This window comes from Streptomyces sp. NPDC053048, assembly GCF_044547045.1.
Lineage (GTDB): Bacteria > Actinomycetota > Actinomycetes > Streptomycetales > Streptomycetaceae > Streptomyces.
This window is the reverse complement of the sequence record NZ_JBITZS010000005.1, coordinates 1-227,285: the sequence shown is the minus strand read 5'-3', so window position 1 is coordinate 227,285 and position 227,285 is coordinate 1. Positions and strand designations below refer to the sequence as shown.

The 227,285-nt window shown below is 70.3% G+C and carries 197 protein-coding genes and 16 pseudogenes (1 of these 213 running past the window's edge); 85 read left to right on the top strand and 128 right to left on the bottom strand.

Annotation, left to right across the window (positions count from 1 at the left end):
- On the bottom strand, nucleotides 1-108 hold the beginning of the coding sequence (locus ACIG36_RS14985; protein ID WP_399926854.1) for a hypothetical protein. 222 nt of this gene lie to the left of the window's left edge; only the first 108 of its 330 coding nucleotides appear in the window; the start codon lies at nucleotides 106-108; its stop codon lies beyond the left edge, outside the window.
- Nucleotides 109-151: 43 nt separating this feature from the next.
- Nucleotides 152-376 carry a chaplin family protein gene (locus tag ACIG36_RS14980; protein ID WP_399926852.1) on the bottom strand — a complete coding sequence of 75 codons (225 nt, stop codon included), beginning with the start codon at nucleotides 374-376 and terminating at the stop codon, nucleotides 152-154.
- A 561-nt stretch (nucleotides 377-937) separates the two neighbouring features.
- Here ACIG36_RS14980 and ACIG36_RS14975 point away from each other — a divergent pair.
- Both ACIG36_RS14975 and ACIG36_RS14970 read left to right on the top strand, forming a co-directional pair.
- Entirely contained in the window at nucleotides 938-1,408 is a 471-nt protein-coding gene (locus ACIG36_RS14975) for an NUDIX domain-containing protein (RefSeq protein WP_399926850.1), read from the top strand.
- 207 nt (nucleotides 1,409-1,615) lie between these two features.
- Complete coding sequence (locus ACIG36_RS14970; RefSeq protein WP_399926848.1) at nucleotides 1,616-2,323, top strand: class I SAM-dependent methyltransferase; 708 nt, start codon at nucleotides 1,616-1,618, stop codon at nucleotides 2,321-2,323.
- A 333-nt stretch (nucleotides 2,324-2,656) separates the two neighbouring features.
- Here the strand turns inward: ACIG36_RS14970 and ACIG36_RS14965 are convergent, their stop codons facing one another.
- Nucleotides 2,657-3,115: a cupin domain-containing protein gene (locus ACIG36_RS14965; RefSeq protein WP_399926846.1), complete on the bottom strand. Its 459-nt coding sequence runs from the start codon at nucleotides 3,113-3,115 to the stop codon at nucleotides 2,657-2,659.
- 543 nt (nucleotides 3,116-3,658) lie between these two features.
- Here ACIG36_RS14965 and ACIG36_RS14960 point away from each other — a divergent pair.
- The 3 genes from ACIG36_RS14960 (at nucleotide 3,659) to ACIG36_RS14950 (ending at nucleotide 5,491) form a co-directional block, all read left to right on the top strand.
- Complete coding sequence (locus ACIG36_RS14960; protein WP_399926844.1) at nucleotides 3,659-4,471, top strand: SDR family NAD(P)-dependent oxidoreductase; 813 nt, start codon at nucleotides 3,659-3,661, stop codon at nucleotides 4,469-4,471.
- 82 nt (nucleotides 4,472-4,553) lie between these two features.
- A complete protein-coding gene (locus tag ACIG36_RS14955; RefSeq protein ID WP_399927613.1) occupies nucleotides 4,554-4,637 on the top strand; it encodes a 50S ribosomal protein bL37 in 84 nt (27 codons plus the stop codon).
- A gap of 68 nt (nucleotides 4,638-4,705) precedes the next feature.
- Entirely contained in the window at nucleotides 4,706-5,491 is a 786-nt protein-coding gene (locus tag ACIG36_RS14950; protein WP_399926842.1) for a GNAT family N-acetyltransferase, read from the top strand.
- A gap of 107 nt (nucleotides 5,492-5,598) precedes the next feature.
- Here the strand turns inward: ACIG36_RS14950 and ACIG36_RS14945 are convergent, their stop codons facing one another.
- A complete protein-coding gene (locus tag ACIG36_RS14945; protein WP_399926840.1) occupies nucleotides 5,599-6,807 on the bottom strand; it encodes a cytochrome P450 in 1,209 nt (402 codons plus the stop codon).
- A 184-nt stretch (nucleotides 6,808-6,991) separates the two neighbouring features.
- Here ACIG36_RS14945 and ACIG36_RS14940 point away from each other — a divergent pair, with 184 nt between their 5' ends.
- A complete protein-coding gene (locus ACIG36_RS14940; protein WP_399926838.1) occupies nucleotides 6,992-7,666 on the top strand; it encodes a helix-turn-helix domain-containing protein in 675 nt (224 codons plus the stop codon).
- A 157-nt stretch (nucleotides 7,667-7,823) separates the two neighbouring features.
- On the opposite strand, the gene ACIG36_RS14935 is transcribed toward ACIG36_RS14940, so the two are convergent.
- The 5 genes from ACIG36_RS14935 to ACIG36_RS14915 all read right to left on the bottom strand — a co-directional run bounded on the left by ACIG36_RS14935 (nucleotide 7,824) and on the right by ACIG36_RS14915 (nucleotide 11,482).
- Complete coding sequence (locus tag ACIG36_RS14935; protein ID WP_399926836.1) at nucleotides 7,824-8,087, bottom strand: hypothetical protein; 264 nt, start codon at nucleotides 8,085-8,087, stop codon at nucleotides 7,824-7,826.
- Nucleotides 8,088-8,227: 140 nt separating this feature from the next.
- Nucleotides 8,228-9,469, bottom strand: coding sequence for an MFS transporter (locus ACIG36_RS14930; protein WP_399926834.1), 1,242 nt, complete (start codon nucleotides 9,467-9,469; stop codon nucleotides 8,228-8,230).
- Between the two features lie 209 nt (nucleotides 9,470-9,678).
- Entirely contained in the window at nucleotides 9,679-10,122 is a 444-nt protein-coding gene (locus ACIG36_RS14925) for a protein kilB (protein ID WP_399926832.1), read from the bottom strand.
- 48 nt (nucleotides 10,123-10,170) lie between these two features.
- Nucleotides 10,171-10,602 carry a VOC family protein gene (locus ACIG36_RS14920; protein WP_399926830.1) on the bottom strand — a complete coding sequence of 144 codons (432 nt, stop codon included), beginning with the start codon at nucleotides 10,600-10,602 and terminating at the stop codon, nucleotides 10,171-10,173.
- A gap of 103 nt (nucleotides 10,603-10,705) precedes the next feature.
- A complete protein-coding gene (locus tag ACIG36_RS14915) occupies nucleotides 10,706-11,482 on the bottom strand; it encodes a class I SAM-dependent methyltransferase (protein ID WP_399926828.1) in 777 nt (258 codons plus the stop codon).
- Between the two features lie 114 nt (nucleotides 11,483-11,596).
- Here ACIG36_RS14915 and ACIG36_RS14910 point away from each other — a divergent pair, with 114 nt between their 5' ends.
- Together ACIG36_RS14910 and ACIG36_RS14905 are read left to right on the top strand one after the other, a co-directional pair.
- The gene (locus tag ACIG36_RS14910; RefSeq protein ID WP_399926826.1) at nucleotides 11,597-11,800 is read left to right on the top strand and encodes a hypothetical protein; all 204 of its coding nucleotides are present in this window, start codon (nucleotides 11,597-11,599) and stop codon (nucleotides 11,798-11,800) included.
- Between the two features lie 76 nt (nucleotides 11,801-11,876).
- Complete coding sequence (locus ACIG36_RS14905) at nucleotides 11,877-15,260, top strand: hypothetical protein (protein WP_399926824.1); 3,384 nt, start codon at nucleotides 11,877-11,879, stop codon at nucleotides 15,258-15,260.
- Nucleotides 15,261-15,354: 94 nt separating this feature from the next.
- Here ACIG36_RS14905 and ACIG36_RS14900 read toward each other — a convergent pair whose 3' ends face one another.
- A complete protein-coding gene (locus tag ACIG36_RS14900; RefSeq protein ID WP_399926822.1) occupies nucleotides 15,355-16,557 on the bottom strand; it encodes a penicillin-binding transpeptidase domain-containing protein in 1,203 nt (400 codons plus the stop codon).
- Between the two features lie 278 nt (nucleotides 16,558-16,835).
- Between ACIG36_RS14900 and ACIG36_RS14895 the strand changes: the two genes are divergently transcribed.
- Together ACIG36_RS14895 and ACIG36_RS14890 are read left to right on the top strand one after the other, a co-directional pair.
- Nucleotides 16,836-17,132, top strand: a complete 297-nt coding sequence (locus ACIG36_RS14895) for a heavy-metal-associated domain-containing protein (protein ID WP_399926820.1) — start codon at nucleotides 16,836-16,838, stop codon at nucleotides 17,130-17,132.
- A 91-nt stretch (nucleotides 17,133-17,223) separates the two neighbouring features.
- Nucleotides 17,224-19,503: a heavy metal translocating P-type ATPase gene (locus tag ACIG36_RS14890; protein ID WP_399926818.1), complete on the top strand. Its 2,280-nt coding sequence runs from the start codon at nucleotides 17,224-17,226 to the stop codon at nucleotides 19,501-19,503.
- Nucleotides 19,504-19,578: 75 nt separating this feature from the next.
- Here ACIG36_RS14890 and ACIG36_RS14885 read toward each other — a convergent pair whose 3' ends face one another.
- The gene (locus tag ACIG36_RS14885; protein WP_399926816.1) at nucleotides 19,579-20,184 is read right to left on the bottom strand and encodes a TetR/AcrR family transcriptional regulator; all 606 of its coding nucleotides are present in this window, start codon (nucleotides 20,182-20,184) and stop codon (nucleotides 19,579-19,581) included.
- 128 nt (nucleotides 20,185-20,312) lie between these two features.
- Between ACIG36_RS14885 and ACIG36_RS14880 the strand changes: the two genes are divergently transcribed.
- Nucleotides 20,313-21,158: a class I SAM-dependent methyltransferase gene (locus ACIG36_RS14880; protein WP_399926814.1), complete on the top strand. Its 846-nt coding sequence runs from the start codon at nucleotides 20,313-20,315 to the stop codon at nucleotides 21,156-21,158.
- Nucleotides 21,159-21,309: 151 nt separating this feature from the next.
- On the opposite strand, the gene ACIG36_RS14875 is transcribed toward ACIG36_RS14880, so the two are convergent.
- The 3 genes from ACIG36_RS14875 to ACIG36_RS14865 form a co-directional block, all read right to left on the bottom strand.
- Nucleotides 21,310-22,218, bottom strand: a complete 909-nt coding sequence (locus tag ACIG36_RS14875) for an SDR family oxidoreductase (protein ID WP_399926812.1) — start codon at nucleotides 22,216-22,218, stop codon at nucleotides 21,310-21,312.
- 220 nt (nucleotides 22,219-22,438) lie between these two features.
- A complete protein-coding gene (locus ACIG36_RS14870; protein WP_399926810.1) occupies nucleotides 22,439-23,731 on the bottom strand; it encodes a hypothetical protein in 1,293 nt (430 codons plus the stop codon).
- A gap of 5 nt (nucleotides 23,732-23,736) precedes the next feature.
- Nucleotides 23,737-24,570, bottom strand: coding sequence for an alpha/beta fold hydrolase (locus tag ACIG36_RS14865; RefSeq protein ID WP_399926808.1), 834 nt, complete (start codon nucleotides 24,568-24,570; stop codon nucleotides 23,737-23,739).
- A gap of 218 nt (nucleotides 24,571-24,788) precedes the next feature.
- On the opposite strand from ACIG36_RS14865, the gene ACIG36_RS14860 reads away from it, so the two are divergent.
- The gene (locus ACIG36_RS14860) at nucleotides 24,789-25,322 is read left to right on the top strand and encodes a hypothetical protein (RefSeq protein WP_399926806.1); all 534 of its coding nucleotides are present in this window, start codon (nucleotides 24,789-24,791) and stop codon (nucleotides 25,320-25,322) included.
- An 18-nt stretch (nucleotides 25,323-25,340) separates the two neighbouring features.
- On the opposite strand, the gene ACIG36_RS14855 is transcribed toward ACIG36_RS14860, so the two are convergent.
- The 3 genes from ACIG36_RS14855 to ACIG36_RS14845 form a co-directional block, all read right to left on the bottom strand.
- On the bottom strand, nucleotides 25,341-25,841 hold the full coding sequence (locus ACIG36_RS14855) for a nucleoside deaminase (RefSeq protein WP_399926804.1): 501 nt from the start codon (nucleotides 25,839-25,841) through the stop codon (nucleotides 25,341-25,343).
- Between the two features lie 129 nt (nucleotides 25,842-25,970).
- Nucleotides 25,971-26,441 (bottom strand): cyanase, encoded by a 471-nt coding sequence (cynS, locus tag ACIG36_RS14850; RefSeq protein ID WP_399926802.1) that lies wholly within the window; start codon nucleotides 26,439-26,441, stop codon nucleotides 25,971-25,973.
- 155 nt (nucleotides 26,442-26,596) lie between these two features.
- Complete coding sequence (locus ACIG36_RS14845; RefSeq protein WP_399926800.1) at nucleotides 26,597-27,202, bottom strand: carbonic anhydrase; 606 nt, start codon at nucleotides 27,200-27,202, stop codon at nucleotides 26,597-26,599.
- A gap of 125 nt (nucleotides 27,203-27,327) precedes the next feature.
- Here ACIG36_RS14845 and cynR point away from each other — a divergent pair, with 125 nt between their 5' ends.
- Together cynR and ACIG36_RS14835 are read left to right on the top strand one after the other, a co-directional pair.
- Complete coding sequence (gene cynR / locus ACIG36_RS14840) at nucleotides 27,328-28,236, top strand: transcriptional regulator CynR (protein ID WP_399926799.1); 909 nt, start codon at nucleotides 27,328-27,330, stop codon at nucleotides 28,234-28,236.
- A gap of 284 nt (nucleotides 28,237-28,520) precedes the next feature.
- Complete coding sequence (locus ACIG36_RS14835; protein WP_399926796.1) at nucleotides 28,521-29,981, top strand: NAD(P)/FAD-dependent oxidoreductase; 1,461 nt, start codon at nucleotides 28,521-28,523, stop codon at nucleotides 29,979-29,981.
- A gap of 243 nt (nucleotides 29,982-30,224) precedes the next feature.
- On the opposite strand, the gene ACIG36_RS14830 is transcribed toward ACIG36_RS14835, so the two are convergent.
- Entirely contained in the window at nucleotides 30,225-30,824 is a 600-nt protein-coding gene (locus ACIG36_RS14830) for a TetR/AcrR family transcriptional regulator (protein WP_399926794.1), read from the bottom strand.
- A gap of 73 nt (nucleotides 30,825-30,897) precedes the next feature.
- On the opposite strand from ACIG36_RS14830, the gene ACIG36_RS14825 reads away from it, so the two are divergent.
- On the top strand, nucleotides 30,898-31,725 hold the full coding sequence (locus ACIG36_RS14825; RefSeq protein ID WP_399926792.1) for a class I SAM-dependent methyltransferase: 828 nt from the start codon (nucleotides 30,898-30,900) through the stop codon (nucleotides 31,723-31,725).
- Between the two features lie 137 nt (nucleotides 31,726-31,862).
- Here the strand turns inward: ACIG36_RS14825 and ACIG36_RS14820 are convergent, their stop codons facing one another.
- On the bottom strand, nucleotides 31,863-32,153 hold the full coding sequence (locus ACIG36_RS14820; protein ID WP_399926790.1) for a hypothetical protein: 291 nt from the start codon (nucleotides 32,151-32,153) through the stop codon (nucleotides 31,863-31,865).
- A gap of 192 nt (nucleotides 32,154-32,345) precedes the next feature.
- Here ACIG36_RS14820 and ACIG36_RS14815 point away from each other — a divergent pair, with 192 nt between their 5' ends.
- Nucleotides 32,346-36,089, top strand: coding sequence for a helix-turn-helix domain-containing protein (locus tag ACIG36_RS14815; protein ID WP_399926788.1), 3,744 nt, complete (start codon nucleotides 32,346-32,348; stop codon nucleotides 36,087-36,089).
- 66 nt (nucleotides 36,090-36,155) lie between these two features.
- Here the strand turns inward: ACIG36_RS14815 and ACIG36_RS14810 are convergent, their stop codons facing one another.
- The 6 genes from ACIG36_RS14810 to ACIG36_RS14785 form a co-directional block, all read right to left on the bottom strand.
- The gene (locus tag ACIG36_RS14810; RefSeq protein ID WP_399926786.1) at nucleotides 36,156-39,713 is read right to left on the bottom strand and encodes a hypothetical protein; all 3,558 of its coding nucleotides are present in this window, start codon (nucleotides 39,711-39,713) and stop codon (nucleotides 36,156-36,158) included.
- A 153-nt stretch (nucleotides 39,714-39,866) separates the two neighbouring features.
- On the bottom strand, nucleotides 39,867-41,537 hold the full coding sequence (locus ACIG36_RS14805) for a hypothetical protein (protein ID WP_399926784.1): 1,671 nt from the start codon (nucleotides 41,535-41,537) through the stop codon (nucleotides 39,867-39,869).
- Nucleotides 41,538-41,606: 69 nt separating this feature from the next.
- Nucleotides 41,607-42,641: a polyprenyl synthetase family protein gene (locus tag ACIG36_RS14800; protein ID WP_399926782.1), complete on the bottom strand. Its 1,035-nt coding sequence runs from the start codon at nucleotides 42,639-42,641 to the stop codon at nucleotides 41,607-41,609.
- Between the two features lie 3 nt (nucleotides 42,642-42,644).
- A complete protein-coding gene (locus ACIG36_RS14795) occupies nucleotides 42,645-43,979 on the bottom strand; it encodes a hypothetical protein (RefSeq protein WP_399926780.1) in 1,335 nt (444 codons plus the stop codon).
- 100 nt (nucleotides 43,980-44,079) lie between these two features.
- Complete coding sequence (locus ACIG36_RS14790; RefSeq protein WP_399926778.1) at nucleotides 44,080-44,445, bottom strand: hypothetical protein; 366 nt, start codon at nucleotides 44,443-44,445, stop codon at nucleotides 44,080-44,082.
- A gap of 94 nt (nucleotides 44,446-44,539) precedes the next feature.
- Nucleotides 44,540-45,481: a hypothetical protein gene (locus tag ACIG36_RS14785; protein ID WP_399926776.1), complete on the bottom strand. Its 942-nt coding sequence runs from the start codon at nucleotides 45,479-45,481 to the stop codon at nucleotides 44,540-44,542.
- Nucleotides 45,482-45,915: 434 nt separating this feature from the next.
- Between ACIG36_RS14785 and ACIG36_RS14780 the strand changes: the two genes are divergently transcribed.
- The 4 genes and pseudogenes from ACIG36_RS14780 to ACIG36_RS14765 form a co-directional block, all read left to right on the top strand.
- Entirely contained in the window at nucleotides 45,916-47,202 is a 1,287-nt protein-coding gene (locus tag ACIG36_RS14780; RefSeq protein WP_399926774.1) for a hypothetical protein, read from the top strand.
- Between the two features lie 125 nt (nucleotides 47,203-47,327).
- Nucleotides 47,328-47,561, top strand: coding sequence for a hypothetical protein (locus tag ACIG36_RS14775; protein ID WP_399926773.1), 234 nt, complete (start codon nucleotides 47,328-47,330; stop codon nucleotides 47,559-47,561).
- Between the two features lie 219 nt (nucleotides 47,562-47,780).
- Nucleotides 47,781-48,317, top strand: coding sequence for a hypothetical protein (locus tag ACIG36_RS14770; protein WP_399926771.1), 537 nt, complete (start codon nucleotides 47,781-47,783; stop codon nucleotides 48,315-48,317).
- 96 nt (nucleotides 48,318-48,413) lie between these two features.
- Nucleotides 48,414-48,954: pseudogene (locus ACIG36_RS14765) on the top strand (transposase); the annotation flags it as partial.
- Here ACIG36_RS14765 and ACIG36_RS14760 read toward each other — a convergent pair.
- The 4 genes from ACIG36_RS14760 to ACIG36_RS14745 all read right to left on the bottom strand — a co-directional run bounded on the left by ACIG36_RS14760 (nucleotide 48,937) and on the right by ACIG36_RS14745 (nucleotide 51,758).
- Nucleotides 48,937-49,368 carry a VOC family protein gene (locus ACIG36_RS14760; protein WP_399927610.1) on the bottom strand — a complete coding sequence of 144 codons (432 nt, stop codon included), beginning with the start codon at nucleotides 49,366-49,368 and terminating at the stop codon, nucleotides 48,937-48,939. The pseudogene ACIG36_RS14765 and the gene ACIG36_RS14760 sit on opposite strands and share 18 nt — an antisense overlap.
- A gap of 583 nt (nucleotides 49,369-49,951) precedes the next feature.
- Nucleotides 49,952-50,368, bottom strand: a complete 417-nt coding sequence (locus ACIG36_RS14755; RefSeq protein ID WP_399926769.1) for a DUF6256 family protein — start codon at nucleotides 50,366-50,368, stop codon at nucleotides 49,952-49,954.
- A 27-nt stretch (nucleotides 50,369-50,395) separates the two neighbouring features.
- Entirely contained in the window at nucleotides 50,396-50,632 is a 237-nt protein-coding gene (locus ACIG36_RS14750; RefSeq protein ID WP_399926767.1) for a DUF6186 family protein, read from the bottom strand.
- Nucleotides 50,633-50,864: 232 nt separating this feature from the next.
- Entirely contained in the window at nucleotides 50,865-51,758 is an 894-nt protein-coding gene (locus ACIG36_RS14745; protein WP_399926765.1) for an RNA polymerase sigma-70 factor, read from the bottom strand.
- A 272-nt stretch (nucleotides 51,759-52,030) separates the two neighbouring features.
- Between ACIG36_RS14745 and ACIG36_RS14740 the strand changes: the two genes are divergently transcribed.
- From ACIG36_RS14740 to ACIG36_RS14730, 3 genes and pseudogenes are all read left to right on the top strand, one after another.
- A complete protein-coding gene (locus ACIG36_RS14740; RefSeq protein WP_399926763.1) occupies nucleotides 52,031-52,516 on the top strand; it encodes a carboxymuconolactone decarboxylase family protein in 486 nt (161 codons plus the stop codon).
- A gap of 32 nt (nucleotides 52,517-52,548) precedes the next feature.
- Nucleotides 52,549-52,728: pseudogene (locus ACIG36_RS14735) on the top strand (hypothetical protein); the annotation flags it as partial.
- An 82-nt stretch (nucleotides 52,729-52,810) separates the two neighbouring features.
- The gene (locus ACIG36_RS14730) at nucleotides 52,811-53,413 is read left to right on the top strand and encodes a hypothetical protein (protein WP_399926761.1); all 603 of its coding nucleotides are present in this window, start codon (nucleotides 52,811-52,813) and stop codon (nucleotides 53,411-53,413) included.
- A 123-nt stretch (nucleotides 53,414-53,536) separates the two neighbouring features.
- Here the strand turns inward: ACIG36_RS14730 and ACIG36_RS14725 are convergent, their stop codons facing one another.
- The 5 genes from ACIG36_RS14725 to ACIG36_RS14705 form a co-directional block, all read right to left on the bottom strand.
- Complete coding sequence (locus tag ACIG36_RS14725; protein WP_399926759.1) at nucleotides 53,537-54,499, bottom strand: hypothetical protein; 963 nt, start codon at nucleotides 54,497-54,499, stop codon at nucleotides 53,537-53,539.
- Between the two features lie 130 nt (nucleotides 54,500-54,629).
- Nucleotides 54,630-55,970, bottom strand: coding sequence for a cytochrome P450 (locus tag ACIG36_RS14720; protein ID WP_399926756.1), 1,341 nt, complete (start codon nucleotides 55,968-55,970; stop codon nucleotides 54,630-54,632).
- A 15-nt stretch (nucleotides 55,971-55,985) separates the two neighbouring features.
- A complete protein-coding gene (locus tag ACIG36_RS14715) occupies nucleotides 55,986-57,290 on the bottom strand; it encodes an FAD-dependent oxidoreductase (protein ID WP_399926754.1) in 1,305 nt (434 codons plus the stop codon).
- A gap of 380 nt (nucleotides 57,291-57,670) precedes the next feature.
- Entirely contained in the window at nucleotides 57,671-58,372 is a 702-nt protein-coding gene (locus ACIG36_RS14710) for an SMI1/KNR4 family protein (protein ID WP_399926752.1), read from the bottom strand.
- 123 nt (nucleotides 58,373-58,495) lie between these two features.
- A complete protein-coding gene (locus ACIG36_RS14705; protein WP_399926750.1) occupies nucleotides 58,496-59,176 on the bottom strand; it encodes a trypsin-like serine protease in 681 nt (226 codons plus the stop codon).
- A gap of 469 nt (nucleotides 59,177-59,645) precedes the next feature.
- Here ACIG36_RS14705 and ACIG36_RS14700 point away from each other — a divergent pair, with 469 nt between their 5' ends.
- On the top strand, nucleotides 59,646-60,323 hold the full coding sequence (locus tag ACIG36_RS14700) for a CPCC family cysteine-rich protein (protein ID WP_399926748.1): 678 nt from the start codon (nucleotides 59,646-59,648) through the stop codon (nucleotides 60,321-60,323).
- On the opposite strand, the gene ACIG36_RS14695 is transcribed toward ACIG36_RS14700, so the two are convergent.
- Nucleotides 60,311-61,222 (bottom strand): helix-turn-helix domain-containing protein, encoded by a 912-nt coding sequence (locus tag ACIG36_RS14695; RefSeq protein WP_399926746.1) that lies wholly within the window; start codon nucleotides 61,220-61,222, stop codon nucleotides 60,311-60,313. The two genes, ACIG36_RS14700 and ACIG36_RS14695, sit on opposite strands and share 13 nt — an antisense overlap.
- Before the next feature lie 76 nt (nucleotides 61,223-61,298).
- Here ACIG36_RS14695 and ACIG36_RS14690 point away from each other — a divergent pair, with 76 nt between their 5' ends.
- Nucleotides 61,299-61,715 (top strand): nuclear transport factor 2 family protein, encoded by a 417-nt coding sequence (locus ACIG36_RS14690; RefSeq protein WP_399926744.1) that lies wholly within the window; start codon nucleotides 61,299-61,301, stop codon nucleotides 61,713-61,715.
- Nucleotides 61,716-62,133: 418 nt separating this feature from the next.
- Here the strand turns inward: ACIG36_RS14690 and ACIG36_RS14685 are convergent, their stop codons facing one another.
- Nucleotides 62,134-63,030, bottom strand: coding sequence for a MerR family transcriptional regulator (locus ACIG36_RS14685; RefSeq protein ID WP_399926742.1), 897 nt, complete (start codon nucleotides 63,028-63,030; stop codon nucleotides 62,134-62,136).
- Between the two features lie 337 nt (nucleotides 63,031-63,367).
- On the opposite strand from ACIG36_RS14685, the gene ACIG36_RS14680 reads away from it, so the two are divergent.
- On the top strand, nucleotides 63,368-64,039 hold the full coding sequence (locus ACIG36_RS14680; protein WP_399926740.1) for a molybdopterin-dependent oxidoreductase: 672 nt from the start codon (nucleotides 63,368-63,370) through the stop codon (nucleotides 64,037-64,039).
- Nucleotides 64,040-64,101: 62 nt separating this feature from the next.
- Here ACIG36_RS14680 and ACIG36_RS14675 read toward each other — a convergent pair whose 3' ends face one another.
- Complete coding sequence (locus tag ACIG36_RS14675; protein ID WP_399926738.1) at nucleotides 64,102-65,139, bottom strand: FAD-dependent oxidoreductase; 1,038 nt, start codon at nucleotides 65,137-65,139, stop codon at nucleotides 64,102-64,104.
- A gap of 548 nt (nucleotides 65,140-65,687) precedes the next feature.
- Between ACIG36_RS14675 and ACIG36_RS14670 the strand changes: the two genes are divergently transcribed.
- Both ACIG36_RS14670 and ACIG36_RS14665 read left to right on the top strand, forming a co-directional pair.
- The gene (locus tag ACIG36_RS14670; protein ID WP_399926736.1) at nucleotides 65,688-66,287 is read left to right on the top strand and encodes a TauD/TfdA family dioxygenase; all 600 of its coding nucleotides are present in this window, start codon (nucleotides 65,688-65,690) and stop codon (nucleotides 66,285-66,287) included.
- Nucleotides 66,215-67,378: a radical SAM protein gene (locus ACIG36_RS14665; protein ID WP_399926734.1), complete on the top strand. Its 1,164-nt coding sequence runs from the start codon at nucleotides 66,215-66,217 to the stop codon at nucleotides 67,376-67,378. Before ACIG36_RS14670 ends, ACIG36_RS14665 begins: the two co-directional genes overlap by 73 nt.
- Nucleotides 67,379-67,662: 284 nt before the next feature.
- Here ACIG36_RS14665 and ACIG36_RS14660 read toward each other — a convergent pair whose 3' ends face one another.
- Nucleotides 67,663-68,796, bottom strand: coding sequence for a serine hydrolase domain-containing protein (locus ACIG36_RS14660; RefSeq protein WP_399926732.1), 1,134 nt, complete (start codon nucleotides 68,794-68,796; stop codon nucleotides 67,663-67,665).
- A gap of 597 nt (nucleotides 68,797-69,393) precedes the next feature.
- On the opposite strand from ACIG36_RS14660, the pseudogene ACIG36_RS14655 reads away from it, so the two are divergent.
- The 4 genes and pseudogenes from ACIG36_RS14655 to ACIG36_RS14640 form a co-directional block, all read left to right on the top strand.
- Nucleotides 69,394-70,575: pseudogene (locus ACIG36_RS14655) on the top strand (MFS transporter); the annotation flags it as partial.
- A 262-nt stretch (nucleotides 70,576-70,837) separates the two neighbouring features.
- The gene (locus ACIG36_RS14650; RefSeq protein ID WP_399926730.1) at nucleotides 70,838-71,161 is read left to right on the top strand and encodes a TfoX/Sxy family protein; all 324 of its coding nucleotides are present in this window, start codon (nucleotides 70,838-70,840) and stop codon (nucleotides 71,159-71,161) included.
- Nucleotides 71,162-71,365: 204 nt separating this feature from the next.
- Entirely contained in the window at nucleotides 71,366-71,629 is a 264-nt protein-coding gene (locus ACIG36_RS14645; RefSeq protein ID WP_399926728.1) for a hypothetical protein, read from the top strand.
- A complete protein-coding gene (locus ACIG36_RS14640; RefSeq protein ID WP_399926727.1) occupies nucleotides 71,572-71,958 on the top strand; it encodes a hypothetical protein in 387 nt (128 codons plus the stop codon). The genes ACIG36_RS14645 and ACIG36_RS14640 overlap by 58 nt, the downstream gene beginning before the upstream one ends.
- A gap of 8 nt (nucleotides 71,959-71,966) precedes the next feature.
- On the opposite strand, the gene ACIG36_RS14635 is transcribed toward ACIG36_RS14640, so the two are convergent.
- Nucleotides 71,967-73,013 (bottom strand): helix-turn-helix transcriptional regulator, encoded by a 1,047-nt coding sequence (locus ACIG36_RS14635; protein WP_399926726.1) that lies wholly within the window; start codon nucleotides 73,011-73,013, stop codon nucleotides 71,967-71,969.
- Between the two features lie 228 nt (nucleotides 73,014-73,241).
- Here ACIG36_RS14635 and ACIG36_RS14630 point away from each other — a divergent pair, with 228 nt between their 5' ends.
- Complete coding sequence (locus ACIG36_RS14630) at nucleotides 73,242-74,048, top strand: VOC family protein (protein WP_399926724.1); 807 nt, start codon at nucleotides 73,242-73,244, stop codon at nucleotides 74,046-74,048.
- A gap of 486 nt (nucleotides 74,049-74,534) precedes the next feature.
- Here the strand turns inward: ACIG36_RS14630 and ACIG36_RS14625 are convergent, their stop codons facing one another.
- Nucleotides 74,535-75,431 carry a DUF4158 domain-containing protein gene (locus tag ACIG36_RS14625; RefSeq protein WP_399926722.1) on the bottom strand — a complete coding sequence of 299 codons (897 nt, stop codon included), beginning with the start codon at nucleotides 75,429-75,431 and terminating at the stop codon, nucleotides 74,535-74,537.
- Here ACIG36_RS14625 and ACIG36_RS14620 point away from each other — a divergent pair.
- Entirely contained in the window at nucleotides 75,321-76,433 is a 1,113-nt protein-coding gene (locus tag ACIG36_RS14620; RefSeq protein ID WP_399926720.1) for an ABC transporter substrate-binding protein, read from the top strand. The two genes, ACIG36_RS14625 and ACIG36_RS14620, sit on opposite strands and share 111 nt — an antisense overlap.
- Nucleotides 76,434-76,519: 86 nt before the next feature.
- Here the strand turns inward: ACIG36_RS14620 and ACIG36_RS14615 are convergent, their stop codons facing one another.
- The 8 genes from ACIG36_RS14615 to ACIG36_RS14580 form a co-directional block, all read right to left on the bottom strand.
- Complete coding sequence (locus ACIG36_RS14615; protein WP_399926718.1) at nucleotides 76,520-77,353, bottom strand: SDR family oxidoreductase; 834 nt, start codon at nucleotides 77,351-77,353, stop codon at nucleotides 76,520-76,522.
- A 366-nt stretch (nucleotides 77,354-77,719) separates the two neighbouring features.
- A complete protein-coding gene (locus tag ACIG36_RS14610; RefSeq protein WP_399926716.1) occupies nucleotides 77,720-77,998 on the bottom strand; it encodes a hypothetical protein in 279 nt (92 codons plus the stop codon).
- Nucleotides 77,999-78,104: 106 nt separating this feature from the next.
- Nucleotides 78,105-78,614: a metallophosphoesterase family protein gene (locus ACIG36_RS14605; protein ID WP_399926715.1), complete on the bottom strand. Its 510-nt coding sequence runs from the start codon at nucleotides 78,612-78,614 to the stop codon at nucleotides 78,105-78,107.
- Between the two features lie 943 nt (nucleotides 78,615-79,557).
- The gene (locus ACIG36_RS14600) at nucleotides 79,558-79,854 is read right to left on the bottom strand and encodes a hypothetical protein (RefSeq protein ID WP_399926713.1); all 297 of its coding nucleotides are present in this window, start codon (nucleotides 79,852-79,854) and stop codon (nucleotides 79,558-79,560) included.
- 47 nt (nucleotides 79,855-79,901) lie between these two features.
- Nucleotides 79,902-80,540 (bottom strand): cytochrome P450, encoded by a 639-nt coding sequence (locus tag ACIG36_RS14595; RefSeq protein WP_399926711.1) that lies wholly within the window; start codon nucleotides 80,538-80,540, stop codon nucleotides 79,902-79,904.
- A 656-nt stretch (nucleotides 80,541-81,196) separates the two neighbouring features.
- On the bottom strand, nucleotides 81,197-82,258 hold the full coding sequence (locus ACIG36_RS14590) for an NAD-dependent epimerase/dehydratase family protein (protein ID WP_399926708.1): 1,062 nt from the start codon (nucleotides 82,256-82,258) through the stop codon (nucleotides 81,197-81,199).
- A gap of 284 nt (nucleotides 82,259-82,542) precedes the next feature.
- On the bottom strand, nucleotides 82,543-82,986 hold the full coding sequence (locus tag ACIG36_RS14585) for a peptidase inhibitor family I36 protein (protein ID WP_399926706.1): 444 nt from the start codon (nucleotides 82,984-82,986) through the stop codon (nucleotides 82,543-82,545).
- A gap of 204 nt (nucleotides 82,987-83,190) precedes the next feature.
- The gene (locus tag ACIG36_RS14580) at nucleotides 83,191-84,033 is read right to left on the bottom strand and encodes a ribosome-inactivating family protein (RefSeq protein ID WP_399926704.1); all 843 of its coding nucleotides are present in this window, start codon (nucleotides 84,031-84,033) and stop codon (nucleotides 83,191-83,193) included.
- A gap of 437 nt (nucleotides 84,034-84,470) precedes the next feature.
- On the opposite strand from ACIG36_RS14580, the pseudogene ACIG36_RS14575 reads away from it, so the two are divergent.
- The 3 genes and pseudogenes from ACIG36_RS14575 to ACIG36_RS14565 all read left to right on the top strand — a co-directional run.
- Nucleotides 84,471-84,989: pseudogene (locus ACIG36_RS14575) on the top strand (AraC family transcriptional regulator); the annotation flags it as partial.
- Nucleotides 84,990-85,248: 259 nt separating this feature from the next.
- Complete coding sequence (locus tag ACIG36_RS14570) at nucleotides 85,249-85,572, top strand: AraC family transcriptional regulator (protein ID WP_399927607.1); 324 nt, start codon at nucleotides 85,249-85,251, stop codon at nucleotides 85,570-85,572.
- Nucleotides 85,569-86,990, top strand: a complete 1,422-nt coding sequence (locus ACIG36_RS14565; RefSeq protein ID WP_399926702.1) for a hypothetical protein — start codon at nucleotides 85,569-85,571, stop codon at nucleotides 86,988-86,990. The genes ACIG36_RS14570 and ACIG36_RS14565 overlap by 4 nt, the downstream gene beginning before the upstream one ends.
- Nucleotides 86,991-87,740: 750 nt before the next feature.
- Here the strand turns inward: ACIG36_RS14565 and ACIG36_RS14560 are convergent.
- Together ACIG36_RS14560 and ACIG36_RS14555 are read right to left on the bottom strand one after the other, a co-directional pair.
- Nucleotides 87,741-88,940: a serine hydrolase domain-containing protein gene (locus tag ACIG36_RS14560; RefSeq protein WP_399926700.1), complete on the bottom strand. Its 1,200-nt coding sequence runs from the start codon at nucleotides 88,938-88,940 to the stop codon at nucleotides 87,741-87,743.
- 682 nt (nucleotides 88,941-89,622) lie between these two features.
- The gene (locus ACIG36_RS14555; RefSeq protein ID WP_399926698.1) at nucleotides 89,623-91,110 is read right to left on the bottom strand and encodes an FAD-dependent monooxygenase; all 1,488 of its coding nucleotides are present in this window, start codon (nucleotides 91,108-91,110) and stop codon (nucleotides 89,623-89,625) included.
- Nucleotides 91,111-91,291: 181 nt separating this feature from the next.
- Here ACIG36_RS14555 and ACIG36_RS14550 point away from each other — a divergent pair, with 181 nt between their 5' ends.
- Entirely contained in the window at nucleotides 91,292-91,927 is a 636-nt protein-coding gene (locus ACIG36_RS14550; protein WP_399926696.1) for a hypothetical protein, read from the top strand.
- 61 nt (nucleotides 91,928-91,988) lie between these two features.
- Here the strand turns inward: ACIG36_RS14550 and ACIG36_RS14545 are convergent, their stop codons facing one another.
- Both ACIG36_RS14545 and ACIG36_RS14540 read right to left on the bottom strand, forming a co-directional pair.
- Nucleotides 91,989-93,251, bottom strand: a complete 1,263-nt coding sequence (locus tag ACIG36_RS14545) for a hypothetical protein (RefSeq protein ID WP_399926694.1) — start codon at nucleotides 93,249-93,251, stop codon at nucleotides 91,989-91,991.
- 72 nt (nucleotides 93,252-93,323) lie between these two features.
- Nucleotides 93,324-93,722 (bottom strand): hypothetical protein, encoded by a 399-nt coding sequence (locus ACIG36_RS14540; RefSeq protein WP_399926692.1) that lies wholly within the window; start codon nucleotides 93,720-93,722, stop codon nucleotides 93,324-93,326.
- 92 nt (nucleotides 93,723-93,814) lie between these two features.
- Between ACIG36_RS14540 and ACIG36_RS14535 the strand changes: the two genes are divergently transcribed.
- Nucleotides 93,815-94,390 (top strand): TetR/AcrR family transcriptional regulator, encoded by a 576-nt coding sequence (locus ACIG36_RS14535; RefSeq protein ID WP_399926690.1) that lies wholly within the window; start codon nucleotides 93,815-93,817, stop codon nucleotides 94,388-94,390.
- Between the two features lie 19 nt (nucleotides 94,391-94,409).
- Here ACIG36_RS14535 and ACIG36_RS14530 read toward each other — a convergent pair whose 3' ends face one another.
- Complete coding sequence (locus ACIG36_RS14530) at nucleotides 94,410-95,090, bottom strand: DUF899 family protein (protein WP_399926689.1); 681 nt, start codon at nucleotides 95,088-95,090, stop codon at nucleotides 94,410-94,412.
- Nucleotides 95,091-95,184: 94 nt separating this feature from the next.
- Nucleotides 95,185-95,310 carry a hypothetical protein gene (locus ACIG36_RS14525; RefSeq protein WP_399926687.1) on the bottom strand — a complete coding sequence of 42 codons (126 nt, stop codon included), beginning with the start codon at nucleotides 95,308-95,310 and terminating at the stop codon, nucleotides 95,185-95,187.
- Nucleotides 95,311-95,394: 84 nt separating this feature from the next.
- Between ACIG36_RS14525 and ACIG36_RS14520 the strand changes: the two genes are divergently transcribed.
- Entirely contained in the window at nucleotides 95,395-96,363 is a 969-nt protein-coding gene (locus ACIG36_RS14520; protein ID WP_399926684.1) for a LysR family transcriptional regulator, read from the top strand.
- Nucleotides 96,364-96,451: 88 nt separating this feature from the next.
- Here ACIG36_RS14520 and ACIG36_RS14515 read toward each other — a convergent pair whose 3' ends face one another.
- The 3 genes and pseudogenes from ACIG36_RS14515 to ACIG36_RS14505 form a co-directional block, all read right to left on the bottom strand.
- A complete protein-coding gene (locus ACIG36_RS14515; protein WP_399927605.1) occupies nucleotides 96,452-97,012 on the bottom strand; it encodes a cysteine hydrolase family protein in 561 nt (186 codons plus the stop codon).
- A gap of 699 nt (nucleotides 97,013-97,711) precedes the next feature.
- Nucleotides 97,712-98,173: pseudogene (locus ACIG36_RS14510) on the bottom strand (SAM-dependent methyltransferase); the annotation flags it as partial.
- Entirely contained in the window at nucleotides 98,088-101,462 is a 3,375-nt protein-coding gene (locus ACIG36_RS14505) for an SDR family NAD(P)-dependent oxidoreductase (protein WP_399926682.1), read from the bottom strand. The pseudogene ACIG36_RS14510 and the gene ACIG36_RS14505, both read right to left, overlap by 86 nt.
- A 102-nt stretch (nucleotides 101,463-101,564) precedes the next feature.
- Here ACIG36_RS14505 and ACIG36_RS14500 point away from each other — a divergent pair, with 102 nt between their 5' ends.
- The 3 genes from ACIG36_RS14500 to ACIG36_RS14490 all read left to right on the top strand — a co-directional run bounded on the left by ACIG36_RS14500 (nucleotide 101,565) and on the right by ACIG36_RS14490 (nucleotide 104,131).
- Complete coding sequence (locus ACIG36_RS14500) at nucleotides 101,565-102,200, top strand: hypothetical protein (protein WP_399926680.1); 636 nt, start codon at nucleotides 101,565-101,567, stop codon at nucleotides 102,198-102,200.
- A 142-nt stretch (nucleotides 102,201-102,342) separates the two neighbouring features.
- Complete coding sequence (locus ACIG36_RS14495; RefSeq protein WP_399926678.1) at nucleotides 102,343-103,407, top strand: NAD-dependent epimerase/dehydratase family protein; 1,065 nt, start codon at nucleotides 102,343-102,345, stop codon at nucleotides 103,405-103,407.
- Nucleotides 103,408-103,417: 10 nt separating this feature from the next.
- A complete protein-coding gene (locus ACIG36_RS14490; RefSeq protein ID WP_399926676.1) occupies nucleotides 103,418-104,131 on the top strand; it encodes a sterol desaturase family protein in 714 nt (237 codons plus the stop codon).
- A 22-nt stretch (nucleotides 104,132-104,153) separates the two neighbouring features.
- On the opposite strand, the gene ACIG36_RS14485 is transcribed toward ACIG36_RS14490, so the two are convergent.
- The 8 genes from ACIG36_RS14485 to ACIG36_RS14450 all read right to left on the bottom strand — a co-directional run bounded on the left by ACIG36_RS14485 (nucleotide 104,154) and on the right by ACIG36_RS14450 (nucleotide 111,659).
- Complete coding sequence (locus tag ACIG36_RS14485) at nucleotides 104,154-105,038, bottom strand: phosphatase PAP2 family protein (RefSeq protein ID WP_399926674.1); 885 nt, start codon at nucleotides 105,036-105,038, stop codon at nucleotides 104,154-104,156.
- Nucleotides 105,039-105,155: 117 nt separating this feature from the next.
- Nucleotides 105,156-106,289, bottom strand: a complete 1,134-nt coding sequence (locus tag ACIG36_RS14480) for a hypothetical protein (RefSeq protein ID WP_399926672.1) — start codon at nucleotides 106,287-106,289, stop codon at nucleotides 105,156-105,158.
- 121 nt (nucleotides 106,290-106,410) lie between these two features.
- Nucleotides 106,411-107,634, bottom strand: a complete 1,224-nt coding sequence (locus tag ACIG36_RS14475; RefSeq protein ID WP_399926670.1) for a beta-ketoacyl-[acyl-carrier-protein] synthase family protein — start codon at nucleotides 107,632-107,634, stop codon at nucleotides 106,411-106,413.
- A complete protein-coding gene (locus ACIG36_RS14470) occupies nucleotides 107,627-107,896 on the bottom strand; it encodes a phosphopantetheine-binding protein (RefSeq protein ID WP_399926668.1) in 270 nt (89 codons plus the stop codon). Before ACIG36_RS14470 ends, ACIG36_RS14475 begins: the two co-directional genes overlap by 8 nt.
- Nucleotides 107,897-107,977: 81 nt before the next feature.
- Nucleotides 107,978-108,577, bottom strand: a complete 600-nt coding sequence (locus tag ACIG36_RS14465) for a sterol desaturase family protein (RefSeq protein WP_399926666.1) — start codon at nucleotides 108,575-108,577, stop codon at nucleotides 107,978-107,980.
- A 215-nt stretch (nucleotides 108,578-108,792) separates the two neighbouring features.
- Nucleotides 108,793-110,016 (bottom strand): beta-ketoacyl-[acyl-carrier-protein] synthase family protein, encoded by a 1,224-nt coding sequence (locus ACIG36_RS14460; RefSeq protein WP_399926664.1) that lies wholly within the window; start codon nucleotides 110,014-110,016, stop codon nucleotides 108,793-108,795.
- On the bottom strand, nucleotides 110,013-110,264 hold the full coding sequence (locus tag ACIG36_RS14455; RefSeq protein ID WP_399926662.1) for an acyl carrier protein: 252 nt from the start codon (nucleotides 110,262-110,264) through the stop codon (nucleotides 110,013-110,015). Before ACIG36_RS14455 ends, ACIG36_RS14460 begins: the two co-directional genes overlap by 4 nt.
- Before the next feature lie 192 nt (nucleotides 110,265-110,456).
- Nucleotides 110,457-111,659, bottom strand: coding sequence for an aminotransferase class I/II-fold pyridoxal phosphate-dependent enzyme (locus ACIG36_RS14450; protein WP_399926660.1), 1,203 nt, complete (start codon nucleotides 111,657-111,659; stop codon nucleotides 110,457-110,459).
- Nucleotides 111,660-111,952: 293 nt separating this feature from the next.
- Between ACIG36_RS14450 and ACIG36_RS14445 the strand changes: the two genes are divergently transcribed.
- Complete coding sequence (locus ACIG36_RS14445) at nucleotides 111,953-112,408, top strand: SRPBCC family protein (RefSeq protein WP_399926658.1); 456 nt, start codon at nucleotides 111,953-111,955, stop codon at nucleotides 112,406-112,408.
- A 415-nt stretch (nucleotides 112,409-112,823) separates the two neighbouring features.
- On the opposite strand, the gene ACIG36_RS14440 is transcribed toward ACIG36_RS14445, so the two are convergent.
- Nucleotides 112,824-113,189: a hypothetical protein gene (locus ACIG36_RS14440; RefSeq protein ID WP_399926656.1), complete on the bottom strand. Its 366-nt coding sequence runs from the start codon at nucleotides 113,187-113,189 to the stop codon at nucleotides 112,824-112,826.
- Nucleotides 113,190-113,690: 501 nt separating this feature from the next.
- On the opposite strand from ACIG36_RS14440, the gene ACIG36_RS14435 reads away from it, so the two are divergent.
- Nucleotides 113,691-114,425: an alpha/beta hydrolase gene (locus ACIG36_RS14435; protein WP_399926654.1), complete on the top strand. Its 735-nt coding sequence runs from the start codon at nucleotides 113,691-113,693 to the stop codon at nucleotides 114,423-114,425.
- A 363-nt stretch (nucleotides 114,426-114,788) separates the two neighbouring features.
- Nucleotides 114,789-116,468, top strand: a complete 1,680-nt coding sequence (locus tag ACIG36_RS14430; protein ID WP_399926652.1) for a TIGR03767 family metallophosphoesterase — start codon at nucleotides 114,789-114,791, stop codon at nucleotides 116,466-116,468.
- A gap of 680 nt (nucleotides 116,469-117,148) precedes the next feature.
- Here the strand turns inward: ACIG36_RS14430 and ACIG36_RS14425 are convergent.
- From ACIG36_RS14425 to ACIG36_RS14395, 7 genes are all read right to left on the bottom strand, one after another.
- The gene (locus ACIG36_RS14425) at nucleotides 117,149-118,045 is read right to left on the bottom strand and encodes a YwqG family protein (protein ID WP_399926650.1); all 897 of its coding nucleotides are present in this window, start codon (nucleotides 118,043-118,045) and stop codon (nucleotides 117,149-117,151) included.
- 405 nt (nucleotides 118,046-118,450) lie between these two features.
- Nucleotides 118,451-119,584, bottom strand: a complete 1,134-nt coding sequence (locus tag ACIG36_RS14420) for a hypothetical protein (RefSeq protein ID WP_399926648.1) — start codon at nucleotides 119,582-119,584, stop codon at nucleotides 118,451-118,453.
- A gap of 4 nt (nucleotides 119,585-119,588) precedes the next feature.
- Nucleotides 119,589-121,157 (bottom strand): cell surface protein, encoded by a 1,569-nt coding sequence (locus ACIG36_RS14415; protein WP_399926647.1) that lies wholly within the window; start codon nucleotides 121,155-121,157, stop codon nucleotides 119,589-119,591.
- A gap of 44 nt (nucleotides 121,158-121,201) precedes the next feature.
- Complete coding sequence (locus ACIG36_RS14410) at nucleotides 121,202-122,323, bottom strand: hypothetical protein (RefSeq protein WP_399926645.1); 1,122 nt, start codon at nucleotides 122,321-122,323, stop codon at nucleotides 121,202-121,204.
- Nucleotides 122,320-125,994, bottom strand: a complete 3,675-nt coding sequence (locus ACIG36_RS14405) for a hypothetical protein (RefSeq protein WP_399926643.1) — start codon at nucleotides 125,992-125,994, stop codon at nucleotides 122,320-122,322. The genes ACIG36_RS14410 and ACIG36_RS14405 overlap by 4 nt, the downstream gene beginning before the upstream one ends.
- A gap of 11 nt (nucleotides 125,995-126,005) precedes the next feature.
- The gene (locus ACIG36_RS14400; protein WP_399926642.1) at nucleotides 126,006-128,309 is read right to left on the bottom strand and encodes a hypothetical protein; all 2,304 of its coding nucleotides are present in this window, start codon (nucleotides 128,307-128,309) and stop codon (nucleotides 126,006-126,008) included.
- A gap of 27 nt (nucleotides 128,310-128,336) precedes the next feature.
- Entirely contained in the window at nucleotides 128,337-131,555 is a 3,219-nt protein-coding gene (locus ACIG36_RS14395; protein ID WP_399926640.1) for a DUF6603 domain-containing protein, read from the bottom strand.
- Nucleotides 131,556-131,941: 386 nt separating this feature from the next.
- On the opposite strand from ACIG36_RS14395, the gene ACIG36_RS14390 reads away from it, so the two are divergent.
- Entirely contained in the window at nucleotides 131,942-132,235 is a 294-nt protein-coding gene (locus ACIG36_RS14390; protein WP_399926638.1) for a polysaccharide deacetylase family protein, read from the top strand.
- 73 nt (nucleotides 132,236-132,308) lie between these two features.
- Here the strand turns inward: ACIG36_RS14390 and ACIG36_RS14385 are convergent, their stop codons facing one another.
- Nucleotides 132,309-132,926 (bottom strand): uridine kinase, encoded by a 618-nt coding sequence (locus ACIG36_RS14385; RefSeq protein WP_399926636.1) that lies wholly within the window; start codon nucleotides 132,924-132,926, stop codon nucleotides 132,309-132,311.
- A 20-nt stretch (nucleotides 132,927-132,946) separates the two neighbouring features.
- Here ACIG36_RS14385 and ACIG36_RS14380 point away from each other — a divergent pair.
- A pseudogene (locus ACIG36_RS14380) lies at nucleotides 132,947-133,078 on the top strand (phosphotriesterase); the annotation flags it as partial.
- 294 nt (nucleotides 133,079-133,372) lie between these two features.
- Here the strand turns inward: ACIG36_RS14380 and ACIG36_RS14375 are convergent.
- From ACIG36_RS14375 to ACIG36_RS14360, 4 genes are all read right to left on the bottom strand, one after another.
- The gene (locus tag ACIG36_RS14375) at nucleotides 133,373-133,843 is read right to left on the bottom strand and encodes a hypothetical protein (protein WP_399927647.1); all 471 of its coding nucleotides are present in this window, start codon (nucleotides 133,841-133,843) and stop codon (nucleotides 133,373-133,375) included.
- Nucleotides 133,844-134,497: 654 nt separating this feature from the next.
- The gene (locus ACIG36_RS14370; RefSeq protein WP_399926634.1) at nucleotides 134,498-134,794 is read right to left on the bottom strand and encodes a hypothetical protein; all 297 of its coding nucleotides are present in this window, start codon (nucleotides 134,792-134,794) and stop codon (nucleotides 134,498-134,500) included.
- 250 nt (nucleotides 134,795-135,044) lie between these two features.
- Nucleotides 135,045-137,273, bottom strand: a complete 2,229-nt coding sequence (locus tag ACIG36_RS14365; protein ID WP_399926632.1) for an MMPL family transporter — start codon at nucleotides 137,271-137,273, stop codon at nucleotides 135,045-135,047.
- A complete protein-coding gene (locus tag ACIG36_RS14360) occupies nucleotides 137,270-138,262 on the bottom strand; it encodes a DUF3443 family protein (protein ID WP_399927603.1) in 993 nt (330 codons plus the stop codon). Before ACIG36_RS14360 ends, ACIG36_RS14365 begins: the two co-directional genes overlap by 4 nt.
- Before the next feature lie 478 nt (nucleotides 138,263-138,740).
- Here ACIG36_RS14360 and ACIG36_RS14355 point away from each other — a divergent pair, with 478 nt between their 5' ends.
- The 5 genes and pseudogenes from ACIG36_RS14355 to ACIG36_RS14335 all read left to right on the top strand — a co-directional run bounded on the left by ACIG36_RS14355 (nucleotide 138,741) and on the right by ACIG36_RS14335 (nucleotide 142,754).
- Nucleotides 138,741-139,760 carry a hypothetical protein gene (locus tag ACIG36_RS14355; protein ID WP_399926630.1) on the top strand — a complete coding sequence of 340 codons (1,020 nt, stop codon included), beginning with the start codon at nucleotides 138,741-138,743 and terminating at the stop codon, nucleotides 139,758-139,760.
- Nucleotides 139,761-140,070: 310 nt separating this feature from the next.
- A complete protein-coding gene (locus ACIG36_RS14350) occupies nucleotides 140,071-140,871 on the top strand; it encodes a GNAT family N-acetyltransferase (protein ID WP_399926628.1) in 801 nt (266 codons plus the stop codon).
- A gap of 135 nt (nucleotides 140,872-141,006) precedes the next feature.
- Nucleotides 141,007-141,198 (top strand): annotated as a pseudogene (locus ACIG36_RS14345) (metal ABC transporter permease); the annotation flags it as partial.
- A gap of 210 nt (nucleotides 141,199-141,408) precedes the next feature.
- Nucleotides 141,409-141,579, top strand: coding sequence for a 50S ribosomal protein L32 (rpmF, locus tag ACIG36_RS14340; protein ID WP_399926626.1), 171 nt, complete (start codon nucleotides 141,409-141,411; stop codon nucleotides 141,577-141,579).
- Between the two features lie 5 nt (nucleotides 141,580-141,584).
- The gene (locus tag ACIG36_RS14335; protein WP_399926624.1) at nucleotides 141,585-142,754 is read left to right on the top strand and encodes a GTP-binding protein; all 1,170 of its coding nucleotides are present in this window, start codon (nucleotides 141,585-141,587) and stop codon (nucleotides 142,752-142,754) included.
- A gap of 1,320 nt (nucleotides 142,755-144,074) precedes the next feature.
- Here the strand turns inward: ACIG36_RS14335 and ACIG36_RS14330 are convergent.
- Nucleotides 144,075-144,473: a diadenosine tetraphosphate hydrolase gene (locus ACIG36_RS14330; RefSeq protein WP_399926622.1), complete on the bottom strand. Its 399-nt coding sequence runs from the start codon at nucleotides 144,471-144,473 to the stop codon at nucleotides 144,075-144,077.
- 473 nt (nucleotides 144,474-144,946) lie between these two features.
- Nucleotides 144,947-145,228, bottom strand: a complete 282-nt coding sequence (locus ACIG36_RS14325; RefSeq protein ID WP_399926620.1) for a hypothetical protein — start codon at nucleotides 145,226-145,228, stop codon at nucleotides 144,947-144,949.
- A gap of 586 nt (nucleotides 145,229-145,814) precedes the next feature.
- Between ACIG36_RS14325 and ACIG36_RS14320 the strand changes: the two are divergent.
- Nucleotides 145,815-145,916 (top strand): annotated as a pseudogene (locus tag ACIG36_RS14320) (alpha/beta hydrolase); the annotation flags it as partial.
- Nucleotides 145,917-146,631: 715 nt separating this feature from the next.
- On the opposite strand, the gene ACIG36_RS14315 reads toward ACIG36_RS14320, so the two are convergent.
- The 5 genes from ACIG36_RS14315 to ACIG36_RS14295 form a co-directional block, all read right to left on the bottom strand.
- Nucleotides 146,632-147,177, bottom strand: a complete 546-nt coding sequence (locus tag ACIG36_RS14315; protein ID WP_399926618.1) for a flavoprotein — start codon at nucleotides 147,175-147,177, stop codon at nucleotides 146,632-146,634.
- 420 nt (nucleotides 147,178-147,597) lie between these two features.
- Nucleotides 147,598-148,191 carry a hypothetical protein gene (locus ACIG36_RS14310; RefSeq protein ID WP_399926616.1) on the bottom strand — a complete coding sequence of 198 codons (594 nt, stop codon included), beginning with the start codon at nucleotides 148,189-148,191 and terminating at the stop codon, nucleotides 147,598-147,600.
- Nucleotides 148,188-148,469 (bottom strand): hypothetical protein, encoded by a 282-nt coding sequence (locus tag ACIG36_RS14305; RefSeq protein ID WP_399926614.1) that lies wholly within the window; start codon nucleotides 148,467-148,469, stop codon nucleotides 148,188-148,190. The genes ACIG36_RS14310 and ACIG36_RS14305 overlap by 4 nt, the downstream gene beginning before the upstream one ends.
- Nucleotides 148,470-149,502: 1,033 nt before the next feature.
- Nucleotides 149,503-150,831 (bottom strand): HEAT repeat domain-containing protein, encoded by a 1,329-nt coding sequence (locus ACIG36_RS14300; protein WP_399926612.1) that lies wholly within the window; start codon nucleotides 150,829-150,831, stop codon nucleotides 149,503-149,505.
- Between the two features lie 829 nt (nucleotides 150,832-151,660).
- On the bottom strand, nucleotides 151,661-151,942 hold the full coding sequence (locus ACIG36_RS14295) for a hypothetical protein (protein ID WP_399926610.1): 282 nt from the start codon (nucleotides 151,940-151,942) through the stop codon (nucleotides 151,661-151,663).
- A gap of 673 nt (nucleotides 151,943-152,615) precedes the next feature.
- Between ACIG36_RS14295 and ACIG36_RS14290 the strand changes: the two genes are divergently transcribed.
- Nucleotides 152,616-152,984 (top strand): hypothetical protein, encoded by a 369-nt coding sequence (locus ACIG36_RS14290; RefSeq protein ID WP_399926608.1) that lies wholly within the window; start codon nucleotides 152,616-152,618, stop codon nucleotides 152,982-152,984.
- A gap of 211 nt (nucleotides 152,985-153,195) precedes the next feature.
- On the opposite strand, the gene ACIG36_RS14285 is transcribed toward ACIG36_RS14290, so the two are convergent.
- Nucleotides 153,196-153,555: a TauD/TfdA family dioxygenase gene (locus ACIG36_RS14285; RefSeq protein ID WP_399926606.1), complete on the bottom strand. Its 360-nt coding sequence runs from the start codon at nucleotides 153,553-153,555 to the stop codon at nucleotides 153,196-153,198.
- Nucleotides 153,483-154,604: a zeta toxin family protein gene (locus ACIG36_RS14280; RefSeq protein WP_399926604.1), complete on the bottom strand. Its 1,122-nt coding sequence runs from the start codon at nucleotides 154,602-154,604 to the stop codon at nucleotides 153,483-153,485. The genes ACIG36_RS14285 and ACIG36_RS14280 overlap by 73 nt, the downstream gene beginning before the upstream one ends.
- 46 nt (nucleotides 154,605-154,650) lie before the next feature.
- Between ACIG36_RS14280 and ACIG36_RS14275 the strand changes: the two genes are divergently transcribed.
- Together ACIG36_RS14275 and ACIG36_RS14270 are read left to right on the top strand one after the other, a co-directional pair.
- Entirely contained in the window at nucleotides 154,651-155,151 is a 501-nt protein-coding gene (locus ACIG36_RS14275; protein ID WP_399926602.1) for an NUDIX domain-containing protein, read from the top strand.
- 162 nt (nucleotides 155,152-155,313) lie between these two features.
- Nucleotides 155,314-155,700, top strand: a complete 387-nt coding sequence (locus ACIG36_RS14270; RefSeq protein ID WP_399926600.1) for an SH3 domain-containing protein — start codon at nucleotides 155,314-155,316, stop codon at nucleotides 155,698-155,700.
- Between the two features lie 136 nt (nucleotides 155,701-155,836).
- Here the strand turns inward: ACIG36_RS14270 and ACIG36_RS14265 are convergent, their stop codons facing one another.
- Both ACIG36_RS14265 and ACIG36_RS14260 read right to left on the bottom strand, forming a co-directional pair.
- Nucleotides 155,837-156,421, bottom strand: coding sequence for a hypothetical protein (locus ACIG36_RS14265; RefSeq protein WP_399926598.1), 585 nt, complete (start codon nucleotides 156,419-156,421; stop codon nucleotides 155,837-155,839).
- A gap of 500 nt (nucleotides 156,422-156,921) precedes the next feature.
- On the bottom strand, nucleotides 156,922-157,866 hold the full coding sequence (locus ACIG36_RS14260) for a GlxA family transcriptional regulator (RefSeq protein ID WP_399926596.1): 945 nt from the start codon (nucleotides 157,864-157,866) through the stop codon (nucleotides 156,922-156,924).
- 71 nt (nucleotides 157,867-157,937) lie between these two features.
- Here ACIG36_RS14260 and ACIG36_RS14255 point away from each other — a divergent pair, with 71 nt between their 5' ends.
- Together ACIG36_RS14255 and ACIG36_RS14250 are read left to right on the top strand one after the other, a co-directional pair.
- Nucleotides 157,938-158,894: an NADP-dependent oxidoreductase gene (locus ACIG36_RS14255; protein ID WP_399926594.1), complete on the top strand. Its 957-nt coding sequence runs from the start codon at nucleotides 157,938-157,940 to the stop codon at nucleotides 158,892-158,894.
- Between the two features lie 379 nt (nucleotides 158,895-159,273).
- Nucleotides 159,274-159,492, top strand: coding sequence for a hypothetical protein (locus ACIG36_RS14250; protein WP_399926592.1), 219 nt, complete (start codon nucleotides 159,274-159,276; stop codon nucleotides 159,490-159,492).
- Nucleotides 159,493-159,954: 462 nt separating this feature from the next.
- Here ACIG36_RS14250 and ACIG36_RS14245 read toward each other — a convergent pair whose 3' ends face one another.
- Together ACIG36_RS14245 and ACIG36_RS14240 are read right to left on the bottom strand one after the other, a co-directional pair.
- Complete coding sequence (locus ACIG36_RS14245) at nucleotides 159,955-160,419, bottom strand: hypothetical protein (protein ID WP_399926591.1); 465 nt, start codon at nucleotides 160,417-160,419, stop codon at nucleotides 159,955-159,957.
- 62 nt (nucleotides 160,420-160,481) lie between these two features.
- A complete protein-coding gene (locus ACIG36_RS14240; protein WP_399926589.1) occupies nucleotides 160,482-160,928 on the bottom strand; it encodes a hypothetical protein in 447 nt (148 codons plus the stop codon).
- 188 nt (nucleotides 160,929-161,116) lie between these two features.
- On the opposite strand from ACIG36_RS14240, the gene ACIG36_RS14235 reads away from it, so the two are divergent.
- The gene (locus ACIG36_RS14235) at nucleotides 161,117-161,998 is read left to right on the top strand and encodes a hypothetical protein (protein ID WP_399926587.1); all 882 of its coding nucleotides are present in this window, start codon (nucleotides 161,117-161,119) and stop codon (nucleotides 161,996-161,998) included.
- A gap of 350 nt (nucleotides 161,999-162,348) precedes the next feature.
- Here the strand turns inward: ACIG36_RS14235 and ACIG36_RS14230 are convergent, their stop codons facing one another.
- Both ACIG36_RS14230 and ACIG36_RS14225 read right to left on the bottom strand, forming a co-directional pair.
- Nucleotides 162,349-162,771 carry a WD40 repeat domain-containing protein gene (locus ACIG36_RS14230; protein WP_399926585.1) on the bottom strand — a complete coding sequence of 141 codons (423 nt, stop codon included), beginning with the start codon at nucleotides 162,769-162,771 and terminating at the stop codon, nucleotides 162,349-162,351.
- The gene (locus ACIG36_RS14225) at nucleotides 162,755-164,704 is read right to left on the bottom strand and encodes a WD40 repeat domain-containing protein (RefSeq protein WP_399926583.1); all 1,950 of its coding nucleotides are present in this window, start codon (nucleotides 164,702-164,704) and stop codon (nucleotides 162,755-162,757) included. The genes ACIG36_RS14230 and ACIG36_RS14225 overlap by 17 nt, the downstream gene beginning before the upstream one ends.
- On the opposite strand from ACIG36_RS14225, the gene ACIG36_RS14220 reads away from it, so the two are divergent.
- A complete protein-coding gene (locus ACIG36_RS14220; RefSeq protein ID WP_399926581.1) occupies nucleotides 164,673-165,668 on the top strand; it encodes a serine hydrolase domain-containing protein in 996 nt (331 codons plus the stop codon). The two genes, ACIG36_RS14225 and ACIG36_RS14220, sit on opposite strands and share 32 nt — an antisense overlap.
- 207 nt (nucleotides 165,669-165,875) lie before the next feature.
- On the opposite strand, the gene ACIG36_RS14215 is transcribed toward ACIG36_RS14220, so the two are convergent.
- Complete coding sequence (locus ACIG36_RS14215; RefSeq protein ID WP_399926579.1) at nucleotides 165,876-166,808, bottom strand: NADP-dependent oxidoreductase; 933 nt, start codon at nucleotides 166,806-166,808, stop codon at nucleotides 165,876-165,878.
- Between the two features lie 119 nt (nucleotides 166,809-166,927).
- Between ACIG36_RS14215 and ACIG36_RS14210 the strand changes: the two genes are divergently transcribed.
- Together ACIG36_RS14210 and ACIG36_RS14205 are read left to right on the top strand one after the other, a co-directional pair.
- Complete coding sequence (locus ACIG36_RS14210; RefSeq protein WP_399926577.1) at nucleotides 166,928-167,350, top strand: winged helix-turn-helix transcriptional regulator; 423 nt, start codon at nucleotides 166,928-166,930, stop codon at nucleotides 167,348-167,350.
- A 301-nt stretch (nucleotides 167,351-167,651) separates the two neighbouring features.
- Nucleotides 167,652-168,695 carry a hypothetical protein gene (locus ACIG36_RS14205; RefSeq protein WP_399926575.1) on the top strand — a complete coding sequence of 348 codons (1,044 nt, stop codon included), beginning with the start codon at nucleotides 167,652-167,654 and terminating at the stop codon, nucleotides 168,693-168,695.
- 164 nt (nucleotides 168,696-168,859) lie between these two features.
- Here ACIG36_RS14205 and ACIG36_RS14200 read toward each other — a convergent pair whose 3' ends face one another.
- The gene (locus ACIG36_RS14200) at nucleotides 168,860-169,993 is read right to left on the bottom strand and encodes a LuxR C-terminal-related transcriptional regulator (RefSeq protein ID WP_399926573.1); all 1,134 of its coding nucleotides are present in this window, start codon (nucleotides 169,991-169,993) and stop codon (nucleotides 168,860-168,862) included.
- Nucleotides 169,994-170,320: 327 nt separating this feature from the next.
- Here ACIG36_RS14200 and ACIG36_RS14195 point away from each other — a divergent pair, with 327 nt between their 5' ends.
- Entirely contained in the window at nucleotides 170,321-170,809 is a 489-nt protein-coding gene (locus ACIG36_RS14195) for an RICIN domain-containing protein (protein ID WP_399926571.1), read from the top strand.
- Between the two features lie 65 nt (nucleotides 170,810-170,874).
- Here ACIG36_RS14195 and ACIG36_RS14190 read toward each other — a convergent pair whose 3' ends face one another.
- The gene (locus ACIG36_RS14190; RefSeq protein WP_399926569.1) at nucleotides 170,875-171,315 is read right to left on the bottom strand and encodes a hypothetical protein; all 441 of its coding nucleotides are present in this window, start codon (nucleotides 171,313-171,315) and stop codon (nucleotides 170,875-170,877) included.
- Nucleotides 171,316-172,280: 965 nt separating this feature from the next.
- On the opposite strand from ACIG36_RS14190, the gene ACIG36_RS14185 reads away from it, so the two are divergent.
- The gene (locus ACIG36_RS14185) at nucleotides 172,281-172,448 is read left to right on the top strand and encodes a hypothetical protein (RefSeq protein ID WP_399926567.1); all 168 of its coding nucleotides are present in this window, start codon (nucleotides 172,281-172,283) and stop codon (nucleotides 172,446-172,448) included.
- 6 nt (nucleotides 172,449-172,454) lie between these two features.
- Nucleotides 172,455-172,676, top strand: a complete 222-nt coding sequence (locus ACIG36_RS14180) for a hypothetical protein (RefSeq protein WP_399926565.1) — start codon at nucleotides 172,455-172,457, stop codon at nucleotides 172,674-172,676.
- 571 nt (nucleotides 172,677-173,247) lie between these two features.
- Here ACIG36_RS14180 and ACIG36_RS14175 read toward each other — a convergent pair.
- Together ACIG36_RS14175 and ACIG36_RS14170 are read right to left on the bottom strand one after the other, a co-directional pair.
- Nucleotides 173,248-174,156 (bottom strand): ribosome-inactivating family protein, encoded by a 909-nt coding sequence (locus ACIG36_RS14175; protein WP_399926563.1) that lies wholly within the window; start codon nucleotides 174,154-174,156, stop codon nucleotides 173,248-173,250.
- A gap of 123 nt (nucleotides 174,157-174,279) precedes the next feature.
- Nucleotides 174,280-177,033, bottom strand: coding sequence for an ATP-binding protein (locus tag ACIG36_RS14170; RefSeq protein WP_399926561.1), 2,754 nt, complete (start codon nucleotides 177,031-177,033; stop codon nucleotides 174,280-174,282).
- A gap of 417 nt (nucleotides 177,034-177,450) precedes the next feature.
- Between ACIG36_RS14170 and ACIG36_RS14165 the strand changes: the two genes are divergently transcribed.
- Nucleotides 177,451-178,389 (top strand): helix-turn-helix domain-containing protein, encoded by a 939-nt coding sequence (locus tag ACIG36_RS14165; RefSeq protein ID WP_399926559.1) that lies wholly within the window; start codon nucleotides 177,451-177,453, stop codon nucleotides 178,387-178,389.
- 17 nt (nucleotides 178,390-178,406) lie between these two features.
- Here the strand turns inward: ACIG36_RS14165 and ACIG36_RS14160 are convergent, their stop codons facing one another.
- Entirely contained in the window at nucleotides 178,407-179,429 is a 1,023-nt protein-coding gene (locus ACIG36_RS14160; RefSeq protein WP_399926557.1) for a helix-turn-helix domain-containing protein, read from the bottom strand.
- Nucleotides 179,430-179,796: 367 nt separating this feature from the next.
- Here ACIG36_RS14160 and ACIG36_RS14155 point away from each other — a divergent pair, with 367 nt between their 5' ends.
- The 4 genes from ACIG36_RS14155 (at nucleotide 179,797) to ACIG36_RS14140 (ending at nucleotide 184,325) form a co-directional block, all read left to right on the top strand.
- Complete coding sequence (locus tag ACIG36_RS14155) at nucleotides 179,797-180,798, top strand: alpha/beta hydrolase (RefSeq protein WP_399926555.1); 1,002 nt, start codon at nucleotides 179,797-179,799, stop codon at nucleotides 180,796-180,798.
- Nucleotides 180,799-180,806: 8 nt separating this feature from the next.
- On the top strand, nucleotides 180,807-181,559 hold the full coding sequence (locus ACIG36_RS14150) for an acetate uptake transporter family protein (RefSeq protein WP_399926553.1): 753 nt from the start codon (nucleotides 180,807-180,809) through the stop codon (nucleotides 181,557-181,559).
- A gap of 45 nt (nucleotides 181,560-181,604) precedes the next feature.
- The gene (locus ACIG36_RS14145; RefSeq protein ID WP_399926551.1) at nucleotides 181,605-183,503 is read left to right on the top strand and encodes an amidohydrolase; all 1,899 of its coding nucleotides are present in this window, start codon (nucleotides 181,605-181,607) and stop codon (nucleotides 183,501-183,503) included.
- Nucleotides 183,504-183,662: 159 nt separating this feature from the next.
- On the top strand, nucleotides 183,663-184,325 hold the full coding sequence (locus tag ACIG36_RS14140) for a hydrolase (RefSeq protein WP_399926549.1): 663 nt from the start codon (nucleotides 183,663-183,665) through the stop codon (nucleotides 184,323-184,325).
- Nucleotides 184,326-184,391: 66 nt separating this feature from the next.
- Here the strand turns inward: ACIG36_RS14140 and ACIG36_RS14135 are convergent, their stop codons facing one another.
- Nucleotides 184,392-184,874, bottom strand: a complete 483-nt coding sequence (locus ACIG36_RS14135; protein ID WP_399926547.1) for a phosphotransferase — start codon at nucleotides 184,872-184,874, stop codon at nucleotides 184,392-184,394.
- 146 nt (nucleotides 184,875-185,020) lie between these two features.
- A pseudogene (locus ACIG36_RS14130) lies at nucleotides 185,021-185,149 on the bottom strand (Tn3 family transposase); the annotation flags it as partial.
- 214 nt (nucleotides 185,150-185,363) lie between these two features.
- Between ACIG36_RS14130 and ACIG36_RS14125 the strand changes: the two are divergent.
- Entirely contained in the window at nucleotides 185,364-185,798 is a 435-nt protein-coding gene (locus ACIG36_RS14125) for a recombinase family protein (protein WP_399927601.1), read from the top strand.
- On the opposite strand, the gene ACIG36_RS14120 is transcribed toward ACIG36_RS14125, so the two are convergent.
- Nucleotides 185,788-187,047, bottom strand: coding sequence for a hypothetical protein (locus tag ACIG36_RS14120; protein WP_399926545.1), 1,260 nt, complete (start codon nucleotides 187,045-187,047; stop codon nucleotides 185,788-185,790). The genes ACIG36_RS14125 and ACIG36_RS14120 overlap by 11 nt on opposite strands.
- 746 nt (nucleotides 187,048-187,793) lie before the next feature.
- Here ACIG36_RS14120 and ACIG36_RS14115 point away from each other — a divergent pair.
- Nucleotides 187,794-189,080 carry a hypothetical protein gene (locus tag ACIG36_RS14115; protein ID WP_399927599.1) on the top strand — a complete coding sequence of 429 codons (1,287 nt, stop codon included), beginning with the start codon at nucleotides 187,794-187,796 and terminating at the stop codon, nucleotides 189,078-189,080.
- Nucleotides 189,081-189,357: 277 nt separating this feature from the next.
- On the opposite strand, the gene ACIG36_RS14110 is transcribed toward ACIG36_RS14115, so the two are convergent.
- Entirely contained in the window at nucleotides 189,358-190,335 is a 978-nt protein-coding gene (locus ACIG36_RS14110; RefSeq protein ID WP_399926543.1) for a phage tail sheath family protein, read from the bottom strand.
- A 1,432-nt stretch (nucleotides 190,336-191,767) separates the two neighbouring features.
- On the opposite strand from ACIG36_RS14110, the gene ACIG36_RS14105 reads away from it, so the two are divergent.
- The gene (locus tag ACIG36_RS14105; protein WP_399926541.1) at nucleotides 191,768-191,908 is read left to right on the top strand and encodes a hypothetical protein; all 141 of its coding nucleotides are present in this window, start codon (nucleotides 191,768-191,770) and stop codon (nucleotides 191,906-191,908) included.
- A gap of 72 nt (nucleotides 191,909-191,980) precedes the next feature.
- Here ACIG36_RS14105 and ACIG36_RS14100 read toward each other — a convergent pair whose 3' ends face one another.
- Together ACIG36_RS14100 and ACIG36_RS14095 are read right to left on the bottom strand one after the other, a co-directional pair.
- Complete coding sequence (locus ACIG36_RS14100) at nucleotides 191,981-193,177, bottom strand: cytochrome P450 (RefSeq protein ID WP_399927596.1); 1,197 nt, start codon at nucleotides 193,175-193,177, stop codon at nucleotides 191,981-191,983.
- A 469-nt stretch (nucleotides 193,178-193,646) separates the two neighbouring features.
- On the bottom strand, nucleotides 193,647-194,540 hold the full coding sequence (locus ACIG36_RS14095; protein WP_399926539.1) for a methyltransferase domain-containing protein: 894 nt from the start codon (nucleotides 194,538-194,540) through the stop codon (nucleotides 193,647-193,649).
- 677 nt (nucleotides 194,541-195,217) lie between these two features.
- Here ACIG36_RS14095 and ACIG36_RS14090 point away from each other — a divergent pair.
- Nucleotides 195,218-195,943 carry a dienelactone hydrolase family protein gene (locus tag ACIG36_RS14090; protein WP_399927594.1) on the top strand — a complete coding sequence of 242 codons (726 nt, stop codon included), beginning with the start codon at nucleotides 195,218-195,220 and terminating at the stop codon, nucleotides 195,941-195,943.
- Between the two features lie 43 nt (nucleotides 195,944-195,986).
- Here the strand turns inward: ACIG36_RS14090 and ACIG36_RS14085 are convergent.
- Nucleotides 195,987-196,246, bottom strand: a pseudogene (locus ACIG36_RS14085) (transposase); the annotation flags it as partial.
- A gap of 17 nt (nucleotides 196,247-196,263) precedes the next feature.
- Nucleotides 196,264-196,842 (bottom strand): hypothetical protein, encoded by a 579-nt coding sequence (locus ACIG36_RS14080; RefSeq protein ID WP_399926537.1) that lies wholly within the window; start codon nucleotides 196,840-196,842, stop codon nucleotides 196,264-196,266.
- A 171-nt stretch (nucleotides 196,843-197,013) separates the two neighbouring features.
- Here ACIG36_RS14080 and ACIG36_RS14075 point away from each other — a divergent pair.
- Nucleotides 197,014-198,086, top strand: a pseudogene (locus ACIG36_RS14075) (transposase); the annotation flags it as partial.
- A gap of 508 nt (nucleotides 198,087-198,594) precedes the next feature.
- On the opposite strand, the gene ACIG36_RS14070 reads toward ACIG36_RS14075, so the two are convergent.
- From ACIG36_RS14070 to ACIG36_RS14055, 4 genes and pseudogenes are all read right to left on the bottom strand, one after another.
- Nucleotides 198,595-199,122, bottom strand: coding sequence for a hypothetical protein (locus tag ACIG36_RS14070; protein ID WP_399926535.1), 528 nt, complete (start codon nucleotides 199,120-199,122; stop codon nucleotides 198,595-198,597).
- Nucleotides 199,123-199,168: 46 nt separating this feature from the next.
- A pseudogene (locus ACIG36_RS14065) lies at nucleotides 199,169-199,534 on the bottom strand (recombinase zinc beta ribbon domain-containing protein); the annotation flags it as partial.
- A 302-nt stretch (nucleotides 199,535-199,836) separates the two neighbouring features.
- A pseudogene (locus ACIG36_RS14060) lies at nucleotides 199,837-200,295 on the bottom strand (recombinase family protein); the annotation flags it as partial.
- Between the two features lie 11 nt (nucleotides 200,296-200,306).
- Nucleotides 200,307-200,459 carry a hypothetical protein gene (locus ACIG36_RS14055; protein WP_399926533.1) on the bottom strand — a complete coding sequence of 51 codons (153 nt, stop codon included), beginning with the start codon at nucleotides 200,457-200,459 and terminating at the stop codon, nucleotides 200,307-200,309.
- 131 nt (nucleotides 200,460-200,590) lie between these two features.
- Between ACIG36_RS14055 and ACIG36_RS14050 the strand changes: the two are divergent.
- Nucleotides 200,591-200,974, top strand: a pseudogene (locus ACIG36_RS14050) (transposase); the annotation flags it as partial.
- 249 nt (nucleotides 200,975-201,223) lie between these two features.
- On the opposite strand, the gene ACIG36_RS14045 reads toward ACIG36_RS14050, so the two are convergent.
- The 5 genes from ACIG36_RS14045 to ACIG36_RS14025 all read right to left on the bottom strand — a co-directional run bounded on the left by ACIG36_RS14045 (nucleotide 201,224) and on the right by ACIG36_RS14025 (nucleotide 205,776).
- Entirely contained in the window at nucleotides 201,224-202,000 is a 777-nt protein-coding gene (locus ACIG36_RS14045) for a hypothetical protein (protein ID WP_399926531.1), read from the bottom strand.
- Nucleotides 201,988-202,683, bottom strand: coding sequence for a hypothetical protein (locus ACIG36_RS14040; RefSeq protein WP_399926529.1), 696 nt, complete (start codon nucleotides 202,681-202,683; stop codon nucleotides 201,988-201,990). Before ACIG36_RS14040 ends, ACIG36_RS14045 begins: the two co-directional genes overlap by 13 nt.
- A gap of 174 nt (nucleotides 202,684-202,857) precedes the next feature.
- Complete coding sequence (locus ACIG36_RS14035) at nucleotides 202,858-203,532, bottom strand: HAD family hydrolase (protein ID WP_399926527.1); 675 nt, start codon at nucleotides 203,530-203,532, stop codon at nucleotides 202,858-202,860.
- A 28-nt stretch (nucleotides 203,533-203,560) separates the two neighbouring features.
- Nucleotides 203,561-204,304 (bottom strand): thiopeptide-type bacteriocin biosynthesis protein, encoded by a 744-nt coding sequence (locus ACIG36_RS14030; RefSeq protein ID WP_399926526.1) that lies wholly within the window; start codon nucleotides 204,302-204,304, stop codon nucleotides 203,561-203,563.
- 11 nt (nucleotides 204,305-204,315) lie between these two features.
- Entirely contained in the window at nucleotides 204,316-205,776 is a 1,461-nt protein-coding gene (locus ACIG36_RS14025) for a lantibiotic dehydratase family protein (protein WP_399926524.1), read from the bottom strand.
- A 309-nt stretch (nucleotides 205,777-206,085) separates the two neighbouring features.
- On the opposite strand from ACIG36_RS14025, the gene ACIG36_RS14020 reads away from it, so the two are divergent.
- Nucleotides 206,086-207,378: a GDSL-type esterase/lipase family protein gene (locus tag ACIG36_RS14020; protein ID WP_399926522.1), complete on the top strand. Its 1,293-nt coding sequence runs from the start codon at nucleotides 206,086-206,088 to the stop codon at nucleotides 207,376-207,378.
- Nucleotides 207,379-207,402: 24 nt separating this feature from the next.
- Nucleotides 207,403-209,016 (top strand): caspase family protein, encoded by a 1,614-nt coding sequence (locus ACIG36_RS14015; RefSeq protein WP_399926520.1) that lies wholly within the window; start codon nucleotides 207,403-207,405, stop codon nucleotides 209,014-209,016.
- Here the strand turns inward: ACIG36_RS14015 and ACIG36_RS14010 are convergent.
- The 6 genes and pseudogenes from ACIG36_RS14010 to ACIG36_RS13985 form a co-directional block, all read right to left on the bottom strand.
- Nucleotides 208,922-209,410 (bottom strand): annotated as a pseudogene (locus tag ACIG36_RS14010) (hypothetical protein); the annotation flags it as partial. The gene ACIG36_RS14015 and the pseudogene ACIG36_RS14010 overlap by 95 nt on opposite strands.
- A 46-nt stretch (nucleotides 209,411-209,456) precedes the next feature.
- Nucleotides 209,457-209,795 (bottom strand): hypothetical protein, encoded by a 339-nt coding sequence (locus tag ACIG36_RS14005; protein ID WP_399926518.1) that lies wholly within the window; start codon nucleotides 209,793-209,795, stop codon nucleotides 209,457-209,459.
- Nucleotides 209,796-209,996: 201 nt separating this feature from the next.
- Nucleotides 209,997-210,704: a prepilin peptidase gene (locus ACIG36_RS14000; protein ID WP_399926516.1), complete on the bottom strand. Its 708-nt coding sequence runs from the start codon at nucleotides 210,702-210,704 to the stop codon at nucleotides 209,997-209,999.
- Nucleotides 210,705-211,023: 319 nt separating this feature from the next.
- Nucleotides 211,024-212,295 carry a helix-hairpin-helix domain-containing protein gene (locus ACIG36_RS13995; RefSeq protein ID WP_399926514.1) on the bottom strand — a complete coding sequence of 424 codons (1,272 nt, stop codon included), beginning with the start codon at nucleotides 212,293-212,295 and terminating at the stop codon, nucleotides 211,024-211,026.
- Nucleotides 212,288-212,980, bottom strand: coding sequence for a hypothetical protein (locus ACIG36_RS13990; protein WP_399926513.1), 693 nt, complete (start codon nucleotides 212,978-212,980; stop codon nucleotides 212,288-212,290). The genes ACIG36_RS13995 and ACIG36_RS13990 overlap by 8 nt, the downstream gene beginning before the upstream one ends.
- Nucleotides 212,981-213,232: 252 nt before the next feature.
- Nucleotides 213,233-213,895, bottom strand: coding sequence for a hypothetical protein (locus ACIG36_RS13985; protein WP_399926511.1), 663 nt, complete (start codon nucleotides 213,893-213,895; stop codon nucleotides 213,233-213,235).
- A gap of 1,132 nt (nucleotides 213,896-215,027) precedes the next feature.
- Between ACIG36_RS13985 and ACIG36_RS13980 the strand changes: the two genes are divergently transcribed.
- Both ACIG36_RS13980 and ACIG36_RS13975 read left to right on the top strand, forming a co-directional pair.
- Entirely contained in the window at nucleotides 215,028-215,903 is an 876-nt protein-coding gene (locus ACIG36_RS13980) for an SGNH/GDSL hydrolase family protein (protein WP_399926509.1), read from the top strand.
- A gap of 154 nt (nucleotides 215,904-216,057) precedes the next feature.
- Nucleotides 216,058-216,210 carry a hypothetical protein gene (locus ACIG36_RS13975; protein WP_399926507.1) on the top strand — a complete coding sequence of 51 codons (153 nt, stop codon included), beginning with the start codon at nucleotides 216,058-216,060 and terminating at the stop codon, nucleotides 216,208-216,210.
- A 1,238-nt stretch (nucleotides 216,211-217,448) separates the two neighbouring features.
- Here ACIG36_RS13975 and ACIG36_RS13970 read toward each other — a convergent pair.
- Nucleotides 217,449-218,705, bottom strand: coding sequence for a multidrug effflux MFS transporter (locus ACIG36_RS13970; protein ID WP_399926505.1), 1,257 nt, complete (start codon nucleotides 218,703-218,705; stop codon nucleotides 217,449-217,451).
- 47 nt (nucleotides 218,706-218,752) lie between these two features.
- Between ACIG36_RS13970 and ACIG36_RS13965 the strand changes: the two genes are divergently transcribed.
- Entirely contained in the window at nucleotides 218,753-219,265 is a 513-nt protein-coding gene (locus tag ACIG36_RS13965) for a MarR family transcriptional regulator (protein WP_256790147.1), read from the top strand.
- Between the two features lie 82 nt (nucleotides 219,266-219,347).
- On the opposite strand, the gene ACIG36_RS13960 is transcribed toward ACIG36_RS13965, so the two are convergent.
- From ACIG36_RS13960 to ACIG36_RS13940, 5 genes are all read right to left on the bottom strand, one after another.
- On the bottom strand, nucleotides 219,348-220,292 hold the full coding sequence (locus tag ACIG36_RS13960) for an amidohydrolase family protein (protein WP_399926502.1): 945 nt from the start codon (nucleotides 220,290-220,292) through the stop codon (nucleotides 219,348-219,350).
- Nucleotides 220,293-220,296: 4 nt separating this feature from the next.
- The gene (locus tag ACIG36_RS13955; protein ID WP_399926500.1) at nucleotides 220,297-221,523 is read right to left on the bottom strand and encodes an amidohydrolase family protein; all 1,227 of its coding nucleotides are present in this window, start codon (nucleotides 221,521-221,523) and stop codon (nucleotides 220,297-220,299) included.
- Between the two features lie 276 nt (nucleotides 221,524-221,799).
- Complete coding sequence (locus tag ACIG36_RS13950; RefSeq protein WP_399926498.1) at nucleotides 221,800-222,711, bottom strand: LysR family transcriptional regulator; 912 nt, start codon at nucleotides 222,709-222,711, stop codon at nucleotides 221,800-221,802.
- Nucleotides 222,712-222,940: 229 nt separating this feature from the next.
- A complete protein-coding gene (locus ACIG36_RS13945; RefSeq protein ID WP_399927591.1) occupies nucleotides 222,941-223,915 on the bottom strand; it encodes an aldo/keto reductase in 975 nt (324 codons plus the stop codon).
- Nucleotides 223,916-223,975: 60 nt separating this feature from the next.
- A complete protein-coding gene (locus ACIG36_RS13940; protein ID WP_399926496.1) occupies nucleotides 223,976-224,908 on the bottom strand; it encodes an oxidoreductase in 933 nt (310 codons plus the stop codon).
- A 259-nt stretch (nucleotides 224,909-225,167) separates the two neighbouring features.
- Here ACIG36_RS13940 and ACIG36_RS13935 point away from each other — a divergent pair, with 259 nt between their 5' ends.
- From ACIG36_RS13935 to ACIG36_RS13925, 3 genes and pseudogenes are all read left to right on the top strand, one after another.
- Complete coding sequence (locus ACIG36_RS13935; RefSeq protein WP_399926494.1) at nucleotides 225,168-226,010, top strand: helix-turn-helix transcriptional regulator; 843 nt, start codon at nucleotides 225,168-225,170, stop codon at nucleotides 226,008-226,010.
- Between the two features lie 167 nt (nucleotides 226,011-226,177).
- Nucleotides 226,178-226,978: a hypothetical protein gene (locus tag ACIG36_RS13930; protein WP_399926492.1), complete on the top strand. Its 801-nt coding sequence runs from the start codon at nucleotides 226,178-226,180 to the stop codon at nucleotides 226,976-226,978.
- A 100-nt stretch (nucleotides 226,979-227,078) separates the two neighbouring features.
- A pseudogene (locus ACIG36_RS13925) lies at nucleotides 227,079-227,285 on the top strand (hypothetical protein); the annotation flags it as partial.

Below are 227,285 nucleotides of genomic sequence, written 5' to 3'. Positions count from 1 at the left end.
GTCCGGTGCGTTGGCCGGCAGTACCAGGGAGTCGCGGCCCTTGTGCGACAGCTGGCCGGTCAGCGGGTCCATCACCGCACCGCGTACGAAGTCGGCCTGCCGGGACACGGCAAGGTCCAGTAGGGCATCGGCCCCGCAGCAGCTCGGTCAGTCAGCCGGACACGCTGATTGCGCAGCCGGAGGGTGCGTTCCCGAGGACCGCAACCGCGTTGCCGCAGACGTCGATCGGCGCGCTGATGGGCGCGATCACCTGGTTTCCCCCGAGGATGGAGTCTTCGCCGGTGGTGACGCCCACGTCGGCACTGGCCGCCGACGTGCCGACCAGTACCAGCACGACCGCCGCACAACCGGTGATCGCTGCCTTGATGATCCTCACGGCCCCTCCCCAGGACGTCCCGTTTTCAGCTATGCCGGACCGTACCCTTCCGGGGGTCACGCGTCACCGGCGCGCAGTGGCCCGCACTCAGCGCACGGAACTGTGCATGCCTGCCGGCAGCCGCGGAGGCCGAAGGTGATCAGAGCCGCCGGGTGAGTGTCCCCGCAAGGCCGTCACCCGGTCTGCTGCAAAGGAGCCGCGCCCGCCACCCCGAAGGAGTGGGCCGCGGGTGGCGGTCTGCCGTTTCCGGCAGCAACGCAATCGCTGGAGCGGGTGAGCGGCCACGGCCGGGTGAATCGCACAAGCCCCGCCGTGCCGCCTGCCCCACGATCACAGGCCCATTGACACGGATCCGAACTTACGCGCGACAAAACGCCCTCGGGGGCCCGTGACGAGGCCCGTTCGGGGGTCGTTTTTCCGAGCAACCGTCCGATCTCCGCGTCAACAAGGAGGCGATGTGCATCACCGCCGCACCTGCCGCACGACCGACCCGAGGGTGCCCTTGCTGTTCGAACACCGGCCGCCGAAGTCCGCTGTCGCCGACCGCGCGGGGAGGCGGGCGTGATTCAACCCGACCGCTACCGAAGCGTGGTCGACGTCATGGTCCTGCTGCACCGAACCGACGGCCGGGTCCTGCTGCTGCGTCGGGCCGGGAACGTGTACGCAAGCGGCCTCCTCGCTCCGCCGGGCGGACACCTCGAGAACGGCGAGACGCTCATCGACGGTGCTCGCCGGGAGGTAAGGGAGGAGGTCGGGGTCGGCATCGACCCTGCCGACCTGGAGTTCTGCCACCTCATCCACCACCGCTCCCCGGAAGGCGAGGCGCGGCTGGGCGTCGTCTTCACGTCCCAGCAGTGGTCCGGCGAGCCGCGCAACCAGGAGCCGGGCAAGTGCTCGGCCCTGGTGTGGGCGAACCCGGCGCAGCCGCCCTCCGACTGCGTGCCCTACACCGCCGCCGTCCTGGACCGGTTCTGCTCCGGGGCGTTGCTGTCCACGCACGGCTGGACCACCACGACAGGAGGCGTGGCGTGAAGCTCAAACGCGGCAAGGCAGTTCCGACCACGGAGACCGGTCGGGCGGCAGTACCCCTTTCAGGAAGATGCCGCTCCCACGCGTCGCCTTCGGGAGGCCGGAACAGGTGGACGTCGCCCCTGGCCGCCGACCGGACGGAGGAGCCAACATGCGGTTGCTTCTCGCTCTGCGACCGTGAACTCCCGTGTTGGGAAAGGGAAGTCTGCGATGGATGATGCAGCACTGAACGAGCAGGCGTGGACCACGTACGGAAAGCACCACATCGAGCGTGGCACCTGCCTGTCGGAGCCCGAGCGGCTCGACTGGGGATTCTGGAGCACAGGGCCCGGGGCCGAGGTCCTGGGCGACCTGGCCGGGAAGCGCATGCTCGACATCGGTCCCGGCACGGGCCGCTACCCCGCTCACCTCGCCCGCAGCCACAAAGCGATCGTGGACGCGGTCGAAGTCTCGCCCACCCAGTACCTGCGCGCTACGACCCGGTACGGCGATGTCCCCGGCGTGCACTTTGTGCAGGCCGATGCTGTGGAGTTCCTTCAGCGGGAGACAGCACCGGTCTACGACGTCGCGTACTCGGTGCACGGCCTCGGATACATCGATCCGCACCAGTTGCTGGCAGCCTTGGCTCCCCGTGTGAGGGAAGGCGGGAGCCTTGTCTTCTCCGTGCTGCACACGAACAAGGACGGGGCCGGGCCGGAGGTCACGGTCGCCCCACGGGACGAGGTCCTTCCCCTGGCCGGCGGGGGCGAGCTGGTGGTGCGGATGTGGGTGCTCAGCCCCTTGCTGTGGGAGGACCTTCTGGTCGAAGGGGGCTTCCTCCTGGAGCACATCTCCGTGCTGCGGGCGCCCGAGCCCAGCAATCCGGTCGCGTGCACCCTGATCGTCGCTCGTCGCTCGTCGTCAGCGGAGGGGGAATGAGCGTTTCCGGTCCGTCGATTGACGCTGCTTGTCCCGGTGAGTGCCACCGGGGCCGACGCCCCGGAGCCCAGCGCTGACGTGGCGGGGCCTGGGCCAGCGGGCGAATCTGGCCCCCTGTGGGTCCGGGCCTGTGAGGAGCGGCCATACCGGGTGTCGCACCGCGCGGCAGCCGCGGTGACCCGCCCGCCGTCGGACGTCGTCCATCTGCCGGGCAGGCCGGACACGGCGAGGGTTTCACGTGGCGCCACCGTGTGATCCCCGCCGTGTCGTTGCTGCTCGGTGCCGCGCTGTTCCTGGGCGTTGCGGTATGGACGTCATTCGTCATTCGTCGTCTCAGCGCGGTCGGTCGCACTGAGAGAGATCCGTGTCCGCCAGTGGTTTCCCCTGCGGGGTCATGTACGTGGCCCACAGCACCAGGGGAGTGGACCCCTCGTTGCGCCCCTCGTGGACGTAGCCCTTGCCTTCGGTGATGGAGTCACCCGTCCGGTACACATGGACCCCACCGGGGTACACGGGCGCGTAGTGGGTGAGCGTGCCGGCCTTGACGACGCCGACCAACGGGCCGTGATGGCAGTGCTTGCCCGTGGAACCGCCTGGCGGGATGGTGATTTCGCGGAAATTGACCTGTACGGGGCCGGAGACCGCCACCTTTATCGGACCGGTCTGTGTTCCCTGTGCCACCTCCTCGATCTTGGGCGCCGGACTGGCGGCGTCCGAGGGAAGGCAGAACCCGGCCGTCGCCACGAGAGCCACTGCGGCGATCGTTGACTGCCGTCCACGGGAGAGCCTCATGGGCCAACTCCTTTCACTTCGATGCGGTTGCCTTGCTGAATCCGATATCGAGGGTGCGGGGTGCGTGACAATACGGTGCGTTGCGTAAGCGACTTGGCGCCTTCCACGGCCTACCCACCCGTGAGCCTCGCCCAACGCGTCACCGTGGCCCCGAACGACTCACCCGCCACGTGATCCGGAGGCGCTGACGTCCGTCCTGGTGTCAGAAGCGCGTCAGGGAAGCGGCACGCTGCTTGCCCCTGGCTACCCGGCCGCCTTGAATAGTGCCCGTGAACAGCCACCTGCGCCATGACGACCGGCCGCCTCATACGGCGCTGTCCGGCACCGCGCGCTGTTCACTTACCGTGCGCTGAGCGCGCGTCTCTCCTTCTCGACATACGACGGTGCCCAGCGCGCCGCTGTGATGCCTTCGCACATCACCTGGCCCGTCGGCGTGCGCGTGTTCGTTCGCCGCCGCTGACGTCGCCGCCTTCTGTTCGCACGGCAGTCCGCCACAGGGCGGATCCAGCTGCCGCTTTGCTCGAATTCCCGGAGTGGATTCCCATGTCTTCTGCTGTCTCGCCCGCTTCCAGGACCGTTCTGGTCACCGGTGCCACCTCCGGCATCGGCTGGGAGACCGCCCGGCTGCTCGCCGGCCGGGGGGACACGGTCATCGTGCACGCCCCCGACCAGGCCTCGGGCGACGACGCCGTCGCCCGCCTGGTCGCGGCCGGTATGGACACCCTGCGGCTGCGCCTGGCCGTCGCCGACTTCTCCCGCCTTGACGAGGTACGGGCCATGGCCGCTCGCGTCGCCGAGGAACACCCTGTCCTCGACGTGCTGGTCAACAACGCGGCCGTCGCCGCGCCCGAGCGGCGTACCGTGACCGCCGACGGCAATGAGCTCTCCTTCCAGGTCAACTTCCTGGCCGCCTATCTCCTCACCCACGAGCTCGCCGGCCCGCTCGGCGCCCGCCCGGGAAGCCGTGTGGTCAACGTGTCGTCCTCTATGCACCGCACGGCGTCCATCTCCTGGAACGACCCCCAGCGGGCCAAGCGCTACTCCCGCCTGGCCGCCTATGCCCAGTCGCAGCTCGCGCTGACCGTCTTCGCCCGCGAGAAGGCGCCCTGGACGTCGGTCAGCGTGCACCCCGGCGTCTGCGACACCGCCCTGCTGCCGCTGTACGCGCACGAGGGCGACTCCGCCCTGCAGGGCGCCGAGCGCGTCGTACGGCTGTGCGACCCGGCCGTCGAGGTCGTCCCCGGCGCCTACTACGACTGCACCGCCCTGTCCCCGGCGGCTCCCGTCGCCATGGAGGAGCGGACGGTGCGCCGGCTGTGCAAGCTCGCCGACGAGCTGGTCGCCCAGACGGCTTGAGCCTCCGTAACGCCCCGTCATCTCTGTAGCGAGATCCCCACAGCCAGATCCCCACAGCCAGATCCCCACAGCGAACGAAGGAATGAGATCCATGTCCAAGCGCGCCCGTAAGAAGCGAGCCCGCCGCAAGAAGAACGCCAATCACGGCAGCAAGGCCTGCGCCTGACCGCAAGCTGTCAGCAACCGGGGCGGGCGGCGAGAAACCGCCCGCCCCTCGGGTTCTCCGGAGCCGTCATGCCGAACGACAACGCCCTCCACACAGAGCCGGCCGTCCGGGCGCGGCAGCCCTGGTTCCCTGCCGGCCGCCCGGGTGTGGGAGCCCTTCCCGAGCACGCCGCCCGCACCGGGCTGGGCACGTGGTGGACCGATCACCCGTCGCGCCCTCGGGCCGCCTACGTCGCCTGCGCCGGCTACGCGGTCCTGGCCGGCGACCCGTGCGCCACGGTCCCGGCGGACCTCGCGCCGCTGGCCCACTGCTACGTTGCCGCCCCGGACCGCTTCCTGCCCCTGCTCGGCAGGGCGTTCGAGCGGATCGTGCCGTGGGAGCGCATGATCTGGGCGCATGATGCCCCGGTGTCTGCCGTCCGGCCGATGCCCGGCGCCGTCGTCCGCGCCGTCGTCCGCCCCCTCGTGCCCGCCGATGCGCCGGCCGTACGGGCTTTGGGCCCGGACCTCGCCTGGATCGCCGAGAGCTGGGGCGGCCCGTACGGCCTCGCCGCGTCAGGCCATGGCTGGGGCGCCTTCCGCGACGGGCTCCTGCTCTCGCTCGCCTGCACGTCCTTCGCCGGCAGCCGCTACGAGGACATCGCCGTGGCCACTCTGCCCGCCGCGCGCGGCCGGGGGTTGGCCTCCGCCTGCGTCCGCGCACTGTGCGCCGATATCACCGCGCGCGGCCGCATCCCGTCGTGGACCTGTTCCCGTGACAACCACCCCAGCCGCCGGCTGGCCGCGAAGTCCGGCTTCCGGCTGATCCACACGTACGTGCACTACGCACTCGGAGCACCGGTCGCCGATTGCTGACCCCCACCGGGGCCGCCGGGTCGCAGGCGCCCGGCGGCCACCCTCGTCCCGGCCGGTCGACACGGCCGCTGAGCCCCTGCGCGACCTCATCCGTCACCGGCTCGGGCTCACACGTCCCAGGTGACCGGGAGGCTCTTCACCCCGTAGATGTCCGCGGTCTCCGGGCGCAGGGCGACGTCCTCGGCCGGTACGGCCAGGTGCAGCGTGGGGAAACGGTTGACCAGCGCGGGCAGGGCGACCCGCATCTCGATGCGGGCCAGTTGCTGGCCCAGGCACTGGTGGATGCCGTGGCCGAAGGCCAGGTGGCCGCCGTCCTGCCTGCGGACGTCGAGCACGTGGGGATCGGCGAAGCGGTCGGGGTCGCGGTTGGCGGTGTTGTACGACAGGATCACCGTCGTGCCGGCCTTGATGCTCCGGCCGCCCACCTCGACGTCCTCCAGTGCCGTCCTCATGAACGACTTGGCGACGCTCAGATACCGCAGCAGCTCCTCCACGGCCCGGTCGGTGAGCGCGGGGTCGGCGCGCAGCGCGGCCAGTTGCTCCGGGTTCTGCAGCAGTGCGAAGGTGCCGAGGGCCAGCATGTTCGCGGTGGTGTCGAACCCCGCGGCCAGGAGAATCAGGCTGATCCCCTGCAGTTCCTCATCGGTCAGATCGCTGTCGGTGAGGTCGCTGAGCACGTCGTCGGTGGGGTTCGCGCGCTTGGCGGCCACCAGCTCCGCGAGGTAGACCTGGGTCGCGGTGTAGGCCGCTATCAACTCCTCGTCGCTCGTCTCCCCGCCCATGAACGTGTCGATCTGCTCCTGGAAGAAGCCCCGGTCCTCGTACGGCACTCCCAGCAGCTCGCAGATGATGACGGTGGGGATGGGCTTGGCGAACGCGGTCACCAGGTCGGTCGGTGGCCCTGCCTTCTCCATGGCGTCCAGGCACTCGGCGGTGATCTGTTCGACGCGCTCGGTGAGCTGTCGCATCCGCCGTACGGTGAACTTGCCCGCCAGCGGCTTGCGATAGCGGCGGTGCTGCGGGTCGTCCATGAGGAGGAACTCGCCGGGCGGTGCCGGAGGGACCTCGATGTCGCCGTAATCGATGGTCGGATGGTGGCGCATGAGCTCCTTGCGCGAGCTGAACCGCGAGTCGGCCAGGACGGACTTGACCAGGTCGTATCCGGTGATCAGCCAGCCCTGATGGCCATCGGGGAAGGGGTAGCGGCTGATCGGGCCGTGCGCACGGGCCTGGACCAGCTCTGCCGGCGGGTCGAAGGGGCAGCCGCGCTGACGCGTCGTCGGCAGCGTTGTGACGGTGTGGAGGGACTCGTTCATGGCCATTCCTCATCTCGCGACGGAACGCGTTTAACGCTTCTCGAAAGCTACGTTGCATTCAGAATTACGTCAATCGATGCAAATGCGTTTTACCTGGTAGCAGGCGCCAAATTGATGCAATGACGCTGAACTCGAATGCAACGATGCGTTGCAATGAATGACGGCGAAGGCAAATACTGACGGCATGCCAGGAGGACGGTTGACCCAGCAGGACCGCCAGCGCATCGCGGCCGGACTCGCCGACGGGCTCTCCTATGCGGAGATCGCCAGGCGGATCGAGCGGCCGACGTCGACGATCAGCCGGGAGGTCGCACGCAATGGCGGCCCCGGCGGCTACCGGCCCCAGGAGGCGCACCGGGCGACGGTCCAGCGGGCGCGACGAGGTACGCCGGCGCCCCCGCGCGCGGCCGATGTATCGGGCAGCAGGATGGAAGAGGAGATCGTCGAGCTGGCGGTCAGGTCGGGAATGCCGAGGATCACGGCGCGCGTGCACGTCGACTTGATGCTGTCCGAGGACGGCAGGCGCACCGCGGCCGAACTGACCTGCAGGCTGAACGTCAGTCCGGCCTCCGTCTCCGTGGCCGTGAACTATCTGGTCCAGCACGGCTATGTCCGTCGCGAACGCGATCCGCAGCGGCGGCGCGACATCTACGTGGTCGATGACGAGGCCTGGTACCACGCGATCGTGATCAGCGCGCGGCAGACGCTCGAGTCGGCGCAGGCCGCGATGGCCGCGGCGGAGACGTCCGGCCTCGACACGGCCGTGGGGGAGCGGCTGGCCAGAGCGGGGACGTTCCTGGAGCGAGTCGTCCTGGACATGAAGGCGTCGGCCGACCGCTGGCGAGCCCTCCTGACCTGACGGGTCTCAGTCGACCCACCGAAAGAGCCGGCAGCCGAATTCCTGTCGTCGGGCGTGCGCCGGCGCGTCCAGTACGAGCCTGACGCCAGGTATGGGGGAGACGGGCCGCCCCGAGCACTGTTGTGCGTGATCGGGGCGGCAGGGTTCGGTGGTTCGGTCAGTTCAGAATGCGGGTGCACGCCACGATCTTCACGCCACGCTTGCACGCGTGTACGGAGGCGAAGCAGTCGTTGGTGAACCGTCCGGTGGAGCCGTCGGAGAATCTGCAGAAGACCGGGTCGTAGTTGGCCGGACAGACGTCCGGGCACTGCTCGACGACCGGAACCGTCGCCGCCGGTGCGGCCTGTGCGGGTGCGCTGAACGTGAGTCCTGCCGCGCCGGCCAGCAGGAGGGTGGCGAGTGGAGCGACGAGCTTACGCATGGGAACACTCCTTCGTTCGCGGTGCCCCACGTCTATCAGCGGCCGTTGGGGGACCGTAAGCCGGTGGACAGCCTTCCGCCTGGCGCTATCCGGACATTTCCGTCCGTCGGCGGGTGCTCATGCGGCGCAGGCCCCGCCGGTCAACGCACGCACTTAAGCCTCGCAGTGGGGAGCAGCAGTGGCGTCGCCAGCAGGAGCACGGCGGCCAGGCCGATGGCCGTCCGCAGGCCGAGCAGGCCGCCCAGTACGCCCCAGACGGCCGTCAGGAGCGCGGTCGAGGCCTTGGTCGTCACCGCCCAGGCGGAGAGCGTGCGGGCGACCCGGTCGGTCGCGGTGCGCTCGAGGCGGTACGTTGCGGAGACGGGGTTGAAGATGCCGCAGCAGAAGATGAGCCCGAGCTCGACGCCGATGACCAGCAGCAGCCCACCGGTGCCCGGCCCCGGGAACGCCAGGCCGACGGGCCAGAGCGCGCGCAGCGTCCCGGCCGTGACCAGCACCCGGTGCTGCCCGAACCGGGTGACGAGCGGCCGGGCCAGCCGTGAACCGAGCAGCCCGCCGATCGACGGTGCCGCGAAGGCGAGGCCGTACTGCCACGGCGCGAACCCGAGTCGGCCGAGCATCAGGACGGCCAGCAGCGGCGAGGTGGCCATCACCAGCCCGTTGAAGAAGACGGTGTTGAAGAACAGCGGCCGCAGCGTCGGGTCGGCGAGGATGTACCGCCAGCCGTCGAGCAGGTCCCCGGCCCGCATGCGTGCGGCCTCCCGGTGCTCGGGCGGTGGCTCGTGCCCGCCCATCGCGCGGATGCCCAGCGCCGAGAGCAGGTAGCTGACCGCGTCGGCCACCACCGTCGCCACCGGACCGAGGAGCCCGATCGCCACGCCGCCCAGCGGCGGCCCGATGATCGTGGTCGTCCAGGCCGTCGACTCGAACCGGGCGTTGGCGACGAGCAGGTCCTCGGCCGGCAGCAGCGTCTTCAGGTACGCGCCGGAGGCGGCGCGGAAGGTGATGTCGGCCGCCGCGACGACGACTGATACCAGCAGGAGCTGAAGGAAGCTGAGCACGCCGAGCGCGAACGCCGCGGGGATCGTCAGCAGCGCGGCGAACCGCACCAGGTCCGTCCCGATCAGCACCGGCCGCTTGCGGCGGAACTCCACCCACGGGCCGAGCGGCACCGCCACGGCGGCGCCCACCGCAGCCCCCACGGAGGAGAGCGCGGCGACCTCGACCGGTCCGGCGTGCAGCACCCGGATGGCGATCAGCGGGAACGCGCCGAAAGCGAGCCACGTCCCGAGCGCGCTGGTCCCGTACGCTCCCCACAGCCACCCGAACCGCCGCCCCAGCCGATGTCGGGGCAGATACCCGAGCCGGTGCCCGCTCCTCATACCCGACGCCCCTTGCCGCTTACCCGCACAACCGATTCGTGATCGGAAGCATCAAAGCGAGCGCCATGTCCTGGGATCAAACAACCCCCACCCCACGCCGGGCCACCCTGCGCGCCCACCTCGCCGCCACAGCGTCCGGCCACGACGCCGCCGGGACCTGGACGCCGAGCTGGGTGATTCCTCGCTGAACGGTGGCCCCTCCGCCGCAATTAGCGGTGGTGGGGGTTCAGCAGTGCGGCGGCCGCAGTGATGAAGGCCGCGGATGCTTCCTTGGCCGCATGCCGCAGGGCGTCCAGCTCGGCGCGGCCGGTGGCATTGCGCAGGGCGTACGTGGCATCGGCGGCCTGCTGGGCGGGGCCGGCCAACTCGGGGACCAGGACTTGGAGACGGACGTGGGGCGCGGTGATCGCCGTCCGGGTGTCGTGGGACCTCGTCTGGGCCTCCAGCTGGTGCTCGGAGCCGGCCTCGATCAGGGCCAGCCGCTCCCGGTGGAACATCGCCGAGCGGTGCGCGTCCAGTGCGGCCGCGAAGTCGGTGACGGCGCCGAGCCGGTCCTGGCGGTGGGTGTCGGCGCGCTGCTCAGCGCGTGCGGAGACGGCGGCGCGGTGCTGAAGGAGTCCGGCGGTCAGGGCACCGGCCAGGGTGCCGATCACGGCAACGATCGAAGGCCACATGGACATGGGGTATCGGGTCCGTGGGCTTCAGCGCTCCGACAGCTCCGACGGAGCCTCCTGGACCACCCAGCCGTTGCCGTCCGGGTCCTCGAAGGACATGAACGAGTTCCAGGTGCCGCCCTTGCCGTCCTCCCAGCCCCTCGCGCCGACATGGCGGATGGGGGAGACGTCCACACCGCGGCCGACCAGTTCCTCGCGGGCCGCCTCGATGTCCGTGACACAGAGCTGGAGGCCTTGCAACGTGCCCGGGGCCATCACCTTCGTACCGGGTGCCGCGGGCATCCCCTGAAGCATCGCGACCGAGCACCGCGAGCCGGGCGGGGTCATCTGGACGATGCGGATGCCGGGGGCGACTTCGTCGTCGAGGTCGACCTTGAAACCGGCCTTGGCGGCGTAGAACTCCTTGGCCCGGTCCATGTCGGTGACAGGGATCGGTACGACTTCGAGCGTCCAGTTCATGAGAAGTCCCCTCAGAGGCGTCAGAGGGTCCACCTTCGCTCACGACCGAGCCACCGCGCATGCCGAATCGCTGATCCGTTCCAGCGCGGTTGCGTTCGGGCGTTCAGCGCTGGGCGATGAGGTGGAAGTGGCGGGCGACGCGCCGGTACGGGTCGATGTGCCCAGCCGCCCACTCGGCCTCCAGCATCCGGTCGAAGTCCTCGCCGACGGGCTCGTCACCGAGGTGGTCCGTGAAGCAGCGCACCCCGTACCAGCAGCGGGTGCGCACGTCGTGCTCGGCGAGGACGCGGGCGACCCGCTCCCGGCTCACGCCGCGGCTGACCACGTCGGGCCGGCCGTGCCCCACCGGGTCGCGCAGTGTCTCCAGGACAGCGGTCCAGTTCCGCTCCAGCCCCGGGCGCATGGCCAGGGCGGTGTGCTGCTTGGCGAGGACGGAGACAAGACCGCCGGGGCGCACACACCGGGCGAGTGCGCGCAGCAACGGGTCGGGGGACTCCAGGTACATCAGCACGCCGTGGCACAGCACCGCGTCCCAACCGGTGCCGGCCAGCCGCGGTGCCTGTTCACCGAAGCCGTGAAGGAAAGTGACGGTCCCTGTGGCGCCCGCCATGTGCGGCTTCCATGCCGAGCGTGCCCTGTCCAGCATGTCCGCGTCCGGATCCAGCACGGTGACGTGGTGGCCGCGTCCGGCCAGCATCCCGGCTTGGACGCCGGTACCGCCGCCGATGTCGAGCACGCGCCGAGGGGCATCCGGAAGGTGCTCGACCAGGGCTCGGTCGACGAGGTGGTGGCGGAGAACTCCCCGAAGCGTCGTGCTGTGGTGGGCGTATACGTCGGCGAGATCCTCACCGTTGCGGGAGGAGGTGATCCAGGTGTTCATCGGTTCTATCAGTTCTATCGGTTCTCCGTGATCAGGGCTCGGAAGCGGTCGCCCCCGCGAGTCGGGGCGCAACCGGTGGCGTCATGCCTCGTTTGACCGGATATGAAGAGACTCATGACCCTCGGGGTACTCGGCGTGGCCCTGTTCGGCGCGGCTGTCCCCGCCCATGCCGCCCCTGCCGAAGACGACACCCTGGGACCGGCTCGCGAGCTCGCCGGAGCCGCCGCGGACACCGTGTGCCAGACCGATCTGAAGAACGTGCCAGTGGCCAGCCAGTACAGCGGAGTCGTGGCGGGAGTCTGCAACAGCAGTCTGTGATCAGCAGTCTGTGATCAGCAGCATGTGACGAAACAAAGGATTAGGCCGGAGCGGGCTTCTCCCAGAGAATCCCCGCGTGAACGAAAACACCGACAGCGCCGCCTCCGCCCTCGTCGACGGCCTCCTGGCCGCGCTCGATCCGCTGCCGTACCCCCGGCGCGCTCGACACATCGCTCTGTGGGCGCGGGAGCGTGCCGCGGCCGGCGAACTGATCGCGGTCCTGGCCGAGCTGTCGGGGCGTGGGGCGTACGAGCACGGCGTCGCGGCGCTCGCCGCCTCGGTGGGCCGCGACACCCGCTGGCTGCAGGACCGGCTGGCCGACCCCGATCCGGTGGTGCGGGCGCGGGCCATGGCGGCGGTGCGCCAGGCGAGCGTTCCCGACGCCGCTGTCGTCGCGGCGCTGGAGGACGCCCCCACCGTCGTACGGCGCGCGCTGGTGCGGGCCGTGGTCGCCGGGCGGCGCACGGCCCTCGCCGACGCCCTGATCCGGCCCCTGCGCGAGCACTGGGGTGACGCCGAAGCGGCGCGGCTGCTTCCGGCCTGCAGCGCCGGGACGGTCACCGAGCTCCTGCCCGGCCTCTTCCACGCGATCGTCCAGTGGGAGAAACTCGCCCGGCACCACTCCTCCGCCCTCCTCGACGAGGCGGAACGCAGGCTCACGGCCGCCCGGTCCGAGGACAACCGGGAGATCTGGTGGCGCCTGCACGGCGCGGTCGTCGGTGCGGCCGTCGAAACGGCCCCCTCCCGTGTCCTCGACCTGCTCGAGCGGCTGTGCCCCGGGCCGCTGCCCGGCCAGGTGAGCGCACGACTGGGGCAGCTGGCGGCCGCCGACCCCGAGGCCACCCTCCGTGTGCTGCTCGCCCCTGGGCGCCAGGACACCGACCGGCTGTGGCTCCGCACGCCGGTACTGCGCACCCTCATACGGCACCGGCCGCCCGGTTTCGCCGACTTCGCCCGAGCGCTGTCCCGCAACGACCGGGCACTCGTCCGTCTGCTGAGGCTCATGCCGCCCTCCGAGCGCTCCGCGTGCTACGACACCGCGATGGGCGGACGGTCCACGCGTTTCGCGTTCCTCTCCGACGCCCTCCTCGGCGTGCTGCCCCGGGAGCGCCGGGAGGCCGAGGCACGACGGATGGCCGCACAGGCCCGCGAGCACGGGTCGTCCTGGCAGATGGTCCTGTCGGCCGTGTCCTTCCTGCCCGTCGCGGAGGGCCGCGAGGAGCTTCTGACCGCCACCCGCCGCTCCGAGGCCATGGAACGGGCGTACGCCTACCCGCTGCTGGTACGCAACGCCGCCCTCACGCGCGACCCGTCCGCCGTGACGGAGCTGCTCGCCGGCCTGCGGCGGCTGCGCAACGAACAGGAGCCGGTGCGAGCCGCCGCCCTGAAGGCGATCGCCGCGATCCGCCCCGCCCTGTTCGCCGCCGAGGCCGCCCCGCATCTGGAACGCCTCGCGACGGACGCCCTGGAGGCCCGGGACTTCTCCTGGAACGACCACTCCGCCCTGCACGGCCTGGCCCACGCTCTGCTGCGCGAGCACGCGTCCGGCACGGGCGAGGAGCTGACGGACTGGGCCTACCGCACGCTCGCACGGCTCCCCGGCGCCTCCGGAGGCTTCCGCGAGGAGAGCCTGCGCAAGGGCCAGGAGCACGAGCTGTTCGAGGCGCTGCGCCCCTCCCTCGAAGCGGCCGCCGGCCACGCCGACTTCACCGAGGTCATCCGCCTGGCCACGGCGCTCGGCGACCGCGCGCACGACATCGCGGGGCTGCAGGCGCTGCTGCGGCGCTGCGTCGAGCACGGCACCGCCGAGGACGGTCGCAAGGCCGCCGACCTCTGGCTCGACGATCCGCGTACCCGCGACGACCGGATCGTCGAACTGCTCGCCCTGGATCCGTCGACGGCCACGTTCCCCGCCGTCATCGGAGCCCTCGCGGTCCGCCGCACCGACCTGCTCGACGCCGTCCTCGGCGACACCCCGCCCTACGGCCGCTTCCTCACCAAGGACCGGCACTGGCTGCCGCCCATAGGCCGGCACACGGCCTTCTGGCTGCCGCGCCAACAGGCGGCCGCCGCAAGGCTGCTGGAGCGCGCGGTGGGGGACAGCAGCCTCAGCCTCGCCGAGCGCGTGTACGCGCTGCCCCTGGCCGCGTGGATCCCGGAGTACGGCACCGAACTGCTGGTGCGCTACGCCGGTGACGACAACGTGCCGATCGCCGAGACCGCGCTGGCGGCCCTCGGACGCACCACGGACCCGGGCCGTCACCTGCCGCTCCTGCTCTCCCACGTGGGCGGGGACCGGGCACGGGTCGCCGTCCCCGCCGCGTCCCGGGCAAGCCGGTACACCGCTCCGTCCGGCCTGTCCGGTGTGCTCCGCGACCTCCTGACCGCGGCCACCGGGGTGAAGGTGACCAGCCGGAAGGAGGCCGCGCGGCTCGCCGCCGTCCGGCTGCCCGCCGCGCAGGCCGTGGCCCTCCTCGCGGAGGCGATGGCCGCGCCCGGCCAGCACCACGACGTGCAGGCCGCCTGCGTCACGGTCACGACGGGACTGCTGGCGCACGAGGCCGCCTGGGGACTGCTGGAGTCCGCCGCGTCGGGACGCCGGGAGCTGCGCCGGGCCGTGCTCGGCCCCGCCCCCGGCACACTGCCCGAGCGGCACCGGTGCCGCTACGCGGGCCTGGTACGGACGGTGTGCGTCACCGACGACCCGGACCTCGCACGGCAGGGCTTCCAGGCGCTCGGAACGTGGTCGCGGTGGGCTCCCGACGCCGTGGACCTGCTCGTCGCCGCCGTCACCGACCTGGACAACCGGGCGAGCTGGCAGTCCGCGGCCCGCGCCCTGTGCTCCTACGTCGCCTACGCCCCGTCGGGCTCGCCCGACCTCGTCCCTCTCACCCGCGCCCTCACGGCACTGATGGAGGCGGACGCCCTCCCCGGCACGCCCGATGCCGAGGAGGACCGCGACCGGCCCGCCTTCCGGCGCATCCAGTACGTGACCACCGTCCTCGCCGAGCTGGGCGGCCGGCAGCGGCGCACGGTCGGAACGGCGGCGCCGGCGATCGCCGACCTCCTCACCGCCACGGGCCGCCACGCGCCCGAGGCCGCCGCCCTCCTGGTCCGTACGCTCGACCTGGGCGCGGAACCCGACGAGCTGACGGCACAGCTGACGCGTCTCGCCCGGGTCCACGAGGGCCGGCCCGCCCTCGCCACCCGCACGGCCGACACACTGACCACCCGCATCGGCAGGCGCGACGGCAGCGATACGGCACTGCTGCACGCCGCTGCCGCCCTGGCCGACGACGGGGAACACGCGGCCGGGCTGTTCGCCCTCGCCCTGACCGTGGCGGGCGGCCGCCGCGGCTACTGGAGCACGGCCTGGCGCGACCAACTGCGGGCCCTGCGCCGCCACCCGCACGCCGACGTACGGGACGAGGCGCTGAGGACGGTCACCGCGGAGGAGTGACATCGCGTCAGGGGGGAGGGACGGGCGGGAGGGGAGGGCGGCGACGTCCGCCCCCCCGGCCGCTCGTTCCCGGGCCGGTCGGACGAAGGGCGGCTCAGCCCGATGCGGCCTTCGCCATGCCGCTCACGACCGCTGATGCGGTGTCGCCGGCTCCCTCCGCGTGTACGGCCAGCGCCAACGGCCGGCCGTCCGGAGCGCGCGTCAAAGCCAGCGACCATCCGTCCCCGCCCGTGCGGTCCGACAATGCCGAGCGCAACTGAGTGGCAGTCTCCTGCTTGACGACCTGGCGGCCCGCAGGCGCGTACGCAAGGGGCTTCTGCACGCTGCCGTCGGCGTGCACCACCTTGTCCACCAGCCGCGGGCCGATCTGCTTGCCGCCGTTGGCGATGACGGCCATGACCCGTGCCATCTGCAGCGGCGTGGCCTTCGTGTCGCCGCCCTGGTCGTACGTGCCCGTCTCGACCTGTAGCGGCACCAGCAGATCCTTCTCGCCGAAGCCGAACGCTTCCGCCGTCAACCGCATCGCCTCTTGGCCCACTTCTGTGCCCATGTCCGCGAAGACCTCGTCGCACCCGTACCGCAGCGCCTGCCGGATCGAGGCCTTCGCGCAGTGACCCGTACCGCCCGGTCCACGCGTCGGCGTGTCCACCGTCGCGTACAGCCCCTTCTCCAGCGCCGCTGCCGCTACCACCACGTGGAAAGCCCGGCCCGCAGGGACCGGTTGTCTCAGGGCCCGGTTGAGCAGGGGCAGGTCCTTGCTGCGGGACAGTTCCTTCCAGGCCGCGGCATCCGCGCTCGCGGCGCCGGTGAAGCTCGACGGGTCGTACGACGGTGTGCTCATCAGCGCACGAATGCGGCCCGTCTCCGCGTCCAGAGCCGCCGCGGCTCCCTTCCGGCCGCGCAGACCCTCCGCGGCGGCGCGCTGCAGTGTCGGTTCGACGGTGGTCTCCACCGTGCCGCGGACGTCCCCGTAGATGCGCTCCAGCCCGTTCGACCCGAAGGCCATCGACCGGTACCCCGTCACCGCCACGTACAGCTCACCGTCCGTGTACGTGCGCCGGTACGGGGACTTGGCGTTCCCCGACGGTTCTGATCCTGTGACGGGCCGCCCGGCCACGAGGATGTCGACCAGGCCGTCGTGGGGCCTGGCCTTCGCCTGGGACGGCTGCGCCGCCGACGGCTCCTCCGACGCCTTCCCATCTGACGCGCACCCCGCCGCACCTACCGTCAACAGCGTCATCAAGGCCGTCGCGGTCATCGCGGTCATCGCCGTCCGGCGTCGGGTTGTCGTAGACATGATCGTCATCCTAAGGGCGGGGTTTCGTGGGGCGGCTCTGCCGTGACTGCCATGAACGGTGGGCGGGGCGTCGAAGGGGGCGGAGTGTCGGGGCGCGCGGTCGGCGGTGGGCGTCGACCCGGTTCTCCCGAAGGGGGCGCCGGCCGTCGAGTCAGCTGGGCGGCCCCCTTCCGTAGATACCCCCAGGGGGTATATATTTCTTCTTGTCGGAACGGCGCCGGGCAGCACCCGGCACCCCCTCCGTAAGGCATCGCACCTGCGTCCCGAAGGAAGTAGCCATGACCTCCCAGACGAACTCCGGCTCCTGCTGCACCCCGGCCGGTACCTGCGGCACCGGCACCACGGCCGCCGTCCAGGACAGCGGCGTCACCACCGTCTACAAGGTCACCGGCATGACCTGCGGACACTGCGAGGGTTCGATCTCGCAGGAGGTCTCCGCGATAGCCGGCGTGACCTCCGTCAAGGCCGTGGCCGCCACCGGCCTGGTCACCGTGGTCTCCGCCGGCCCGCTGGACGACGAGGCCGTGCGCGCCGCCGTCGACGAGGCGGGCTACGAGCTCGCCGGCCGCGCCTGAGCAACACCCCTCCCCGGTATCCCCGCCGGGCCGTGCCGCTCCACTGATATGGCGGCCGCACGGCCCGGCTCTTCTCCCAGGAGCAAGCCCCATGACCAGCATCGCCCCGGAACAGGCGACGCCCGCCATATCCGCTTCCGAAGTCGAGCTCTCCATCGGCGGTATGACCTGCGCCTCGTGCGCGGCGCGCATCGAGAAGAAGCTCAACCGCCTCGACGGCGTCACGGCGACGGTCAACTTCGCCACCGAGAAGGCCAAGGTCGCCTACGGGCCCGGTGTCGAGATCACCGACCTGATCGCCACGGTGGAGAAGACCGGCTACACCGCCCAGGAGCCGCCGAAGCCCGCGGCCCGCGGAGAGGCGGAGGTGGCCGCCCCGGGCGGGGCCGATGAAGCGACCGGTGGCGAAGTCGGCTCTTTGCGGCAGCGCCTGCTGGTGTCGCTGGCGCTGTCGGTGCCGGTGGTGTTGATGGCGATGGTGCCGGTCCTGCAGTTCGACAACTGGCAGTGGCTGTCGCTGACGCTGGCCGCGCCGGTGGTGGTGTGGGGCGCGCTGCCCTTCCACAAGGCGGCGTGGACCAACGCGCGGCACGGTGCCGCGACGATGGACACGCTGGTGTCGATCGGCACGCTCGCCGCGCTCGGCTGGTCGCTGTGGGCGCTGTTCTTCGGCCACGCCGGCATGCCGGGCATGCGACATGGCTTCGACTTCTCGGTCTCGCGTGCGGACGGCTCGTCCTCCATCTATCTGGAGGCCGCGGCCGGGGTGACCGCTTTCATCCTGGCCGGCCGCTACCTGGAGGCGAAGTCCAAGCGGAAGGCCGGCGCCGCGCTGCGGGCGCTGCTCGAGCTGGGCGCCAAGGACGTGGCCGTGCTGCGCGGCGGACGGGAGATGCGCATCCCCGTGAGCGAGCTGGCGGTGGGCGACCGGTTCGTCGTACGGCCCGGCGAGAAGATCGCCACAGACGGCACCGTCGTCGAGGGCGGCTCCGCCGTCGACGCCTCGATGCTGACCGGTGAGTCCGTGCCCGTGGACGTCACCGTGGGCGACGCCGTCACGGGCGCCACTGTCAACGTCTCCGGCCGCCTCGTCGTCGAGGCCACCCGGGTCGGCTCCGACACCCAGCTGTCCCGCATGGCCAAGCTGGTGGAGGACGCGCAGAACGGCAAGGCCGCAGTGCAGCGCCTCGCCGACCGCATCTCCGGGATCTTCGTGCCCGTTGTCCTGCTCATCGCCCTCGGCACCCTGCTGACGTGGCTGTTCGTGACCGGGGACGCCACCGCCGCGTTCACCGCCGCCGTGGCCGTGCTCATCATCGCCTGCCCCTGCGCCCTGGGCCTGGCCACTCCGACCGCGCTGATGGTCGGCACCGGCCGCGGCGCCCAGCTGGGCATCCTCATCAAGGGCCCCGAGGTGCTGGAGTCCACCCGCCGCGTCGACACCGTCGTCCTGGACAAGACCGGAACTGTCACCACCGGCAAGATGGCCCTGCACGAGGTGATCACCGCCCCCGGCGTAAGCGAGCACGAGCTGCTGCGGCTGGCCGGCGCGCTCGAGCACGCCTCCGAGCACCCCATCGCCCGCGCCATCGCCGACGGTGCCGCAGCCCGTACGGGCACGTTGCCCGTCCTCGAGAGCTTCGACAACGTCGCCGGGCTGGGTGTGCAGGGCGTCGTCGAGGGCCACGCGGTGCTCGTGGGCCGGGAGAGGCTGCTGGCCGAGTGGGTGATCGAGCTGCCCGCCGAGCTGGCCGCCGCCAAGGCCACCGCCGAGGCCGAGGGCCGTACCGCCGTGGCCGTCGCCTGGGACGGCGAGGCCCGTGGCGTCCTCACCGTGGCCGACGCGGTCAAGCCCACCAGTGCCCGAGCGATTGCCGAACTGCGCCGGCTCGGCCTGACGCCGGTGCTGCTGACCGGTGACAACAAGGCCGTCGCCGAGGCCGTCGCCCGTGAGGTGGGCATCGACGAGGTGATCGCCGAGGTCCTGCCGCAGGAGAAGGTAGACGTCGTCAAGCGCCTGCAGGCCGGGGGACGTTCGGTCGCCATGGTCGGCGACGGCGTCAACGACGCGGCAGCCCTCGCCACCGCCGACCTGGGCCTGGCCATGGGCACCGGCACCGACGCGGCCATCGAGGCCGGCGACCTCACCCTCGTCCGCGGCGACCTCCTCGTGGCCGCTGACGCCATCCGCCTCTCCCGCCGCACCCTCGCCACCATCAAGGGCAACCTCTTCTGGGCCTTCGGCTACAACATCGCCGCCCTCCCGCTCGCGGCGGCCGGCCTGCTCAACCCGATGATCGCCGGTGCGGCCATGGCCTTCTCCTCGGTCTTCGTCGTCACCAACAGCCTCCGGCTCCGGCGCTTCAAGTAAGCAAGTGCCTCTTCCCGGTCAATCGACAGGCCCCGGCTTCAGCCGGGGCCTGTCGATTCTCTCGTTGGGGTCACGTCATGGCGTGGGTCCGTCGTCGGTCCGAGTCGTCAGTGACGTCACGAGATGTCGAAGGCGCTCGCGCGGGTCGGGACCGTCCGGCCATGCGGTCATGAGGAGGTGGTGTGCCGTGGCGACCACTGCCAGGGCCAGCGCGGCGCAGTCCTCGCTGCCGGGGACGCGTCCGAGGCGCTGTTCGGCCTGCAGGTAGGCGGCGATCGACGTCTCGATGGCGTTCAGACCGGGGGCGCCCTGCTGCCAGGCTCCCCGGATGCGCGCCGTGGCCGTGGGACGGGCCAGGGCGAGTGCGGTGATCGCCGGCCCGCTGGAGCCGAGCAGTGCCAGTGCCGCATCGGTGAGGTTCTCGGCGACGGTGCGCTCACCCGCCCGTGCGGGAAGGGTGGCGGCTCCCTCGGCGAGCTGTCGGAACCGGTGGAGCACCAGCTGGGCCACGAAGTCGTCGAGGTCCTCGAAGTGGTTGTGCAGCAGACCCTTCGCGCATCCGGCTTCGCTGGTCACGGCCCGGCTGGTGAGGCCGCCCGGACCTTCACGGGAGAGGACTCGCTCCGCCGCCTCGAAGAGCCGTTCCCGGACTCCTGTGATCGCTACGCCTCGTGGAGACATCGTGCTTCCTTCCCGGCACCGCGGAAGTGCTTGCCGTGGACCCCTAGCCAGTATGGGCGCTTGCCCATACTCTATGGGCAAGCGCCCATACTACTCGCCGTACAGGCGACGCGACGGGGGAGTTCTGCATGCGAGCAGTTGTCAATACCGAGCAGGAGCAAGCGTGGAACGGTGATGAGGGGCGTCACTGGGCCGCTCACCACGACCGCTGGAACGCCGTGAACGCCGGCTTCAACGAGCCGCTTCTCACAGCCGCCGCGATCGGCCCCGAGGACCGGGTGCTGGACATCGGCTGCGGCGCGGGCCAGACCTCGCGGCTGGCCGCGCGCCGGGCGGTACGAGGCCGCGTGCTCGGCCTCGACCTGTCCGGGCCCGAACTCCGCCTTGCCCGCGACCTCGCGGCCCGGGAGGGACTGGCGAACCTGGCCTTCGAGCAGGGCGATGCCCAGGCCCATCCCCTTCCGCAGGGCGGCTTCGACATCGCCATGAGCCGGTTCGGCATCATGTTCTTCGAGGATCCCGTCGTCGCCTTCGCCAACATCGGCCGCGCCCTGCGGCCCGGCGGCCGGCTCGCCTTCGTGACGATGGCCGACCCCGCCCGCAACGACTGGATACGGGTGATCGATGCCATGAGCGCGCACGCGCCGATACCGGACCTCACCACCACCGCCGGCGAACCCGGCATGTTCTCCCTCGCCGATCCGGCGCGCATCCGCGACGTCCTCACAGGAGCCGGCTTCCGCCCCCCGGCCATCACCCCGGTCGAAGCACTCCAGAACTGGGGGCGCGACGTGCAGGACGCGGCCGGTTTCCTCCTCGGCACCGGTCCCGTCCGCTTCCTCCTCGACCAGCTCGCCCCGGACGTCGCGCACCGCGCCGGAGCAGCGCTCACCGCCGCCATGCAAACCTACGCCCGGCCTGGGGCAGTCCACTTGCGCGGCAGCGCCTGGCTGGTCACTGCCACCCGCCCCTGACCCCGCGGTGTGAAGTATCCGGTGTTCTTGGACCGTGCGTGGTTCTCTCCACTCCTGGAGGGTGCGAGGCCCTCGTCATCGGTCACCGGCAGGCGACGGCCCCCACTCCGGGCACCGGATGCCCGGCTACGACCGCTGCTGCGGCCGGGTATCACCTGGCGTCGCGGTGGCGGCCGCCCCACCCTCCGTCGACCGCGCCGGTTCCCGGCGTCGGCTGGTAGAGGTTGCCATGGGTGGCCGGCGCCGGCTCGTCGGGGGAGAAGTGCGAGGCCCGAGTCCGGCGCGCCGCCATACGCTCGACCAACGCCGGGCTCAGGCGGGAGCCGACCAACGCCAGGAGACCTGTCGCTCCGATCGGGACCTCGCGGCGCGGGACGCGCACCACGTTCACGATGGCACGCGCGACACGCTCGGCACGGTAGACGGGAGGCATCGCCACAGGCCTGCGGCCGGTGTGGTTCGCCGCGTGCTCGAACAGGGGCGTGTCAACGGTGGCCGGCAGCACGGTGCACACATGGATGCGCTTCTCGCCCTCCAGCCACAACTCCTGCCGCAGCGCGCTGCTCAGCGCCCGTACGGCGTGCTTGGACATCACGTAGGGATGGTCGTAGGGCATGGTGAGCAGACCCAGGACGGAGACGACGTTGACGAGTGTCCCGCGGCCCTGCTTCCGCATCACCCGCAACGCAACCCGGGCCCCGTGCACGCACCCCATGACGTTGACGTCGAGAACTCTCCGGAAGTCCTCCATGGGCACGTCGCCGAACGCCCCGTAGACGGAGACGGCAGCAGCGTTGATCCACGCGTCGATACGCCCGAAGCGCTCGACGGCACGCTGGGCGAGCCGGTCGACCGCGTCGGCGTCGCTGACGTCGGTCGCCACGACGAGCGTCCGTGTCCCACGCCGCCCGCTGCAGCTGTTCGCGGCCGCCCGGAGCGCCACCTCGCTCCGCGCAGCCAGCACCACCGCGCACCCCTGCTGCGCGAAAGCCATGGCGGTGGCCCGCCCAATGCCGCTGGAGGCCCCGGTCACCACCACGACGGAATCACGTATCCGCACCGTGGCCTCCCTTGCCCGGCCATGCCGGTGCCTGCCGGTGCCTGCCGGAGTGCCTGAGCACCCGTGACCTCACGGCAGGCGGTGGGTCGGGAGGCGCACCCCTTTCACCAGCCGACGGTCCCATCGGGCGGCCGCAGGCGCATGCCGATCGGGTCCACCAGGGTTAATCCCATGCGGTGCCGCGCTCAGCCCGTCACCGGGGAAGGCCCTTTCCTGCTGGTCACCGGGCCGTCAGGATCGACGCGATCACCGCGGGGGCGGGAGGGCCGTCGAGGAGGCGGCGCAGTTCCGTCACTCCTGTGGCCCGCTGCTGCGGTGAGAGGGCGAGGTACTGCTCGATGCGTTGGTTGAAGGTTCTGCGGAACCGCGCGTAGAGGCGGTCGTCCTCCAGGATCCGGCCGGCGACGGCTACGAGGGCCTGGGTGCCCGAGTAGTCGTCCTCGGGCAGGGGGTGGCCGGGCAGGACGTCCGTGAACCGGGCCGCCAGGCGTCCAAATAGGGTGTCGGCGAGGTTCCGGACGGTGAATGTGTGCGCGTAGTGCTGTTCGTGGAGGGCCAGAGGGAACCGGCCCAGGAGCGTGGTCTCGTGGAGTGCCGACAGGCCGGGAGCGAGGAAGGAGTGCGGTGTTCTCGCCACGTGACGCAGAAGCTCGCGCTGGGGCAGGAGGCGGCGGTCGACGTGTTGCCGGGAGGCGGTGCGGAGGACGGTGGCACGAGGGCCGGTGTACGGGCCGCCGCAGAGCAGGACGCGGGTGAAGCGGGGCCAGTCGGTGAGCATGTCCGGAATCCAGCGGTGGATGAGCTGGAGGTATGCGTTGTTGGCTTCGAAGTCCAGGAGGAAGTTCTTGAAGCCGCCGGTGTTGATCAGTAGGTCGTAGTCCGGTTCGCCGGTCGCCGGTTCGTCCGTTCCTGTTTCCGTTTCCGCTGCCTTGATGCCTTCCAGGTCGACCAGCGGGCCGGTCAGCAGCATCGTGTGGTCCGTGCCGGCACCACCGGTGAGCTCGGCGATGCGCCGGGAGACGCCGGGGAAGTTCTGGACCACACTGTGGTCGGCCAGTAGGTGGGCGGCGAGGACACGTTCGTGTGGCGAGAGGCAGGACAGGTGGTGGCGGGCCGCCGGTAAGGAGGTGCGGGGCAGGGTCGCGCACAGCTCGTGGATCCGCGTCAGGGGGGTGCGGTGCTGCCAGAAGCCGAACAGGCAGTCCACCAGGAGCACCGGTCGGCGTGCCACGAAGGCGCGCAGCACGAGATCGGCGTCCATGGCGGAGATGACGTAGTCGCTGTTGGCCATCAGGCGATCGAGGGATGGCACGGAGGCGTGCTCGTGCGGCTCGTTGATCTCGTGGACGGCGTTGAAGGCCGCGGCGTTGCGGTGGGCGAACGCCGCCGAGATGCTGTCTCCGACGAACACCCGCTCGTGCACCCGCTCATGCCCGGACAGCAGCCGGGAGACGGCGACGAGGACGGAGGCGGGGCCGAAACCGCAGTTCTGGGCTCCCATCAGGATGCGCATGGGGGTCAGCTGGGCGTGGCGGCGTGCGGGGACAGCGAGGACCGCGCCTCGGCCAGGATCCCGGCGAGCTGCGTGGCGAAGGCGGCGGGGCATTGGGCGTAGCCGACGTGTCCGCCAGGGAACGCCACCAGTTGCCGACCGAGCCGCTGCGCGATGGCGACTGCCGGTCGGTGTACGTCGTAGGTGCTCGATTCCCGGCCGCCGGCCATGACGATGCTGTCCGCCACGGCCTCCAGCGCGGCGAGGTCGGGCACGCAGCGGGAGGACGGCAGCATCACGTGAGCCAGGAAGAATTCGTTGTTGTCGGCCGCTTCGGGCAGCTGTGGGGCCCGCCTGCCGCCGAAGAGGGACCGGAGACTGTCCAGGGCTGCCGGGCTCCCCTCCCGTTGGAACGTCGCGTACACCTCGTCGAAGAAGACGGCGTACTGTGCCGCGTCCGGCAGCAGCCCCATGGCAGGCGGTTCATGCACGACGGCCAGCCGCACCCGCTGCGGATCGCGGACCATGAGCTCCAGAGCGGTCAGCCCGCCGGCACAACTGCCGAACACCCGCACGGTCTCACCGTCCCGGGCGAGGAGGTCGAGCAGCCGCGCGGCGTCGTCGGCCTGGGTGCCGAGCCATGGTTCGGGCGGAGGCCCGTCGAGGCGGCTGCGGGAGATGCCGCGTGGGTCGTAGGTGACGACGCGGTGGCCGGCCGCGAGTTCGCCGGCCAGGTCCCGGAAGACCTCGGCGTCGGAGGCACCGCCCGGGATGAGCAGCAACAGCGGCCCTGCTCCACGGACTTCGAAGTACAGGCGTGCGCCCGGCACGGCCAAGGTGCCGGTCTTCAGCGTGTCCATCTCTCTCCAGCTCGCTTCGGCGCGGGCCCTGGGGAGGGCCGGTGGGGCGGCACGAGGCTACGCGTGGGCCGCCTGGCGCGGACAGGGGCAGGCGTGCGCGCCGGGGAGTGCGCGGTTCCCCGATCCCTGGCATCCGCCGGTGCTCCGGTGTGCCTGTCTGCGAACCGTGCAAGCGGGGCACTGTGTGCCTCATGGCCTTGACTGTGCAGAGATCGTCCGTGACGAAGCGCGGGAGGCGGCTGCGTGTGGTCGCTCTCGCGGCCGCTGTGATGTTCGGCGCGGCCGCTCCCGTGGTGCCGGCGTCCGCCCACCCCCGCGACTCCGGGCTGTTGCAGTGCCAGGGAACGGAGTCCATCAGCTACCACCCGGCGGTCACCCTCAAGCCGCGACACGTGCGCGTCACGGTCGACGGGCGCTTCACCTCCTGCACCGGGGGCCGGGGTGCGGTGCGCAGCGGTGGCTACCACGAGGAGTTCACGCTCTTCACGGGATGCAACAACCTTCTCGACGGGTTCCGAGCCCGCCGGACCTACAACTGGAACACCGGCGACTCCAGCACCGCCGACATCATCGGCAGCAGCACCGCCGTGGCAGGCCAGGTCGTCACCCCGGTCACCGGCACCATCACCCACGGCCGCTTCCACGGCCGGAAACTGCTCCAGGTCATCCCGGTGCCACAGCCGGGCGCGCTGCAGTGCCTGGCGGGCGGCGTCAGCGGCGCCACCGGGGTGACGACGTTGACGATCCTGTAGCCCGGCGGGCACCGCGGGTCAGGAGGCGGTGGGGGCGTCGGCCACGCGGCGGTCGCCGTCGTTGTTCTCCTGCCAGAAGCGGTACACCTCGACGGCGTCCTCGCGGGCCTCGTAGCGCATCGGCAGGCGGCGCTCGTCCCACGGCTTGGCGAACTCCTCGTAGAAGGTGTTCAGCTCGAAGTACTTGCGGTCGTCGACGTAGTGGGGCTCGTAGGCGTCGCGGGTAGTGAGGAAGACCACCTCGTCGGGGGAGCAGTAGTAGAGCGAGCCCAGGCACATCGGGCAGGGGTGGGCGAGTACGTAGATGGTGGTGCCGGTCAGGTGTTCCGTGCCGAGCTTCGTACAGGCCTCGCGGATGGCGAGGATCTCCGCGTGGGCGGTGGGGTCGTTGGTCTGGGCGACCTTGTTGGGGGACTCGGCGAGGATCTCGCCGTCCTTGACGATGACGGTCGCGAAGGGGCGGCCGCCTTCGGCGACGTTCTGCCGGGCGATGTCGATGGTGCGCTGCGCGAAGTCCATGAATGCCTCCAAAGGGAGCGGGGCCGGCCCGCGGGAGCGGGTGGGAGAGCGGGAAGTGGGAGGGGCGGGAGCGAACGGGCCGGAAGGTCCTGCTTCCGGCCCGCTCGGCTACCGGTGGGCCCGGGTGTGTCAGAAGGGCTTGGTCGGCAGGTACTTGCCGTCCAGGGTGATGACGGCGCGCTCGCCGCCCTCGGGGTCGGCGACCTTCTTCACGTCCAGCTTGAAGTTGATCGCGGAGATGATGCCGTCGCCGAACTGCTCGTGGACCAGGGCCTTGAGGGTGGTGCCATAGACCTGCAGCATCTCGTAGAAGCGGTAGATGGTCGGGTCGGTGGGGATGCCGCCGGGGATCGAACCGCGGGTGGGGATGGTCTGGAGCAGCGTCGCCGCGTCCTCGTCGAGGCCCAGCAGCTCGGCGACGGCCTCGGCGGAGGCCTTCGGCAGGGGGTGCTGGCCGAGGACGGCGGCGGTGGTGAAGGCGACCGACAGGCCGGAGGCGTCGGCGATCTGCTGCCAGGTGAGGTCCTTGCGGACCTTCGCCTCCACGGCCTGGACGGCCAGGGCCTGGCGGGCGGTGGGGTCGAACTGGGCGTGCACCATGAGAGGGCTCCTTTTCTGGGGGTGCCGGCCCTCGCGGGAGAGCGCGGGAGCGGCAGGTTCGTGGGTGTGGTGGTCCGGGTGTGGCGCGTTGCGCGGCACGGCCGGATCAGCGCCTGGGGGCCGGGCCCCGGCATGGGGTGTGGGCAGGGCCTGGGTCAGGACGCGAGAGCGGTGCCAGTGCCGGTGAGGTCGAGGGCTTCGACGCGCCCGGTGGCGATGTCGAAGACCCAGCCGTGCAGCGTCACCTTCTGCTCGGCCAGCGCACGGGCGACGGAGGGATGGGTGGTCAGGTTCGTCAGCTGCGCGTAGACGTTCTGGCGGACCAGGGCGCCGACCTTCTCCGGTCCGGCCGGCAGGTCGGCGGTACGGGCCACGGCGGCGTCCGCGTGCCGCAGCCAGTCGGCGACCACCGGCGCGCCGCTGAGGTCGTGGCCTTCGGCCAGGGCGGTCATTGCGCCGCAGGCGGAGTGCCCGCACACCACGATGTCGGTCACGCCCAGCACGGCGACGGCGTACTCGATGCCGGCCGTGACCCCGTTGGCACCGGGGGTGTAGGCGGGTACGAGGTTTCCGGCGGTGCGGATGACGAACAGCTCGCCCGGTTCGCCCTGGGTGATCAGCTCGGGTACGACACGGGCGTCCGAGCAGCCGATGAACAGCGTGTGCGGCGTGTGATGCCCGGCGAGGTGGGCGAACAGGCCCGCCTTGTCCGGGAAGACGTCCCGCTGGAAACGCGCGACGCCCTCGGCGAGGTCTGGCATGGGTCACTCCCTTCGGTGGTGGCCGGACCCGTGGGCCCGACGAGATCCACCATGCATGACCTGCGTCTATAGTGTCCAAGAGTTGCTGACCATGACTCCTATTGCTGGTGTCTATAGTTGCCTGCATGGCCACTCTGGAGCTTCGCCATCTGCGCTATCTGCTCGCCGTCGCCGAGCACGGGAACTTCACCCGTGCCGCCGAAGAGCTGCACATCTCCCAGCCCACCCTGTCCCAGCAGATCAAACAGCTGGAGCGCACCCTGGGTGTGCAGCTACTCGACCGCACCGGCCGCACCGTACGGCCCACCGACGCCGGCCAGGTCTACGCGGAGCACGCCCGCCGGGCGCTGCGGGACCTGGCCGCCGCCGAACGGGCCGTCCATGATGTGCAGGACCTCTCCCGCGGCCATCTACGCCTCGCGGTCACGCCGACGTTCACCGCCTACCTCGTCGGTCCGGTCATCGCCGAGCTCCACGCCCGCCATCCGGGCATCACCCTGACCGTCACGGAGGCGCCCCAGGACCGCATCGAGGCCGGCCTGGCCGGCGACGAGGTCGACCTCGGCATCGCCTTCACCGGGCCCCACCCGCCCGGCATCGCCGCCACACCGCTGTTCACCGAGACCCTCAGCCTCGTCGTCGCAGCTGCACAGCACGCCGCCGCCGACGGCCGGCCGTTGCCGGTCCAGGCCCTCGACCAGAAGCAACTGGTACTGCTCAGCAGCGACTTCGCCACCCGGGGCCACATCGACGCCTACTTCACCCGCCACCGCGTCCACCCGGGCATCACCGTGGAAGCGAACTCCATCCAGGCCCTCACCGAAATCGTCCAGCGCACCGGCCTGGCCACCGTCCTGCCCGACGCCATCACCCACGACCACCCCCACCTCACCCCCGTCCCCCTCGACCCACCCCTGCCCACCCGCACCGTCACCCTGCTCACCCGCGAGAACGCCTACCAGTCCGCCGCCGCCCGCGCCTTCACCCGGCTCATCCACGACCACGTCGCGAGCCGCGCCTATGCCCCCGCCTGACGGGAGACGACCGCCTGCCCTGTGGCGGGTTGACCAGGGTCTGTGGGCTGACCCACGGCCGAAACCCGCGCTCGCGGCGGGCGTGTGGCGCGCGAGGGGCTCTTGACGCGGACCTGTCGCACGGGCTTCCAGCCCGGCACTGTCCTTCAACACATGACCGGGTTGCCCGTGCACTGGTAGCCCGACCTCCGGGGCAGGGGGTGGGCCTGCGCGGCAGGCCGGCCTGGCCGGTGTCTCGTTCGCGGTCTTCCGCTCGGCGGGCCCGCCCTGTTCCCATTCCGGGAATGGTGAAGGACATGACGGCCGATGTGGTGATCGCAGGGAACGGCGTGCTGGGCCTGTCTGTTGCCGTGGAGTCGGCGTTGAGGGATCCCGCCCTGCGGATTGCCGTGGTCGGCCCGCAGGCGCGTCCCGGGGCGGCTTCCGTGGCGGCCGGGGCGATGCTCAACTGCTTTGCCGAGGTCACGAGGCGTACCGGTGAACATCCCGCGTCCGGGGCGAAGTTCGCGTTGGCGCGCGAAGCGGCCCACTTGTGGCCGGCCTGGCTGGAACGGCTCGCGGAAGTGGGGCGGCACGCGGCGGTTCCCGTCAGGGTCGCCCGGGGAACCCTCGTCGTGCTGGGTGCGCGTTCCACCGATGACGGTGTGGGGAGCATGCGGGCGATCCGTGCGGCTGCCCAGGAGCACGGCGAGCCCTTCCAGGACGTGGATCCCTACGGGATCGGCTTCCTGGAGCCGGAGGCGGGCGACCAGCCCGTGGACGCGCTGTACCTGGAGAACGAGGGGGCGGTCGACGCCCGGCGGGTTCTCGGGGCTCTGGACGCCGCTGCGTCCGGCCTCGGCGTCACGCGCGTCGCCGACGAGGTGACGTCCCTGGTGACGGCCAGGGGCGCGGTGACCGGGGTGCGGCTGTTCTCGGGAGCGACACTCGAGGCGGGAGCCGTCGTCCTGGCGGCGGGTGCGGCGACCGGGCACCTGATCGAGCAACTGCCCCCGGGCACGGTGCAGCCGATGCTGAATGGGACGGGCGTTGCGCTGGATACCCAGCGTGTGCGGGGCGAGGCCGTACCGTACGTCGTGCGCACGCCCACCCTCGTCGGCGGCTGCGGGCTGCACGTGGTGCCGCTCGGGGACGGGGCCGAGTACCTGGGCGCGACCAACCACGTGCGCGTCGACGTACCCGCGGGACCGCGGCTGGGGCTCGTCCAGGCGCTGCTGTCCGGCTTCATCGCGCAGTTCGACCGGAACATCGCGTTCTCGGCCGTGCGGTGCTGGCACTACGGCCTGCGGCCGGTCACGCTGGACACCTTTCCGCTTCTGGGCCGCGCGCCGCTGCCGGGTCTGTTCTTCGCGACGGGGACCTATCGGGACGGTTTCCACAGCTCCCCTGCGATCGCCCGCTACCTGGCCGGGCTTCTGACCGGCGCCGCGGGCCCGGAGAACGACCCGTACGCGGTCTTCGCGCCCGGCCGGAGGCCCATCGAGACGATGACGGTGGACGACGCGGCGGAGCGCTTCGCGGAGATGGCGCTCCTCGTCGCCGTGGAACGCGGTATGCGGCTGCCGTACATCTTCGACACGGAACCGATCGCCACAGCGTGCCGACAGCTGGCGCGCGAGTGCGTGGAACGGCTCGGCGTCCCGGTCGCGCTGGCGCCGGAGGTCCTCGGCGCAGTGTCCGAGGCCGAAGCGGACCGGGTCCGGCAAGTGGCCGACTATCTCGGTGCTGCGGCCGCCTGTCCCTGATCACCATGGCACGGCGGGAGCGGACGCCTCGTCAGACCGTCCACCTCCGGCCCCCCTGCCACGGTCGGCCGTACCGTACCTCGCACTCCAGCTCCGGGCCGGGTGGTTCCGGCTCGTCCGGTGGTTGTCCGGTCGCTCTCTTCAGGCTCATGCACACGACGACGGTCCGGGGCGACTACGTGAAGGCCGTCTCTTCTGCGCGCCGGTGTCCGAACCTTGGGTATGCGCCTGCTGCGGGGCCGTTCACCGCAGCGGTTCTTGCTCAACGCCGGCAATGACTGCGGTGACGACTTTGCCGACGTCTCCGGCCTCTGGCGGGATGCCTTGTCGGTCGGCGAACAGCATGTGCGCGGCTCCGACGAGAGTGGGAGCGAGTGTGCCGACGTCAGCATCCGCACGGATGCGGCCGAGTTCACGCTCGGCAGTGAGGTAGGAGGCGATCGCGGTCGCGGCATCGGTCAGGATCGGGACGCCGGCGGGCCTGACCTCGCGCAGTCGCGCGCGCAGGCCGTCCCGCGAGGTGACGAGGCTGACGACAGCCACCGCAACCGACTCGAAGAGATCCAGCAATACCTGGGTGAGGTTGTGGGCGACCGTGCCGGTTCCGGCGGACTCGCGCAGGGCGGCGGCCTGGTCGTCGATACGGGCGATGCGGTCCAGTACGAGCTCGGCGAGGAAGACGTCGAAATCGGCGAAGTGTCGGTGCAGGACGCCCTTGGCGCAGCCTGCCTCCGTGGTGACCGCCCGGCTGGTGAGCGCGCTCGGTCCGTCCCGGAGCAGGACGCGCTCGGCGGCGTCGAACAGTTGGCCGCGCACGTCGCGGAGGGCTACTCCCGTGGGCATCGTGCAACTCCTTGTTTTCTCGACCGGCCCGTTCGGATTGACGAGTGGGCATGTGCCCACTGATAGTGGGCACATGCCCACTCTACCTCCGGAGCGAGCTCCTCGCTCAGCACACGCGTCCCATGAGAACCGGCAGTTAGCGGAGTCGTTCGGCTCGGACGCCGAACGCTACGACCGGGCTCGGCCCGGCTACCCCCAAGCGCTGGTGGACCGGATCGTTGCCGCCGGCCCCGGCCGTGATGTCCTGGATGTCGGCTGTGGCACTGGCATCGTGGCCCGGCAGTTCGAGGCCGCCGGATGCCGGGTGCTGGGTGTCGACGTCGACGCTCGGATGGCCGACCTGGCACACCGGCGCGGACTCGACGTCGAGGTCGCGGCGTTCGAGGCCTGGGATCCGGCAGGACGAAGGTTCGATGCCGTCGTTTCCGGACAGACCTGGCACTGGGTCGACCCGGTCGCTGGAGCTGCCAAGGCGGCACAGGCTCTGCGTCCACGCGGTCTGCTGGCCCTCTTCTGGAACGCGGGCCAGCCCTTGCCCGAAGTAGCGGAAGCCTTCGCCGAGGTCTACCGCCGAGTGATGCCCGACTCTCTCGCCGCACGCCAATGGGCGGTGCCGGCCGTGGACGGGTACACGGCACTGTGCACCAAGGCAGCTGATGGGATACGGGAGGTGGCTGGGTTCGCCGACCCCGAGCAGTGGCGATTCGACTGGGAACGGCCCTATACACGGGACGAGTGGCTGGATCAGCTACCCACCCAGGGCGCCTTCACCCGACTTCCGCAGGCCCAGCTGGAGGGAGTGCTGGCCGGCGTCGGCGCCGTCATCGACGCGGCAGGCGGCAGCTTCACGATGCGCTACGCCACCGTGGCAGTCACCACGGTGCGAACGGACACCCCCTGACCCGCCTCTGGGGTCAATCCACTGCTTCCTGATGCGGGCCCTGCGCCCAAGTTGCCGGCCTGCCAGTTACCCGCTGAGACCGGGGGGCGGCCGACCACGGTGGTCAGCCACCCCCCTTTCGCTACGGGGCCACCCTGCTAGTCCTTGACCAGCAGCAGCAGGTGGTAGGACCTGCCGTACCAGTCGCACTTCCACCTCTCGACCAGATTCGGGTTGGCGTCCTTCCACTGCTGGCCGCGCCCGTCGCAGGCTACCTTCCGATTGAAGGTCTCGCCGGTGTCCCACCAATACGAGAGGACACCTGCTGCGGACGAGGGCGCAGCCGGAGCGGTGGCAGTTACCGTCTGAGCCTGTGCCGGCGCAGCGAGGCCGCCGAGCGCGAGGGCGGTGCCCACGGCAGCGGTCGCGAGAACGTGACGAATACGCATGCTTCTCCCTTTGCGGTTCCCCTGGAGCGGTCATCCGCCGCTCGCATCACCGAGTTCAGCAGCCGACGCATTGTTCGGCAGGGCTGGTCCGGCGCCCGAACAATGACCGAACGCGCCCCTGTGCGAGGCACGTCGCGGTGCGTAGCGTGGCCGCCCCGGTCTGCTGCGGGGCGAGCGGCGAGGGGAGGCGTTGTGGCGGGGCGACGCGAGGTGCCGGTGGATCCGGAAGCGGGTCCGGTGCAGCGGTTCGCGTTCGAGTTGCGCAGGCTGCGAGCCGAGGCGGGTGGCACCACCTATCGGGACCTGGCGAAGCGGGCCGGGTATTCGATCACCACGTTGTCGCAGGCAGCGGCGGGCGAACAGCTGCCGACGCTTCCCGTGGCGCTGGCCTACGCAGCGGCGTGCGGGGGCGATGCGGCGGAGTGGGAGCTGCGGTGGAAGCAGGCAGTGGAGGAGATCGCCACCTCCACAGAGGAGGACGGGGAGGGTGGAGAGCCGCCGTACCGGGGGCTGGCCAGGTTCGAGACCGGGGACCGCGGCCTGTTCTTCGGCCGTGACCGACTCACCGCCGACCTCCTCGAACTGCTGAGCCGACGGCGGGTGGCCGCGATGTTCGGCCCGTCGGGCAGCGGCAAATCCTCCCTGCTGCGCGCCGGACTGATCCCCGCCCTCCAGAACACTCAACGGTTCGGCGGCCTGCGCCCGGCCGCCATCCGGATCCTTACTCCCGGGGAGCGGCCGGCCCGCACCCACGCTGCTCTCCTCACCCCCAGCGACACCGACAGCGGCCCGGCGGACACGTTGGTGATCGTCGACCAGTTCGAGGAAGTCTTCACCCTCTGTCACGACCTGGCCGAACGTGCCCGTTTCCTGGACCTGCTCCTGGCGGGCCGACGGCCCGAGAGCCGGTTGAGGGTCCTCATCGCGGTGCGCGCCGATTTCTACGGCCGTTGCGCCGAACACCGTGATCTGGCTGAGGCGCTGCGTGACGCCAACCTTCTGGTCGGCCCGATGACCCCATCGGAACTGCGCGACACCATCATCGGACCGGCTGCGGCCGAAGGGCTGACCGTCGAGCGGGCCCTGACCTCCCGCCTCGTCGAAGAGGTCGCCGACGCCCCGGGCGGGCTGCCGCTGTTGTCGCACGTGCTGCTGGAGACCTGGCGGCGACGGCGCGGCAAATTGCTGACCGTGGCCGGTTACGAGGCGGCCGGCGGCCTGGAGGGTGCCGTCGCCAAAACCGCCGAGGACGTCTACGCCCGGTTCACCCAAGAGCAGGCGGTCGCGGCCCGACATATGCTGCTGCGTCTGGTCGCCCCCGGCGAGGGCACTCCCGACACCCGCAGGCCCGCACGACGGGAGGAGCTCGAGGCCCCCAGCCGGCGAGAGGCCGCCCAGGTCCTGGAGGCTCTCGCCCGAGCACGCCTGCTCACCCTCGACGACACCATCGTCGAGATCGCCCACGAAGCCTTCCTCACCGCCTGGCCGCGGCTGCGCGGCTGGATCGAGGAGGACCGCGAACGCCTGCGAGGCCACCGGAAGCTGACGGAGGCGGCCCAGGCCTGGGAGCAACTGGGGCGCGATGCGGGAGCTCTGTACCGGGGCAGCCGCCTGATCACCGCCCAAGAACAGTTCGGCTCCGGGCGGACTGCAGGCCTCACCGACCTCGAGCATGCCTTCCTCACCGCCAGCGTTGCCGCGCGCGATCAAGAACAGGACGCGGCTGTCCGCGCCGCCCGGCGCCTGAGCGCCCTCACCGCGACGCTGTCCGTACTGCTGGTCCTCGCGGTCACCGCGAGTCTGATCGCATGGCGGCAGACCCGGACCAGCGACCAGCAGCGCAGGGCCGCCGATGCCGCCCGGCACGTCGCGCTGTCCCGGCAGCTTGCCGCACAGTCCGCTGCCCTCATCGGCACCAACCCCGACCTGGCCTCCCTGCTGGCGGTCCAGGCCTACCGCACCGACCCGACAACCCAGGCCTTGGAAAGCCTCTATGCCGCCTCCGCCGTGCCACTGCAGCGCAGACTCATGGGACTCACGGGGTCCGCGGTGTCGGTCGCATTCGCTCCGGATGGGGGCACGCTGGCCACCGGCAGTGACGACGGACTGCAGTTGTGGGACATCAGCACCGGGCGCCTGCCCGGAAGGCGGGTCAAGTACAGCGAGGCGACGGTCTCCGTGGCGTTCAGCCCGGACGGGCGCACCCTGGCCACCGTCGGCCTCAGCGGCGGAGTGCAGCTGTGGAACGCGACCACGGGAAGTCCCCACACGAATTCCATCGATTTCCCCGAGTCCTTGGGCACCGCGGGCTCCGGCCCCACCGTAACCGTGTACTCGGTGGCGTTCACCCCGGACGGAAGCACGCTGGCCACCGGCAGTGACGACGGCATCGTGCGGCTGTGGGACACCGGCACCGGACGCCTCCGCGGGAAGTTCGCCGAGCAGAGCGGAGGGACACGCGCGGTGGCATTCGCCCCGGACGGGCGCACCTTGGCCACCCGCGGCGATGACGGCACGGTGCGGCTGTGGGACACGGAAGCAGGCCGCAGCCAAAGGAGCTTCCCAGGGCGCGCCAGTGGCGAAGGGGCCACGGCGGTGTTCAGCCCGGACGGCCGTCTCGTGGCCAGCGACGGTGCGGACGGCACTGTCATGCTGTGGGACACCGGCACCGGACGTCTCCGCGGCAAGTTCGCCGAGCAGAGCGGAGGGACGCGCTCGGTGGCGTTCGCCCCGGACGGCAGCACGTTGGCCGGCGGCGGTGACGACGGGATGGTGCGGCTGTGGGACATCAGTACCGGACGTCTCCGAAGAAGCCTGCCCGGCCATGCCCACGGCGTGTCCTCCATGGCGTTCGCCCCGGACGGGCGCACCCTGGCCACCGCCAGCGACGACGGCCTGCGGCTGTGGGACATGACAGCCGGCCAGTCCCGGACCCTGCTTTCCGGACACATCGAGAAAGCGGACTCGATGGTATTCGGCCCGGACGGCCGCACCCTGGCCACCGGCAGCTCCGGTGTTCGGCCAGTACGGTTGTGGGACATGGCTGCCGGCCGCCTCCGCGCGAGCCTGGCCGAACACACCAAAGAGACGGCCTCGATGGCATTTGCCCCGGACGGCCGCACCCTGGCCACCGGCAGCAACAGATTCGGAGTGGAGCTGTGGGACACAGCCACCGGACGACTCCGCGGAATGCTTGACGAGCAGAGCGAAGGAACGCGCTCGGTGGCGTTCGCCCCGGACGGCCGTACCTTGGCCACCGCCGGCAACGACGGCCTGCGGCTGTGGGACACGGCCACCGGACGCCTGCGAAGAAAACTGGTCGTAGGCACCGCTGTGGTCGCCTCGGTGGCATTCGCCCCGGACGGGCACACCCTGGCCACCGGCGGCGACGACGGCACGGTGCGTCTCTGGGACACGCGAACCGGCCGCAGCCGAAGGAGCTTCCCCGGGCACGCCGGTCAAGCCGCCTCGGTGGTGTTCAGCCCTGACGGCCGCGCCCTGGCTACAGGCGGCGTCAAAGACCGGACGGTGCGGCTGTGGGACACCGTCACAGGTCACAGCCTCGGAGCCCTGGCCCGGTACACCGGTCAGAGCGGCTCCGTGGCGTTCAGCCCGGACGGGCGCACCTTGGCCACCGGCAGCAGCGACGACCACACGGTGCGGCTGTGGGACACGGACACCGGCGGCGTGCTGGCCACGCTGTCCGGGCACACAGGCCCCTTGTTCTCCATGGCGTTCAGCCCGGACGGGCGCACTCTGATCACAGGCAGCGCCGACCAGACCGTGCGGCGGTGGGATGTCGCCCTGCCCACCCCCACCGCGGCGATCAGCAAGATATGCCGCGCCGTCGGCCGTGACCTCAGCCCGCAGGAACGTGCGGTGTACCTGCCGGATCAGCCACCCCACACCGCGTGCCCGGGTGCGCCCGGATCGTGAACCGCCCTCTTGCCCCGACTACGTCGCCGTGCTGCCCGGGACGGACCGACGCGCCCCCTCCACCCCCTAGGTGAGCTCCGCCGCCTTGGTCGTTGCGCAGTCCTTCATCGCGTCCCAGATGCCCTCGCCCAGGCTCTCGAAGAGCTTTTCCGGGTTGTCCTTGAGGTATTGCACGATGTCGTCCCACTTCTGGATGCCGAAGGTCAGGTCCAGGCCGAAGGAGACCAGGTGGACGCCCGCGAGATACGCGTCGCAGCCGGCGTTGAGGCTCAGGTTCGCGCCGGTGCCGTCGATCTTCAGGTCGAAGCCGCCGTGCGCCTTGATGCCGACCAGGGTTCCGCCGGCGATGGGGATGCCCCCGAGGAGGACGCCCCGGGGGATGTCGACGCTGAAGTCCAGGCCGACGGACGCGGCGGCATGCAGGCCGCCGGCCGTGTCGAGGATGCAGCTGATCTCCGAGGTGAGGATGTTAAGGAGGTGGGCCTCGAGGGTGAAGGCGAAGCCTTTGGCGCCGAGCTCGGCCTCGACCGCGACGGAGAGCCCGAGGAGGGCGATCTTTCCGGAGAGGTAGAGGATCTTCTGCGGCAGGTGGTGGTCCTTGATGCCCCGGGTGTCGAGGAGGTACTGGGGGCCTTTGGTGCCGCCCTTGTCCGAGAAGGTGAACCAGTCTCCGATAGTGAGGGGCTGGGCGATCACACTGTTGGCGTAGATGCCGTCGTTGCCGACGCCCACCTCGAAGCGCCAGTTGTTGCCGAGGAAGTCGATGTCGCCCTTGCCGTAGTAGCCCTGGTCCCAGTGCTCGCCCAGCGGGCTCGTCCAGCCGCCGGGGACCGTCACGGCGCAGAACATCAGCTCGTGCAGCACGATCTTCTTCAGGAAGGCGAGCTCCTCCGGCGGGGAGAAGACGATCGCCAGGATGTCCCACAGGGAGACGCCCTTGTCCTTGTCGGGGGTGGTGAGGGAGAACCGGAAGACCGTGACGAAGGGTTCCGGTTCCAGGCCGCCGACGATGTCCAGCTCCAGGCCGGCATCGCCGACCCGGATGGATCCGCCCATGCCCAGGGTCAGGCCGCTCGTCCCGCCGCCGATCTGGGCCCAGAACGCCTCGATGTCGAAGCCGTCGATGCCGAAGGCGTTCTTCCAGGCGGGGCCCGGCTGCGGGGCGGCGATCCCGGTCAGGCGGTGGGTGGCGTCATGCACGAGCTGACCGTTCGCGCCGGTGACGGGCACGGCTGAGAGGGCCGTACCGCCCGGTTTCTCCAGCGCGAAGGCGTACTGCCCCGGGGCGAGTTGCCCGGCGATCGTCCCGAGGGCGTGGTCGGCGGGCTTGAGGGTGAGGAAGAGGGACAAGCCCTCCTTGGACACCGTTCCCCCGGCCACGAACTGCAGGAGCGTCTCCGGCGACGAACCCATCGCGGGAACGGTGAAGTTCCACGAGGTCTTGAGCGTGATCCTGAGCTGGGCCGGCTGGATCTCCACGTCGAGTCCGCCGAAGCCGGGCCGCAGTTTCTGCTCGGCGATCGAAGCCCGGAACACCGAGTTCCGCACCGGTGAGGCAAGGACCGCCTGCAGGTGGACGCCGGTGGCGACGCCCTCGAACAGCGCCTTGAGCGGCTCCAGCGGTCCGGTGAAGCCGATCTCGGTGAAGAAGGTGAGGCCCTTGTCCAGGGTGGACGGGAGCGTGTCCGGGGGAGAGCCCGCGTCGAGGGTGACGCCGTCGGCGGAGCAGACGGCCAGGCCGGACTTGCTGAAGGTGATGTCCCCGAGGATGCCCAGGACCTCGGACCATCCCTGGACCTGGTTCGGCGCCCACGTCCAGCCGTTCTGCCAGAAGGCCGCGGCGAAGAGGGTGCCGGAGCCGCCCTTGGCCGCCTTGCCGACCAGAGTCAGTGCCTTGGTGCCGGAGAAGTCGACCGTGCCGGCGATCGCGAGCTCGTAGCCCTTGCCGTCGGCGGGCTCGCCCGCCTGGGCGCCGCCGAGGCGCAGCTTCACTGTGGAGTCGTGCAGCTCGACCCTGGGCAGACCGTCGGGAAGGGGTACGTCGATGCGGCAGGCGAGGGCTTCGAGGAGGGCTGTCAGGTCGGTCTCGGGGAAGGTGCCACCGAGTTCGAAGGTGCCGGGGAGATGCCAGGCGGCGTCGAAGAGGATGCTGCCGTCGCCGCCGACCGGGCCGAGCTTCGCCTTCGCGGCGAGGGTGCCGGTGGTCTTCGCGGCCTCCGCCCCGTCCTTCTTGCGCTCCAGATCCAAGGACGCCTCGTCGAGCTGCAGGCGGGACGCACCGATGTCGATGTGCCACTCCGTGGTCACGGCGGCCGACAGCCCGTATTCGCCCTGCGTGGGTACGGCCGTGCCGTGGAACTTCTTCAGCGTCAGGTCCGGCACTCCGTTGAGGTCGGCCTTCGGGAGGAAGTGGTGGAGCACCTCCTTGAGCTGCGCCGGCGTTTCCTCGGACAGGGTGAGTTCGAAGCGGCCGGGCGGGATCGCCGCCGAAGCGTGCAGGGCGACGGAGCCCGCCACGGTGAAGTCCCCGTAACCGGTGACGGTGGCGGAGCGGCTCGGCTGGAGTGGTGCGGTGACGGTCAGCTGAGCGCTGACGCCCGTCACGGCGAGGTCGTCCCCGGCGATCGGCCAGGCGACCTCGGGCCTCGCCGCGGCCTTGACGGTGACCGCGGTCAGGGCCTTGGCCAGGCCCTGACCGGTCTTCGTCACGTCGATGGTGACGCTGAGCTCGGTGATCCGGACGGCGTCCCCGAGGGTGAACCCCTGAGTGGTCAGCTGCTGAACCGCCGGACCGGTGCCGTACCACCCTTCGAGGACGCCCGTCCCCACATCGCCGCCCGGCAGCGCGTCCACAGCGAGCACGATCTCGTTCCCGGCCACGGGGACCGACGCGCTGACGGTCACGCCGATGCCCTTCGCCAGCACGAGGTCCCCGGCCAGGCGCAGCCCGTACGTGGGCGACGGGCCGTCGCCGCGCGAGCCGGCCCACAGGTAGAAGTCCCCGCCGAATTCCTCCGAGGGTTCGGGCACGGAGCGCAGCGCGATCTCCGTAACGACCTGGTCTCCGACGGGGCGGCGCTGCACGGGCCCGGTCAGCGAGAGGGAGCTTTGTCGGCCGCGGACCAGTGCGACGAGGGCGCCGAGCGGTTCCGGATCCCGGACGTCGGGTGCGTGGAGGGTGAGGCCCCGGCCGATGGCGGGGCGGCCGCCGCGGGCGGGGCGGGAAACGGAGGTGAGCAGGAGCTCGGGCAGGGGTGCGTCGAAGGTGAGGCCGGCCAGGTCGCTGCTCTCGGTGTCGGGGAAGGAGGTGGCCAGTGTCCAGCCCGTGGGCGTCGCGAGGGGGAGGAAAAGGGTCGGGTCGTGATTGACCGGGTCCAGGCCGAACTCCATGCCCGTGACCTGGGCGTCGGTTATGCCCAAAGCGCTGAGTTCGCCGTTCACGATGATGGTGTTCGTCTCCGGGTGGTCCTCGCGGTGGAGCGCGGCGATCGTGAGGGTCTTGTCGTCGAGCCAGGTGCCGACCAGTGCGGCGGCCGGCCCGCTGCCGAGGTCGGCGGCCGCGAGGGTGAGGGTGTCGCCGGTGGTGTGCCGGTCGAGCAGGGCTTGGAGTTCGGTGAACTGCATGCGCGGGGGCCTTCCAGGCGGTGGCGGGGGAGGGCGGTCGGTCGTACGGGAGGGGCTGGTACGGGACGTGTGCGGGAGGAGTGCGGGAGCGGTCGTACGCGGACGGCTCGGCGCCCGTACCCGCTCCCGCACTGCGGTCAGCCCGTCAGTCCCTCAGCCCGCCAGCTTCGCGGCGATCACCTTGCGGGCGTTGTCCGTCAGGGCCTTGGCGATGTCGTCCTTGCGCTGGACGGCGCCGTCCTGGACGCCCTTGATGAAGTCGCCCTTGATGTCGCGGGTGTTGAGGATGTCGTGCACCGCCTTGTCGGGCAGCCCGTCGACATGGACGTTGATGTCGAGACCGTCGGAGTCGATATCGACGGTGAGCGAGCGCACCTCGACGGTGAGGGCGTCGGCGTCCGGGCCGGAGAAGGACAGGCCGAAGGCCGCGGAGGGGTGTCGCACGGTGGTGTTCATGGTGCCGTCGATGTGATCGCCGGACTTGAAGGTCGCTACGACCGAGGCCGTGATGGTGATCGGTGACTGCGAGATCCGGCCGAACCGCAAGGTCGCGTCGACGCCCTCGGCCACCAGTGAGGCGTCCTCGACGGGGATGAGCACGTCGGCGATGCCGTTGATCGTGACGTCGTTCAGGGTGAAGTTGACGGAGACGCCCATCACCTGGTGGTCCCCGAGGTCGATCGTGTCGATCGACAGGGGATCGAGCTTCGGGTCGCTGGTGGACCGGACGACGGTCGGCGGGTAGAAGCCGGATCCGGTGTCGTTGAGCGAGGCCCGCACCCGGTCGAAGAGGTAGACCTCCAAGGGGCCGTCACCCTGCGGTGGCCGGCCGGTGTCCGCCGGGAGCGCGCCCGTGCCGAAGACGTTGTCGAGCGCCTTCGCCAGCTGGCCCGTGACGGAGCCGGAGAACTGGGTGCGGAAGTCGTCCGCGTTGAGGGCGTCGGCGAGTTTGGCGGTGAGGGCCTTGGCGGCGTCGGGGCTGTTGAAGGCCGTCACGGCCGACCGCTTCCAGATCTCCTTGTTGAGGTCGGAGACCGTGTCGCCCTCGATCGTGAGGTGGTCCTGGTCGAGAGTGAAGACCGGGGTGCCGACGGTGGCGACCGACTCCACGGTGACCTTCGCCGTGCGGCCGCTGCCGGTCCCGGCCACCTCGATGTTCAGCCCCACGTCGAATACGAGGCCGGTCACGGTGACGCGGAACTGGCCGAGCCCCTCGATCTTCTGGGACGGCCAGTCCACCCCGTACGCGTCCAGGCCCTTGAGTAAGACCTGGGTCGGCGGCTTGAGGCCAGGGGTGCGGGGAGCGTCGATGACGATGACGTGCTGGTCGAGCTGGTAGTGCCCGTCGATCGTGATCTGTGGCTGGTAGCCGTGCGAGTCGTAGGCGGCGGTCGTGACCCTGACGATGCCGCGGTATCCGTTCTCCGTGGGGGCGAGGCCGGTCAGGTCTCCCACCTTGGCGTTCGGCAGGCCGGCCACGGTGACCTGGCTCAGCGCCAGCGTGGGGTACTGGTCCGTGTTGCTGCGCTGGCTGATGAACGCTTCGAGGTTGGCGGGCAGATCCGGAACCCCGGCGTCCTTCGCCTTCTTGAAGGCCCGCTTCACGAAGATCCACCAGGCGTCGGCGATGGTGTCGCCGATGGTCACGCCCTGATCCCCGGCGAGCGCCCCCAGGGGCCACGCGTCCACCGACAGCGGCGACAGCTGACGTCCATCCGGGGTACGGATCGTCTCCAGGATCTTCGGCAGCCAGTACGAACTGTCCGGGTTATTGATCCGCTTGTGCATGGTGGCGTAGACGAAGTCGACCAGGTCCGTGGTCATGATGATGCTCCTCCTGCGGCTGTGGGCGGTGTCGTGTGCGGTAGGGGGAACGGTGTTGGGACCGCCCGTTCAGGGCGTCCGGTCGACGATGTACAGGGCCAGGTCCTCCAAGGCGTACCGGTAGCGGCTCGCCGGGAAGGGGCGCAGCAGCTCGATGGCCTCCAGTGCCTGGGCGCGCGCGTCGGCGTAGGCGCGGGAGAAGGCCGTGCTGGCGCGCACCTCGGCGACGCACCGCTCCAGCCCGGTGGCGTCCACGGGCTCCCCGCGCAGGACACGGCTGACCCGGTGGTCGGGGCCCAGCTCCTCCATCGCGTAGACCAGGGGGAGGGAGGCCCGGCGCCGCAGCAGGTCCATGCCGCGCGGTTTGCCGGAGTCGGCCTCGTCCTGGGCCAGGTCGAACAGGTCGTCCATGATCTGGAGGGCTCTGCCGATCCGGCGCCCGTAGAAGCCGGCCCGGCGGGCGTCGCTGCTGCGCCCGCCGGCGAGGGTGACGCCGGCCTCGGCGGCGAGGCCGAAGAGGACGGCGGTCTTCCGGTCGGCCGTACGCCGGTAGTGCTGGACCAGCTGTGCGGTATCCAGGCTCATGTCGGTGCGCAGCTCGTCCAGTTCGCCGCAGCCGATCTGGAACGCGGTGTCGAGGACGAGCTCGACCAGCGCCATGTCACGGTCCCGGTCGATGGCCCGGACGAAGCCGCGGATCGCCTGGACGAACTGGAGGTCGCCGACCAGGACAGCGGTCTCCGTACCGCGCGCCGCGTTGACGGACGGAAGCCCGCGGCGCAGGGCCGAGCCGTCGACGATGTCGTCGTGAATCAGGGTCGCCACGTGCAGCATTTCCAGGGAGACGGCTCCTTGGACGGCCTTGCGAGGCAACGGGGCGCCACCGTGGACCATCCTGGCGGCGAGCAGCAGGACGGCGGGCCGCAGCCGCTTCCCGTGCCGGTACAGGGCGCGCTCGGTGTCGCTGAGGTAGTCCTCCTGCGGTGCGAGGGCCTCGGCGAGGAACTCGTCGAAGGGCGGCTGGTCGTCGGCCAGCAGCTCCGCCCAGATACCGGTGGTGACGTCCTCGGGCGGAGCGGTGGACGTGTCGTGGAGGAGCAGCACGGATCAGGACCGTCCGACCTGGGGAAGGGCGTAGCCCGCGATCCGGGTGAGGACGGCGTGCCGGAGGGTCTCGGCGATCGCGTCGCGGAGCAGTTCCTGGACGAAGAGCATGGTGCGCAGCCGCTCCCTGGCCACCTCTGCGACCGTCCCCTGCCAGCTCTCGTCCTCGATGCTCAGCGCGAGGGAGGGCAGGGTGACGGTGGCGTCGTCCCGTGCGGGGTCCACGGTGATGCGGATGTCCTCCAGCCGTGCGGAGCAGGCGCCCAGGTGGAGGGTGTCGGTCGCCGCGGGCCGGCGCTGCGCCTTGAGACGGTAGGCGTTCTTCCCGAACTCGCGGATGTGGGTGCGCTGTTCGGTCGACAGCGGAAGCCAGTCCTCGGGTTCGTCCTCTTCGGTCAGGGTGTACGTCCCATCGGCCAGTGCCTTGTGACGTGCGAGCTCTTCCTCCGTCGTGGTGGGGAGCTCGCCGGTGTGGTCGTCGATGGCGGTGTAGACGGCGGACTGGGACATCGGTTCGGTGTCCTTGCCCGTGTTGCCGGTGGTGCCGACGACTTTGGCGAAGTCGAAGGATGCCAGCGCGGCGTCTGTGTACTGCTGCTTCTTCACCTCGTCCGTCGCGTCGTCGGCCATGTAGGCGAGGGTGTTGGCCAGGTTGCTGTGCTGCTTGAACGCGTGGGCGTTGTAGGCGACGCCCGTCTGGGAGTCGTGCCAGTCGTTGATCGCCGGTTGGGCGCTCAGCCCTGATTCCGGCAGCACCGATTCCGGGTTCGTGGTGTCGTAGGTCTGCTCGGACATCCGCCGGGTGACGCCCTCGGCCTTCCACAGCTGCCTCAGGCCGTAGGTGTCGTCCGGGTCGTCGAAGGCGTCGTAGTAGCTCTCGTTGTGCTTCCCGTACGTGATGAGTAACTGCTGGCCGTTCTCGCTCTGCATCAGCTTGTCGCGGTGCGCGTCGGCGCGGTCGCGCCACTTCTGCAGGGTGTCCGGGTCCGGCGGGTCGTGCGGGGCGGCGGCGCGGCTCGCGGCGGGGAGGGTGGGCTGCCGCGCCTCCTCGGAGAGCGGGCGCAGATTGCCGGCGGTGTCGACGTCGCGGATCTCGTCGGGGCGGGCGTCGAGCGCGTACCGGCCGGTGAGGACGAGCGCCGGTATGCGGTAGGTGTCCTCCTGCCCGGCGACGGGCTCCGGCAGTCCTTCGGCCTGTACTTGGAGTGCGCCGAAGCGGATGCTGAGGGAACCGGTGGGGTAGCCGACCGTGCCGGGCATCTCCACGGTGCGGGCGAGGGGGTAGCCGGGGGTGTCCGCGAGGTGGAGGGGCAGGGCTTCGGGGTGCGGGGTGCTCACGTACGTCTCCTGCGGTGAGTCGGACCGGTGGGCGGAAGGGGCTGGTCAAGGGAGGGTTCAGGGCGGGTCAGCGGCGGCTCAACGGCGGGTCAACGGCGGGTCAGGAGACGGCGGCGGTCCCGCTGATCATGAGCATGCCGTCGTGGGATCCCAGCTCCGGTGATGCCAGCCGCACGTGGACGGTCCCGCCGCCGACCGGGATGTCACAGCCGATCGGCTTGCCGAGCGGGATGTCGGGGGACAGCCCCTTGACCTTGTCCTTGACGATGGGCGGGGCCGCCAGGGCGAGGGCGTTGACGAGGCCCGTGAGTGGGGCGGCGAGGACCGATTCGGGCTTGAAGGTGACTCGACGGAGGTCGAGGTCCGTCACCTTCACGGTGAGGGCCGTGGCCGTGAGGCCGGTGGCCTTGACCGTGACGACGGGTGGGTCCGGGTCGTAGGTGACATTGAATTCGACGGCGGCCATGGTGGTGCTCCTCCTGAGTGGTCGGTGCGATCGGGTGCGCCGGGGCGGCCTGATGGGTCTGGTCGGCCTGATCGGTCTGACGTGCCCCGTCAGGTCACGACTCGTGGCCGGCCTTGGTGAGGGCGCAGCCGCCGCTGCCGTCCGGCGAGATGGGGACGAGGTCGAGTTCGACGTGCCAGTCGATGTCGACTCCGGCCGAGGCCGTGGTCGGGTCGCTGCCGATCGTCAGGTTCGTGGCCCGCCGGAAGGTGGCGTCCCACTTGGCCGAGGCGAGGAACTTGACCGTCTTGTCGCCCTTGGCCAGTTGCTTGTTCTCGTACTGCTTGATCGCTGCCGTGAGGAGCGTGGTCAGCAGACCCTTGCTGATCAGCGTGAACACCTGCTTGTCCGTCGGCCAGTCCACGGGGTCGGCGCCGGCTGCGCCCACCGCTGACGGCTTGCTCACCTTGGCCGCCGACGCGAGGACCAGGTGCGTCGGGATGACGTCCAGCCGGACGAGGTTCAGGGTGACCGTCTGCCCGAAGAGGTCCTGGGCCGGGATCTTCAGCCCCTTGAGGAAGGTGGCGCCCTGCGTGAGGAGGGTGGGGACCACGACGTTCTTGACGATGATGCTGGTCGGGCCGTCCGGGAGGTTCTCCAGCCAGGCGCCCAGGGGGACGACCGTGATGCCGCCGCCGTCCAGTTTCAGCTGCAGGGCCACCGTGACCTTGCCGGTGACCCGGGGGAGGGCCGTGTCGCCCACCTTGCAGTCCGCCTGCAGCTTCTGGGCAACGAACTGCAGTACCCCGGAGTCCGGGAGGACCGTGACGCCGTCGGCCTTGATCATCTTGGCCCAGAGGTCCTTGTCCGGCGGGGCGAGGACGAGGGAAGGGGCGTCCAGGAAGTCCCAGGCGAAGGTGTAGGTCGTGCCCTCGATGGGAGCCGGGGTGACGCTGCCCCGGAACGCTTCACGGTGCTGCTGGTAGGCCTTCTGGAGACCGGAGTTGATCGCGTCCTTACCGACTCCGACAGCAAGATCGAAATTTGAGTTGCTCACGCCGCCATGAAAGGGCAACCCCGACGGCCGCCACCACGGCTTCCCGTGCGCTGGCGCAAAGGAATGCTTGAGCGGTTCCGATCCGGCCGCCCTCCGCGCGGGGCGCGTCGGGGGCGCAGGAACGGGGCGGATGCCGGGTGTCATTCGGTGTGACCAGGGGCGGGGCCATCCATGACTGGCCATGTTCGCGACGGGTGCCGTGACATCCCACGCGGCCAACTCGCCGAAGAGGAAGGCCAGTTCCGGCCTCACGGGCTTCCGGAAATGTTCGCCTCCGTGCCACGCGGGGCCGTATTGCCGGATTCGGCGCTACCGGTCGATGATGTGAGGCCGCCGTCGACGGAAGGTCGTCGTCGGCCGTGCGACCCGTCGGAATACCGGGCTTCGCTTCGGCGAAGCCCGTGATCACCATCTCGGACAGGGGGCGTCGGAACATGAGCTACGACCTTGCAGTCGGAGTCGATGTCAGCACCGTGAACAGGGCGGCCGAAGAGGTCTACAGCCAGCTGTACCCACGGTACTTCACCGGTTCCCAGCCGTACGACGCCGGAGGCACCCAGGTCACGGTGACGTGGAACGTCAAGACCGCCCCCGTCTTCGACCTCACCCCGGTCACCCACTCCGAGGAGGAGTTACGCGCGCACTTCGCCCAGGGCGGGGCCGGGCGGTTCACCGAGGACGAGGTGGCGGAGTACGCGACCGCCCTGCGGAACTCGCTGGACGGGAGCACCTTCCAGGTCGTCCTGCGCCAGGTCCACGTCACCGTCGACACGGGTGGTGGCGACCTGGTGGAAGGGGACGTGACCGTGACGGTGGACGTCCAGGCCACCACGTCCCCGTCCGGCCTCCTCACCCTGAACCCCCTCAAGGCCGTGGCCAGTGACACCAGCAAGGTCCAGAAGATCATTCTGGACAACGTCGTGCTGCCCGCCGTCCTCGACCGGTCCCGTCAGATCCTCTCGGGCATCAAGCTGCCCAAGCCGGACATCCCGCTGCTGGACCTGTCCGTGCCGGTCCCCGTCATCCAGCCGCAGCGGGCCGTGGCCGCCATGAACCTGGTGGAGCACGGCGTCCCGCAGCCGCCGTTCCCCGAGACCTGGCCGACGAGCCCGTTCTTCGCCCTGCTCGGCAAGGACACGGTCCAGCGGATCGTCCAGGCGGCCACCGCGTACCTCGAGGGGAAGACCTTCCCCGCCGGCGACTCGAAGGACTTCGGGGTCGGCACCGGCTACTACAAGGCGACCGTCGCCGTGCACGACGTCCAGTGCGAGGTCGTGGACACCGACGTCCCCACTGTGCGCGTCCACGCCGCCGTAGCGGGCAGCGGTAGCGCCGGCATCAACTGGGTCTGGGGCGGATCGACCGACGTGTTCTACGACCTGCGGCTGGAGCCCGACCCCACCATCACGCTCACCCTGTCGATGTCCGGAACCACGCTCAAGGCCAGGACGGACAGTGTGAGCTCCTTCGACCTCAAGATCTATCCGCATGGCGACATCGTCAGCGTCATCGCCTCCTGGGTGGCCAACGCCCTCTCGTCCACCCTCGGCCGACTGGTCGCCGACGAGCTCCACGGCATCGAGTTCACTCTGGGCAGCCTCCCGGCCATTCCCGTCGACGTGGACCCGGTCCACCTCGACGTGACCCCGTCGGATCTGACCCTCGGACGCTTCGGGGACGCGCTGTCCCTCCAGGGCGACGTGTCCATCACCAAGCGGTAGCAGCCGGCAGAGGCGGAGGCAACGGCGGTGGCGATGGCTCCGAGAGGGGCCCCTATGTGTTTGGCCAAGGTCGAAGACCAGTAGGTTCGTGTGGTCGAGGCCGTGGACGAGCCATAGGGGTGTGCATGGAGAACAGCCAGGTCACGATCAAGCTCACGAGTGACGAGGCACTGGTGCTGTCGCACTGGCTGGAGAAGCTGCAGATGACGGATCTCAGCCGCGTTGTCGACGATCCGGTGGTCTGGGCACCGATCCATCGGATTGCCGGAACGCTGGACAAAGCGCTTCCTGAGCTGTTCACGCCTGACTATGACCAGAGGCTCGAGGCCGCTCGCCGGCGGCTTCGGCCGGCGGACTGACCGGGCGGTCTGAACTCTCACCTGTCGAAGCGTGTTCGGGTTCGTGGAAGGTTCCGTTTCGGAGCATCGCGAACAGGACGTCAGCCCTGCGTCCGGCGAGGCAGGGCAGGGAACGCGCCGATCCACCCAGGCAACGAGCGCACTGGCGACCTTATGCCGAAACCGACCCGGCGCAACCCGTTTCCGCAGTTCAGCCTATCTACTGCCATAATCCTCGCCATGACTGCGACCCGGGTATTGGCAGAGTTCGGCCTGACGGCCAAGATCGGGCCGGTCGGTTGTCATGCCTCCCTGCCCGAGCTGGTGGAGGCGTTGGGGCAGCCCTTCATCGGTGACCCCGTGAGCGAGGGATGCCGCTGGCCACGCTGGTTCGGCTACGGCAATCTGCAGTTGGTCGTCTGCAGCTGTCGGCTGGTGATACAGGTCATCATCCCGGTGTGGCACGGGGAGATCGAAGTTCCCGATGCACGGGCGCAAACGATGGTCAGCTATCCGTCGGAAGTGACGTACTCCCAGTTCACCGCCGCGTTGGACGCCGCGGGATGCGGCTGGCGCCGGGGGCAGGACTTCCCCGGGCAATGCACCGTGGAGACTGAGGTGGACGCAGTCCGGACTGAGTTCGTATTCGTCACCATGGAGGACTACGACGGGCCCCTGCTCGCGGACCCGGTGCTGAACAAGGCCGTGTCCTCCGCATTCCACGACTGCCCACCCATACCCACAGGCCAGGAGAGCGATGGCTTCGGCGCGAGCTGATCGACCTTCGTCCGCTCCGGCTTGAGCATCCCTGTATATGCGAGCTGACAACTAGGGTTGTCCCGTAAGTGATCTTGCGGTGGGATGATCTCGGCTGTGGCTGGTGTGATCACGGCGTCTGAGCCGTCCTGGATAGCCCCGTTCGCCGAACTGAGCCCGCGTGCCTTCGGCAAGTTGCTGAGGCAGCTGCGCCGCGAGGGCGGCGACGCGCCGGGCCGTGGTCGGCCGTGGAAGCTGTCCCTGGAGGACCGGGTGCTACTGGTGGCCGCGTACTGGCACACCAACTCATCGACCACCTCGGCCCCAGGCTCGCGCTGGCCCCGCGCAGGCGCTTCGCCAAGGACGCGGTGCTGATCGTGGACGGGACGCTGGTACCCACCCGCGACCACCAGGTCGCCGAGCAGTCGAAGAACTATCGCTACTCGACGAACCACCAGGTGGTCATCGACGCCGACACCCGCCTGGTCGTGGTGGTCGGCCGGCCGCTGCCGGGGAACCGCAACGACTGCCTGGCCTGGTCGAGTCCGGTGCCAAGCGGGCAGTCGGCAACACTACGACGATCGCGGACGGCGGCTACCTGGGCACCGGACTGATCATGCCTCGCAGTCTCGGAGGAGAATCAGGCGAGGCAGAACTCGTTGCCCTCGATGTCCTGCATCGTGATGCACGACTCGTTGACGCCATCGGCGCGCTGCGTCAGCACGTGCTTCGCGCCGAGCGCCATCAGCCGTGCGCATTCGGCCTCGAGTGTGACAAGGCGCTCCTCACCCACGAGCCCGGCGCCAGCCCTCACATCGAGATGCACCCGGTTCTTGACGACCTTGCCTTCGGGAACTCGCTGGAAAAGCAAGCGCGGGCCCACACCAGAGGGATCAGTGCACGCGAAGTAGATCTCATCCTCGGGCGGCAGCGAGCGGTGGTACTCCTCCCACGTGGCAAAGCCCTCCGGGACCGTCTGCACGACGTACCCCAGCACCTCGCACCAGAAGGCGGCGAGGCGCGCAGGCTCCGCGCAGTCGAAGGTCACTTGGAACTGTTTGATCGTTGACATCGGCGCACGATAACAGGGTCCTACTCATCTCCCCAGGTCGGGAGGTCCGCACGTTGTCGGGAGGAGGCGCCTGCTACCCGCTGCTGTGTCGTGCGGTCGCAGGGGTGAACCGAGGTCAGTGCCTCCCCAAAGGGAACCTGGGATGGGGTCCCTGCCCGCCGTCCCGCGCACCGTGCGCTCGCCCTCGCGGCGGTCACCGCCGCGACCGCCGCGGCGCTCCTCACCGGCGCCCCCACCGCCGGCGCGGAGAGCAACAACTGCCAGTACCTCGCGAGCACGGCGAACGCCATCTACGGGCAAGCCCGGATGGAGGCCGCCTACGCCACCATGGCCGGACAGGTGGAGGCCGCCACCCAGGCCCTGCGCGCGCCGGTCAGCCCGCGCTGCGCGCGGTCCAGGGCCGCCAGTCCGCCGCGGGATGCGAGGTCAGCCACTTCCCCGAACTCGGGTAGGGGCCGCAGGCAGCACCGCCAGGCCCAGACCGAACGTCTCCTTCGGGCGGCTCCGGGAACCCATCAGCGCAACCGCGGCCATGCTCCGCCTGCCTTCAGTGGACCTCGTATCGCCGGGGGCGGCGGAGGCGTCACCGTTCCGTTGACCGGTTCCGCGCTCCCGGTGGGCGTCGAGAGCCCGCAGGGCCCTGGCTTCGGCGGTGTGTGGCGATCCAGGAGGCGAGGAGGAACGCAGGCAGGGTGATGCCGGCCATCAGTGCGGCGCCCGTGACCGCGCTCATCAGGAAGCCGGTTCCCAGGTGCGCGACGCCTCGGTAGTAGCTGATCGCTACAGCCAGCAGCGTGAGATAGCCACCCAGCGCGGTGCCGAAGACCTGGCGGGTGAAGGCGAGCCAGCCCCTCCCGTGCCGAGTGGGAGCGAGCCGCCGTGCCGGGGGCCAGGGCCTGCCGGGGTGGCGGCGCATGGTGAGCAGGCCGATCCCGAGATAACCCATCACCAGGAGGTAGCCGGTCAGCATGAGCGTGATGTTGAGGGATACGGGAAGCATGGTCGGCTCCTGACGGTGGCCGGTCCTTCAGGAGGGGTTCTGGAGCAGGAAGTGCCAGCCGCGGACGAAGGTGTGCCAGCCGAACCACAGCCACAGCGCGAACAGTGCCCAGCGGCCGACGGGGTAGTACATGACAGCCCTGACGGCGTCGCTGAGGGTGGGGAAGCCGTCGTGCGGTCGCAGCAGGCCGATGCCTTCCCAGACGAAGAGGGCGGCGAAGAGTGCGGCCCAGACGAGATAGCCGATCAGCGGATGCTCTGCCACCTGTGCCTCCCTCCGGTGCCTGCCACTGACCACTACAGCCGTCGGGTCGATCATCGACCACAACGAGCGCGTGGTGCCGGACGTGCGCGGCGAGTCGCAGCCGACCAGCGGGCCGTCCCGGGGCGGGGCATCCGGTTCCTGCTCACAGTTCCGCTGCCTGCAGCCGTACCGCCTCCCGGAGGGCGTCGGCGTCCCCGTGCTGCCGGCGTCGGCCCGCCCCCGTCCGCTTGGCTCACCCACCACGGACTACTGTGCGACTCGCAGCGGTCTCCCGCTCGACCCGTGACAGCTTCTCAGGATTGCGCACGGCGTAGAGCCCGGTGACAAGGCCGTCGTCGATGTGCACCGCCAGGACGGTGTCGATCTCACCGTTGAGCCGGAGAATCAGCGCCGGGTGGCCATTGACCTGTGCGGACCGCAGCGACGCCGCCTCGCCGAACCTGACAAGACCGGCGACCAAGGAGGCCACCTCGGCAGCCCCGACGACGGGCGACAGCACGGCCTGCACGACTCCGCCACCGTCGCCCAACAAGACGACATCCGGCGCGAGGATGTCGAGGAGCCGTTGCAGATCGCCTGTTTCGACCGCCCGCTGGAAGGCGTCGAACGCGTCTCGGGCCTCGGCCGGAGAAACGCCCCCGCGCGGTCGGCGCGCCGCGACGTGCGCCCGCGCGCGGTGGGCGATCTGGCGGACGGTGGCCGGGGTCTTGTCGACGGCTTCCACGATCTCGTCGTAGTCCAGGTCGAACACCTCGCGCAGCACGAACACCGCCCGCTCGGTCGGGCCGAGGGTCTCCAACACCAGCAGCATCGCCATCGAGACGCTGTCCGCCAGTTCGACGTCCTCGGCCACGTCGGGGGCGGTCAACAGCGGCTCGGGCAACCAGGGGCCGACGTAGGACTCCTTGCGCCGGCGGAGCGTACGCAGTCGCATCAGCGCCTGGCGCGTGGTGATCCGGACCAGGAACGCACGCTGCTCGCGCACGGTGTCGAGATCGACGCCCGCCCACCGCAACCAGGTCTCCTGCAGGACGTCCTCCGCGTCGGCGGCCGAGCCGAGCATCTCGTAGGCGACGGTGAACAGCAGATTTCGGTGGGCGATGAACACCTCGGTGGCGGAGTTCATCCGCTCACCTCGGGCAAGCGGCTCGGCTGTGTCCCTTGTTCGCCCGTTTGTTCGCCCGTTGCTCTCGCTCATGGCTGACTCCCGCCTGTTCGCTCTCGACCGGTCCACACGCAAGACGCCGGTCCCCGCTGCTTTGTGACATCCGGCCCCGGTGGCGCACGTCACACAACCGTCGATGTCACGCGGAGCGGGGCACCGGCATCTCGTGTTCGTCACGACGCCACGCGAACGAACCGTGGCGGCAAGCCATTTGCACAAGTGAGGACGAAGCCATGGACCCCCGTATCAACCTGATGACCAACGAGCTCGGCGCCAAGGTCGGCAAGCGGTTCTACAACGTCGGCCTGGCGATCCGGGAGTCGTCGCTGCCCAGGACCCTCCAGGAATTGGTGGAGCTGCGCGCCAGCCAGATCAACGGCTGCGGTTGGTGCGTCGACGTGCACACCAAGGAGGCGGCGGCCGCCGGCGAGACGTCGATCCGGCTCAACCTGGTCGCCGCCTGGCGCGAGTCCACCGTGTTCACGGAGGCCGAGCGGGCCGCGCTGGCGCTCGCCGAGGAGGGCACCCGGATCGCCGACGCCCACCAGGGCGTGTCCGACGAGACCTGGGACCAGGTGCGCAAGCACTACGACGACGACCAGATCGCGGCGCTGGTCTCCCTGGTCGCCTTGATCAACGCCGCCAACCGGTTCGGCGTGATCACCCGCATGCGGGGAGGTTCCTACGACCCCGGCATGTTCGCCGGCCTGTCGAGCTGACCGGCAGGTGAACTGCGACCCGGCCCGGAAACATTCGATCCGGGCCGGGCCCACACCCGTCGGGGCGCCTGCCCCGCATCCTGGAGACACTGGAGGCCCTGCCCCAGGACCGTCCCCTCGAGCTCGATCTGTCGGAGCTGCGGTACCTCGATCACGCCTGCCGTACGGCACTGGAGAACTGGGCCGGTCTGGCTCGGCGACGCAAGGCATAGCCATCACCGCACGCAGGGATGCTGCTGGTCGATATGCGTTGGCCGTTTGGGCTGAAGGCCGGGAGACTCAGATGCTGTGGACATGGGGATCTCTGGTTTCAAGCCGTCCTTCCTCGTCGGGATCGAGGCGATTCGGCAGGCGCACGGCTCACGCCTGTCGGCGCTGGTTGGCAGGCGGCTGACGGGGTTCGCCCTGGTGCGGTTCGTCGAGGACGGAGACTGGTTCGCCGACTGCCCGGTGCTCCTGGACTTCGACGGTATCCAGGTGGAGGTTTGTCACTGGAAGCTCGACGAACTCTCGATCGGGTGGGGCACGATCGACACCGCGGCGGCCATCACCGGGTGGGAGTGGTTCGAGCTCACGCCCCAGTGGTCCCACAGCGATGAACGCCTGGCGCCGTTCGTCGGGCAGGACCTGTGCGAGGTCAGCCTTCTCGAGTGGCGGTCGACAAGCCCTGACCTGGCATCGGGAACGGTGGCGGTTGAGTTCGTCTTCGCCGGGGACTGTCTGCGGATCGTCAACGGCCTCGACGAGAATCGCATCGAGGTCGGTGCAGCCCAGCGGAATACATCCGACACAGGCTGGGCCGCTGAGCACTACTGCTCGGTCGGTTTCCGGTTGATCTCAATGACAGGCAGCAGGGCGGCCTTGGTGGGATGCCGACGGCGGAGGCCACTCCGATGAGGGTCGGCGTCGTCGCCGTACTCCCTGGACGGCGCCTTCACCCGGAGGTCCGCGGTCGACACGGGCAGCCTGACCGGTGGGACATGCGGTGACGGCACACTGCGGCTGACGTGCGCGGGATGGTCACGGCGGCTCGGCGGGTGGAGTGAGCAGCTTCGGGTTGTCGGTGAGGCGCAGGCCGTCCGCCGCCAGGTAGCGGCGGGAACCCATGCCCCACTCCAGGTTCCCTCGCATCCATGCCTTCATGCCGTCGTTCAGCGCGGTGAGCGCCGCGTGATCACGCTCGGACAGTCCGCCCCACGCCTCTGCCATGGCCATCAGATCCCGCTCGGCACGGAGATAGGTGTGAACGTCCTCGGCGACCTTCTCGTACACGCGGTCCACGGCCTCGGCCATGTCGCAGCCGAATTCCCGGCTCACCACCAGCACCCCGTTGGTGACTTCTCCGACGGCGAGTTCCTTGGGCAGCGACAGCACGTCGTTCACCCAGACGACCACGTCGGCGGCCTTGTTCAGCATGGTGCGGAGCTGCTGCGATTCATGGAGCAGCGGGGCGAGCTCCAGCCCTGCCGCATACTCCAGGAGGTCCAGTGCAGGGATGATCCCGCCGGAGACCCTGCGCAGCTGCCGGTATTCACGGAGCGGTGGTATGCGGCGATGCGCCCGGTTGCGGGCCTCGGACACGAAAGCGTCGAGGAACGTCCCGGTGTGCGCGATGAACCGTATCTGCCAGGCAAGGCTCTGCCGGGCGGCGAGGTCCTGCCAGACCGCCGCCAGTTCCGCCGCGAGCGGCGGGTGCTGCGGCTCCGGGGCCCTGTGCCCGGACGGGAACGAGAGGGCGCCGAGCATCCACATGGTGGTCGCGGAGGGCCCGAAGACCTCCGGCGAGACCTGGCGGTCGTACAGGTCGTCGATGACGAACGCCCAGGTGAACCACCCTGCGAGTGTCTCGAGACGGTCCGCCTCGAGACACGGGTAACACCGGGCTATGAGCTCTCCCAAGTGCGTTTCTGTCAGGCGCCGACGGGCCACCGGGTTGTCGACCAGGCCGTACCGGTCCGCCCATTGGACAACGAGCTTCTCCAACTCGTCCCGGTGCGTGGACAGATGAGAAGGAAGCCGGTGCAGGATGTGATCCGGACTCGGACTCGGGAGCATGCTGCCGGGCGTCACGGTGGTGCTCCGCCGCCTTTCCGTATCCGATGAGGCTGGTTGCTCAGGGGCGTCGGTGCGGCCGGAGGCGGAGCGGGAAAGGATGGATCACGGTCCAGGGGCGGGGCGCCAGGAGGTGGTGGGGCGTAGGGCCCTCGGGGAGGTCGAGGCGCCACTGCGACATCACGATCGCGACCGCGAGGGTCAGCTCGGTGAGGGCGTAGACGTCCCCGATGCATTGGCGGGAACCCGCGCCGAAAGGGATGTAGGCGTTGCGTGGCACCTCGGCCCGCCGTGCCGGAGACCAGCGGTCGGCGTCGAAGCGCTCCGGTTCCGGGTAGAGGTCGGGCCGGTGGTGGATCACATAAGGGGACAGCAGGATGGCGGTACCCGGCGCGAGCCTCCGTCCGGCGAGCTCCACCGGGGCCACCACCGCGCGACTGAAGAACCACGCCGAGGGATGGAAGCGCAGCGTTTCCAGCACCACCCGGTGAGTCAGATCGAAGTGGACGGGACGGTCGCCGTCCAGTCGCACCCGCCGGCTCAGTGCGGCGCGCGCCTCCGCGCAGACGGCCTCGGCCGATTCGCGGTCCCGGGAGAGGAAGAACAGCGCCCAGCCCAGTATCGACGCGGAGGTGGCGATGCCGCCGGTGAGCATGGTGAGGACATGGTCACGGATCTCCGCGTCGGCCATCCCCTCGTCCGTCATCAGGGACAGCAGGTCCTGCTGCGGAGCGGTTTCGCCACGGCGGCGGGCGGCGATCGCGTCGTCGACCACCTGCCCCAGGGTGGAGCACGCCCGACGGAACCGACGGTTGGCCGGTGTGGGGAGCCGGTCCAGCAGGGCGAACGGGGAGCGCATGTGACGTCCCAGCCCATGGTGGAAGTCGGGATAGGAGGCGGCGATCCGTGCCACGTCCTGCGAAGCGCCGTCCGCCGAGAACATGGTCCTGGCGATGATCCGGGCGATCAGCGCATAGGCTTCCTCCTCGACTTCGACCGCGGCGCCGTCCGTCCACCGGGCGGTGAGCGCGGTGATCTCCTCCCGCATCACCTCCAGGTAACGGGACAGGTAATCCGGACGGAAGGCAGCCTGGAGCTGTCGGCGCTGCCGGCGGTGCACCTCGTGCGGGGTGGTGCCGAGGCCGTCCCCGGTGAAGCGGCGCAACTTGTCGAAGAAGGGGCCGCCCTTGTCGAAGTGCCGTGTATCGGTGAGGACGTCATGGAAGAGCTCCGGGGAGCACACCAGGAACGCCGGGCGCGGCCCCAGCCGGAGCTCCACCAGGTCACCCAGGCCGGCCAACGAGCGGAGGAACGGCAGCGGATCACGAAACAGGGCCGGCACGTGTCCCAGCAGGGGACGCGCACCGGGGGCACGGGACAGGGTGTAGCCGGCAGAAGTCATGGACGCTCCCGGGCTTCACCGACGTGGAGTGGAGAGGCCGCACGCGGCCACGCGCCAGACGACGCGTGGGTGGAGCAGCGTGGCGGGGCTGCTCACCATCTGTGCGGCCCGCATGAACCTGCGGTAGACATCCGCGTCGTCCGGGATCAGCGAGAGGAGCCGGTCGACATACCAGTGCGCGAGCCTTGCGCGGCCGCTCCGACAGGCATCCCCCTTGAGATCGTTGCCGACGGCCATGAGCCAGGGCACCAGCAAGGACCGTGCGACGCGGCGCTGAAAGACCCGGGCCAGTGCGTCCAGCGCGGAGTCGGCGCCGTGCCGGGCCAGCAGGCCCTGGAGGGTGAGGGCTTGGACGGCGGCCACGGTCATGCCCTGACCGTAGATGGGGTTCAGTCGGCAGACGGCGTCGCCCAGGCACAGCAGCCGACGGGGCCAACGTGGCATGCGGTGGTAGAGGCGCCACCGGTTGCTCAGACCGGTCGTCCGGTAGACGGGGCCGGCCGGTCGGGCTCCAGCGAGACTCGCGCCGATGAGTGGGTGGCGCAGGGACTGGGCGTAGGCGAGGAATTCCCGCTCGTCGCTGGGCGGCATTTCTCCCTCCACCCCGATGAGAACGGCCAGCCAACGCCCCGCCTCCACTGCCGAGATGCCACCGCCACGGTGGGTGGGGGACAAGGGTGGTTCCAGGAGAATCGTCCAGTCCGCCGCCGCGGAACCGGGCACGTCGAAGAGCCGCGAAGCGTACGAGGCACCGCCGTCGACGGTCCGCTCGGCCACCGCGGGGAAGCCCGCCTCGACGAGCCAGCGCGGGAGACGGGACGTCTGGCCGCTGGCATCGACGACCAGGTCCGCCTCGATGGTCTCCGTCACCGACGCACGTCCACGCACCCCCGTCACCCGCCGTGCCGCGGTGTCGCAGCACAGGCCCTCAACCCGGAAGCCGCTGCGGAGCACGACCTCCTCACGGGCCAGGACCCGACGGCGGACACACCGTTCGAGGGCGACCCGGGTGAACGCCTGGCCGGGTATGCCGATCACACATCGAGGGGCGAACCCGCCGGGGTAGAGGATTGCGCTCGATTCCCCGAAGTCGAACACCGGCGCACCGAGGTCAGCGAGCTCGGCCCGCAGCCCCGGGAACAGCTCCTCGATGATGCTGCCGCCCCTGGCGAGCAGGGCGTGCGGGTGGCGCGCCTGCGGGACGCCGCGGTGGTACTCGGTGTCGACGCCGATCCGGTCCTGCTCCAGAACGGTCACCTCACCGAAGTGGTCGGCGAGCACACGGGCCGTCAACAGACCGGCGATTCCACTGCCCACCACGGCGGCGCGCCTGTGACGTCCGTCCCCCGGCAGCACGCAGTTCCCCCTTCTCCGGCTGCGCTTGTCATGGATCCGTTAACCCAGGCCATGTCTGCCCGTGCCCGTGCAGGCCAAACGGCGGCCCGGCCCGGCAGGTGGGGACGTCCTCGAGAGAGCGCGGGGGCTGCTCCGTCGCTACCCCGCGATGCGTCGAACGCCTCTTGACCGGCCTACGGAGAGCGCCGTTCCGCGAGCGGAAGCCTCTTCGACGGAGGGCTCTTCGACGGAGGGTTCTTCGACGGAGGGCTCTTCGACGGGCGCGGCAGTATCTTCGGGACCTTCAGCGAGATCGTCCGCCGAGGATGGGACCGGCCAGGGCTGATGCCAGGCATTTCACCGGCCTAAGCCTTGGGTACCCACGTCCAGGCGTCTCCGCCGAGCTCGTCGAACGGATCGCCGTCACTGTCCGGCCAACCGAGAGCGCCGCTGGCATGCAGGGCGGGCCGGTAGCCGAAGGCAGTGCCGCCGCTGTTCAGCGCGGCCTCGATCTGCTCGATGTAGTCGACAAGAGTGCCGAACCCGAAGTCCACGTGCCCCTCATCGCCCCACGCCCCGATCTGCCCGTCCCGGGGGTCGAGGAAGAAGCCGGACATGGAGGAGTCGAGCGTGTCGGCCGCGAAGGGGATGAGCCGGTTGTACTCCTCTTCGATGCCCTGATGCACCGGGTGCTGCATCATCACTTCGGCGAGGGGGAACCAGGCGAAGCCGGTGTGGATGCCGGGGCCGGGCAGGAAGAGAGCGGCAGCCCACTGCTCCTCCCAGGCACGAGAAGCGTCGTCGGCCGGTGCGGGCAGCGGTCCCTCGCTGTGCGGGTGGTGCCCGAACTGGTCCTGTTCGTACCCTCGGCTGCCGTCGTGCAGCAGGTAGAGCGCCCTGAGAGCCGGGGGGAGGGGGAAGCCCATCGTGGCCTCCCATCGCTCGATCCGCTCCGGGGTGGCGGGTGGGTTGAGCATGGAGCGCGAGGCGGGAGCGTGGCGGTCCATCCACGTCTCGATCTGCTTCCACGCCCACTGTACGCGTATGAAATCGTCGTTGCTGGTCACACGGGGGAGCCTATCGATCACGACCTGCGGAACGAAGCCGAGGCCGGCCCGAGCTGCGCCGGACCGACCCGGGGCCGACCGAGGGAAGGCCGGCGTCGTGTGCGGCCCACCCTCGGCGGTGGATCAGACTCCCGTGTGGTGACGGATCCAGTCGCGGATCTCGGGATTGCCGAGCGGAACGATGCGTGCCTGGGCGGTCAGGTCGATGTAGGCGCTGATGATGCCGATCTGCGTGCTTCCGAGCAGGACCGGTCCCCCGGAGTCCCCTCGCAGGTTATGGCCGTTGTTGCTGGTGGCCCAGATCCAGCTCGGATCCCCCAGGTCCACCCGCTCCACGTTCATCGAGCACACCTTGAGCTTGGGCGCGGGCGTCGTGTCGCGGGGGTCGGTGTAGCCCCAGCCGCTGAGGGAGAGGTCCGAGCCGCTGCTGGGAAGAAAACCTCTGCTGACGAGGGAGTTGACCGTGATCGAGCTGTTGAGCGGTTTGGCGAGGCGGAACAGTGCCAGGTCGTTGACCGCCGTGACGCGATATCCGTCGACCTGTCGGCGCTCGCCCTTTCCGAGGGCGAGGTTCCCTGCCCGTATCCAGAAGCGTCCGGGAGCCGGGTTGCCCGCGTTGGTGATGCAGTGCTTGGCGGTGAGGACCCACCGATGGTCGATCACGCTGGCCGTGCAGATGAAGTTCCTCGTTCCGGAGCCGTTGTCGAGCCACACTTGCGCGGCCCCTCGCAGCCGGGCGGCCTCGGCGCCCCCGTCGATGGCCCCGGCCTGCGGCACGGGCCCCACCAGGAACGTACCGGTCATGAGTGCGGTAATCAGCGCGGCCAGCAGACATCTCAGCCGCGGCACGGATAACAGGACAGCTTTCAAGGGATCCTCCTGATCCGGTCCGGCTCCCGGTCGAACTGGAAGCCGTAGCGATTCTCGTGATGCAGCGATGCAGCGATGCAGTGATGAGGTGATGTATACGGGCGAAGGCACCGGGCATCTCCCGAGAGAAGTACGGATGGAGAACCGTCTCCTGGCGACCGTTTTCGGTCGAACCGGAAGTCGTTTCCGGGTCACCATGACGGGCGATCTGGTACCGCAACGGTGCTTGTGCTGACGGCTGGGTAGTTCATGGCATCCACGCGTTCTACTGCGATGACCCATATCGCGTCACGTCATGCCTCCTCGTACGGCTTCGCGGATACGCTCGCCGCACTTGCGGTCCGCGATGCTGCCGCCGTCGTCCGCGATGACCGTCGTTCGGGGAACAGACCACACTGGCCCAGTGAATACGTGCCGCCCTTGCCCCTGCTGTGGTCATCTCGTCTTCGACGTCGAGGATGGATGGCCTGGTTCCTATGCCGCTTGTCCGATCTGCTCCTGGGAAGACGACCCGGCTCAGTTCCGCTGGCCGTTCATGCAGGTCGGCGCCAACAGGGTGTCGCTTGTCGAGGCCCAGCGGAACTTTCAGGCCTACGGCGCCTGCGATCAGCGAGGGCGGCGGTTCGCCCGTCCGCCGGCGGATGACGAACCTCGGGACGCGGCCTGGCGCCCGATCGATCCGGCTACGGACTTCTTCGAGGAAAACAAGGGCGACGATTGCCGTCCTTGGCCCGATGACAGGTCGGTCCTGTGCTGGTGGCTTCCTTCCTTCTGGGGAGCCCCCGAGGAGCCGGCATACGCTCCGGACCGCCAGACGGTGATCGACGTCGGTTCCGTGCGTGGCGAGCGTGATCTCCATGAGGTCCTCAAGCGGGAGCTCGGCTTTCCCTCGTTCTACGGCATGAACTGGGCCGCGTTCTGGGATGCGATCACCGGCCTCATCGAGATGCCCAAGGAGTTGCGCTTCGTCCACTGGGCCGAGCTGGAACTACGAGAACCTCTGGCTGCGGCTGCGCTCCGCGACCAGTTGACCAGGTACGACAAGACGACCCAGGGCTTCAGCGTCGTTTACGACCGGTAGCCCTCGGAACGTCGCCCCACCGTGAACAAGCCTTGTGCGCCAGCCCAGCGCGTCCCGTCGGCGTCATGCCCCGCCCACGCGACGTCGTCCACCGCCAGCCCCGGGTCACCGGCCAGCGTCGACGGGGTCACTCCGGTGAACGCCAGGACCTCCCGGTGGAGATGGGACTGGTCGGCGTAACCGCCTTCCGTCGCGACGTCTGCCGCGCTCCCGCCCGCGGTCAAACGCTGGGCGGCGTGGCGGAAGCGGACCAGTCTCGCGGCGCGCTTGGGAGGCAGGCCGATCTGCGACCGGAATCGGGACCACAGGCGCCTGCGGCTCCAGCCGACCTCTGCTGCCAGTTCCTCGACCTTGACCCGGCCGCGGCTCGCGAGGATCCGGTCCCAGGCCCGGACCACCTCCGGGTCCACCGGTGGCCCCGTCCCGCGGCGACGGGCGAGGAAGGCGTCCGTCAACGCGAAACGGTCCTCCCAGGACGGGGCCTCGCACAGCTGCTCCCGGATCCGTGCCGCGTCCCGGCCCCACAGGTCGTCGAGGGCGACCACGGTACGGTCCAGCTCCGCCGGGCAGACACCCAGCACGGCGTGCGTGACCAGCGGGGACAGGCGCACCTCCACGCATGCGATGTTCTCGCCCTGCATGCGCACCGCACCGGGTACGAGCCCGGCGACGAGGCTTCCGCGCTGTTGCCGGCCGGCGGCGTCGCCCACGATGAGCGGACCGTCGCCGAACTCGACGACGAGGGTGAGGGCCGGGTGAGGGATCACCGGCAGGTCGACGGGGCCCGTGCCCCGATCGCGGAATCCGGCCAGGCTGACGCCGGCTGCCCGGCCGCGCCGCGGTGGCCTCACGACCTCCCACCCGGCCACGGCCTCACGCTCACCCACGGCGGATCGCATCACCCCATGCTACGAGGACGACCGATCGGAACATTCGTCCAAGACGCCGGCGCGCGCCCACGGTCACAGTGGACTCATGAGCAGCCTCATCATCCACAACGCCTTCCAGGCGTTCGCCAGCTATGACCCCGACCGGATCTCCGCGGTCCTCACCGAGGGCGCCGAGTGGCTCTCGCCCCCCGGGAACGCCGTCGCCGTCGCGCTCGGGACAACCCATCACATGGTCGGCAGGAAGGCGATCGTGCGCTTCTTCGCCGAGGGCTTCCCCCGCCTGTTCGTGCGCGACGTCGCCGTCACCTTCCATGGGGTCCACGCCGACAGCGAGCGGGGGATCGCGGAGGCGAGCGTGACGGCAACGCTCGCCAATGGGAACCACTACAGCAACGACTACTGCTTCGTCTTCGAATTCCGGGACGAGCTGATCCACCGGGTCCGCGAGTATGTGGACACAGCCCGTGGGCACCGCATGATCTTTGGCGAAATCCCCCAATAGCCATCCCCGGTCCAGCTGTGCACCCGTCAGCCTGACGGGCAGCAGGCCTGAGCCGACGAGCCCACCCCGGCGACCGCGCGCATGACGAGCAGGCCACCCACCTCGAACCCCACAACTCCTCCAGTGCGGCTGACAGGACGGCGACCTCACCGCGCCGCAGCGGGCTCGGGGGGCTCACGGAAGAGAAACCGCTCGGTCAATTCACCGGCCGGGACGTCGTGAAGGGCATGCAACGCCCCGGAATGGACAGGATCGTGCACGAGCACTGTATGCGGGCGGCCAGCGTACTCGGCGGCATACGCCATTATGAGGACACCTTCCTTCCGCAGCCTGGCCCCGACGTCATACCCAAGCGGTCCCACGGTCAGTCGGCGCCGCCCTGGTGGCGAACGTTCGCCGGAGCGGGGTGGGCGCCTGTTCACCGCGCGGGGCCGTACTCGTCGATGACCCCCTCCACGAGCCAGCAGTGTGTCTTTCCCAGGCTCGGCACCGGGCCGGCGGTGAGGGCGTCCAGACGTTGCCAGTAGCGACGGAACAGAGGAACCGTGGTCTGCATGTCCGTGGCCATGAACGCACGGAAGTCGGGTGTGTCCTCCGTATCGCGGGCACGGGCGCAGGCACGGCAGAAGGCGTCCAGTGCTTCACACCTGTGCGGTGCACGTCCGGCGGCGACGGCGGGTGCGGCACCGTTCGCGGCGTCGAGGAGCGCCGCGTACATGGATGCCTTGTCCTGCACATGGGGCGCGGCCCAGTAGCTCAAGAACGCGGGCTCTGCTACGAGGAAGTGGAGCTCGGCGTAGGCCAGTACAGCATCGGGTGTGGGATCGCGCGGCGGCTCGGGAACGGCCTGCGCTGTGATGACACCGGCCAAGCGCGCCGGCAAACTCGTGGGCAGGACGTGCTGCCACGCTCGGGTGAAGTCCGCAGCGGCCTGCGCCCGGCACTGAACCCTGGCCAGCACGCGCAGCCGACGCAGTCGCTCAGGGCCGGAACACTCCTCCAGCGCCTGCAACGCCGCCTCACGCCAACGCAGTTCCGCCAACTGCGTCTGTGTACTCGCCAACTGCTCGGCCACCAGGTCGCCGAGGCGGTGACCTCCGGTGGCGACGTCCGTGATGGCCGCGATCGGCACACCCAGCGCACGCAGCTGCCGCACCAGCTGCAACTGCTCCAGCGCCTGTGGCGGGTAGCGGCGATGGCCTCCCTGGCTGCGCGGAGCCGTCGGCAGCAGGCCGATGTCGGTGTAGTAGCGGATGGCCTTCACCGACAGCCCTGTACGTGTCGCGAGTTCCCCGATCGACCAAGTGACTTGCATCTCAGCCCCTTGAATCTCCCGTGCGGTGGAGGTCCTAGCGTATGAGGCGTCGGCCCAATGGCATGAGGCAAGGGCCGGACGCCCGGCTCCGGTGAACGGCGGGGGAGCCACCGGATCCGGACCGATACCGACAAACGACCCTCCCACCCGGCCCGTCCAGTCCCTGCGGCGCGGGAGGACGGTGCCGCGCGTCGCAAACTGTCCGCGCGCTGTGCCGCACGTGAATGGATGCTGGTGCTTCACGGCCCGGCACATGGATCCGATATCAGCAGGCCTGAAGCTCAGCACCCGATCAAGATCTTCCCTCACACCGACCCGCACCCCATGGAGGATCGACATGACGCTTCCCCCAGGACAACGTGCCGTCGACGGATTCCCACGCTTCGGCGCACATCTCCATCACCCACCTCCGCCTGTTCCCGCCGACCCGGTGATCGAGATCGGCGGAGCTCTGACCGAGGCCATCACTCTGTCCGCGACGGACCTCGCAAAACTCCCACGTAAAGAGCTCGGAGCCGACTTCCATTGTGTCGCCGGATGGTCGGCAACCGGCCTGTTGTGGGAAGGGGTCGCGTTCAAGACGCTCTACCGCATGCACGTCGAACCACTGCTCGAGTCGGACACGTCGATGAGCCATATCGTCTTCGAAGGTCTCGATGGCTACCGGTCGGTCGTGTTGCTCGAGGACGCCTTGGCCGACGACGTCCTCATCGCCGACCGTCTCGATGGACGGCCGCTCGACACCGACCATGGCGCTCCGGTGCGGCTGGTCAGCCCCAGCCAGTACGGCTTCGTCAGTACAAAGCACCTCTGCCGCATCGAATTCCACACATCCGAACCCCCGGATCCAGACCGCTGGTCTCCCCTTGCGGCGCACCGCAGGGCGAGGGTCTGGCGGGAGGAACGTCACCGCCATCTTCCCGGCCGTGTGGTGCGGCCCGTCTACCGGGTGTTGATCGGGCCGATCCGCGCATTGAGCGCCCGAGGCAGTCACACATCACCACGGTGATACTGCTCGCTTCGCTCCGACCCCGGCCGCCCTGAAGTCGACAGGTACCTTTGCGGCATTCCTCAGGGGCCGGGCGCGTACCGCGCCGGGGCGGTCGGGCCGGGCCCGGCGGTGCGGCTATGTGGTGACGCGGCACCGCTCGGTATCGGGCCGAACGCCGCCAAGGCCTGGGCGCTCCGGGTGCCGCTTCGGGTGTGCGCCGCCCGTTCCGTCGGCTGCCCTCGCCGGCTCGCCCTGGTCTCCGCCGTGCTTCGGGCCGCCGCCCGGCGGGGGACCAGGCATGCCGGTGAGCGTCCGAGCGGCGGCGATTCCGGAAGCGCAGCCCGATTCGTGGAAGCCGTCGCCGTGGTAGGCGCCCGCGAAGGCCAGCACGCTGTCGGACAGCCCGCCGGAAGCCGACTCTGCGCGGTTACGTACTGCTTGTTGATGGCGGGGTGCCAGTAGTACTCCCGGGCGTCCACACGGGACGGGTTCACCACCGGCAGCGGGGAGTAGGTGGCGTAGAGGGGGTCCTCGGCGCCGCGCCCCCACAGGGCGTCCATGTTCTGGTGGTTGGCGACCGGCGACGGCAGGAGCGCGTTGGCACAGCCGAGCTGAATGTTGACACCACAGTGGCCCGCGTCCTTCTCGAACAGGCTCCCGTCGGTGTGGAGCACCGCTTCGACCGGCGTGCAGGCAAACGCGACCGGCGTGGACCGCTGCTCCGGAGTGGGGTCGACCAGCAGGGCCAGGGCGTGCGTGGCGGGCACGGCGATGACCGCCTTGTCGAAGTCGTCCGCCCGGCCCGCAGCATCCCGGACGAGGACCCCGTCGGCGGTGCGCCGGACGGCCCGCACCGAGGTAGAGGTGTTCACCGGCGCGGCCTGTTCCAGCCGCGGCACGAACCGCTCGACGTCCTCCCCGTACCGCTTCCACACCTCCCCGCTCACCCGGGGCGGCCGCTGAGGCAGTCGGCTCACCTCCACCGGAGCAGCACTGCGCTGCAGGAAGCCGCAGTCGACGCAGGCCACCTCCGTGGACATGTCGGCACGCCGCGTCGCGACTCCGAGCTCGTCCAGGAGCCGCGCGAATTGCGGGTAGTAGGTGTCGCTGACAACCATGATCGCTTCCCTCCCTCTGGACCACACCGCCAAGGAACGGTGAACCAGCCCGTCAGGACACTGCCGCCTGGCCTCCCTGAGCAGGCCTGCCGCTCGTACGTACTGGGTGCGTATGCCTGGTGCGTACGCACGGTGGTCAAGCCGAGCACGGGTTTGGACAGGCGCCCGCTGGGCGAGACAGGGGTTCCTGCGCAGCGCGGTGGGGTGTGGTGGGCTGAAGGGGGCTACTTCTCCAGCCGGGACAGGCCCGGTGCGCGGGCCGGCCGCTTCGGATATCGCGTCCGTGATCATCCGCAGCTGGTCGGCGGAGAGGGCGAGTGCCAGCGCTGCGGCGTTCTCGTCGAGATGCGTACGGCGGCGCGTGCCCGGCAGGGGGATCACGGTGCCCGGCTGAGCCAGAAGCGTCGTGACGGGCACGCCCGCCGGCACCCTGAGCACCCAAGGCGCCAAGAGTTCGCCCTATCGATGCTCGGTCACCTCGGCCGGCCGGCCGCTGGCGCAGGGCCGGGGACCGGACGGAGCTCGCCTGGCTGGTGCGGGACGAGGGCGTGTCGGCGTACACCGACGAGCGCCGCTTCCACGAGAACACCTACACCTCCAAGTCCCGCGGCTACCTGCATCTGCACAACGACCGGCCCATCCGACCCTTCGGCCAGGACCCCGACTGCGTCGCCCTGCTCAGCCACCGCAAGGCAGCCCGGGGCGGCGCCTCGGTCCTGGTCGACGGCTGGACGGTGTACCGCATCCTGCGCGAGGAGCCCCCGGCCGCTCTGAACCTCCTCAGGACGCCGCACTCTGTCGACCGTCGTCATGTGACGCCGCCGGGCGGAGACCCCGTGGTGGAGGGACCAGTGTTCGAGCAGGTAGGCGGCCGTGTCCTTCTGCGGTGCAACACCAAGCGCATCGAAACCGCCGCCGAACTCACCGGTCGTCCCCTGCCGCCCGGCCGGCGCGCCGCTCTCGATTCCCTGCAGTGGGCGCAGTGGGTCGGTTCCATGGCGCGGCCCCTGACACGCCGGGCGCGCAGCCATACGCTGGGGAGCGCTCGCGGTTCCAGACCACTAGGGGGTTCCCGATGGTTGCCCGACCGCACGCCACGCCGTCCCGTTCGCGCCACTGGGCCTTCCACACGGAGAGCCTGCCGCTGACCGGGCTCACGGCGTACCGCCCGCTGGGACGGGTGGAAGTGAAGTTCCTCGACGGCTGCAACCGCTCCTGTGCCTTCTGCGTCAACGAGGACCACATCGGCAAGGTCCTCAACCCACTCGACACCGACCGTTTCAACACCTCCCTGCACACCTGGCTGGAGAGCACGGACGAGCAGGAGAAGCCCTTCGCGCTGTACGGGACGGGCGGCGAACCGCTGATGGTGCTCGACCTCGTCGACGAGGTGATACGCCCGCTGGCCGGCAGCGGCATCGCCACCCGGTTGGTCACCAACGGAACCCTGCTCAACGAGTCCCGGATCGCCCGGCTGGTCGACATGCAGCTGACCGGCCTGAAGATCACCTACAACACCACGGACAGCGCCCGTCTCCTCTCCATGGTCGGCGGCTCCCACGCGAAGGACGTCGACACCGTGCTGGAGAACATCCGGACCGCCAAGGCCGCAGGGCTGTGGGTGTTCGTCCGGGTGAGCGTCGGCCGCTCCAACGATGACGAGATCAAGAAGATCTACGACCTCATGACCGGCATCGGCGTGGACGTCGTCCAGCTCAAACCATGGATCCCCTCCGGCCTCGCCGCCTCCCACCCGGACGACCTCGCCCTGCCGCCCGAACAGACCCAGCACTTCTTCGAGGACTTCGCCCGGCAACTGCGTGCCGCGCCAACGACGGGCCGTCCGCCGCGGCTGACCGTCTCCTGCTATCCGCCGGCCCGGTCCTCCGGACTCACCACCAAGGACTGCCCGCACGTCGAGAAGATCTACTGCGAGCCCGGCGGCCGCGTCATGGTCTGCAACTACGCGGACGAATACCTCGGCAGCTGGTTCCCGGAGGACGGCGGCCTGCTCTCCGTCGTCGCCCGCCGCCGGGAGCTGTACTCCCGCATGATGGACGACCACGGGGTCACCTCGTGCCCGGCCCGCCTCAACTGGTCCCAGCCCGCCGGACCCGCCTCGCCCCCACCCACCGTTCCGGCTTCCCCGCCCGACACCGCACCCCTCTTCTCGCCGCAGAGCCTGTGGCGGCGCCCGTCACAGGCCCCAGCCCCGACCGACCCCTCGGACAGGCCATAGTGATGGTCGCCCGATGTCCGGGCCTTCGCATCGGTAGCCGAGGTCCAGCAGCGCACCACGCACACGTTTCGGATCCCATGTCCTGGCTATCCAGAGCCGTTTGAGGACAGGCTCGATGCGGGCGGCTTCCGCGCGGGCGATCTCCTCGCCGGCGGGGGACCTGGGGGCTTGGTGGGCCGGTCGCGGCCGGGCCGGTGCGCTGCTGGCCGCAGGCTGTCAGGGTCAGGGGCAAAGCCGCCAACTCGGGGACGTCGGGAGCACTCTTTCGGGCCGCCGCCCCTGGATCAGCGCTGTGTGGGCGGCGGGGTGCCGCAGTACTCGGCCTCGAGTACCTTGACCGCTTCGATGCGTGCCCAGTCACCGTTGGCGTTGAACACCATGGTGTGACGGCCGTCGGGGGACGAGGTGGCCTCCGAGGAGGAGCCGTGGACGCCGCCGCCGTGCGTCCAGACGAAACCGCCGCAGGGCAGGTCGTACTTGTACAGGCCGAGCCCGTAGGCGAGGCCGGGCTCGCCTGTCGGCACAGTGGTCAGCAGTTCCTGCTGCTGTTTCGCGGGCAGCAGCTTGCCTCCCAGCAGCGCGCCGAGGAAGCGGTTGACGTCACCCGGGGTGGAGATGATCTCGCCCGCCGCCCAGACCCAGGTGTTGGTGATCTCGGTGGTGTCCCAGATCTTGGCGTCCGGATCCTCGGAGAGGAGCTTGCTGTACGCCCGGCCGTGCGGCTCCGGCATCTTCGTCGAGGAACCAGGGAGGGAGGTGGCGCGCAGGCCGAGGGGCTTGATGACGCGCCGTTCGATCTCGCTCGCGTACGTCCTACCGGTCACCTTCTCGATGATGAGGCCGGCGAGGACGTAGTTGGTGTTGGAGTAGTGCCAGCCCGCGCCGGGTTCGAAGTACGGCTTGTTCGACAGGCCCATGGCCACGAGCTCGTTCGGCGTCTTGGCGTCGTAGCGGTGCTCGGGCCAGCCTTCCCTGGCCATGTGCTGGAAGGCCTGGTCGTCGCTGTAATCGTAAATACCGCTGGAGTGGTTGAGCAGCTGCCGGAGGGTGATCTTGCGGCCGTCGTAGCCGTTGCCGCGTACGACGCCGGGCAGCAGGTGCTCGACCGTGTCGTCGATGTCGAGCTTGCCCTCGCCCTCCAGTTGGAGGACGGCCACCGAGGTGAACGCTTTGGTGATGCTGCCTATACGGAAGTGGTCCTCGGGGAGCCGCTTCCGGCCGCTCTCGAGGTCCGCGACGCCGGCGGAGCCGTTCCAGACGCTGTTCCCGTCCCGCACCTGTGCCAGGACTCCGGGATGCCCGGCCCTGACCTGCTCCTCCAACGCCGCCTGGGTGACGGCGTGCCCGCGCTTGGACGGGTCCGCCGCGGCGGAGGCCGAAGGCGTGAAGGCGGTGGTCAGGGTGACGGCCGCCGCCATGGCGACCAGGGCTCGGTTTAATGTTCTCGCCGTCATGTGCTGCCTTGCTCCTTGTCCTTCATGAATGACGCACTGGAGTGCGAACAACCGGAGTCGATCAGTAAGGCAAGGCTAACCTAATGATCGCTGGGTTCGTTCGCTCACTGCGTCCGGCTGAGGACAGGGCGTCGGCCGAGGGCTTGGGTCCGCATGGCGTATGCGGACTCGGCGGCCTTACCGGTCACCGCGAGCGCTGACCCGTCCCGAGTGATCCATCCCGGGTGATGCAGCCATGGCGTCCGCGGGCATCAACCGCAGGAGCAGGGAGGCGCAGCGCCCGGCTCGACGCCCGGGTGCGTCCCGCCGGTGAGCGCACGCTGCTCGACACGTGCGAGCTGGCCGGTCGCGACTGCGGTAGGGGTGACGTGCGCCTCGGCGGGTAGGCGCTGGCCACCGCAACCAGCGGTGGCGGCGCGGGCGTTCTCGTGCCCGCTGCCGCTGGGCGGCCCTTGTGGGCTGCCAGGCCCTGGTCGGCCTGATCTCGCAGGTAGCAAGCGGGTCAATCGCTGAAATCCATCCTTCGCCTCGCTTCGCGAGCCCTATAGGACATGTGTTCTCATGGCCGAGATGGATCCTTCTGCTGATGCGTCCGCTGTTCCGCCCGGCGGCCGTCGGCGCGCGTTGTTGCCCGACATGTCGCCGCTGCGTTCTTCGCGCGACTTCCGTCGTCTGTGGCTGGCGGGCTCGATCACCGCGTTCGGTACGTACCTGACCCTGGTGGCCGTGCCGATGCAGCTCAAGGCGCTGACCGGCTCCACGCTCGCCGTCGGCGCGGTGGGCGCGGTCGAGCTGATCCCGATGATCGTCTTCGGCCTGTACGGCGGCGCGCTGGCGGATGCCGTGGATCGGCGCAAGCTGATCCTGTGGACCGAACTGGGGCTCGCCCTGTCGGTGAGTGTGCTGGCGGTGAACGCGATGCTGCCGGCCCCGGTGGTGTGGCCGCTGTACGTCATCGCGGGCCTGGTCAGCACCCTGGCCTCGCTGCAGCGCCCGGCGCTGCACGCGATGGTGCCGCGCGTGGTCGCGCACGATCAGCTGATGGCTGCGAGCAATCTGGAGTCGGTGCGCTGGCAGGTCGCCGCTATCGCGGGCCCCGGGCTGGCCGGTGCGGTCGCCGCCTTCGCGGGTGTGCAGATCGCCTACGGGCTGGACGCGCTGACCTACGTGGTCTCCGCCATGTTGATGCTGAATCTGGCGCCCTGCCCTCCGGCCGAGGACGCGGAGAAGGCGTCGCTGAGCGGTGTTCTGCAGGGCGCCCGCTACGCGTGGAAGCGCAAGGACCTGCTGGGCACCTACGCGCTGGATGTGGCCGCGATGTTCTTCGCGCACCCCGAGGTGCTGTTCGTGTTCCTGGTCAGCGAGCTGGACACCCCCTGGGCCCTGGGCATGCTCTACTCGGCCGGTGCGGTGGGGTCGCTGCTGATGAGCCTGGTCTCGGGCTGGACCTCCCGCGTGCACCGGCACGGCCTGCTCGCGGTGTGCATGTCCGCTGCCTGGGGCGCGGCCATCGCCGCTGCGGGCATGGTGCACAACATCTGGCTGGTGCTGGCTGCCCTGGTTGCGGCCGGTGGCTTCGACATGCTCAGCGGCCTGTTCCGCACCACCATGTGGAACCAGACCATCCCGGACGAGCTGCGCGGACGCCTGGCGGGCATCGAGATGCTCTCCTACATGGCCGGTCCACAACTCGGCCAGGTGAGGGCGGGCGGCATGGCCGGCATCGTCGGTATCCGTGGCGCCATGTGGTCGGGCGGCCTGGCCTGCGTCGCCTCCGTCGGCCTGATCGTCCTGGCCCTGCCCAAACTGCTCACCTACGAGGCGCACCAGCAAGGACGCCCGCCGCGTGCGCGAGCAGCAGGCATCTGCGGCCGAGGCGGTGGCCTGAGCGCGGCGAACCTGCTGTCCAGCGGGTCCGCCGCCGACCGGGGGACTCTCCGCCTCCGGTGGGAACAGCGGGCGCTCGGAACGGATACGGAGAACCACAGGAGGAGGTGCGTGGGACATGGCCTACGACGAAGTGCTGGCCCAGCGGGTCCTGGAGCGGCTGGAGCCGGATGGGGTGGTCGCGAAGAAGATGTTCGGCTCGATCACCTGCATGCTCAACGGCAACACCGTGGTGTCTGTGTACGAGGACGGGCTGTGGCTGCGTGTCGGCCCGGACGGCATGGACGACGCCCTCGCCGAGCCCGGCGTCCGGCCTGCGGTGCACCGCGGCAAGCAGGCCGACGGCTGGGTCATGGTCGCGGGTGACGTCCTCGACGACGACATCCTCGACCACTGGCTCGCCATCGCCATGGACGCCACCGCGGAACTCCCGCCCAAGTAACGGCACCCCCGGATGTCGCCAGACCCGCTCATGCGCGCGCAAGAGATGTCGATGAGCGGGCGGGCACGGCGGGTAATCACCGCCATCAAAGGACAAATTTTGTGGCGGCGCCCGCTGCCACATCGCCAGGCTCGCCGAGCACGGCCATGAAGTTCACGTCGGTACCGCGACCCGCAGGCCACCCTGGCCCGCACAGAGCCGGACATGATGGGCACCCCGCCCTTCGTCACCCTGCACACCTTCGGCGAGGCTGGTGCCGCGTCCGACGGCCTGGTGATCAACGGCATCGACGGCCACAACGCCGTCGCCGCCCTGTCCGCCATCGCCGACGAGCTCGCCGGCAAGACCCTCGCCGACTACGCCGTCCCGTACATCTACAACCCCGCCATCGAGCGCCCCTGGCCCACCCCGTGGGGCGTCAACCCCACAGCCTCGGCGAGCAGATCGAGCGCGCCCTGCCGGAGGTGAAGGTCGTCAAGGCCTTCGTCACCCAGGAACAGGCCACTGTCGTCAACCCCAAGAGTATCGGGGGCGGCGACCACACCATGTTCGTCGCCGGCGAGGACACCGACGCCAAACAGCAGGTCACCGATCTGCTGAAGTCCTATGGCTGGAGCGACGTGCTCGACCTCGGACCGCTGGTCGCCGCCCGCGGCATGGAGATGTACCCCGAACACACCAAGGCTCTCTTCGACCGCAACGGCAACATCGGCCCCACCATCTGGTGGAACGGGTCATGGCTTTCGATGAGGCGCCGGCGGAGCGGATCAAGGAGCGTCTCGAGTCGGAGGGCGTGACCGCGGGCTCACCGGTGCCCGACGCCGTTCTCGTTGCTCCCACCGTGTGCCGTGTCCTGGCTGCTGCGGTTCTCGTCGGGCCGGGTGAGGGCGCGGGCGGCGCGCAGCAGGCGCTGTGCCGACTGCTCCAGGTGCGGGGCGAGTTCGGGGGTGCCGTGGATGGTGTCGTCGGGGCCGAGGTCGATGCCGAGGAGTTGTTCGGCGATGTGGTGGGGGTTGTCGGCGGCGAGGTCGAGGGTGCTGGTGTGGTCGTCGAGGGGGTGGACGCGGCCGGGCAGGGAGTAGGTGCGGGCGCGGACAGTGGCGGCGTCGGCGGGGACGGTGGCATGGAGGGTGTAGCGGGCCGGGGCGGCGGCCAGGCGCCCGGCGACGTACGCCGCCGCGTCCGGGGCGGGTAGCTCGCGAGGGGGGACGCGGTGGCCGGTGGGGGCGGGGTCGGTGAGACGGTCCACGCGGAACAGTCGCCACTCGTCGTGCCCGGTGTCGTAGGCGACGAGGTACCAGACCGGGTCGGCGGCGACCAGGGCGTGCGGCTCGACGCGGTACCGGCCCGTCTCGCCGCTGCCCCGGCGGTAGGCGAAGGTGACGAGTTCATGATCGCGGCAGGCGGCGGCCAGAAGGGCCAGGGCGGTGGGATCGGCCGTGGGGCCGGTGCTCCACGGCACCGGCAGCGGGGCGGCGGCCTGGAAGGTGGCGACCTGGTGGCGCAGACGCACCGGCAGCACCTGCTCGAGTTTGGCCAGGGCGCGTGCAGCGGTCTCCTCGATCCCGGCGACGCCGCTGGTGGCGGTGCGCAGGGCGACGGCGATGGCGACCGCCTCGTCGTCGTCCAGCAACAGGGGTGGCAGGTCGGCGCCGGCGGCCAGGCGGTAGCCGCCGGCGGTGCCAGTGGTGCCATCGACGGGGTAGCCAAGATCGCGCAGCCGGTCGATGTCCCGGCGGATGGTGCGCAGGGTAACCCCGAGACGTGTCGCGAGCTCGTCACCCGTCCAGGTGCGGCGGGTCTGGAGCAGGGAGAGCAGGCGCAGCATCCGGCCGGGCAGGTCCTGGGTCATGGCTTGTCCTCACTCATGCTGTTCAGACTGCCAGACGTTAGTGACGTGAGGTGTCCTAAAGGGGACCTACGGTCGATGTCATGAGCGGTCACCGGCCGCCCGGTGGCCCGAAGGATCGGCCCGGCCCGGTCCGTGCCGCCACGGGTAGGCCCCGCCCCTCGTGGCCGTCCCGTGCTCCTCGCAACTTCCCCCTCCCGCCGCTCCTGAAAGGACAGCATCATGGGTTTCATGGATCCCGGCAGTGTCGTCTGGTTCGAGATCGACACCGCCGACCCCGAGGCCGTCAAGGACTTCTACGGCTCGCTCCTGAACTGGAGCTTCCAGACCGTGCCCACGGCCGACGGCCGAACGTACACCCTGATCAGCGCCGCAGGCGCACCCCTGCCGATGGGCGGCTTCTGGGAGCCCGCCCCCAGCGGCCAGGGGGAGGGCGCCAGCCTCGCCGTCCGCTCCGCCGACGTGGATGCCGAGGTGGCCCGCCTCAAGGACCTGGGCGCCGGCGTGGTCCTCCCGGCAGGCCCGGCCGCCGACGGTGGACGCTCCGCACGTCTGAAAGACCCGCGCGGCACCGTCTTCTCCGTCTGGCAGGCCCCCGAGCAGCCCCCCGCCGGAGCCGACGAACTGCCGGACGCGGGGGTCGGTGCACCACTTCCCGGCTCCCTGGGCTGGTTCGAGATCGGCACCGCCGACCTTGAGGCGTCGCAGAAGTTCTACGCGGACGCCTTCGGCTGGACCTATATCCACGACACCGGCGTCACCACCCGGCCGTACTTCGCCACCGTCACCCCCGGCGACCAGAGGGGCAGCGGCGGCCTGGCCGACAACAGCCAGGCCAAGGGCGTCAAGGACTTCGCCGCCCCGCAGTTCGTCACCCCCGACGTGCCCGCCGCCATCGCCAAGGCCGAGAGGCTCGGCGCCACGGTCGAGGCCGGACCGGAGACCACCACCTACGGCCTGACCTTCGCCCGGCTGACCGACCCGCGCGGCATCCGCTTCCTGCTCTTCTCCCTGCCCCCGCAGGGTCCGCAGGGCTGATTCCGCACTCCAATCAGCGCCCGGCCGCCCCGCGCGGCCGGGCCGGCTCCCCGCGCATCCACCCCACAAGAGCTGCGCCTCCTGGGCCCCGACGGCTGGGCGCTGGTCGGCTTCTATGCCAGCGCACCGGGCTGGACCAATGTGCCACGCAATCTCCATCCCGTCGCGGAGGCGCTGGTCTGAGCGGTACGACGTTACTTGTCGTAGAACGCGGGAAGGCGGACGGTGGCACGGCGGTTGCCGTCGCGGAGGAGGCGTTTGCCGGATTCGCTGCGTGTGAGGGCGGTCCGGTCCGGTTCTCTTGCGCGCGGTTGGTGCGGTCATGCGCTGGGTGCGTGCGCCTGCCTACGGCCGACGTTCGGTGGTATCTGTGGACGAGTCAGCTGGTGGCGCGCATGGTTTGAGGAGGAAACGGTGGAGGCGGTGCTTCTTGATCTTCAGGTTCTTGCTGCGGAGGACGAGCCGGAGGGCCGTGGCATGAATGCCTCAATCATTGAGCCCGGCAGTGGACTCAGCCTGCTCATCTGCAACTAAGGGCGAGGGCGGCGGTCCGTTAACGGATCCACATTCAGATCGCGGCCAGGTCGGCCGTGCCGTGAGGTACGCGGCCGACGCCGCCGCCTGGTACAGCCGCCGCTCGGCTGCTGTACGGGCCTCCGACACCTGCCGGGCCAGCACCGAGAAGCCCGGCAGCACCCGGTCCCGGCGCAGCCACGTCACCGCTTGGTTGAACAAAGTCACCGGCGCCTCGGCATGCGTCCAAGCCCGCCTGTACAGGAACCGGCGGAACTGCCGCCCCCACTGGTGGGCGCTGCAGTTGCGGTACCGGAACCGCTCCTTGACCTCGTTCGTGTGCTCGTACACCGTCGACCGGCGGTCGCCGTACCACCTGACACACGAGGCGTCCGCGATGCCCAACTGCCCGGCCGGGTACTCCACGGCCTCCCACGGCACCGCGAGCGGGTTCTCGCCCAGGAACCGGCCGATGTAGCGGGCTGTGCAGATCTGTACCGCCATGTACAACCGGTGCCCGTGAGTTCGCCGCAAAAGGGTCCGTGCAGGCCCTTCGTCGGTGCCGATGACGATGAAGCTTGGCGGCTCAGTGAACCAATAATCGGTTGCCCGCTGGTGATGGTGGTGGATCCAATGACCGTCGTGATCACCCGGGCGCGCCCGCCGCGGCGAGACGTGATGAGCGCGAGAGCCGCCGGTGCCGGCCGGTGCGCAATCCGGGTGGACCGCGACCGCATCGTCCCAGGGAGAGGCCACCCGATGAACACGCTGCCATCGCTGCCCGGAGCGGAGCACGCAGACGCGTCGCCCGTCCGCCTGGGCGTTCTCGTCCCGCTGACGCAGCCTGGGTGGGTCGAAGCGGGCAGGCATCTGCTCGCGGGGCTCGACCTGGCCGTTGGCGAGGTCAACGACGCAGGTGGGATCGACGGCAGACCACTGGAGTTGGTGGTCCGGGACACCGCGGCCGATCCCGCGCGGGCCGCGGCGGCCGTGGACGAACTGGCCGGCCTGGGCGTGGCCGCCGTGGTGGGGGAGTACCACAGCGTCGTCGCCCGCGCCGCTGCCGCCCGTGCCGATGCCCTCGGCGTGCCGTTCCTCTGCTCGTCCGCGGTGCTCGACACGCTCACCGAGGAACCGACGCAGTGGGTCGCGCGCCTGGCTCCGGCCCAGTCCCACGGCTGGAGGCTCTACGCGGACTTCCTCCTCGACGCGGGCCGGCATCGGATCGCCGTGGCGACCCAGCCGAGCGTCTACTGGGCGTCCGGCACCCGCATCCTGCGCGACCACCTCGCTCGCCGCGGCGGCACCGTCGTCGAACTCGACACAAACGCGCTCACCCATGAGGCGCTGTGCGACGCGCTCGTCGACCACGGCGCGACGGCGCTCCTGCTGCTGGTCGGCCATCCGGAGCCGGCGGTACCGATCGTCAGGGCCGTCCGGGGCGACCGGCGGCTCGCGGAGATCCTGATCGGCGCTCCGGCCGGACAACCGGAGTTCACCGAATGGGCGGCAGCGCTGGGCGAGGACGGCGCCGGGATCCCGTTCCTGCGCTACCTGCCCGAGCGCCTCGGTCCGCTCGGCGAACGCGTGCGGAAGGAACTCCGCGAACGGCTGGACGAAGCGCCCTCCTTCGTCGCCCTCGAGGGCTGGGACACCGTCGCCGTCCTCGCCGAGGTGCTGCGCTCCCACGGCACGGACAGGGCGGCCATCGCCGCCTCATGGCCGCGCCTGGCGGTCGAAGGCACCCGAGGGCCGATCCGGTTCTCGCGCACGCCGGACAGCAGCGTTTGGCAATGGACTTGGACACCCGTCCAGATCGTTGACCGCGATCCGGCGGAACCCGATCGCTTCCGGATCCTCCACACCGGCTGAGGAGGCCCGACGGTCTGTCCAAGTCTGCCCGAGCTGGCAGCTGTCTACTGCCTGCCTGCCCGTCTACATGCCCAGGCCCACGCGATTCAGTGGAAAGCGTCGACGTTCTCTATGGCCCACTGTCGGAACGGTCGGGCCGGGGTTCCGGTGATCCGTGAAACCGTGTCGCGGACCATCAGCAGTTCGTCATTGGTGTCTCCGCCCGTGACGTCGAGCACCGCATCCGCGGCCTCGGCTCCGAAGGCCGCGGCCATCTGTGCACGAGCCTGTTGGCGGCTGATTTCGACGAAGGGTATCTGCCGCCCCACGGCTGCCGCGATGGCCCCGACCTGCTGTCGGGGGGTCACCGGCTCAGGACCGGTCAGGGCGTAGGTGCGTCCGTGGTGGCCGGGCTCGGTCAGTGCCACCCGTGCCACTGACGCGATGTCCGCAGGGTGGATTGTCGGCAGCGCGACATCGGCGTACGGCGCGCGGACGGTCTCCTGTCCACGGATGGAGGACGCCCACATCAGGGTGTTCGAGGCGAACTGCGTCGGTCGCAGGATCGTCCAGGCCATGTCGCTTGCCTTGAGCAGTTCTTCCACCGCCAGGTTCTCGCGGGCGGGGTCGAGGTGGGGGTGGGTCTGGACGGTGATGGACGACACCAGCACGACGTGTTCCACGCCCGCCTGCTGGGCGGCATCGAGGATATCGGCGTCCGAGCCCAGACGCGGCACAAGAAAGAGTGAGCGCACGCCTTCCAGCACGGACTTCAACGACGCCGGCTCCGAGAGGTCGCCCTCCACGGCTTCGACCCCTTCGGGGAGGTCGGCCCGTGCGGCATCACGGGTGAGCCCTCCGAGCGGCCCGACACCGCGTGTGCGCAGCTCCTTCAGCAGGGCACTGCCTATGTTTCCGGTGGCTCCGGTCACGAGGATCATGAGCGTGCTTCCCATCGTCAGGTGATCAACTAGGTCACACGCTAAAACCTCAACCATGCTTCAGTTCAAGCAAATGTCTGCCCATGCTTCGGCTGGGCACGTTGCCCCGTACTCGGCTGGTCGCTGCTCGCGCCTCGACCAGCCCGGGTGCTTTCCGGAGGGCTTCCAGCCCCTACGCCCGCCGGGTGTCCTGGCGGGTAGGCAAGACGTGAGATGCGCCTGTGGTCAATCCGGGGGCTCGTCCAACTGCGGTTTCCCGGAGCCACCCGTACCGCCGGTCCGCTCCCCGGCGTTCTCTGTGCCCTTCCGATTGCGGGCAGTCTCGCGTTCGGCCGCGCCCCGGGGTCTTCCTGCCGCCTCCGGCGCTCACGACTGGGTCCTTTTGCCGTGTGCCTCACCGCGTGCTTGCTCCTTCGCCCTCTCCTTGTCCTTCTTCGCCCTCCCGCCGCGTGCCCTCACGCCTTCGAGGGCCTCATCGTGCGCGGTGCCGCCCTCGGTCTGATAGCCCTCACGAGCGCTCGCCGTACCCGGCACGGTGCGCTCACGCGCCTGGCTCTCTCCGCCGGAATGGGATCCCGGCTCCTTCGGGTCGCGGGCTCGTCCGTAGGGGTCCTGGGACGTCTTCTTGGGCTGCTGCCGAGCCATCGGCCACCTCCGTGGTCCTGAGCGTGCACCCACCACGCGGATGCGGCGGGAACCTCCGGGGTACCCGCGAGCTGGTCACACATGCAGGACCGACGAAACCGCAGTCCTACCTCGCCTCTGTCGCCTCGATGCGGTGCAGCGTCACTTCGGTGAGCTCGCCGGCGTCCACACGAGCGGTCATGTACGTGCGGTAGGGCTGACGGCGCCGGTCTGTGGGCGAGCCGGGGTTCAGCAGGCGCAGGCCGCCGGGGGCGGTGGTGTCCCAGGGGATGTGGCTGTGGCCGAAGACCAGCACGTCCGTGGAAGGAAAGCGTTCGGCGCAGCGTTCCTCGCGGCCGCGGGCCGGGCCGGTCTCGTGGACGACCGTGAAGCGCAGTCCGCCGAGCTCGGCGTGGGCGATCTCCGGCAGCCGTGCGCGCAGGTCGGGGCCGTCATTGTTGCCGTGGACCGCGATGAGACGGCGGGCGCGGGCGGTGAACAGCTCCAGAGTCGCGGTGTCGGTCCAGTCGCCGGCGTGGAGGACGACGTCGGCCTGGTCCATTGCGGTCAGGAGGGGCGGCGGCACCTTCCGGGCCCGGGTGGGGAGGTGGGTGTCGGACGTCAGGAGCAGCCGCATGAACCGCACTGTAGTCCCGGGAGCCGGCCCGCTCCCGGGCCCGCGCCGTTCCTCGCGAACGTTCCCGGAGGCCGGGCGCCCTGCGGTCAGTCCTCGGCCGGCCTGTCGCAGATCAGGTACGGGGTGCGCTGCTCGCACGGTAGGCAGGAGTGAGTCGTCCATGAGCCGGGCCCCTTGCCGGAAGAGCCTTCGGCGCGCCAGGCGATCTGTTCCTTCGGCTTGCCCGTCCTCCGGTCTGTCTCGGGAACGTACTCGGGCCCCCGGTAATACTCCTCGGTGATGTGCACATACTCCACTGGGCCCCATGGGTCCGGTCCCGTGATGTTCTCCGGTAGGTCGACCTTGCCCCACCGGACGTTCTTCCCACCCTCACGGCTGCTGGGGAGCGGTCTGTCCGTAAGAGTCCAGATCTTCGGGTGATCAAGGCTGAGTTCCGGTTCGAGAGGGACTGGGGTCGATACCCACCCGTGAGTGAGGCTGTTGCCCCGATCACCCCACCTGCGCCGCGATCCGGAACCGCAGCCGGCAGATCACCGCATCCGTGTCCCGCCGCACCACGGCTCCGGCGATCACGCTGTCCGAGGTCGACACCCTGGCTCGGATGGCCACGGCGCGGGATGCTGGCCGGACGGAGCCGAACTCGGCGGAGGGAGAGGGACATGGCCCCTCGTGACACCGAACGAGGCCGGCCGACTCCGGTTCCCGGGACACCCAGGATGTCTTCTACGGGCAGCATGTAATGGCACGATTTGCTAGAGCTTACGGCCCCAGGACGCCAGACACCCGCTCCTGACGGAGCGCCGTCGGCGCGCTCGCGGCCCGGCGCCAGCGGCAGGCTCGTCTGCGTCGATCTGGATGTCGAATCGCTGCCTGTCCTGGTCAACGCCTCCATCACCGGCGGCAAGTCGGCGGCGAGCCTGCGCCGCGTCTCCTTGGCCCGGCATCACGCCTGCGGGCCGTGGCGTCGGTCGCCCTTCGATCGGTCGCCCTTCGATCGGTCGTCCTCCGAGCGGTCGTCGTCCGGGGCCTCGTCCGGGCCGAGAGCAAGGATGTCGTGCATGCCCTGAACGACCTGTTGTGGCGCCATGTTCTTGCCATCCGGCACAGTTGTTCGAGCATGCTCCATGGCTTCCTTGACGGACATGCCGGCATCGAGGCATTCCTTGGCCTCTTTTGCCACGGGGTAGCGCGGACCGAGCGCTTCGGCAGCCGGACGCGACTCGCGACGTTTCGGGTGCATGTCACCACCTCGCCGTACAGAGCGGGCTTGCCTACCGTCACTGCCGTTCATCCAGGTGATGCGCAGTGGGTATCCAGGCGGAGCCCGGTGGGTTCCAGATGAGCGCCGAACGCCGGGCAGACGCGGGTGCCGGGGGTGTGCCGGAAGTCGTGGCGGCGCAGCAGGGCTGCGCTGGTGAGCGCGGCGATGGTGGTGACCCACAGCGCGCCGCGGCAGTACCGGCCGCCGGTCCCGAAGGGCAGGTAGGCGCCTCGGTGGAGGTCCGGCTGCGGGTCGGCCCAGCGGGCGGGGGCGAAGACGTCGGGGTCGGGGTGGTGGGCTGGATCGCGGTGGATGAGGTAGGTGACGACCCGTCCTTCGGTGCCCGGGTCCAGATCCCGTCCCCCGAGTGTGGTGGGGCTCTGGATGGTGCGGTCCAGCAGCCACGCCGGGGGGTACAGGCGCAGGGTCTCGCGCAGCGCGTGCTGGGTGGCGACCAGGCGTGCCGGATCGACGGTGGGCGGTGTGCCAGCCGGGCCGAGGACGGTACGGGCCTCTTCGCGCAGCCGCTGCTGCTCGCGGGGGTGGCCGGCGAGCAGGTGCAAGAGCCAGGCGGTGAGCAGGGCGGGGGCCGTCTGCGCGCTGAACAACCGGCTGAACAGTACGGCCACGAGCGCCTCGTCGTCGGCGGCCGGGTCGGCGCGCATGACAGACAGCAGGTCGGGGGCGACAGTAACCGAGAGTCTGCGGGTAACCCGCCACCGCATTCGCGCCGATCTCGAGCAGCTCTTCGGCGATGTCGGCCACCGTCTCCCCTTCGGCCGCCGCGGTGTGAACGCCGCACTGGTCAGCGAGACGCTCGGTGTGCAGGTACGCCCCGCCGGTCGGGAAGCAGTTCACCAGCACGTCCCCGCGGCGCAGCGGCCGCCACGCCCGCAGCTGTCCGGGGCTGAAGGCATCCCGCCCGCTCAGCGCTCGCACGGCGCGCCCCCCGGTGGTACCGCTGCTGACGAGATAGTGCCCGGGGCGGCCGCGCAGGTTGACGCGAGCGGCGTCCAGCGCTTGGTCCCCGGTCATCCGGGGAACGTCGGCCAGCTCCGCAGGCCCTACCCCGACTGCCGGATCCAGGGCACCGTTGTCCTGCAGCCACCGCGCACAGGCCGACGCCAGCTCACGGCAGCCGGACGCCCAGCGCACCGTCCGCCGCAACTGCTCCCAGGTCACAGAACCCAGGACAGTAGAGGCCTGCGGGGAGGTGGAGTCGGAGGATGTGTCCGGCATGGCACTCACTATCGCGGCGGCCGGACCCTCCCGCACGCCGCACCCTGTACGCCGTGCCGGACGGACATGCGGGCCGCGCCCATCACGGCGGCCCCTCCGCCACCGTCCCACGCCGCGCCACAGGGCGGTGCGCCGCGCCGGCGCAGAAAGCCGCACGCAAGCATGCCGCCTCCTTGGCCGGATCGAGACCGACTGCCGGATCAAGACCGACCGGAAGGCCGTCGCACCGCTCCGGTGGACGCCCGCTCTGTGCCTGCAGCCAACTCCAGGTGTCCAGGACCGTCTCGGCGAGCGGGCGGCAGCGCAGATCGGCCGGGATCCTGTCGACGACGCTTGCGCCGTACATGAAGTCGTGCATATCGCCGGGCGGCAGCCACACGGGCAGCTCGCTCCACGGCTCGATGCCGGCAGCGAGAACCTGCTCGGGTGGCAGCCAGCACAACCGGGCCCCCGAGCCGGTCGCCTGCACGCACGCAGCCAACAGCTCGCCCACGGTGGCGTGCCCGGCGTCGCACATCAGGTCATGGGCTCCACCGGTACCGCTCTCGACGGCCCCGAGGATCCACCGGGCGAGGTCACGCGCGTCGATGTAGCGCAGCGGCGTCTCGGGCGGACCCGGGGCCAGGACCACACCACCGCGGTCCATCCTCGCCAGCCACCACGGCAGCCGGCCGACGTCCTCTCGAGGGCCGAGGATCAGCCCGGCGCGCACCAGCACGGCCCGTTCCCCGAAGGACTCGACAGCGGCCATCTCACCGCCGCGCTTGGCCCGCGGATAGTCCACTTCACCCTCGCCCGCACAGCCGTCCACCAGTGCCGGACCCTCCGCCCGGCGCGGCCAGGCGTACACGAACCGGCTGGAGACGTATACGTACGAGCCGACGCGGCCGGCCAACAGCCGGGCCGCCTCGCGCACCGCCCACGGCGGACCCGCCCAGGTGTCGACAACAGCATCCCACTCACCATGCTCCACGAGGTTCCCCAGACCTCCCGCGGCCAGCCGGTCACCGTGCACAGGGACCGTTCCTCGAGGCTCGTTGCCCGGACCGCGGTGAAACACTGTCACCTGCCACCCACGGGCAAGCGCCTCCTCGGCGACCGCCCTCCCCACGAACCGTGTCCCCCCGAGCACCAGCAGCCTCATCGCTCCGGCCCGGTGATCTGGCGGGACGCCTCAGCCGGCGTCCGTTGCCCGTATGCAACGGCCCGACGCCGCGCGGACGGCACCATCAGGGAGAGCAGCCGCCTGCCCCCGCGCGTCAGCACGGCACCATTTCCTCTCCCAACACCACACGCACACCAACCGCACATCAGCTACATCCGTAACATGCCCCGGGAGCCTTACGGCGGCCCCTCGCCGGACGGCAGCGTGCCGCGTCCCATCCCGCCGGGCTCCCATGGGGCGCCGGGCGAGACAGGACCGGCCGGTCAGGTGGAGCGGATGTAGCGGATGCCCTCACCGAGGTCGTCGTTGTCGGACAGCGGGGTGAGGTGGAGCGGGGTCTGGGAGGCGGTGATGCTGCTGGGGATCAGGCACAGGGGGTCGTTGTAGCCGATGACCACGGTGCGGTCGGTGCGGTTCTTCACCGAGCGGGCGGTCATCAGCCGCGCGGGGGCGTCGGCGGAGGGCTTGACGATGCGGGTGCACTCCACGAGCGCCGACTTGTAGACGGTCTTGTGCCCGCGGAAGCCGCGTTCGGACCAGAAGCAGATATTGCCTGCTGTGCATTCGTCATGCCCGACCGCGCGACCGATCCGGTGTTCTCCGGTGCCGTGGTCGCCATCGTGGGCGCCGGCGGGGGCGGCCAGGCCGAGGAGTGCCGTTGACGCGAGGAGGAACCCGAGAGCGGGTGCGGCGATGCGCTGAAGCATGTCTCTCCCTAGGGGGTGCGGGCTGGGGTAATCCCAGCCGTAGCGTTCGTACGCTTAACCGCTGAGATGGATGTGGGTTCCGGAGGCCGGGGTAATCCCATCGCCGGGACGAAACGGCGGCCGACACGTTGACCCGGCGGGCGCCCGGGGGCCGGGGGCGGCGGGGTCCGAATCGATCGCACCGATGGGCGCCTGGGTTTGGCGTCAGCCGTTGCGTTTGTGGCCGTTGAGTTCGATGTATCCCAGGTGCGCGATGAGCGCGGCGACCGTGGGGTAGTACCTGCTGTAGCCCGGGGCACCGATGGTGAAGCCGTCCCCGGCCGGGTTGCGGAGCCGTTCGTACACCCAGGCCGAGAGATGGCCCCAGCTCGTCTCCAGGTCCGCGCCGAAGCGGCCGATCGGTGTCGACGTGCGGCTTCTGATGTTCTGTCGTACGACGTCGAAGATGTAGCCGAACCGGGCGGCTTCGGCGGTCGCGCCGATGACGTCCACGAGGTATGACCCGAGAGTGTTCCTGCCGGCTGACGAGCGGAGGAGCTCCTGTGTCCTGCGCAGCGTCAGCAGCCCGTTCTGCAGGTTCTGAGGAGTGAGCTGCCGCTCCGAGCGGGTGCTGCCGGCTGGGAGGGTGGCGTAACTCCCGTTCCAGGGCAGGCGCTCGGCCCGCACACCCAGGACCTGGTTGAAGGCGTCGGGGTAGCCGTCGGGGAACACGTAGTGGCGGTTTCCGGTGCCGTCGGGCTGTGCCGGTTGGTAGAGCCCTGCCAGGTACAAGGTGTTGGCCCAGTAGTAGAGGGACACCACGTGTTGTCCGGCGTACCTCACTCTGATCTGGATCAGCCGGTTGTAGGTCGTCGTGGTCTCGTCCAGGACCTGGTAGAAGTCGTGACCGCTGATCCGGTGCACCTGATCGATGACGTGCCAGTACCGGTCGTGGTGCCCCTGGCCGCCGTGTTCGAGGCCCGTGATGTCCCAGTCGACGACCGACAGTGGCCGGTCCGGATCGGCATGGGCGGCGGGCGTGATCGCGCCCAGCATGCCAGCGGACAAGGCGAGTACCACGAGGAGCCCGGCAGCACGCCGGGCCGCACGTTGACACAGGTTCACGATGAACACGCTGAGCTCCTTTGCCGTCCATCCCACTGATGCACTTCACTGGCGACTCGCGAGCGCTGCTCACGGCCGGCCGGACGGACGGCACATTGGCCGTCTGCCGTGGCCCGGCGTTCGGGTACAGCGTTTCACTCCTGGTGAGGCGGGACTGGTCTGAGAGTGCACGCCCTGTGCCTGCGAGTGCTCGAGTCCGTGATGGCTGTGGTGTGCCGGCCAAAGCCATCAACGGCCCAACGAAGCGGGACGGACGCCGGCCAGAGGCGTGGGGGCGAAGCAGGCCTCCTCGAAGACAGCCGCCCACCGTAAGGAGGCCGACGCCTGCCGGAGAATTGCGCGTGTGGTGCCCGAGAGGTTGATCGGAGGGAGGGGACTTCGTGCTGCTGCTGGATCTGGACACCTTCGCGCCCGAGGACCGGGTGGACGCCTTCCATCACGCGCTGACGGACACGTCGGTGCCGAACGACGTCGTCCATGAATCACCCGAAACAGGGATCCGCGCCCGGTTCGAGGCATGGCGGGTGGGGCCGCTGGACCTGTTCGACGCACGCACCACAGGCTTCGAGGTGCGGCGCACGGCCCGGCACGTCCGGTGGCACCGCGACCGTCCGGTCGTCTCCTTCTCTCTCCAGACCGCGGGTGTCCACCACGCCGAGAACGGAGGCGAGCGGTACACCCTGGGCCTCGACGACATCGCCGTCTTCCACGAGCTGGCGCCCCGCCGGTACGGATGGACCGGAGAGGGCGCCTCCCGAGCCGTCACCGTCGACATGGAGCACCTCGGGGTGCCGGTCGACACCGTCGTACGAGCCTCTGTACGGCTGCGGGCCAGCCCCCTGCACGACCTGGTCCTGGCCCACCTGCGCGCACTGTGGCAGGACCCCGGCCGCCTGGAGGCCGACCCGGGCGCCGCGGCCCTGGCCAACGGCACCACCGAGTTGGTTCGGGCCCTGCTGATCTCGGCGGCGCACGAGGAGGACGACCGGCGGGTCCGCTCGGTCATGGACGACTCCCTGACCGCCCGGATCATGGCCTACGTACGCCGCAACCTCACCGACCCGGAGCTCACCCCGGACCGCATAGCCCGCGAACACGCCGTGTCCAGAAGACAGCTGTACGCGGTCCTCAGCCGGGCCGGCATCAGCCTCGAGCAGCGTGTCATCGCCGAACGACTGGAGGCCGCCTGCCGCCTGCTGGCTTCCCCCCCGCCACGCCGCCCTTCCCGTGTCCGCCGTGGCGGCCCGCTGCGGATTCACCAGCCCCAGTCATTTCACCCGCCGCTTCCGGGCGGCCTACGGCGTCACGCCGCGCGAATGGCGGAGACTGCGAATCCAGGACGCGGTGTCGTCCGCACCAGCTCCCCCGTCCTTGCCGCCGCCCGGGAGGCAGGTGGGTGGAAACGCCGCGCATGAGGCAGAACGTCCGTTCTATGATGCGGTCGCCATGATCGACCGACCGAGGCGGGGACGCAGTACATGAACATTCGGATCGACCTGGCCCTGTCCGTGCTCAAAGTCGCCGGGTCGGGACCTGGGCCCGGCTCATCGATGGGTGCTGTACTCGACACCACCAACCCGCAGGACTGGGTCGCGTTCGACCTCGCGGTGCGCCGACTGTGGAGCCTTCCCGCCACCGACTGGCTCCGGGCCGGGAACCCGGCGCCGGACGAGCCGTCCCTCGCCCTCGCGCTCTGCCATCCCGACGGCCGTATACGGCAGGCCGCCCTCACGTCCCCCGGCTCCACTGCCCTCCTCCCCTTGATCGCCGTGCGCTGCGCGGACTGGGCCACCCCCATACGTGAGGTGGCGCAGACGGTGCTGGGGAGCGCGCTGCCCAAGGCGGCGCCGGAGATGCTGGCCACGGTCGCCGCTGTCGTCCTGCGCGTCGCGCAGCGGCGCCACGGAGGCTTCGCCCAGCAACTGCTGGAAGAGGTGCTGCGCGAGGGGGAGATCGCCGACGCGCTGCTGAGCAGCCAGGACCGGCCCGCCCGGCGTCTCGGCCACCGCATCGCCGTTGAGCAAAGGCGCCTTACCCCGGCCGAACTCGCCCGGATCGCGGCCACTGACCACGACATCGTCATCCAGGACCTCTGTGCGGACGCGGCACTCGCCCGCACGCGGGACAGCGGGGAACAAGGCGATATCGTCCGGCTGCTGCTGGGCGCCCGGCAGGCGCGTGTCCGCGCTGCCGGCGTGACCGCCCTCAACCGCACCGGCGACACCGGCCGGGCCACGGCCTTCCTCGCCGACCGCTCCGGGCTCGTCCGCGCCTGCGCCCGCTGGGTACTGCGGCAGCACGGCGTCGAGCCGCTGCCCTACTACCGGTCCCTGTGCGCCTCGGCCAACGTCTGCCCCGGCGCCGTCTCCGGGCTCGGCGAGTGCGGCAGCGCGGCCGACGCCCCCTCGCTGCAGTCCCTGCTGGCGCACCCGCTGGCCGCGGTGCGTGCGCGGGCCGTGCGGGCGCTGCGGATGCTGGACACAGCCGGACCGGAGCAGCTCGTGCCGCTGCTGGACGACCCGTCGGCGGCCGTGGTCCGCGAGACCTCCCTCGCCCTCACGCCCACGGCCACCCGCCTCCCGGAGGAGTACCTGCGCCCACGCCTGGCGGCCGACCGCCCCCGCTACGTCCGGCTGGCCGCCTTCCGCCTGCTGGCCGCACACGGCACGGCCGCCCAGCTCCGCTGCTTCCTCACCCTCCTGGACGACGCCGACCCCGGATTGCGCGCCCGCGCCCGCACCGCCCTCCACGACTGGGGCCCCGCCGACGCCGCCACGGTGTACGCGGCGCTGCCACCGACCGAACGCGCGCATGTCGATGACCTCCTGGACCGGGCGCAGACCTCCCTCGGCAAGGAGCTGCTGCGTAGGCTGCGCTGGTACTTGGGGGCATCCCGTTGACGCTTGGTCGAGGTAGTGCCAGGCGGCCCCGATCAGGTCCCGTGCGCCCGTCTCGTTCCCCTTCTGGCCTTCGCCGAAGAACTTCTCGACCGCGTTCGGCTCCACTGTGCGTCGGGGGCCGAGTCAGCTCATGAACTGCCGACAGGACCTCGCCGAGCCTGCTTGATCGCCCCGGCCCCGCCCCCTACGTCCGTTGCCACGAGTTGCGGCGTCCGCCTCGGCGCTGCGTTTGCCGCCTACGTCACCATCAGGTCATGTTCCGCCCGGCCGGAGCCATGAGAGCAGGTCCCGACAGCCGCCCGGACCGGGCGGCTCGAAGTCCGCCACGATGTGCGCATACGGTCCGCAGGCACCGACGTTCAGCTTCACACGGACACAGATGTCAGGCACGGGAACAGGAAGACAGCCGCTCATGACGGTCACCGTATTGGGGCCCAAGACGAGCAGACCAGCGGTTTATCGCCGGTTTCCACCTGTGTGCGCGGGGTCTTCTCCGCCCGGTCACCGTCCGGGCGCGGCTCGGAAGTCGCCTTGGTCGGCGCTTGGACGAGACCATGGTCCCGAGGCCAGCGGCACACCCCACCCGTCCGCACAGGGGCTTCGGTCAAGGTAGAGGCCTCCAGACCGCCACGACCGCCCCAGGCCACCTGCTCGGCGTCCTCGCGGGCGAGATCGAGAGCTTGATGGAGAACGGTTTGCGGATCATGAGCGCTGATTGAGCAAGTCCGGATGATCACGAGTATCGGTTACTCAAGTAGTTGTGGGAGCTGTCGGCTCCATACCAAGGCGTCGTGGTCCGCAGAATTCTGCTTCGATGGTCGCCTGCTCGAGTGCGGGGTCACCCCAGTCGCTGTTCCGGTTGAGGGTGATGACGTGCTCACCGTCAGCGGTGGCCGCTGTTCGGGTCAGGGAGCCAGGGATCTCGCTTGAGTGTCCCCAGACTTTCACGCCGCATGCCTTGAGCGTCTGTGACCTGATTCCCAGGCCGTAGGACCGGCCGTCCCCGATGTCGTAGCCCGTGAACATGTCCTTCTGCTGGGCCGGGGGAAGCAGCTTGCCGCGCAGGAGGGCGCGGGTGAAGACGTTCAGGTCGCGGGTCGTTGAAATGATCTCGCCGGAGGCTCCGGAGACGGAAGGGTTGAAGTCGGTGACGTCGTGGACCCGGGCGGAGGGGCCGCTCACGTAGAGCTTGGAGTAATGCCGCCCGTGCGGGCCGGGAATCGATGACGACGTGCCGGGCAATGTGGTCCCGCGCAGGCCGAGAGGTTTGATGATGCGCCGCTCCACCTCCGAGGCGTAGGAGTTGCCGGTGGCCTTCTCGATGACCATGCCGGCCAGGATGTAGTTGGTGTTGGAGTACGACCACTTGAGGCCGGGAGTGAAGAGTGGCTTGTGAGCGAGCCCGATCCGCACCAGTTCCTCCGGCGTGGCGCCGTCGTACCGGTGGATGTGGAAGGCTTCGCCGGTGAACTTGGCGCGGAACCGGGCATCGTGAATGTAGTCGTAGAGCCCGCTGGTGTGCTGGAGCAGTTGGCGCAGCGTGATGCGGCGCCCGTCGTTGCCGTTGCCTCGCACCAGGCCGGGCAGCCATTTGTCCACCGTGTCATCGATCGCCAGGCCGTACTCTGGCTCTGCGGCGAGCTGCAGCAGGACAGTGGCGATGAAGGGTTTGGTCAAGCTGCCGGCACGGAACCGGTCCTGCGGCAGGCGGGGTCGACCGGTGCGTGTATCCGCCACGCCGGAAGTGCCGTGCCAGATCTCGTCCGCGCGGTCGACGCGGGCCAGGGCTCCAGGGGTTCCGGCGCGGGTGATCGCGTCGAGGGCGTCCTGTGTCGCGGAGTGGTGTGAGGCAGCGGGTGGTGCAGCGGCGGCCGGGACGGCGGCGGTCAGGGCTGCCGCTCCTGCCAGGGCCAGGGCGACCAGAGGGCGGGATAAGGCGTATGTGGCCACGAGGGGTGCTCCGTCTCTCCTGGGATTCGGTATCCGGGAGGACTCCCGATCACCGCGGCGGGGTTGACGCGTCTGCCGCGGTCCCGCCCCTGAACGAACCCCGAAACGACCTTGAGGTACACCTGAGCAGGCGACCTCGATCACGCCAGGCCGGTGGTGCTGGCGCGTCGTCCACCTGGTGAACAGAGCCACCCACCGGGGACTTCTACCTTGCGTCCGCCGGGAAGGCCGACCATTGCCGGATGGACTTCACGTTGCGGGCTGCCGGGCCGGGGGACGCCGGGTTCCTGGCGGAGATGCTGGGCGAAGCAGTGAGCTGGCGCCCCGGACAGCGAGCTCCCGGCCGGGAAGCGGGGTACTGCGCGACGAGCGGATCGCGTACTACGTCGCCGGATGGCCCCGGCCGGGCGACCTGGGAGCGGTGGCGGTCACGGACACAGACGGGCCGATCGGCGCGGTGTGGCTGCGGCTCTTCGACGAGCAGCGGCCCGGGTACGGCTTCGTGGATCCCGGCCTGACGGCAGCCAGTCATCCCGGCCTGGGCAGTCTGTCGACCGACTGGGGCCGGGGGCTGCGGACTGCGGACCGCCGCAGGGCGGGGGCAGGATTTCTCATGACAGGCCCTGGGCGCAGGGCGCAGGGCGCTCGGATCCGGTCGCCGAGCGCGAAGGGAACGCGCGGTTCACCCGGTTCGGGCGCCGGTCCATGCCAGCAGGGCCTCGGCCTGTTCGGCCTGCAGGGCCCGGGGGTCGGTGGTGCGGGTCGCCCAGGCGATGTGGCCGTCGGGACGGACGAGTACGGCGCTCACGCCGTCGAGGTCCGGCCGGGCCGCGTGCCGGTGGACGGTGACCGCACGGGTGCGAGAGGGCTCGTCCGGGCCCGGCCGGTCGCCGAAGTGCAGCAGGACGAAGCGGGCGTCGTGGAGGAGTTCGTACATGCGGGCCGGTCCTGACGCAGTAGGCAGGTCGATGTCGGGCATACGCCGGCCGGTGAGCGGGTCGGCATCCGACAGGGACGGCGGGTAGGCCGGGTAGGTGGTGTCGAGGGCGGAGATCCGGCCGGCCAGGTACCGGTTGACTTCGCTCATGCCCAGGAGCGTGTCGAGCAGCTCGCACAGGAGCCTCGCCGGTCGTCCGTACTGCTCGGTGAGGGGGAGTTCCACCAGCAGCGTCTGTGCCCGGGTTGCCGCGGTGACGGCGTGGCCGACGGGGTGCCGCTCGGCGTGGTACGTGTCCAGCAGGCCGGGCGGCGCCCAGCCCCGGACCGTGGCGGCGAGTTTCCACCCGAGGTTCGCGGCGTCCTGCAAGCCGGTGTTCAGGCCCTGGGCACCGACGGGAAAGTGGACGTGCGCGGCATCACCGGCCAGCAGGACACGTCCGCGGCGGTAGGTCTCGGCGAGGCGGGTGGCGTTGCCGAACCTCGACAGCCACCGGGGCTTGCCGATGCCGCAGTCCGTGCCGCAGACCTGTCTCAGCGAGCTGCGGAACTCCTCCAGGGTCACCGGTTCGCAGGAGGGAGTCCGGATCCGCCGGGGGTCCATGACCACGAACCGCGTCAGCCCGGTCTCCAGGCGGGCGACGAGGACGCCATGCTGCCGGGCGCGGTCGATGCACGCGTGGTCGGCGGCGGCGAAGTCCCCCACGACCGCGCTCATGGACTCCCGCGTCCCCGGGAAGGCGATGCCGGCCGCCTGCCGCACCCGGCTGTGCCCGCCGTCACAGCCGACGACGTACGAGGAGCGGATGGTGACCGGGCCGCCGGGGCCGGAGAGAACGACCTCGACACCGTAAGCGTCCTGTCCGACGGCGACGGCCTCGTACCCGCGGTGGACTTCCGCTCCCAGCTCCCGGGCTCGCTCGGCCAGCAACGCCTCGGTCCGTACCTGGGCGAGCAGCAGCGCGTAGGGATGCCGGGTGTCGAGGGCGGTGAAATCGAGCCGCCGCTCGAGACTGGCGGCGAACTGCCAGCCGGGCACGGTACGGCCCGCAGCCAGGAAGCGGCCGGCCAGACCACGCATGTCCATCAGCTCGATGCTGCGCGGGTGGAGGTTCAGCGCCCGTGACTCCCGGTGGGGCGTCGAACGCTTGTCGACCACCCGGACCCGTACACCCGCCAGGGCCAGCTCGCACGCCAGCAGCAACCCCGTCGGCCCGGCCCCGACAACCAGCACGTCGGTGTCCGTACCTACGCCGATGCCTGCGCCCCGGGACGTCACTCCCTCACCCTTTGCGGCGGGAGCCGGACCGTCAAGCGGCCCTTCGTGATTGGCCGAAGCCGGTGCTTGGCCGCGGCAGGCTCCCGCACTGGAATGAGAGGGTCGGGCCGACCGGTCCCGCGAGAGGAGTCCGCCAGTGATCCACATGACCGAGACCCTGGCCGTGCAGACCGTCGAGGACTTCCTCACCGCCGACGAGACGGCCGAACTGACCAAGGTCCTGGACGAACACCTCGCGGCCACCGGCTGGATCCCCGTACGTCCCAGCGAGGGAATGACACCGCCCGACGCGGCCCAGGCTGTCCTGAACGGCGCCATGCGCCGGGCCCTGCCCGCGCTGCGCCGGGTGTTCCCCTCCGCCTCGGGCACCGACCCATGGCTCTATCACGACCTCAAGCCCGGCGACAAGATCCGTCCGCACGTTCACGGCGTGGGCGACCCGCAGGCCCGGCCGCAGCGGATCGCCCGGGTCGCCTTCAACCTCCAGGACGCCGAAGAGGGCGGCGAGTTCTACCTCGACACCTACTCGGCCGAGGCCCTGTGGAGCGACGCGACCGCGACGGCCGGGAGCCCGTACGCACCCGGAACGCGGATCGTCCACGAGATCACCGCCCGCTCCGGCCCGGTGAAACTCGACGACCTCCCGCACACCCGCTGGATCTGCAGCCCGCCGCCGGGCACCACCGTCGTCTACGGCACCCAGCTGGTCCACGGCGTCCTGCCCGTCGCGAAGGGCAGGGTGCGCAAGCTCATCACCAACCTCCTCGCGTGACGCCGTACCGGCGCAGGCGGGAAGCCCGTCACGACGCGGGCCGTCACCCCGTCATACGCCGTCACACCCCGGGTCGGCCGCCGCCCCGCCGCAGGGCGTCCAGCCCTCGCCCCAGCTGAGCAGCCGCCTCGTCCGCCCCGTTCAGCAGCGTTCCCGGCAGCAGGGACCGCAGCCAGGCGCCGACCGCGCCCACCGCGCTGGCGCGGTCGCCCGGGACACACAGGACGGGGCGCTGGTAGCCACCGATGAAAGGCCCCGGGTTGGCGGGATTCCCCGGGAAGGACATCAGCCGCGTCCCCGCCGGCAGGGGCGGCAGCGCGACCCCATTGCGCACGGGCAGTTCGAGCGCGACCCGGTGGGCCCGCGGGGCGGACGACGGACGGCCCAGCACAGCGTGCGCGTACGCCACATGCGGATCGAGGCCCGTACTCGCCCAGCTCATGTTGGACACGCCGCTCAGTCGGCCGTTCAGCTCGATCACCTGCAGCCGGCCGTCATCAGTGACGGCGAAGTCCATCTGCCACGGCCCCCAGGGAGCGGTCGACTCCACCATGTCGGCGACCGTGGCGGTCAGCTGCTCCTGCGCCCGCGCGGGCAGCGCCGCCGGCGCCACCCTCACCCGGCGGCCCGGAGCACAGTCGCCGTCGAGCCGACCCAGCGAAGCCACCGGCCACGCGACGGTGACCGACTGCCCGGAGAGGAACTCCACCGCGTACTCGTCCCCCGACACCGCCTCCTGGACCAGCACCGGATACCTCACCTCGCCGGACACCCGTTCCAGACGGCCCCGGTCCCGCACGTAGTGGCGTCCGGCGTGGAACTCGCTGCGGGCCTCCTTGACCAGTACGGGAAGCCCGAGATCGCCCACGGCGCCCGGCAGCTCCGCCGCTTCCTCGCAGACCACGCCCCGCGGCACGGGCCAGCCCCGCCCGACCGCCAGGCGGTGCAACACCGCCTTGTCACTGGCCGGCACGGCGAACGTCTCCGGGTGCACGGGCATATGACAGCCGGCGCCGCGCAGCCGTGACGCGGCCCGGGAGTAGACGGGCAGGAACTGCTCCTGGCCCTGACACCCCATGTTGGGGACGGCGACGTCGGCCCCGCAGTCGTTGAGCAGTCGCAGCAGCCCGCTTTCGTCGAGCTCCGCCGGCAGCTCTCCGCACGCGGTCCCGGGGCCCAGGAACGATGTCAGGTCCGCGAATCCCAGCACGGTGACCTTCGCACCACCGCTCCTGAGCGCAGGGGCGAGCCTGTCCGCACGGAACTCTCCCAGGACGACCATGTGCACCATCCGCGCCACTACCGCCACCGATCCGCCGGACACCCCTCAACTTTCCCCGCCCGCGCGCCCCGCTGCAACGGGCGTCAGGGACGGCCGGTGTGTCACGATCCGGCTCTACCGCGCCTGGCTGGCTTTCAGGGAGCGGTCGCCCGCGAGGGCGCCCAGCAGGAATGCTGCATATCCGGCCAGCAGGAGCAGCAGGATGCGTCCGCTGCCGCCCTCGTCGGTCCGCGGGTAGAGCCCGTCGGCGGCCAGGACGAGGAAGACGTCGAGGAGCTGGCCAACGATGACGACGGCAATGCCGAGCCGAATGCTGTATCCGGCCGGGAGGAGCCGGCCGACCAGGACGCCGATGCCCGTGAAGGCGATGGCGACCGCGGCTGCGGCCGGTGCGGTCGGAGCGTCCGCGAGCATGGGCGCCAGGGCGGTGACCGCCGCCGAGGCAGCCACCCAGATCACCAGGGCTCCCGCGGTCTCGGGCCACACGTGCATGAGCCGTCGTATCGCCGTCATGTCTGCACCTCGCCGTTCACTCAGCGCGTTCCACCTAGTATGTAGCGATCGCTACATACGCTCACGCTACACGGCGTTCGAGGAGGAGGCACATGTCCCGTCGTGAGGAGTTGCTGAGCGGAGCCATGGGCTACGTGGGGGAAAACGGCCTGGCGACGCTCACCCTGCGGCCCCTCGCCGCCGCACTGGGCACCAGCGACCGGATGCTCGTGTACCACTTCGGCAGCCGCGAGGGGCTGGTGGTGGCCCTGCTGGACCGGGCCTTCGACGACCTCACGGACATGTGGCGGACGCAGCAGGTCGCCAAGCCGTCCGATCTGGTACGTGCGTTGTGGCAGGCGTTCGAGGAGCCCGGCGTCCGTGTGGCCATGCGTGTGTACCTGGAAGCGGCCTCCTTGGCCGGCACGGACGAGCTCTGGCGCCGGCAACTGGCGCCGGCGACATCGGCCTACCTCCGGGCTGCCGAGCAGTGGCTCGTCGAAGCGGGCCTGGCCCCGGCCGTCGCCCCGGGAGCCGCCCGTCTGGCGTCAGCCGCTCTCGACGGCCTCCTGCTGCAGGTGGGTATCGACGGAGAACGGGGTGCGGCGACAGAAGTGGTGGAGCTGCTGGCCCGCCAGTTGGACGACCTTGCCGACCGAGGTGCCCGCTCGACGGACGCGTCCCGGTAGCCGGCTCCTTGGCCGGGACTCAGTAGTCGAGCCCGGCGTACCACTCGCCCCGGCCCCGGGACGTGAGGTCGAGGATGTGCCACACAGGGGCCATCAGGTCCAGGCCCCGCTCGTCGATGTCGTCGGACATGCGCGGATGCGCCGAGTAGAAGTGGTGCACCGCCCCGTCTCCGTCCCGCGTGAACACCGACACGGTCGAGTCCTGGTGGCCCTCGGCGTCCTCGCTGCCGAGGTCGTACTTGAAGGTCCCGGAGCCGGCGCTGAGCAGGCGCAGGTTCGTCCAGTGCCGGGTGCGGGCGTAGGAGCGGAGGGTGAGCAGGTCGGAGGCGGCGACGATCGCGAGGTCGGCGTTCTGCGCGATGTGGCGGGCGACACCGTTGATCCCGTCGATCCACATGGTGCACATGGGGCACGCCTCGACCTGCCGTTTCCCGAACATGAAGTGGTAGACGACGAGGTCACGGCCGGGGTCGGTGAACAGTTCACTCAGCCGCACGGTCGTCACCGGGGTGTCGCCGTCCTCCAGGTCGGCGGGGCCTTCCTCGAAGACGTAGTCCTCGACGACGGGGCCCGGCGGAAGCCGGCGCCGCTGATCGGCGACGCGTTCGCAGTGGCGCATCAGCTCGATCTCGGCTTGCTGCAGTTCCTCGCGGGCGCGGGCGTACTCGGCCGACTCGCCCTTGAGGTTGGTGATCCGCATGGCCGCCTCCCTTGGCCGCCTCCTGCGCTCTTGCGGCCATTGTCTCCGCGGGTGAGCGGGGCCGCCACGCGGCGCGGCCCCGGACGTGAGCGATTCAGGGCCGTGCCCGCCGGGCGGCGGTCAGCGCGGTGCGGATGCGGACGCGTACGCGGAGGGCGGGGCGCGGGGACGGGGCGGGGGCGTCGGTCCAGCGGGGCGGGGTGGCAAGGAAACGGATCATGTGGTCCACGGTCCCCGGTCGCTGCCTTCCGGTCCAACACCTGGTCAGTGGCCATTCACGCGTTTGTGTTGTTAACTGCGTGCCGTGCCCTACGACCTTGAGCCGCGCTTGTTGCGGGCCTTCGCCGCCGTTGCCGAGGAGCTGCATTTCACGCGTGCCGCAGCGCGCCTCTTCGTCGCCCAGCAAGCGCTCAGCCGCGACATCCGGCGGCTGGAGACGGCCGTGGGAGCACGGTTGTTCATTCGAACGACCCGGTCCGTGGCACTCACGGCCGAGGGCGCTCGGCTGCTGCCGTACGCGCGGCGCGTGCTCGCCGCCTACGACGAGCTGGCGGCCGCGTACGCCGGTGAGGTACGGCCGCTGCTCGTCGACGTGTCGGTGTCGGTGTCCACGGGGCAGCGGGTGGTGACGGCGGCTCGGGCGGCCGCTCCCGCGCTCGAGTTCGTCACCCGCTACCACAGTGGCCTGTGCGGCGCGGCCGAGCAGATCCTCGCCGGGCGGTTGGACGTCTCCTTCGGCCGGGTCGCAGGGCTGACGCCGGCGGTACGGGAACAGCTCGATCACGTGCCCGTCCGGCTGGAGCGGATGGCGGTGCTGCTGCCCGAGGAGCATCCGCTGGCCACCCGGAACGAGGTGCCCGTGGGGGCGTTGCGCGGAGAGACGGTGTACGCCGGGGCGGGGAACCCCGCCACGGCGGAGTGGACCGGCCTTGCCGCGCGGCTCTTCGAGGGGCACGGGATCGTCATGGCCGAGCCCTTTCCCGAGCTCGAGGGCGCGGAGGAGTTCATCCGGGTCGTGCGCAAGCGGGGCTGGTCGGTGCTGGCCGCCGCCGAGTTCATCGAGGTGCCGGGGATGGTGCTGAGGCCGCTGGTGGACCCCGTGCCCCTGTCACCGGTGTCGATGGTGTGGCGGCGCGGCCTGCGCCACCCGGGCCTCGACGCACTGCGGGCGGCCGCACGGGAACTCGGCGCGTCACAAGGGTGGATGCACTCCTCCACCACGGCGTGGCTGCCACCGGAGGATACGGCGGTGATGACGGCCGGGGCGCGATGACGCCCGCTCGTCAGGGGCCTCGAACGATCCCGCGGCCCATCCCACCGGCCAAGGAATTCCCGATCGTGATCCCCTGGCTCGCCCGCCGCTACTCAGGCGCGATCGTCTCGACCCAGGCGTCGACGGCGACGACGTCCGCCCACTGCGGAAACAGTCGCTCGACGAGCACCTGGTGGACCTCCGGATCGGTGTCCAGACAGGCGTCGGAGAGAACGGTGAGGCCGAAGTCCAGGTCGTTCGCCTGGCACACGGTGGACAGCACCACAGCGCTGGTGGCGATGCCGGTGAGCACGAGGCTGTCGATACCACGTGCCCTCAGCACCACATCGAGATCGCTGCCCGAGAACGCGCTCGCCCGCCTCTTGGTGACGACTACGTCACCCGGCCGGGGCGCGACATCGGGGTGGATCTCGGTGCCCGCTGCGCCCTCGACGTAGAGGCCGGCCTGTGCGATGGCAGCGAGAGCCTTGTTGCGCGTGCCGACTTCAGGGAAGCCGGGACGCAGCGCTATGACCACGTAGATCACGGGGATGCCCGCCGCCCGCGCCCCGTCGATCGCCCTGCGCAGGCGTGTCAGATACCCGGAGCCGTCGTCGGCGATGTCCACGATGGCCTGCTGGACGTCCATCACGAGAAGGGCGCTGCTCATGTCATCTCCGGGAACGAGGGCGGTTCGGCACGCGGACAGGAGGGGTGCTGATGTTCGGATCCTATGCGGGCCCGGGTGCACCGTGGTTGAACAAGTTCGGAACGGAAGTGGCTCCAGGATTCGAACTGACTGAACTCGCAGGCAGCGACGTTCCCGCGGGCCCCAGGTGGGATGGCCTGCTGTCAAGATCGTTTGGTGAACATGTCCAGCTCCCCGACAACGAGCATCTCGTCCCGGTTCGAAGTGCATCACTGGCCACGGCGAGCCTCTTGCGTCGCTCCGGCTATGCGGCGGTTCTGGGTCATACCAGAGCGGACCGCGGCTCGTTCGCGTCCAGTTGCTACGGTCGGCGCCTGCCGTGGCCGGCTTGTCCAGGACCAGGGCAAGGTAGCGGCTGGCGCGCTGAACGGGTACGTGGGCCGAGACGACGGCGGAGAACGACATCCACTGGGCGGTCGTCAGTCGGCCGAGTGACGGGGAGAACGTTCGCAGAGCGCGGCGTCCCGTTGCGGTGAGTGCCATTCGGGCGGTGAGGGTGCCGAGCACCATGAAGCGGCGTGTGACGTGGTGGGTCCAGTCCAGGGCGCGGCACGGACGGTAGCCGATGTCGATGGCGTGCCGGATGTAGCGGACAAGAGGCTCGAACTCTTCGAAGGCCCATGTGTCGCGGACGAGTCGGCCGGGATCGGCTGCGTTGATCTCGGTGGGGTCGCTGGTGGACCAGGCGAAGTCCACGAGAACCAGCCGACCGCCGGGCTTGAGAAGCCAGTAGGCATCTTCCAGAAAGGCGCGTCGGCCGTCCGGGCCGAAGTGGAACGCTGCTTCCAGGCAGTGCACCTTGTCGAAGAGGGCCCCGTCCGTGGACGGCGTGGTGAGGCTCTGGCCGTATCGAGGCAGGCCGGCGCGGAGATCGGTGGCATCGGCCTCGAAGAAGCGAACGCGGGGATCGTGACCGTGCTGCTGGATCGCCTGTGTGAGGTGGGGCGGGTAGAGGTCGATACCGACGGTGTCAGCACCCTGCTCGGCGATGCGGCGGGTGGTGTGCCCGGTCCCGCAGGTGACGTCGAGAACCCGGTCACCCGGCTTGATGTCCAGCAGGTTGAGGGAGCGAGTGACCAGGGCGCTCTGGAACGACGACAGGCCGCCGAGGAGGCGCGGCATGGTCAGCGGGGTGTAGTAGCCGAGATTGACCAGATTTCCCCAGCCGAGGGCACCAAGTACGGGGTAGAGGGGATTCTGGTCTGTTGCGTAGGCCTGGGCAAGCCGTTGTGATGCGGTCATGAGCAGTCCGGTGTCGACGGGGAATGGGTTTCAGGTGGCGGCCGGTTGCTTCTGGTCGGTGGCCGGGCCTCTCCGGGAGGGCAGTGGGGTGTATTCCTCCGCGTGTCCGGCCGGAAGGGCCGCCTCGGCGCTGTGTCCCAGGCCGAGGCGAGGGCGTAATGCGGTAATGCCCCAATGCGCGACGGTGGCCACGGCGGCGTTGTGGTGCATCAGCAGCGTGCACGACACCGCGCAGCGGATGGCCCTGGGCATCGATCCGGGCCACGAGCTCGGTCATGGCCGTGAGGTCGGCGGCATCAGTGGCGTAGGCGGTGGCCTGCACGCCCTGTTGGCGCAGGGCGGTGAGCACCGACTCGGCCTCTGGTGCGTCGGGGCCGCGCCGGCTGACGAGGGCGAGGTGCCGGGCGCCGAGGCCGGCGAGCCACTTGGCGGTCTCGGCGCCGAAGCCGCTGGTGCCGCCGGTCACGAGGTAGGTGCCGGCCGGGTCGAGGCGGGGTGTTTGGACGCGGGGTTCGACGAGCGGTGGTTCGTCCAGGGGATCGAAGGCGACGACGACCTTGCCGATGTGGCGCGAGTGCTGCAGGAAGGCGAACGCCTCGTCCACGCGCGCGGCCGGGAAGACGCTGTGGGGAAGGGGACGCACGACGTCGTGCAGGGCTGGATCCTCGAGCTGGGCGAGGAGTCCGGCGAGTTGGCGCTCATCGGCGATGACCCTGGTGAGGTCGACGCCGAAGAACGCGATGTTGTTCTTGAACGGCCTCAGCAGAAGGGGCTTGTTCTCGTAGAAGTCGCGTTTGCCCAGTTCGAGGAACCGGCCGCCGGGGCGCAGCAGTTCGAGGCTACGGGGCATGGCCTCGCCGGCCAGTGAGTTGAGTACGACGTCGACGCCACGGCCCTGGGTGATCGAGCGGATCTGGTCGGCGAAATCCAGCGAGCGGGAGTCCAGGACATGCCTGACGCCCAGGAATTCGAGGAAGTTCCGCTTGATGTCGCTGCCCGCGGTGGCGATGACGTTCGCGCCGCGGGCGGTTGCGTAGCGCAGTGCGGCCAGGCCGACACCGCCGGCGGCGCCGTGAATGAGGACGGTCTCGCCGGGCTGGAGGCGGGCGAGGGTGCCCAGACTGTAAAGGACGGTGGCGTAGGCCACCGGCAGGGTGGCGCTCTCGGTGAACGTGGTGTCGTCCGGTAGCCGGACGGCGGCCTCGGAGCGTGCCAAGGCGTAGGAGCCCAAGGCGGCGGCCGCCATACAGGCGATGCGATCGCCCGGCTTGAGCTGGGTCACCCCCTCACCGCAGGTGACGACCAGGCCCGCGCATTCCATCCTGAAGCCGTCCGCGAAGGGAATGCCTTCGCTGGCCTCGGCGGGCAGCAGGCCGGTGACCCGCATGATGTCGCGGTAGTTCAGGGCGGTTGCCCTGACCTCCACGAGTACCTCGCCGGGGCCGGGCTCCGGTCGCACGGTCTCCTGCCAGGACAGCTGGTAGGACAGGCCGGGATTGCGGACGCGGATCGTATAGGGCCGGCCGTCGGTGGCCGGTCGGGCGCTGGGGCGATGCTGCTCGCGGGGGACGAACCGGCCCTGTGCCGTCAGCACGATCTCGTCCTCGTCCCCGGGCGTGCACAGCTCCTGGGCCAGACGGCGGGCATTCCGGTCGAGGTCGCCGGCGCGGGTCAGGGACACTCGCCGGAACCGCGTTCCGGGCCATTCGTTGGCCATCGAGCGCGCCATGGCCCATACCGCCGCATCGGTCGGCTGCTCGATGTCCAGGCCGACCTCGACAGCGCCACTGGGGCGGGTCACCACGCACAGCTCTGGACGGCAGTTGCCCTCTTGCCGCGTCTCGAGGGCGCAGGCGCAGCTTCGCAGGATTTCTGCGCGGTCCGCGGTCTGTGCCATCACCGTGTTCGGGTCGTCCGCCGCCTCGCCCAGGAGCAACACCACCGTCGGCGAGACTTCGCCGGCGGTGGTGAGACCAGCGTCCCACTCCTCACGTGTACGGGGCGCGAGAACGGCCTGGGCGCCGCCTCCGTCGTAGTCCAGCTCTTTCCAGGCAGTGCGGGCCTCGACGATGCGGGGTGCGCAGGCGGTGACCACCTGGGCGGGAAGTGGCACCGGTGAGGGCGCCGAGGAGGGGGCGTCGTCGCGGGGTGCGGCGCGCAGCACTGTGTGGGTGATGGACAAGGGGGTGGTGCGGGTGCCGGCGAAGCGGCACAGGCGGCAGCCGTCGAGCTGGGCGGTGAGGGTGCCGTCGGGGTCGGCGAGAGCGATGTCCCAGCAGATTTCGCTGTCGGTGCGGGACCGTTCCCGTACGGCGATGACGCCGGACGCGGACGGTGTGGCCCACACCCGGACAGCGCTGATGGCAGCGGGCAGGTAGGCCTGGCCCCGAGCCACCAGGTCGGCCAGGAGCGGAGCGCCTGCCTGCAGGGCGCCGTCGAGCAGCGCCGGGTGCGCGGTGTACGGCGTGCCGGGGGCTGGGTGGCTGTAGTGGGCGAGGGCTTCCTTGTCACCGGTGTTCAGGTCGGTCAGGACGCGGAAGGCCGGACCGTGGTCGAGACCTGCGGCCGTGCACGTGGCGTAGTGGTCCTCGGCTTTCACCCGTCGCATGCACCGCTCGCGCAGTGCTTTCAGGTCGAGAGGGCCGGGTCGGGAGGCGAGCAGTGTGCGTACCCGGGCGCGTGCGAGCGGACGGGGTTCACCGGTGTGCCCGTCGGCGCTGGAGACCTGCAGGAGGCCGTCGTCGCGGTCCAGGGAGACCTGGACTTTCACGGCGGAGGCGTAGGCCCAGTTCACGGCCAGGGCGCTGGTGATATCGAGGTGCTCGACCTCCACTGGTGCGTCCCACACCAGGCGTCCGGCAGCCAGTGCCATCTCCACGTAGCCGGTGGCGGGCATGACGACGCTTCCGGCGATCCGGTGATCGGCCAGCCAGGGCACCAGAGCCGGCTCCACCGCCCCCGCCCACAGCGGGAACGGTGCGGGCACCCGGCTGCCGAGCAGCGGGTGCAGTACCGGCGGGCTGCCGGCCTGCTCCTTGGGCACGGTCCAGTGGTGCTCGCGCTGCCAGGGGTAGGCGGGCAACTCGGTCACCCGGCCGGGACGCGGGAAGTAGCGTGACCAGTCGGTGTTGGCGCCCGCTGCCAGCAAGGCGGCCCGAGCCGTTGCCATCGCTTCGGTGCCACTGTGCCCCCGGCACAGGGTCTGCAGGACAGCGACCGGGACCTGTGGGTGTGTCTCTGCGATGCGCCGCAAATAGGTCCGCAGGACGGGGTGAGGGCCGGTTTCCAGGAAGACGTCTGCGCCCTCGTCGAAGGCTTCGTCCACGGCCTGGGCGAAGGCGACGGGCTCGCGCATGTTGCGCCACCCGTTCCCACCGGTCTGCCCGGACAGCCACTGGACACCCTGTCCCACGTTGTCGAGGCCGGCGTGCGGGCGATGAGCGTGCGCGACAAGGGGCGGGCACTGCTGCTCGCCCGCAGGCAGGGCCGGGGAGACACGCTGCGCCTACGGGCGGCCGTCGACCTCGGAGGCGCCCTGAACCTGCTCCAAGCCGACTACGCCGCCAAGGCCATGGTCCGCGCCGCCCAGGCCCTGCGCGGCACACCCTCCCTGCGAACCCTTCACGTCACTCATCCGCAGAACACCACGACGGCGACGGCGGCCCGTGCCCTGGAACGGTGCCATCCCGGTGTGGCCCTGGTCCCCGTGCCCGCACTCACCGACCCCACCCCAGCCGAAGCGCTCATCGGCGAGCAGGCCAGGCTTCTCGGCTACATCGCCCAGCGCCGCACCTACGACCGGACCAATCTGCTCCAGGCAGTCGGTGACCTGGCCGACCCCGAGCCCATCGACGGGGACTACCTCCTGCGAGCCCTTCAACCCGCCGAATCCGCCCCACCGCAGTGACGTCTCACGCGACGCCTCGATCGTCAGCGTGTCCGCCTGCCGGCCGGGCGCTCACTCGGCCGGCCTCCGTACGGGTGGCTCTTGTGGAGGCTCGGGTGGTGGGTTCGCGGGAGGGATCCAGGGTGTTCGTTACCGTGCTTGGGTGAGTTCTGCAGCAGCTCCGGAGCCGTTCGTGTCCGCCGGTTCGACGGTCCGGGACCTGGCAGGGATGCGGATCGCGGTGACGGGGGCGACCGGGTTCGTGGGGCGCCATGTGTGCCGCCGCATCGTCGGGCGCGGTGGCGAAGTGGTTGCGGTCGTACGGACGCAGTCCGACACTTCGGTGTTGGACGGGTGCCCGGTGGACTTCGCGCGGGCGGATCTGCGGTCCGGGACCGGGCTGGCGCAGGCGTTGTCGGGTGTGAGTGTGGTGGTGCATCTGGCCGGCGTGGTGCGCGCGCGGTCCAGGGCCGAATTCGAGTGCGGGAATACGGCGGTGACACGCACCCTCACGCGGGTGGTGGCCGGCCTTCCGGCGCCGCCGCGCCTGGTGCTGTGCTCGTCGATGGCGGCGGGGGGACTGACGTCGTCCCTTGGGCCACCGCGAGGGGAAGACGATCCGGCTCCTCCGGTGTCGTGGTACGGGCGCAGCAAACTCGACTCCGAAGCGGCGGTGCGCGAGCGGGCGGACCGGATCCACGCTGTCATCGTGCGTCCGCCGATCGTGTACGGGCCGGGAGATCCGGCATTCGTGCCGGTCCTGGCCGCGATGGTGCGGGCGGGGGTGGCGGCGAAGCCGGGCTGGGGCCCGCGGCGGTATTCGTTGCTCTACGTCGATGATCTCGCCGACGCCTTGGTTCTCGCGGCGTTGTACGGAAATCCGGTGCGGGCGGGTGTTGCGCACAGCGGTGTGTATCACCTGTCCGACGGTCTGTCCTACGCGTTCGAGGACCTGCTGGGTACTGCGGCGACGGTCCTCGGGCACAGGCTTCCGCGGGTGGTGGCGGTGCCGGGGCCGCTGGTGCGTGCCGCGGGGACTCTCGCCCAGCTCGTGGGGCGGCCGTTCGGCCGGTTGCCCTTGCTGAACCGGGACAAGGCGCGCGAAGCGGTGTGTTCGGGGCTGCTGACCGTCCAGCGTGCTCGGCGGGAACTGGGATTCGCGCCGAAGGTGGCTTTCGCCGAAGGATTCCACAAGGCCTGGGAGGCCGGAGATGCAGCGGTCGGGTAGGAGCGGGGTCGTGGAGGCGGATGACGCGGTTGCGCACGGGCTCCTCGAGGGTCGGGCCCGAGGGGTGGCCCAGGTCGCGGGTGTGTCCGGGACGGGCGGCAGTGCCGAGTGGCGTCGCGCGTCGCCGACCGTGTTCGAGTCGCCGTTTCTGGACTGGTTCACCCGGACGCACTGGCTCAGCCCGGTGCTGGTTCTGGGACCGTTGGCTTCGGTGCTTGCCGTGTTCGGCGTCCGTTCCGCCGGGTGGGCGGCGGCCGGCTGGGCTGTGGCGGGGTATGTGGCGTGGACGCTGGCGGAGTACTGGATCCACCGGATCGCCTATCACGGTTCGGCGCTCGCACGCTTCGGCGGGCGCACCCAGTGGTTGGTGCACGGGATTCATCACGATCACCCCGATGACCCCCGCCGTCCGGCGACGCCTCCGTTGACAGCGCTGCCGTTGCTGATCGCCGTGGTGTGCGCCATGTGGGCGCTGGGCGGGACCGGACCGGGCCTTTGCGCGGGGGCGGCCTTCGTCGCAGGGTCGATGTCCCAGGAGTTGGTCCACCACCACCTTCACCGCGGCAGGCCCTCCACCCGCCTCGGCCGCGCCCTGCGTCGCCATCACCTGCTGCACCACTACCGTGACGAGGGAACGAGGTTCGGGGTGACGTGCCCGTACTGGGATTACGTGTTCGGAACGGCGGGCAGCCGGCCTGGTGCCCGGGATGACCTCGGCGGGTAGGGCCGGCTCACAGCGTGTCTTCTCAGGCTGCGGAACCGCCGCGCAGGAGGCGCGGGGCGGCCCGGTGAGCGAGTGCGGCGATGGCCAGGCCCGCCACCGCGTCGACGACATAGTGGTAACGGCAGTGGACGACGGAGACCGTCAGGGCCGTGGTCACGGCCGCCATGGTCCGGGCGGCCGGCCGCGGCAGGACGGGGAGAGCAGTGAGGGTGGCCGCCCATGCGCCGGCGACGTGGGAGGAGGGAAAACAGGTGCCGGGAGGGTCGGCACGGTCCATCAGCCAGGTCTGTGCGGGAACAGCCAGGTAACCCGTCAAACGGGGAGGATCGAAGGAGGCGCGCAGGGCCGCGATGGGTCCGGCGAGCGGGAGGACGGCGAATCCGAGGAAGCAGCAGTACTGGGCGAGGCAGATCGCCAGGACGTAGCGCTCGAGGTCGCGGTCACGTCCGGTACGGGCGAGATGGAACGGGGGGACGGCGAAGTACAGGTAGTAGGAGCTGTAAGCGACGGTCAACGCCTCGTTGAGAGCGCGCCAGGCGATTTTGTCGCATGCCAGGTTGGGATGACAGCCGAATGCGCGTCGCTCCCAGACGAGCATCTCGTTGTCCAGCAGGCGGCCGTACAGCGCGAGCGCCTGGCGCCCGCTGGCGGGGAAGAGCCACCCCGTACAGGCCAATGGCAGCACCGCTCGTGTCCGGAACAGGGCCCTGGAGGATGAGCGTGGCTGTGCGTAGGCGCAGACGGCGACGGCCGCGGCGGTGACGGTGTAGCCGGCGAGGACTCGCCGGGCGCCTGGTACCCGTCTGCGGCCGACAACGACCAAGACGGTGGAGGCGGCCAGGTAGGCCAAGGTGACCTTCTCGGCGGGGCGCAGGTGGAGAAGCGGGGGGAACGGGAGACCGCTCACGGTCTTGCGCCCCGTTCCGCCGGTGCGGGTCGTCGGCCGGGGAAGCGTTCCTGGTGGGCCTGGTGGGCCTGGTGGCCTTCCGCTCGGCGCGGCGGCCGCGGACGCGGCGCCACAAGGTCACCCACCCAGGACGCATCGGCATGCGCGTGCATGGTCGAGACACCGTGCGTACAGGCGGTGCCGCTTGTAGAGCTCCGCCCCGCCGATGGCCAGCGGGGCGTTGGCCGCCACGTTGCTCTCGAGCATCCAGGAGACGTCGACCTCGCTCCAGCCTTGGCGGTCGGCTTCCCGCAATGCCTCGGCGAACAGCACCACGCCGAGGCCTGGAGCACTGTCGGGGAGCGTGCCGGTGGCCATGAACCTTCCTCGGGTGATGCGCCGGCGCGCCTGCCACAGGCGCCAGGCGCCCACCGGCAGGCCCCATCGTGTCAGCCGGCCGTGCGCGGGGGCGATCGCTTGATTGAGGTCGGGCAGGGCGATGGTGAATCCCACGGGCCTTTCCCCGTGGCCGGCGATGCGGACGCTGTCCGGCGCCACCGACTTCAGCTGTCGCGCCATGCCTTCCGCCTCGGCAGCGGTCATCGGAGCGAAACCCCAGTTCCCGTCCCACGCTCGGGCGTACAGATCCCGGACCACGGCGACCTCGTCGTCGAACCGGCCCCAGTCCACGCCGCGCACCGTGACCCCCAGGTGCTCCGCCGACCAGGCGCCCATGCGCTGGACGGCCTTGGCTCTCCGTCCCCGAGGGTCGACACGCCATGACAGCAGGTCCATGACCGGCAGCAGCCCGCAGCCGGTCAACAAGGACTCGTAATAAGGCCAGTTGTACGGCATGCCGACCAGCGGTGGGTCGTCGAAGCCGTCGACGAGGAGGCCGCATTCGTGGTGGATGTTCGGGCTCATCGGACCGACCACGCCGGCACACCCGCGCTCCCTCAGCCAGGTGTATACCGAACTGAGGAGCGTCTGGGCGCATTCCGGGTCGTCCGCGCATTCGAAGAAGCCGAAGAATCCGTCGAACTGTCCCGGCCGCGTCCGGTCCGGGTTGACGATCGCGGCCACCCGGCCGACGGCGACACCGCTGCGGCGGGCGAGGAACAACGCGGACTCCGTGCGGCGCATGTACGGATGACGCCGCGGGGATACCAGGCGCCGCAGTTCCGTCTCCAGTGGTGCCACCCAGAGTCGGTTGTCACGGTAGAGCCGGTAGGGCGCGCGGACGAACGCCGTCCGGTCGGCACGTGTACGCACCTCGGACACGACAGGCTTCCCGCCGCGCCGCGGGCCGTCCACGACGGCGATGAGAGGATCCCGCCCCGAAGCAGAAATTGTGTCCAGAAATGTGCGCATTTGCTCACTCTAGGTGGCGGGCTCATGAAGTGGCGAATACCAGCGCGGCGTTCTGCCCGCCGAATCCGCATGATGTGGACACCGCCAGGTCGAAGCGCAGGGGGCGAGGGCGGCGGGTGGCGAGGTCCAGCTCGCGGCCGGGGGACTGTCGCACAAGGTTCGCGGTGGGCGGCACTTCCTGGCGCTGCAGGGACAGCACGGTGACGGCGGCCTCGATCGCGCCGGCGGCCCCCAGCGCGTGCCCGATGATGCTCTTGGGCGCCGTCACCACAGGTGAGCGGTCACCGAACGTGCGCAGCAGTGCTGCGGCTTCGGCCGCGTCGCCTGCCTGGGTGGCAGTGCCGTGTGCGTTGACATGGCCGACGTCACCGGCCGCACACCTGGCATCGGTCAGTGCCTGCCGGATGGCTTGTTCGGCTCCGGCTCCCTCCGGGTGCGGGGCGGTGGGATGGCACGCGTCCGCCGACGCGCCGAAACCACGCAACGCCGCCCGGATGCCGGCGTGTCTGCGTCGTGCGTGGTCCAGGCGCTCGAGGACGAGTACCGCGGCGCCCTCGCCGAGCACGAAACCGTCCCGCGCGACATCGAACGGGCGGCACGCCAGCTCGGGTCTGTCCGTCTGCGGGGACAGCGCACGCATCTGCGCGAAGCACGTCGCGGTCATGCGGGAGCGGGCCGACTCGCAGCCGCCCGCCAGCACCACGTCGCACGCGCCGGACAGCAGCAGCTCCCGCGCGACGCCCAGCGCGGACGCGCCGGAGGCGCAGGCGCTGGACACGGTGAAGTTCGGGCCCTGAGCGCCCACATCGAGCGCCACCTCTCCGGCCACCATGTTCGGCACGCTGCGCGGCAACGCCAGCGGCGAGACCTTTGTCGGCTGCCCCTGTCCGAGGCGGGTGAATTCGGTGACGTAGGTCTCCAGGCTGTTCGATCCCACCCCCAGGATGACGCCGACCCGCTCGGGTGACGCTGCCACCTGCAACTGCGCGTCCGCGACCGCTCGGCGCGCGGCGATCAGGCCCATGTGCGCGAAGCGGTCCAGTCGCCGGGCCAGGCGGGCTCCGAGCTCGGCTGCCGGATCCAACCCCGTGACCCGGCAGGAGAACTGGACCGGTAGGCCGGCGAGGTCCGGGTCCGGCGCGGCGACGGACCTGCCGGCGGCCAAGGTCTTCCAGAGGGTGTCCGGGTCACCGCCCGCCGGCGTGACCAGTCCCAGCCCCGTCACCGCAACCGCGCGCTCACTCATCGCGCCGTGGGACGCCGGGGCCGAGCAGCACGGCCGCCGCATCGCCGAGCGTGCTCACCGGCGACAACTCGCCCAAGCGGTCGGCGAGTCCGTCACCGACCATGTCCTCCAGCCGTAGCAGCAGCTCCATCAACGCCATTGAGTCGAGACCGAGTTCACCGAACGTCGCCGCATCGTGGAGGAGCGTCAGGGGCACCTTGAAGTCCTGGTGAAGCACCTGCATCAACGCCGAGGCGTCCACGGCCTCGGATTCCACCGTCATGTTCTGCTCCCGATCATGCCGACCGCAATCCGGGCCACCGGCCTTCGGCGCCCTGCACGAAGCACCACACCGGGTCCACGATCACGCGGGTGTGGCGTCGTCCGTCAGTCCGTGTGAAGTCCGCGCGCCTCGCGGAGGCGGCGCCGTCCGGAAGACGTGGTCCCACCAGGGACAGCTCACGGCATAAGCCTTCGTGTCGTCGCAAAAGTGGTGCACCATATGCCGGCGGCGCAGCTCACGTCCGATCCAGGTCCTGGGCCGGTGGTGGTGCACGTGGTAGTGCAGCAGGTCGTACGCCAGATAGCCGGCGAGGAACCCGGTCATCACCGCGGACCCCCGCGGCACGCCGACGGCCGCGAAGACGAGCAGCACGACCACCGCCCCGAAGGGCAGACTCATCAGGGGCGGTGCGACCGCGCGCCTGGGATCGTCGGGGTGCGCATGGTGGACTCCATGGATCCTCCAGTGCAACTGTGCGCCCCGATCACCCGGAAGCACCTTGTGGAAGGCCACGCGAGCCAGCCAGTACTCGGTGAGGGTCCACAGCGCATATCCGACGGCTGCGAGACCGGCCACGGAGGCCCACCCCTGGCCGCGTAGTGCCTCTACCGCGAGGACCACGCCTACGGGGACGTACAGCGCCACAGGCAGTGCGGGGTGCGCCCGGGTGAACCGGTCCATGAAGCGTGACCGGAACAGCGGCGGGGACGCTCGAAGCCACTCCTGCCGTGTGAGAGCGGGTTCGCCTGAAGTGCCTGACGTCGTGGTGCCGCGCGCGTCGGAGAAGCTCACCCGGGCACGCTAGCCTCCCGGTCAACGCTGAGTACCGGACGAAACACCGGTTCGCTCGCAAAGTCACCCACCAGGGAGAACACGATGCCCTCTCGCGGCCCTGCTCACGGGGCGCACACGACCAGCGCCGCGTTGGCTCCGCCGAAGCCGCTGGAATTGCTGAGGACGGCGCGCTGCCGCTGCTGGCGAGGCACCTTCGTGACGATGTCGAGGTCGATGTCCGGGTCCTGGGTATCCAGATTCGCCGTCGGGGGAATCGCCTGGTGGCGCAGGGACAGTACGGCGACCGCGGCTTGAACTGCCCCCGCGGCGCCGAGCGTGTGGCCGAGGGCTCCTTTGACCGCGGTGACCGGGGGCGGATGCCCTTGAAAGACCCGACGCAGGACGCGGGCCTCGACGAGGTCGCCGGCCGGGGTGGAGGTGCTGTGCGCGCTGACGTGGTCGATGTCCGCCGGGGTGATGCCGGCGTCGGCCAGGGCCGCGGTGACCGCGTGCTCGATGCCGCGGCCGTCCGGATGCGGCGCGGTGGGGTGGTGGGCGTCGCCCGCGGCTCCGTATCCGCTGATCACGGCCTGGACGCCGGCCCGGCGGGCGCGGGCGTGCTCCGGACGCTCCAGAACGAGAACAGCCGCGCCCTCGGCGAGGACGAACCCGTCACGGTCGCGGTCGAAGGGACGCGACGCGCCCTGTGGATCGTGGCGTCGGGTGGACAACGCGCCCAGCCGGGCGAACCACAGCGCGGCGGAACGGGTGCGCGCGGACTCGGAGCCGCCGGCAAGGACCACGTCGCAGGTTCCGGACCGGATGAGATCCCGGGCGACACCCAGCGCGTTGGCACCGGCCGCACAGGCCGTCGTGATGGTCAGATTGGGGCCGAACAGGCCCAGGCGGGCAGCGACCTCGCCGGCGGCCATGTTCGGCAGGCTGCGTGCCATCGTGAGCGGCGACACCAGGTCGTGGTCCCCGGCGAGCTGGTACCCGTAGGCGGCGTCGTAACTGGCCGCGCTGTTGGAAGCGACGCCCAGGACGATACCGATCCGGCACGGATCGATGTCCTCGGTGCTCAAGCCGGCGTCTTCGACGGCCCGCGTGGCCGCGGCAAGGGCCATATGGACGAAGCGGTCGGTCCGGGCCACGAGCTTGCGCCCGAACAACGCGCGGGCGTCGAAACCCGTCAGCGGACACGAGAAGTCCACCGGCAATCCGGCGAGAAGGGGGTCGGCTTCCGCGAAGGCCCGACCGGCACACAACCGCTGCCAGGAGGATTCGGCGTCCAACCCCGCAGGTGTGAGCAACCCGATCCCCGTGACCGCTACGCCGCCGGTCACGAGGCGCCCCCCTCCGCGCTCTCGCCCAGACGCGCGTCGAACCACGCGATGAGTTCCCCGACCGTCATGTCCGGTGCTCTTTGGACCGCAGCGGCCAGGTCACTGGCAATCTCCCTGCCGTAGTCCTGGGCGAGAATGGTCTCGAACTCGGCCTGCATCAGCGAGTCCATATCCAGGGCCGCCAAGGACGTTGAGCCGTCGATATCCTGCTCGTCGATCTCGGCGAGATCCGCCAGGATCTCGGTCATCCGGGCTGCGACGCCCGGAGAGGCAGCGGACTGCGACACGGCGGGCATTTACATGGCCTTTCGGTAGAGGGGTGAAGGGCTCGGGCTCTGCGGCGGTCATTCGGGATCCGGTTCCTGTCCTGCCGGCCGCTGGTGACGGATTCGACCACCCTCCCGGGGCAGTCGGACGAGAACGCCGCTGCTGGTGACCCGTCAGCTGCGCACGCAAGGCGCGGGGGGATCCGCGCCAGGGTGTGCGGCCGGTGCGACGCAGGCCCGCGGCCCGGGGAGCGGCGCGTCGACCGTGAGAACGTCGGAGGCCGCCTGCACGATGCGGTCGACCTGCTCCGGCGTGTGGGCGGCCGTCACGGAGAGCCTCATCAGCGGCCGGGTTGCCGCCGGGGGAACGAACACGGCGGCAAATACTCCCCTGTCCAGCAGCGCTCGCCATGCCAGCATGGCCGCCTTCGTGCCACCCTCGATCGGAAGAGTGACGACGGGCCCGGCCCACGCGGAACGGGGCCAGCCCACACCGGCCAGCCCCTCGTGCAACCGACCCGCGACCTCGGCCAGCACGGCGCGGTGCTCCGGTTCGTCCCGGACGATCTTCAGCGCCGTCCGTGCCGCCGCCACCGCTGGAGGAGACATCGACGCCGAGAAGACCGCGGAACGGCCGTAATGCCGGATCCGGTGGATCACCTCCGTCGAACCCGCTACGAACCCTCCGACCGAGCCGAAGGCCTTGGAGAACGTGCCGGTCAGTACATCCGCCGCCTTCTCCTGGACCGTGTGTTCACCGACACCGCGGCCGCTCGCGCCGACCACACCGATGTCGTGGGCGCCGTCCACAATGAGCACCGCATGATGGCGACGCACCGTCTCGGCCACCGCAGGCATCTCGAGCAGATCGCCACTGACGGAGAACATTCCCTCGGTGACCACCCAAGGCGGCTCTCCTCCGTGCAGGGCGGCCTCACACAACACCTTGTCGAGGTGGGCGGCATCGTTATGGCGGAAGGTCCGGTTCATCCCCCGCCCCAGCCGCACCGCATCGACCAGCGACGCGTGATTGTGCCGGTCCGCGACCACCACATGCCCGTCCCCGAACAAGCAAGCCAACGCGAGATTGGCCTGGTATCCGGTCGTCGTCAGCGTGACCGCCGGCCGACGCAGGAAGGAAGCCAGTTCCTCCTCGAGCTCACGGTGCATCCCCAAAGTCCCACTGATCAGAGGTGAGCCCGAACAGGAGGCCCCGAACGCGGCTGCGGCCCTCATCGCCGATTCGGTCACCCGCGCATCGCTCGCAAGGCCCAAATAATCGGTGGACGCCGCGTTGACGGCTCGCATACCGTCAACCACCACCTCGCCGGGCGCCGGCCGCTCAGTGACGGCGCGATAATACGGGTAGACGTCCATGTCGCGGGCCCAGTTCTCCGTCGCGAGAGATTCTGCGAATTCGCCTACATACCGCATCGGCATCGGCCACCTCTGGTCATTTCTCGTTGCACGACGGTATCGAACTGTATCCGCAGCGAAACCCCGAGCCGTGGCACCTGGCTTTGCGGTTCCCTCGTCTGATCCGGCCGAGCGCGGATGCTCCAGTCAGGCTCCCCCCTGAGAGTTATCCCGGCCGGGGCCTGCCGGGCTTTGCACCGAAAAGCCTTTGATAATGAACATGGAGTAATGCGAGCCCACGCCAGGAGGAAGCCATGCCTAACCCACTGAAAATCGAAGACAGTATCGAAATCGCCAAGTCGGTGGACAAGGTGTACGCCATTTATATGGACACGGACAACATCCCGAAGGTTGTGGATGGTGTCGTCCGGGTCGAGCGACTGTCGGACACGCGCAGCCGGTGGTCGTGGGAGCGAGGCGGCCTGTCGTGGACCGAGGAAATGGAGCTGGTCTCCACCAAGCCCAATGAGCGGGCAGAGTGGAAGACCGGTGGTGAACTGTTCACCTGCAAGGCCGTGACCGAGTTCCACGAAGTGGACGGTGACCGCACACGGGTGGTGCACCGCAACGAATACGTTCCCCGCGTTGGAGGGGACATCGCCTCGCTGGCCGGCAGCACACCGCTCGGCCCCATCGTCGACGAAGCCAAGCACGTACTCAAAGCAACTCTCCGCAAGGCCAAGCAGTACATCGAGGCCAACGGCGGGTAGGCGCGAACCCGCCGCAGCGCCGCGGTCGTGTCCGGGATGGAGGCGAGTACCGCATTCTGCACACCCCCATGTGATCGACAGGGCAGCAGGGTGCGAGGGAACCGCCGATCACGTTCCGGCCTGTGGATAAGTCGAACCGGAGACGCTCAGGGACGGTCCGCGGCGAGGACTTCGCCCGATCCCAGGCTGACGGGCGACGGCCGGCCCCCAACCCCGGGGGTCGGCCGTCGCCGTTCGTGGGCGCGTCACGGGCCGGTGAAGATCTCGTGCCCGCCGATGCGCCGCCGGACGATGTGCTGCTGCGCGCCCGCTATCCGCTCCGTCCCGTACGACCAGGTCGCACGCCCGCCACCGGACCGGGTGAGCTCGTCGTGACGGCTGCTTGGCTGAGAGCCACACCCTCGTCGGCCTCCGGTCAGGAGGTCTTCCGCAGCAGCCAAGCGTTCGGAGTGAAGGAGGAGTTGGTGAAGACCACGCAGCCGCCGCTGTAGTAGGTCTGGACCTTGGTCCAGCCGGCCGGCGGCTGCGCGGAGGCGCAGGCGTTGACCTGGGTGCCGACGGGGAGGCCGTCCAGTTGCTTGATCATCTTGATGTTCGAGCCGCTCATCACGCGGCACGAGGCGCTGGTGCCCCAGTTCACGTCGACCCAGCCGTCCGGGGTCATCGAGTCGGCGCACACCGTGCGGGTCTCGCCAGGCGACGCCTGGGCCGGGCTCGCCGTGACGGAGGCGACGAGCGTCGCGCCGAGAAGGGCCAGACCCGCGGTGCGGAGTCGTCTCATGGGGTGTCTCCCAAGCGTAAGAGTGCACTGATGCGCTGATGAGGGATCAGCGTTGGCCACGGCATTCAATGGCCTGTGTGAAGGTCTTGAGGAGAGTGTTTTCGGCCATGAAATGCCGCGAAGGGCCTTCTCAAGGTTTTCGAAGCCCCGGGCCGGCGGCCGGGGGTGGGGGTGGGGGTTGCTGTTCGTGCCCGTGCAGGGGCGCCCTGATCGTCCGTCAGCGGTTGATTGCCGGTTCTTCGGTGCTCGAACCGGTGGCGGACGTGCGCTTCCCGACCAGTGGCAGGCGTGACTCCGACGCCGTGGTGTCCGGCCACGGAACCTCCGCAAAAACCCGTTGACGGAACCACGGCGGCCACTGCTACGTTTCCGGAGGCCGTGCAGGAGAACGAGGAGGTGGTACCCGTGAACGTGACGACATGGGTGCTCCCCTCCGGGGTCACGGTCGGGCGATAGGTCGTCCGGGAGCGCCGTCCAATGGCACTCCCGAAAGGCACGACCATGCAATTCACTTCTGAACAGTGTCTCGACGACGCTGTCCTCGAGCGCGAGTTCACCCTCGGCGAGATCCCCGGCATCCTGTGGACGCCCGCATCCGTATCCGTAGCGGTGCCGCTGATCCTGCTCGGCCCCCCTCCTCTGGGACTGCGCAAGACGTACCCCCGCCTGGTGGCGCGGGCCCGGCGCTCCGCGGCGGACGGCTTCGCCACGGCCACCATCGAGCTCCCCGGGAGCGGCGACCGGCCCCGTTGTCCCGCCGCCGAGCGGGCCCTGGCCGACCTGCGCCGGGCGATGGAGGCCGGCGAGCCGGTCAGCGACGAGATCATCGACGCCCTCATCCTGCCGCTCGTCGACAGGGCGGTCCCGGAATGGCAGGCCGCCCTTGACGCCCTCCTGTCGCTGCCCGGGATCGGCGGCCCGGTCGGGTACTCGGGGGGAGTGATCTCCATCGGGACCCGGCTGGCGGTGGTCGAGCCGCGCATCTCGGCCGCCGTTCTGTTCGCCGGGAGTTTCGTCCCGCGCGCCATGCTCGAGGAGGCCCGCCACGTCACCATTCCGCTGCATGTCCTGCTGCAGTGGGACGACGAAGGCAACGACCGGCAGGCGGCCCTGGACCTCTTCGACGCCTTCGGCTCCAAGGAGAAGACACTGCACGCCAACATGGGCGGGCACACCGGCGTCCCGCAGTTCGCGGGGGACGCCGCGGCCCAGTTCTTCACCCGACACCTGAAGTGACGCCGGGCCGTCAGGCCACCAGCAGACGGTAAGCCGTCTCGGCCAGGATGCTGCTTATTCAGGGACAGGTCCGGGCCCTCCTCGGCTCTCTGCGCCACGGGCCCCTGCCGGACTCTCGGCAGGGGCTGTGTGTACAGGTGCTGTCGGCTCGTGAACAAAGCAACTCGGTCACACCCTTGACCGCCGGCACGTCCAGCCGACGCTTCCCGCCGAATGGGTGATCCGGGGGCGCACTGACCGGGGAGTCGTACGTGCCCATGGCACCGGATCATCTATCTGTTGGATTGCCGGGACGACTCTGCGTCCTTGACCTGCTCTCATCGACTGCGTATGCCGTGAGGCGGGCTTGAAAGGGCCCTGGAGATGCCTGGAACCCCTCACCCCCAGTCCGCTGCTGTCAGCCGGCGTGTGTTCCTCGCGGGGACCGCAGTGGCCCTGGGCATCGCCGGACGTGAGCTCGCAAGCACGTTCTCCGACTCGCCCGAAGAGCCGTACCCCACTGAGGCCTTCACCACGGGCACCACCCTCAGCACGATGGCCGTCCCGAGGGGCGGCGCCCCCTACCGACGGCTCGGCTACGGGCCCGGGTGGCCGCGCGTGGTGCGCGAAGAGCTTGCTCCCGCCCTGCCCGGCCGCTTCGACCAGCGAACCGCCCTGGTCGCTTTCGTCCAGTTCACCGACCTGCACATCACCGATGTCCAGCACCCGCTGCGCTACGAGTTCTTCCGGGCCGGATGGCGGGGCGCCTGGCGGCCGCACGAGGCCCTCACCCTGCCCGGGGCCGTAGCGCTCGTCGAGCGGGTCAACGCGCTGCGCCGCGGGCCCGCCACCGGAGCCCCGCTGTCCTTCACGATGACCACCGGCGACAACACCGACAACAACGCGAAGGCCGAACTGGAGTGGTTCCTCACCGCCATGAACGGCGGCACCGCCGCCCCCAATACCGGTGACCCCACCCGGTACGAGGGGGTCCAGAACAGCGGCCTCGCCCTCTACTGGCATCCGGAAGGGACACTGGGCGACATCGACACCCGCGCCGGGTTCCCCAAGATCGACGGGTTCCTGAGCGCCGCCGTACGAACGGTCCACAGCCCCGGACTGACCATCCCCTGGTACTCCACCATCGGCAACCACGACGGCCTGTCCGGCGGCTGCTACCCCGCGGCGCACAACTTCATCGCCGACGTGGCCGTGGGCAACCGCAAACTGGAGATCATCCCGCCCGACGTGGCCAGGAAGATCATGGCCGGCGAGGGCGACGGCACCGACCCCGGCGGCACGCGCATCGCCGCGCTACTGCGCCACGAGCGGCGGATACGCACCATCACCCCCGACGACCGCCGGGCCCCCTTCACCCTGCATGAATACCTGGCGGCCCACCTCGACCCGAGGTTCACCGGCCCCGGCCCGGCCGGCCACGGTTACACGCAGGCCAATCTCTCCCTGGGCACCCTCTACTACTCCTTCTCCATCCCGGGCGGCATCCTCGGCATCAGCCTGGACTCGACCGATCCGGGTGGTGGCTGCGCCGGCTCCGTAGGTACGGCCCAACTGCGATGGTTGGAGGAGACCCTGACGGGCCACCGTGACCGCTACGCGCTGGTCTTCAGCCACCACCCCAGCTGGAGCATGACCAACAGCACCCCCGACCCGGCCCGTCCCGGCGAAGCACGCCACAGCGGTGCCGAGCTGATCAGCACCCTCGGTCGGCACCGCAACGTGCTCGCGTGGATCAACGGGCACAGCCACTGCAACCGGATCCGCCCACGCGGCACCTTCTGGGAGATCAGCACCGCCTCCCACATCGACTACCCGCACCTCGCCCGAATCGTCGAGGTAGCCGACAACCACGACGGCACGCTGTCCCTGATCACCACCCTGATCGAGTCGGCCGCCCCGCCCGGCACCTACTTCCACGACCTGTCCCAGACCGGCCTGGCCTCCCTCTACCGCGAACTGGCCGCCAACGCCCCGGGTATCGATCCCACCATCGCGGGCACACCGACGGACAGGAACACCGAACTGCTGCTGCGCAAGGCATGAGAGCAGGCCAACGGGGCGGGCTGTGCCCGGGTGCGCTGCTGGCCCTGCCACTGAGGGATGCGGGGCGGGAGTACGGGGACATCGGCACGGTCGTCCCACTGCTCGCCTCCGGCCCGCTACAGGAAGCCGCACGCGCGGCGACGCAGGCGCGGGACACCCCGGCTGGCGGCGATGGTGACGTCGATCCCTGCTCCGGACGCCCAGCGAGGCACGCGGGCCGCGGTACGGCGGGGATGCAACACCTGTGGTGGCAGACGATCTCCTTCACAGTCCCTTGTTTGACTGAGCGTTTGGTCCGTGATTCGTGTTTGGTTCCTGACTCAGGTGTCGCGCCAGTTTGGGGTGGATTTCCCGGTGAGGCGGCGGCTCAATCGTGAAGCCTTTGACACCCGGCGGGCGTTGGACAGGGTGGACGTCGATGCCCAGGCGGGCGCCGTGGTCTATGGCGGTGGTGCGGTAGCCGACGTCCACCCAGGCCTTGGTGACGCGCGGGTGGGCGAAGGCCCCGGCGCCGACGAGCAACTGAGCTTCGGACCCCACTCGCCCGGCCCGGCAAGGTGCCGCGCGGCTGCCTGGCAGGAGCCCAGCGCCGACCTTACGAGAGCGGTTGCCTGCTCACACTGGGCGCGAAGACGTGCGAGCCATTCCTCGGACGTCCGATACAGCGGGAATCCGCCGGATCAGCAGCACTGCATGGTGAACATTGCTTGATCGAAGCGGCCGACGGCCAGGTCCTCGGGGCGTATGAGCCAGTAGAGGGCGCCGCAGTCGCCCCACATCATGTCGGCGTTGTCGTCGGTGTCGATCTGGGCGAGGAGCGTCCAGCGCCGGGCCTCGTCTGCGAGGCGAGGATCGTCCCAGCCGACGTCCCCGCCATGCTGCTTGTTGAGGAACCCATGGGCGATCTCGTACTCCACGGGGTTCTGGACGGGGTTGGCGTGGCCGCCGACGAGGTGGTCGGCATCCCGCTCCAGGTCCCACAGAGCCTCGACGAACGCCTTGGCCTCCTCGGGGTGACCGTTGTGGTCTCCGACGACGCCGTCGCGACGCAGGGCCGCCCGGAAGTCCGGGTGCCAGCAGTCGGGCGCGGTCCACTCCACGCGGGCCGTCAGCGGCACCTCGGGGTATGCCTCGAACTCGACGTCCTCGTCGTCCACCACCGGCAGGGCGCGCTCGGTCACCGCGACCCCCGCCGGGACGTGGACCACCCGGGCGCCCGCCCAGGTCTCGGGGTCGTCGGGCCAGACCAGCGCATCGCCGTCGTCGATCTGCCCGTCGAAGTAGAAGAGCGACAGCGTCCCGTCGGCGGGCAGCGCTATGTCCAGCGTGCCGGTGGGCAGCGCGGCGCAGTCCACGGACGCGATGAACGACAGAGGCCCATGCCCCTCCCACACCGGCCACTCCACGTCCTCGGGCAGCGCGGGCAGCCCGCCCAGCCGACCGACCACCACATCCTCCGGCCCCGGCTCCGGGGTCGCCACAAGCCGGGCGGCCGGCCTCAGGAGGGAGATCCAGCGCTCGGCGAGATCGGCGGGCAGAAGCGTACGGGCGAGGTGGTGCAGGGGGCTCTCGTTCATGTCGACGATGATGCACCGCACCACTGACAATCGGCCGCCGCGCCGTCAGAACCGCAGGTCCGCGGAAGCCACTGAAGTGGCCCGACCTGGAGGCCAAGCCGTTCGCCAAGGTCACCAACCCGGCGCTCCAGGACGGCAGCGGCACAGCCGGCACAGCAGGTGCAGGCCCCCGGCCCACGACCCGGCCGACGCCCCGGCTCCCGGGCGGCCGGCTCCCCAGGGCGGCCGGCTCGCCAAGACCGGCGGCGACAGCATCACCGCGTACCTGGCCGTCGCGGGCAGGGCACCGCAGCCCCGGCGGCAGACGCCGACGCGCTCGTCCTGACCCGCCGCCGGCGCTCGGCCCGGACCCGCTCAGGAGCCGCTCCTGAGTCCGTCCCGAGCCGCTCCTGAGCAGGGCCGCGGCTACTCCGCCGCCTTGAGTTCCCCGGTGCCGAAGGGCAGCCAGGAGAGCCGGTGCCGGCTCGGGGCGGTGCCCGAGCGGCCGATCGTCACCCGGGCGCCGCGGGGGACCACGGCCGTCAGCCGGGAGCCCGGGAACGTCGGGTCGCCGGGGTCCGCCGGGGCCTGCCGGGCCTGGACGCTGGTGCGGCGGTCCGTACCACCGGCCGAGACCGTGACGGACAGCGTCGGGGCGCCGTCGCCCGCCACGTCCTGCTCGGTGACCAGGTGGCCCGTGAGGAAGCCGTCGGTCTCGGCCGTGAAGGAGCGTTCACCCGCCTCTCCCAGGTCGAACTCCGTGGGCAGATGGGTGAGCGTGGCCCGGCCGTGGACGGTGAGCTCGCCGACGGCGAGGTCCGGCCGGGCGACCGTGACCGTGGTCGACATCGCGTATTCGGCGACGCTCTCGCCCGCCTCCACCCGCACCACGAGCGCGAAGGCGGTGTCGCGGTGCAGCGGGGGTGTGGGCCAGGAGCGGACGGCGGTGACGTCGACGGGATCGCCGTCGTGGAGCATCGTGTACGTCGCCCCGGGCATGCTCTCGCCCCGCCAGGACAGCCTGGCCGCGGTCCCGCTCTGCACGAGGATGTAGTCGGGGCGGAAGTCGCCGACGGTGAACCCCGCCGGGACCTTCGCCAGCGGCCACTCCTCCGTGCCGGGCTCCCCGCCGTCCTGGAGCGTCTCGGTGATGGTCAGCGTGCTGGTGCCGACCGCCGAGTTGACCTGGACGTTGGCGATGGCCAGGTCCAGCTGGTCCCCGAAGTCGAGCGGGTGCTGGCTGCGCCGCGGCGTGAGGACGAAGGTCCGGCTGTCGGCGTCGTACTCGAAGCGCCAGTGCCTGGTGTCGTCGAGCTCCGGCTCCCCGCTGTCCGGGACGGCCGTAAGGTCGTCCGGCCCGTCCCCCACCGGGAACGAGAAGCGGATCTCCTCCAGTTGGACCGACTCGTGCCGGTGGTTGGTGACGGTGATCCGCAGCGCGGCCCTCGCCGGCGTCGGTCCATGGGAGACCTGGATCGGCGCCGGGTCGGTCTCCACGGTGTAGCTGAGCACACAGGTGCTGTCCTCGGGGCGGCGTACCCCCGTGCGTGGTGCTCCCATGGCGTCAGCCCCACGCCTGACCGATGCCGAGGAACGCGTACTCGATCAGCTGGGCGTCGAAGGGGAACTCGGCGACCTGCTCACCGCTCGCGATGGACATCTTCTTCACCGAGGAGCCGAGGTAGCCGACGACGAACAGGTACGCGCCGTCCGGGGAGACGGCGACCGAATTGGGCCGCTCGCCCTCCACCCGCACCGAGCCCACGACGCTCGCCGACGGGATGTCGATGATTCGGACGTCCGGGCCCAGGTCGGCGGAGTAGAGGCGCCGGGAGTCGGGCGATGCCGCGACGCCCATGAGGTCCCGGCCGACCTCGACCTGGCGGGGCGAACCCGCACCGGACGTGGTGACGATGACGACGAAGCTGCTGCCCGAGGAGCGGTTGACGAGGCCGAGGACGGTGCCGTCGGGGGTGATGGCGGCGTCCGTGGGCTTACTGAGACCGTCGAGCCGGCGGACCACCTGCTGCGTCCGCGGATCGATGACCGCGACGTCGTGGGTGGACGGGCAGGTGACGTACACGTACGCGCCGTCCGGCGCGGCGAGGACGGTGCCCGTCTCGCTGCCGACGTCCACGGTGGTCGTCGTGCCGGTGGTGAGGTCCACGGCCTGGACTTCCGGGCCGTCGAGGCTGCCGGCGTAGGCGGCCGATCCGTCGGGCAGCACCGCCACGCCGTAGGTGTCCGGTACGGAGGGCACCGTCTTCAGCGTGCCGGCGGTGATGTCGGCCAGGACGAGCTGGTTCGACTGGTAGGTGGAGGCCAGGGCGAGGAAACCGTCGGGGGAGAACACGACGTGGTACGAGCGGCCGATCGTCATCTGCCGGATCTTCTGCCCGGTGTCGGCGTCGTAGACGCGCAGGAGCTCCTCGGTGCTGTCGACCACCCCGAGGAACGTCCGGTACGGCCAGCGGTCCCGCAGCAGCTTGGTGCCGGAGGTGACGCGGTGCCGGTCGGTGTCGCACTCGACGTAGCGCTTGCCGTCCCGGGTGACGAGGTAGCCGTTGCTCGTGTTCGGGTGGCTGAAGGCCGCCGCGACACCGTCCCGGACGTCGGTGGCGGGGTGGTCGGAGGTGCCCCAGAGGTCGGCGATCGAGCTCTGTTCCAGGACCTCGTCACCTTCGATGTCGTAATTGACGCACTGGTCGCCGCGGAAGAGGTACACCGTGCCGTCGGGGGCGGGCAGGCCCGCGTCGATGCCGTCGGCGAACGCCGGCGCGTCCTTGCGCAGACCGGGGAACCGGTCACCGATCGGCACCGGTGAGGCGTTCGGCGGCACCGTCGCGTTCTGCGCCGCGTCGAACAGCACGCACGTCGAGCCCTTGAACAGGTACACGCGACCGGAGTCGGTCGAGCAGGCGGCGTCGAAGCCGTTGCGGTACGCGGAGGGGAGGCCGGACCACAGCTCCTGCAGGGCGGCTCCCCGGGTCGGAGGCGCCACGGCCGCCGCCTCGTGCTGGACGGCCCAGCCGCCGCGCACCATGAAGACGGTGGCCCGGGTCTGCCCCGAGTCGGGGATGCTGAAGGCCGCGTCGATGCCCGGGGGCGTGAGGGCGGCGGCGGTCTCGGTCATGCGGGTGACTCCTTGAGGTGAGGGTGTGCGGGGTCGTTCGGGGCTCACTGCTGCATCTCGCGCAACGGTCCGGCGCCGAACGGGAACCAGGTCAGAGCGGCGGTGAAGCTCGCGTCGCCCTTCTGGACCACCCGCACTGCCGAGCCCTTCGGCACCGGCACGAGCAGGCTCGCCTCCTGGTTGTCCGTGCCGCCCCGGGCGTCCCACGACTGCGTGGCGAACCGCTGCCGGGTGAGGCCCGGGGGCGTGACGAAAACCCTGAGGTAGGCGGGTGCGCCGTCCTGCGTGGTCTTGACGTAGCCGGTGATCACACCGTCGGTGTCGGCGACGTACTCCATGGGATCGCTCTCGGTGCCGCCCGCGACCTCCTGCGCCTGTCCGAAGAGACGGACGGAGCCGTTGACGTCGAGGTCACCGACCTCCAGGTCGGGTACGTCGACGGTGACGGCCGTGGTCAGGCCGTACGTGACGGGGGCGCCGTCCTTCTCGGTGGAGCCCAGCAGCATGAACGCGGTGGCGCTGGTGAGGGCGGGCGAGGTCCAGGAGCCGTTGCCGTCGGCGTCGACGCAGTCGTTCACCGTGCGGCGCTGGTCGCCGTAGAAGAGCTCGTAGTCCGGGCCCACTTCGCACTTCCAGGTGAGCGTCACCGTCCCGCCGTTGGGGACATTGACCTTGTCCGGACGGAAGTCCTCCAGCATCGCGTTCGGCGTCGCCTTGGCCAGCCGCAGGCCGGTGCCGGGCGTGCGGCGCAGCGCCTCCGGCCCGTTCGCCGTGCCGTGGTGCTCGTCGACGCCGAGCGTGACCGTCCCTACCGTGTGGTTGACCGTGACTGCGTCGAGGGTGACGACCAGCCGGGCGCCCGGCTCGAGCTCCGTACCGGGCGCGGACGGGCGTACGTGGAAGACGCCGTCGCCCTGGTGCTCGGCCGACCAGGCGGCGTCGTCGGTGGACGCCTTGATGGTCTCGGGTGTGGCGGTCAGGGCTTCGGGCCCGGTGCCGGCCGGCAGCGACAGGGCGATAGTGCCGCAGGGGACGGGGTTGGGGCCGGAGTTGGTCAGGGTCACGCGGACGGTGGCGTGACCGGGTGTCTCTTTCGTGCTGACCCGTAGCGGGGACGGGCTGGTGTGGACGCTGTAGGAGAGGGCGGGGGTGAGTGCGCTGGTCATGACGTGCTCCCGTGGGTCGGGTCCGGGTCCGGCTGCGCGACAGGGCGGCGGGCCCGGCGGCCGCTGTCGTCGTGTTCGCCCAGTGCGCCGGAGAGCTGCAGGAACCCGGTACGGGCGGCAGGCGAGCTGTCCGACAGGGCGAGTGCCGCGTCGGGCGTGGTGAGGGGGAGGACGGTCCACGCTCCCGGGCCCTCGGCCGGTACCGCCCGGCTCGCGGCCACCGGCTCGGCCCATGCCCAAGTGCCGCGCTGGCCGGAGGGACCGGGCATGACCACGTGTGCGGACGGCGCACCGCCCTGCTCCTCGGCCACCGCGCGCGTCCCGGCCAGCAGCGGACCCATCCGGAAGGAGAGCCGCATACGGGACAGGGGCTCGCGCACCCAGGTGGGCGGCAGCAGCAGCCGGCTCACGGGCAGGATGTCGGTGACGGCGTGCACGGCCGCCCAGGGATCGGCGAGCAGCGTGACCCACGCGGTCGTCTCCTCGTCCTGGGCGCGGGCCGCGGGCGAGGGCGCGGCCGCCGGGCGTGCCGGCAGCGCGATCTCGTGGCCGTCGATGGGGACCGCGTACTGCGGGTCCGCTCCCGTGCCCCGCGGCGCCGGCGGTTCGGGCACGGCGTGCAGCCGCGCGTAGTCCGTACCGCGGTAGAACCCGGCCAGGCCGTCGCCGAGCATGTCCCCGGCCCCGAGCCGGACGTTCCAGAGGTAGCGGGTGAACTCCGGCGGGGGCGGGGTGACGACGTGGTCCCACGCGGAGGAGGTCATCGCCGGGCCGTTGAGTTCGAAGCACAGCCGCGAGCGGAGCAGCGCCATCGGACGGCCCACGAGGGCGGCGAGGCTGTCGTCGTCCCCGCCGTGCGCCGTGGCCGACATGGCCCGGTCGACGACGGAGAGCAGCTGGGTGAAGGCGGCCTCGCCGCCGCGCAGGAGCTCGGTCACGAAGCCGTGCAGGTGGGGCAGGTCCGCGGCGAAGGCCCGTCCCGGGTCCGTCGCCGGGTCGGGGTCGGGGTGGGGCGAGCCGGGCAGCGGGTACCAGGTGGAGACGGGCCGGTGCACGGTGTCGAGGACGATCCGGATCTCGCCCAGTCCGCTGCCGTCCGGTGCGTGCACGAGCAGGGACGTGGCCAGCTGGTTGGCGATCAGCCAGCCGCAGACCGGGCTCTCGCCCGCGGCCTCGCCGGGTCCGGCGTCCACGTCGATGCGGTGGTGGTCGTCGCGTGCGGAGACGAAGTCGAAGCGCAGCCGGGCGGGCTGCAGCAGCCGCGGGGGCAGTTCGACGTACCGGTATTCGTTCTCCGGGAGGACGGGGAAGTCCGGGGTCACGCTGTCGGCGCGCTGCACCTCGTAGGAGTCCACGTTGTCCGTGCTGATGACGGCGAGCGAGCGGCCGAACCGGTCGATGACGTGGAGTTGTTCGAACGCCAGCTGGCCGGCCCGGACCGGCCGGAACTCCTGCGCGCCGTCACCGCCGGAGACCGGCCCGGGGTCGGGCACCTGGCTCAGCGAGACGCGGGAGCGGCTGTTGTCGACCAGGTCGGCGAGGGCGTCGGCGGGGGCGAGGTTGGCCGAGGGCGCGTGCTGGGCCAGCCAGTCGTTGACGCCGTCGATGCGCTGGGACAGCTGGTCCCAGTCCTCGGCCCTGTCCCGTAGCGCGTGCAGCTCGGCCACCGGTCCGCTGCGGTGCGTACGGGCGTGCTGCGCGAGGCGGGCCCGGGTGTTGAACGCGGGGAGGGGCGTCAGCAGGGCGCGCCCGGTCAGGACGCCCGGGGTGGTGACGGCGTTGGTGCCCTGCCAGCGGTAACGGGTGCCGTCGAACCGCCAGTTGTCGGTGTCCCCGCTGCGGTACGGCGTGGGGTAGCAGTTGGTCTTCCAGATGAGGTGTAGCGGTGACCAGGGCTGACCCCAGGGCCGGGTCCAGCGGGCGACCGTTCCGGTGACGTGGGTGTCGGGGTGGGCCAGCGCGTCGTCGAGTGCCGTCCTGCCGGATTCCTCGCCCGGCGCGGCGGCCGCCCGGTCGAGGAGGAAGAACTCGCCGAGGAGCGCGGGCAGTACGCCGGACTCGGGCAGCTCCGGGAGCGCGGGGGCGGGTACGGGGACGGGCGGGGTGACCATCTCGCCGCCGATGCGGATATGCGTGACGGTCTCGCCGGTCGTACGGCAGGGCAGGGCGTTCTCGTCCGTGAGCGGGCGGTCCAGCTTGGCGCCGCGCACGATGACCGACGGGTCGGGGGTGCTGTGGAAGGCGGGGTCGGCGCACCGCTGGAGTTCCCGGCCCGGAGCCAGCCCCTGCCGGTCGGCGTAGTCCCGGACCGCCGTGGCGAGTTCGTCGGCGGTGTCGCCCCAGGGGATGCGGGAGCGCAGGCCGCCCTCGCCGAAGACAGCGGTGAGCTGCTGCTGGACCTGCCGGGCCAGCGTGCCTCCCTGCCGCGGGTCGAGCTGGGCGTCGCACAGGGCGTCCCAACCGTCGGGCCGGTTCCTGCGGCCGCGCAGCCACCACAGACCGTAGAGACGGCGCTGCGCATGGGCGAGCTCGCGCGAGGCGGCGTCGTGCTCGTCCTGCGCCTGGTTGAGCTCGGCCAGCCACTGCCGTTCCGCGGCGATCTGTTCGGGGGTCCGCTGTGGCCACGAGCGGCCGGGAGGCGCCGGGCGGTCGACGATGCGCCAGGAGTAGCCGCCCGGTTCGGCGCCGAACCACGTGCGGCGGGTGGCCTGGTCGAGTGCCTGCTCGCCGCCGTCGTCGAGGGCGTCGAGCAGGTCGTAGGAGAACGCCTCCCACAGCAGGGCCGCCTCGGGGTCGTCGAGGGCGGCCGGGTGCAGGGCGGTCTCGGCGTCGGTGACGATGTGCCCGACGGCGACGTCGACGTCGCGGACGTCGGGCTTGGCGGAGGGGGGACGGTCGCCGTCGGGATCCCAGTGCAGGCCGAGGGCGCTTCCGGCGTGGAAGGACCGGGCCGGGCGCAGCGCGGTGTCGGTCGTGGCCCAGCGCAGGGAGGCGAGCAGTGCCCGGACGTCGCCGCCGGGCGGGGCGTGCAGGACGTCCCACGTGGGGTCGGAGTACCAGCCGACGACCGCGTAGCTGAGCAGGGCGGGGCCGGTGATGTCGGTGAGCGGGTCGTGGAGCGAGAAGACGTTCTCGTTGTACGGCTGGTAGGTGGCGAAGGTGGGCAGGCCGGGGCCCACCGCGGTGAGGAACTTGCGGCGCCCTTGGGGTTCGGTCCAGGGACCGTCGGCGAGGTCGTGGGTCCGGCCGATGTACGTGGGCGTGGGGCGGTCGGCGAACGGGTCGAGGAAGGCGGTCGTGCCCTCGTCGTAGTCGAGGTAGTCGCTGTCGACGACCCAGCCGGCCGCGGTGGGCGTCCGGTCGGGCTGGTCGGCGGGGCGGCTGTAGCGGACGACGAGCCAGCGGTTGGGGACGGCGGGGAACTCCACCCGTCCGGCGGGGCCGTCCTGGCGGCCGCGCCGCAGTGCGTCGGGCAGCAGCCAGTGCACGTGGACGCCGAGGTCCGGCTTGCCCGCGGCGCCCTGGAACGGGTCGGGCTCGGGCGGTTGCCGCTCGTCGAGCCGTTCGAAGTCGGCGTACCAGCGGCGGTGGGTCTCGTTGTCCCGCACGCGCCTGTTCACCAGGAGCGCGTCCACCTGGACGGGAACGATCAGAGGCGGCTGGGGGTCCATCGTGCTGTTCCTCACTGTCGGCCGGACTGATCGGGCGCGCCGGGTGCGTCGTCGGGTGCGTCGTCGGGTGTGAAGGAGATGCGTTGCGGGGCGTTGACGAGTTCCACGGCGAACGCGCCGGGGGAGAGGGCGTCGTCGGGGCCCAGCTGACCGGCCGCCCGCAGGGCCGTGGCCAGGGCGGGGACGAGGGAGCCGGGGCCCGCGGCGAGGTCGAGGACCTCCTTCCCGCCGTCCGTGGTGACGGTGCGCAGCCAGCGGGCGATGTTCTCCTCGCCCGCCGGCGGGAAGGCCGCGCCGTCGCCCAGCGACTCGCCGACCGGCTCGGTGAGCCTGCGCAGCCCGATGCGGTCGCCCTCGTCGACGCCGAAGTGGATGCCTTCGTGCGGTTCGCGGAAGAGCACTTCGTCGGGGATGCCGTCGAAGAGGCAGAGCAGCAGGTCGGGGCCGATGATCACGCGGTGGACGGTCTCCAGCGGCTGCGGCGTGCCGTCGGTCGTCACCTGCGGCTCGACGATGACGTCGGGCCAGTTCCGCACGAGCGCCGAACGCATGAGCAGGCCCGTGAGGGGCTTCGGGTCATCCAGCGCCTCGTGGGCCAGGCCGTTGACGGCCGCGTCGAGCGAGGTGCCGAGGCCGGTGCTGAGCACGCCGTCGCGCACGGCCGCGCACCACTGCGGGTCGACGTGGAAGAAGCGCAGGCTCTCGGGCGGCAGCATGCGGGCGTCGGGCACCAGGTGGCTCAGCGGGACGGCGGCCAGCAGCTTCACCTGGCCGACGGCGGTCGTCAGCGGGTCGAGGTGGTCGGAGAGGGCCTCCCGGAGCTGCTGCCGCGGGCCGTCGGTGCGCGAACGGTCGAGGAGGGCCTCGACGGCGGGAGGCCGTGGGACGCCGCCGGTCCGGCGGCGGGGCGCGGGGGCCGCCGTGCCGCGTGTCCGGGCGTCGGATGCCGTGCTGGTGGCCGCGGCGTGCAGACGGTCCCCGAGACCGTCGGCGATCAGCGCGTGGAAGCGCTCGTGCGCCGGGGCGTGCGCCCGTGTCTGCTCGGCATGCGGGGTCGCTGTCGTCCGCAGCAGTGTCCGCCCCGCGATGTGGCGTGCCCGGGAGCGGAACGTGGACAGGGCTGCCGCCAGGGTGTGGTCCGACAGGGCCAGGGACCGGCCGAGGGTGAAGGCGGTGGCGTAGCCGACGTCGAAGACACCGGTGCCGGTGAGGTAGACGAGTGCCTCGTCGGCGTGCTTCCAGCCGTCGTCCGGGCGGGGCACGGTGGGGGCCACGACAGGGGTGAAGGGGCCGCGGTACCAGGCGAAGGTGCGCTCCCCGGACGGCAGGACGTACTCGACGGGGGCGTAACCCAGCCCGAGGCGTTCGGCGGCGGGGCCCTGCGCCTGCCCGGCGGCGGGCTGCTGAGGGTGGAGGCGCAGGCCGAGGCCGTCCGGGTCCTCGGCCATGTGCCGGATCAGCGCGTCGAAATGGCCGGTGTCGCCGGGCCGTGCCTCGAAGGACCAGGCGGACAGGGAGACCACGCGTACGACGGACTGTGCGGGCTTCTGTCCGTCCACATGGCCGGCGAAGCCCTCGAGCGAAACGAGGTGGGCGGCGTACCGCCCCGCGGTGCGGGGGAAGCGGTTGGCGACGACGACGGAGTAGTCGCCGATCTCCAAGGCCTCCCCGGAGGCGAGTCCCGCCGAAGGGGGTTGCCAGGTGCGGACCTTGCGGACGTGGCACAGGAAGGGAAGGTCGGCGCGGCGGGGCACGAGGGCGGCGAAGACGTCGGCCGGGACGTCGACGGTGGTGCAGGTGCTGTCCAGCAGCTCCGGCGGGACGTCGTCGAGGTCGATGCGGGGGATCAGGACGTCGCTGTCGGTCGTGCCGAGGAGCTCGCGCACGGTCCTGCTGCGGACGTGCCCCTGGGCCTTGGGATCGTCGGGCAGCTCCTCCTCGGCGAACAGCAACAGGGCCAGCCAGGGCAGGCCCGTCTGTTCCGGGTCGAGTGTGCGCTCCCACGGCAGGATCAGCCGGTTGAGCGTGATGTGCGGCAGGACGCGGTCGAAGGCGCCGACGGCCGCAGGAGCGGGGTGCACGGCGTGCACGAACGTCCCGTCGAGGGCGAACTGGGGCGCCCGGATCTCGAACTGCTGCTGCACGGGCGGCAGCGAGTCGTTGCCGACCTTGCCGCCGGACACCTGGTGTTCGAGCGTGAGCTGGTAGAGGCCCGCGGGGGCCGGGGCGACGTGGTCGTCGTGGAAGTGGATGCTGAACCGGGGGGTCCCGGGATTCCCGGCTTCCGTGGTCCGGGCAGCGTCGGGCTGCGTCATGGCGGTTTCCTCGCGCGGCTCGGGGCGTCAGGCGGTGACGGTCATGGGTTCGGCGGTGAAGGTGTTGTCGGCGAGGGCGGCGAAGCCGTCCAGGCGGTCGTGCGAGGCCGGGGCGAGGCCGAGCGCGGTGAGCTCGGCGAAGAGCGCGTCGCGGGCGGGCGCGGCGGTGGTGGCGATCCCGGCGGCGATGGTGCCGATGCTGGTGGGCGTGCCCGGCTGCCAGGCCTCGGGCACGGGGCCGGTGGGCCGGTCGGCGGGGCCGACCGGCAGGGCGTGGCTGGGGGCGAGCTCCTCGAAGCCGAGGGAGAGGTCCGTCATGGCCCCCGGGCTCGGCCCGTCGACGGGCTCGGGCACGGTGATGCCCAGGCCGGTGAGCTGGTCCTCGAGGAGCGGGTCCTGTGGGGCGTCCTCGTCCGAGGGGTCACCCGTGCCCCACAGCGCCTGCGGGACGTTCGCCCTGAGGGGGTCGAGGCGCCAGCGGCGCGCCTCCGGCACGGTCGGGTCGAAGGGGTCGAACGGGTCGCCGCCCAGCTGCACCGTGAGGCGGTGGACGGACGACAGGCCGGTGTCGGCCATCGGCCGGATGTCGAGGGCCTTGCCGTCCACCGCCCGGGATCCGGCCGTGGCCCTGGAGGCGGGGAGGGCGGTGGTCGTGGAGAAGGAGAAGCCGTCGGCGGAGACGATCCAGCGGCCGTCACCCGCGTTCGTACGGCGGTTACGGGTGCCCTCGTCCTCCGGCAGGATGCCGGTGAGCGGGGTGATGCGCAGCATCTGGTCGCGGGCGGGCAGTTGCTCCTGGAACTCGCCCCAGGTGACGGGGTCGGGCTTGCGGCGGGAACCCGCTCCGAACGCCACGTCGAAGTCGATGCACCACAGGTGCACGGTGGCGATGCCGCCGACCGGCGGCCCCCACAGGTCGAGGCCGACGCCGACCTCGCCGCGCACGGTGAACAGTGCCAGGTCGACGGCGAAGCCGATGCGGACGTCGATGCCGAGCCGGAAGAAGAAGGGTTTCCACTGGATCAGCGCGTCCAGCCGGGCCGTCAGCCAGGCGTCGACGATGCCCGAGTGGAACGACACCTCCAGGCGGCCACCGGCCATGAACGCCGAAGGGGTCAGTGCGCAGTAGGCCTCGCCGCGGACGGTGACGCAGTCGGAGATGCCCCACGTGTAGCCGAGCCTCGGCACGACGGGGTAGTGGTCGGGCCTGTCGAAGTCCGGGTGGTAGCCGCCGAGGGTGAAGACGAAGTCGCCCTCGTGGGGGCCACTGAACCAGGTGCGGTAGGCGAGCCCGCCCGTCAGCCGGCACTCGGGGTCGAGCACGTACGACTCGGGCGTCAGCTCCGCGGCCAGCGCCAGCATGCCGTCGCGGGAGGTGTACAGCGCCTGCATGGCGAGCTGCACCTGCGCGTACGTCGGCCCGCCGGAGCCGCGCCGGACGGGGAAGGCGGCGGTGGCCAGGCCCAGGACGGCGATCGTGAAGTCGTCGCCGAACTCGACGACGGCCAGGGCCTGTCCGTCGACCAGCTGGAAGACGGTGAAGTCGATGCCGAGCGCGAACCACACCTGCCCGAGCGCCGGGCTCAGCCATGGGGGCCGGCCGCCGCTGCCGTCGAGCAGGTCGTCCAGCACCTCAAGGGGCGGTCGCTCCTGCCCGCCGTGTCCGAGTTCGGCGATGAACGGGAAGTCCGGGGTCTGGGCCGGGGCGGGGAGCCGGACGGAGCTGTTGTAGCCGAAGCCGGCGGCGATGCCGCGCACCTGGAACGGGGGCGGGCCGATCCCCTTGCGGCCGGCGAGGACCCCGTACAGGAAGAGGGAGGGATAGCCGCCCTCGGCGCGGGCGTACGCGCCGAGGACCTTGACGGCGGCCACGCGGGCCTCGATCACGGCCATGCCTGCGAACAGCATGTCGTAGGGGGACTCGGCCTCCTTGTAGAGGAAGGCCCCGCCGATCTTCACGGGCGGCCGGTCGTAGGACAGGCCCAGGCCGCTCAGGGCCGGCCGGAAGGTCCAGTCGCCCGTCTCGAGGCCGATGGTGAAGCCCAGCTCGGAGGCGCTGAGTTCGATGCCGCCGGCGTCGACGGTGGCATCGATGGTGATCCTGGCCGTGCCGTCCCGGTAGGAGAGACCGAGTTCCGACACCCGCAGCGGGCCGAACGTGGCGTCGAGAGGGATGCTGGCCTGCGCGGGAACGTCGTCCTCCGCCTCCTGCGGTGCTGCTTGTGGTGCGGCGAGGAGCTGGCGGGGCGGGGGAGTGGGGCCCGGCGTCGGCTGCTTGCGGCGCAGCGGGTGGACGAGGGCGTAGTTCTTGGCGTTCAGGGCGGTGCCGGCGGTGACGGCGATCGAGGCACCGGCGGTGAGATTGCGGCTGGGCAGGCCCAGCTGGACGCCCACGTTGGACATCAGGTCGTTGAGGGCCTTGACCTTGCGGGCCTTCAGCGCGGCGGAGAGGTGGAACGCCTGGAGGCCGGCGAAGACGAGGTCGTCGTCGATGGGGGAGTGGTCCCCGAGGAAGGGCAGGTCGGCGAGGCCCGCCTCGTACGTGCCCTGCAGGAGCACCGCGCGTAAGCGGGGGCCCGCGGTGCCGGTTCCGGCCTTGTGCGGCAGGGAGACGAACGCGAGCTGCACGTGTTCGGTGGACGCCGAGAAGACGAACGCCTTCTTGCGCTTGTCGTAGGCGAAGCCGACCGCGGTGAGGACCGGGACCAGCTCATCCGGCAGGTCGGCGGGGGTCGAACCGATGGCGTGGGCGACGTCGTTCCAGGACAGGCCGTCGTCGGAGGTCCAGGTGCCGATCAGCGTCGTGTCCTGGAGGGAGGCGGTGAACGTCATCTCCTTGGGCTTGCCGTCCGCGTCGGAGAACGTGAGCACGAGCGCGGCGGACAGCCCCTGCGTGTTCGCGGTCAGCACCAGGTGCGGGGCGAAGGAGTCCTCCTCGCCCGCGTCCTCCTCCGTCGCGGGGAGGGTGAAGTCCAGGGCCATCCCGGTCACGGCCTGCAGACTGTCGACAGTGAACGAGACGAGGACGGGACAGGGGCCCTCGACGACGGCGAACGAGTACGTGCCCTGGACGGTCACTTCGCCGCGGTTGGGGACGGAGGCGCCGACCGTGAGGTCGGAGCTCTCCAGCCACGTCGCCAGTAACGGGCCGATGCCGGGGATGTCCCGGAGTTCGTCGACGGGCAGCGGGAAGTCCCCACCGGATGCGGGGAACAGGTCGAGCAACTCTTGGAGCGACAACGCCATGGCTCGTTCTCCCCGGGCATGGGCGGATGGGCGTGGGACCGGGCGGAATCATGGCATGTGCAGGGCAGGTCACATGGCATGTACCGACAAGGCCCGAACAAAACTGATTGATTCTGGCCAATGGGCAAATCGGCCCATAGCGGCCACCGGCGTGAAGTCGTCGGGCAACGCCCGGCGAAGGCGTCGTCGGAGGACGGGGGTTACCCACGGTCGGCGCGTGCGGGCGACGCCGCGCCGGGTCGGCCGATACCGTGCGGCGTGACCTCCCTCCGCAAGGCCTGCCGGCTGCTGGTGGCCCTCGCCACGGCATCGGTGTTGCTCGGGGGCGGTGCCGTGGGGACCCCCGGGCCGTGGTGAGCGACCTCTACGGTTCCGAGAACCGTACGATGCCCCACCGGCGCCGGGTCGGTGCGCTGACGTTCAACGCCGCCTGGAACGAGGAGGGCGTCGGCACGGCCCTGAACGTCCTGCGCCGGCACCGCGCTCCGGCGACCTTCTTCCTGACCGGCGACTTCGCCGAGCCCCACCCCACCGCGGCCCGTCCCCTCGCATCGGCCCGGCCGCGGGATCGGCAACCACTCGGCCCGCTACCCCGCCCCGACCGCCGCGCCGGCACCCGTGAGGCACCCTCGACGTCAGCTCGGGAGTCACCTGCCGCCCGCCTGTGTGATCAATGCTGATGTGAATTGAAGTCGCTGGACCGCTCTGCATGAACAGCCGTGAGGGCAGTCGCTTCCAGGGGAGCGCTGTGGTTCATGTGGTGCAAAGCGGTGGCGTGGGGTCTGCCCGGTACCCGTCGCGGACGGTGAGATCGACGCGGGTGTGCAGGCGGGTGGTGGCGAGGTAGTACTCCTCGACCGCGCGCCAGCGTGTGATCCAGGCTTCGCGTTCGGGGGTGCGGCCGCGGTCGTACAGGCGGCGCAGGCACAGGTCGGCGGAGGTGTCGACGAAGACGCGCAGGTCGTAGTAGGCGGCCAGTTCCGGACGGGCGGTCAGGACACCCTCGACAATGACGACCTTGCCGTGCGGAATGGTGACCGCTGTGGCTCGGCGGGATTCGCGGTCGGCCGGTGCTCGGCCGGAGGCCGGCACGAGCACGTGGTCGCGCAGGCGCGGCCAGTCGAAGTAGCCGGCGTAGCCTGCCACGGTGTCCATGGCCAGGAGTTCGGGAAGGGGCCTGGGCAGCAGGTAGTCGTCACCGTGGACGACGGTGGCCCTTTCCGGGCCGCCCAGGTGTTCGGCCAGGATGGCGGCCAGTGTCGTCTTGCCGGCCCCCGCCCGGCCGTCGAGCGCGACCAGGGCCGTGCCGTGTGCCGCGCGGGCGGTGATGGCGGCCGTGATGCGGTGGATCTGCTGAGACTTCAGTGCCATGGCAGGAGACCTACCACCCCGGCCCCCAGGACCTGCTCCACGACTCCATCGCCCACCGGGAACTGGCCGCGGCGGGCGCCTACGTCGCGTTCGACACGATCGGCAAAGTGAACTACACCGACGACGACACCCGCCTGCGGCTCCTGCTCGCAAGCGGTCTTGATCTGCTTGACGAAGTCTTCCGGCATCCCTCACAAGGAGGAATTCACTCCGTGGCTGGAAACGCACGGTCTGATGACGGCCGGCGGCTCAGGGATGATCTCCGCCGAGAAGCGATGGCACACGGCACAACGGCGCAAGAGCTCCCCGTTCCAGCCCACCGGCATCCGGGCCGGTGGCGGATTCCGCTGGTCTCCCTTGCCCCGGGCGGCTTGCCTGCGTGGTCATGTGGGACGGCCCGTCCACCGAGGCGGTGGACGGGCCGTGTTCCTTTGGCCGGACGCCGTTCAGCTGGAACGGGGTTCGCGTGTGCGCCAGAACTGATCGGTGTAGGGGCCGAACTTCTCAACCTCCAAGGTCACCTCGGGCTCCTGGGCACCCTCCTTGGGAGAGATGACGAGTTCTGTGTCGAGTACCGAGGCGATGACGAAGTCGGCCTGGGCGGAGTCGGGGAAGAACAGCTTCCACAGCGACTGGTCCGTGCTGTTCGAGTGAAGGTAGGTGACCCGTGTGCCGGGGGCGGGCGTCTCCAGGGTCAGGTAGCGCTCGTACTGGGCGTTTTTGATCCGGTAGGTGTACTGCTGCCCCGGCACCGGCAGGAAGATCCACTGCCGGGTCTTGTCGCCGGCGGACGTCCAGCCGCTCCTCCACAGCCGCACCTCCACATCGGCGTCGGCACGGCCTTGCGGGGTGATGTGCAGACCACTGGCCGTGTGCACGATCAGCTGCGGCACCTGCGTGGATACGGGCTTGGCCACCACGCGATCCCTCCTCTTGATTGACTGGCGAGGTGAAAACGTTCCTGTCACAGGCCGACAGCCCCCCCCGGGCGGGAACGCCGTCGGCCACGGCTTGTCCCAGCCCTGGGCGAGGCGGCCCCCAGACGGTGCCGGCGGGGCGGCGATCCTGGAGAAATACGCCTCTACCAGGCCCGGCTCGACCGCAGGAGGCGCGATGGCTTCGACGCGATGGCTTCGAGTCGGGTGTCGTCCGAGCTGCTCGGTGTGACCTGGTTCTCGCCGAACCAGACGTACTGCACATCGGCCAGGCGCTACCGAGAACGTGGCAGTGTTCTCCTCCGATTGCGGCCCTTCGGGGGCACAAACTTGTTGATCATCGGCTTCTTGGGCACCTGTACTCCTTTGCGCTGTCGGCCCTGTCTGGGAATCAACCGATTTCTCAAACCGGCCGAGGGGGTTCCGCCAGCTGCTGGAGGCCACGTAGGTGGTGAAATTGTCCCGCTTGCCCAGTGCTCTGTGGAAGACGACTGATCGGTTTTCAGCCGGAACGGCGAGGCATCACCGCACAGCCCACTCACGGCGCCGTCACCTCCCGTACCGAACGCGTGATCCGCTCATCCAATGGCGACAGACGACAGCCCCGACCACCCCACCCCTGAAGCCGGCGCCGCATCAGCACTCGCTACTCGCCGTGGATGCGGGGCAGCTTCCGAGAAGAAGGTCACTGTCGTCGTCCACCGGCTCCCCATCGGTCCGCTCCTGGGGCGGGGGCGGGCCGATGCCGGCGCGGAAGGACGGGTCGCTCAGGACCGCGGAGAGCACGGCTGTCTGGATGCGGCCGGTCTCCGAGCGCAGGGGCACCAGCGCGCCGTCATGGAGCCCGGAGCGCTCGACGACCTGTTCATGTACGTCGTCGATGAGCGCGAGATGGGGTTCGTCGGACCCGCCGGTACAGAGGGCCTCTTTCATCTGTGTCGTGCGACACCCGCCGCTGGGCGGGCCTCACGCAACGATGATCATCTGACCACCCACTGGGCACCGTCATTCCCACCCTGGTGGGACTGGGCGAAGGGGTACTCGTCGCAGGAGTCGTTGGGGACACCTGTGGCGCCCCGCACGAAGCGATGCGGCCCCGCGTGGAAGGGACCGTCCTCGGCGGGGTGCCCCTGGCGCGGGCGACCTTCGCGGTGGGCGTGGGGGCCTCAGCATGCCCGGGGGCTCAGGGCCGGTGTCCGGGTGTGGGGCCTTCGGTGTTGATGCGAGGCAGGATGCGTTCGAGCCAGCGTGGGGCCCACCAGTTGTTCCTGCCGAGGAGTGTCATGGTGGCGGGGACGAGGACGAGCCGGACGACGGTGGCGTCGATGAGGACGCTGACGGCCAGGCCGAGGCCGAGCATCTTGACGACGATGACCGAGCTGATGAGGAACGCGGCGAAGACGCTGGCCATGATGAGCGCGGCGCAGGTGATCACGCGGGCGGTGATCTCCAGGGCGTGGGCGACGCTGCCGTGGGAGTCGCCGGTGCGCAGCCAGGCCTCGTGGACGCGGGAGAGCAGGAAGATCTCGTAGTCCATGCTGAGGCCGAAGACGATGGCGAACATCATCATCGGTACGTAGCTCTCGATGGGCACGGTGCCGTGGACGCCGAGGGCGGGGCCGCCCCAGCCCCATTGGAAGACGGCGACGAGCACGCCGTAGGAGGCGCCGATGGAGACGACGTTGAGGGCGGCCGCTTTGAGGGCCACGAGGACGCCGTGGAAGACGGTGAGGATGATGAGGAAGGCGAGGCAGACGACGACGGCGATGATGAGCGGGAGCCGTTCGGCCAGGAGGCGGGCGAAGTCCACCTGGACGGCGGTGAAGCCGGTGACGTAGGGGTGGGCGGCGGTTCCGGCGACGGCCTGGGGCAGGACGGCGTCGCGGAGGTGGTTGACCAGGGTGGTGGTGGCGGCGTCCTGGGGCGAGGCCGAGGGGATGACGGTGGCGGTGAGGAGGTCGCCGTCGGGAGTGGTCTGCAAGGGGCTGACGCTTGCCGCTCCGGGCAGGCCGGTGAGGGCCTTGGTGACCTGCCGGACGAGGGTGTTCCAGTCGGTGGGCGGTACGGCGGTGCCGTCGATGACGATGGTCAGAGGTCCGTTGGAGCCGGGCCCGAAGGCGGTGGACATCAGGTCGTAGGCACGGCGGTCGGTGAAGCCGGTGGGGTCGGCGCCGTCGCCGATGTGGCCCAGGCGCATGGAGAACAGCGGGATGGCGAGGACGCCGACGACGACGATGCCGCCGATCAGGAACCGCCAGGGATGGCGCGCGATGCGCAGGGCGTAGCGGTGCCAGCCCGCCTTGTCCTCCCCGGTTTCGGGGGCCTTCTCGGCGACCGGGGTACGGACGTGGTAGCGGTCGATGCGCCGGCCGATGAGGCCGAGCAGGGCCGGGACCAGGGTGAGGGCTGCCAGGACGGCAGTGACGACGGTGAGGCCGGCGGCGGTGCCGAGCCTGCCGACGTAGGAGATGCCGGAGGCCCATAGTCCGGCCAGGGCGATGATGACGGTGCAGCCGGAGACCAGGACGGCCCGGCCGTTGGTGGCCACCGCCCACCCGGCGCTGACGGCCGGGTCCATGCCGTCCATGACGTTCTGCCGGTGGCGGGTGAGGAGGAAGAGGGCGTAGTCGATGCCCACTCCCAGGCCGATCATCGTGGCCAGGGTCGGCGAGACGGTGGAGAAGGTGAACGCGGCCGCCAGCAGACCGAGCCAGGCCAGCCCGGTGACGACGCCGACGAGCGCGGCCACCAGGGGCATCAGCGCGGCCAGGACACTGCCGAAACCGGCCAGCAGGACCACCACGGCCGCACCGAACCCGATGGCTTCGCTGCGCCGGTCGTCCGGCTTCGGCCGGGCGAGCTCGCCCAGCGGCCCGCCGTACTCCACCTGCACGCCGGCCGCGCGCAGCGGGGCCACCGCCCGGTCGACACCGTCCAGGTAGTCCTGGCCCAGGAGGAGCGGCGAGGTGTCGAACCGCACGGTGATGTACGCGGTCCGCCCGTCGGCGGACACCGGGCCGGTGGTCTGCCCGCCCTTGGAGGATACGAGCAGCGGATTGGCCGCCGTCAGCACGTGCGGCAGTTTCTGGAGGGCCGCGACGGTGGTGTTCACCGGCCCCGAGACGTCGGCCAGGGGCCGCGTGGCGTCGTGCAGGACGATCGGGGAACTGGTCCCGCCGATCTTCGGGTCGTGTGCCCTGAGCACATCCAGCCCTTGGACCGACTGAGTGCCCGGGAGGTCGAAGTTGTCGGAGAACGATCCGCCGAACGCCTTGTTGAGCCCCTGCAGCCCGCCCAGCGCGGCCAGCCATACGACGAAGACGGCCAGGAAGTGCCGGGCACACCACTCGCCCAGGCACCCCAGCCGTCCCCGCGCGGACGGTACGGCGTTCGGCCGGTTCCCGGCGGTCATCGGGGTGCCAGGCCGGTCCGGCCGCCGCCCAGGTCGTACAGGACGTCGACCTGGGTGAACGCGGGCAGGCCGGCCAGGATCACCGGCTGCGGCTGCCTGCCGTAGGTGAGCAGCGGGGTGACGAGTGCGTTCATCGGCTGTTTGAGGGTGTTCTCGGGCGGCATCGTGTACGTCCAGCTCCAGTCGGCCGACGCGACGGCGAGCGTGACCTGCCGGCCGAAGGTGTTCACGGTGCCGCTCGGGCCCAGTGTGCCGACAGCGGGCCCGGCGAGCCGGGGGGCTTCCAGGGCAAGGGTGGGGGTGCCGGTGTCGAAGACGACAGGGGCGCACTCGGTGTTCAGGACGGTGGTCACGGTCAGGCAGGCCCGCATGGGGTTGGGATCCCAGGACGGGATCGTGACCGGCGAGCCACCGGGGCGGGGGACGGTGGTGGCCGTCCGCACCAGGCTCACGGTCTTGAACCTGCTCGCGGTCTTCGCGGACGGGTTGAGGATCAGCTGGGGGTTCTTCTCGTCGAAGTGGACGACGAAGGAACCGCGGCCGGTGAGACCGAGCATGGGGTTGGCGCAGCAGCCCACGACTCCGTGGTCGCGTGCGGCCATGCCGATGCCGAGGATGCCGTCGAAGACCCCGCCGAACTCCTCAGGTGTCTTCCCGTTCGCGGCTTCGCAGTCGGGGTGGGCGTCGGTGCAGCCGAGGGAGTCGACGAGCAGGATCGTCTGGCCGGCTGCGATGGCGTCGCCGAGATGGAGAGTGGCTTGGGCCTCCCGGCCACCGATCTTCAGCCCGCTGAGGTAACTACTGCTCCCGGTGACGCCGATGGGCGTCGCGTCGCCGCTGCCGACCGCCGAGGCGAGCACCTTCAGGCCCGTGGAGCCGGTGTCCACCAGCAGGTTCACCCGCCGCCCGCCGATCCCCACCGTGGCCTGCAGCCGGGGCTCGGTCAGCCTGCCGCCCGCGCTGCCCGCCGGCAGATAGCTCAGGGGCACGCTCAACTCCCGCGACGCACCATCCTCCGGGGCCGAAGCCCCCGGTCCGTCGCCGCCACAGCCCGCACTCGACAGCGCGACGAGCACCGCCGCCACGGCACCGCGCCACGATCGGCGGCACACACGGCGAAGCAGATACGGGATGGAGTACACGGCAGCTCCGGACTCAGACTGCGGCACGGACATCTGCCGCAAGGATCACCAGAGCCCGGATCCGGCGCCTCATGACTGTGCCCGTTCGGGTGAGCGAGACCCGGCAGGCCCTGGGCCCGCGCCCGGGGCCGGCCGGTGGTTCGGCACTCATTCCTCACTGCCGTCGTCGGGGCCTGGCGCCCCCCCGCGGCTGGACCCCCTGAAGAGGTTTCTGAGGACCTGTGGATCCGGTCAGGCTGGTTTCCCGCTTGTGCGGCTCCGGCCCTACGGGAACGCTGTTGGCCCTCATCCCTGGCATATGCATGCCGTCGAGGAGGGAACAGCCATGCCCTTCGGACACACCGTTGCCGGCGCGCTCGTCGCGGGTCTCGTGCTCGTAGCCGTGCCCACGCCCCCGTCCGCGACCGCCGCGGCTCTCCCGCCCGGCTGCACCAGCGGTGCCCTGCCGGCCGGCGGGGTCCACCTCGTGTGCACCCAGGGCGTCCCCGCCGGTACGACACTCAGCGGCACCGGCAAGGCGGACATCATCGAGGTCAGGGGTGGCGACGACGTCAGCGGCCACCTGGCCGGCGTGGTCAATGGCTTAGGTGGGGACGACGTCGTCATCGTCGACAGAATCCTCTCCAGCGGCAGCGGAAGGAATATTCGCGGGTCCATCGATGGCGGTGACGGCGACGACAGGATCACTGTGACCGGCATGGACCCGTTCAGCGTCCAGGGCACCATCCACGGCGGTGCGGGCAACGACACCGTCACCACCGGCGAGGTGTCGTACCTGGGGGACATCGATGGTGGTGCCGGGAACGATGTGATCACCACCGGCGGCGTGTACAGCAGTACGATCGACGGTGGTGACGGTAACGACATCCTCCGCCTTGCCGCCTTCCGCGTACCCGGATATGACAAGGTGAGCCGTCTCGACGGCGGAGGCGGCAACGATGCCATCACGGTCGGGAAGCTGGCCGGCCCCCTCCACGGCGGCCCCGGTGCGGACGAGATCACCGTGGACGGGACAACCCCCGTGGAATCCCGCCTTCCCAAGCCCGCCACCGTCGACGGGGACGAGGGCGACGACGTCATCCGCGTCGGGGCGATCGGTGCCGGCCACGGGGCGCGCGCCGCCTACGTCAGTGGGGGCGCCGGAGCCGACCTCATCGAGGTGCCGTCCGCCGGGCAGGACGGATACGCCACGGTCTCGGGGGACGACGACGATGACGTCATCCAGGGACCGGGCGCCACGCCGGTTGTCCTCGGCCCGTACGGGACCGTCGACGGTGGCGAGGGTGACAACGCCTGCCGCACCGACAACAGCGCGGGCGGCACGGTCACCAACTGCCGGAGCTGACGCCGCGGGCCCGAGCCCGCATCGGGCCGCTGATTCCCCTGCAGTACTCTGCGCCGCCCAGCGCACGGAGGGCCGGACCCCGCCCGCGGTGCGGGACCGCGTGCCGCGCAACAGGGAGGGATTCGCCGCGGGCATGCGGCTGTACATGCACCGCAGCCCGCGGTTCAGCGAACGTGCGTCACTTGGGCAACCCGTTCCTTGCGATGAGTGCCGCAGGTAGGGTGCCCATACCCACCGATCCGGGAGTGTGCCGGAGTCGCGGGCTGTGTTTGATCAAGGGGTCGCCAGGCTCGACGACGCGGGAGGCCATATGGCTCATCTTCAGGAGTCCGTCGAATCGGTGGAGCAGCTCGCTGTGGTCTGGCGGGCCATGGTGCTCGACCGCGACGCGGATGCGGATGTACGTGACCTTCCCGGCATCGCCGTTCGCTGGGCCGACTGCCGGTTCGCCTTCTGGAACTGCATCACCTTGACCGACGTGGGCGCGCAAGTGGAGACCGTCGGGCAACGCCTGAACCAGGCAGCGGACATCATGCGCTCGAAGAAGCACCCGGGATTCCTGTGGCTCTTCGAAGACCTTCTCGACGACAAGGCCCGCTCCGCGCTGGGGGACGCGGCCGAGCGGGCGGGGCTTGAGAAGTCCTTCGCGGGCACGGGCATGGCCGGAGACCTGCTCCCCATCCCCGAGCCGGTCCACCCCGACCTGACCTTCGTGCGCGTGACCACTGATGAGCAGCTGCGAGCCTACGCGGACATCAACTCGCGCGGCTACGACTTCCCCCTGGAGCACGGCCGCGACGGACTCGTCGGATCCACGCTCTGGAAGAACGAGGTGTACGCCTACCTGGGCATGCGGGGCGACGTTCCCGTGGCGTGTGCCGGAGCGGTCGAGGCGGAAGGCCGCCTCTTCGTCGTGCTCGTCGCCACGGACCCGCGGTGGCAACGCAGGGGCTACGGCGAGGCGGTCACCCGTAAGGCGCTGTACGAAGGCGCCCGAGCCACCGGTCTGACCCGCGCGACGTTGCACGCGACCGCCGCCGGAGCTCCCGTGTACCCACGTATCGGGTTCAAGCCGAACTCATCGATTCAGTTCTACAGTCTCAAGGACTGATCTCGGTGCCGCGCGACGCGGGATCGATCCCACCATCGCGGGCACACCGACGGACGGGAACACCGAACTGCTGCTGCCCAAGGCATGAGAGCAGGCCAATGGGGCGGGCTGTGCCCGGGGGCGCTGCCGGCCACGCTGGTCGTCATGTGGCGGCCCCTGACCTTCGCCGGTGCCGATCCTGAGGTGACGGCAGCCCGGGGCGTACCCGTACGGGCCCTCTCCACGGCCTTCATGCTCGTCCTCGGACTGGTGGTGGCCCTGTGCGTCCAGATCGTCGGATCGCTGCTGGTGCTCTCGCTCCTGGTGACGTCGGCCGCCGCCGCGGCCAGTCGCCTTCCGCCGTGCCGGACGCGGCTGGGGCGTCAGCATCGGCGCTCCGAACTCCCGCCGAGGTCGAGCCCGATGCCTGAGAGCCGGCCGCCCCCGTCAGGCGGCCGGTTGCCGGCTGAGCGCTCCAGCCCCGGAGCCATGAATTGATAATGGGATCCATTTTCATCTATGCTCGGTTTCGCACCGACCGGAGAGGACCCCGAACCCATGGCCGTACCCAAGCGGAAGATGTCCCGCAGCAACACCCGCCACCGCCGCGCCCAGTGGAAGGCGGTCACGCCGCAGCTCGTGCCGATCACCGTCGACGGCGTCGAGCATCTGGTGCCGCAGCGCCTGGTCAAGGCGTACGAGCGCGGTCTGCTCCACCCCGAAGGCTGACGGGCGTGCGCGAACGACTGCCGGTCACTGTCCTGTCCGGCTTCCTCGGAGCGGGCAAGACCACCCTCCTCAACCACGTGCTCGGCAACCGCGAGGGCCTGCGCGTCGCGGTCATCGTCAACGACATGAGCGAGGTCAACATCGACGCCGCGCTCGTGCGCGGCGGCGAGGCCGCCCTGTCGCGGACCGAGGAGCGCCTGGTCGAGATGACCAACGGGTGCATCTGCTGCACCCTGCGCGACGACCTGCTGGAGGAGGTCGACCGCCTCGCCCGCGAGGACCGCTTCGACCACCTCCTCATCGAGTCCAGCGGCATCTCCGAACCGATGCCGGTGGCAGCGACCTTCGCCTTCCCCCGCGATGACGGCGCGACCCTCGGTGACCTGGCGCGCCTCGACACCATGGTGACGGTCGTCGACGCCGCCAACTTCCTGCCCGAACTGGAAGGCGGGGACGGGCTCGCCGAGCGCGGGCTCGACCAGTACGAGGACGACGAGCGCACTGTCAGCGACCTGCTGATGGACCAGATCGAGTTCGCCGACGTCATCGTGCTCAACAAACTCGACCTCGTCGATGAGGAGAGCGCCGAACGTCTGCGGGCCGCCCTCACCCGGCTCAACCCGCCGGCCCGGATCGTGACCGCCACCCGCGGACGCGTGGCCCTCGGCGACGTCCTCGGAACCGGGCTGTTCGACCTGGAGCGGGCGCAGCAGGCCCCGGGCTGGGTCATGGAACTCAACGGGGACCACGTCCCGGAAACGGAGGAGTACGGGATTTCCAGCACGGTCTTCCGCTCCGGCACCCCGTTCCACCCGGGCCGCCTGTGGGAGTTCGTCACCGAAGGCCTCGACAGCGGGGCCTACGGCCGGATCCTGCGGTCCAAGGGCTTCTTCTGGCTGGCCAGCCGCCCCCGGGTGACCGGCCTGTGGTCGCAGGCCGGCTCCGTCGCCCGCTTCGAGCCCTCCGGAGCCCGGGACGCGGACAGCGCACAGGGCCAGGAACTGGTCTTCATCGGCACCGGCCTGCGCGCCGAGGAACTCAGGACCGCCCTGGCCGGCTGCCTCATGCAGGACGGCGAGAGCCTCCCCACCGCCGACCCGTTCCCCGCCTGGGACACCTACGGGATCGAGGACGCCTGCGAGCACGAGCACTCCGCACTCGTACCGCAGAACTGAGGCCCCCGGGCCGGGCAGTGGTCGCAGCCACGGCACTGCCCGGCCCGGTACACCCGCTCGGCGACACCCTGCCCGCGCTACCGGGAGACCTGACTCCAAGGAAGAGACGCTTCATCGCAGACCCACATGCGTGCATCTACCGAATGTGTGTCGCCCGTGCGTAGGGAAACCGTCAGTGCTTCTGGCGGATCCGGATGAAGGGCGCTTCCATTGCCGTCATGGTGGGGCTTCGGCATGTGCCCGGAGCGATGAGAACCGTGCGATGAGGCAATGCCGGCGGGGGCGTCATGAACGCCTCTCCAGGGGGTGTCCCGATCACTGATGCCGCGGAGTGGATGGGCCACTCGAGCATGCAGCTGACGTTCAAGATCTATCGTCACCTGATGCCGGCATCGATCGGGCGAGCGGCGCGAATCCTCAAGGAAGGGCTGTAGCCCGGCGCCCGGTCTCTTCCGCCAGTCAGCATCACGCTCATCGCATTCACTGTCGCGAGCGAGGGCGGGCGGGTGTTGGACGCACTCCGCACACGCGGCGGCACAAGGCCGCCGCCCGCAGGTTCAGGCGACGGTTGTCACCACTCACCGAAGCGCCACACCGGCGAAGTGGCGTTGGGCGGGGCGGACGAGGCAATCAAGGGGTTACCGTTGCTGGCCGCCATCGCCGAACGGGGACGGGAGGACCTGGAGCATCCTCAAGGCACGCCGCCGGTGGACCAGTGCGACAGCAAATACTGCTAGTGCGGCAACGGCTGGTCCGATAGCCGCGTCTGGCAAGCCCAACGGTGAGATGGTGATGGCGCCTGCCGCGGTCGAACCAACGTCACCGTAAGCAGGAGCATGGGCAAGCCGACCAGCACGAGGTAGAGGACAAACGGGCCGACGCAGAGATCTGAGAGTCCGTGGGTCACGAGCTCGAACCTGCTCGACAGATTGCTCCAGGTGGAGAGAGCCAGCCCCTTCCGCCAGAGCAGCACGCCGATCCTGCCAAGCGCGCGCAGCACCGGCCATGTCCAAACGGCGGCGTACATCGCGCTCACCCCTCACGGCGGAGGCGAGCCCGGGGCTGGAGGAGGACCTGTGCACGAAGCAGATCCGGGACGCCGTGGAATCAGGCGATGCCGTCACCGCCCGCGAACTCCTGCGCCACGACACGGCCGCGCGCAAATCACCCCGGCCGAGACCCAACAGCTGGACACGCTCATCCGCGACGCCGGCCTCAGCCGGGGGCGATCCCTGCACCACTGCTCTCCGAACTGATGGGAGCGGTCGAGACCGCCGAAACCTGCCTCGCCCAAGCCCTCGGCGTACCGGCAGCCGGCCGTTAGGCGTGGCCGCGGCCGAGTACAGAGTCGAGCTCGGCCACAATCGCGTCCCGCATCTGCTTGTGCTCCACCCCAAGAGCGTGCTGCGGGTCGTGCCAGCGACCGCGTGGATACGCCCACACCGGACGCGTGACCATGTCGGCGGGCTCCCAGTCGTAGCGAGGCCAGAGGTGGGCGTGGACGAAGTGTTCGGAGTTGCCGAGGATTTCCAGGTTCAGACGACGGGCCTTGGACAAGTCGGAGAACTGCTCCACGTCGGGGTCGTCGAGGAGTAGAACACAGTACCCGGGAAGGAACTGCACATCCCCGATGACCGCAAACGAAGAGTGCAGGCGACGTAGGACGGTGGGGTTCTCCCCGCGCAGCGCACTGCCGATCCGGTCGCTCTTGTACGTCATGGGCGGACCCTACAAGCGGTGCGCGGGTCGTGTCCGTCACCCGTCCGGACCACATACTCCTCGGGCGGAAGCACCGTGCTGGTTGGCACAGGCGTTGTCGATGGCGGGGGAGAGGATGCCGACGCCGAGGCCGCCGACCTGGGCTGGGGTCGTGGGATTGCCACCGTGGCGAGAAGGCCCACGGTCAGGGCAGCAGCATGGGCAGAGCGGCGCGTTTCCACGCCCAGCCCCACGGCCACACTCAGGCATGGGCACGCTGGTGGCCCGTGGGCCACCAGAACGGAGGCAATCGAGACTGGCTGCACCGGCTACACCCGGAGCCGATATCCATGGGTGAATACCTGCGGTCACCAGTGGGCTGGACGCCGCGGGACGGCCTCAGCAATCCCATCGCCCGAAGGACTGACCGGGCCCCGACCGGTCGCCACCAGCCAGGGCGTATGCGGCGACCAACTCAGGAAGATGGCCAGGGGTCATGAGCAGGTCGCGCAGGTGCATGGCAGTCTGCGAGGACGGTGACCGTCCAGCGTTTCGTGACTGAGTGGCAGGGGGCCGCCCCGGAGCGGGTTGGTGTCGTCAGGGTTGCTGGGCACGGCCTCGGTGCCGAAGCCTGCCGCCCGCAGGGCCGGTGCCACGGCGGGGGCGGCCTGCGGTGCGAACTCCAGCCGGGGCAGCAGACCCCGCTCCCGGAAGATCCCGATCAGCGCCGCGACGTCCTGCTCCGTCGGCTCGGCGCCGGGCAGAGGGAACCACATGTTCCTCCCTTGCCCCATCCGACCGACACACGGTCGGACCCGGCTACCACGCTCCTGCCATGTCCCAAACACCGCCGCCATCCTCAGCGGCAGCCTCCCAGCCCTCGCCATGATCCTTATGCGCTGGGCCCCGGGCCACCGAACCAAGACCGCGGCGATAGACACCGGCAGACGTATGCCGATGCGCGTCACGCAACCCCTCGGGCCACGGCTCGCGCCAGGGCAATGCACCGCACCGGGCCTCGCCAACTTGAAGTCGCACGTCAAAGGGCTGGTGTGACCGGTGCTCAGGGTGCTCGCGCTGGTCATGGTCGACTGTCTGCTCAGTAGATCGTCCGTCAGCGGTTGATTGCCGGTTTTTCGGTGCTCGAACCGGTGGCGGACGTGCGCTTCCCGACCGGTGACGGGGGTGACTCCGACGCCGTGGTGTTCGGCCATGGAGCCTCCGCAGAAACCCATTGGCGGAACCATGGCGGCCACTGCTACGTTTCCGGAGGCCGTGCAGGAGAGCGAGGAGGTGGTACCCGTGAACGTATCGACATGGGTGCTCCCCTCCGGGGTCACGGTCGGGCGATAGGCAGCCCGGCGACTGGTGGCCCGTGCCCGGCACGCCGCGGCGGACGGCTTCGCCACCGCCACCATCGAGCTCCCCGAAAGCGGCGACCGGCCCCGTTGGCCCGCCGCCGAGTAGGCCCTTGCCGACCTGCGCCGGGCGATGAAGGCCGGTGAGCCGGTCACCGACCAGAGCCGGCAGGCCGAAAGGCCGGAGGAAACCGGGAGGCGGGGCCTGGTTTCATCGGCCGGCGATGGGCGCCGAGTGGCAAGGCGGGGCGCAGATGCCTGAACCCCTCTGGCAGGAGCGGCATCACGGGATCCCACTACGTGTGGTCCATCAACAGTCCGTGCAGCAGAACGACTGGACCGGTGGCCCCGATCCGGCTTCGTCGTACTCGACAACGCCGGCCGGTAACGCGACGTCCTTCACGACGGCCTCCCGGCACAACGGTTGCGCATCCCGTTGTCGTGAGCCCTGCCGCCACTCCTCCTCTGAGCGTCCCGTTCGCGGAGGGTCAGCCGAGGTTCAGCGTCCGCGCCGCAAGGGTCGGCGGGACTGGCACCGCATAGTCTGGCTCCGCCCCCGTCTCCGGTACTTCCAGGAGGAGGGATTCCTGGCCGGGGCCGGGCTGACCCCGGTCCTGGTGGGTCTTGCAGGGGCCGCCTCCGGTGGCCACCCCGCACCGGCCCCGCCGCGTCGGATAGCCGCACTGGAGATCCGGGTCGTGAACGTGGCACAGACCCGAGGGCCGCGTCGTCCCTATGGGGCACCGCTGCCCCTTCTTCGTGATCGCGGAGCACTGACGCTCCGGAGATATCGCCACCATGGTCGGCAACCTTCCCCGCCGTCAGGACGGCAACGCGCTGATGGCGGCCTGCCACGGATAGGCGTCCTGGTCGTCGCCCTCGCGGGGCGGGTTGGGAACGAACCCGCCGGCGCCGAGGAGTACGGTCACGCCCACCTCGCGCAAGGCGGCGACGCTCCGGGGGACGGCGGGGTGGCGGTCCTGGGCGGCGTTCCAATGCGGGAGAGCGACGATGGGCAGACCGAGGCCGATGCCCTCGGTGACAAGGCCGAGGGCGAGGGTGTCCGAGATCCCGGCAGCCCACTTGTTCAAGGTGTTCGCGGTGAGCGGCGCAACGAGAAGCGCGTCCGGGGCCGGCAGCACGTCAGGCTGGGAGGGAAGCTTGTACTGATGCCGGACCGGATGGCCGGTCAGGGCACGCAGGTTCTCGATCTCGCCGGGCGCGTCCTCGGTGGCCCAGCGGTGGGCGGAGGGGGTCAGGACCACGCACACGTCCCAGCCGACCGCCTGCGCGGCGCGGATCGGTACGCCGAGGCGGCGGACGGGCGGGGCGGCGCAGGCGATGAGGTAGAGCGTCCGGTTGGTCATCCGGACAGTCCACAGTGGCCGGCCAAGGCGCGCAACCGTCTTTCAGCTGGACCGGCGCCGAGCAACCGCAGGTACTCCACCAACTGCCGGGTACGGGGACGGCACCGCGCCTCCTCGGCTGCCTTCTCCTCGGCGTCCAACAGGGCGTCGACGGCGTCCTCGCGGTGGCCGGCCTGGGTGAATGCCCAGGGCAGATCCGCCAGGTGATGCGCGCGGCGTTCCCCGGAAGACCGACCCGGGCCGAGGCGCAGATGCGGTCCGCGACGGCGAGCGCGTCAGTCCCTCGAGGGAGCCGGACGTGCGCGGTAACGCGGTGGACACGGACGCTGGTCGGGCCATGCACAGCCTCGCCCTTGCCGGGTGAATGGGCAGGTCGAGCACCACTGTGATCTGACCGGGACGGTACTTTCCCTAACGCCCTTAGGCGTCGGGGTTGGTGGGTCGTTTGTAGTACCGCCAGGGGAACCATCCGGCGCCGACCGGAATCCAGCCTTCTGATTGCATTCGTCGGTGTCGCGCGGCGGAGGGGAGTGCAACCCGGCAGTGTTCCCAGGGGTGGCCGGATGCCTCCACCTCGTGGAAGAAGGGGCCGTAGCCGACCATGTGCCAGCCGTCGCGGCCGGCTTCCTCCAGGGCGGCCATTTCGTTGAATGCGGACAACCCGCCGAGGGTACGGCGCTTGGGGGCGTTCGGTCCCTCGGCGGGCGGTGCCGACGGGCCCGTGCCTGTGGCCTTGACCGCGAAGCGCTGCTGAGCGGCCTGGCGGCTCACTCCCAGGACGCGGCCCACCGTGTCCCAGCTGTGGCCGGCGGCCCTGGCGCCCTGGACGGCCTCGCGAAGCAGCCGGCTTGCCTCCTCGGCGCCGACGCGCGAGGCGTCCAGCAGGCGCAGGTACCCGTGGGCGTCGTGTTCGAGTGAGTCGGCCAGCCCTTCGGGGGCGCCGAGGACGGCTGCGGCGATCCCTTCCCGGATCCGGTCCGACTCCGCCGGGTGGAGCAGGGGTTCGTCACTCATCGGCGCAGTCCGGCAAGGGGTTCGAGGGTGTCGAGGACTGCCTCGTCGTGGCGCGTCTGCTCGGCGGAGTGGCGGGCCGCCGCTCGGGCGGCCAGGCCGCCCGAGCAGGCGATGAGTGCAAGGTTTACGACGATGAGGGCGACGGTGGCGGAGGTGCCGAGCCGGTCGCCGAACAGGACCGTCACGGCCGGCAGGCTCACGGCGAGCGGCAGCGTGGCGGCCATGGATGTGGTGGCGGGGAGGTCCCGGTGCCGGGCTTTGGAACTCAAGATCAACATGCGTCAAGGAAACCTTGACGCGACCGGCTTGTCAAGAATTCCTTGACGCCTCCCTCCATCGCCGCTGCCCCGCCGCGTCCCCGGCCCTGGCGGCTGGGGGTGACGGCGGGCCGTTCAGCGAGCTTCACGCCCGGATCCGGCAGCCGTCGCTGCCGCTCGTCCGACACCCCGCTCCACGAGTTCGCCTGCCACTGGATCCACCGCCCCCGATCATCACCTGGGAACCGCACGCCCGGCTCGTTGGCCGGCAGGACGCTGGTTGGTATCGGCCAGGTCGGCGAGGAGGCGGAAGTACCGTTGACAGTCCAGCGGCCGACGGCAGCGCCAGCGCCAGCCTGGGGCGATCGCCCGCCGGCTGCCTCGCGCGGACGGTGGCGCGCTGTGGGTCTTTACCGAGTCCAACTTTCCGCCGGAAGTCGGCCATGTGCCGGCCGATGGCTACGAGCTCGCTGCCGGCGTCGCTGATCCCCGCAGCCCGTGCTTGGCCGGATCGCCGGTACGGGTGATCGTCATGCTGGGGCTGGGGCTGGGGCTGGGGCTGGGGCTGGGGCTGGGGTCATCCCTTCCGGGCGTCGTGTTGTTGGCCGGGTCCGAGCCGACGCCGCCGTCGTTGGGCGGGGGCGTCGATAACCACGGTGGTCTGGCCACCGCGCTGGGCATGTGCGAGGTGCTCGAGCAGTGCCTCCGGTCGCGTCCGGGATGGAGGCGAGGAGCTGTGCGAGTGCGGGTCCAGGTTGGAGAGCGCCTTCACATGGCGTCGGCGTGTTCCTCGACATCCGGTGCGGCACCGGCGGAGAAATTCATTGCCTTCTCGGCGACGGGTGGTTCGGGGGCAGACGTGATGAGGGTACGGAGTCCTCGGCCGAGGGCACGACGCGGCTGCGCTGTGGTCACGGCAGGAGCCTGCCGTACGGGCCGGGAGTAGCGAGATGTCACTGAGCACCTCACTTGGTGGGTGAGTGCTTGGGGTGGCGGGGCTGGGGCTCTGACTTGGTGGGGGAGCGGCAGCTCGTCTGTCTTCAGTGGCGGGCCGCTACGGGGGTGGCGTCCGTGGCGGTGGCCACGGAGCGGTGACCGTGAGGATCGCGTGGCGGGTGTGGAGTGCGGCGGACAGGAGGCGCTCGTCCAGCTCCATCTCGGCGTCGCGTGTGGAGTCGTTGACGGGGATACGGGTGCGCCGGTCGATCACCGCCGTCACGGCCGGCAGCGCGGGCAGCGCGTGGCGCCCCATCCGCGCGAGACCCGCCAGGTAGAACTCGCCGACCGTGTACTCGGCCAGGTGCGGCGTCATCAGGGCGAGCAGCCGAGGCAGCGCAGAGAACCCGGCGTGCCGCAGCCACGCCGGGGCGCATTCCGCCTGCGAGCGGCCGGGGCGGGAGAAGGTGAGGTTGTACAGCTGGGCCGCCTGCCGGAAGGTCAGCGGACCGGCATCCAGCAGGGCGCTGAAGATGGCGGTGGCGTGCCTGAGGCGGACGATGCCCACTGGCCTGGTGGCGAGGAGCGCGGCGGCGGACGCGCTGTCGTACACCGGCGGATTCCCGAACGGGGACCGGTGGGTTGTCGGGGACGGCGTGAACGGGAGCCCCGCGATGAGCGCCCCGTGCGTCCGCCTTGCCGTCTCGGAGATCAAGGCCGTCCTGAGGGCGTCCTCGAGGCATGGGGTGGCTCCCTGGTCGCGGTGCCGGATGAGCAGCGGCAGCAGTGTGACCGGGGCCGCCCGCCAGTTGTGGCACGCCTCGCGGGCAAGCTCGGCGCCGATGTCCCGGGTGGCGGGCTCGGCGAGAAGCCGGGTCACGAGGGCGTAGATGTGTTGCTCGCGCCCCAGCCCGTACAGCATCCGGCCCCAGAGGTGTCCGATGTCCGCCAGGTGGAGTGCGGCTTCGCGGGCGTCGGTGAGGAGTGCCGCGTCCAGGTCGGGCCGTCGGGTGGGGGGAGCGGCCCGCAGGGTCTCCAGGTTGGCGAGGAAGCGGACCGCCGCGAGGCGGTCGGCCCTCAGAGGGGCGACGGCGGGGCCGAGCGCCCTGGCCAGGACGGTACGCACCGCAGGGTCGGTGACGTCGCCGAGGGTGGTGAGGACAAGGTCGGGCTGTCCGCTGTGCCCGACGAGGTATGCGGCTCTGCGCCGTACCTCCTCGTCGGGGTCGCCGAGCCGGGTCAGCGCGGCTTCGACGGCCTCAGGCCATGGCCGTTCGCCGGTCAGACTGCAGAGGAGGTCCATGGCCTCGCGCCGTACGAACGGCTCTCCGGCGTGGGTGAGTTGGAGCATCCGGATGGCGACGGGGCCGGCAGGGTCGGCGCCTACCGCGTCGAAGAGCGCGATGCGGGAAGGGTGGGCAGGCGTCGTGGCGGTCCCATCGGCCACGGCCGCGTCCAGCCACTTCACCGGCCGGGGCGAAGGCCGCCCTTGCGTGCTGAAGATTCGATCACATGGTCGATCTTGCCACACGGGCATTGGCCTGAGTGTGGTTACCTGGCGAAACCCGCCAAGTGAGGCGCTCAATCACACGAGAGCGAGGTACGCGCCACCTGCCCTGCATCATCTCCTGCTCCCGGGCGGTGTCAGGTACTGGTGGGATCGTCGGGGCCTCCTCAAGGAGCTCCAAGCCGCTGTGGTGCCCGGTGCACTCGGTGTGGGCGGTGCACCGCACCGAGCCCCCGTCAACTTGAAACGGCAGGTCAAAGTGCTGGTGTGCGGAGCCCCACCGGAAGAGCCGACCGGCCGAACTGCTTCGGCGAACACCGCTGCCATGGCCTGCACTTCTTCGCCCTGACCGACGAGAGAGGCCGTCTGTCCAGATATCCGCGGTCCGGCCCGGCCGCGCCCACGGCATCACTGGCGCCCAACACGACCACATTCTGGGCCGCCTGCGTGCCGCCGGTCTCGGTGCTCTTGCGGACCTCGGCTTCCGCGGCCTGGACAACGACGTCTGCGGCCCTGTAGTCGTTACCGGTTTCACCGTCACCCGCGACCACAAGCTCACCCCCGGCCAGAAGACCGCCAACCGAGTCCTCGCCGTAGGACGCGTGCTAGTCGAAGCACGGCTTCGCCCGCCTCGAGAACTGGTGGACCCTCACCAAACTCCGCACCGACCCCGTCCGCGCCACCCACCTCCTGTGCGCCCTGCTCATCCTGACGAACCTCGAAGTCAACCGCTGACGGAGCTGAGGCCGCGCCATCTGAACGCTGAAAGTCACTCAGTGAGGGTGAGTGAACGAAGTTCAGCGTCCAGCATGCGGATCAACCCACCGATTCGTCCGCCGCCACTCGGCGCCGCCGGGAAGCGTTTGAGCACGTCAACGACGACTGGTGTCGCATGGTGCACCATCTGCTCAAGGTTTTCGGCACCAACACTCCGATCGTCGCCGGTGGCGAGTTCAGTTGCTCTGGCAGCGTAGGCGCCGGCTCCGAGAATGTGCTTGACCTCTGTGGCCTTGGCCAGCGGGTGCAGGTAGGCGGCGGCTGCCGCAGGCATCGTTGCCCACGCTGCCTCACGAGCAGCCGCAGAGTCCGCGGTAGGGGTAGCTCCGGTCGCCAGCGTGCACCGGGTCGTAGAAGGCCCCCCGGCCCCAGCCGGCAGAAACCGGCAAGCCGGCCGCTGACGGACGATCTACTGTGCAGGCGGATGCTCGCCGAAACGGGCGACCCGGAGCTGGAAGTCGGCCCCAGCCCCGCGATCGACCTGACGGCGTTGCGGGCCTTGAGGGAGTCCCGCACGGACGTTGAAGGGACTGCACCCGGTGCGCGAGGACGACCAGCAGGCGGCTGTCCGCAGAGCCCGGACCGCACCGCCGGCGAGGAGCCGGCCACTGAGGTGTCCGTGCGCGGCTGACAGGTCCGGATGGTCCTGGAGGTGGGCGTTGTTGCCGGCCTCCCGGCTCAGGGGTGAAGGCGCGGTGGATGGGGGGGCTTCGGCCCTGCTGCCGCGTCGTATCCGCTCGAGGATGTCCTCATGAGTGCTCGGAGACCTTCGGGCGGGATCGGGGTGGGGCTGCCGGCGAGGGTGAGGCCCCTGTGGATGGTCCCCAACATGGCCGGGGTGGTCGGGGGGCGAACTGGCCGGTCCCGCTCTGTTGTCCGCTTCCATGAGCCGGGGCATGATGCGGAGCCTGGTCCGATTCAACCGGCGTGTGTCGACAAGGAGTGTCATGACGAAGACGCTTGAGACCTATGCCAACCAGGATGCGGCGAAGAAGGACCTCAAGGATCACGTGGGCGCTGGGCGTGTCACCGCGCTGGGGCAGGCGCTGAATCAGGCGTACAACGGCCAGGGGAAGAACAGCGGGATGCACGTCGTCGACGGCGAGCAGCGGCAGGTCTTCCATGCCAGTGCCGGCAAGGCCGGTACGAGCGCGAGCGTCACCCTCTTCTACTACCCCAAGGATCCGTCCGGTGGCTTCCACCTGGTGGCCCTGGGGGAGCACGCCAGCGCCGACCTCTACAGGATTGACAAGGACCTGGGCCAGGACCAGGCGCCGTTCCAGAAGAAGAAGACGGTCGGCCCCGAGGGGCAGTGACGCCGCGTCCTCGCGGGGTGCGGTCAGTGCTTGCCGGCTCGGGTCGGCGCCACCTCGGCCTGGGAGGCCGGCGTTGCCGACCAGGCCGGCCGCGGACGGCAGGTTGTCGATGCGGTGTACAGCATGGCCGGCCCACCAAGGCGGTGCGGGGCTCTTGCCTCGGGCCACGGCGCCCTGGTGAGCCCGCTGGGCGTGAGGAGTGGCCGCGAGTTCAGATCCGGTGCCGGGGAGAGAGCCCGGCTGTGCCGGATGCCTGCTGGTGCTGGCCGAAGCCTGGCGGTTGGTCGCGGCACTCGAGCATGAGACGGACAAGGCAGCGGCGGCGGTCGATGTCGGCATAGCCGTCGTACCCTGTGCGCCCGTGCAGCACCCGGCGGCCATTGATGACAAGGCAGTCGCCCTCTTCCAAGGGCAGCACAAACCGAAGATCGCTGCGGCCGAGCACCTGCTTCAGGGCTTCGAGTCCTCCACGCCGCTGTGGAGGCAGTGCCTCACCCGTCAGCTCCGCAGCCGTCTCGTTCCGACGCGCATTGCAGCGTACGCGTATGCGTATGCGGCCGTCGCACTGCACGAAGACGGGTGCCCACACCACCGGGCTTTGCCCGGAGGGGTGACATGGCGGCGGTCGAAGGGGAAGGAGGTGTGCAGCACGTCGAGTTCGCCGGGGAACTCCTCGCGCGGGATCCGGTGGACGGTCCAGCCGTCCACCAGGAACGGATGGCACAGGCAGACGTCGCCCGGGGATCCGGTGGCGAGGGCGAGTGTCCGGTGGTCGGACGCCGCCACCAGCTCGGGCGCGAGGTGAACCGGCCGCTGAGGCCGATCTGCTGGGCCCGGGGCATAGCGCAGCGCAGTCGCAAGTCGGCTGTCGGCCTCCCGCACAGCCACGATCACCAGCTCCAGCGGATATTGGTCGGATGCGAACGGCAACGCGCTGCCCAGGAACTCCTCCACGCTGCCCGGCGCAGCCTCGATCAGTGCATCGCCGCGCCATGCCTGTACGTACGCCTCGGCCTCGGCGGACCAGGCGCGGTAGTCGGCGCGGATCGCCGCCCCGGCGTTGCGGGGGTCGTCCCTGGGCAGCTGGTGGTAGTCGGGGTGCGAGACCTTGAAGTCGTCGCCCACCAGGCGAGTCGTGCCCGACCGCATCGCCCGCTTGGCCATGCGCGCGGTCGCGGTCTTGGCTGCCTCGGGCTGACCCAGCACATACACCGCCCTCGGATCGTTCCGGGAGACGATGCCGCTGAGGTACGACGGCGCGATCAGCTCGTCGAAAGTCCACCGGTGCTTCGCGGCCGACAACCGGTGATAGTCCACCCCGGGCGCCTGCCGCCGCAGTTGCGCGATCGGGCGGACCGGCTCGGCCAGGGCTGCCGCACGTTCGGCATCCCGTTGCACGGCCAGACGCTGGTCCTCGCAGTGCAGCTCGCGATGCAGGCTCTGATCGGTCCGCGCCAGGTCCCGACGGAAGACGGCCGTCTCCCGGGCACGCCACGGACGGGACCGCTCGTAGACCACCGTCCTGTCAGAGGCTGCCCGTCTGCGCCAGAGTCCGTCCACGAGCTCGTTGTCGTAGAGGACGGTGCCGTCCCTGCAGACCCGTCCGGCTCTCCTGGGCACACAGCACGACGTTGGCTCCGCTCACCATGTCATCCGGGCGGGCCGTATGTGGTCACCGTTGATGGCACCAGCAAAGATCAAGAGCGTGGGCACACGTTCCGGAACTCGGAGGGGAACTCGGCGTGGGCGAGAACGTCATCCGCCGCGCCCAAGAGCCAAGACCGGGCACTGGGTGATCCCCGGCGGCAAGGCCGAGCCCGGCGAGACGCCTCGGCGGTGCGCGGTGCGCGAGGCTCGCGAGGAGACCGGGCTCGACGGCCGGCCGGGGCGGCTGCTGGCCGTCCAGCACCTCACCGCGGACCGAGGGTGGGGCAGCAAGTACATCGCCGACCCGTACGAGCTGTTCGTTTTCGCCCTCCATGTGGACTGCGGCCAGCACGCCGGTATCCGTGTGCCGGACGGGGAGCTGCTGGGCTGGGCCTGGTTCACCCCCGACGACGGCGTGAAGCTCATGGACCCGACAAACGCGGCACTGTTCACAGCCACGGTCCAGGCCGTGCGCAACGGGACCTGCGCCCACGTCGAAGACACCTCACCAGGCGTCTGATAAGCGGCCAGGTCTCCGCGATGAGGTCCGCTCAAGTCCGGCCCGAACGCCGTACAGATGGGTACCTACGAAGGCGCACAAACTTTGATGGCCCAAGTAGCTTCCCGGCACACCTATCTCCCGGACATCATGCATGGGTCCACGAACCAGAGAGGAATCAGCGTGCGCATAGGCAAATCGTTAGCAGTCGTAGCCACGGCGTCTCTGCTCGGCGGCGGACTCCTGCTCGCCCCCTCCGCCTCGGCCGTGCCCGGTGCCAGCGCCAAGGCCGCTCCCGCCGTCGAGCAGCTCCTGAGCTGTTCGCACGGCTGGTCCAACAAGGACTCGGGGAGCAAGAAGGTCACGGCGAGCGGCGTACGGTACCGCGTCGGCCCGCACACGAGCTGCGACGCCCTCGGGCAGATCCCCCAGGGTGCCACGGTCTACTACCACTGCTACACCCGCACCCAGGACGACGGGACATGGTCGCACGTGCGAATCAAGGGCACTGAGCGTCAGGGCTGGGTGAAGGACACGCTGCTCGGGGGCGGCAGTCTCAAGCTGTGCTGACGGCGGGGTAGACAACCGAGCAGGTGATGCCCGCGCCCGACCAGGCGCGGGCGCGTGCCCGGCAGACCGCCTGCTGATTATCCGCCAGCCAGTTTGCCGGGCCAGCGCACCCGGCACTCAATTTCACCCGAGATCGTCAGCTCTTGTTGAAGGCCGGGGGTACGACCTCGCGTAGCTTGTCGAGCTCGACAGTCAGTGCCCCCGCGACCTCCGCGCATGTCTGCCTAAGCGGCTTTCCGTCATCGCCGGGGAGAGACACTTTGCCGTCCGTGGCGTTCAGGCAGTCGGCGGCATACCGGGTGAGCCATCCGACGTCATGGGCTTGTTCGCGCAGCTGCTGGTCGGGGCTGGTCTGCAGAAGGGCATCGGCGTTCTCGGCTTTGCGTACGAGTTCGGTTGAGCCCTTGCCTAGCCGGCTCCGCTCGCTGGGTTTGGTGTCGTAGATCCATAATCGACCGCGTAGTTCGTTCGCCGCTTCCGCGAGGGAGGCATAGGCGCCGGATTGTTCTTTGTGGATCTCGCGGGCGGTGTCGTGCTGCCGCTGCTCACGGTCGTTGTCGAGGGTGAATTTCGCGGTGACGAAGGCGGCGCCGGCGCTGCCGAGGACAGTAAGGAGGCAAACGATGAGCGGCAGCCATAAGGAGACGACTTTGACGGGTCTGTCACCGTCGGCGGCCGGTTCGGGCGGGTCAGCGGGGTCGTCGCTGTCGGTGGACATCATGCCTTTGAGGATCGCGGCGGGGGCGTCGGGCCGCCAGGGTGCGGTGTGCTTCCGGTCCGCCGCCGGGAAAGGGTGTTCCGGCTGGAGGGGCCCGGCTGGTCCATGGGTCTCAACCGGGGCCGTCGTGTTCATCGGGGGCCGAGGATGCCGCAGCATCCGGCGGGGGCGCGCCCGTGGTCGTCGCACTCCTCGATGTCGGTCATGATGCGGACTTGTGGGTGATGGAGTCGACGAGGAACTGGGCGTCGCGCAGGTTGGCGGGCTTCACCAGGCGGTAACTTCGGCATTCTTGAAGCGTCTTCTCTCGTCTTCATCTCGTCCGACCGGTCTGCGGTCTGGGTGAAGGCGAGGAGGCTGGGCTGGGCGGCGCGCCGGGAGGCGTAGGGGCCTGCGTGAGCACGAGGGTGCCCGCCTCGGTGGAGCGGTCGCCGAGGTGACGAGCCTGCTTGCCCTGATGCCGGCCGCGTTGATCCGGTGGCTTGGTGGCGTTCCGCGAGAGGTCAGCGGTCGCCCGTGGCCTGAAAGGTGCGGCGGTATGCCTGTGGTGAGACGCCGATCGCGGCATGCAGGTGCTGGCGCAGGGACGCGGGCGTCGCGAAGCCGACCCTGCCGGCGATCTGTTCGATGGGCAGGTCGCTGGACTCCAGCAGTTCCCGCGCCCGGGTGACCCGCTGCTGGATCAGCCATCGACCTGGGCTCATCCCCACCTCGTCCCGGAACCGGCGGGCGAACGTCCGCAGGCTCATCCGGGCGTGCCCGGCGAGGTCGGTCAGCGTCAGCGGCTCGTCCAGTCGCCCGAGTACCCACTCCCGTGTTGCCGCCGTCCCGGCCGCGGACGGCTCCGGCACTGGCTGCTCGATGTACTGCGCCTGCCCGCCGTCCCGCCACGGCGGCACCACGCACCGGCGCGCGACGCGGTTGGCCACCTCGCTGCCGTGGTCCTTGCGCACGAGGTGCAGGCAAACGTCCACACCGGACGCGGCCCCGGCCGAGGTGAGCACGTCGCCGTCGTCGATGAACAACACGCCCGCATCCAGGTCCACCTGGGGGAACGCATCCCGGAACCGGGCCGCCAGCGCCCAGTGCGTCGTGGCGCGACGCCCGTCGAGCAACCCGGCCGCGGCGAGCGTGAAGGCGCCGGTGCAGATGGACACCACGCGCGCGCCGGCCGGGATCAGCGCGAGCGCCTGCGCCACCGGAGCCGGGAGCCGCACCGAGGACGGCGCCGACTCGTACGGCGGGATGACCACCGTGTCCGCGGTGGCCAGTGCCTCCGGCCCGTGGTCGGCGGCGATCGTGAAGTCCGCGGAGGTGCGCACCGGGCGGCCGTCGACCGTGCAGGTGACCGTCTCGTAGCGGCCGTCCGCGGTGCCGAAGACGCGTTGGGGGATGCCGAGCTCGAAGGGATAGACCCCCTCGAGCGCCAGGACGACGACACGATGCATGGCATGATCCTATCGGTGAATGGCATTCATGCCACTCCCGTCGGGCGTCCGAGCGCCGCAGGCTGGGGCGCATGAACGACATCACCACCATGCGCGCGATCAGCCAGGACGTCCTCGGCGGCCCCGAGGTGCTCAAGGAGGTCCGGCTGCCACGGCCGGCGCCCGGGGCCGGGGAGGTCCTCGTCCGGGTGCACGCCGCAGGGGTCAACCCCACCGACTGGAAGCACCGCAGTATCCCCGGGCTCTTCCTCGGTGAGCCCCCGTTCGTCCTCGGCTGGGACGTCTCCGGCGTGATCGAGGCGACAGGCGCCGGCGTCACCCTCTTCAAGCCGGGCGACGAGGTCTTCGGCATGCTGCCCTACCCGTACGGAGCGGGCTCGCACGCCGAATACGTCACCGGCCCCGCCCGCGCCTTCGCCCCCAAACCGGCCACCGTCGACCACGTCCAGGCCGGCGCCCTGCCGCTCGCCGCACTCACCGCCTGGCAGGCCCTCGTCGACACCGCCCGCCTCGAAGCCGACCAGCGGGTCCTGATCCACGCGGCCGCCGGCGGCGTCGGCCACCTCGCCGTCCAGATCGCCAAGGCCCGCGGAGCACACGTGATCGGCACCGCAAGCACCCCCAAGCACGACTTCGTGCGCGCCCTGGGCGCCGACGAGGTCCTCGACTACCGCACCACGGACATCACCGAGACCGTCCGCGACGCCGACGTCGTCCTCGACTCCCAGGGCAGCGACCACGCCATCCGCTCCCTGCGCAGCCTGCGCCCCGGCGGCATCCTGGTCTCCCTCCGGCTCGACGACGGCAACCCCGCGCTCACCCGGGAGGCGGCCCGGCACGGTGTGCGCGCGGAAATCATGCTGGTGGAGGACGACCACGCCGGGATGGCGGCCATCGCCCGACTTGTGGCCGACGGCCGACTGCGCGCCGAGATCGCCGGCACGTTCGAGCTGGCGGACGCGGCGAAGGCGCACGAGCTCGGCGACACGGGCCGCACCACGGGAAAGCTGGTCCTGACCGTGCGATGACGAAAGCAGACGGTCACCGGAGGCGAATCGCCCCCGGCGACCGCCTGTTGCGTCCGGACTGACACCGCCCACCCACCCGGAACTCACCGTTCCTTCCCAGCAAGGTCCGCGGCTGCTCCACGGGTGGGCCGCGGTCGTCGCAGAAGCCCACCACCGCGGATGGGGGCCGGTCGACCTGCCGATCTGATTCGGCTTGCTCCGCCCGCGAACCACCACGCCCCCCGGTCCGGGCAGGGCGGTGTACGAGCGCTGCCCCTGACTCCGAGGGCGAGCCGGCGTTCGTTCAGTGTCCCAGCAAGGCGCGGCGGCACTGTCGGCGGTTGCTGGCATCGTCGGCTGCCAGCCGGAAGATCAAGGGAGGGCAGGAGCCGTGCACGACGTGACGCGTCATGAGGTCGGTGAGCAGCAGATCGTCCAGGCGCTGGAGGACATCTCCTGGCGGACGTTCCGCCGCTACCAGGAGCTGCGCTATGGCGATCTGTCCCTGAAGGGACTTCAGGCGATGCACGACGACCTGAACGTCCGCTCCGGCTACCTGCCCCACGGCATCCTGGGCTCCCCACAAGCGCTGCGCGAGGCGGCGGACCGGCCGCGGTAGTTCTCAGGCGTGAGTCGTCACCCGGCCGGGAGCGTCGGGGTTCCTGGACAGGGCCGCCTCGTCGTACACCCATCGTGTGTCTCCCGACTCGGCCCACAACGGGCGGCAGCAGAAGGACCCCGGCGCTCCACAGCACCACCTGGGCGGCCGACAGGGCCATGTTGTCGAGGTCGGGGGCAGATTCAGGGCGCGGCCACGCCGGCCATCCACAGGAACGGCTTGGGCAACGGCGACGGCTGGAGTGGCTCGGGGCGCTGAGCGTTGGGCCACGGCGATGACCACGAGGCGACGGCCACCAGCCACCCCAAGGCCGGTCCCAGCATCAAGACGGCTTCCCCTGCCCCGTCCGCTCCCTCGAACAACCTGTCCCCCCGGACTCAAGGGGGCGGCACAGCGCCGACGAGCCTCGGGGCGGACGGAGGACGACTCCGCCTGGCGCAGCCTGTCGCCTCGCGCCTGCGCCTACGGGAGCGGCTCGACCTCCAGCCATCGGTGCCGACGTGCTCCGCGGTACTCCAGGACCTGCCAGCCGAGGTCCTTCAGGGCTCGCGAGCAGCGCTGAAGCTGCTCGTGCTGCTCGTAGCCAGCCCGGCTGCCGGGCGGGCCGAGCCATTCCACGCGGACGACTTCGTCGACATGGCTCACGCGGTAGCCTGCAGCGGTGCGCCGGCCGTCGAGGCCGAGGGCGGATGCGGGGAGCCCGGCCGCCGCCAGGCCGAGGGCGACGGCGCGCAAGGGCTGGCGGCGTTCCCACTCGGCCGGCACGGACACGGGTCGGCCGTCCGCCGGGTTCATCAGCTTCCGGATCTGCCACACGCCGTCCATGGCCTGGCGTGCGGCGGCCGCCCGCTCCTCGGCGCTGAGTTCGGGGCCGGACGGGTGCTCGTCCCCGGTGGCCGCGCGAAAGCCTTCCGCACTGTCAGTCACGGCATGCCCCCTCGCCGGGTGTGAGATCTGGGACTGAGCAACCGCCGGTCCCCTGGGAACCCTTACTTCACCTTGAACTCGCACATCTTGTCGGACTTGCCGTCCTGGTTGTCCGCGACCTTCTTCCCGTCGACGGTGATGACGCACGGCGCGGGGTGGAGCATGCCGTCGGGACCCTTGACGGAGCCGGGCACGACGGACACCCCGAGGCCGGCCTTCTTCTCGGCGTCCGTCGTCAAGGTGATGGTCGAGGTCTTCTTCCAGGGCAGCTGGACCTGTTCCATCTTGTTGGTGTCGAGGTTGTAGTAGACCGACGTGGTGCCGGTGCCGAGGACTTCGAGGGTGACCTCGTGCTTGACCTCGCCGCTCCCATTCCCGCTCTCCGCCTTCGCCTTCGGCTGAACGGACGCAGCGGGCTTATCGGATGTGGCCGGGCTGCCGTCGCTGCCGCATCCCGTCAGCACAGCCGTGGTCAGGACCAGCGCCGCGCCCATGATGATCTTGCGCATGCATTTCCCCCTAGTGGACAAGTGAACGATCTTAAGGGCGATTATGGCGGCCGTCGTGCCAGACAGGGGGCGACGGCCAGGGCCTCCGTGGCATTGGCATTGGCATGGCTGGCAGATGGTGGGGTTTGGAGGGATGCGATCATGGGCGAGTCATGTTCATTCGCCCGTGAGGTGATTTTTTGAGGAAGGTGGCGCTGCGTTCCCACGCACTGTTGCCTCGGCAGTACGACCACCGGAAGGTCCTGGCGACCACAGTGGACGCCTGGGGCCGAGCCCTCTGGTTGATCTGCCCCGATGCGGAACTCCAACCAAGTTCGTATGGCAGGCCTTACCCCCAGCCACGCACCCGACCCTATGACGCGCTCCTTGTCATCAACAGCGGCGGCACAGTTCGGGAACAGCTCCTGCGCGGCGTGAGCTTGCGGGTGACCCAGTTGGATGCGTTGCCCAATGGCCGGTTCGTCCTGGAAGGCTACGGTGACGCGGGGAAGCACAATGCGCAGATCTACGGCTCTGACGGCCGACGCCGCCGCAGCTTCGCCATGGGGCGTGCGGTCGAGTACCTGATGGCGGACCGGCTGCACCATGTATGGAGTGCCTACTTCGACGAAGGCGTCTACATCGACCCGATCAGCGCAGCCGGCCTGGTGCGCTGGGACAGCGGCGGCAACCAGCAGTGGCGGTACACGCCTCCGGAGGGCATCGAGTACATCGATACGGTCTATGCCTTCAACGTTGACGACGGCGTCGCGTGGGCCAACTACTACCCGACCTTCCCGCTGCTTGAGGCCCGGACCAACGGACAGATTCGGCTCCGGAAGACCCCTGTGGTCGCCCCTACGGGCATGGCCGTGCACGAAGAGCAAATCGTCATGCTCGGAGGCAACCGGCAACCAGACCGCCTGCACCGTTGCCGCATTACAGAGCACGAGGTCCTGCTGACCGAGGAAGCCTGTCTCACCCTCCCTGACGGCGCACCCCTCAAGCGGTACGCACGCCCTATCGGACGAGGCCGGCACTTGTACCTGTATGGCACATCGCCCGGACAGTGGTACGTGATGGGCATCTAGGCTGCCCCAAGTGCTCTTGGGCTTCGGGACACCGACACGATGTGGCAGCGCCCTGGTGTTCCCCAAGCCGTAGGCCAGTGCTCAGCGGCTGACTTCGAGGTTCGTCAGGACGAGCAGGGCGCGCAGGAGGTGGGTGGCGCGGGCGGGGTCGGTGCGGAGCGCCCGTCTGCCCCGCGACGCCTGGCACGCTCCCCCGAGCTCTTCGAGCAGGGGGCGCCCCCACTCGCCGCACCGGGCGAAAGCCCAAGTACGTCCAGTACGAGGACTTCCGCCCGGCACGCCGAGAGCACGCACCAGACGCCGCGGGGCCGCCCTCCGGGCGACGACGGCAATGTGACGACAGGCCCTAGCTAGGACCCACAGGGTTTCGACCGGGGCAGGTCAGGGATGAGTTGCGTCCAGCGGTGTTTTCTGTCGAGGGCACAGACTTCGGTGGCCACCTTGTCGGGATCGAGGTCCCATAGCCGCGTGGCGTTGTCGGTGCTTGCCGTCGCCAGCGTGCGGCCGTCGGGCGAGAAGACCGGAGAGCCGTCGGTCGTACGGGCCGCGACGACAGTGGTCGTCCGGTTCGTGGCGGCGCTCCACAGGCGGATCGTGCGGTCCGCGCTGGTGGTCGCCACGGTGCGGCCGTCCGGTGAGAAGACGACCCCGGTGACGCCCTTGGTGTGTCCGGTGAGGGTGGCGATCGGGCGGTGGGTCTTTGTGTCCCACAGGCGTACGGTGCCGTCGGCGCCGGCGGTGGCGAGCGTGCGTCCGTCAAGGGAGTAGGCCACGGCCTGAACAGCGTCGGTGTGTCCGGTGAGGGGTGGCGGACTGCCGGTGTGCGGTCGTGTCCCACAGACGTACGGTGCCCTCGTCGTCCGAGGCGGCGAGATGGCGTCCATCGGGCGCGAAGGCGAGGCCTCTTACCGCCGCGGTGTCTGCGGTGAGGGTTGCTATGGGCCGCAGGGAGCGTGCGTCCCGCAGCAGGATCCGGCCGCCCGAGTCGGCCGTCGACAGCAGGCGTCCGTCGGGGCTGTAGCGCGCCACCGTGCCGGGATCGGGCCGTCCGGACAACAGGCCGAGCCGCCTGTGCGTCGATACGTCCCAGAATTCGGCGAAGTCGACACTGGTATTGGCGCCGACGAGGGTATGGCCATCAGGGGAGAACGCCACGGCCGTGACGGCGTCGTCGCCTGTGCCTGCGGCGTCGAGGACGGCAGTCTGCCGGCGGGTGGTGATGTCCCACAGGCGAACCGTACGGTCGTAGCCCGCGGTGGCCAATGTGCGGCCGTCGGGGCTGAAGGCTACCGCAGTGGCGCGTTCGGTGTGCCCGATGAACTGCCGGGCACGGTAGTGGGCGTACGCGCCGAGCAGGCTGCCGCGTCCCTCGGCGGACGAGGCCCGGCGGTAGCCGCTCAGAGCCAGGAGCATCGCCGCCTCCGGGCGTTCGGCGGCCACGACGTCCGCACGCGCGGCGAGTTCGCGGGAGGCTGCGATGCGCTGCTGGGCGCGGGCGGTCCGGTTCTGCTGGAGAGCGATCCCGTCGGCGACCAGGGCGAGGACGAGCAGGACCGCGAGGCTTCCGGCGAGCTGTCGTAATCGGCGTACTCGGCGCTGCTCGGCCTGTTTCTCGGTGGCCTCGAGCTCGATGCTCGCCTCGAGGAAGGACCGCGCCACGGGGCCGAGAGGAGCGGCATGGTGCGGTTCGGCCGCGGACCGATCGCGGATCGAGGCCAGCCGGTTTCCCCGGTACAACAGGCTCTTGTCACGGCCTTCCCGCTGCCATGCGGCGGCCGTTTCCGTGAGGAGCTGGCGGGTCCGCAGGCCGGCCCGGTCCTCGTCGATCCACCGGCGCATACGCGGCCAGACCCTCAGCAGAATCTCGTGTGCCAGCTCCACATGGCCGGAATCCACAGTCAGCAGCCGGGCGCGGGTGAAGAGTTCGAGGACGGTTTCGGTGCTCTCCCATGCGGGGCCGTGCTCCAGCAGGCTCGTACGCTGGACACGGCGGCCGGTTTCCTTGTCCTCTCCTATGTGGACCAGGTGGAGCAGGATGTTCCGGGCAGTTGCCTGATGTTCCGCGGACAGCGAACCGTAGGCGCGTTCCGCAGTGGCCGCGACGGCCCCCGATATACCGCCGGTCAGCCGGTAGCCGTCCAGCGTCAGTGCGGTGTTCTCGCGGCACTGCCACGTGCTGAGCAGCGCGTGGGACAGCAAAGGGAGCACTCCAGCACGCGGAAGGTCGGCCTCCGCCGTATGGCCAGGGGCGAGACCGATGTCACGCAGCATGACTTCCACCAGCCCTGCCTCCACTTCCAGGCCGGCCGCGCGCGCCGGACCGGTGATGGCGTCGCGAAGCTGCGCGTCGTTCATCGGGCCGAGGGTGGCATGCCCCTGCCGCAGGGAAGCCGCCAGCCCGGGGTGAGCGAGACAGCGGTCGTAGAAGTCGGCTCGTACCGCCAGGACAACCAGCGCAGTCGGCAGGCCGTCCCCCGTTTCCGTCCGCCCCGCGGCCAGAGCCGGCAGTGCCTCCGCGAAAGCGGCTCGCTCGGCTTCGTCCCGGCAGAGGGTGAACGTTTCCTCGAACTGGTCCACCAGCAGTACCAGAGCGGCGGCCGACTGTGCGGCCGGCACGCTGTCCGTGGCCGTTCGCACCGCCGCAGCGAACGCATCCGGGCCCTGCCGCATCGCCTTGTCCACCGAGAAGGGCATCTGGAACGGCACGGCCGGGATGGCAGATCTCGGCACCCAGCGCAAACGGGCTTCCGAGGACCGGTTCCGGATAGGCAGTGTCAGCAAAGTGTTCAGCTCCGTCGTCCTGCTCCAGATGGAAGCCGAGGGCAAGCTCGACCTGGACGACACGGTCGAGAAGCACCTGCCCGGCGTGGTCCGCGGCAACGGCAACGACGGCAGCCGGATCACGATCCGCCAGCTGCTCAACCACACCAGCGGCCTGTTCAACTACACGGATGACGAAGGCTTCTCCCGGCAGATCCACGAGGACTACCCGCGGCACCGGTTCCAGAGCAGGAAACCGGCCGAGATGCTCGCCGTCGGCCTGAGCCACCCGCCTGTCTTCGAGCCGGGCAAGGCCTGGCACTACTCCAACACCAACTACATCCTCGCCGGAATGATCACCGAGAAAGTCGCCGGTCACCGGTTTGCCGATGAGGTCGAACGGCGCATCGTCCAGCCACTGCAACTGCGGGGCACCAGCCTGCCGGGAACCACGACACGCATGCCGGACCCGCACGGCCGGGCGTACAGCAAGCTCTACCTCGACGACCCGAACGCGAAGACATACGACACCACCGAACAGAACCCCTCCTGGCTGTGGTCGGCGGGCGAGATCATCTCCACCACCGGCGACCTCAACCGCTTCTACCAGGCTCTGCTCGGCGGCAAGCTGCTCCCGGGCCGCCAGCAGAAGGAACTTCTCACCACCGTTCCGACAGGAATCCCGGAAGCGGGTGACTACGGACTGGGAATCCACCGGGTCGTGCTGCCGTGCGGCCTGCCGGTCTGGTACCACGACGGCGACATCCACGGCTCCAAGACCCTGGCCACCTCGACGGAAGACGGGCGCCACACTGCCGCGTTCAACATCAACGGTGACTGGGCCTTCAACCTGAAGACGCTGATCGAGTCCGAGTACTGCGGAGTCACGGACACGAAGGCGGCGGACTGAGGCTTGTTGCTGTTCCGTACCAGGGTGTGAGGCGGGCTTCGCCCGACAGTACGGTCAGTACGGTCGTCGGGCGCGCCACACACACCGCCTTCGCCGGCAGGCGTGGCCGGCGGGGCCGGAAGACGGCGGGGTTGTCGGTTCCGCCACGGTGGGATCGACAGCCCCTACGGCGTCACCTGCCCGCCCCCGCGGAACCGGAACCCCGTTCTAGGGAACGAGGACGATCTTTCCCTTCACTCGCCCGCTCTCGATCAGGCGGTGCGCCTCGGCCACCTCCGTCAGCGGCATACTGCGTTGAACGTGTACCCGCAGCCGCCCCTGCTCGATGAGCGCGTTGAGCTTCTCCAACGAGGCGTAGTCAGGCTCGACACCGAGGGCGGCGAAGCGCGCTCCCCGCTCGGCCAGGCCCGGCACGGCCACCGCACGGGTGGCGCTCACCACGATCCCGCCGGGCCGCAGCACCCCCACCGCCCGCGTCGCGTCGTCACCTGGGACCAAGTCGAAGAGCACGTCGACGTCCCGTACCGCCGTACCGACATCGGTCGTGGTGTAGTCGATGACCTCGTCCGCGCCCAAGCCGCGCACGAAGGCGTGTTTCTCCGCCCGCGCGGTGCCGATGACGTACGCCCCGAGCGCCTTGGCGACCTGTACGGCCAGGTGGCCCGTCCCGCCGGCCGCCGCGAGAATCAGCACCCGCTGCCCGCTCGAGGCCCGCGCTGTGTCCACCAATCCCTGCCAGGCGGTGAGCGCCGCCATCGGCAGCGCCGCGGCCTCGATGTGTGTGAGGTCGGCGGGCTTGTGGGCCAGGTGGCGGGGCGGAGCGGTGACGTACTCGGCGTAGCCGCCGCCGCGCCACGGGAAGTGCACCAGTCCGTACACCTCGTCGCCCGGCGCGAAGCGGGTGACGCCGGGCGTGACCGCCTCGACCACCCCCGAGACATCCCAGCCGGGGATGAACGGCAGCGTCCTCCAAGGGACCACGCCCGCCCGGAACTTCGCGTCCACCGGGTTCACGCCGGCCGCTTCGACCCGCACCAGCACCTCGGCGGCCACCGGCTCCGGGCGCTCCACCTCCGTCACGCGCAGCTCCTCGGGACCGCCGAAGGCAAGCTGACTGACGGCGCGCATACGCACACCCATGACGTACCCCTCTTACTGATCGTCTTGCTGATCTCTCACGGTCGCCGCGCGGCGCACACCAGCCTGCGCCACACAGTGACACTTGAGAAGAAGGCACCCTCCTGATACCCAGGTTCCCTATGGATACCTGCAATGACCTGCGGCAATACGGTGGCGCCGACGCCTACTTCCAGACCTGCCCGTCCCGCCCGGTACTGTCGCTGCTCACCAGCAAATGGGCCCTGCTCACGGTCGGCGCCCTCCAGCAAGGACCGCTGCGCTTCAACGCACTGCGCCGCCGCCTGGACGGCGTCACGCAAAAGATGCTCACGCAGGCACTGCGGACCTTGGAGCGCGACGGCCTGGTCACCCGCACCGTCTACCCCACGATCCCGCCGAAAGTCGTATACGAACTCACCGAGCTCGGTCACAGCCTCACCGGCCTGCTGACGGCGGTCCAGGACTGGTCCGAGGAACACCAAGGCGAGCTACTCGCCGCCCGCCGGTCCTATGACCGGCGGGCGGCGGCTGAGGTGGAGCCGATGCGACCTGCCGGCGATTAGGGCGTGTCCGATGGGTCGGCACGCGCCTCGCTACGCCGGGACACGGACCCCTCGGCGGGATCCCACCTTTGTGCCTTGGCGGTGGCGATCAAGCCGGCGGAGCGCCCCAATTCCGCCATGCCCTTCTGCAGGAGGTACTGGCCGACCGAGCCGAGACGGGGTGAGGCTCGAGGACAGATGCGACGCATGTGCAGGCCGGTCGCCTCCTGCGAAGGGCGGGCCGGTTGCGGACCGTACCCGCCGGGCTTTCACTGGGCAGGAGACCTGCTCATCCGCGAGCTGAGCGGCTGTGGAGGTACGGATGGCCAAGTGGAAATTGGAAGACATCGCGGGCCAGGACAGATCCTCCTGGCGCCAGCGTTGTGCCTCCCATATCGCCCAGCTGCAGTCCGAACTCGGCCAGGTACGGGAACGTGGATTGTCGGACAGCGACCAGATCATCGCCGGTATGGCGGACAAGCACCTGGGAGCAGCGCGGGACGCCGTGGCGAGGAGAGGCGATCTGCACAGTCTCCTCTCGGGCTCTGAGGTGGACCGGGCGTGGCCCAACATCCACAAGGCGGAGGCGGCGATTCTGCGGCTTGTACCGGAGGACGAGCTCTACGCATGGGGCGCCACCGTACTTGCCAGGGCGCAGCAGCACCTCGGCGAGCAGGACCCGCGCCGCAGCCTTCTCACCGAACGCCTGGAAGGCAACGAGCACAGACTCGACAGCGAATTCAGGGACCTCGCCGTTCACACGCTGCAGGCGGCCAACGAGGCCGCGGACGACGAGAGGGCACAGGTTCGCACATTCCGCAATTTCGTCCTGGTTTCCGTGGCCGCCCTGACCACCTTGGCCATCGCGGTCATCTGCTGGGGAAACATCGATCCGGCCGTCATACCGGAGAAAATGTGCTTCTATCCAAACAACATACGCACCTGCCCGGCGGGCGGTGGCACTCCGTCGGCCGGTGACATCACCCTCGTCATGTTCGTCGGAATGTGTGCGGCGGCACTGGCCGGTGCGTTCTCCCTGCGGCACATCCAGGGAACGTCGACACCGTACATGGTGCCCATGGTGTTGATGCTGCTCAGGCTCCCGGCGGGTGCTCTGTCGGCGTTCATCGGTCTTCTGCTGATCCGTGGCAGTTTCGTGCCGGGACTCACCAACCTCGACACCAGTGGCCAGATCCTGGCATGGGCCGCGTTCTTCGGCGTTGCCCAGGAGGCCATTACCCGCATGATCGATGATCAGGGAAACCGTGTTCTGGCCAATGTCCGTGGGCCCATGAGGGAGTTCGGGCCGGAAAAGCCGTCGGCAGACTCCTCCGAGGAAAAGTCCCAGACGTCCGCGCGCGGGTGACGCGGCGGCACCGGCCGCAGGCGGCTCGTGCCAGAGACGGCTCATGGGCGGCTCGGGCGGCCAGTCGTGAGCCTGCTGTTGGTCGCGGTGCCCCGGTCGGCTACTGCCTCCTGTGAAGCTGCCGGCGTCGATCTCGGTGAGGACACCGATCTCGACCAGGCGCTTCAGCCTGACCCAGGCTGCCTGTCCGGCCCCAGGGAGTCGACTTCCGGCAGATAGTGCTGGAAGAACACCTGCCCCACCAGCTCTCGGCGTGAGTGCGTACCGGTCTTGTCGAAGACGCTCTTGAGGTGGTCCTGAACGGTGTACGGGGACACCGCCAGCCGGGCCGAGATCTCTCCCGTGGAGGCTCCTCGCAGAACGTGGACGAGCACGTCGGTTTCGCGAGGTGTGAGACCGTACGCCCGGAGCAGGGAGGTGGCCTGGTCGGGCGGGGACGCCGGGCTGATGGTCAGCGCCAGCTTGAGGCCTTCACCGGTCTCCAGTCGCCAGCCTTCGATGGCCGCCCAGCCACCCGCGCGCATCGGCACACAGGCCCGGCTGCCGCCACTGCCACTGCGCAGCGTGGCGGCGGCCACGCTGTAGGCGGATGCCGGCAGCCCCTTACCCCGGGCCGGTGCTTCGGCCAGTTCGGTGAACCAGGATTCGGCGGCAGCAGAAGCCGACAGCAGGGTGTACTCCTCGTCCAGCAGTACCAGCGCGGACTCGCCCGCGCCCAGAGCATTGCCCAGGGATTTGCCCAGGGATTTCCCCGGCACAGCCAGCGACCGCCGCAGCGCTCGCCCCAGCGGCTGGGACAGACCCGCGACGAACGCCATGTCCGAGGCGGAGAACGGCGGCCGGTGCGCGTCCCTGACGAGCACCAAAGCCCCCCATACTCGACCGGCGTCCTTGAGCAGCACCCGTATCTCGTCTCCCAGACCGAGTGGCCGATAGATGTCGCGGTAGCGCACGCTGCGTTCAAGAAGCCCACCGAGGCTGGACGCCAGGCTACCGACCGGCGTCGCCTGCCGGGCGAGAGCGGGCATCTGGAGAACGTCACCTTCGCGGTACTCGATGTCGAGCATCCTCGGCATCCATGCGGCGCTCACACCATGCCGGAAGGTGCCGCCCGTGTTGAGCAGGGTGACGGGATCGAGAAGGACCCCGGCCCAGACGTCGAACCCCAGGGTCTCGGCCAACTCGGGTACGGCGTCCTCAAAGACAACCACCGGATCCACAGCAGTCCGGGCGGCGTGTACGGCGCGGTTCCACGCTCTGCGCCGCCGCCGTTCCTCGCTGCTCTGATCGAATACCACGGGCTTCTCCCACTCCTGGCTCAACGACCGCCCCGTGCAAACGCCTCATGCCGAGCCAGGAAATCGTGGCAGAGAGCGGTTGACGTTCGATGAACGGTGCGGTTGTCGAAGTGGCACCCCCACCCCCTCGGCCGAATCCGCGGGCCAAGGGGGTGCTGCGCCTCGTGCTCTCCGGTGGATGGAATGGCTGATAGCGGGTGAGGCATCGCCATCTCCCAGTTTTCTGGGATGGAGTACGTCGGCGCTCCTGGCTGATGGTGGGCTCAGTCCAGGAGGGCCACACCGACCAAGGCGGCCTCCCAGCCGCGCGCAGACAGAGGAGACAACGTGAGGACCTACGTTCGCAAACCCGTCAGACGAGCCGCGCTCGGCGTGGCGGCCGCCGCCACCGCGGTGCTCACCGCGCTTGCGCCGACCGCTTCAGCGGCCCCGGCCTCGGCAGACGGGGGCATCTACATGTACAAGAACATGGCCACTGGCGAGTGCCTCGACTACGACGGCCGCAAGGTCTACGACTTCGCCTGCAACGGCGGCCCCTACCAGCGCTGGCTGCTCACCGACGCCGGGTTCGGCACCTACACCCTGCGCAACATCGCCACCGCCAAGTGTCTGGACACCAACGGCTCCGCGGTATACGCCCGCGCCTGCAACGACGGGCCCACCCAGCGGTGGGGGATCTTCGACGCCCAGTCCGGCACCAAGCAGCTCCAGAACCTGGCGTTCAGCGGTAAGTGCCTGGACAACGACACCCGGAAGATCTACCTCTTCGGCTGCAATGGCGGCACGTACCAGAGCTGGGCCGAATACCGCGTCTGACAATCTCCTCGCAATCGGTGCCCCCGGCGCTCCAGGCGCCGGGGACAACTCTTAGGGCGTGTCCGTCAGGGTGAGCCAAACTCTGGATGGGAGAGCGCAGTCAAGTCTTCATCTGACATCTCTCCGCGCAAGAACACAGTGACGTGATAGCCGACACGGTAGAAGGATGAGTTTGTCCCTTGGATGGCAACGCTCGGCAGTAGTTGCCATACGCGGCCCGGCGTCTCTTCCCAGGAGGTCTGGTCGACTGCCCAGAGTGCGTTGGTCGGAGAGGCGTGCCAGCTGTGGCTGGCGATCCAGCAAGCCGGGATACTCCGGAACGCGATTGCACCCACTGGCCGGGTGAAGATGGGGATGCGGATTTCCCAGCGCCCGATGGATTCGCTGCTGAAGGTGAACGGGTGCAGTACCGCAACTCCCGTCTCGATGAGGATGGCGCCGAAGCTCAATCTGACGCCATCATGGGCGATTTTTCCGCCCGGCTGTGTCCACAAGGTGCGTGACACGCCTACGGTGTGACTTCAATCCCCTGGATTCGCCATAACGTGATCCTTAACAGATCTGCACCACCTGGCGTCGCCGCGACGTGCCCAGTCCCCCTATTGTCCGGATACTCATCGTGAGCCGTTAGGGGGCACTGGTAGCGGCAAGCTGCCAAGAGGCGAGTGGTCGGGGCGAGGATCGTGGAGCCGGCTTCAGGGCGCTCAGCCATGCGTCCGACAGGAGGAGCCAGGCCTCGGAGAAGGCGAGGCCGTGCTCGTGGGTCACCACCCCACATGGGCAGCCGAGCGTGACCAGAGGCCAATCGAACGTCACCGTCCACGGGCCGGCCGCACCCCGCACGCCGGGCAGCCGACGGTCTCGGCCGTCCATACCCGCGGTAGCGGGCCTACGGTGGCGACGGAGCCGGCCCGCGTACGGGACCTGCCAGGATACGGCCGGGGTGGACCGTCCGGCCGACCGCTGCCTGGTGGAGGCCGCGACCCGCAGCGAGCTCGCCCGGATAGTCGGGTGTGCCGGCCGCGTGGACGCGCGCGACGCCGCGACATGCCTCCGAGGTCGGGGCCGGGCGGCCACTGAGCAGCGCCGGTGGGCGGAGGTCCGGGCCCGGCAGGCTGAGCGGCTGAAACGTCGCTCCGAGCGCCCGCTGGGGGCTGTCCATCCCACCGCGCCGCTCGGGGGAGCGCCGCCTACGCTGGGGGGAAGAGAGGTGACACTTTCTCCAGTACTCATGGAGGACGTAAGCCCCCAGCAGCCTGCGGTGCGCCGCAGCGAGAAGGGCGTCACCGTCCAGGAATCTGTGAATCTGCGAATCTGCCGAGTCGGCGGGCGGACTGGACCGGAAGGCGGGTTCCCGGCGGCCTCGAGTGTGCTCACGGCACCGAGAAGGTACGCAAAGGCGGTGGCCCCGGCGGCGGAATACCGCCCGAGCAGAGCCCCCGACACCCGTAGACGAAGGAGCAGCGTGGTCATGGAGCGGAGCAGCAAGCACGGCCCGAAGAAGGATGACGAGCTGAAGCGGGCGGTGCGGCAGCAGGCCCGTACTGGACGGACGACGCGGTCGGAGGAGTGGCGTGACCCCGAGGCCCTGGAACGTGACGAGGACTCGCCCCGCAAGCAGCGGCCCCCGAAGGGGTGAGCGGATATGAGCAAGCAGTCGTTCGACAAGCAGGATCCGCCGGTTCTCGTCCATCCGCTGATGGAGGGCATGCGGCTGGTGAAGGTCCACGGCCGGGCAGTCGGCAAGGCCCGGTCGCTGGAGGACCTCAAGAAGTTCATGGCCCAGGCGGGCCTGAGGGACGTCGATGTCGACAACCCGGCGATCGTCGAGTGGCACGGCGGCGGCAGCGGCGTCTGGAACGTGTGACACCCGCCGGTTCCCGGCGGGCGCCGCGGGGCGTCCCCGTCAGCGTCGGCGGGGAGGCGGACGAGCGCACCGTGGGCGATCACGGAACGGACGCTACCGGGACACCAGCCGGTACCCGTGGGCCGGACCCCGCAGGCCGGGCCGGGCGAAGATCCGCAGCGGAACCCGGCCCAGGTACCCGCTTGCCGGGTGGAGACCTCGGCAGGCCGAGAGCTGCGTCTGTCGGGTGGTCGATGAGAGCGCACTGGGCCGATGGGGCCACCTGACAGCGTTCAGTTACAGCGGTGTGACTGAGCGCTCCATCTGGCGGGACTCGCCGGCTGAAGCGCTCAGGAAGCCCGCTTCCTGGTCAGGTTGTCTTGGTCAGTCCGGTCGGGACTTGCCACTCGTGGCGACGGCCCCTGTTGGTCAGCCGCAGGCCGTTCAATCGGCCCAGACCCCCGGACGAGGCTGACTCGGACACCACTGGCCGGGCCGCCTTGGCGCGCTGGACAGTCGGTACCCGTCCCGACGCCGTCCACGGCCTGGATCAGCCGGCTCCCCGGAACCCTCTCCCGTGGCGTCGGCACGGTCACTTCCGGGCCTTGGAGCTCAGCTCCATGTAGCCGACGTAGGCGAGCAGGGCCGCCAGCGTGCTGAAGGTCCGGCTGCCGAGGCCGAGCACACCGTGGTCACCCGGCCGCAGCGCCCGGTACACCCAGTTGGAGATGTGGTCCCAGTTCTGCTCGAGGACGACGTTGTCGGCGCCGATGGGGTTGGCGGTGTAGTGGAGCATGTTGCCCCTGATGTTGTCGAAAATTCGGGCGAAGCGGGCCGCCTCGGAGGTGGCCTGGATGATCGTCACCAGCGAGCGCCCGATCGTCTCACGTCCCGGTCCGGTGTGGAGGTAGCGGGGCGCATCCCGCAGGGTTCCCAGGGCGCTGTAGAAGCTGAAGGCGTTGATGACCTGCTGCTGCCGCGCCGACGTGCTTCCGCCCGGCAGGGCGTTGTAGTTGCCGCCGAAGGGAAGGCGGTCGACCGGCACACCGCCCAGGACCCGGCTGAACTCGTCGGGCCAGGTGTCCGGGAAGGCGTAGTGGTGGTCGTCGCTGCCGTCCACGCTGGGCTGGTAGAAACCGGCCAGGTAGAGGTTGTCCGCCCAGAAGTACAGCGACCCCCAGTACTGTTCGCCCGCCTGGAGACGGATCTCGATGAGCCGGGCCGGTTGATTGGTGGTCTCGGCGAGCCTGTCCTGGCCGGGGATGCGGTGACCACTGAGGTCGTGAAGCCTCGCGATCAGGTCCCAGTAGCTCCGCTCGGCCGCCTCACCGCCGTGCTGCAGGTCGCTGATCTGCCAGGTCCACTGGGTGTGCGCGTCGTTGGGGTCGGCGTGCGCCGTCGGTGCCGCCGCTGTCGATATCAGGCCGATGGTCATGGCGAGCGCCATGGCCAGGCCGAGGAGGCGGCGGCCCGTCAGGTGCAAGAGGTTCCTCGGGAACATACTGCTGGGACTCCTTCATGGAAAGACGATCTCGTCATCGAGAATCCTTCCGGGAGCGCGGCGCCGGACTTGACGCTGACTGAACGCCTCCTGTTCTCCGCACGCACGAAACGCGCGCCCCGCTCACTCCCGCCGGAGGGCCTGGGCGAGGGCCGCGCGCGAGGTGATCCCCAACTTGGGAAAGATCTTGTAAAGGTGGGCCGCCACGGTGCGGGGTGACAGGCGCAGCCGCTTGGCGATGTCCTTGTTCGTCAGTCCCGTCGCGGCGAGTTCGGCGATGCGCAGCTCCTGTCCGGTCAGCTGCGCGTACCCGTCCGTGGCCGTTCCCACCTGGTGCCCGGCGGCACGCAGCTCCTGAGCGCAGAGTTCCTCCCACGGCCGCGCGCGCAGCCCGCGGAACGCCCGGAGGGCCTCACGCAGGACGTCGTGGGCCTCACCACGGCGATGCCGGCGCAGCCAGGAACCGTGAGCCAGCCGGAGACGGGCGAGTTCGAAGCCCCACTGCTCGGCGCCGGGTACGGCATAGGCGTCCCGGTAGCGCGCGTCCGCCTCCTCGTCGGCGGCGGCGAGGGCGGTGGCCGCGGCGAGCAGAAAGGCGTGGTGGGCGGAGATCTCCGCCATCCGTGCGGCCCGTCCCGCGGCGATGTGCGCCTGGGCCTCCTGCCGCCGCCCGGTGTGGACGGCCGCGTCCACGAAGTCGAAGAAAGGCAGGTGGAACCAGGGAAGGCCGCGGGGCAGGACGCCAGGCGGCGTGAGCGAGGACAGGTCGCAGTACGCGTCCTCGTGGCGGCCGTGTGCCAGGGCGACGAGGGCGCGCAGGTGGGTGAGGTGGTCGGTGACGAACCGCAGGCGGGCGCGCTGCGCCACCGGCCCGATCCGTCGTTCGATCTCACGCAGGCCCTCCTCGTCGCCGCGCCCGGCGGCGAAGTGGGCGTAGTACAGCCGGAACAGCAGCGCGTTGCAGTGGTAGCCGAGTTCGTCCGCGGCCTCGGCCTCCCGCAGGCAGTCGTCCGCCGCGTCCCAACGCCCCCGCAGGAAGTCCTGGTAGCAGCGGGCCTTGGCGATCGATCCCTGGGTGGCGTAGGCGTGGTGCCCGGTGAAGCGCCGCCACATGTCGCCGTCGGCGAGGTCGACCGCCGAGGCGGTCCACAGCAGCAGCCAGGCGCCCCCGGCTTCCTGCTCATCGCTCATCCGGTCGGCCAGGGCCCGCAGTTCCTCGGACGCGCCCCGCGCCGTGCGGGCGGGGTCGGACCAGGCGCGGTGGCACAGCCGGGCCATGGGGGAGACGTTCTCCTGGTGGGTCTCCAGCGCGCGCCAGGCCCGCGCGTCGTCGGTGTAGGTGGCGGCGAGCAGTAGCTTGAAGAAGACCTGCTCGGCCAGGCCGCCGAACGACTCCGCGCCGGGCGCGGAGAGGGTGTCGAGGGCCTCGGGCAGCAGGGTGAACGACGACTCGAAGTCCATCCGGTGGCCTTGGTCGACGTAGACCACGGCGTAGGCGAACAGCGGGGCGATGTCGGACGGCACGGGTGCCCGTCGTAACTCCTCGACCAGCTTTGCGGTGTAGGTGAGCCGGCCGCTTCGCGCCGCCATGACGGCCGCCCACGTCAGTCGTCGGGCCCGGGAGACGGGGTCGGCGCTGAGGACCGCTGCCCGGTCGAGCAGCAGCGCGCCTTCGGCGTCGCCGCCGCGCCGCGCGATATGCCGGCCCGCCTCCTGCAGCCGGGTGGCGAGGCCCTCGTCGGGGACGAGTGCCGAGGACGCCTCGTGGACCAGCCGGCGCGGGTCGTCCGCCTCCAGACCCGCCGCCAGAACCCGGTGGGCTGCGCGCCGCTCGGGGCCGCGGGTGGTGGAGATCACGGCGCTGCGGACCAGCGGGTGCCGGAAGGCCAGCCTCCCGGAGGTGTCCAGCCGGGCGAGCCCGCTCGCCTCGATCTCGTCCAGCACCGCCTCCGCGGCGTTCCCCGGGATGCCGTGCGGCCAGGCTCCGGTGTCGCCGGCCGTCGCACCACCGCCCAGGGCGGTCAGCAGCAGGGTCCGCGCGGCCGGGGTGGACAGGGACCGCAGCCGGCCGGTGAACAGTCGCTCCAGCCGCTGCCCCAGTGGCAGCCTCTCGGGGAGGGGGACGATGCCCTTGAGGTGGTCCTCGTGCAGCTGCCGGGGCAGCTCCACGAGCGCGAGCGGATTGCCTGCGGCCTCCTGGAGCACCCGGCCGGCGGTCGAGGCGGCCAGCTCGGGGTGCCACTGCCGCAGCAGGGCGTCCGCGTCCTCGGGGGCCAAGGCCTCTACGTCGACCGGATGCGTGGGCCAGCCCTCCGAGGCCGCGCCGTCGGACCGGCACGCGCTGACGACGACCAGCGGCAGGTCCGCGATCCGCCGGTGGAGGAACGCGAAGACGGTCGCGCTGGAGGAGTCGACCCAGTGCAGGTCGTCGACGAGGAGCAGCAGGGGCTGCCGACGCGCCGCCTCCGCGAGCAGCGTCAGCGCGGAGGCGCCGACGGTGAAGCCGTTCGGCGGCAGTCCGTCGCGCAGCCCCAACGCGCACTCCAGCGCCTCCCGCTGCCGCGGCGGCAGCGCTTCGGAACTCTCCAGCAGCGGCCAGAGCACCTGGTGCAAGGCCCCGAAGGCGAGCTCCGTCTCGGCCTCGGCACCCACCGCGCGCAGCACGGAGAACCCGGCCTCGCGCGCCCGCGCCTGCGCCCACTCCAGCAGGGCGGTCTTGCCGATGCCGGCCTCGCCGCGCAGCAGCGTCGCCGAGCCTCCCGCTCCGGTCCGCGCGTCGTCCAGGGCACGGCTCAGCAGCGCCATCTCCCGCTGCCGGCCCACGAGATGCCCGCCACTCCCTATGGACACCACACCGCTCCCCAGTCCCTCAGGCATCACGGGGTGGTGGTGTGCACCCCCTCAGGAAGGGGCTGCCGCCGGACTCACCACCACGTCCACGGGTCGTAACACGCCGTGGTCCGGCGCGCGGAACAGGATAGCGCCCACGACCCCTCCAAGATCATCCACTGGGTCGGGACAGTCAAACGACCTACGGCCTGCGGTCGCGGCGATCGCAGGCTGGAACCGCCGACACCGTGCCCCGGCGCCGCTCCGGCGCGCCGGCACCGGCATCCGCCCATCGAAGCCCGAGCGAGACGAGGGAAAGCCATGAGCTCCGCGACCATGCCCGCCAGGCATGCCCTACCCAGCAGGCACATCACGCCCACCAGGCCCGCCTTGCCCGGACGTGACGTCGGCGCCGCGCGCGATGGCGCACTCGCTCCGACTCTCGCCCCGTCACCGCTGGGAGGCATGCCGGGACCGGGTGCCGCACCCGTCACCCGGGTCACCACGCACGCCGTCGGTCCCCTGCGGATCACCACGGTCACCGGCCAGGCATCGATCGTGGTACCGAACTCCGTCATCCCGACAGCCCCCGGAGACCCGGGCCGCCTCGTCGTTGCGGTCCACGGACGCGGGGTCGCGACCTTCGTCCGGCACGGTGCGGTCACCGCATGCGGCCGGCTCGGCCGCGCCGTCCTCGGCGCCGCCGCCCCCTCCGCCGCCCCCTCTGCCGTCCACGAGCCTGCCGTCCACGAGTCCGCCGTCCACGAGGCGGAGGACTTCGAGCTGCACCTCGTCGACGTGCCGCTCCACCTGCTGGGGCCGGGCGGGGCGGACGTCGAGCGCCTGTGCCGCCTCCACCCGCACATCCGCGGCGAGGTGGCGCCTCTGCTGAGCCCCTTGCTGCGGGACCTCGCCGCAGGGGCGAGGGACCGCCCGCCACGGACGGCGGAGCGCCTGGCGGCAGGTGTCGTCGGACTGCTCAGGACGCTCGCGGCCGAGGCGGAACGGGTGGACGCTCCCGGCACGGGGCCGGACGAACGGGACCGGCACGACCTGGCGCCGCGTCTGCGGGCGCACGTGAACGAGCACCTGTGGGACCGCGACCTGACACCCGAGAACATCGCCGCGCACCACCACATCTCGACCCGCCTCCTGCACCGGATCTTCGCCGCCGAAGGCACCACGGTCGCCCGCTGGATCCAGCGGCGCCGCCTCGAGGAATGTCGCCGGGAGCTGACGCCCGCCCGGCCCGGCCGGTCCCGGCCGGCCGTGGCGTCGGTCGCGAGACGCTGGGGTTTCGCCAACCCGGCGCACTTCAGCCGCAGTTTCCGCGCGGCTTACGGCCTGTCGCCCACCGCCTGGCGCGACGGGCAGGAGGCGCCGGGCCGGCAGTCGGCGCCGTGAGCTGCGGGTCGCGGGCCCTACGCCGAGCGGCCCCCTGGTGCGGCCTGCGCAAGCGCCCGCGTTGCGCGCCACTCCCTCGGAGACCGTCCGTAGACCGTCTTGAAAACCCGGCTGAAGTGCGCCGGGCTGGGGAACCCCCAGCGCACGGCCACCGCCGAGATCGCCGGACCGGCCTGCCCCGGCGCGGGCCGCGCGAGCTCCTTCCCGCACTCCTCCACACGGCGCCGCTGGATCAGCCGGCCCACGGTCGCCTCCTCGCCCTCGAAGAGACGGTGGAGGTAGCGGACGGATATGCCGTGGGCTCGGGCGATGGACTCCGGGGTGAGGCCGGGGTCGCCGAGGTGCCGCTCGATGTAGGCGCGGACGACGGGCAGCAGGTGGTCGCGTGCCGTGCCCGGACAGACGTCCGCGCCTTGCGCGTACGCCGCGCGCTCCGCGTACGCGTCCACCAACGCGGCCAGGAGGTCGGCGACGTTGCCGGCCAGCAGGTCGCCCACGTCCGGGGCGATGTGGGCCGCGCGGTCGGCAAGGCGGTCCAGGAAAGGGGCCGGCAGAGCGGCGGTTTCCTCCCCCGGTGCGAGGGCGCGCCCTGTCACCGTCCGCAGTCGCGCCGCGGGAACGTTCAGGACCGGCCCGGGAAGCCGGAAGAACCGCTGCCGGAAGCGCTCCTTCTGCTCCAGTGAGAAGGGCCGCCGCAGATCGAGCACGGCGAGCTGCCCCGGGAGCAGGGCGGTGCTGCGCCCGTCCTGCGTCAGGGCCGCGGTCCCGGCCAACTGGAGGGCGACGGCGACCCCGTCGGCGGGGTCGTGGGCGACGAGCCGGGGCGTCCGGCTCAGCCGGACCGGGTCCGCCTCCAGTGACAGCACGCGCAGATAGCCGAGCCGGCACTCATCGAGCACGCCGTCGAAGCCGTGCTCCTGGCGCGCCCCGACCCGCACCGCGGCGGCCAGCGCGTGCTCGACGCCGTGCTGCCAGGTGGCGAGCCGTCCGGCTCCGGTGGCAAGGCCGGCACGGGGTGACGTTCCCGCGTCCGTGGGCATGTGACTCCTCGCTTCGGTCTGGGGCATGGCACCAGCGTGCGGGCGCGGCGCGGCGGCCGTTAGGTCATCTGACTGCCCTCTTCACGTCAGCTCGTCCACCCACCACTGAACGCGCACCCGTGGTCGCGCACCCGTGGTCGCGCGTCGGTGGCCGCCCGCCGGAGGCCGTGCGCCCTCGGCCATCCGCTGGTACCCACCCCGCCGACGGCTGCCCGTCCCGTGAGCGTGCGCCCGTGGACAAGCACATGTGCACGCGAGGGCACATCGGCGGACCGGCCCCGGTCTAGCGTCCTGCGGGTGCCCGTGCGCCGGCCGCGCCGGCCACGGAACCGGCACCCCCGTCCCACGACCCGAACGGGCTGATCCCATGACCGACCGCCAACCCTCGCCCGACCTCCCCGACCTCCCCGACCTCCCCGCGCCCCCCGTCCTCGAACCCGCCGCCGCGGCGTTCGCCGAGGCCACCGCCCGGCCGCCGTACCTCTTCCAACTCCCGCCGAAGGAAGGCCGCGAGGCCGTCGACGACGTCCAGTCCGGGCCCGTCGACCTGCTCGCGGTGGACGAGGAATGGATTACGGTCCCCGGCGGCCCCACGGGCGAGGTCAGGGCACGGATCGTCCGGCCCGCCGGCAGCACCGGCGCCCTCCCCGTGATCCTCTACATCCACGGCGCGGGCTGGGTGTTCGGCAACGCCCGCACCCACGACCGGCTCGTCCGCGAACTGGCCGTGGGCGCCGGCGCCGCCGTCGTCTTCCCCGAATACGCACTGTCCCCCGAGCACCGCTATCCGGTCGCCGTCGAGCAGAACTGGACGGTCGCCCGGTGGATCGTCACGGACGGCGCGGGCAGGGGCCTCGACGCCGGACGCATCGCCGTCGCCGGTGACTCCGTCGGCGGCAACATGAGCGCCGCCCTGACCCTGATGGCCAAGGAACGCGGCGGACTGACGCTCCGTCAGCAGGTGCTGTTCTACCCCGTAACCGACGCGTCCTTCGACACCGGCTCGTACCACCGCTTCGCGGAGGGCTACTTCCTGCGCCGTGATGCCATGCGGTGGTTCTGGGACCAGTACACCACCGACGAGGAACAGCGTGCGCGGATCACGGCTTCGCCGCTGCGCGCCACCACCGAGCAGCTCACCGGGTTGCCCCCGGCCCTCGTCATCACCGCCGAGGCCGACGTGCTGCGCGACGAGGGCGAGGCGTACGCGAACCACCTGCGCACCGCCGGCGTACCGGTGACCGCCGTGCGCTTCCAGGGCGCGCTCCACGACTTCGTCATGCTGAACGCGCTGCGCCCCACGGGTGCCGCCGAATCGGCCATCGCCCTCGCCGTCGGCACGCTCCGCCGGGCCCTGCGCACAGAATGACACCGCCCATGCCCGACACGACCACACCCGACACGACCACACCCGGCACGACCGCCCGCGGCCAGGACCTCCCGGCCGACCGCGGGTCGGGCCGGCATTTCGAACCCGATCTGCGACGCATGACGAGGATCAATCTGCGGCCCATCGCCTCTCCGCTGCCGCTCGGGTTCTACGCCGTGGCGATCGCCTCCGCCGTCGTCGGCTGTCTCCAGCTCGGCGTCTTCGAGGACGGCTCGCAGCGCGCGGTCGCCTTCACCATCCTGCCCGCCTTCGTCCTCCAGCTGCTCGTCGCCGTCCTGGCGTTCGGCGCCCGGGACGTGCTCGCGGCCACCCTGATGTCCTGCTTCTCCGGCATGTGGCTCGCCAACTCGCTGGTCCTCGCGCTGCACCCGCCCGGTGGCACCCGGGTGCTGGGTGTGCTGAACGCGGTGTTCTCCCTGTTCGCCCTGATGATGGCGGCCGTGGCCACGCGCAAACGCGCCCTGTGGCTGGTGCTGTGCGTCGCCGTGCCCCGCTTCGCCGTCGCCGCCGCACACAACCTCACCGGTGCGTCCTGGCTGGGTACGGCCTCGGGATCCCTGGGCCTGCTCCTGGCCGCCGTGGCGATGTACACGGCCTTCGCGCTGCTGGTGGAGGACATGCGCGGCGTGGAGGTGCTGCCCATCGGCCGCAGCGGGCCCGCGCACGCGGCGGTAGAGGGCGATCTGAGCGTGCAGTTGAGGGACCTCGAACGGCAGGCGGGTGTGCGGCGCACGCTCTGACCACCCCTGCTCCCACCCATCCCGTTCCCCCGAAAGGCAAGAGCCATGACGTCGATGCCGGTCAGCGGTATCACCCCCGCCCGCGGCCAGGACGACCCGGCCGGGGCCGGCCTCGTGCTGCGCAACGCGAAGATCTTCACCGGTGACCCCGGCCACCCCGCCGCGAGCGCCGTCGCCCTGCGCGACGGCCGGATCGTGGCGATCGGCGACGACGCGGACGTCGCGGGGCACATCGGGGCCCGGACGAGGGTCGTCGACGCGCTCGGCCGCCGGGCCGTACCCGGACTCAACGACTCCCACCTGCACGTCATCCGCGGTGGCCTCAATTACGTGCTGGAACTGCGCTGGGACGGCGTCGCCACCCTCCGGCAGGCACTGGCGATGCTCCGGGAGCAGGCGGGCCGCACCCCCAAGGGCCAGTGGATCCGCGTCGTCGGCGGCTGGACGTCCGACCAGTTCGCCGAGCGCCGCATGCCGACCCCGGCCGAACTCACCGCCGCGGCCCCCGACACCCCCGTCTTCGTGCTGCACCTCTACCAGTCCGCGATCCTCAACCGCTCCGCCGTCCGCGCCGCGGGCATCACCCGCGACACCCCCGACCCGCGCGGGGGCCAGATCGTCCGCGACCGGAACGGCGACCCCAACGGCGTCCTGCTCGCCGCGCCCAGCGCCCTGGTCCTCTACTCCACGCTGGCCGCCGCCCCAGCCCTCGACGAGGCCGGCCGGCGCACCTCCACCCGCCACTTCCTGCGCGAGCTGAACCGCTTCGGCCTCACCTCCGCCGTCGACGCGGCCGGCGGCTTCCAGAACTTTCCCGACGACTACGCCACCGTCGCCGACCTGGCCCGCTCCGGCGAGCTCTCGCTGCGCATCGCGTACCACCTCTTTCCGCAGACCGCCGGGCAGGAAATCGCCGACCTCAAGCGGTGGATCGAGACCGTCCGGCCGGAGGACGGCGACGAGTGGCTCCGCCTCAACGGGGCCGGGGAGAACCTGACCTGGGCGGCCGCCGACTTCGAGAACTTCGCGGAGCCCCGGCCCGAGCTCGCGGCCGGCTACGAGGGGGAGTTCGAGCAGGCGGTCCGGCTGCTGACCGAGAACGGCTGGGGATTCCGGCTCCACGCCACCTACGACGAGACGATCCGCCGCGACCTCGCCGTCTTCGAGAAGCTGGCCGCCGACGGGCTTTTCCCCGGCGGCAACCGCTGGTTCTTCGACCACGCGGAGACGGCCACGCCGCACAGCCTAGACCGCATCGCCGCCCTGGGCGGCGGCATCAGCGTGCAGAACCGCATGTCCTTCCAGGGCAGGGTGTTCGCCGAACGGTACGGAGCCGAAGCCGCCGCCCGCACACCTCCGCTGAAGGAGATGCTGACCCGGGGGATCCCCGTCGCGGCGGGCACCGACGCCACCCGCGTCTCCTCCTACAACCCCTGGGTCGCCCTGCACTGGCTGGTGACCGGCCGCACCGTGGGCGACCTGCCCCTCTATCCGCAGGACCGGCTCCTGACCCGTGAACAGGCGCTCGCCCTGTACACCCGCGCGGGCGCCCGCATGACGGGAGAGGAGAACGCCAAGGGCATCCTCAAGGAGGGATATTTCGGCGACCTGACCGTCCTGAGCCACGACTACCTCTCGGTGCCGGAGGAGGACATCCCGCACATCGAATCGGTGCTCACCGTCGTCGGCGGCCGCGTCGTCTACGCCGCGGCCGAGTACGAAGGGCTGGACGAGGCGCTGCCCCCGGTCTCGCCCGCCTGGAGCCCCGTGGCCCACTTCGGCGGGTACCAGGCCACCCCGCTGCCCAGCAGCACCGGCGCCCGCCAGGCCGACCTGCTCGCCGAGGCCGTCGCCGTGTCCGAACAGCACCGCCAGTGGCGCGTCGCCCGCGGCTTCGCACCCGAGACGCCTCCGACGGTCTTCGACCCCTGCTTCGTGCTCTGACAGCCCTCGCCGAGAGCCTTCGCGTTCCCTCACCGGAAGTGCTGTGCAGCGTCGGAACACCCAAGGTCACTGACGGTCAAGTTTCCTCCGCCGCACGGCCCGTAGCGTCGTGAGCGCCGGAGGAACACCCCTCCGGAACCACCCGAGAATGGAAGACCCATGGTCGACTTCAACGCCGTCCAGGCCGAGCCCAGCGCGGACCTGATCACCCCCGACAACGCGATGATGCTCTTCGTGGATCACCAGCCGCAGATGTTCTTCGGAGCCTCCAGCGCCGACCGCACCGGCGTCGTCAACGCCACCGTCGGACTCGCCAAGGCCGCCAGAGCCTTCGACGTGCCCGTCGTCCTGTCCACCGTCGCGGCCGAGTCGTTCTCCGGCCCGATCCTGCCCCAGCTGCGCGCCGTGTTCCCCCACCAGGAGATCGTGGACCGCACCACCATGAACGCCTGGGAGGACCAGGCCCTCGTCGACGCCGTCAAGGCCACCGGCCGCACCAAGATCATTCTGTCCGGGCTGTGGACCGAGGTCTGCCTGGTCATGCCCGCGCTGTCCGCCCTCGCCCAGGGCTACGAGGTCTACGTCGTCGCCGACGCCTCCGCGGGCGTGACTCCCGCCGCCCACGAGCACGCGATACAGCGGATGACGGCCGCCGGCGCCGTACCGGTCACCTGGCTGCAGGTACTCCTGGAGCTCCAGCGCGACTGGGCCCGCACGGAGACCTACGCGGCCACCACCGACGTGGTCAAGGAGCACGGCGGCGCCTACGGCCTGGGCCTCGTCTACGCGCACGCCATGGTCGACCCGCACGCCGCGGGCTGACCACGGACACCGCCCTGCCGTCGCTCCGCCTGACGGTGGGCCAGGACGGCTCCCGCGGCGGGGCGCTCACCGCCCTCGCCGCGGGAGCCGCGCAGCCGGCTGCACCGCCCGGCGCCTCACCCGGTCTTTCCTCCGCTGGTGTCCCTGTCCCGTCGGAACTGAGCTGTCGATGAGGTTGTGGCCAGGGCGGTTGCAGGTTCGGTGAGATGAGCCGGGTGGAGAGCGTGTCGGCGAAGGTGCTCCATTCCGCATTGCGTAGCGGCGTCGGCGAGGATTGCCTGAAGTCGTACTCGGCATTCGGCGACGAATGCGGGGAAGGTGTCCCAGTAGTACGAGTCCCCACTGACGCCCACCGCGACCGTCCAGGCGCGGGCGTGGGCCCAACAGATCGTCAAGGTTCAACTGCCGGGCTTGTGGCGGCAGGTCCCAGACCGTGGAGTGCTCGGCGTCGGGAAAGCCAACCGAGAGTCCTCCGAAGTCGATGACTGTGTGGAGCTTGCCTTCCCGGACCAAGAGGTTGGTCGGCTTGAGGTCGCCGTGGAGCCACACGTGAGGCCCGGAGGGCTCGAGGAGTGCGAGCGCTGCTCGCCACAACTGTTCCAGAGTGCGCCGATGTCAGGGGGCCCGGGCGGTCGTCGACTTGCCCTTGACGGGGAACCGCTGCCCGTCGGAGGAGGACAGCGTGCGCCGCCGAAGGCGCGGGTGAGCGGGAGGCGGTGGTGGTTGACCACCGCGGCGTTCGCTGCGGCCAGGGTCTCCTGGCGCAGGTACCACTCCTGGGTCCAGGCCGGGATGTCGTAGGAGATCGAGCACGCCTCCGCCATCCGTACCAGGCCCCAGATTCGTCGCGTTCGCGATCAGCACGGCTGTGCTCGGTGCCCAGCGGAGCCTCGGCAGCAGTGAGCCGATCGTACGCGGCGGCCTGGGCGAAATGGGCGGTGGCCCACGCAATGCGCTTGTCCTGGGCGTCTTCGCGGCCGATCGAAGGCCTCCGGCAAGCTCGCCCGCCGCCCCGAACTCGACCGGGCACTCGACGCCCTGCGCGCCGGCGACCCACTGGTGGTCGCCAAGCTCGACCGCCTCGGCCGCTCCCTGGAGAACCTCATCGAGCTGTCCAAACGGCTGGAGGATGACGGCGTCGCCCTGGTCGTGCTCGACCAGGGCATCGACACCTCCACCGCGATCGACCGGATGTTCTTCCAGATCCTCGGCGCCATCGCCGAGTTCGAGCACGCCCTGATGTCCGAGCGCACGATGGACGACCTGGCCGCCGCCCGCGCCCGCACCGGCGGACAGAAACCAAGCTCGGCCCCCGCCAGGTACAGCTGGCGGGGGCGATGTACGAGGAGAAGGACGACAAGGGGCACAGTTGCTACACCGTGGCGCAGATCGCCGACGCCCTCACGGCCTGACCGACGAGTCGCTCCAGGAGAGCCGCGCCCACCCCGTTTTACGGTGCCGGTTACGGGATGATCACCTGGAAGGGCTCTTTGTCGATGATGCGGTCAGACCGCACCGCAGCTCCGAACTCATCACGGCCCGCCGCGACGTTGTCGGCCCTGGTGACGTGGGAGCGCACACAGGGCGCGTTCGCGGCGTTCGCGCCGTTCCGCAGGACCTTGACGTTCTTGACATCCCACACACCACCCACCTGCTGGGGAAGGATGTCCACGCACAGGGAACCCATATTGCCGCCCTCTTCGGACGCGGCGAAGGGGAACTCATCACACGAGTCATCCGGCACCAGCGAATTGTCCTTCACGAACTTGTCCGGTCCCAGATTGCAGGTAATGTCTCGCCTGCGGTCTATTTCCTTTTCGGTGGCTTGCTTGCGGTGTAGGGGTTTGGCCTCGGTGCCCATGCTGAAGGTGGTCAGGTTCTTCTGCGCCCACTCGTAGGTGACGGCGGCGGCCCGGTAGAGCGACTTGCGGATGGTCACGTTGGCCATGTGCTCCGGGATGACGCAGCCCGGCCATTGGCCGACCATGTCGTCACAGCGTATCTGGGGGCCGAGCCAGTCGGCGTTCACAGACGGCAGGCGTACCGAGGGAAGCAGGATGTCCAATGCCAGGTGGTATTGAGGCCGGACCAGCGCCTGTGTGCCCTTGCTGACCGAAGAGCTGTAGGTGATGGACCCGCCACCCTCGCCACCCACTTTCTCCAGCTTTGCCACGACGGGCCCTGACGTCACGGCGCACTGGCCGATGCAGGTGGGCAGCAGGGCCATCTCCACGGCGGGGATATTGTCCGTTTTCTTGCGCAAGATGGCGACAACGCTCTCTGTCCAATTGGCCTTCGGCGTGTCCTTGAGCCTGGAGTAGATCGCGAGGTCGCCCTCGGCGCCGCCGATCACCGTCTTCTGATCACTGCTCAGGTAGGTCCATTTCAATCCCTTTGTCACGCAGTACGCGAGGCGAGTGGAGTTGTCTGGGGGTTGTTTGCCGCACAGGCTGTCCGGACTGTTCGGATCGTCGCCGTCGCGGGGAGCGGGGGCAAGGGTGCGTGCGGGGGCGGGCGATCTGGAACTGACCTTGTAGCAGGCCCACGCCGCGTCCTTAGGGGCTCCTTTGCCCGGGGGGACGGGCTGGCAGGTGCCCTGGCCGTGGGGGGCGGGCCGGGCCGTGGCCGGGACAGCGGCGGCCTGGGAGGTTCCCATGGCCGGCAGGGCGGCGGTGAGGGCGAGTGAGGCTATCGCCGCCAGCAGTCCTCTGACGCGTTTCAAAGGTGGTCCCCCTTATTCCGGTGGCATGTAAATCCACTCGGGATCGAGCCGGCGTAGTGCCAGAATCTTCCACGTTCGTTCTTCGGCCCGTTCGGGCCTCACACCGCCGCCCGTCTACGCGACGGCACTGCCGCGGTCGGCAGGATGCGCGGGCGCGGCGGCCGTCGCTGGACCGCCGGACGCTGCCCGGTCGGCCGTCGGGATCGACGCTCCTCCTTCCGACTCACCGCCTGGTCCTTCCGACTCACCGCCTGGCTCGATTCGCTGGATTCTCTTCCGTCGCGCCGATGCCTCTCTGCCCCCATCGTTCATAGGGCCGTTCACGCCGGCGCGCAAACATTCAAGGCGCCACGGCCGCCCAAGGTCCTCGGTTTCAGAATGTGCAAGTTGGCCGAATATCGTGATGGCTTGGTGGCGGTCGGCCGCGCCGGCGGACGATGAGGCCGGTCCGGCAGTCGCCGGCCGTCGAGGTGACGGCAGCGGAATCACGACTGAAACAGCCCGTCTGTGCGGCGGCGGTGGCGGATCTTAGCTCCGCAGATGAAATTCTGACGACCCCCGGGCAGGTCAAGGCTGTCTAACAGCCCATGAAGGGTCATGGGTTTCGCCTCGGACCGGCTGATTCCGCCATCGTCACTGCGTCGCTGCCGACGCTAGGTTCGCCTCGATCGACCACCGCTCCCCACCACATAACTGGCAGGGTTCCGGCCTGGGGCGTGATGGCGCCCGGCCAGGGAAAGGGCATGATGAGCCACTTAAGATCTTCCGGCCGCTGGGCCAGAGGGCTGGTCGCCCTCACCGTGACCGCTGCATCGACGCTCGCCGCCATAACTGCCGTGGCCGGCCCCGCCGCCGCGGCAGGGCATCCGAAACCCGCCACAACCGCCGACAAGCCGAAGCTCGGCGACGCCTGCACCTCCGCCGATCTCGGCAAACGCCACCCGTTCATCAAGACCACCGAAGTCTCACCGACGATCACCCACTTCAAGGGCTGGTACGTCACCGAGGGCACGACCGGCACCCAGACCATCTCCACCAACACCCAGACCACCATCTCGGTCTCCGTCGGTCTCAACGGCACCGTGCAGGGCAGCTTCGCCGTCGAGGCCCTCGGCATGGTCGGCGCGAGCCTGGGCCTGAACGTGCAGGTCAACTACTCCTCCACCAGCAGCGTGTCGAATTCCATCACCTGGAACTTCTTCCAGCCCGGCTACTACGGGCTCTACAAGGGCACCAAGAAGGTCACCGGCACCTACGGCAGTCTCAACTGCAACCGCGTCCAACAAGGCGACGGCAGCTACGCGTTGAAGTGGGTCGAGGGCCCCGACAGCGGCAGCTACACCACCTACACCACCGTCGAGGAAGGCGCGGTGCGCTGCGAGGACAAGGTCTCCGCCAACAGCGTCATGGCCAAGGCACAGAGCCTGCTGGACTGCGGCAGCGCCACCGCCAAGCACGCGGCGGGCCCGGTCCCCTCGGCGAAGGCCGAGGCCGCCAAGGCCAGGCACGAAGCCGAGAACGCCGCCAAGGCCGAGAAGAGCGTGAAGGCCACCGGGAGCCCGGCCCCCGCCACACGGGCCGCCCTGAGCTGCCAAACCGGCGCCTACAGGATCGACGTACCCGGCAAGCCCCTGAACTGGAGCGCACCGCTCCTGGCCAACGACGGCATCCGCCTGCGCCAATCTACAATCTTCAGCGCCCACCTGGACAACTGGTTCCTGTGCAACGTGACGGAGAACAACGGCGTCATCGAGGCGTCCCTGAAGAACTGGGGCAACGGGGGATGCGCAACCATCCCGGCAAACATCGCCAACCAGGAGCAGGCCTACCTGACAACGGCTGCCTGCGGGGAGGACGACCTCCAGCGGTTCTACATCTACCGCGATGTACCCGGCAGCTCGAAGATCGGTGTGCAGAACAAGTACACCGGCTCCATGATGGGCCACGACCGGTACGCGGACGGGCAGCTCATCCGCCAGTACTCCAGCGGCAGGCAGGACGGAACGGGTACGTATACCCTGACCGGGGTCTGACGGCCCCCTCCCTGTGAACGCAGCCCCGCACGTGAATCCCCGACCTCCCGGTTCCGTGCGGGGCGTTACGGCTGGACTTGATGGATGTCAGTGGGGTGCGGGCTCTCGGCCGGCTCGGACAGCCGTCCCGCAACGCGTCCCGTTGCCTGGGGGTCTGGGCGGTTCCGGGACGGGCTGCGCGACCCGCGTGCCGCGAACGGTGGCCGGCCCAGAACCGGTCGTTTCCCGAACGGCCGCATGTTCGGGGCGGCGCCGGTTGTTCCAGGCCCAGGGGTGGTCAAGGCCTAGGTGCCCCTACGGCCTGTGTGACCGTGAAGTAGACGAATTCGCCGGGCCGGGTCGGGGCGATGCCGATGTCGCAACGGACCACGTTCTGCTGGATGGTCGGCGGGGTGTTGTTCGTGCTGTCGCACTGGACGGTGAACGCTTGCTCGGGGCGCGCGCCTGGCATTGCGCCCTTGCGCCATTGGTCCGTGAGGAACTCGGTGATGGCGCCACGCAGGGTGGACCACAGGCGTTCGTCGTTGGGCTCGAAGGCGGCCCACCCGGTGCTCTGCTTGATGGAGTCTTCGAGGTAGCAGGCCATACGCCGGACGTTGACGTAGCGCCAGTCGGACTGGTCCGCGTCGGCTTGGGTGCGTGCGCCCCACACGCGGATGTCCTGGCCGGGGACAACGCGGGAGCAGTTGATGCCTCGCTCGTTCAGGGCACCGTTCTGATGGTCTTCGATGGTGTACGCCAGGCCGGACACCCCACGGAGCAGCTGGTTGGCCGGTGGCTTGAACACGCCGCGCTCCGTGTCGGTGCGGGCCCAGACGCCGGCGATGTGGCCGCACGGCGGCACGGTCCGCTCAGTCCCGGCGAGGCCGGGCACGGTGACCCACGGGTAGTACACGGTGGCGAAGGACGTGTCGCCGCTGAGGGCCGGCAGGTGGTCCAGGAGCCGGTCGGGGGCGATGTCGGGGGGCGCGTCGAGGATGGCCACCCGGTCGCCCTTCGTCGCGCAGTGCCGCACTACCGCGTTCATCAGCGTGGCCGCATCCGCCTTGTCCGCCATCGCCCACAGCTCCGGGACAGCGACCATGGACACCTCGGACAGCTCCTCCAAACCGGCCAGGCCCGTGCCCGCCTGCGCATCCCCCTCAAGGGCCTCAAGCGGTGGCAGGGAAGGGTCGAGCGGCACGACGTAACAGGAGCGGCCGCCGTTGGAGAAGAACCCGCACACCGCCTCGGCCAGATGTCCGTCCGAGGACAACTGCCCCGGCGTCTTCGAAGCGGCCTCGGAGTATTCATTCCAGGACCCCAGATACACCGGCCGTTCCGGGGGGCCTGCGTACCCGAGAAAGGCCGGAATGGATGTTCCCGCTTCTGTGATCGCGCGGACATTCATGCGAAAACTCTCCTCTGCTACGGGCGCCGGGGCCTTCCCAGCGGCGTACCTGGAGACCTCGGCATGAGCCGCCTGCGGTAAACCCCCGCCGCGGCTCTGCCGCGGCCCGGCGTGACCCCGGTCCCTGGGCCTGCACGGCTGGCCTCAGCGCTGGTGTCCTGAGGAATCCGAAGACCCCTTGCCGCCCACGTTCACTCGTGCGGGCGAAGCGCGACAGGCGCTCGGGGGTGCTGCCGGAGACTTCCGATCACGTGAGGGGAGGGTGCCTCGAAGCGCGAGGCGGCGGTGGCCCCGGCCAACGCAGCTGCGCGAGGCCGGGCACGTCGAGGCCCTGGTCGACAACGTCCGGAAGCGGAACATCGAGGCCCGCGCGGAAGAGGCTGAGCGGGAGCTTCTGCGCTCCTTGCAAGGGACGGTGAAGAAGATCGTTCGCCGCGCCACAGCCGAGCCGGCCGCCGAAAACGACGAGGACCCGTAGGCCCCGTGCACTACACGTGTTGCATCCGCTACAGTGCTCCGGACCGCTCCTGAGCTGCGGAAACTCCATCCGCACACTCGCGGCGCCCCGGAGAAACATCGGGGACCTGGACGCCACCGGTGAGGACATCGAGCGGGACTGGCCCGAGCGCACCGCCTCTTCGGGATAGCGGGGGATGAACATCAAGGCGGTCTCGAAGCCCGGCCCCGTCTCCACGGAGATGCCGTGCGGCCGTCCTGCCGCGAGAGCCGCGCCCAACTCGTCCAGGCAGTGGCCGTTGTCGTCGTTGCGCAGCCCCAGCGGCCAGGCCGCCGGGACACCGTCGACCTCGGCGGCGAGGACGTGATCAGGATGCCGTTGCCGCACTGGCGCCCGTCCAGGTGGTACATGCCCTCGGTGGGGTGGAACGCGGTGCCGAACCACTCCGTGGCCGACGGGTTGGTCCCGCCGGGCGAACGCCGCGGTTTCGCTGCTTGTGACGTCCCATGATGTGCCTCGCAGACGTGGCCCTTGCACGGGCCGAACGGTCCGCCGAAACCCTCAACCGGCAGCCCGGCAGCCCGGCAGCCCGCCCGCCCAGGCACGCCGCAGGTCTGACGATCACCTGTCCGGCCTCACCGACGACGCACCTGGCCCGGCACCGGTCCCTACCGGGGCCGCTCGGCGGCTCGGTGAGCTGGTCGGCACCACCAGCACGGAAGAGGTCACGTCCTCTCTCGTCGCCGTCCTCCGCCAGGTCGGCCAGCAGCCGTCAGACGTACCTTTCGCTCGCTCACGGCGGGTACCACAGCTCGTCGGCGTTTCCTGAGGAGGCTCTCCGTGAACTGGACGCTCGAAGTCATCCCGGTCCCTGTCAGCGACATGGACCGGGTGAAGGAGTTCTCGTTCATGTCCTTCGAGGACCCGGGCGGCAACGACTGGATGGTCCAGGAGGCCCCGTCGGAGCTGTCGGAATGCTGAGCGACGACGAGCCGGGCGACAGACCAGCCATCGGGCACCGCCGCTACCGTCGTTACCGCCCAGGGCCGGAGCTCACCAGGTGACCGGCAGGTCGACCGGGCCCCGGATCAGTACGTCGGTCTGCCACCGCACCTGGTCCTGCGGAATCGCCAACCGCATCGCGGGCAGTCGGCGGACCAGGGTGGAGAGCAGGACCTCCGACTCCATGCGGGCGAGCAAGGGGCCTACGCAGAAGTGCGGTCCGTATCCGAAGGCGACGTGCGGCGGGCCCTTGCGGTCGAAGTCGATGCGGTCGGGATCGGGGTAGACCCGCTCGTCCCAGTTGGCCGTGACGTAGGAGACGTAGACGAACTCGCCCTGGCGGATCAGGACGCCGCCCACCTCGACGTCTTCGGTGGCGATCCGTGGCTGACCGACCCCGTGCTTGTGCGGGATCCAGCGCAGTAGTTCGTCCACCGCCTGCGGGACCAGCTGGGGTTCGGACCGCAGCCTGTCCATCAGCCTGGTCCGGGTGAGCAATGCGTACATCATGTTGGAGGTGTTGTTGCGGACCGCATGCCAGCCGTTGAGGCCCATCAGGGTGGCGAGGGCGAGGAGCTCTTCGTCGTCGATGCGGCCTTCGCCGACGGCGGCCACCATCGCGCTCATCAGGTCGCTCCGGGGCTCGGCCCGGCGCTGGGCGGCCAGATCACGGAAGTAGCCCCTGGCGGCTTCCTTCACCTGCCGCGCGCGTTCGGCACCCGCCTGGTCCGACGCCCTTGTCAGCAGGGTCTGGGCCCAGTCACGCACGCGGCTGCGGTCGGCGGCCGGGATACCGAGCACTTCGCTGACGACGTCCAGGGGAAACGGCGAGGTGATGTGGCGGATGAGGTCGGCGGGGGGACCGCTCTCGAGCAAGCCGTCCACAAGGCGGTCGAGGATGGCCTGGGCCTGAGGGCGCAGCCGCTCCATGTTGCGCTGGGTGAAGGCGGGGGCGACCACCGCGCGTACGCGGGCGTGGTCGGGCGGGTCCACGAAGCTGACGGCCCTGTCGAGCGGGATGAAGTGCTTGGTCATCTTCGGGATGGGCAGACCGACGATGTCGCGGCTGAACCGCGGATCCGAGGTGACGAACCGTACGTCGGCGTACCGCGTCACCAGCCAGCAGTCACCTTCGCCATGCGGCAGCCGGATCCGGGAAACCGGGGCGTCCTGCAAGGACTTCCGGAGAAAAGGATCGAAGTCCAGCGCCGGCACGTCGGCCACGTCGTACAGCCGTGGACATTTCATGCTCACTCACAGCCGCCCCTCCGCCATGGCCGCCCGGCGGTTCCGTCGCCATGCACACTGATGAATCTAAGACATACAAGGGCTGGGCACGGGAAATCGCGGCAAGAATGATTTAACGGCTATTTCTGCCCCTGATCGCGTGAGCACGGCGGCCAGGGCGTGGCGCACTCCGCGCGGGTCACGTGTGTCGGGGACTTCAGCCAGCTGCTCCAGGAGCCCTGGGATCTCCTCGGGGCGGGGTTCGGGTTGCTCGTGGAGTTGGCTCGAGGCCAGCCGGGATGGGGGATGATGTATCGGCAGGTACGGTCTTCCCCCTCGATCACGGGGCGTCCAGAACTCCATGGTCTTCGAAGCCTGTGCGCGGGCTGGCCCCAGCTCCGGTGACGCGCAGCGCGCACCGGAGCGAGCTGCCTGGCCTCCCTCGACGAAACAGCGCTGTGGGCAGGTCGGACAACGCCTGGATCCGCACCTAACCGAGTGCCGGAGGGTGCTCTGCTGGGCGGCGTCCCCAGGCCGAGATCAGCGGGGCGAGTGTCAGGTCGAGTGTGCCTGCGTGGATGGCGGCCAGGTGCGCGTCGATCTCGGCGTCGTCGGCCAGGCCGGCCGCGAGCAACTCGCCGCGTACGTGCCGGATGGTCGCCGCCTCCAGCCGGTCGCAGGCCGGCCCGCCGACCGGGAAAGAGCCCGCCGCGGCGACATCCACCAAGCCGGCCTCACGCAATGCCCGCGGCAGTGTCCGGCCGTAGCGCAGGTCCGCGCCGCGGCGCGCCAGCAGTTCCCGGATCGCGTCGCGCAGCCGGTTGGCCCGCCGCTGCGCAGGGCTGCTGTCGTCGAGGCATGCCAGTGGCTGCAGAGCGGTGTCGGCGTCCTCGACCAGCAGCCAGCCGCCGGGCCGTAGTGCTGCCGCCATCGTGGCCAACGCGCGAGCCCGGTCGGGTACATGGACCAGCACGAGCCGGGCGTGCACCAGATCGAACGTCCCCACCTCCGGGGGCGGATCAGCGGTGACGTCGTGCCGGCGCACCTCGTACCCGTCGCCTGCCTTGAGCCACGACGGGTCGATGTCCGTGGCCAGCACGTGCCCGGTCGGGCCGACGGCCGCCGCGAGCGCCTCCGGGATACCGGGGCCACCGGCCCCCACCTCCCAGCAGCGCCAGCCGGCCCCCACCCCCAGTCGATCGAAGTGCCCGCGCGTCACACCGTCGAACAGCTCGGCCAGCCAGACGAATCGCTCGCCGGCCTCGGCGCGCGCGTTGTCCAGCAGGTACCCGCGGGCGGGAACGGAATCCCCACCGAGCGCGGTGGTCCCGCATATCGGATCCGGTCGGCCATCGACGTGCGGCGGGCGGGGCGAGGAGGTCATGACTACATGGTCAACCTTCCCAGGCCACCAGCGCCACGACGACGGGAGAGGGATGTCTCACACAGTCGGCGAACCCCGCACGTCCTACAGCACGGTCCCGCACCCTGACGCGCCGAAAGGCGTCCATGTATTCGGCCCCCATGGTCGGCGCCATGTCCATCCCTGAGGTGACGCCGGCGCAGGTCCACACCCGCCCGTCCCGAATGAAGATCGGTTCGGCCTCGACCCGGACGCCGGGGTGTTCGGCGGCCCATCGTCCTGCGGTGAGCCAGTGGGTCGTGGCGGGTCGGCGGTCGAGCGGCCCGGCGGCGGCCGGCAGGTGCGCTGTCGCGCAGTTCGATCCGATCGGCCGGGCCTTGGAGGGCCGCATGGTGCAGCCAGTTGGTGACCTCCTCGTCGATCACTGGCTCCACGCCGCTGTCGACGAGCTCGATCGCCTCCGACACCAGCAGGGTGTCGGTCGGGCCGGCCACGTCGTCGAGGGTCAGGTCGGCCATCAGCCGGACGCCGCTGGAGGTGGTCACCGGGCCGTCGTCGGCCGTCGTGATCCGCACGAGGTAGCCGGGCAGGTCAGCTCCGGCAAGCCTGGAGGCGATGAGAAGGATGAGGAGGCCTGCCTTCTGCCAGTGGCGGAACACCGGCCCGACCGGGCTCGACGATCACTACAGTCCAGGCTCATGACGACAGTTACAACGCGCACGATCGAATACTTGGCCGACGGCCTGACGATGATCGGGCACCTCGCGGTCCCGGCCGGTGTCGGCCGCCGGCCCGCGGTCCTGGTCGGGCCCGAGGGGGTGGGGCTCAGCGACGTCGAGCGCCGCCGGGCCGATGCGCTGGCCGAGCTGGGATACGTGGCGCTGGCCTTCGACCTCCACGGCGGGCGCTATTTGGGCGACCCTGAGGAGATGTTGGCCCGTTGCATGCCGCTGCTCGCCGACCCCGACCGGATGCGAGGCATCGGCCACGCGGCGCTCGACGTGCTCCGCGCCGAGCCGCGGACCGACCCGGACCGGATCGCCGCCGTCGGCTACGGCACCGGGGGCGCAATCGCGCTGGAACTCGGGCGCGACGGCGTCGACCTGCGCGCGATCGCGACAGTCAACGGACTGACCACGGGCCGACCGGGCGAGACGGCGCGCATTCACTGCCCGGTGTGGGCCGGGGTCGGGTCGGAAGACCCGATCATGCCGCCCGAGCAACGGGAGGCGTTCACCGCCGAGATGCAGGCTGCGGGCGTCGACTGGCGCCTCGTGGTCTACGGCGGCGCCTTGCACGCCTTCCATCACCCACCGGTCGACCACATCATGCTTCCCGGGGTCGGTTATCACCCTCAGCACGCGCAGCGAGCTTGGCGGGACGTCGTCGACCTGCTCGCCGAGTGCCTGCCCAAAACGGAGTGATCCGGGCAGACGGGGGTTTGTTCACAGGCTCTTAACTTGTTCTTTATGGTCTGAGTCGGTTTCGTTCGGTGATGCTCTCGGGTCGTTTCGCGGTCTTACCCACGTCGTAGCGGGTGGCGGGCCGCCGATTCTTCGAGCCAAGTGGCCTCCAAGGCCGGGAGTTGAGGGTTTCGGTGCACGGGCCGGTCAGTGCAGGTGCGGGCGGAGGTTCCGAAACCCTCGGCGGACTCGGGCCGGGGTGAGCCGCCCGAGCTCGGCAGGCTTCTCCCACGGCCGCCGCAAGTCGGCGGCTGCCAACCGCAGTGCGAAGGCCCGCCGGGCTACGGCAAAGGGGACGACTCGGCGGGTGCTACAGAGGCTCCAATATCAGCGCGCATCGCCGCCATCATTGCCGCGAGTTGGTCCCACAACTGCTTGATGAGTTTGTCTGCAACCTCGATGGATTCACCGGGCCGCCGGGGCGGAAAGCCACCATCGATGCGTTTGAGGATTCCATAGAGCCGATTGAGGCCGATGTTGACCCCTTGCGCAGCCTCCAGCACCACGTCGGGGACCGCCATCTGAGCCTGGGAATGCTGAGCACGGTGCTCTTGGCGAGCTACGTCCAGCCGGGAGCGCAGGTCTTCGGTGACGGTACCGCCGACGAGGGCATAGCGCAGATTGTTCAGCGCGGAGTGGTAGTCCAACGCGGCGGTGTTCAAGGCCACGTAACAGACCCGGCGGGCGTCTACGGTCGCGCGCTCTTCTTGATGCCGACGGTCCTCAAGGCGTTGACGCTCCGCATGCTCCAACTCCCGTGCCTTGGACCTCTCGGCGGCACGTTGGGTCAGCAACCCCGAGGCCAGCGTGCCGACAATGCCGACGAAGGCGATCAGGAGCGAGGTCACCGAGTTGCTCATGCAAGGGACGTTCCCCGCTTCAACCTGTGCAACCCAAGATGGTCCAACCTCCGAGGTCGAAATGAGCCCCGAACTAGGTCACTGACCGAGGTGTTCGCCGGACGCTGGAGCGGCCTTCGTCTGATCATATGCTCCGACCAAGGTGCACCGATCGAGACGAAGACCGTGAAGGTGAGTCTGCTGTCTGACGCCGGTCACGGGGAAGCGTTTGCGCAAGCGTCACGCTTCCGGGAGGACTTATTCGACTGACCGCGCGCGGGGACGAGTCGTTCGAGCTCGTGGATGCGTTGCTGTGCGTGGACGGCCCGGTAGCGTCGCCGGTGGACCTGACGCTGGTGGCCGAGCACCGGCGTGGGCACGGCCCGATGTACGAGGCGTTGAACCACGGGAACGTGGACGTGCCCCGGCTGCGGCAGGTGCTGGCCGGTCTGCCGATGCCGCGGGCCGTCGACGGGCGCCTGGTCCTGGCCGTCGACGTCAGCAACTGGCTCCGCCCCGACGCGCCGACCAGCGCGGACCGCCTGTTCTGCCACCTCTACGGCCGCCGCGGACGGTCCTCGGACCAGTTCATCCCCGGCTGGCCGTATTCCTTCGTCGCCGCCCTCGAATCGGGCCGGACGTCCGGGTGCCAGATGCTGGACGCCGTCCGTCTCGGGCCTGAGGACGATGTCGCCGAGGTCACCGCCGCCCAGCTCCGGCGTGTGGTCACGGACCTGATCGAGATGGGCCGCTGGCACTTCGGAGACCGCGACATCCTCATCGTCTTCGACGCCGGCTACGACGCCCCGCGCATGGCCTATCTCCTCGCCGGCCTTCCGGTCGAGGTGCTGGGGCGGATGCGCTCCGACCGCGTCATGCGACGGCCGACGCCCTCGCTCAAGGAGTACGCCCTGGCCTATCCCCAGGGCGGGCGCCCGCCGAAGCACGGCAAGGAGTTCCGCTTCGCCAAGCCGGACACCTGGGGCGAGCCGGACGCGGCAACCGCGCAGATCACCGACCGGTACGGCACCGCCCGCGCGATGGCCTGGGACCGCATCCACCCCCGCCTGACCACCCGCTCCGCCTGGATCGACCACACCGGCGAACTCCCCATCATCGAAGGCACACTGATTCGCCTCCAGGTCGACCGCCTGCCCGGTGGAGGCGACCCGCTCCCGCTCTGGCTCTGGTCGTCCGCCACTGGCCTGAACAGCGAGGACGTCGACGTGCGCTGGCAGGTGTTCCTGAGGAGATTCGACATCGAGATGAGCAAGCCGCAGTGCTGTCATACCTGCGGTTCGCCGTCATTGCCGTGGGCTCCTTTCTCGTTCTGGATTATCGCCATCCGCTGGTGCCGCAGCCAGGGTTGGCGTGCTCCGTGGCCGCGGGGCATTGGTGCAGGCTGCGGAGTCGTTCGACTTCTGCGGGGTCGGCGTGGACGACCCAGGAATGGCGCCGGTCGTCGAGCCGGTGGGCGGTGACCCAGCCGTGGGTGATCCAGCCGAAGAGGGTGACGCGGGGCATGCCGGTCTCTCGGGCAAGGTCAGTCGGCCACCATTCGTCGGGGCCGAGGGGCTGGGCTTTTCTGCGGAGGCTCCGTTCCTGCTGGCTGATGCAGCCCAGTTCGCGCAGTAGTTCGCGGACGCCTTGAGTGCCGAAGTGATCGCGGCGTTTGGGCGGGCGGAAGCCCTCGGCGTTCAGGGCCTTCGCGATGGCGGAGGCGGCGTGTCCGGCTGCGGCGAGTTCGCGGGCGCGGGCTGCGAGCTGGGGGAATTAGCTGAGCTGGTCCAGACGGCTGACGGGTCGGACGACTTCGCCGTCGGTCTGGTGTCCGCCGGCCCAGGTGACCTGGACGGTGACGCGTTCGCTGTCTGCGACGACGGTGACGTGGATCTTCTCGATCAGGTGCCGCATCAGCTGCTTGCGGTCCGCGTCGGTCGTGGTGGACGCCTGCCACACGGCCGGGAGATCGCCGGCCAGGGCCCGGATCTGCTCGCGTTCGGCTGCGGTGAGGAAGCGGGGCCGGACGGCGGCGAAGCGGTCGTACTCCTCGCCCAGCTGCTGCCGCCCGGCCAGCGCGGACTCCCAGTTGCGCTCCAGCTCGCGGACGACCAGGCGGTTTTCGGGCTCGGCGAGCTGGTACTGGCGCCGGGCCCGGTCGACGGCATAGTCCGCGCGCTCCAGACGCTGACGCCAGATCCGGTTGACTTCCTGGCTGCCGGTGCTGGGCCTGCTCGGCCGCGGCCAGCGAGACCTCGAGGGCAGCCGGTGCGACGGCGGCCAGCAGCAAAGCGGTGACAAAGCGATCGAGGCAGGCTCCGGAGAGCTGCTGGCACAACTCGCCGCCGTAATCGGCCTTGACGCGGCTGCACTCGTACTTCGGCCACAGCTTGCCGCCCTGGCCGCGCTGATAGTGGACGGTCATGCGGGTTCCGCAGCGGCCGCAGTGAATCAGCCCGGCCAGCAGTTCCGGCCCGTCGCGGAGAGCTCCCATGCTCAGCGAGCAGGCCCGGTTCGCCTCGATCCGGGCCAGGTTGCGTTCATGCTGTTCCATGCCGATATAGGCGGGCAGCGCCCCGGGCAAGTACACGAACCAGTCCTCGCGCGGTTTGCGGACACGGCCGGTGCACGGGCGGCCCGGAACGCGGCGGCGGGGGTCGGTGCGGCTGCGGCCATAGACATAGATCCCTGCATAGGCCGGATGCCGGAGCATGTTCTGGACCAGGATCCGGCTGGGCCTGCGCCAGACCAGGAGCCCCTTCTCCGGCCCTTCGCGGGCGCGGATGCCCACCTGGATGCCGTGATCGACCAGGAAACGCAACACCCATTGATCAGGCCGAGTTCATCGAACAGGTCGAAGACCAGGTGGACCACGGTCTGCACCTGCTCATCCGGGTCCTTGACGACCTGGCCGTCCGCGAGCCGGAGATAGCCCACCGGCAGGGGCACGGCCAGCTCACCGCGGCGGGCCTTGCCGATCCGCCCGTTCCACATCCGCTGCTTGATCAGATGCAGCTCGGCCTCACTGATCGTGCCCTTGAGCCCGAGCAGCAGCCGGTCGTTGTGCTCGGCCGGGTCATACACACCGTCCGGATCGGCGAGCAGGGCCCCGGCCAGCGCACAAAGCTCCAGCAGCTGGTCCCACTCGCGGCCGCTTCGCGCCAGCCGGGACATCTCGACACCGAGGACCAGGCCCACATGGTCCAGTCCGACCTCCGAGACCAGCCGCTGAAAGCCGTGCCTGTCCACCAGGCCGGACGCCGAATGGCCGAGATCCTCGTCGATCACCAGGACGCGCGACGGCGCCCAGCCCAGATCGACAGCACGCCGGGTGAGTCCGTACTGCAGCCGGGTCGACTCCGCGTGGTCGATGACCTGCTGCGGAGTCGACTGACGGACATAGAGGACCGCGAGACGGTCGAGATGCCAGGACTGGACCTTGCCCTCAATCCGGTCCCATGGAGCAGCCGTCACGCTCACCGTGGTCACCCCCGCCCCGGCAGGTCGGGAACGGTCACGATCCGCGCGGCCAGCAACGCCAGCAGCCGCACCACCTGTTGACGGTTCAGCTCCGGAACGGTCTCCCACCCCGGAATCTGGGGAGCTCGGCGGCACACGGCCCGTCCACTGCGGCTCACCACCCTCCACACGACCGGCCTGCCGCTCGCGCAACCGCCGGACAGGGGCAGCCACGGCCAGCAGGCCATCAACCCCTACAATCGGAGCATTCCCCGCCTCAACTCGTATACGTGTGCAGTGCGGCTTGCTCCTTGAACACCTCTTCAGGATGATGAAACAGACCCTCGAGTGGACCCGTCCGAAGCTGCGGTCCCCCGAGGCCGGTGAGCGCTGGACCTGGCTGATCATCGCCGCGCACACCCAGATTCGTCTTCTGCGCGATGCCGCCGCCGACTTGCGGCGGCCGTGGGAGAAGCCTGCCGAGCTCGGGCGGCTCACCCCGGCCCGAGTCCGCCGAGGGTTTCGGAACCTCCGCCCGCACCTGCACTGTCCGGCCCGTGCACCGAAACCCTCAATTCCCAGCTCTGGAATGCCACTTGGCTCGAAGAATCGGCGGCCCGCCACCCGCTACGACGTGGGCAAGACCGCGAAACGACCCGAGAGTATCACCGAACGAAACCGACTCAGACCATAAAGAACAAGCTTAAAACGGCGAGCGGGCAGCGGCGCCCCGTGGTGGCAGAGAACTGTTGGCGGGCGCGCGGAGTATGAGACGTGCGGACCGGGCGGCCTATCCAATCCTCGGCAGCAGTGGGGGCGGCTGAGGACCAGGCAGGGCTACGGGTCAGCACTGCGACAGGGCCTCGCTTAACAGCGCAGAAACATAAAAGGCGGACCTGCTGCCCGAATCGTGGTCGGCGACAGGGTCCGCTTCGTGCGTGGGTCAAAGATCTGAGGGGAGGCTTTGGCCGGTCTCGGCGTCATAGGCGATCCCCGTCGGCGACAGGCGCACCGTCCGGGTGGACGGCTGAGCACCCTCGTGCCAGCCTTTTCCGCCAACCGCTGCGCGCACTGTCACATCGGCAAGCGGATCTCTGACCGGTACCGAGATCTGAGGTGCTTTGGGGAACCACGTGTCGCGCTTGGTCTGCGCGCTCTGGCCTGATGTGGTGTCGATGCGCAGGAATTTGGCGTTCTGGTCGGCGTACGTGCGCAGCTCCACGATGACGTGGTCCCTGTTGCTGTTCCAGTGGGCCACGACGTCTGCTTTGACGCCGTCGATGTCGAGCGCTGCGCCGGACCGGCCCTTGTACTTGGCGGCCTTCTCCTGACGTTCCTGGCGCTGGTGGTCGTCATCTGCGTTCTGCCACACGCCTGCAGTCGCGAGGGCCAGGGCCGCGATCACGGCGACATAGGGCCACGTGCGTCGTCGCCGTCGCGCGGGTTCCCCACCGCCACCGCGGGCCGGTGGGGACGGAGTTGGGGGCGGCGGCTGGGGTGCGCTGTGCCATACCGGTTCTGCGGTGTCGCTGGCCGCGGCCTGCCGTTCCCACCATTTGGTGTCCTTACCCATGCGGGTGACCGTAGCGCGGAGGCGTGCCGCTTGGTCATGGTTGCCGCACAGGTCCGCTACCTGGGCCTGGGTCACCAGCCATGAGATGGCTTGATCCGAGTTGATTCCGTGGGCGTTGATGTCCTCGCGCTCGCCTATGGCCGCCATCTGAGCGGCCTCGTTGCAGCGGCCTTCCCTCGCGGCCTGGAGGACGGCCTGGTGGTCGATGACGTTCGGGGGCATCTCCCAGTTCCAGCCACCTGGTCGGCGACGTCCTCCAGGAGCCGGGCGGCGGACAGGGCGCGCAGGGCCCGGTCGGCTTCGCCGGCCGGCAGGTTGCAGGCGGCCGCGGTCAGAGCCGTGTCGGTCTCGGGCAGGGGTAACAGGCCGAGCCGCCGGTAGACGCGGGCGACGTCGCGCGGCAGATTCCAGTAGGTGCGGTCCAGGCCGGTGGTCATGGCTCCCTCAGGGCTGTCGGGCCGCCGTTGGCGGGGCGCAGGCCCGGGGCCCGGGTGAGCGCTGGGGGCGAGGATGTCGGTGAGCGGCCGGCCGGGGTGCGCGGCCAGCTCGGTGACCGCCAGCCCCAGGGCCAGCGGCAGGCCATGGGTCGCGGCCGTGATCTGGCGGGCGGCGTCCGGCTCGCGGGCGATGCGGCCCGAGCCGAGGCAGCGGGCGAGATACTCGGTCGCCGCTTCGGGATCCCTCAGGCGTAGTTGGTGCAGCGCGGCGCCGTCGCGGGCCAGACCGGCCAGCAGCTCGCGGCTGGTGACCGCCACCAGGTGCCCGTGGCCACCGGGCAGCAGGGGCCAGATCTGGTCGGCCGAGGTCGCGTTGTCCAGCAACAGGCACACCGGCGCTCCCTCGCGGGCGGCGGTGACCGAGCGCCACCACGCGGACAGCTCCTCAACGGTGGGTGGCAGCGGTCCGGCGCGGTAGGAGCGCAGCAGGCGGACGAGGACCTCGTGGGTTGGGGCCGGGCCGCCGGGTAGGAGCCGGCCGGGAGCGGCCGGCGGTGGCGTGAGGTTCTAGGCGGGGATGGGCATCACGAGGTTGGTCGCGGTGAGGAGGAAGTCGCCGGCTTCGGTGACGGTCTGGACCACGTGGTCCGGCTGGGGGTCGCCGTCGCGCAGCTGGCGGCCGAGGGCGAGCCAGAAGACGGTGTACAGGCCGGCGGCCTTAGCCCCGGCGATGTCGTCGTGGAGGGAGTCACCCACCATGACTGCGGTCGGCACATCCAGGGCGTCGAGCGCGATGGCGAAGAGCTCACGCTCCGGTTTCCGCGGCCCCCACTCCCCGGAGGTCACGACCCGGTGCCGTGGGAAGAAGCGGTGGAGACCGCTGTGCCGGAGCTTCGCCCACTGGGTGTCCGGGGCGCCGTTCGAGAGCACCGTCAGCCGCCAGCCCGCATCCAGCAGGGCGCGCACCATCTGGCACACCTCGGGCCGGTACGGGGTGAGCCTGGGCACCCGCAGGCGGTATTCCGCGTACAGCTCGGTGACCGGGACCTTGATTCCGAAGCGGTCTTTGAGGTCGGTGAAGAATGCGTGGCGCCGGCCGTCGTGCAACTGGTCGGCGGCCTTCACCTCCTCGACCGGCACGCCGTAGGCGCGGGCGAACCACTGGGCGTACGGGTCGGTCGTGGCGGCGGTGTCGACGAGGCAGTCGTCGAGGTCGAGCACGGCAGCGAGAACGCAGGACATGATCCAGGGCTCCGAACGGTAGAGGGGATCACCGGGGGTTGCGGCGGGCGCGCCGCTGGTGGGCGAGGTGCGCGTGGGCGGCCGTGCGGGCGAGGTGGAGACAGGCGCTCTCGTCCGTGTCGCCGGCGGCCAGCCGGTGGTGCTCTCGCAGCAGGCCGTGCAGGACCTCGGTGGTGTCAAGGTGCGGCTCGAAGGTGGCCAGGGCGGTGCGGTAGTCCGCGAGGGCCTGCTGACGCGCGGCCCACGCGCTGGCGTCGCTGACAGCTTTCTTGAAGAGGCAGTGCGCCGGCGGCTCTGGGCCGGTGCGGACCCGGTCGGCTTCCGCACGCACGTCCCGGGGCAGGCCCACCGCCAGGACGGGCTTGGGCTGAGCCGCCGCCAGCCACTGCATGCCCGCATCGCGTCCGCCATGAAAGCCGGCCGCGATGTCGACCATGTGCACCGCGGCCAGCACATGGCGATCGAGCCGCGGCGGATGGAGGAACTCCTGGGCCACCACGGCGGAGTCGGCCGCGAAGCACCGCTCGGCGGCGCGCAGCACCGGACCCGAGCCCCACTGCCCGATGTGCGGGCGATACGACACGAGCGCGACGTCCGCCACCACCCCGTCCTCGACCAGGTGCTGCGCCCACCAGCCGAGCTGCTGCATGACCAGGCCAGGCGAGGTCCCGGCTTCCTCGTCCCGGAGGAAGAGGTCCAGGTACGGGACGGGTGCATCACCGGGCTGGACCCACCAATGGCAGGAACCGAGGCCGGCGATCAGACGCGGCACCTGCCGGCTGATCAACGCCTTGCGGCCCTGGGGCGGGCCGTAGAGCCGGGCGCACACGTAGCGCGAGGCCCGGGGACGAAGCCGGGGGTTGGGGAGGAGATGGCCGTCGCGGCCCCGAGCCGGGAGCGGGCCGTGGCGGCGCGGCGGAGCGCAGCAGCACCACGAGCTCGGCTGGCCGCACCAGCCGTAGGCGTCCGGCGCGGGGCCTCGCTGAAGCGAAGGGGGCCGTCCTGCGGCCGTTCGAGCTCGCGGCGCAGCAGCTCCAGGTGGGCCCCGTTATCGAGGTCGAGAGGCAGGCGCATGTCGTAGCGGGTGAGGTGAACCCGAACGGGGATGCCTTGGCGTTGGCGCAGCGTGGTGAAGGCGTCCTGCCCCTGGGCGGTGCCGGCCTTGCGGCCGGGGAGATCCGCAGGGTCCAGGCGCCAGGTCGCGGGAGCGAGGATGGTGCGCCCGTGGCGCAGGCGGGGCAGGGCCGGAAGGTGGCGGGCGGCATCCCGGTCGAAGGGCAGGAGCTCTCCGACCGGGCCGGTCAGGCGCGCGCTTTGGCCTCGGACGAGTTCGTCGAGAAACCGCGCGATGGCCGGCGTCTGGAACTCGATCTGCAGCGGGTGGGGGAAGTCGGCCTCGAGGACCTGCCGGCGCGAACGGGAGGCCAGGTGAAGGCGGTGGCCGTCACACAGCACCCCCAGATCGGACAGCGGGAACGTGACGGTGCCCGGTTCGGGCTGCCGGTGCTCGGACAGGCTGATCTGGTGCGGCAGCAGTTGGGGGCAGCGGATCAGGTTGCCCGCGGAGGACCGCAGTGCCGGGAAGGTGAGCTGCACTGGCACGGCGCCTTCGATGAGGGTCGGCCGCTCGGCGAGCGCTGCGGCCAGGCGGCCTGGGCGCTCGGAGGCGAGCAAGGTGGCGAACCGGCCGCCGGAGAAGTACCCGAACCCTCGGGACAGCCCGCGGGTCGCGATGAGGAAGTCGCCGGCGGTGAGCGCCTGTGGGGAAGGGCTGTGGACCTCGATCAGCATCTCCGTGTGCGCAGGGTGATCCATCTGCGCCGGATCACCAAGCGCCAATGCCGCGATCGTCGCCTCGTCGAGTTCCAGATCCCGCCTGTCCGCCAGGGCCCGCTGGGCGAGTGCGAGCAGCCGCCCGTCGCGCCGGGACAGGGCGGGCCGTACAGGGGGAGCGCTGCCGTGGAATCCGGCGGGCAGACCGAGACCCGTGGCGGGATCGACGAGTTCGGTCAAGGGGACGAGCGCGTTCGGGCCGTAGCGGTCGAGGAACCGGTCCCGGTAGCCGTGCCATGCTGCCGCCCCGTAGGGCTCCGGGCTGACCTGCGCCAAGGCCGCCACCGCAGCTTCCGCCTCCCGCGCCACCGATTGCGGCAGCACCACCTCGGCGTCCAGCAGGACATCCCGGAGGATCCCAGGCCCGCGTGGCCCACCGCCCCGGCGGGCGCGTGGGCGAGCCGTTCCCACCCGTCCTGGCGGTCACCGTTCTGACGAGGGCGGGGGCGGGGGCGATATCCGGCCACTCCGGCTCACGGGCAGTCCCCGCAGGAACGTTCAAGGGTACGGATCCGGCCATGCCGCGCCCCGCGCCACGCGCCGGGCGCACCCCCGTGGTGCGGACGGGGGCTCGCCCGTAACCGCTCCGCCAACGGGCCCCGTACAATGGCGAGTTGGCGCCCGCAGGCCGGTTCGGCCCGCTGCTCGCGGGCCCACCGCGCTCCTACTCTCGCAGGCGAGCCGAGGTTGCCGCTGTCCGCGAACGAGTGGAGTCGCGTGATGACAGACCTTTCCTCCCGCCGCACGCCCGCCCGCCGCCCGGCCCTCGTGGCCGTCACGCTACCGCTCGTCCTCACCCTCGCCGCCGTGACCGGATGCGGGGCCCCGGAGGCGTCCGGATCCGGACGGACCGCCGAGGAGACCGGGGCGGCGGGGAGGAAGACCACGATCATCTCGATGGGGGACAGCTACATCTCCGGCGAGGCGGGCCGCTGGTGGGCCAATGCCGCCTACGCGGGCACCGATACCTTCGGGGACCGCTGGGGAACGGACCGGTCCGCCAAGGGCTGTGACAACCGGGGGAAGAACTGCTCGTGGCCTCCCGACGAGCGGGAGGTCTACAGCTCCAGCCGCGACGTGCGGATGGGCAGGGCCTCCGGATCCTGTCACCGCTCCGATATCGCCGAGATCGAAAGCGCCGGAATCAAGGCGGACTTCGCCGAGAACCTGGCCTGCTCGGGCGCCAAGACGCTGGACATTCTCGAGCGCTGGCGCCGTGGCGAACCTCCCCAGATCGCCGAGCTGACCAAACTCGCCAAGGACAAGAAGCGCAAGATCGAGCTCATCCAGGTTTCCATCGGCGGAAACGACATGGGATTCGCCGGGATCATCAGGGCGTGTTACGTCGCCTACGAGACGAGGTGGAAGCTGAAGTCCTGCCGTCAGGAGGACCCCGACCTTCAGGCAAAGCTGGACGAAGCCAAGCCGAAGATCGTGAAGACGCTCAAGGAGATCCGTACGGTCATGAAGAGCGCCGGCTATCGCGACCACGAGTACCGGCTGGGCATCCAGTCGTACCCCTCGCCGCTCCCGGCCGGGACCGACAACCGCTACAAGACCGGCATCCTCTGGGAGGGGGAGCGCTGGAACCCCGGCGGCTGCCCCTTCGGCGACGAGGAGGCCGACTGGTCGCGCAAGAAACTCGTGCCGGAGATCGCCAAAATGATCAAGGAGGCGGCCAAGGAGACCGGAGCGGATTTCCTCGACCTCCAGCACGCCTTCGAGGGCCACGAGGTGTGCCGAAAGGGCGTCCAGCAGTCCACCGAGTCGCACAACTTCAAGAACCCTCTTCCGGCGTCCGAGGCGGAATGGGTCCGGTACATGGGATTCGGGATCGAGCAGGGGAGCATCCAGGAGTCCCTGCACCCCAATGCCTACGGGCAGATGGCGCTCGGCGACTGCCTGAGGAAGGCGTACGAACTGGCGAAGAAACTACCGGCGGGTTCGTACGAGTGCCGCGGCGGCGTGAAGGGCAGGGGGCCCTTGGACATGGCGGTCACGCCCATCAAATAACCCCCGCGACGGGAGGCGGAAACGGTGGACCGTGCCCTGCTGGTCGGCATCAACGAGTATCCGAACCCGGCGAACGACCTCAACAGCTGTGTGAAGGACAGCGAGGCCATCAGAAAACTGCTGATCGAGCGGTTCGAATTCACCGACCAGGGCATCCGCGTACGCCACAACTCCGCCGCCACACTGGAGACCGTACGCAAGGACCTGGCATGGCTCGTCGAGGACGCCCAGCCGGGTGAGCGGCGCGTCTTCTACCAGTCCTCGCACGGCTACCGCTACGACAAGAACCCTGGCACGAAGCCGAAGGTCCTGACGGACGTGCTGTGCCTCTACGACCGCTTCCTGGAGGACAAGGAGCTGGACAACCGCAGCCTCGGCGTGCCTCCTGGAGTGCTGACCGTCATCCTCGACGCCTGCCATGCGGGAGGCATGGACAAGGATTACGTCGACGCGCAGGGCGTGTCGAGGGTGACCAAGGTCAAGCGCTATGTGGCGCACGCGGGAGCCGACGAGGAGTACCCGGAGATCAAGAAGTTCGTACCGATGTCCATGCCGTACAGCCAGTACGTCACGGACGCCCGCGTCCAGCACTTTCTCCCGGGCCGGGCCGCCCCGCCCGTACCGATGAAGGCCGCCACCGAACTCGACGGCGTGCTCTTCGCCGCATGCCAGGACACCCAGACGGCGGCGGCCGGCAGCCAGGCCACCGATTACCTCTCGGCGTTCACCTTCGCCCTTGTCGGCGCGCTGGGCGAGACGGCGAACGCCTCGCTCTCACTGGGTGAATTGCGCGACCGCGTCGCCCAGCGGCTCGACCGGCTCAAATTCGAGCAGCACCCCAAAGTCTCCGCCCCGGCTCATCATCAGTCCCTCCTCGATGTTCCTCTCCTGACCCGCAACTACCAGGTGCAGACCAGCGATCACTCGAAGTACCGCCCCCCGGATGAAACCAAGTCCCCGCACGGGCCGGACGGTCACGGGACAAAGGCACCCGACAAGGAGCTGCATCAGATGGACGTTCAGGAAAAGATCAATCAGGCGCTCAGTGAATTCGCGAACGGACTCCGGGGACACCAGGACACCTCGACGGACCACGAGGATCACGAGACGCCGCAGGGGGACGGAGTGACACCTCACCTGGACGGTGATATCGCGACATGCGCGGCGCACCTCGCCAAGGCGATCCCCGCCCTGAAATCGGCCGAGGTGGGTCAGAAGAGCTACCAGGACGCCTCTGCCCCTGCCCTGCGGAACCCCGAGCGTATCGGGGACAAGTCCTTCTGGGGTCAGGCGTTCAACATCGCGACCGCCACCATCCCGGCGATTCTCAACGCCATACCCAAGAAGGGTTACGACGAGCGGCCCCCGATGAGCCCGGAGGAGATCGGCAGGCACGTCGCGCAGTCGTACCCGCACAGGGTCCACGACCCCGCCTTCCAGGCCGTCGTCATCGACCTGCTGAAGCAGCTGGCTCCGGTGTTCGTGAGGATCGGCCGCGGGGAGGATGTGAAGACCGCCCTGGGGGAGGGAGTGGAGATCACCCTCACTGATGGGAAGGAGAAGGACAAGAAGTTCTGCGCCGACTCCTTCCAAGCGGTGACGTCGATCCTCCCCGAGTTCCTGATGAACGCTTTCTGACCGGCGGCCGCCCCGCTACGCCCAGGGCCGGCCGCCCCAGCAGCATGGCCGGCGCGCCGGCCACCCGGGTCAGGATGATCACGCAGGTGTTCGGACCGTCGGGCTTGAGCTTCTTCCGCAGCTCCTCCGGCTCGACGGCCGACCCCCGCTTCTTGATGACGGCCACGCCGATACCGCGCTCCCGCACGATCGCCTTGAGCTTCTTCAGGTTGAAGGGCAGCACGTCGGTGATCTCGTACGCCGCCGCGTACGGCGTGGGGCGGAGCTCGTCCGACGCCACGTAGGCGATCGTCTCGTCGACCAGCCCCCCGTCCAGCTCCTCCGCGACCTCCGCCACGAGGTGGGCGCGGATCACGGCCCCGTCCGGCTCGTAGAGGTAGCGGCGATTAGGCCTCTGAGGGACTGCGGTCGGAGGTCACCTGGTGATCGCCCTCATACCCCTACATGGCAGGAGGGGGTATCAGGCGGACGTCCACCTCGGGCCCCTGCGCGGCGACGTCGGACAGAAGCCGGTGCAGCTCCGCATGGTCAGGGTGCCGGTTGATCAGGTCTTCCGTGTCGGCGAAGACGATGTACACCGAGCCGGCAGCTCGTGGATCAGCCTGCCGCTGCTGGATCTTCAGAGCCGCTCGGCGCAACTGGTGCACGTACCTCTGTGGGGTGGCGTCCGGCGCAAGGAGGCCCTTGCCCTGCGCGGGGCGACCGATGATCACCTGGCCGTCCAGGACGGGAAGGTCCTTCGGCATGGGGGACTCTTTCTCCAGCGCGATCAGCGGCAATCTGCTGTTCACCATATCGGGGGCGGTTCGCGTCGCCCACGGGCTGCGGGCGGCACGCACCCCCTCCGGGGGGCTGTGCCATGCGATGCCTGCGGATACCCCGTGTCCTCCTGGCCCCGGGCCCGGGGCTCGCCTTGGGGAAGAGGGGATGGCAACGGCTGCCGTGACCGACTGCGGTGCAGTAGCCCACCACCTCGTGGTTCAGCTGGCCGTGGCGGATACGGCGAGCGCGCCGATGATCACGAAGGGGCCGAACGCGACCTGGGCGCGGCGGTGGCGGCCCGTGGCCAGCAGCACCGCCCCGCATACGCCGCCGATGAGGAAGCTGGCGATGGTGCCCCACCACAGGCTGGTCCAGCTGTGCCAGCCGAGGAGGGCGCCGATGGCCGGGGCGAGTTTGACGTCGCCCAGGCCCATTCCCGCGGTCAGCGCGAGGAGGAGGAAGACGGCGGTGACGGCTCCGGCTCCGGCCGCGGCCCGGCCGAGGCTGCCGGGTTCGCCGGCGAGCGCGGCTCCGGTGAGCAGCAGGATCGTTCCGGCGCCGGCTGGGGCGGTGAGCACGTTGGGCAGGCGTTGGACGGCGAGGTCGATCAGGGCGAGGGCGATGCCGCAGGCGGCGAGCCAGTACTGTGCGGCGGCGAACCAGCTCGTGGCGCCGCCGACCGCGAGTGCGGCGAAGGCCGCGGCTGCTGACAGCTCCGCCGTGAGCGCGGGGGACCCGATGCGCTGTGCGCATGTCGGGCAGCGTCCCGAGGGCGGCAGCCGGGCGGAGCCGGCGCGAGTCGAGGAGGGCGGTATCGCAGTGTGGGCAGCTGCTGCAGGAGGTCGCGGGAGCGGGGACCGAGCGGGCGAAGACCACGGGGCGCGCTGCCGCTCCAGCCAGGGCTCCGGCGGCAGCGGATATGGCAACGCCGAGAACGGACATGTGAAAAGGGCTCCTTGCACGCGTCCCGGCCAGTGCCGGTGCACGGCCGGTCGGGTTCGGCCCTAGCGAACGGCCTGTGCTGGAGTTCGCCGCACGGGCCCTGTGCTGGACCGCTGCGCGGGTTGCGCCCTTGGAGCCGCCTTTCGGCGCCCAGAGAAGCTCGGACCATGACTGCCCAGGAAGACCTGAACTCGCCCTGGGCCTTCGGCGCCCGCCCCACAGGTGCGGGCGCCAGCCATACGGCGAGGACAAGCAGCGCGACTTCCCCACGGGGCTCGGGAGCGTTGTGAGCGCAGCCTCCTGTCAGCTCAGGGAAGTGGCCACCAGGTCGGCGAAGGCCTCCGGGGTGAGGACCTCGACCCCCAGCTCAGCGGCCTTGACCGCCTTCGAACTCGGCTTTCCGCTGGTGGACGGGGCGGCAACCAGGATGGACGTCTTGGAGTTGACGCTGCTGCCGGCCCGACCACCGGCCTTCTCGATCAGGGCATTCATCTCGGTCCGGCCGTAGGCCTCGAGCGGTCCGCTCATCTTGCCGGTGACCACGACGACCTTGCCCGTGAGCGGGCCTGCGTCCTGCGTCACCGACGACTCCTCGGGCTCGGTCATGTTGACGCCCGCGGCGATCAGCTTGTCGATGACCGGGGCCTTCTCCGGGCCGATCCCCTCGACCTCCTGCATCGCGGCCGCGTCGGCCTGGCGGATCGCTTCCATCGTGCCGAAGTGCCGGGCGATGCGACGGGACATACTGCGCCCGGTGCCGAGGACGCCCAGCGCGCAGAAGACACGGCTGAGCGGGTGGGACTTGGCGGCTGTGAGCTGGTCGGCGAGTTTGACACCGCGCTTGGCGCTGCCGGACGCGGCCGTGAGCTTCTCGGTGGTCAGCGTGAACAGGTCGGCGACGTCGGTGACGTCGCCGGACTCGATCAGCGCCGCCACGTACGTCTTGCCGAGGCCGTCGATGTCGAGCATCTCCCGCCCGGCCGCGTACTCGATCAGTGCCGGCAAGGCGCAGGCGGTGCCCTTGGTGCAGCGCCACCGCTCCTGGGCCTTGTTGATCTGGCCGCCGCAGTTGGGGCAGGCCTCGGGCAGCGGGACCACCTGTGCCCCGGACGGCCGGAGGCTGGGCACGGCGGCCTGGACGCGGGGGATGATGTCGCCGGCCTTGTAGACCGTGACGGTGTCTCCGAGGTGGAGGTCGCGGCGGCGGATGTCGGCGGGGTTGTGCAGGGTGGCACGGGTGACGGTGGAGCCGTCGATCTCCACGGCTGTCAGGATCGCGGTCGGGGCGAGGACCCCGGTGCGGCCGACCTCCCACACCACGTTCTCCAGCACCGTCTGCCTCTCGACGGCCGGAAGCTTCACCGCGATGGCCCAGTGAGGGAACCTCGTGCCGGTGCCGGCCGCTTGCTGTTCGGCCGTGTCGTTCAGCTTGACGACCACACCGTCGATCCCGACAGGCAGCTCCGCTCGCATGGCGGCGATGGCATCGATCCGCGCTTGCGCTTCCTGCAGGTCGGCGGCGACATGCAGCCCGGCAGGGGAGGCAGCAGTCGTCTGGATGCCGGCCTCAGCCACCGCAGCCAGGACCTGTGCGTGGGTTGCCCCGGTTAGGCAGGAACGACCCTTCATTCAGCTCGACCGCGCCGTAGGCCCAAAACGTCAGGCGCAGCCGGTACGGGCGGTCCTTCGCCCGCAGCGTGCCCGCCGCCCCGTTACGGGGGTTGGCGAAAACCTGCGCGCCGTGGGCCGTGCGGACCGCATTCGCGGTCTCGAACTGCTCCTGGCTAAAGGCCACCTCGCCCCGCACCTCAAGTGTGGCCGGTACGGCCAGCTGCTCGGGCAGCCCGTCGATCTGGCCGATGATGTGGCTGACGTCCTCACCGTGGGTGCCGTCGCCGCGGGTGATGACCTTGACGAGGCGGCCATCGTGGTAGCGGCCGGCCACGGCGGCGCCGTCGATCTTCGGTTCCACGGTGTACCCGCCCTCCGGCGCCCGGACCAGCCGGCGCTGGACGGAGGCGCCCCAGGACAGCAGGCCCTCGGCGTCGAAGACGTTGTCCAGGCTCAGCAGGCGCGTGGTGTGCGCGACGTCGCCTGCCGGGGCGGCACCGTCGGCGACCAGGGCGGTAGGGGAGTCGGGCACCGCCTCGGCGGGCTGCTCCTTCTCCCAAGCCGGCACTTGCTGCCGGAGCCCGTCGTAGGTGGCATCGTCGATCGGGCTGTCGCCCTCGCCGTAGTACGCCCGCGAAGCCTCACGCAACCGGTCGAGCGCAGCCTCATACTCGGGGCGGCTGGACAGGCTGGACAGCGCCCCATCGGCGGAAAGTCGTCATGAGGCTGATCCTGTCGCATGGCACTGGCAATGGCCGACGACGGAGGCCCAGGCGCGATACCCCAGCAACGAGCGGCCTGGAAGCAGGCGCTGACCGTGTCCTTCGCGCGTACAGGCTGAGAGTGGACTTGAGGGAGGTGAGACAGGTTGCGGAGACCCGAGATTGGGACGGGGCGGGTTTCAGGCGGTGCCGGGGTTTGGGGGCTGACCGACGAGGTAGATCCGGTTGCGGAGTTCCGTCTCGGCCCAGTCCAGGTCAGCCCAGAGGTCGAGCCAGACCCGGTCCTTGCGTTCGCCGGGCTGGTCGAGGCCGACGGCGACCCAGGAGAACACGCCCTGGAGGATCTCCCGCTTGCGGCCCGGGATGGACACGGAGAGCGCGAAGGGGAGGGCGGTGCCGGCCCGGGTGACGAACATGTGGCTCGCATCGTCCGGTCGGGGGCGGCCTCCGGTGAGGTAGCGCGGATCGTCGAGGATCTTGATCCACTCCAGATACGCTCCAGGGACCTGTTCGTTCAGAATTCCCGCGATGGAGTCGCGCACGGCAACGGCGGGCTGCTCACCGAGCCAGTCCAGCCAGTGGTTGGAATCCGTGAGCTTGGTGAAGTCGTCCTTGGGCGGACCGTAGTTCGGGTTCTCTACGAACTCGCCGGTCAGCTTCCCGTCCTCGCCGACCCGCCAGACACCCTGGACGGCTTCCCCCGGGACGTAGCCGTTGGGGTCGCTGATGAGGTCAGGGTCGATCACCGCGACCGACCCGCCCGGGTTCGCGGCCGCCTCCGCGACGAGCTCGGGCGGAGGCGAGTCCAGGATGCGACGCCGCTCGGCTGATATGTGCCCCATGTGAATACTCCTTCGCCTGGTTCTGCGAGGAGGCCGGCACCGCCCCGCCTGGGGCATATTTCCACGAGCGCTGCCGGCCGACGTTCCAGGGGCTGGTTGAAGCCGGTTCTCATAGCGGATCATGCGGCGGAGGCTGGTCCGGGCGACGGCGTGCCGGGCTGCCACTGGCAGCTCCTTCGGTTCCCAGGAGTGCTGCCACCACTCGTCCGTGACCTGGTTCTCGGTAAGTTTGGCCCACCAGCGGCGGTGCTTGCCCGGAAGGGATCATCGGTGGGGTCACCGGCACTGTGCCCGCCAGCGCATCGGCGGCCCGCCGGCCAGGGGCAAGGCCGCCGTGGGCGGCTTGGACGACGACAGGATGCGGAACTGGATCACCGCAGCCAAGGTCGTTCCATGCGATGGACGAGATCACCGTTCGGGACCGGAAGGGTGTATGCCCTGGCGGATCCGCGCGATGGGGAGCGACGGTACATCGGCCAGAGCGTGCAGTCCCTGGGACTGCGCCTCGGCGGCCGCAAGCGCCCCTCCGCCCGGGTAGGCCCCGGTGTCCTAGCTCAGACACCAGCCGCAAAGTAGCCACGAGTGAAGCTCAGGCCGCAGGTTGGCCGGGTGTCACTCGCCGCCGTTAACGAGCAGCCGACCAAGTGACAAGTAGCTCGGCGTGATGCCCGGCGGCGTTCGAGTTCAGCAAGCGTCACGCCGTGACGCCCATCTGTGACGCCATCGACCCCGTCGAGCGCCAGATCAGCGGGCTGATGCCGCGCAGCACCACCCTCAGCTGATACACCGCGTCCCCGGGAACATCCGGGTTCCTTCCCGAAGCGTCCCATGGTCACGGGCGGTTCACTCCCGTGCGCCCATGGTACGAAACCCTGGTTTCGCACAGGCCGCGCCCAGCCGTCGCCCCCGGGCTCACTCGCCGATCAGCAGAGGTGATCAGCCCGCCCTCCCACGATTTTCCCGCTCTCTGTCCGGGACAGTGCTGCGCACTGTCCCGGACACCGTGCTCACCAGGGCGGACATGACAGTCCTGTCCGGGACAGCGCACCGTTCTTGACCGGGGTGTTCTCCCTTCACAGGCTCGTCGTCGTGCACCACAAAAGGCGTGCACACCCAAAGACCAGGGGGGACCATGAAGTTCACCACCGGCCGTGCCGCACTCACGGCGGCCGTCGCCGTCTCTGCGCTCATGACCGGCACAGGCGTCGCTCCGTCGACGGCAGCCGCTGCCGCCAGCACTGCAGCTCCCGGACCGTCCGCGGCCCCGGTGCGCTATGTAGCGCTCGGGGACTCCGTCGCCGCCGGCGTCGGAGCGGGCGCACCGAACGCGAACGCGGACAGCTGCTTCCGCGCCGACGGGACGCGAATTCCCAACTCGACTCGGGCGTATCCCCGGTTGGTCGCGACGGCCCTGGGAGCCAGGCTCGAATTCCGGGCGTTCTGCGGAGCCAACACGAAGGCAGTGATCAACGAACAGCTCGGCGCCCTGAACCGGCGGACCAAGCTGGTTACTGTGCAGGTCGGCGCCAACGACTTCGGCTTCACCGGCGTCGTCAAGAAGTGCATCCTGTTCAGCGGAGGCAGCATCTGCAACAACGCGATCGCCGAGGTGCAGCGCGCCTTCCTCAAGGAGCTGCCCGGCCGCCTCGACAAGGTCTACACGGCGATCCGCATCAAGGCGCCCAACGCCCGGGTTCTCGTGGTCGGTTACCCCAAGCTTGTGCGGCAGCAAGGGAGCGGCTGCTATGCGGACGGGCTGATGGGTCTCGGCACCCGTCAGAAGCTCAACGCCGCCGCCCACACCCTCAACGACGTGACGGCGATCGCCGCGCAGCGTAAAGGAATTGAGTTCGTGGCCGCCGAGAACCCCTTCAAGGGGCATGCGATATGCGAGGACCCCGAGTGGATCAACGGCATCAGCTACCCCGACACCGTGGAGTCCTTCCACCCGAACGCCAGCGGACACCGGGCATTTAGCTGGCTGATCTGGCAGAAGGTCAAGCCCTAGTTGCCGAGGGCAGCCGTCCCTCGACTCTGTGCCGATGAACCCCTCGCAGTGATCCGGTCCTGACCCGTAACACGGTCCACGACCGCCGCTGCACCCACGCGGGGCGGGCCTCCGGGGCCCGCCCCGCGCCTTTCGCGCACCGAGGAGAAACGGCATGTCAGCGCAGCACACGGCGACCTGGGTCCGGGTGGGCGACCGGTGGATACGGGCCGACCACATCGTCGGGGCCCGTCTGGAGCCCGACGCGGCGCCCCGTCCACGGCTGCGGGCCAGATCGCTGACGGAGGCGAACAGCGACTGCCCCTGAACCTCCCCGAAACGCCTCAGCCGCCGCACGACCGCCCTGGACGAGCCGCGTGAGCCCTACTACGCGCATTCGATGCTGCCCCGGCTACACCGGCCACCGCCCCGGATCACACCGTCCAATGCGCTGCCCTGGCCATCGGCATGGATTGGTACACCCGCTGCATCACCGGGATCCGCCTCACCCCCGTCTCGACGAAGGCGGTGGACGTCAGTGCGGTCCTCTACCAAGCCTTCCGCCCCCGACCCGCCCCTCCCGACTGGCCGCGGCATGCGGTGTGGCCCGAGCACGGCATCCCCCGCACCGTGCTCCTCGACACCGGCGCCGTCCAGGGCCCGGGGCTGGCCACGCCGCCCCTGGTGCCCGAGACCCTGGTGGTCGACCACGGCAAGGTCTACGTCTCGGAGCACCTGACTTCGGTCTGCCGCCGGATGGGCATCTCCCTCCAGCCCGCCCGGCTGCGCACCGGCCGCGACAAGGGGCCGCTGGAGCGATTTTTCCGCACCCTGCGCGAGGACCTGCTGCAGGCGCTGCCGGGCTACAAGGGCCCCGATGTCGCTTCCCGCGGCAGCAGCCCGGAAGACGAGGCGTTCTTCTTCCTGGACGAGCTGGAGGCGATCACCCGCCAGTGGGTGGCGGTTGTCTACCACCACCGCCCCACACGGGCCTCGTCGAACCGGGCCTGCCGGGACTTCAGCTGTCCCCGGCGGCCATGTTCGAGCACGGCATGGCCCGGGCCGGCTACATCGAAGCACCGAGGGATCCGGATCTGGCGTTTGAGTTCCTGCGCACCGAGTGGCGGACCATCCAGCACTACGGTGTGGAGATCGGCGGCCGCCACTACAGAGGGGCACACCTGCCCGCCCCCGGCACACGCAGCCCGTACGACGGCCCGGCACGAACACGTGGCCGTTCCAGGTGGACCCCGACGACATCACCCGGATCTACTTCCGCCGCCCCGACGACCGCCAGTGGTGTGCCTTGCTGTGGGAGCATGCGCCGGCGGAGGGGATGCCACTGAGCGAGGAAGCCTTGGCGTTTGCCCGGAACGGACGGCCTCCCGCTACCGCTACCCGGACGGCCGTGTGGCTGTGGCCGATCTGCTGGAGCGCTGGCGGCTGGGGCTGGGCAGTGCGCGGACCCGAGCGGCGCATGGTGCTGAGGCTGGCCTGCGAGGCCGCGATCGCGTTCCCCGAAACCGCCACCTCCGCCGAGCGTGGGCTCCCGCCCCGGGTGGGGGGTCAGTTGTCAGTGAGCGTTTCGCCGTGGCGGAGCCAGGGGCGGGCGAGGGTGATCAGGGCGAGTGCGGCGAGGGCGACGGCGACGAGCATGATGAGGGCCATGGGGGTGGAGCTGGTTTCGCCGAAGAGGCCGACGAGGGGGGAGGCGAGGGCGCCGAAGAGGAATTGGAGTCCGCCGAGGAGGGCGGAGGCGGCTCCGGGGGCGGTGCGGCCGAGGGCCTGGCCGAGGGTGGTGGCGGCGGGGAAGATCAGTCCGACGCCGAGGAGGCTGACGAAGAGGCTGGCCCAGGTGCCGGCGAGGGTTTCGCCGGCTGTGCCGAGGATGGCCAGCTGGCCGGTCACCCCGAGGCCGCATATGGCGACGCCCGTGGTCAGCATGGTGTTGAGGCTGATCTTCCGGGAGAGCCTGCTGAAGGCGAAGCCCGCGATCAGCATGCCGACGGCGTTGGTGGCGAAGATCAGGGAGTAGGCCGTGGACGAGACACCGTGCAGGTGCTCGAAGACGAAGCTGGACCCGCTGATGTAGGCGAACAGCGCGGCCGAGGTGAGGCCGAGGACGAGGACGTACCCCATGAACGCGCGCCGACGGCACAGGCCGCCCATGGTGCGGAATGTGTTCGCCAGCCCCTGTGACTGCCGGTTCTGCGGGGGCAGGGTCTCGGGGACCTTGGCCAGCACTGCCACGGTGAGCAGGGCGCCGGCCAGGGCGAGGGCGACGAAGATGCCGCGCCAGGTGGTCACGCCGAGGATGGCGCCGCCGAGGACGGGGGCGGCCACCGGGGCGATGCCCAGGACCTGGGCGAGCAGGGCGAAGTAGCGGGGGACCTCGGGGCCGTCGAAGCGGTCGGTGAGGACGGCGCGGGCGAGGACCATGCCGGTGGCGGCCGCGACGCCCTGGAGCAGGCGCAGGATCAGGAGCGTCTGGACGTTCGGTGCGAGGGCGCAGGCCAGGGACAGGGCGGCGAAGGCGGCGGTGCCGCCGATGAGGAGTCTGCGCCGGCCCATTGCGTCGCTGAGGGGGCCGATGACCAGCTGGCCGGCGACCAGGCCGGCGAGGAAGGTGGTCATGGTCAGCTGGATCGCCGTGCTGTTTGCGTGCAGGGCGGCTCCCATGGCGGGGAAGCCGGGCACGTACATGTCGGTGGCCAGCGGTGCCACGGCGCTGAGAGCGCCGAGGGCGGCGATCAGGGCGGCGCTGCGGCCTGCGGGGGCGGTCGTGCGGGGGGTGCTGTTTGTGGTTCGGGTCGGGGATACCATGGAAAAACCGTAACCAATACATAACCAGTTAAGCAATTGGGGGTCCGGTGCACGCGCACTCGGGCAGGGTCCGTGGCCAGTGGGCGGCGAACAACCCTGGGCTGGACACGTCCTCGATGGAGATCGTCACGCTCATCAAGCGGTGCGCGTCGTTGCTGGACCGCGCGGTGGAGCCGCTCGTCGAGGGCGCCCCGCTGACGTTGCAGGAGCTGGATTTCCTGGTGCCGCTGCGTTACGAGGAGGAGCCGGTGATCGCGCGCCGGCTCGCCGAGGACCTGGGGCTGACCCAGGCGGCGGTGAGCAAGGCGCTGGCGAAGCTGGAGCGGCGGGGGCTGATCGAGCGTGCGCCCAATCCGGCCGACCGGCGTGCGTCGCTGGTGACGATCACCGAGGAGGGCAAGCGCCTGATGGACTCGCTCTTCCCCCGGCGCCTGACGGTGGAGGCCGAGATGTTCCATGCGCTGGGCGGCGCCCGCGCCGAGGTGCTCGAGGCACTGGAGCGTCTCGCCGAGGTGATGGGCGACCACGTCGAGAAGACGGCCGGCGACCGCCGGCGCTGAAAGGCCGCCCGCGCGCTCACCGGGCGGTGCGGGGCTGCCCGCCGGCTGTACGGGCAGCCGGCGGGCAGCGATGTTCGGATGTTCAGCTGAAGAGCGCCTCAGTGTTGGCGCGCAGGGCCTTGGCCATGCCGTCCTCACCGAGGGCGGTGGTGGCCGCTTCGAGGCGTCCGGCCCAGGCGAGGACTTCCGGCAGTGGGGTGAAGGGCCAGTCGCTGCCGTAGTGGAGACGGGCCGGGTCGGCGACGTTCAGCAGCGCCGGCAGCATCTCGGGCAGGGGCATGCCCGCCAGGTCGAAGTGGAGCGTGCGCAGGGCGTTGCGCATCGGCTGCTGGTGTTCCTTGCCGGCCGTGCGCGCGCCGATGAGGTCGACGCGCGAGGCGACGGCGGGCAGGACGGCACCGGCGTGCGGGACGATCACGCGGAGGCCGGGGTGACGCTCCAGTACACCGGAGAGCACCATGTCGGTCACCGTCCGGGTGGTGTCGAAGAGAAACTCCAGCATGGGCCGCGGATACGGCAGGGCCGGGGCATGCCCGGTACAGGGGGCGGCGGGGCTGGTGGGGTGCAGGAACAACACGGCGTTACGGCGGCCCAGTTCGGCATGGACCGGCTCCAACTGCTCGTTACCCAGGTAGAGGCCGTCGACGTTGGTCTCGAGGACCACGCCGTCGGCGCCGAGCTCGTCGAAGGCGTACGCGATCTCCGCCAGGGCTCCGTCGATGTCGGGCAGCGGCGTCGAGGCGAAGAACCCGAACCGGCCCGGGTGGGCGCGCGCGAGCCGCGCGGCCTCCTCGTTGACCCGCCGGGCCAGGACACGGGCCGCGGCCGCGTCGCCGAAGTGGACTCCGGGGGAGGAGATCGACAGATATGCCTTGGCGATCCCGGCCTCGTCGAGCATCTGGAGGGCGGAGGTCTCGTCCCAGCCGGGGATGCCCCAGATGCCGTCGGGGCGGGAGTGCCCGTTGTCGATCAGCGCCTGGCGGTAGAAGCCGGGCAGGAAGTGGTGATGGACGTCGATCTTTGTCACGTGGTCACGCTCCCTCGCCGTCGAAGACGACTCGGCCGCTTCGGATCACCTGGTGGACACGGCCGATGGCGGTGATGTCCTGGGTCGGGTTGCCGGAGACGATCAGCAGGTCGGCGATCTTGCCCGGCTCGACGGTGCCCAGGCGGTCGGCGATGCCGAGCAGCTCGGCATTGGTCTTCGTCGCCATGGACAGGGCTGCGGGGGCCGGGATGCCTTGGTCGTGGACCATCATCACCAGCTCGTCGCGCAGCTTCCAGCCGTGCAGCCCCGGGGAGTGCGCGTCCGAGCCGACCCCGAGCCGTACGCCCGCCTCGTAGGCGCGGTGGACCAGGTGGTTGCCGTAGCGCAGGGTGCGGGCGTCCCCGTCGGCGGTCGCCTCGAACTGGTGGGCCACCATGGTGGGTACGAGGTAGGTGCCGCGGTCGGCCATGAGGGCGAACAGCGCCTCGGCGGCGGCCTCGTCCTGCGGTTCCTCCGCGCGCAGCATCAGGTGCTCGATGTCGTCGACACCGCGCTCGACCGCCGTCCTGGCGTCCTCGACGGTCTCGGTGTGGGCAGCGACCCGCAGCCCGCGGGCGTGGGCGGCATCGGTGATGGCCTCGGTGAGGTGCCAGGGCATCTTCAGTTCGGGGCGGGCCGGGCCGAGGATCGCGTTGTTCGAAATAATGATCTTGACGAGGTCGACGCCCGCGGCGGCGAGCTCGTCGACCATGCGCTCCGCTTCTTCGGCCGTCTTCGGCATGCGGGCGCCTTCCCGTACGGCTGCCGGCTCGCTGCCCCAGACGGTGGCGTTGGGGTGCCCGCCCTCGACCTGGAAGCTCGGCCCGCTGGTCACGACGCGGGCCCCGGCCAGGGTGCCGTTCTCGATGCCGTCCCGCACGGCGATGCTGTCGTGGAGGAAGTCGCCCAGGCTGCGCTGGGTGGTGACCCCGTACCGCAAGGCCCCTTCCCGAGCGGCGGCGTAGTCGTCGGTGGCGGCCCGGCCACCGAACGGCGGCGTGCTCCGAAAGCCCAGTCCTCCCAGGTGCACATGGGCGTCGATCAGCCCCGGAAGGACCGCCTTGCCCTCCAGGTCGACCACCGTCGCGTGGGGAGGGACCGGTGCGCCGGTCCCGGCGGCGGCGATCCGGCCGCCGGAGACGACGACGGTCGCGCCGTCGATCACGGGTCCGCTGGTGCCGTCGATCAGCAGAGCGTTGGTGAGCGCGAGGCTCGGTTCGGGATGGTTCATGCCATCGAGTCTTATGCCGCACCAGACATAAAGGAAATCAATGATTCATATGGATGTATCAGCCTGGTCGATAGTCTTGGGTGTGGCCCTTCCTGATCTCAACCTGCGAGGGCAACCGCTACCGCCTCACCCCCTCGGACAGCAGCTGCAGGAACAGGCCGGCAGCGTCCTGCAGCCCGGTCGTGCTGCTGCGTGTCCACCGGCTGCACAGCAGTCCGGTCCGCCCGCCGTTGGTCTTCCACGGCAGCGCGTTCCATCGGCTGCGGGAAGACCGGGTCACCCCGCGCCCAGCTCGGCCGCCACCTGCCCGAGCAGTTCGCGCAGCCAACTGTGGCCCGCGTCAACGGTGTTGATCGGATGCCACCAGAAGGCGAGGACGAGTTCGGGCATCGGGTAGGGCACCGGAATCGCGCGCAGCCCCAGATGTTCCGGCAGGCTCTCGGCGAGCCGCCGCTGCACGACGCCGACGCGCCTGCTCCCGGTGACGAAGTACGGCACCATGCGAAAGCTGTCCACGACCGTGATGTGCCGCATGGTCACCCCGGCGGCCTCCAGCTGCCCGGTGCCGGGCGTAGGGTGGGCCGGATCGCCGTACGCGACGACCCAGCGCAGATCGGACAGATCCTCCCTGGACGGGGCTCCGGCCAGGTCGTTCGCCCCGTCCAGGAGGAGCACCCACTCGTCGCGCAGGAGTTCCTTGTGCGGCAGGTGTTTGTGCGGGTTTCCGTACGGCAGGATCATGCCGTCCACCGAGCGGAGCGCGATGTCGCCGTCGGAGTCGTGGTCAGGGCTGGTGTACAGCCGGAACGTCAAGCGCGCGTCGGGGGCGTCCTTCTCGAATCGTTCGAGGAGGCGCGGGCCGAGGACGCCGAGGGCGTAGTCGGAGATTCCGATGACGAATTCCCTCTCGGTGCGGGCCGGGTCGAAGCGCGACTTGATGGCGAAGAGCCGGTCGTTCATCTCCAGGACACCGGCGGCCCGGTCACGCAGGGACGTGCCGAGCGGCGTCAGCTCGTAGCGGTTTCCCACGCGGGTGAGCAGCTCGTCGTCGAAGTGGCGGCGCAGACGGGCCAGCATCGCACTGGCGGCGGGCTGGCCCACGCCGATGCGCTGAGCGGCACGGGTGACATGGCGCTCCTCAAGGAGGGCGTGGAGGGCGACAACCAGGTTCAGGTCGGGGCGGTTCACCACCTCAGGGTATCGCTGCACATGATGATCCCGTAGGGGTCATTGATCTCACAGATCACCTCATGGGCGGCACGCTGAAACAGCCCCCCTGCCTGGCCTGCCCGTGAAGCGAAAGTTGTGAAGCCCATGGCCCGGAAACCCGCTCGGGAAGCGCGCTATGGCCCCTGGGGGCTGTCCGGTGAGCCATGGATGACCCACCGGGCGCGCCGTAGGCGGGTCGGGGTCGGTGTCAGCCCTTGGGCATGAAGGGGGCCGCGTAGCGGTCGCCGAAGGCGCCGTTCGGCAGGATCTCCTTGATCCGGGTGAGGTCGTGGCCGGTGAGCGTGACGCCGGTGGCGCCGATGTTCTCCGCCAGGCGCTCGGGGCTGCGCGTGCCGGGGATGGGGACGATGTCGTCGCCCTGCGCGAGCAGCCAGGCAAGGGCGAGCTGGGCGGTGGTGATGCCCTCGGAAGCGGCGAGCTCGGTGAGGGCTGCGACGGCTTGGGCGTTGGCGTCGAAGTTCTCGCCCTGCCAGCGCGGGTCGAGGCGGCGCCAGTCGTCCGCGGTGTACTGGTCGGCCGGCTTCATCGCTCCGGTGAGGAACCCGCGTCCCAGCGGGGCATAAGGCACGAACCCGATCCCGAGCTCGCGCACGACCGGCAGGACGGTGTCCTCGACGTGCCGCTCGAAGACGGAGTACTCGGTCTGCAGGACCGAGACCGGCTGCACGGCGTGGGCGCGGCGGATGGTCTCGGGGCCGGCCTCGGACAGACCCAAGTAGCGGACCTTGCCTGCCTCGATCAGCTCCTTCACCGTCCCGGCGACTTCCTCGATCGGCACGTCCGGGTCGACGCGGTGCTGGTAGAGGACGTCGATGTGATCGGTGCCGAGGTAGCGCAGGCTGTTGTCGGCGACCTTGCGGATGTTGTCGGGCCGGCTGTTGAGACCGCCGGGGTTGGCGAGGTCGTAGCCGAACTTGGTGGCCAGCACCACCTCGTCGCGGAAGCCCTTGACGGCCTCACCGAGCAGCCGCTCGTTCGATCCGGTGCCGCCACCGTAGACCTCGGCGGTGTCGAACAGGGTCACCCCCAGGTCGAACGCGCGGTGGATGGTGGTGATGTTCTCCTCGCGGTTGCTGGGGCCGTAGAACATCGTCATCCCCATCGCGCCCAGCCCCAGGGCGGAAGTGGTCAGGCCCTGGCGGCCGAGGACGCGCTTGTGCATGGTCATCTGTGGTGCCTTCCGGATGTCTTCGTCGATTGACGTGGTGGTGTCGGGCAGTGGTCAGTGGGAGGGGGAGTGGACCTGGGTGAGCTGCTCGGAGACCGACCACAGTCGACGGGCGACGTCCAGGTCCTGGGCGGCCTTGTCGGGCTGGACGACGGCGGGGTGGCCCCGGTACTCGCCGAAGCCGTCCGGGCCGATGAACTGGCCGCCCTTCACCCCGGGTGCGGTGGCCGCGTAGAGCTGGTTCCAGGCTCCCTTCTCCACGGGCTGGGCCATCAGCGGATTGGCGATCTTGGAGAAGAAGAACCGCAGGAAGCCGGTCGGGCCGCTGGACTGCAGGTTGGTGCCGGCGTAGCCCGGATGGGCCAGGACGCTGGTCACCGTCGATCCGGCTGCGCGCAGCCGCCGGTCGAGTTCCAGGCCGAACAGGGTGTTGGCGAGCTTGGACTGGGAGTAGTAGGCGCGCGGGGCGTAGCCGCGTTCGCCGTGCAGGTCGTCGAAGAAGATGGTGCCGCCGCGGTGCTCGACGGAGCTGACCGTCACCACGCGGGCGTCGCGGCCCTGGGCGGCGGACTTCTCCAGATGGCCCAGCAGCAGGCCGGTGAGCGCGAAGTGGCCGAGGTGGTTGGTGGCGAACTGCAGTTCGTAGCCCTGCGGCGTGAGCCGGTGCGGGGGCCACATGACGCCCGCGTTGTTCACCAGGACGTCCACCGGCAGGCCGTCGTCGAGGATCTTCTGTGCGAAGGCGGTCACCGAGTCCAGGTCGGACAGGTCCAGCAGGCGCAGCTCGACGCTCGCCCTCGGCTGCTCGGCCAGGAGCCGCTCCACGGCGGCGGTGCCGCGGTTATGGTCCCGGGCGGTCATCAGGACGTGGGCGCCGTGGCGGGCCAGCTCGCGGGCCGTCTGGAAACCCAGACCGCTGTTGGCCCCGGTCACGACAGCTGTCCGGCCTTTCTGGTCGGGGATGCGGGCGCTGGTCCACTTGGCCATGGGATGAAGCTCCTCAGCAGTGCTCGACGGCTGCAAAGCACCGTCTACGTGCGAAAACCGGTCCCGGGAGGAGGTCTCCCAGCGGCTGTCTCCCAGCCTGCTGCAGGCACGAAGAGGTATCCACGGTGCGTTTATCGTCGGTCCGGCAGTACGTGGATAACCGGAGGCGGACGTATCAAGCTGGTCATGTCAGCGACTGCGAGCCGGCCCCGCCCCGGTCCGCTCGCAGTGCCCGCCGTACCGCCAGGGAGCACCGAAGATGACCGACCGCCGAGAGCTGGGCCGCTTCCTGCGCGCCCGCCGCGAGGCCCTGCGCCCCGCCGACGTCGGCCTCATTCCCGGCGGACGGCGCCGCACCCCCGGCCTGCGCCGCGAGGAAGTGGCCATGCTGGCGAACATCTCCACCGACTACTACGAACGCCTCGAACAGGCACGCGGAGTCAATCCCTCCGAAGCCCTGATCGGCGCCCTCGCCCGCGCCCTGCGCCTGTCCACCGACGAACGCGACCACCTCTACGCCGTGGCCGGCTACCAGCCCCCACAACACCACTCCGCCGACGGCTATGCCGACCCCGGGCTGATGCACATCGTCGACGCCCTCACCGACACCCCCGCGCAGATTGTCGACGAGCTCGGCACGGTGATCGTGCAGAATGCCGCGGCCGTCGCCCTGCTGGGACCGCTGGCCAACCGTCCGGGCCGGGAGGGCAACGGCGCCTGGCTCTGGTTCACCCACGCCGGAGGCCGTGGTTTGTACCCGGAGGAGGACCACGCATCACTCGGCCGCGTCATCGTCGCTGACCTGCGCGCGGCCGTCTTCCGCCACGGCCCCCATCCAGCCGGCGAGCAACTCGTCAACGACCTGCTCGAGCGCAGCGAGGAGTTCTCCGCCATCTGGGAACTGGGCGAGGTCGCCACCGTCCGCTCCGCCCGCAAGACCCTCCTCCACCCGCACGTCGGCCGCCTCGACCTGCAATGCGACGTCGTCCTGAGCCCCAGCACCGGCAACCGCCTCTTCCTCTACCGGCCCCAGCCCGGCACCGACGCCGCCGAACGCCTGGAATTCCTCCGCGTCCTCGGCCACCAGACCTTCACCACCTGACACCACCCGCCCAGCCCAGCCCGCCCAGGCCCCGGACATGCGCCGACGGGGGCCGGAATGCGCCCAAGGCGGCGGTTCGGACTCCTTCGCACCATCGAGCGGGAGCGTCCGTCAGCCGCGGCGGCCGCCACCCCACCCGCCCTTGATCACCTGAGCAGGAGGATCCCGTGTCACAACCGCTGCCACAGGAGCCCGACCACCGGCACGAGAGCGCAGAAGATGACGCGCACATCATGCGCGGCATCGCTCGCCGGATGACCCCGCCGGTCGGAGCAGCCTTCACCCGTCACCTGCTCTACACCCTGGGCCTGATGCGGATCGTCGGCGAGGCCGAGGGGGCAGCCGCCGTCGACCGCGCCGGCACCGGAAAGATCCACCGCAGTGGACAAGCCCGCGCCGACGACACGATCGCCTACTTCCAGCACTGGGTCCGGCACGGTGCGGCAAGCCCGCAGGCCGCCGCCTCGATCGACCGGGTCCAGCGCATGCACGTCCACTACGCCCGCAGCTACCCCTTCTCCCACGAAACGTACGTTCACGGCATCGCACTGTTCACTCTTCTGTCCGACGAGGTCCTCACCCTCGCCGACATCAACGCCTTCACCGACAGGGAGAAAGCCGCTCAGGTCCAGCACTGGCGCGCCATCGGCGCCCGTATGAACATCCGCGACTTGCCCACCACCTGGACCGGCATGCAGCAGGCCCTCCGCGACTACGAACAATCCCCCCAGTGGTACCGCCCAACCCCCGCCGGACGACGCAGCGCCGAAGCCCTCATCCACCAGTTCAACCACCGCTGGTTCCCCCGCCCCCTGCACCGGCTCGGCCGCGCCGTCCTGCTCTCCCTCCACCACGACCACGTCCTTGCCGCCATCGGGCAGGACCCACCGCCCGCCTACCTGGTTCGCCTGACCCGCCGTGCGCTCCGCATCGCGTACGCAGCGCAGATACGGCTCGCAACCCGTTGACGAAGGTCATGCAGCATCACCCGGTGTCCGCGCAACGTCACAGTTGCTTGCTGTCCATCCTGAGGTAGCGGCAGGTCGTGCGCGGGGTGAATCCGAATTCTTGATCTATCTGGCGGACGGTGTAGTCGCCGGTGAGCGATCCCTGCAATCCTTCGTCCCGATCTCCCTGGGCGTCCCCACCCTGACCGTGGACACCTCGGACGGCTACCAGCCCGGCTGTCCAGGTGGTCTCTCTATGCCGCTGCGGTTCGTGCGTCCGGGTGGCTGGTGGGCTGGCGACGGGCTTGTGCTGTGGTGTGGTTTCCGT

Coding starts and splice junctions, on each gene's coding strand:
- ACIG36_RS14565 (WP_399926702.1), top strand. CDS start 85,569: ATGAACATTCGGATCGACCTGGCCCTGTCCGTGCTCAAAGTCGCCGGG.
- ACIG36_RS14440 (WP_399926656.1), bottom strand. CDS start 113,189: ATGAGACGACTCCGCACCGCGGGTCTGGCCCTTCTCGGCGCGACGCTC.
- ACIG36_RS14390 (WP_399926638.1), top strand. CDS start 131,942: ATGCCCCACCGGCGCCGGGTCGGTGCGCTGACGTTCAACGCCGCCTGG.
- ACIG36_RS14635 (WP_399926726.1), bottom strand. CDS start 73,013: ATGACCCAGGACCTGCCCGGCCGGATGCTGCGCCTGCTCTCCCTGCTC.
- ACIG36_RS14595 (WP_399926711.1), bottom strand. CDS start 80,540: ATGCGCGCCGACCCGGCCGCCGACGACGAGGCGCTCGTGGCCGTACTG.
- ACIG36_RS14180 (WP_399926565.1), top strand. CDS start 172,455: ATGAGCAAGCAGTCGTTCGACAAGCAGGATCCGCCGGTTCTCGTCCAT.
- ACIG36_RS14780 (WP_399926774.1), top strand. CDS start 45,916: ATGAGCTACGACCTTGCAGTCGGAGTCGATGTCAGCACCGTGAACAGG.
- ACIG36_RS14770 (WP_399926771.1), top strand. CDS start 47,781: ATGACTGCGACCCGGGTATTGGCAGAGTTCGGCCTGACGGCCAAGATC.
- ACIG36_RS13975 (WP_399926507.1), top strand. CDS start 216,058: ATGTCAGCGCAGCACACGGCGACCTGGGTCCGGGTGGGCGACCGGTGG.
- ACIG36_RS14290 (WP_399926608.1), top strand. CDS start 152,616: ATGACGAAGACGCTTGAGACCTATGCCAACCAGGATGCGGCGAAGAAG.
- ACIG36_RS14835 (WP_399926796.1), top strand. CDS start 28,521: ATGGTGAAGGACATGACGGCCGATGTGGTGATCGCAGGGAACGGCGTG.
- cynS (WP_399926802.1), bottom strand. CDS start 26,441: ATGGTGCACGCCCAGTTCGACCCCACCGCCCGCCAGGCCCTGGCCGTC.
- ACIG36_RS14810 (WP_399926786.1), bottom strand. CDS start 39,713: ATGCAGTTCACCGAACTCCAAGCCCTGCTCGACCGGCACACCACCGGC.
- ACIG36_RS14930 (WP_399926834.1), bottom strand. CDS start 9,469: ATGAGGAGCGGGCACCGGCTCGGGTATCTGCCCCGACATCGGCTGGGG.
- ACIG36_RS14605 (WP_399926715.1), bottom strand. CDS start 78,614: ATGCGGCTGCTCCTGACGTCCGACACCCACCTCCCCACCCGGGCCCGG.
- ACIG36_RS14325 (WP_399926620.1), bottom strand. CDS start 145,228: ATGTGGTTCCCTCTGCCCGGCGCCGAGCCGACGGAGCAGGACGTCGCG.
- ACIG36_RS14845 (WP_399926800.1), bottom strand. CDS start 27,202: ATGCCAGACCTCGCCGAGGGCGTCGCGCGTTTCCAGCGGGACGTCTTC.
- ACIG36_RS14185 (WP_399926567.1), top strand. CDS start 172,281: ATGGAGCGGAGCAGCAAGCACGGCCCGAAGAAGGATGACGAGCTGAAG.
- ACIG36_RS14405 (WP_399926643.1), bottom strand. CDS start 125,994: ATGGACCCCCAGCCGCCTCTGATCGTTCCCGTCCAGGTGGACGCGCTC.
- ACIG36_RS14160 (WP_399926557.1), bottom strand. CDS start 179,429: ATGCCCACGGACGCGGGAACGTCACCCCGTGCCGGCCTTGCCACCGGA.
- ACIG36_RS14465 (WP_399926666.1), bottom strand. CDS start 108,577: ATGGACCGGTTCACCCGGGCGCACCCCGCACTGCCTGTGGCGCTGTAC.
- ACIG36_RS14855 (WP_399926804.1), bottom strand. CDS start 25,841: ATGGACTTCGCGCAGCGCACCATCGACATCGCCCGGCAGAACGTCGCC.
- ACIG36_RS14410 (WP_399926645.1), bottom strand. CDS start 122,323: ATGACCAGCGCACTCACCCCCGCCCTCTCCTACAGCGTCCACACCAGC.
- ACIG36_RS14685 (WP_399926742.1), bottom strand. CDS start 63,030: ATGCAAGTCACTTGGTCGATCGGGGAACTCGCGACACGTACAGGGCTG.
- ACIG36_RS14880 (WP_399926814.1), top strand. CDS start 20,313: ATGCGAGCAGTTGTCAATACCGAGCAGGAGCAAGCGTGGAACGGTGAT.
- ACIG36_RS14260 (WP_399926596.1), bottom strand. CDS start 157,866: ATGCATCGTGTCGTCGTCCTGGCGCTCGAGGGGGTCTATCCCTTCGAG.
- ACIG36_RS14625 (WP_399926722.1), bottom strand. CDS start 75,431: ATGCCTGCCCGCTTCGACCCACCCAGGCTGCGTCAGCGGGACGAGAAC.
- ACIG36_RS14885 (WP_399926816.1), bottom strand. CDS start 20,184: ATGTCTCCACGAGGCGTAGCGATCACAGGAGTCCGGGAACGGCTCTTC.
- ACIG36_RS14590 (WP_399926708.1), bottom strand. CDS start 82,258: ATGAGGCTGCTGGTGCTCGGGGGGACACGGTTCGTGGGGAGGGCGGTC.
- ACIG36_RS14095 (WP_399926539.1), bottom strand. CDS start 194,540: ATGACCTCCTCGCCCCGCCCGCCGCACGTCGATGGCCGACCGGATCCG.
- ACIG36_RS14090 (WP_399927594.1), top strand. CDS start 195,218: ATGACGACAGTTACAACGCGCACGATCGAATACTTGGCCGACGGCCTG.
- ACIG36_RS14970 (WP_399926848.1), top strand. CDS start 1,616: ATGGATGATGCAGCACTGAACGAGCAGGCGTGGACCACGTACGGAAAG.
- ACIG36_RS14620 (WP_399926720.1), top strand. CDS start 75,321: ATGAACACGCTGCCATCGCTGCCCGGAGCGGAGCACGCAGACGCGTCG.
- ACIG36_RS14615 (WP_399926718.1), bottom strand. CDS start 77,353: ATGATCCTCGTGACCGGAGCCACCGGAAACATAGGCAGTGCCCTGCTG.
- ACIG36_RS14415 (WP_399926647.1), bottom strand. CDS start 121,157: ATGACCGAGACCGCCGCCGCCCTCACGCCCCCGGGCATCGACGCGGCC.
- ACIG36_RS13935 (WP_399926494.1), top strand. CDS start 225,168: ATGACCGACCGCCGAGAGCTGGGCCGCTTCCTGCGCGCCCGCCGCGAG.
- ACIG36_RS13955 (WP_399926500.1), bottom strand. CDS start 221,523: ATGAACCATCCCGAACCGAGCCTCGCGCTCACCAACGCTCTGCTGATC.
- ACIG36_RS14385 (WP_399926636.1), bottom strand. CDS start 132,926: ATGGCACTGAAGTCTCAGCAGATCCACCGCATCACGGCCGCCATCACC.
- ACIG36_RS14680 (WP_399926740.1), top strand. CDS start 63,368: ATGACGCTTCCCCCAGGACAACGTGCCGTCGACGGATTCCCACGCTTC.
- rpmF (WP_399926626.1), top strand. CDS start 141,409: ATGGCCGTACCCAAGCGGAAGATGTCCCGCAGCAACACCCGCCACCGC.
- ACIG36_RS14315 (WP_399926618.1), bottom strand. CDS start 147,177: ATGACCAACCGGACGCTCTACCTCATCGCCTGCGCCGCCCCGCCCGTC.
- ACIG36_RS14675 (WP_399926738.1), bottom strand. CDS start 65,139: ATGGTTGTCAGCGACACCTACTACCCGCAATTCGCGCGGCTCCTGGAC.
- ACIG36_RS14295 (WP_399926610.1), bottom strand. CDS start 151,942: ATGCCTGCGGCAGCCGCCGCCTACCTGCACCCGCTGGCCAAGGCCACA.
- ACIG36_RS14900 (WP_399926822.1), bottom strand. CDS start 16,557: ATGTCTACGACAACCCGACGCCGGACGGCGATGACCGCGATGACCGCG.
- ACIG36_RS14790 (WP_399926778.1), bottom strand. CDS start 44,445: ATGGCCGCCGTCGAATTCAATGTCACCTACGACCCGGACCCACCCGTC.
- ACIG36_RS14965 (WP_399926846.1), bottom strand. CDS start 3,115: ATGAGGCTCTCCCGTGGACGGCAGTCAACGATCGCCGCAGTGGCTCTC.
- ACIG36_RS14020 (WP_399926522.1), top strand. CDS start 206,086: ATGACAGACCTTTCCTCCCGCCGCACGCCCGCCCGCCGCCCGGCCCTC.
- ACIG36_RS14890 (WP_399926818.1), top strand. CDS start 17,224: ATGACCAGCATCGCCCCGGAACAGGCGACGCCCGCCATATCCGCTTCC.
- ACIG36_RS14215 (WP_399926579.1), bottom strand. CDS start 166,808: ATGGGTGTGCGTATGCGCGCCGTCAGTCAGCTTGCCTTCGGCGGTCCC.
- ACIG36_RS14600 (WP_399926713.1), bottom strand. CDS start 79,854: ATGCACCCGAAACGTCGCGAGTCGCGTCCGGCTGCCGAAGCGCTCGGT.
- ACIG36_RS13940 (WP_399926496.1), bottom strand. CDS start 224,908: ATGGCCAAGTGGACCAGCGCCCGCATCCCCGACCAGAAAGGCCGGACA.
- ACIG36_RS14170 (WP_399926561.1), bottom strand. CDS start 177,033: ATGCCTGAGGGACTGGGGAGCGGTGTGGTGTCCATAGGGAGTGGCGGG.
- ACIG36_RS14865 (WP_399926808.1), bottom strand. CDS start 24,570: ATGGACACGCTGAAGACCGGCACCTTGGCCGTGCCGGGCGCACGCCTG.
- ACIG36_RS14365 (WP_399926632.1), bottom strand. CDS start 137,273: ATGACCGCCGGGAACCGGCCGAACGCCGTACCGTCCGCGCGGGGACGG.
- ACIG36_RS13945 (WP_399927591.1), bottom strand. CDS start 223,915: ATGCACAAGCGCGTCCTCGGCCGCCAGGGCCTGACCACTTCCGCCCTG.
- ACIG36_RS14960 (WP_399926844.1), top strand. CDS start 3,659: ATGTCTTCTGCTGTCTCGCCCGCTTCCAGGACCGTTCTGGTCACCGGT.
- ACIG36_RS14455 (WP_399926662.1), bottom strand. CDS start 110,264: ATGACCGAGATCCTGGCGGATCTCGCCGAGATCGACGAGCAGGATATC.
- ACIG36_RS14265 (WP_399926598.1), bottom strand. CDS start 156,421: ATGATGTCCACCGACAGCGACGACCCCGCTGACCCGCCCGAACCGGCC.
- ACIG36_RS14920 (WP_399926830.1), bottom strand. CDS start 10,602: ATGAACTGGACGCTCGAAGTCGTACCGATCCCTGTCACCGACATGGAC.
- ACIG36_RS14515 (WP_399927605.1), bottom strand. CDS start 97,012: ATGAGCAGCGCCCTTCTCGTGATGGACGTCCAGCAGGCCATCGTGGAC.
- ACIG36_RS14950 (WP_399926842.1), top strand. CDS start 4,706: ATGCCGAACGACAACGCCCTCCACACAGAGCCGGCCGTCCGGGCGCGG.
- ACIG36_RS14080 (WP_399926537.1), bottom strand. CDS start 196,842: ATGAGCAACTCGGTGACCTCGCTCCTGATCGCCTTCGTCGGCATTGTC.
- ACIG36_RS14155 (WP_399926555.1), top strand. CDS start 179,797: ATGACCGACCGCCAACCCTCGCCCGACCTCCCCGACCTCCCCGACCTC.
- ACIG36_RS14355 (WP_399926630.1), top strand. CDS start 138,741: ATGCCCTTCGGACACACCGTTGCCGGCGCGCTCGTCGCGGGTCTCGTG.
- ACIG36_RS13970 (WP_399926505.1), bottom strand. CDS start 218,705: ATGGTATCCCCGACCCGAACCACAAACAGCACCCCCCGCACGACCGCC.
- ACIG36_RS14720 (WP_399926756.1), bottom strand. CDS start 55,970: ATGACTTCTGCCGGCTACACCCTGTCCCGTGCCCCCGGTGCGCGTCCC.
- ACIG36_RS14240 (WP_399926589.1), bottom strand. CDS start 160,928: ATGCGCAAGATCATCATGGGCGCGGCGCTGGTCCTGACCACGGCTGTG.
- ACIG36_RS14760 (WP_399927610.1), bottom strand. CDS start 49,368: ATGTCAACGATCAAACAGTTCCAAGTGACCTTCGACTGCGCGGAGCCT.
- ACIG36_RS14525 (WP_399926687.1), bottom strand. CDS start 95,310: ATGATCCGTTTCCTTGCCACCCCGCCCCGCTGGACCGACGCCCCCGCC.
- ACIG36_RS14395 (WP_399926640.1), bottom strand. CDS start 131,555: ATGGCGTTGTCGCTCCAAGAGTTGCTCGACCTGTTCCCCGCATCCGGT.
- ACIG36_RS14665 (WP_399926734.1), top strand. CDS start 66,215: ATGGTTGCCCGACCGCACGCCACGCCGTCCCGTTCGCGCCACTGGGCC.
- ACIG36_RS14400 (WP_399926642.1), bottom strand. CDS start 128,309: ATGACGCAGCCCGACGCTGCCCGGACCACGGAAGCCGGGAATCCCGGG.
- ACIG36_RS14370 (WP_399926634.1), bottom strand. CDS start 134,794: ATGAAAGAGGCCCTCTGTACCGGCGGGTCCGACGAACCCCATCTCGCG.
- ACIG36_RS14745 (WP_399926765.1), bottom strand. CDS start 51,758: ATGAACTCCGCCACCGAGGTGTTCATCGCCCACCGAAATCTGCTGTTC.
- ACIG36_RS14940 (WP_399926838.1), top strand. CDS start 6,992: ATGCCAGGAGGACGGTTGACCCAGCAGGACCGCCAGCGCATCGCGGCC.
- ACIG36_RS14915 (WP_399926828.1), bottom strand. CDS start 11,482: ATGAACACCTGGATCACCTCCTCCCGCAACGGTGAGGATCTCGCCGAC.
- ACIG36_RS14140 (WP_399926549.1), top strand. CDS start 183,663: ATGGTCGACTTCAACGCCGTCCAGGCCGAGCCCAGCGCGGACCTGATC.
- ACIG36_RS14205 (WP_399926575.1), top strand. CDS start 167,652: ATGGCCAAGTGGAAATTGGAAGACATCGCGGGCCAGGACAGATCCTCC.
- ACIG36_RS14435 (WP_399926654.1), top strand. CDS start 113,691: ATGCAATTCACTTCTGAACAGTGTCTCGACGACGCTGTCCTCGAGCGC.
- ACIG36_RS14505 (WP_399926682.1), bottom strand. CDS start 101,462: ATGGCAACGGCTCGGGCCGCCTTGCTGGCAGCGGGCGCCAACACCGAC.
- ACIG36_RS14535 (WP_399926690.1), top strand. CDS start 93,815: ATGTCCCGTCGTGAGGAGTTGCTGAGCGGAGCCATGGGCTACGTGGGG.
- ACIG36_RS14530 (WP_399926689.1), bottom strand. CDS start 95,090: ATGCGGATCACCAACCTCAAGGGCGAGTCGGCCGAGTACGCCCGCGCC.
- ACIG36_RS14870 (WP_399926810.1), bottom strand. CDS start 23,731: ATGCGCATCCTGATGGGAGCCCAGAACTGCGGTTTCGGCCCCGCCTCC.
- ACIG36_RS14165 (WP_399926559.1), top strand. CDS start 177,451: ATGCCGGGACCGGGTGCCGCACCCGTCACCCGGGTCACCACGCACGCC.
- ACIG36_RS14450 (WP_399926660.1), bottom strand. CDS start 111,659: ATGGACGTCTACCCGTATTATCGCGCCGTCACTGAGCGGCCGGCGCCC.
- ACIG36_RS14150 (WP_399926553.1), top strand. CDS start 180,807: ATGCCCGACACGACCACACCCGACACGACCACACCCGGCACGACCGCC.
- ACIG36_RS14305 (WP_399926614.1), bottom strand. CDS start 148,469: ATGTTGATCTTGAGTTCCAAAGCCCGGCACCGGGACCTCCCCGCCACC.
- ACIG36_RS14690 (WP_399926744.1), top strand. CDS start 61,299: ATGAGCAGCCTCATCATCCACAACGCCTTCCAGGCGTTCGCCAGCTAT.
- ACIG36_RS14660 (WP_399926732.1), bottom strand. CDS start 68,796: ATGGCGGCGGCCGTCACCCTGACCACCGCCTTCACGCCTTCGGCCTCC.
- ACIG36_RS14740 (WP_399926763.1), top strand. CDS start 52,031: ATGGACCCCCGTATCAACCTGATGACCAACGAGCTCGGCGCCAAGGTC.
- ACIG36_RS14430 (WP_399926652.1), top strand. CDS start 114,789: ATGCCTGGAACCCCTCACCCCCAGTCCGCTGCTGTCAGCCGGCGTGTG.
- ACIG36_RS14650 (WP_399926730.1), top strand. CDS start 70,838: ATGGCCTACGACGAAGTGCTGGCCCAGCGGGTCCTGGAGCGGCTGGAG.
- ACIG36_RS14585 (WP_399926706.1), bottom strand. CDS start 82,986: ATGCTTCAGCGCATCGCCGCACCCGCTCTCGGGTTCCTCCTCGCGTCA.
- ACIG36_RS14730 (WP_399926761.1), top strand. CDS start 52,811: ATGGGGATCTCTGGTTTCAAGCCGTCCTTCCTCGTCGGGATCGAGGCG.
- ACIG36_RS14255 (WP_399926594.1), top strand. CDS start 157,938: ATGAACGACATCACCACCATGCGCGCGATCAGCCAGGACGTCCTCGGC.
- ACIG36_RS14955 (WP_399927613.1), top strand. CDS start 4,554: ATGAGATCCATGTCCAAGCGCGCCCGTAAGAAGCGAGCCCGCCGCAAG.
- ACIG36_RS14425 (WP_399926650.1), bottom strand. CDS start 118,045: ATGAACGAGAGCCCCCTGCACCACCTCGCCCGTACGCTTCTGCCCGCC.
- ACIG36_RS13985 (WP_399926511.1), bottom strand. CDS start 213,895: ATGGGGCACATATCAGCCGAGCGGCGTCGCATCCTGGACTCGCCTCCG.
- ACIG36_RS14210 (WP_399926577.1), top strand. CDS start 166,928: ATGGATACCTGCAATGACCTGCGGCAATACGGTGGCGCCGACGCCTAC.
- ACIG36_RS14820 (WP_399926790.1), bottom strand. CDS start 32,153: ATGCGTATTCGTCACGTTCTCGCGACCGCTGCCGTGGGCACCGCCCTC.
- ACIG36_RS14045 (WP_399926531.1), bottom strand. CDS start 202,000: ATGGCGGCCATAGGCGAGCGCGAGGACATCAACGCCCACGGAATCAAC.
- ACIG36_RS14540 (WP_399926692.1), bottom strand. CDS start 93,722: ATGACGGCGATACGACGGCTCATGCACGTGTGGCCCGAGACCGCGGGA.
- ACIG36_RS14350 (WP_399926628.1), top strand. CDS start 140,071: ATGGCTCATCTTCAGGAGTCCGTCGAATCGGTGGAGCAGCTCGCTGTG.
- ACIG36_RS14825 (WP_399926792.1), top strand. CDS start 30,898: ATGCCCACTCTACCTCCGGAGCGAGCTCCTCGCTCAGCACACGCGTCC.
- ACIG36_RS14445 (WP_399926658.1), top strand. CDS start 111,953: ATGCCTAACCCACTGAAAATCGAAGACAGTATCGAAATCGCCAAGTCG.
- ACIG36_RS14895 (WP_399926820.1), top strand. CDS start 16,836: ATGACCTCCCAGACGAACTCCGGCTCCTGCTGCACCCCGGCCGGTACC.
- ACIG36_RS14175 (WP_399926563.1), bottom strand. CDS start 174,156: ATGTTCCCGAGGAACCTCTTGCACCTGACGGGCCGCCGCCTCCTCGGC.
- ACIG36_RS14420 (WP_399926648.1), bottom strand. CDS start 119,584: ATGGGAGCACCACGCACGGGGGTACGCCGCCCCGAGGACAGCACCTGT.
- ACIG36_RS14630 (WP_399926724.1), top strand. CDS start 73,242: ATGGATCCCGGCAGTGTCGTCTGGTTCGAGATCGACACCGCCGACCCC.
- ACIG36_RS14645 (WP_399926728.1), top strand. CDS start 71,366: ATGATGGGCACCCCGCCCTTCGTCACCCTGCACACCTTCGGCGAGGCT.
- ACIG36_RS14330 (WP_399926622.1), bottom strand. CDS start 144,473: ATGACGTACAAGAGCGACCGGATCGGCAGTGCGCTGCGCGGGGAGAAC.
- ACIG36_RS14695 (WP_399926746.1), bottom strand. CDS start 61,222: ATGCGATCCGCCGTGGGTGAGCGTGAGGCCGTGGCCGGGTGGGAGGTC.
- ACIG36_RS14775 (WP_399926773.1), top strand. CDS start 47,328: ATGGAGAACAGCCAGGTCACGATCAAGCTCACGAGTGACGAGGCACTG.
- ACIG36_RS14310 (WP_399926616.1), bottom strand. CDS start 148,191: ATGAGTGACGAACCCCTGCTCCACCCGGCGGAGTCGGACCGGATCCGG.
- ACIG36_RS14035 (WP_399926527.1), bottom strand. CDS start 203,532: ATGTCCTGCGTTCTCGCTGCCGTGCTCGACCTCGACGACTGCCTCGTC.
- ACIG36_RS14145 (WP_399926551.1), top strand. CDS start 181,605: ATGACGTCGATGCCGGTCAGCGGTATCACCCCCGCCCGCGGCCAGGAC.
- ACIG36_RS14470 (WP_399926668.1), bottom strand. CDS start 107,896: ATGACGGTGGAATCCGAGGCCGTGGACGCCTCGGCGTTGATGCAGGTG.
- ACIG36_RS14755 (WP_399926769.1), bottom strand. CDS start 50,368: ATGCTTCCCGTATCCCTCAACATCACGCTCATGCTGACCGGCTACCTC.
- ACIG36_RS14945 (WP_399926840.1), bottom strand. CDS start 6,807: ATGAACGAGTCCCTCCACACCGTCACAACGCTGCCGACGACGCGTCAG.
- ACIG36_RS14935 (WP_399926836.1), bottom strand. CDS start 8,087: ATGCGTAAGCTCGTCGCTCCACTCGCCACCCTCCTGCTGGCCGGCGCG.
- ACIG36_RS14115 (WP_399927599.1), top strand. CDS start 187,794: ATGAGCCACTTAAGATCTTCCGGCCGCTGGGCCAGAGGGCTGGTCGCC.
- ACIG36_RS14100 (WP_399927596.1), bottom strand. CDS start 193,177: ATGAAATGTCCACGGCTGTACGACGTGGCCGACGTGCCGGCGCTGGAC.
- cynR (WP_399926799.1), top strand. CDS start 27,328: ATGGCCACTCTGGAGCTTCGCCATCTGCGCTATCTGCTCGCCGTCGCC.
- ACIG36_RS14705 (WP_399926750.1), bottom strand. CDS start 59,176: ATGACCGGTACGTTCCTGGTGGGGCCCGTGCCGCAGGCCGGGGCCATC.
- ACIG36_RS14475 (WP_399926670.1), bottom strand. CDS start 107,634: ATGAGTGAGCGCGCGGTTGCGGTGACGGGGCTGGGACTGGTCACGCCG.
- ACIG36_RS14830 (WP_399926794.1), bottom strand. CDS start 30,824: ATGCCCACGGGAGTAGCCCTCCGCGACGTGCGCGGCCAACTGTTCGAC.
- ACIG36_RS14610 (WP_399926716.1), bottom strand. CDS start 77,998: ATGGCTCGGCAGCAGCCCAAGAAGACGTCCCAGGACCCCTACGGACGA.
- ACIG36_RS13980 (WP_399926509.1), top strand. CDS start 215,028: ATGAAGTTCACCACCGGCCGTGCCGCACTCACGGCGGCCGTCGCCGTC.
- ACIG36_RS14910 (WP_399926826.1), top strand. CDS start 11,597: ATGACCCTCGGGGTACTCGGCGTGGCCCTGTTCGGCGCGGCTGTCCCC.
- ACIG36_RS14275 (WP_399926602.1), top strand. CDS start 154,651: ATGTGGTCACCGTTGATGGCACCAGCAAAGATCAAGAGCGTGGGCACA.
- ACIG36_RS14805 (WP_399926784.1), bottom strand. CDS start 41,537: ATGACCACGGACCTGGTCGACTTCGTCTACGCCACCATGCACAAGCGG.